The organism is Limnothrix sp. HT2024 (assembly GCF_059138625.1).
The window spans coordinates 2,389,820-2,620,505 of sequence record NZ_CM181121.1 but is presented as its reverse complement, the minus strand read 5'-3'; the positions used below and the strand labels follow the sequence as shown (position 1 = coordinate 2,620,505).

The following is a 230,686-nucleotide window of genomic DNA, read 5'->3' as shown; positions in this document are numbered from 1 at the left end:
GATCGGGATGCGATCACCACCTATGAACAAAACTTTCTGAGTGATAGTTCTGATCACGAACCCAACTTGGGTGATGTTTCTGCGGTTGATCAGCTACCCAACAATCTCGATTTGGTGGTGGGCGGTGTTCCCTGCCAGGCCTGGTCGATCGCGGGTAAAACCTTGGGATTTGATGATCCACGCGGTCGCCTATGGTTTGATGTGTGTCGGCTAGTTCGTCAGGCGCAACCCAAGGCATTTTTATTTGAAAACGTCAAAGGACTCACGGAACCCCGCCATCGAAATAGTCTAGATTTTATTGTTCACCAGCTCCATGACAGCGGCTATTACGTTTATTGGACTGTTCTAAGTAGCTATGATTTTGGATTGCCGCAAGATCGTGATCGGCTCTTTTTAGTCGGTTTGCGTAATGATCTGGAGCGCGCGGGGCAATTTCAGTTCCCTGCCGCCAGCGATCGCCCCCGCAAACTCTATGAAGTCTTAGATGATTTACCTGCCTGTTTAGAACCCAAATTAAAGTTTTCGCCGCGATCGCTCTTTGGTGAAAAGATTCCCGCTTCCCGTGGCCGGTTCCAAAAGATTGATGAACTCAATGATTTTTTCCTGTTCAGTGATGTGCGTGATGGCCACAGCACCATTCACTCTTGGGATCTGATTCCAACGAGCGATCGAGAAAAATTCATCTGTATGACCCTGCTGAGAAATCGCCGTAAAAAGAAATATGGCCCCAAAGATGGCAATCCCCTTTCCCTCACGGATTTTCAAGGGCTGATTCCTGATCTAGTCCAGGCTGAAATTACGGCTTTGGTACAAAAAGAAATTTTGCGAGAAGTCACAGCCGATCGCTTTGATTTTGAAAACTCCAAAATTTCAACCGGTATTCAGGGCGTATCACGAATTTTCTTGCCGACTGCTGAGGCGATCGGCACACTAACCGCTAGTGGAACCCGTGATTTTGTAGCGACAGCGGCTCTCGGCGGCTGTGAACCCAATACCTATAAGCAGCAATTTTTGGAAGAAATTTATTACCCCGGTCGATTTCGATCTCTTACAGCCCAGGATTATGCCAAGCTGCAAGGGTTTCCGGAAACTTTTATGCTCCATCCCAATAGCAGCATCGCTAAGAAACAATTTGGAAATGCTGTTTCCATTCCGGTGGTTGCAACGATCGCTCGATCAATTTTGCATTGTTTTTAATTTGGGATAGATTCTAGGGACTGCTTAGCGGTATAAGGTATCATTTTTGACTTTTTGAGAGGGTTGAAAATAAAATAAAGATGTGACTCTTGGTAAAGAAACCCACGTGCTATGCTCGTTTTACGTCAAATTTAGAGGAAAAGCGATAGTTATCATGGCTTAGTCACAGATCGCCTTCAGGGTATCTAAAAGCATTTCTAGCTTGATTAAGACGGTAAACCGTGGCGGCTGGCGTGGATCTTGCATAACTTTCCAGTGAGGTGAATTGATCAAAGGCTCATCGTGGTGGTCTGGGATCGCCTGGGTTTTTGGTTGGGATACTTTAGCTGTTAGGAGATGCTGTTTGCGGCTGTGATCCCGATCGCTCCCCTAGGCTGAGAACAAATTGATAGAACCAGTGGGGAGATGGTCTGATGCAAGATCGGCAGACCTAAGCTAGTATTCGCGCCAAATGATGGGCTTTTGCTGTGTTTTGGGGGAGTTTTAAAGCTAATTGGGGGCAAATTTAGCTGCTTTGACCTCCGTTAGCCGGATGCGCTCGATTTTTCTCGCTCAAAAACAAGTTCTGTCATGTCCCTTCCGTTTCCTATGCTGACGGTTTCTGAACTGAGGGCGGCTATCATCCGCCAACCATTGGTGGTTGATGCGGCAGCAACGGTCTGGGATGTGGTTTCCCTGATGAGCGGGTTACCGTCGGCTCAGGCAGATCCACAAAAGGCGGCGATCGGGTCTCGCCCCAGTTGCGTGCTGGTGAGGGTGGACGATCGGGTGGTGGGCATTTTGACAGAGCGAGATTTGGTGCGCTTGAGTGCGCAACAGTGCCCGCTTGATCGCCCGGTGACCGCCGTGATGACGCGGGAACTGGTGATGCTGCGGGAGAGTGAGTTTACGGATTTGTTTTCCACCATTCATCTGCTGACGAAACATCGAATTCGGCATTTGCCCGTGGTGGATGAGGCCGATCGCCTGTTGGGGCTAATTACCCAGGAAAGTTTGCGCCAGTTGGCCCGCCCGATCGACCTGCTGCGGTTGCGCCAAGTCCAGGAAGTGATGAGCCGATCGATTGTGGTGGCCAGCTCTCACGCCTCCCTGTTGGAATTGGCGCAATTAATGAGTGAGAACCAGGTGAGCTGCGTGGTGTTGGTGGATCCAGCCCATGACGCGATTGGGGCGATCGATGATCCGGCAGCGAAATCAGAGAGCGATCTGGATGGCGATCTGGATGGCGATCTTGCTGCTGCCTCATCTCTACAGCCGATGGGCGGGCCACCCGTGGGCCTGGTGACCGAGCGGGATATGGTGCAATTTCAGGCCCTGGGGTTGCCCTTGGATCAAACCAGTGCCCATCTGGTGATGAGCAGTCCGGTGTTTAGCGTCAGTCCCCATACCAGCCTGTGGGAGGCACAACAGTTGATGGCCGATCGCTGGATTCGGCGATTGGTGATCACCAATGACCAGGGGCAATTGCTGGGCATTCTCAGCCAAACGCGCCTGCTCCAGGCCTTGAATCCGCTGGAAATTTACAACTTGGCGACGGTGCTGGAAACCCAGGTGTCGCAGTTGGAGCAGGAACGATTGGCGCTGCTGGAAAGTCGAGCGCAGGAACTGGAGCGGGAGGTAGCCGAGCGCACTGCCCAATTGCAGCAACAGGCGGAACGGGAAGCGCTGTTGCGGGAGGTGGCCACGCAAATTCACAATGCCCTGGATTTGCACACCATTTTGGAAACGACGGTGCAGCAAGTGCAACGGCTGCTGAACTGTGCGCGGGTGATTGTCTATCAATTTGAGGGCGATTGCAGCGGCGTGACGATCGCGGAGGCTTTGGCGGATCCGAGCAATTTAGATCAATCCCTTTTGGGGCGACGGGTTCAGGATGCTTGTTTAGGGTCGGCTTTTTTGGATCCCTTTCAGCGGGGCCAAGTGCGGGTGCTGGAGGATGTCACCACTGCGCCGCTGTCAGACTGCCACCGAGATTTGCTGCTCAGTCTTCAAATGCGGGCCCAACTGATTTTGCCCTTGCTGGTGGGCGATCGCCTGTGGGGGTTGATGGTGGCCAGTGAGTGCGATCGCCCGCGACTTTGGCAGGCGACGGAAATTGACTTGCTCCAAGCCCTGGGGGTGCAGGTGGGAATTGCCCTCAAGCAGGCCACATCCCATGCTGCCTTGGCGGCGGAATTAGAAGAGCGTCGCCGGGCCGAGGCCGCCTTGCGAGAAGCGGAAGCCCACCAACGGGCCCTGGTCAGTGCGTTGCCGGATTTGTTAGTGCGGCTGAATGCTGAGGGGATTTTTCTGGAATTTGTCGCCAATCCTGAGTTCGATCGGGTTGGCGATTTGAATAGTTGGGTGGGCAGGCATGTATCGGAATTGCTGCCCCCGGTGGCGACCCGGAAGCGGATGAAAGCCATTCAGCGAGCTTTGGCCACCAAAACCGTGCAGTTCTATGAACAAAATCTGTCCACCCATGAGGTGTTGCGGATTGAGGAAGTGCGGGTGGTTCCCTACCGCGATGACGAGGTGTTGGTTTTGGTGCGCAACATCAGCGATCGCAAACAGGTGGAGTGGCAACTGCGGGATTTGAATCAGTCCTTGGAGCGACAGGTGGCCAAGCGCACCACCACCCTGCAAATTCGGGAAGCCCAGATTCGGGCGATGGTGGCGGCCATTCCCGATCGCCTGCTGCGGGTGACCCCTCGGGGCCAATGCCTGGACTACAGCACCCTCACCCAGGTGCAACATCCCTGGGGTCGTTTCAGCGCCGAGGTGGCCGGTGATCCTTCGGAGGCAGCGGAAACCCCAACCCTTTCCCAGTTGGCCGATTGGGTGGCGGCTGATCAGCTAGAGGCGGTTTTGGAGGCGGTGAACCGGGCGATCGAAACCGGCCAACTGCAAGTACTCGAGCAGCGGCGGATCCTGGGCGATCGCGTTCTGGATGAGGAATTGCGGATTGTGGGCAGTGATGCGGATGCGGCCCTGGTGATGGTGCGGGATGTGACGGAGCGCAAGGCCGCCGAAGCCCAACTTCAGGAACGGGAGGCTCGTTATCGTGGCCTGATGGCGGGGGCTAGTGACGCGATCGTGGTGACCAACCTCCAAGGGGAAATCCTGGAAGTGAATCGCAAGGCCGAGGAACTGTTTGGCTATGACCGCGCCCAACTGATCCAGATGCACCAATCCCAGTTGCACCCGATCGATTGCGAAGAGGAGATGGTGCAGGCCTTCCAAACGGTGATTACGGATGGTTCCTGTCAGCTCACCAATGGCCAAATTCAGCGGGCCGACGAGCAAGCGATTCCGGTGGAAATTACCGGCTCGATCGTGCAAGTGGGCCAAACCCAACTGGTGCAAGGCATCTTTCGGGATATTCGCGATCGCAAAAATGCCGAACGCCAATTGGCCGACCTGTCCCAACGGCTCACCCTTGCCCTGGAATCCGGCGCGATCGGCTGTTGGCAATGGAATATTCGAGCCAATACCCTAGTTTGGGATGAGCGGATGTATAGCCTGTATGGGGTTGTGCCCGTGGAACCCGGCCAAAATCAGCGCCTGCCCTACGACATTTGGGCCAGTTCCGTTCATCCGGACGATCGACCGGCCACCGAACAGTTGCTCTATGCCGCCACACGCGGCGAAGCCCGTTACGACACCGAGTTTCGGGTCATGCTTGCCGATGGCACAGTCCGCCACATCAAGGCCTATGGCGAGCTGCTTTGTGATGCCCAAGGTCAGCCCCAAAGCATGATCGGCGTGAACTATGACATCAGCGATCGCAAACAGGCCGAAGCGGCCCTGCGGCAAAGCGAAGAGAAATTTCGCCGCGTGTTTGATTCCAACGTGGTGGGCACCATTTTCACCAATTTTGAGGGGCTGATTGTTGATGCCAACGATTGCTTCTTGGAAATGCTGGGCTACGATCGCCTGGACTTGCAAGCCGGGCGCTTAAATTGGGCCGAACTCACACCGCCTGAACATCGAGCGCAAGACATCACGGCCATTGAACACCTGCGGCAACATGAGGCGATCGCCCCTTGGGAAAAGGCCTACGTGCATCGGAATGGCCATTGGGTGTGGGTGTTAATTGGCGTGGCCATGATTGCGCCCGAAACCGGTAGCTGTGTTTGCGTGGTGGTGGACATCAGCGATCGCAAACGCTCTGAAGAAGCCCTGCGCGAGAGTGAAGAAAAATTCCGCCAATTGGCCGAAGCCGTGGACTCGGTATTTTGGATTTTGGATCTCAACCGCACCAATCGAATCTACGTCAGCCCCGCCTACGAGCGGATTTGGGGCAGACCCAGCGAAGAACTCTACATCAGCCCCGACAGTTGGGCCGCCAGCATTCACCCCCTGGATCACGATCAGGTTTTAGCTGCCATTCCCAAACAGTTAGCGGGCGAATTTGACGAGGAATATCGGATCCTGCGGCCCGATGGCGAACAGCGTTGGATTCGCGATCGGGCGTTCCCCATTTGCAATGCCCAAGGAGAGGTCTATCGCCTCGCGGGCATTGCCGAAGACATCACCCCCCTCAAGCAAGCAGAACTGGAGCGAGAACGGCTGCTTCAGGAGTTGGCCGCCTTTAAGTTGGCGCTGGATGCCTCCGCGATCGTGGTGATTACCGATGCCCAAGGGATCATGACCTATGTTAACGATCGATTTCTCGCGGTTTCTGGCTACAGCCGCGAGGAATTGATTGGGAAAACCCATCGGTTGGTGAAGTCTGGCCACCATCCCGCCTCCTTCTTTAAGGACTTGTGGGACACCATTTTGGCGGGGCAAATTTGGCGCGGAGAAATTTGTAATCGCGCGAAAGATGGCCGGCTCTATTGGGTGGACAGCACGATCGTGCCGTTCCTCGATCGCGCAGGACAACCGATTCGATTTTTGGCCGTTCGTTTTGACATCACCCCGCGCAAACGAGCAGAAATTGACCTCAAAAATAGCAACTTCCTGCTGTCCACCATCAGCCAAGCCCAAACGGAATTTATTACGGCCGCCAATCGATTAACCATCTTTGAAGGCCTTCTGAATGGCCTATTAGAACTGACCGAAAGTGAATATGGCTTTATCGGGGAAGTGCTATTTCGAGGCGATGGTAGCGCCGCGATCGAAGAAGGCTTTCTCAAAATTAAGGGCGTTCCCTTCCTGCAATCCCACAGCGTCACCAACATCGCTTGGGATGCAAATACGCAAAAGTTCTATGAAGATAACTATGAAACGGGAATGCAATTTACCAACATGAACACGCTCTTTGGCGCTGTGATCATGACCGGTAAGCCCGTGATTGCCAACAGTCCCAGCACCGACCCCCGCAGTGGCGGCACACCACCTGGCCACCCCCCCTTGCAGGCATTTTTAGGCATTCCATTCTATCAAGGCAATCAATTGGTGGGGATGATTGGGATTGCCAACCGGCCCGGCGGTTATGAGTCGAGCATGGTGGGTTATCTAGAGCCATTTTTGGTCACCTGTAGCACCCTGATTGAGGGCTATCGGGTCGATCGCCAGCGCCGCCAAGCCGAGGAACAGCTTCAATGCACCAATGATGAATTAATTCGAGCTACTCGCCTGAAAGATGAGTTTTTGGCCAACATGAGCCATGAACTCCGCACACCCTTGAATGCCATTTTGGGCATGACTGAAGGGTTGCAGGAACAGGTTTTTGGCCCGATTAATGATAATCAGCGCAAAGCCTTGGGGACGATCGAGCGCACCGGCTCCCATTTGCTCTCCCTGATCAATGACATTTTGGATGTGGCCAAAATTGAATCGGGGCAACTGGAATTGGATCAAGCACCCACGCCGATTGTGCCCCTTTGTCAATCGAGTTTGACCTTCATTAAGCAGCAGGCCCTGAAGAAGCAAATTCAAGTAGAAACCCAAATTCCGAGTCAGTTACCCCCCGCATTGTTAGATGAACGACGAATGCGGCAGGTGCTGATTAATTTGCTGAATAATGCGGTGAAGTTCACGCCGGAAAATGGGCGTGTGACGCTGTTGGTTTCCCTGGAGCAGTTTGCTGCCCAGGAATCTCAATCGCCTCAATCTTGGCTGCGATTTTCCGTCATTGATACGGGAATTGGGATTGCATCGGATCAGTTAGATCGGCTGTTCCGGCCTTTTGTCCAAATTGATAGCTCGCTTAATCGTCAATACGAGGGAACGGGGCTGGGGCTGGCCCTGGTGAAGCGGATTGTGGAACTCCACGGCGGCCGGGTGGGGGTCACCAGCAAGCTGGGGAATGGCAGTTGCTTCACGGTCGATTTGCCCTACCATCCCGGCCGGACGATCGCGGAGGCTGGTGATGATCAGTCACCGGCCAATTTGGATTCATCGCTGGTGATTGAATCAACGGATGGGGGCCGATCGCCCTGCATTTTGTTGGCGGAAGATCAAGAGGCCAATGTTAATACGATCGTCAGTTATTTAACCGCCAAAGGATATCGCATGATCTTGGCCAAAAATGGTGCAGAGGCGATCGCCCAAGTGCAGCAATCGCAGCCCGATTTGGTGTTGATGGATGTGCAAATGCCGGGGATGGACGGCCTGGAGGCGATGCAATTGTTGCGGCAAAGTTCGGAATATGCCAACTTGCCGATCGTGGCGCTCACGGCGCTGGCCATGGAGGGCGATCGCGATCGCTGTTTGGCGGCCGGAGCCAATGAATATTTAACGAAACCGGTGCGCCTGCGCCAGTTGGTGACCACGATTCAAAACCTGCTGCCCCAGTTTCCGAGCTAGTCGCGTGACAGGCTTAAGGCCTTGGGTCAACGTTGCGGAGCCAGTCATGGTAACAAGGGGCTTAAGCCCCTTGCTGCTTAACGATTAGGTGACGGTAACAGTCATGTAATTTGACCCAGCGAATTAAGGTAGCCGTGCTACTAGGTTGCTTCGCCCCGACCAAGGCTCGCTCCCTAGCGCACCACCGCCTGCTGGCGATCGAGCTGAATCAAGGTTTGGTTACCCCGCATCAGTCGATAGGAAGCGGTCCAAGTGCCTGGCATCAGGGGCGATCGGCGAGTGCCTTTGCCCACGTAGGTAATCCACTGTTTGTGATCTTGGTCGATCGGTCGTTGATAGTCCGTGACGATCGACCCATCGGGGGCCAACAGCTTGAAATATTCCACATCCCCCTTTTGCACCCCAAAGGCATGAACCCAAAAGGTGAGCGCCTCCGCCTGGCCGGGAATCTGGTTGCTTTGGAACTCGCCGCGCCACAGCTCATCCTCCACCGGTTGTTTGGGGGCAAAGCCGCTGCGAATTAGCCCCGTGGCCACATAGTTGCGTGCCCCGTCATTCCAAACCGTGTTGGAGTTGTTGCCCGTTGCGCAGCCCGCAATCCGATCGCCCCCCAACAGCGGATCCACTTCCTTGCCATCCTTGCGCACTGTCACATGCACATGGGGAAAGGTGGTCATGCCCGACAGACCCACCAGACCTAGGGGATTGCCCGCTTGGACCCGATCGCCAATTTTGACCCGCACGCTGCCCTGTTTCATGTGGCAATACTGGGTTTGCCAGCCGTTGCCATGGTCCAGCATTACGCCGTTGCCGCACTCAATGCCCGCCACGGTCGATCGTGCCTCGGGGGAAGTGAGCCGCCGATCGGGCACACCATCCCGCATGGCCGACACCGTGCCCGCCGCCGTGGCCACCACCGGCACAGCCGTTTGCGGAGTCCAGAAGGGAATTGCAAAATCCGTGCCGTTGTGGCCGTCATAGGTCAAGTGCCGACACATGGAATCCCGCTCGCCCGTGCTGGGGTCGTGGTCGGGATAGAGCATCACAAAGCAATCTTTGCCCAGTTGGCAATCGATCGGGCGGCGCAACAGGGCGGTGGCCGTTCTCTGGGCCAAGCGGTCATCGATCGGGCGCTCCGGAGCCGGAATGCTGGTGACACCGCCGGCCGGCGCGATCGCGGACGCGTCGGCCGCTTGGGCCAAAGCGGGGGAATCTGAAGGGGCCGATTGCCCGATCGGGCCCTTCAGACCCACCCAAGTCAACCCCGCGCCGATCAAGATCAAGGAGCCGATCCTTAGGGGCCATGCAAACATGTCACTCACCGTTATTGTTCAGAGAAATCAGAGTCGATCGCCAAAAAGCTGCCTTGCCCTAACCTTCCGAGGATGTGGTTGCCATCAGGAGACCACTCCATAGACCCGACAAAAATAGACCCGACCAAGACTGAGATGGCGATTCCTCAGACTTAGACCCCCCATGGCCCATTTTGGTTGCAACTTTTCGGCCGGTTGCTGGTTCAGTTTGTCTTGCTTCTGCGCTGCGAATCCTAAGCCTTGTGCCAAACACCAATAGTTGTGGGGGCAAGGGGCTTAAGCCCCTTGTCTACGTCGATCAGTGGAGCGGACAGAGTCGCAATTTTGGCTTTTCAGACATCCTCTAAGCCTTGTGCCAAACGGGCGATCGAGCAAGGTAACCGCCTGACCCCCCATCCCAAACCGGTTCGTTCTCGGGTTTGAGATTTCAGGCGGTTCCGTGATCATCCCATCCTATTCAGGATTCGTCATGATTTGTGAGCTTCTGGCAAGTCTCGGAATGCTTCAGTTGGGCTTGCAATAATCCCCCGTGGGCACGGCCCGCTCGATCGTGTAGGCCGCACCGGGCACGAGGATGAATTCGCTGGCTCCCACTTCGCTGTTGGGGTTGCCCCAATCGTAGGTGTAGCCCAAGCCGGTGAAGGGTTGCAGATTGGTGCGAATGCTGCGGTAATACAGCCCCTTAAAGAAGGTTTGATAGTTGGCGATGCCCGATCGGGGGGTGATGCCCGCCACCTTGGGCAAGTCCGCCGCCAGGGATTGGGGAAAATCTGCTTGGCACTGGCGATCGCTCACTTCCGGATCCGCACAGGGGCGAAACAAATCTCGCGCATCCACCCACATTTCCACAAACACGTCATAGTTCCAGGCCGGATCCAAGCCCAAATATTGCTGGAGTCGCAGTTTCAAATCCGCTTCGGTGGCGTTGGGATTCTGTTGGCGATATTGCCGACAAAGCTGTTGTACCTGGGGAGCCGCCGTGACCCAAATCAGTTGGTTTTCGTTGCTGGAACTGTTGGTGGCGGGTTTGATGAAGCGATCGAACGAGCTTTGGCTCTTCCAGGTCACCATCAACAATCGCTGGCGATCGGGATGCCAAACCAAATTCGGATTATCCGGCGTGAGGGGAATCAGATCCGCCACCTGCTCGGTGGGTTCCGCCACCGCCGCATCCCGAATCGCTTCGTTGTAGCGCTCCTTCGGGGATGGGTTCGCCTGCACCGCATTGGGGCCGATCGACAATGTGCAAACTAAACCCAGTGCTGCCCCAAGGACGCGCCGAGAAATTTGAGAGATTGAAACAGTCGAAAACATGGCTGTCAGGGGGTCTTCAACCTTGGTCAATCGCCATCCTAACCAGACTCCTGGGGATTGAGGGCTGGGGGTAAAGGCATTGAATCAATCGTTGAATGCAGAGCAATCACCCGATCGCCCCAATTTCTGAGGATTTTGCGAATTCTATAGATTTGTTGGTTGGATTAGATTTGTTGCAATTTACCTTGACCCTCGTTCACCAGAATTGACAAAAACCTTAGAACATTCGTGGTAACAAAAGGTTTAAACCCCTTGTTCAAGATTGGGCGCTGATTAGCTGAATCATTGGCTGAATCATTCGCGGCTATCCATTTTGGACATTGGGCATGGTTTGGCCCCGCTGTTCTGCGTTGGGAGCAGCGTGGCTATTTTTAGGAACTTTGTGGATGACTACGCCTACCTGCCGCCTCAATTTAGAAACTGGCTCCGTTGCTTTTGGGTATGCACCCGCTGCGGCCCGGCAATTACAAACGGAATTGAAAGGGTTGATTGATCGAATCAAGGCCGCCACCCAGGTGACTCCCGGCGATCGCCCCACGCCCCAAGCCAATTTGGACTATCAACATGCGGGAGAGGTGTTTTTGGAGGTGTTTTGTAACCCCAATATTTGGCCATCACCCTTTGCGGCGAAAGTGCTGTTGACCGTGCGGGACGATCGCATTCGGCTCAGTTTGGAAACGGCGCTCGATCGCCTGATGTCTGACCTAAATGATTACCTAGAGCAGGTTTAAGGTTGGTTGTCATTGCTTAACCCTCATCGTGGGGGACAAGGGGCTTAAGCCCCTTGTCCCCCACGATCTGGCAACGGTGGAATCAAGGTTTCAGGCGATTTGGTGATCGGTCTTAGGGCGCGTTCACCTGTTCGACTGGCTTTTCGACTGGCGGTGGAAAAGGTTGCTGCACAAATTCCATCAGAATGTCCGTGCAGCGGGCGATCGCCTTCAGATGGGCAATCTCGTAACCGTGGGTGTTTTGGGTGGGAAAGCCCAAGCAGGCGGCCCGGGGCACATGGCCAAATTTCATGGCGATCGAACCATCGCTGCCAAATCCGCTGATCACGGCGTATTGAATGGGTAAGTGCAATCGCTCGGCCGCCGCCTGTAGCGCCCGGTTCAGGTCTTCGTCATACAGCCCATAGGCATCCTGGGACAGCAACACCGGCACGGGCCCCGGGGCGATCGGGTATTCCGGGGCGATCGGGGCAATTTCCAACGCAATCAGGGCCGCCAGCTTCTGTTGTTGCGCAAAGTACATGGCTCCCAAGGCTCCCACCTCTTCCTTGGCGGAAGCAACCAGATATAGATCCATGGCCGGCGGCTCTTGGGCCAATAGCCGTGCTGCCAAGTCCAGCAAAATCGCCACGGAAGCCTTGTTATCGAGGGTGTAGCTGGCGATTTGGTTCGGGCCCAGGCGCAACGGTTGCTTGCGGTGTTTGCTCACCACGGCGCGGCTGCCGGGCCGAATGCCCGCTGCGGCCAACTCGGCAGGGATCCGACCCGTTTCTACCCAAGCCCGCTCCCAGGTCAGGGGCTGGTTGTCCTGCAAATTTCGCTGGGGGGACTCGTGGGACACATGGCGCGATCCAAAACTGAGCACGCCGGTAATGGTTTGGCGATCGCCCAACAGATCGATCGCCCCTTCGCCATAGACCCAAGGGAAAGCCCCGCCCAGCTTGCGCAACTGCACCCGCCCATCGGACTCAACGCCTTTGACGATCGCGCCGATCTCATCCTTGTGGGCCGTGATGGCGATCGGCTTGGCGGTGCGATCGCGCCCGGGAATCACAAAAATCAAATTACCGGCCTCGTCTTGATTCCAGGTCAACCCCAGCGCCTCGGCACGAGCGATTAACCAGCGATCGACCTCCTGTTCGGCCCCGCTGGGCGAATGACACATCACTAGGGCGCTGATGGTTGCAAAAAGTTCGTCATACATGGCGAGATCACGGGGCTGGGATGGTGGGGGAACTGGGTGGCAGGGTCTCGATCGCGATCGAAAATCCAAGAATCCAAACTATTCCTTCAAGGTTTGATTGAACAAAATTCGCCTTGATCAAGACTTGACTTGCAGAACTTTTTTGACTCGCAGAACCTTAATGATTGACTTGCAGAATTTTAACGATCGCCCTCCGTGGCCCGGCGCGCCTGTTCCCAAGCAATCCAAGCCGCTCGGTGAATATCCAGCCAAGAAATGGCCCGATCGCGTGCCAACGCGGCCACATCCTCAAATTCTGGGTGAACATTCTGAACAGTCCTGCGGGTTTTGTCTTGCCAAGCCACCTTCACCCGCACGGGGCCATAGTCCGTGTCCACCACTTCCAAATGGCGCGGCAAAACACGGCGCTGTTGAAACGATCGACGAATCCCAATCGTGGTGGTTTCCTGAAACAACACATCCTCACAGGCAGTGAACCGATCCAGGGGCGTAATCACCGTGATGGCCACGCCGGCCCGCGATTTTTTCATGGTCACCGGCTGCACAAAGGCATCCAGGGCCCCCACCTGCAACAACCGCTCGATCGCATAGGCGATCGCCTGGGGGCTGCAATCATCAATTTGGGTTTCCAACACCGCCACCGTTTCCAGGTCAGGATCATGGGGGCTGGCTAGGCTCTCTGGCCCCGGCAAAGCTGGGCCGGATTGACCCGGCAAAAACTGCCCTGATGTCAATGGCTGACCAGCCCGGGGAGACCACTCGGGGCGATCGCCTGGAGCCGGAGACTGCGGGCCCCGATCGCTCCGGGGCGCGGGCAAAATCGGTGGGGGCAACGGGGCCGATCGCACCAACGGAGCCGCCAAACCGGCGGGCGCTGCCAATTTCCCCAACCACAGCCGCACGATATTGGGCAACGGGAGCGATCGCTGGCCCGCGCCCAACCCCACCCGCTGAAGGGTCATGGCCGGCGGCGACCCGAACCCCTGGGCCAGTCCCACGGCGATCGCGGCTCCCGTGGGGGTCACCAATTCCCGATCGATCCCGTTGGCATAAACCGGCACTTGTCCCATTTCAAACAGCTTCAACACCGCCGGAACCGGCACGGGCAATCGTCCATGGGCCGCCCAAACCGTGCCGCCGCCCGTGGGCAAAGCGGAAAAGAAAACCTGCTCAACCCCCAACCAATCCAGCCCCAAACAGGTTCCCACCACATCCACGATCGCATCGATCGCCCCCACCTCGTGGAACTGCACCTGTTCTGGCGCAATCCCATGCACCGCCCCTTCTGCCTGGGCCAACTGCCAAAAGATCGATCGACTCCATTGCACCACCCGATCGGGTAGCGACGAACTCAGCAGCATCGCCTCAATGTCTGGCCAACGGCGGCTGTGGTGATGGGTGTGATGGTTGTGGGGATCGTGGTGATGATGATGATGCTCAGGGCTATGGTCGTGATCATCGTGTTTGTGCCCATGATGCTCGTGCCCATGATGCTCATGCCCGTGATTATCGTGTTTGTGCCCGTGATGCTCATGCCCATGATTTCCCAGAGCCTCAGGTGAGCGGGCAGATGGTTCAGTCCCTTCCCCCGGCTCATCCATGGGATCTTCCACTTGAAAGGAACCACCGGGCGATCGCCACTCCACGATCGCTTTCAAGGCTCGCTGGCCGTTGTGGTGCTTGGTTTGGCTGCTGAGGCGATATTCCTCAGCAATTCCCAGGCGATCGAGCTGCGATCGCACATAATCCAAGGGCACACCCACATCCAGCAGCGCCCCCAAACACATATCCCCCGCCAGCCCCGTTGGGCAATCAAAATAGGCCACCTTCATTTGTTTTGCCCTCCGCCCAAGTCTGAAAAATCTATCCCGCCATCTTGCTGGCAAGCGCTTTGGCAATCCGTTTGGGAGCCGGTCGATCGTTGGTCTTGATGATCTGTTGATGATCTGTTGATGAAATCTTGAGATCCGTTGGTTGGTTAATCGTTCAAGAACTGAGCGTGTTCGTGAATTTTGTGTGCCCGCCAATGCACTGATTATGAGTCAGCTTTGATCTGACCGTGTGGCCGCATCAGTTCGATCGATGGGCCCCTTGGTTGTGTTGGGGTCAGTCCACGGGGGTTCATCATAGTTTTCTTCCGGCTCCTGGTGATTGAGGGTTAATCAACAGTGAACTCAATGCATCTAGAAAATTGCCACATTACACCCCGTATAAATACTGAGTTAAAAATGCACCAGTGTTTTCAAAAAATGTCGAAATTGTCTGAATTTTGGTCGATTTTGAGAGTGAAATTGCTGATCCCGATTCAGTGATGATTGATGCACCGTCAGGGCCAACAATGAGCCACAATAAACAACAGATCATGCTACGGCGTGATTAGCCCCGATCGCCCCCCAATCCCAATTGATGAGCGGGCGATCGACCCGAAGACTTCTTGTCATCTCATCCCGAAGTCTTCTCGCGCCCTTTCCCAGGAAAATTTCCCCAGGGCGATCAATCACACCATCGCATTCTCTCAACGCCACCTCGGCCCAGTTGACCTCAACCACCCAACTGGCTCAACGCACTCAAGGACATCGACGAGGAAACGACCATGACGAACGCCTCCCGTCCCCCGGTTCCCCCGCCGCCGCCGCCGCCACCGCCCCGGGTTGCCCCGCCGCCGCCACCGCCGGTTGCCGGTCGTCCTCCGTCGCCTCCCCCGATCGGGAACAACGAGCAAACCCTCCCGATCAACATGGCTCCGCCGCGCGTGGCCCCACCGCCGGCCCCCACGGCTCCGCCGCCGCCCATGGCCCCGCCGCCACCGGCCGCCAACACGGTCACCACCCCCGCGCCACCGTCCACTGTGGTGCAGTCAGGGCCCCCCAGCGCTCCAGTGGCGGCCCAAGTGGCCCCGCCCCCGGTCAAGCGCAAGCCCTCCCCTGGTCAGCCGACCATGATTGACATTGTGAAGCGGGCAGACGAAGAAGGCTGCTCCGACGTTCACTTGGGAGTGAATGAAGTGCCCCGCTTCCGCAAGCGCGGTGACATCGTGCCCCTGGACTATCCCACCACCGACCTCGACACCTTCATGAGTTGGTTGGGAGAAATCATGAGCGAAGAAGATATCGCCTTTTTCCAAGAAAATTTGGACTATGACGGAGCTGCCGATCTGGGCTTCGTGCGGATTCGGATTAGCTGCTTTGATTCGTTGGCGGGCCCGGCCATGGTGTTGCGGCTGATTGGGGCCACCATTCTGAGCATGGAGCAGCTTAATTTGCCGCCCGTGTTCCGGGATGTTTGTCACTACCACAAGGGCTTGATTTTGGTGACGGGGCCCACGGGTTCCGGGAAATCCACCACCATGGCCGCCATGTTCGACTACATCAACAAGAGCATGGCGAAGCACATCATCACGATCGAGGATCCGGTGGAGTTTGTGCATATCAGCCAAAAATCCCTGATCAAGCACCGGGAAGTGGGGCGGCACACGCGGCAATTTTTCAACGCCCTGAAGGGGGCCCTGCGCCAAGACCCGGACATCATGTTGGTGGGAGAAATTCGGGACGCGGACACGATGAAAATCGCCCTGAAGGCGGCCTCAACGGGTCACTTGGTTTGCGGAACCCTGCACACCAACAGCGCCATCAAGACGATCGAGCGGGTGTTGGGGATGTTTCCCCCCAATGAGCACGCGGCCCTGCGGGTGAGCTTGGCCGAATCGTTGGTGGCGATCATTGCCCAAGGGTTGTGCAAAACCACCGATGGAAAACGAGCGGCCTACCACGACATCTTGATCGCCACCGATGCGATTAAGGAATACATCATCAAGGGCGAGATGGAGGAGATTAACCAGGTGATGCTGAAGTCAGAGTTTGACGGCATGATCACCATGAATAAGGCGCTGTTTAATCTTTACCAGGAGGGCCGAATCACGGAGGAAACGGCTCTGGAAAACTCGCCTACGCCGAATGAAATGGCCCAATTCCTACGCGGTCGGGTGTAGGTTGCGTTTGGGGGCAAGGGGCTTAAGTCCCTTGTCTCCGGTTGTCGTCAAAGCGCCTGAAACCCTGATTCCACCGTACCGACATCGTGAGGGGCAAGGGGCTTGAGCATTTTGTTACGACGACTGGGGCGACGACTGGGACATGGAAAATCAATCGTTTCCGCCTGATCCTAGGAAATGACGACAGGCCCGAAAGTCCCTTGTCTCCGATTCGGGCCTAGACGTTTTTCAGGGCTTCGGGTTGGTTTTGCAGCCACCGATCGACCCCGTGGCGTTGCAAGATAGTTTTGATTTCTTGGGCGATCGGGATGGGCTGTTCCACCATGCCCATATGTCCACAATCGGGAATTTCCCGCAGGTTTTCGCCCGACATGTCAAACAGCGGATGGAAGCTGGCCAAGTGGCGCACATAGCGCGGCTCCATCACGGAATCTTGGTTTCCGGCAATGAAGTAGGCCGGCTGGGTGAGCTGGGCCACCACCTGGGGCAAGCGATGAACTTCCGCTTCGGTGGTGGACTCCAACAGGGTCCAGAGGGCCGCCTCGGGATGGGCGGTCACAAAGTCGATCAGTCGTTGCCGACCCCATTGGCGGGCCACCGGGCGGGCCACGCTGTCGCGGCTGAAGACCCAATCGAGACCCGGAAAGGCCCGCAACCATTGGGGCCGAAATTGCACCAAGCGCTGGCCGACGGCCCGAAAGCGCTCAAATTCTTCTTTGAGATAAATGCCGCCACCGGAGTTGAGGCAAATGACCCCTTGAATCCGATCGGGAAATTTGTGGGCGCTCCACAGGGCGATCGCCCCGCCGAGAGAGTGACCCACAATCCAGGCGGTCTCAATTCCCAAATGCTCAAGCAGCCGATTTAAATCTTCGGCATAGGCTGCCGGGGCGTAGTTTTGGTAACGCTCGCGCGGCGTTGAAAATTGCTGGGGCTGGGTGGGTTGGGATGCCCCAAAACCGCGCAGGTCATAGGACAAACAAGGGATATGGGGCTGGAATTGGTCAATGAGGGGCTGCCAATAGTGGCGGCTGAGCAGCCAACCATGGACAAAGACCAAAGCCCAGCGGGTGGGGCGATCGGGATCGAGCCGGTAACTGTGGGGAACGCCGCGAATGGTGATGGTTGCCATACTCCGATCCTATCAGGAACAGCCCGATCCCTGGATCGGTTTGGAAGCGCAAGGGAAGCGGTTCCCAAGCAAAAGACTAGAGAATCTGAAACGGTCTGGTAGTGGTGGTTTTCAGGGTTTCAGCCTTTGACGGTTCCGGATTTTGGCTGCCCTGCCCGAAAGAAAAAAAGTTACGATCGACCCCCACGGCCGCCAGCCCAGCGAGACGGTAAATCGAGGCTAATCGCCCGATCGCCCCTCGAAATTGGCTCCGAGCAGGGCGATCGATCCCGATCCACCTCGATTCGCCTCGATTTGCCTCGATTTGCCTCGATCCACCGCGACCATGGCAATCAACGCAACAACAATCAACAAAACAGCGACGGGTCATCAGCAATGGCAACTGGCCACTGGCAACCGGCAATTAACAACTGCAAAAGCCAATCATCGCCGTAACGCATTGGGGGAGTAATTCTCAGAAGTTCTGATCTGGCTTTGTTCTCTCAGAACTATCGCCCCAAAACCACACTCCACCACACCTAATTCAGAATTACTGGATACCAGACTGAACTGGCTAAACGAACCGCAAACATGCTTTAGCTAATTCTGACTAATGCTGATTGGTGGAGGGTTGAAAATTCCGTTTTTGATGGAATCAAATTCTCGGAAATTGCATAACAAAATCCTAGAAAGAAAACGGAATCAACCCCCCAATTACAGGCTTCATCAAACGATCCTTAGCTCGCAGGATTGGCGAACACATACCGCACAAAATCGCGGCGGCCGCTGCCCCGGTGCGAGTTCCGAGTGCGTCGCACCACAGTGGGTGCAGCCTCTACGGACAGTTCTTGATGATTGGTCATTTGGGTTTCAGAAACCAAGGGAGTCATTGCGCCCGCCGGCAGCGATGGCGCAACCGCTAGGCACAAACCGAGCAGCATCGAAGCAGAAGGGAACAGGCGCATAGGAAGAAATCCATCTCGAACGTTGCTGCTCCTTCCTTCTGAAAAAAATCAACGAAATCAGGAAAACGAATCAACATTTTTAGTAAGAATTTTGATGTCTTTCTCCGGAACCTATTCCCTTTACGGTTCAGTGCCAATTCATTAACTGTCCTCGAATTTTGGGTGATAATTAGCTAATTAGAATCTCTTCGTTCGGGGGGACAGGAAACCGGATTTTGGGGAGAAATTGGGGTCAAAATTGCGATCGCCACGGCATCAGTGCTGGTTGAATGGAGAATTGACGAACACCAAGGAAGATTCGCCGTTGTCTGGATTGGCCAATTCACAAACCGACCTACGGGCAAACTCGCTGGTCAGCACGATCGAGGCAATTTTGTACCTCAAGGGACAGCCCCTCAGTTTGGCGGAGATTGCCGACTGTGCCGGTTGTGCGCGAGATCTGGCCCACGAGGCCTTGCTGGACTTGATGAACGACTATGCCCAGCGGGACACGGCGTTGGAGGTGGTGGAACTGCGCAAGGGCTGCTACACGTTGCAATTGCGCGATCGATTCCAGTCCCTGGTGGAGCGGCTGATTCCGGCGGACTTGGGCGTGGCGGCATTGCGAACCTTGGCGGTGATTGCCCTCAAGGGGCCGCTGCCGATGGCGGATTTGGTCGATTTACGCGGCTCCGGAGCCTATCAGCATGTGCAGGAGCTGGTGGAGCGAGATTTTGTGAAAAAACGGCGCTATGGGCGATCGTCCATGGTGCAGGTGAGCGAAAAGTTCCACCGCTACTTTCAGTTGGATGTGGAAAATCAGAATTCCGCGCAGTTGGAGTTGGCGCTCAATCAGTTGCGATCGAGCCTGCCGCCCGATGAGGATGCGGCCGAAGACCCAGAAGATCCAGAAGACCTCGATCGGGATTCGGTTGATCCAGATCTGGACTGAGAATCTGAGCTGGGAATTTTAGGAACTGTCGTCCAATCGCCTGAAACCCTGATTCCACCGTTGGCGAATTGTGGGGGACAAGGGGCTTAAGCCCCTTGTCTAGGGTGGTTAGAGTATGGAAGATCAACCGTTTTGACTAGATCCTAGAAAACGACGACAGGCCCTAAGGGTAATGATTTTGAGGAAATTTCTGAGCCGATCGGGAGTGTGCATCCCTTGAAATATCTTTGGCATCAGTGGTTAGCTGCCGCCTCAGAGCGGCCAGACCTGCGGGCCCCGATCGCGGTGGCCTTGGGGGCCATTCCCGGTGCGTTGGGGCGTTATTATCTATCGCTGCTTTGTGCGCGGCTGTGGGGCACGGGTTGGCCGATCGGCACGTTTTTGGTGAATTTGTCTGGGGCGGTGTTGATGGGGCTGTTTGTGGGGTGGATGACGGATCGATCGCCCCTGTATCCCGAATTGCGGCTGTTGTTCGCCGTGGGATTTTTAGGCTCCTACACCACCTTTTCTAGCTACATCTTGGATGCGTCAAATCTGGCGCGATCGGGGGCTTGGGCCATGAGCTTGGCCTATGGCTTCGGCAGCTTCGCCCTCGGTTGGTTGGGTTTGGAATTGGGGCGTTGGCTCATTGACCGTTGGCGCTAGTTGACTGGTTCAAGGTTGCCAGCCGGTTTGATCTGGCTCATTGGATGTTTTGTAAAGAGAATTTCACAAAAACTGAGCAAAAACTCTTCTGGTTGGCATTCCCTGAAAAACGTAATTCAGTGGGGAGTAATAGCAACTTTGACCGGGATCTATCCACGAGGTTTCAGTCCTGGTTTAGGTTGCTATTCAGGCGACGAAACCCAAATCTTCAGTGGCCAAGGTCGCTCTGCAATCCCCATCAAGCTGCGTAACCGCGCTCATCATCACCGTCGGGAAAAGACCTGGGGGATCGATCGGGATCGCCAGAGTTTGGTTGGTGGTTGCCCATGCCCACTTTGTAATTGTTTTGTTGTAACTCTCGGTATTCCTCGAGAGTAAGACTCCCATGGGTTGCTGTATTTGATCCCTGGATTTATGAACCTAGTTGAAATAACGTCAACTTCTGTTGATTTCCCTAGACGCTGACTCAGAACCGGTTTATCTTCAAGTCAAGGTACGAAAGAAGCAAGAAACGCTTCTCTCTAAGGACAGTTCCCGGTGCGTACCTCCTGCCGGAGACTGGCACGACTTCCTCTTCTGTGTTGCATCCGAAGCTTGTTGTTCAAGTAGCGTTTGCGCCATGCGGCGATCGAACCGGTAGCTGTTGATAAAACTAGCTCATTCGGGAGGTCATGAATCGTGAGGTTCGCACCACAGGCGCTGCTAACAAAGCAGTCTGAATCGACTGAAGTGATGCCCGATTGACCGAAGTTGTGTGTCGTTGTCCACCCGATTGATTAGCTGTTGAGAGTAAAACCTGTTGAGTGATTCCTGTCTTCAAATAGCCAGCGAAAGCAAAAAGGTCTAGTCCGCGTCTGGGCTAGACCTTTTGAGTTTGGAGGCTTGAATTTTGAAGCTTGAGCTTTTAGGTTTGAATGTTTAGTGTCAAGTGTTTAGCGTTAAGTGGTTAGTGTTACGTGTTTAAAGTGTTTAGCATTGAGCTGCTAAGCTGGGATTCCTAATTCAGGACTGGGAGCGATCGAGCCGTTTTGCAATCCAGCGGCCAATCCCGTTTAAAATTGCACCCGCCATCAGAATGCCCAAGGCCGGCTGCCATAGGGGTTGCCACAGGGAATACCACAGATCAAACCCGAAAGGCTTGTGGAGACTGCGACCAACCACGGCGATCGCCAGCCAAGCAAAGCTCAAAAACACCAAAAACAGATTGGCCATCAGCGCGCGATCGGCCCACAGCCAAAATTTAGTTTGCCAATTGGGGGAAGAAAGGGGAGCGGTCATTGGTCTTAGGTTCGCTGGTGCGGTTTTTGTGGTGATCCTGTGGCGTTAATTGCGTTAACTAGGAGTTGTATCATGCCCCGTTTCCCAATCGCCCTTTCCCTTGCAAAATCCAACATTCAACCCCGCTGGTCAACCGACTGGTCAACCCGCTGAGGCAACCGATCGCCCGATCGAGCCAGCCGCGCCCCACCTGGAAACCCTAGCGATTCATGCGGGCCGCGCGCCCGACCCCGCCACGGGAGCGATCGCCCCGCCGCTATATCTCACCAGTACCTTTGAGCGATCGGCCGATGGTTCCTATCCCCAAGGCTATCTCTACAGCCGGTTAGATCATCCCAACCGCCGATCGCTCGAAACCTGTTTGGCCGCCCTCGAAGGCGGCGCGGTGGCCGCGGCCTTCAGCTCCGGCGCAGCGGCCATGATGGCAGCGTTGCAAGCCCTCGGGCCCGGGCAGTTGGTGGCCCCGCGCGATCTCTATCGCGGCACGGCCCAACTGATGGAACAGGTGTTGCAGCCCTGGGGATTGGCGGTGGTTTGGGTGGATGCCACGGATTTGGCACAGGTGGCCGCCGCCCTCACGCCCGAAACTCGCGCCGTTTGGGTGGAAACGCCTTCCAATCCGTTGCTGAAGCTGTCGGATATTCGGGTGATCGCCCAGTTAGCCCAAGCCGCCGGGGCCCTTTGCATTTGCGACAACACTTGGGCCACCCCTCTGTTGCAACGGCCCCTGGAATTGGGAGCCGATTGGGTTGTCCATTCCACCACCAAATATCTCGGGGGCCATAGCGATGTCACCGGCGGGGCGGTCATTGCCCGCGAACTGACCCCGGCCTTTGAGCGATTACAACAGGTGCAGCGGCTGGGTGGATCCGGATTGGCTCCCTTTGACTGCTGGCTGACCCTGCGTAGCGTGGCCACCTTGCCGGTGCGAATGGCGGCCCACTGTGCCAATGGACGGCAGGTGGCGGCCTGGTTGCAATCGCACCCGGCGATCGAGGCGGTTCACTATCCCGGCCTGCCGGATCATCCCCAGGCGGCCTTGGCGCGATCGCAAATGAAAGACTTTGGGGGCATGGTGTCGGTGCAAGTGCGGGGCGATCGCCCGGAAGCCCTGGCCGTTGCCGCCGCCCTTCAGATCTTTACCCGGGGTACCAGTCTCGGCGGCGTGGAAAGTTTAATTGAGCACCGCGCCTCGATCGAGGGGCCCGGAACCACCACCCCAGAAAACCTGCTGCGCCTCTCGATCGGCCTTGAGCACCCAGACGATTTATTGGCCGATTTGGCGCAGGCCTTGGCAAAAGTGTACGGACTCGGGGCGTGGTCGCACGTATACCCCCTTGTTGATCCCCGAGTATGATAAAACCGTCCTGAAAGCAGCCATGGCGATGCCCTCGTGATTCCCTCCCAAGACCAGGATTGGACATCTGATAACGGGTTTGATGATGTATATCGTCAGGCCTGTGGTGGCAGCATTGCCGCGATCGTCCAGATTCTGAATCAGAAGTTGGCTTCCGACCAAATTCGCACCCGCGCCATCATTGCGGGTGGTAGCTTGCAGTTGCTGTGTGAAGCACCCACAGCGGAAAACCTCGATCGCGACTATACCGTCGAGCGAGTGCGCGCCATCTTGGAACAGGTGGCCCCCCGAGGGATCCGCAAAGTTACCCTCTATGCCCGTCTCGTACAAGAACAGCAGCTTTTGTGGCTAGAGGCGATCCAGCGAGAGCCGGAGGATCTGCTGTGGTCAGAGCCGATGATTTTGAAGCGATCGCACTGGTTCCGGTGGGTTTTTCGCAATCTCACCTCCCGCCAACGAGACCTCAATCTACCCACTCTGGGATCCACCTTGCCCGCCAAGGCCGCCCGTACCCAATTTTGGGTCGGAGCCGCCGGGGGAGCGATTTTGAGTGTCTTTTTGCTGGGGCTAGTGGCCTGGAATTTGAAATGGATCACCATTGGCAACCCGCCGGCCACCCCCACCGCCAGCGCCACCAATGATCCCTTCGTGAAGGCTGTTCGTTTGGCGGAAACGGCTGCTCTTGGGGGGCAAACGGCCAAAACGCGCCAGCAGTGGCTAGAACTAGCGACCCAGTGGCAAGCTGCCGCCGACTTGATGGAGCAAGTGACTCCGGATGATCGTCGGGCCGCCACCGCGCGCGATCGGGCCCAGCGTTACCGCCAAAACAGCCAACAGGCCCGCCAACAGGCCGAGCTAGCCCCCGCCGCCTTGCCCTAAAGCCTGTCATCAAATTTCTGCCCGAATTCTGCTTTTAGCCCTAACTTTTGCCCTAATTCTTCTGTTGCAAAAAGACAAGGATTGCAACGCCTGCCCGAGACCAAATTGGCTTTGTTGTTGATGAAAGCTAAATGATCGATCGGACATGTTTTCCTAACTCCTGACTGATTAGTGGGAGGGCGCGATCGCTAGGATAGAATGGTGATTACTGTCAAGCTTGCCATGGTTGACTATAAACTGTTGACTGAAATCAGTTAACTATAGAAAGTTGACTGAAATGAGTTGACCACACAATTCAAAACCCGATCGCCCCGGCCAAATTGCTCCTATGTCTATTCGGCACTTTTCCGCGCGATTGAGTGCAATTTCCATGTTTATCGATCGCGCCTTTAAAGTTGATGATGCCAAGATTAACAGCGTAAACCGTGCCTACACTCCTGAAGAATGGCAGCGATTCGGAGCCGCCGAACACGATCGCGCCACAAGTTTACTGTTAGATTACGAAGGCATTGTCCTACGAGCCGCTTTAAGTGAATTAAATTCCGTGGTGGAGTATGAGCTGAAGTGGGTGGTGAGGTCAATTTATCAAAAAAAATATGGCTCCCACCGCGACTATCGCCGCAAACTTTCCCACAAGACGATCGCGGAAATTTATCGAATTATTGAACGTGAATTTCAAGTCAAAATAGAAACTTTGCCAGGATTTCAGGACGTGGAAGCCATGCGCAAAGTCGTGAATGCCTATAAGCATGATGATGGTTATAGCGGTCAATATCAACCGTTTTTAACCATCTCTATTGAAAAGAAATACGAATTAGATATCCAAATGGTTCGGGACTATCTGCAAGCCGTTGAAGTATTTTTGCAAGCTTTGCCCGGCGAACGATTGCAATTGGGGCAAGATGTGCGGATTAAACCCATTCGGAATCCGGCGGGCTTTGGGGAATAGTGGGTTTTGGCGAATCGGTGGCCGGTCATGACAACCGGTCACGACAATTGGTCATGATGACCGGGCATGACGACTAGCCATCAACTGGGGAGCGCCGTCTGATCATCGCTAACTCCCCGCGATCGAACAAATATCGAACAAATATCGAACAGATGAGGTTGCCCTCAACGTCCCAACTCAGGTGGGAACCAGTTCGCCGGGTCGCAGCCGGGCCCAGCGGCCTTGGTCAGCCGTGAAGCTTTGGCAACCCACCACATCCCACTCCATTTCGATTTCGTTGTCGCGCGGTCGGATGTTGACATTAATGCTGGGTTCGATCGGCTCAAAATCCGGCGAATCCGTCAAATGTGCCTGTTGATGTTGGGCTTCAACCGCGTGGTAAGTCGTGCAGCGATCGATATAAAGGCAGTTGATACAAATGCACATGGCTTGGGCACTCCTTGGCTATTCAAACAAGGCCCGGCGAGCGATCGCACCAAAGACCACCACGGTTCGATCGCAGCCCCAGTTTTAATCTAGCTTGCGCCCATCGCAATAGACATCTCGCCTCCTTCCCAAGCTATGCCATTCTAGAGAAGACAACTCATCAGGCAATTGTCATCAGGCGATTGTCACACTGGGGGCGGTTTTTGCCCGCTGGCGATGTCCCAGTTCTCGGCTCGACAGCGTTGTTTCGTTTTGTTTAGAGATTGTTTAGGGATTGTTGAGGGCATTGATCAGAAGGCTCATGGGCGATGATCAAGCGATGACCAAAACTGATCGCCAAAACGGTCATCGGCAAATTTGCACGAAACACGGCCAGTTCGGTCGTGTCAGCCTGGGCCGCGGATGAAGCCAACTTCGCCGCGATGGTGCAGGAAGTTCCCTGATTGCTAGCATGTTGCGGCAATGGCTTAGGGAAATCGTGACGGCGGTGTCGAGCCATTCATCGGGTCGTTAATGTACGAGCCATTCATCGGGTCGTTAATGTAGTTGATGCAAACCTTGTTGCGGGCGCGCGTAACGCGGTTGATCCAACAGTGGCTTCAGCGAATTCCGGTTGTCAGGACAGCGATCGAATACTTAGCTGCGGTCAATGTGGCGGCGGACGATGGGAGCAATCTCGATCGTATGTCCTATGAAGGCTGGCAAAATCGCTTCCTGTTAGCTCGGGTTCGGTTAGCCTTTGGGTTAGGGCTGCTGATTTCCTGGAGCTTTGCGGTCTTAGACCTGGCGCGATCGGTCTTGCGCCAGGAAACCCTCAGTTGGGATAACGTGGCCGCACGGTTGGCCACCCTGATTAGCCTGTTGGGGTTTTGGTATTTATCCGACACCCGCTGGGGAGCGCGTCATCTGCGGGTTCTGTTTTTGGGGTTTTTATTTTCCTTCCAAATCGTCCCCGAAACTTGCCAGGTTCTGTTGTCGCCCGTGACCCTGAACCGGTTGCCCCCGCGTCTGTTTGGGTGGGCCTTTGGTTTTTTTGCCCAAGCGACCCTCATTCCGGCGCGCTGGCCCCTGCATGTGTTGTCCCAAGCCTTGGCGTTGATCCATTCCTTTGGGCTGCGGGAATTGCTGGGGGCGGCCATTCGCTCCTCACCGATCCAATCGCGATTTGGCCTGTTGCTAGAGCTGTTTTGGATTTGTGTGGTTTGCGATTTGTCGGTTTATCTGTATGAACGGCTCCAGCGCGCGGAATTTAGCGCCCGCAGCAAGCTAGCCGATGCCTATGAACAAGTGGAGGCGGCCGAGGCCAAATATCGCAGCATCTTTGAAAACGCCGTGGAGGGAATTTTTCAGTCCACGGTGGATGGATCTTTCATCAGCATGAATCCCGCCCTGGCACGCATTTTGGGTTATGACTCGCCGGAAGCTGCGATCGCGGGAATTACGGAAATTCCGAGTTTGTATTCAGATCCCAAGCGGCGGGATGAGTTTTGCCACATTCTGGCCACAGAGGGCCAGGCGATCGCCTTTGAATCTCAAATTTATCGATCGGACGGTTCCACCACCTGGATTGTGGAAAATGCCCGAGCGGTCTATGACGTGCGGGGGCAAATCATTGGCTATGAGGGCACGGTGGCCGATGTCAGCACCCGCAAAGCGGCCGAGGTGGAAATTCGCCGCGCCCTGGAAGCCGAAAAAGACCTGAACCGCATGAAATCCCAGTTCGTGTCCATGACTTCCCACGAATTTCGCACCCCCTTGACCACCATCCTGGCCTCGGCGGAAGCCCTGGAGCACTATGGTGATCGGTGGGGGCCCGATAAAAGTCGCAACTATCTCCGCCGCATCCAAACCATGGTGCATCACCTGACGGAGTTGTTGGAGTCGGTGTTGGTGTTGGGGCAGGCGGACTCGGGGCGGTTGCAGTTTCGGCCGGGGCCCGTTGACCTGGAAGGGTTCTGCAACGGGTTGGTGGAGGAAATGTCTTTGAACCTGAAGGCCAACCAGGCGATCGAGTTTCGAGTGGTGAACCGAGGGGCGGCGGCTCCAGTGTTGGCCATGGATGAAAAGCTGCTGCGGCACATCCTGTCTAATCTGCTGTCCAATGCGTTGAAATATTCCCCCAACGCCAGCACCACTCAGTTTCGGTTGATCTATGCTCCGGAGTCTGTGCGGTTCGTGATTCAAGATCAGGGCATTGGCATTCCAGCGGCCGATCGGGAGCGTTTGTTCGAGTCCTTCCACCGGGCTGGCAATGTGGGAACCATTCCCGGGACTGGGTTGGGCCTGGCGATTGTCAAGCGATCGGTTGACTTACACGGGGGACAAATCCAAGTAGACAGCACCGAAGGCGTGGGAACCACCTTCTCGGTCACCCTACCGGTCACCCCTTGGCAACCGCTCAGCAGTGAAGAAGATCACCTCTGATTTTGAGTCTTGAACCTTGAACCAGTCTTGAGCGTTGGGGGCGGTTGGCAGACCACGGCGGCCGCGGTCTACCGGGTGCTGTTCTGAGCCAGACCGGCCAGGTTCAATCCTGGAAAGGAAGTCCATAAAATGGGTAGCCATTGAGTTAATCGATTCTTTGTGCACAACGCATCGGGTTAAGGGAGCGATCGCCGTGACCAAAATTTTGACCATCGAAGACGAACCGGATGTTCGGGAAATTATTCTCGATATTTTGGAAGCCGAGGGGTATGAGGTGGCGGGAGCCGCTGATGGCAATGCTGGCGTTCGTTTGGCCGAAGCCTTCCAACCCGATTTAATTCTGTGCGATGTGATGATGCCGGAGTTGGATGGCTATGGGGTGCTGGCGGCCCTGCGCCAATCGCCCATTACCGCCACAACTCCCTTTGTGTTCCTGACGGCCCGCACCACCAAGGGTGATGTGCGCCAAGGAATGCATTTGGGAGCCGATGATTATTTAACGAAGCCGTTTACGCGGGATGAGCTGCTGGGGGCGGTGGCCGCTCGGTTGCAACGCCAGTCAGCAACCCAAAAGCAATCCCAAGAACAGCTCGATGCGTTGCGCTATAGCATTGCGTTTTCGCTACCCCATGAGTTGCGAACGCCGCTGAATGGCATTGTGGCCACGTCGCAGTTCATGCTGGAAGAGTTGGAGGATTTGGATCCCGAAGAAACCCGCGAGATGCTGACGGATATTCACAATTCAGGTCAGCGTTTGTTTCGGTTAATTCAAAACTTTTTGCTCTACGCGGATCTGGAGTTAGCGGCTCGGGATCCCCAGCGGTTGCATGAGCTGCGACAACTGCAAGTGGAGAGTCCGGCGGCGGTGGTTGAAACAACGGCACGCCGCCAGGTGCAGGACTGGGCGGGGCGATCGGCTGATTTGTCGGTGCAGACGGTGGATGCGATCGTGGGGATTTCAGAATCGGCGCTGCAAAAGATGGTGATTGAGTTGGTGGATAATGCCTGCAAGTTTTCGCAGCCGGGCCAGCCGATCGCGGTGTTTACGGCAATTCAGGGCGATCGCTACCAGTTGGTGGTGAAGGATAGCGGCCGGGGCATGACTTCGGATCAGATCAAATCGGTGGGGGCCTATCAACAGTTCGATCGCAAGTTGCATGAACAACAGGGGTCGGGTTTGGGGTTAACCCTGGCCCAGCGACTTTGCACCCTCTATGGGGGAACCCTGACCATCACCAGCGAACCGGAAGGGGGCACGACGGTGCTGGTTGATTTGGGCGTGCAGGAGCGATCGATATCCTAAGAACGGAACCGAAAAGCAGGATGGGGCTGCCTCCATTGCTCAACGTTACAACCCGGCTGTGATTGTTACGACCCGTGACCCGGGCTGTTACGATGCGATTTAGCGGCGCTGGCAATGGAGTTCAGGTCAATTTGTGGGCATTCCCAGGGACTGGATTCATCCGCCCTGAGCCATTGAGGGTCGCTGGCTGTTGCGCTGTTTTGGAAATGGCTATGTCGTCGGACTCACCCAAGTCGGTTGGAACCGAACCCACGAAGGGATCGTGGCGGCGGGCGATCGCTCGTCTGCTGCGGGGCCTGATTCGCTTGTTGGACTGGGCGGCGACGGAACTGGAAGCGGAATCGGCCTTGCCTCCGGCTACCCAAGTGCGATCGCCCCGGTTGACCCCAGCCCAAGCGGGCCATCAAGTTTTAGGCTGGGCCCGCCCTTGGCTGCCCGAATCCCTGCGGAAGCTGTCCGATCGCAATCTGACTATTGCCCTGTCGATAATGGGGGGCGTGGTGTTGGTTGCCGCGATCGCCATTTTCCCGCCTAGGTTTCAACCGGCCACGGTGGCCCAACAACCGCCGGAGTCTCAGCCTGCTCCTCTCAAGCCGTTGATTCCCACCCTGTTGGAACTGCCCTCTGATGCGGAGGAAGCGGAACCGATCACCCCCTCTGGCAACGGAGCGGCGGGATCTGAGTCCGTGCCTCGGACAACGGGAATTTCTGATCAGACTGCCGCAGAACCTGTAGATGTGGGAGCCGCCGAGACTGCACCGGTTCCTAGTCAGCCGCCCAAACTGGAGCGATCGCCGGAACAACAATTAATTGCAGCAATCCAAGATGAAACCAGCGAAATTGCCACTCGCTACGGTGATCAAGCGTTGGTGGACTCCATTCAGGCTGATTTTCGCGCCAGTCGGCTGATTGTGACGGTTCCGGCGGATTTGTGGTACGGGTTGGGCGATCGTAATCAGGATCGGTTTGCGGCGGATTTGTTGAAGCGATCGCGCCGTTTAGATTTCAACAAGCTGGAGCTACAGGATCGAGAGGGGCAACTGTTGGCCCGCAGTCCAGTGGTGGGCGATCGGGTGGTGATCTTTCAGCGATCGGCTGATGGCGAGATCACGAATTGAGCCTAAACTAGCCCCGCTACCCATTGCCCCAACAGTAACAACAACCAGTTGGCGTAGGGCAAACTGCTGAAAATCGCTCCCTGACGCGATCGCCCCCGCAGCCATAGCACCCAGCCTCCCGTTAGCCCCAAAATGGCCACCGGCGGAAACAGGGCGATCGCGACCCACGCCAGCCCGGCTCCTACCGAAGCCGCCGAATCAGCCTGGGCCAAGAGAGACGGCGAAGCCACCGCAGCCAACAACCCCGGAGGCAGCAAGGCCCCAAAAAATAGGCTGTTAGCAATCAAGACAAACTGAGCAAACCCGCGCATGGCTTTTGCCGTCCCGCCGCGCACCGGAGCGCGCAGCCGCATTTGTCCTCGGATTGTGCCTCCAAAGCGGTTAAGCCAGCAAGGGGCGATCGCTCCGGTGCAGACGCTGGGTAACAGGTTGTAGGCTGAAGAAACCAGCGTCAATCCAGTTCAATCGCGTTCAACCGGGTTCCCAAGGCCCTAGTAGCAACAACTCCCCCGGTTCGTGAACCAGGAGAGTTGCGGTTGACTGGATCTTGGATTGGTTGATGGTTGTTGGTTGCCCAGGGGCGATCGCGCTGGATCTGCACCCCGGCTAACCAAAACCACTGACCAATCCGATTGACCAATAACTGGATCAGAACGATCGAAAAAGGGCGATCGAACCTTACTTGACCGAAGCTTCTGCGCCAGCGTCTTCCAGTTTCTTCTTGGCGGCTTCGGCATCGTCCTTGGAAGCGCCTTCCTTGACCACCTTGGGAGCAGCTTCCACCAAATCCTTGGCTTCCTTCAGACCCAAACCGGTCAGTTCGCGCACCACCTTCAGCACGGCGATCTTCTTGTCGGCGGGCACTTTGTCCAGCATCACATCGAAAGCGGTCTTTTCTTCCACTTCCTCAACCGCAGCGGGAGCAGCCGCCACGATCACCCCGCCAGCGGGAGCCGCAGCGCTCACGCCGAACACTTCTTCGATTTCTTTAACCAGCTCAGCCGCTTCCAGCAGGGTCAGCGACTTCAAGCTTTCAACGATCAATGCGACCTTCTCAGACATGGATTTGCTCCTTGCAATGGTTGAACAGCAATAACAGCAACAGGGGAAACCAACACAGTCGATCGGGATCGTCGGCTCGGGGGCCAAACCCCTAGGCCGCCGGGCGATCGCACTGCTCGATTCTGAAGCGATCGCCTAGGCGGCTTGCTTCTCGGAAATTGCCTTGATCCCACGAGCCAGCATCGAAGGCACTTCCTTGACACCGAACGCGATCTTGGTGGCCAGGCCATTGATCCCGCCAGCGATCTGAGCAATGAGTTGCTCCTTCGAGGGCAGGTCGGCAATTGCCTTGACCTCGGCCTGCGTCAGGGCGCGACCTTCCATCACACCGCCGCGCAGCTCGGTTTTCTTCGAGGCCTTTTGGAAATCTTGGTATGCCTTCAGGGCAGCACCCAGGTCTCCCTTCAGCAACAAAAATGCCGAAGTACCCTTCAGAAACTCCGTCATGGGCTGCCAGTTGGCATCATCCTCAACGGCGATCCGCATCAGCGTGTTTTTCGTCACTTTGCAAACCGCGCCGCTCGCAGCGATGCGATTGCGTAGATCCGACAATTCAGCAACCGACAGACCCGCGTAGTCGATCACTGCCACCATTTCGGTGTCAGTGAGCAGCGACTTCAGATCCGCGACAATTGCTTGCTTGTCCTCCAGCGTGCGACCCATTCGTCATCACCTCCTTTCGGTTTGTCGCGCAGTCTGGAAACGAGAACCCCCTCGACGGTCAGCCAAAGACGGGTCGAGGGGGTTCGATTTGACAGCCAAACAGCACCCTGAGCGGGTAGCGAGTTGGCTCAAAACAGAACAGACCTCGGTGGGGATTGATTAAGCGATCGCGAAGCCGCGAACACACCCACTGTCTTTGGTTGTTGGGTTTTGAAGCTAGGGTTTTGAGAAGCGACTGCTGGGCCGCTAGTTCAACATCGAGGAGGTCTTGGCTGTTGATTAGCACCGCGATCGAGCCAGATCAACAGCCGAAGCTTGGATTCGCGAAGGGGTAAATCTCTACCCCCAGCACCGCCCGTTTAGGCAGCGTTATCGCCAATCTTCAAGTCGCGCAGGGCAGCTACATCTACTTCTACCGACGGCCCCATGGTGGAGGTCACGTAGATGCTGCGCCAGTAGCGACCCTTGGCACCCGAAGGACGATTACGATCGATCGTCTCTTGCAACGCCTTCAGGTTCACCAGCAAATCTTCTGCCGTAAAGGCGGACTTACCGATGCCCACGTGGACAATACCCGTGCGATCGGCCCGAAATTCCAGCTTACCAGCCTTGAACTCCGAAATCGCCTGAGGCAAGTCGAACGTCACCGTACCACCTTTCGGCGACGGCATCAAGCCCCGGGGACCTAACAGCCGACCCAACTTCGCCACCTGGGGCATCATGTCGGGCGTGGCAATCAGGATGTCAAAATCCATCATGCCCTTTTGGATTTCTTCAATCAGGTCTTCGGAACCGGCAATATCAGCGCCAGCGCCCGTTGCTTCCGCGACCTTTTCCCCACGGGCAATCACCGCCACCCGCACGGTTTGACCCGTGCCCTTGGGCAGGGCCACGGTTGTCCGCAACTGTTGGTCAGTGTATTTCGGGTCAATTCCCAACTTGATGTGGGCTTCCACCGTTTCCACAAACTTAGCTGTGGCCAGTTCCTTCACCAGCTCCAGCGCTTCCACGGGCGCATAGGGACGCGGTTCCACCTTGGCCATTAGCTCGCGCATCCGGCGCGAAATCTTACGAGTCATGAATTAAAACACTCCTTCGGGGTCATTAGCGAAGAGCTGATCTTCTCCCCCAGATGGTTTTCAGCAAATCTGTTTGCGATCGGTCAATGACTCGGTGGATTAGGAGTCGATCGAGCCGACTGCCCCCAACCGAACCAATGGCTTCTACTCGACGATCGTCACGCCCATGTTGTTGGCCGTTCCTTCGATGATCCGCATGGCGGCTTCCACATCGTTGGTGTTCAGGTCAGGCAGCTTGGTTTGAGCAATTTCCTGAAGCTGAGCGCGAGTAATCTTGCCCACCTTTTTGGACTTCGGATCGCTCGAACCGCGATCGATGCCAGCGGCCTTGCAAATCAACACGGAAGCAGGCGGCGTTTTCAGGACGAAGGTAAAACTCCGATCTTCAAACACCGAAATTTCCACAGGAACCACCAACCCAGCCTTGTCGGCCGTGCGGGCGTTGTATTCCTTGCAGAACATCATGATGTTGACCCCATGCTGACCCAGGGCGGGCCCGATCGGGGGAGCAGGGGTCGCTTTGCCGGCGGTAATCGCCAGCTTAATGATTGCGACGACTTTCTTAGCCATTCGTTTATTGCGCTATGGGACGAGCTAGCTTTGCTTTTGAACTTGGTTGAACTCCAGTTCAACCGGGGTATCCCGACCAAAAATCGACAGCAAGGCTTTTAGCTTGCTGCGTTCGGGACTCACTTCAATCACCTCGCCCTCAAAATCCTTAAACGGCCCAGACAAGACCACAATCTTGTCACCGGCCGCCATATCAATTTTGATGACGGGTTCTTGCTCCTGGGCCTGGCGGAAAATGCGCTCGACTTCAGCGGGACTCAGGGGTACGGGCTTGACATGGCCGCGCCCGCGACCTTGGCCGCGCCGTTGTTCTGCCCCCACAAAGTTAATCACGTTGGGGGTATTCTTCACAACCATCCAGGTTTCGTCGTCCAGATGCATCCGCACCAGGACATAGCCGGGGAAAACCTTCTCGTCGCCATGCTGACGGCTACCGTCCTTGCGCATTTTGACGGTGGGGGTTTGGGGAATTTCCACCTGCAAAATTCGTTCGGCCACGTCAAGGGTTTGCACCCGTTGTTGCAGGTTCATCTTGACGCGATTTTCGCAGCCGGAAGCCACTTGCACGGCATACCAGCGAGCACGACGGGCCAAAACCTTGGGCGCTTGCTCTTCGGCTTGTTCGTCGCTGTCGTAAAACTGTTCGTCGCTCAGGCTCATTGGAACACCTGCTTTGCGATCCAAGTGAAGAGGTTGTCAACCAGATAGATGGTTGTGGCGGAGAGAACAACCATCAGCACCACCGCCACGGACTCACTGATGAGTTGTTGGCGACTGGGCCAAACGACTTTGCTGAGTTCTTCGCGAGTGCCGCGCAGAAACTCGGTGGGGTCGAATTTTTCGTTATCTGGGGCTGGCGATTCCGCTGGTTTGCTCACGGGTGGGTTCCTCTGTTGACCAATGATCCTTAGGATGGGGACTCGATCGCACGGAAGACCAAAGGCTGATGGGCAATAGGGCCACAGACTGGCTCCGGTGAAGAGGCGTTCGATCGGTCGTGATACCCGGTTGGTCGATCGGGGCTGATCGGAAAACACGCCTCATGAGAATCTACCCAAAGACCTCTTGCCGGTGATGGCGGTCAGCCTTTGGGTAGATTCATCGGCGATGAATGCCAGCGCGCCCTGGAGGACTCGAACCCCCGACATCAGGTTTTGGAGACCTGCGTTCTACCGACTGAACTAAGAGCGCACGTTTGGACGTTTTCTCAGTTTAGCACTAATCGAGGCCGGTCACTCAAAAACCATTTGAGATGAATGAACCGATCGAACGAAGATCCGGGGAGGATCTTACTTCTTGCGATCGAACCGTTCCTTGATGCGGGTTGCCTTACCAATGCGCTGACGCAGGTAGTACAGCTTGGCACGACGGACTTTACCACGGCGCACGACTTTGATATTCGCGACGCGGGGCGAGTGCAGCAAGAACACGCGCTCTACGCCAACACCTTGGAACACCCGACGCACGGTGACGGTTTCGTTAATCCCGCCGTTGCGCATCGCGATGATGGTGCCTTCGTAGGGCTGGACGCGCTCTTTGCCGCCTTCTTGGATCACAACACCAACTCGAACCGTGTCCCCGACATAAAGGACGGGCAGGTCTGATTTGAGTTGCTCAGCTTCGATTGAGCGGATGACTTCTTGCGCGTTCATGACTGGTTCAAAAAACCACAAGCACACATCTTAGCTGTTGAACAGCCATTTCGTCTAGATTGGTTTGGCTTTTTTCCGATCGAGCCTGGATCGTCCCCCTTGCTCGATCGGCCCTCTACACTGGGGAAACATATAAGATGCGGGACAATTCTCCTCGGTGGCACTGGGGCGGAGGGCTGAACAAACCATGGAGCAAATCCTGAAAAGATCACAGCAACTGGTGCAAGGACTGCGATCGCCCTTGGGGTCGGCCATGGTCTTGTCATTTGTGGTGCACTTGGCGGCCTTACCTCTGCTGGCGGACTGGAATCCGGCCTCACCCCCCGAGGACGAGCGCAAAGTGGCCCTGCTGGAGCTGACCCCCGAGGAACTGCAAGAGCTGCCGGCCTTTGCCCGGGAAGCGGCTGCCCAGCCCCAAAACCCAGCCGGACTGACCAATCCCCCCAACTCCAATTCCGGTAGCGCCAATGATCTGTTCAATCGCTTAGGCTTGGGCAGTTCGTCACCGTCCGTTGGTCGCGGAGCCGCCGCCGATCCCTTCAATACCTTTGGTGGCGCAGCGGGTAACCAGGGGCGTTCCAACAGTCGCATGGGCGATCGGGCCGCGAACCGGTTTGAGAATAATCCCAATAACAACCCCTATAACAACCCCTATAACAACTCCTACATCAATCCCTATAACGATTACGCTGGCTGGGATCAGTTCCAAAATCCGCCTCCCCGTCCCAATGGTGGCGATCGCGGTCGTCAGGGTCGCCAGCCCAATGGCCAGTCCCGATCGCCCGTTGCAGCAACCCCCGCCACCGCCGCCGATCGCCTGGCCCAGTCCACCGCCAACGTTGCGATCGCCCAATTTCGAGATCAATCGCGAATGGCGGCCGGTCTTCAGTCCCTGGCCAGCGGTCTGAACCCGGAACCCACCGATCGCCCCGGTAACTACACCTTTAACCCCAACCTGGTGAGCAGCAACGCCACCCAAGGCCGCCTGAGCCAACTGGCCGATTGGGTGAAACGGGTCAACGATCTCCCCATGCGCAACGCAGATGGATCCCTGCTGCCGGGCACGGGCAAAGAATTAAACGGCGTTTTCCGCGACATGCTCACCGTCGGAGACTCTATTCAAAAGAAAGACACCCCGATCCAATGGCGCAAATTTGCTGACCTGCGGGCTTGCACCACCCTGAGCGCCAACCCGCCCCAACCGATCCGCTTGGTTGTCTTGGTGGGCGATCGGGGACTGGTGGCCCCCGGTTTGAACCCCGTGCGGTTGGTGCAAAGCTCCGGCTACTCAGCCTTGGATGACGAGGCGATCGCCTTTTTGACCCAACAGCTCACCGGCAAAAAACTCTCCGATCGCCCGGGTTATCTGATCCATATCTACACCCTGACCTATCCCCCTTGCAGCAGCGCCAATCCCAGTCCGACCCCTAGCCCTACATCCAGTCCAACCCCTAGCCCCACACCCAGCCCCACACCCACCACCAACGAAAGCCCCTCATCACCCCCCAGCGAAACTCCGGCTCCCACCGGCCCATCGCCCTAGCATTGGCCACGGCCACCCTTTCGCCATCCCTGTTTGTCCTCCGATTGATCGAGTACGGTCTAGCGAAAGTAATCGAAAAAACCGGTTGCCCCCAGCGATCGCCCCGCGCCAGAGTCAGCCGACTGGGTAAAATCAACCCACCTCCCTACTCAGGATTTTGCGAGAACTCTGAAATCGTAATGGCAACCAGCATTTTTCAATTCAGACAAAAAGATCGCCGTCCCTGGCTGCGGGTCATTCTGCAACTGCGCGGCTCCGTTGTACCCACCATTGCGCCCCGTGTGCTGCTTTGTGGAACCTTTGCCGCAGTTGTGAGTTGGTTACATGCCCTGAAAGTTCCCGTTGCCCAACCGGGCTGGGCGAATTTAATTCCCAGCGTGGTGCTGGGGTTGCTGTTGGTTTTCCGAACCAATACCGCCTATGAGCGGTTTTGGGAAGGGCGCAAACTCTGGGGCGGAATTGTTAACACGTCCCGTAACCTGGGGCGACAAATCTGGGTGGCAATTGACGAAACAACGCCAGAAGTTCGGGAACAAAAAATTTCAGCCCTGAATCTAATTGCTGCCTTTGGTATTGCCACCAAGCAACATTTACGGGGGGCATCCATAACTGAAGCGGTTGCTGATTTGGTGGAGCCGAGTGTGCTGGCTAATTTGCAAACGACTAACCATGTACCCCTCGATTTATCAGTACGAATTGCCGCTTTTTTAGAGGAGCAGCGCGATCGCGGTAACCTTAATCCGTATCAACTGGCTTCCATGCACCGTCTGCTTGATGTGCTAGTGGATTCTTTGGGAGGCTGCGAGCGAATTTTACGAACGCCCATGCCCTTTGCCTATGCCATCCACCTGCGGCAATTGCTATTAATCTACTGCCTGCTTTTGCCCTTTGAATTGGTAGCTAAAGTGGGCTGGTGGACAGGATTACTGGTTGCCATTATCTCCTTCACTCTGTTTGGAATTGAAGAAATTGGCGAAGAAATCGAAAATCCCTTTGGCACGGATCCAAACGATTTGCCGCTAGATGCCATTTGCAACACCGTTCGCCAAAATATGCAAGATTTGACCACTCTGAATCCCCGGGAAGCCCATGCCCGGGCATTGGTAGATAACAGTTTTCAGTAGCCGTTTTTGCGAGGGTGGAATCTAAGCGGGGTGGCAAGGCTGGGGGCCAAAATTTAAGGTTGATCAACAGTAGTTGATTTACTAACATTCGCTAACGTATGCCAATATTTAGATATGGCATACATCCCTCTCAGAAAAGCGGTCGAATTTCTGGGATTGCATCCAAATACGCTAAGGAAGTACGCAGATGAAGGGAAGATCGAAACCATCCGAAACGAGGCGGGCCAGCGGCTTTATAACGTCGAGTCATATGGACGCAACGCAACTCGATCTACCATTGTTTGCTACTGCCGCGTCAGTTCAGCCAAGCAACGAGACGATCTCGCAAGACAAGTCCAGTTCATGCGCGATCGCTACCCCGAAGCCGAAATCATCCAAGACATCGGATCGGGTCTCAATTTCAAGCGCAAAGGACTGCAATCCCTACTGGTCAGACTCATGCGCGGCGATAAGCTCCAAATTGTGGTTGCCTGCCGCGACCGATTGTGTCGATTCGGATTCGAGTTGTTCGAGTTCATGGTTCAACAAAACGGTGGCGAACTCATGGTTCTTGACCAATCTGTTCACTGCCCAGAATCAGAACTCACAGCGGATCTGCTCGCCATCCTTCACCTCTTCTCTCGTCGAATGCCCGGACTCAGAAGCTACCGCAAGGCGATCCAGGAAGATCCGAATCTTCCTAAACCCTGATCAAAAAGCGCTCTTGAAGCGATGGTTTGGCGTTTCGAGATACGTCTACAACATCACAATCAAACATCTTCAAGAGCCGGGAACAAAAGCCAATTGGATGGCAGTTGCGCCCATCATCTTGGGTGCGCTACCGGAATGGGCCAAGTCCGTTCCCTACCAGATCAAAAAGATTGCGGTCAAAGATGCTTGTACTACCGTTCGGGAAGCCAAGAAGGGATTCAAGACGGACGGACAGATTCGCAAGTGCCGTTTCCGTAGTCGCAAAGATCGACAACAAACGATCTACATCCCCAAATCGGCCATCAGCGAAAACGGTGTCTATTACACCATCTTGGGGAAAGCAACCCTGAAAGAATCAATTCCTGATGGCTTCAGTGATGGTCGGTTGACACTTGCCTATGGTGAGTATTACCTGATCACCTCAACAGAAGTGCAACCCATTCAGTCCGAAAACCAAGGGCGGGTGGTTGCCTTAGATCCCGGTGTTCGCACATTCATGACCTTCTTTGCTGAATCCTCCTATGGATGGATCGGCAATGACTCGAACTTGTTGATTCAAAAGCTGTGCTTCAAGCTGGATCGCCTGGTTTCCAAAATTACCAAGGCTAAGTCAGCTCAGAAGCGCCGCTTCAAGAAAGCCGCCGATCGCCTGCGTTCCAAGGTGCAACACCTGGTGAAAGAACTTCACCACAAAACCGCACGGTTCCTGACTGAAAACTTTGATGTGATCTTGCTGCCCAGCTTTGAATCCTCTCAAATGGTGAGTAAATCACGTCGCAAGATTAAGTCGAAAACCGTGCGACAGATGTTGACCCTATCGTATTACCAGTTCAAGAAACATTTAGAGTGGAAAGCCTGGGAGTTGGGCAAGGTTGCTTTGACCAATATCAATGAAGCTTACACATCCAAGACCGTTTCATGGACAGGTGAAATCGTGAAGATTGGCGGCTCTCGGGTCATCAAGTCGAAAGTTGATGGGCGGTCAATGAATCGGGATCTCAATGGTGCTCGTGGGATTTTCCTACGGGCATTGGTTGATACGCCTTGGTTGAGAGACCATCTCAACTTATGCATTTGTTAGCATCCGTTAGCAAAAAAGTATCGGAACAATTGCAATAGTCCCAATCGTTCCAGATGGCTTCTGGTTTCCCATGACCCATCACGTTTCTGCTTGGCTCGATCGCCTGGCCCTTTGGCTGCCGGGGACTTTTGAAAATCGGGAACAGGCCCTGGCGGATCCCACTTGGTATGTGGGTGTGCGACTGTGGCATCGATCGATCGGGGTCTTTGGGCCCGGCCACTTGGGAATTTATGCGGAACAGGCCAGCGCCCCCACCTTCGCCAAAATCTATCGCCCCAGGGTGTTTCAGATTTCCCCTACCTCCGATCCTGATTTCCCGCTGGCGGTGGCCTACTTTGCCCTGCGACAGCCGGAGCGGTGGCGAGGTGCGGGTTTAGATCCCGCTATTTTGGAAACCCTGACCTTAGCGGACTTGGAGCCGCTGCCCGGTTGCCTGTTACCAATGGCGGTGTTGGCAGAGGGGGCCGGTTTTCGGGCCCAGCTTCCGCCCGATCGCCGTTGTTGTTTCCAGGCCGATGGGCAATTGCGCCAGGTGAGTTTGGGGTTTGAGGTGCGATCGGGCGAATTTCTCAGCTACGACAAGGGCATTGATCCCGACACGGGCAAACCAATTTGGGGGGCAATCATGGGCCCATTTCGCTATCGGCGCGTTGGCGATTAAGATGCGATCGCGGGGAGCCACCGTACGGCCATCCGCTGTGGGCAGTGGCAAGCCTTCCCCTCGCCCATGTTGGATCGATTTTGTTCGCTCCTATAACCATTCATTCCTTTCAATCCCTACGAAATCCCCGATTAACCACACCATGACCCAAGTGTCTGAAGCGATCGCCCCCGCTGCTGATTTGGTGACCCTTGGCCGTTGGATGGCCGCCGACTTCAGCAACCAAGCCCAAGCCTTTGAAAATCCGCCCTTTTTTGCCCATATTCGGGTCTGTATGCGGCCCCTGCCGATCGCCCTGCTAGGCGGCATCAGTTTCTATGTGGAACAGGCCTATGATTACGCCCTCAACCAGCCCTATCGTGTGCGGGTGTTGAAGTTGATTGAGGTGGATGGGCAGATCCAAATTGAAAACTATGCCGTTGCCCATGAGCAGGAATTTTTTGGTGCTTCTCGACAGCCCGATCGCCTGCAAGCGCTGACGGCCGATCGCCTGGAGCGGCTTTGTCATTGCAATTTTTTGGTGAGCCGGACGGGGCAAACATTCACGGGCCAGGTGGAACCCGGCAAGGCCTGCATGGTCACGCGCAAGGGCAAGGAAACCTACTTGGATAGTCAGTTTGAAATCACAGCCGATCGATTTGTGAGCTGGGATCGGGGCCGCGACCCGGAAACCGATGAACATGTGTGGGGTGCGGTGGCCGGGCCCTTTGACTTTGTGAAGGTGGCCAGCTTTGCCGATGAGGTCGTGGCTCCCTAGGGCGATGTGGCGGCGGTCGGGGAAGGGCGATCGATCGCCACGGTCGGCTTTCCCTGCGCCAAAATGATTGCCATCAGTTCCGCAGTGCTGGGTGGCCTCTCGGGCCTGAGCGGGCTGTCTTGACCGTTTTCAGTGCGCGGCTCCCCCGTTTTTGGGGTGGCCGCTCGACTTCGATCAATCTCGATAATTAATGTCCATCCGATCACTCCTGCGCTGGTTTTTATTGGGGTTGCTGTTGCCGCTGGCGTTTTTGAACGGCTGGATGTTGCTTCAGGTCTTCAATTACTTTCAGTCCCTGCTGTCTGCCTTTGTGGTGGCCACGCTGGTGTCTTTTCTGTTGGACTATCCCGTGCGGTGGCTGGAAGCGCAAGGGAAACGCTGGCGGGTGCGGCGGGAATTTGCGGTGTTGGCGATCGTCCTGTTGACCTTGGGGATTGTGGGTCTGTTGGGGCTAACGCTGGCTCCGGTGCTCTATGACCAATTTGCCGCCTTTGCCAATGGGTTGCCCGGTTGGGTGGCATCGAGTCGGCAACAGCTTGAAAACCTGTCCAGTTGGGCCATTGCCAAGCGGCTCCCGATCGACCTTCAGCAGTTGGGAACCCAGGCGATCGCCCAATTCTCAGCCCAAATTCAAAACCTAACCACCCAACTGGTGAGCCTGTTGGTGCAAATGGCCGGGCGGGCCTTTGATGCGCTGATTGCGATGGTGTTGGCGGTTTATTTGCTGTTGCGGGGCGAGCCATTTTGGGATGGCTTTTTTAGTTGGTTGCCGCCCGATCGACGGGAGCAGGTTCGCCAATGTTTTCGCCAAAATTTCCAAAACTACTATGCCGGCCAAGCGGCGCTGGCCACCACGATCGGGGTGGCCATGGTGTTGCTTTTTCTGGTGCTGCAAGTGCCGTTTGGGTTGCTGTTTGGCCTGGGGATTGGGGTCATGACGCTGGTGCCCTTCGGAGCCGGAATCAGCATTGTGGTGGTGAGCTTGCTGTTAGCGGTCAAAAGTTTTTGGTTGGGGCTACAGGTGCTGTTGCTGGCCTTTTTGGTGGATCAAATTATTGAAAATACGGTTGCTCCGCGCCTGTTGGGGCAATTTACGGGGCTGAACCCAGTTTGGGTGTTGTTGTCGCTGTTGGCGGGGGCCAAGGTAGGTGGCTTGTTGGGGGTGGTGTTGGCGGTTCCGTTGGCGGGAACGATCAAAAGCGCGATCGAACTGTGGCGATCGCCCAACCATGGCTGGACTTTGGCAACCGATTCCGCCTTGCCAACCACCACCACTCGACCCGATCGCTGAGGGTCGGACCGCAGGATTGTGGAAAGCTAAAGCGCTGAGTATCTACAGGTTCCTAGGCTGCTTCAATCTAGGGCCTAGCCTATTCCTCAATTCTCAACTCTCAATCCTCAAATCGCTGAACAGCGAGCACCGCATTTTGGCCGCCAAACCCAAACGCAAAACAAAGGGTTCGATCGACGCTCCGGGCGATCGGGGTTTGTAGCCAAAAACCGGCAAATTCTGGATTCTGCAACCCCACCGTGGGCGGCAACTGGCCGGACTCAATCGCCAAAAGACAAAACGCAACGCCCAAGGCACTGGAAGCCCCTAGGGTGTGGCCAGTGGCTCCTTTGGTGGAACTCACGGGCGGTTGTTGGGGAAAAAGATCTTGAATTAAATTGGCTTCCTGGGCATCATTCAGCTTGGTGGCCGTGCCGTGGGCGTGGATATAGTCCACCTGTTCCGGCTGCCAGCCGCTACGTTCCAGGGCCAAACGCACCGCAACCCGAGCCGATCGCCCCGTTGGATCCGGTGCGCTGAGGTGATAAGCATCGGTGCTGAAGCCAGCCCCTAAAATTTCTCCATAGATTTTGGCTCCGCGCGATCGGGCCAGGTCAGCCGCTTCCAGCACCAGCAGAGCCGCCCCTTCTCCCAACACCAGCCCCTCGCGCGATCGGTCAAAGGGATAGGAACCCTTGGCCGCCAGGGCCCCCATTTGGGCAAACCCCGCCAAAGTCAGGGGCGTGATTGGGGCTTCCACGGCTCCCGCCAAGACCCGATCGCACCAGCCTTCTCGAATTAAGTCCGCCCCCCGGGCGATCGCACTGATCCCGGTTGTGCAGGCGGTCATCGGGGCCAGCAGTGGGCCCCCTGCCCCCCATTGCTGGGCGATTCGCAGCGCTGGGCCGTGGGGCAAGTGCCCTAACCATTGCTCATTTAAGGGGCGTTGACCGGCCGCGTATTGCTCCAAAACGCCCTGATAGCTGCGGCTGGATCCCACTGAAACTCCCAATTGCCGATCGGGGTCACCCGGCCTGGCCCAAGAGTCAGATCGGAGATCAACGCCGATCACATCAGCCCAGGCTGCTGCACTGGTGCGATCGATCAGGTGCGTCAAGTCGGCGGGCTGGGCATGAGTTTGGGACTTCACGCGGGAATCCATCAGGGCGATCGGACGAGCCGGAATCGCCGCAAAAGGTTGATGCTGCTGAATCGCCGATTGACCGGCCAAGATCGATCGCCAGGTTGATGCGCGATCGCCCAAGGCCGACATCAGCCCAATTCCCGTTACCACCACCCGCCGCACAGTGAACCGAGGAAGGCGTTAGGGCGTGGTTTTCAGATTTTCCAGACCCGCCGTGACGCTGGCTTTCTCAATTCGATCGCCCTGTTGCACCTGGTCGATCGTCTCCATGCCCTTGGTCACATAGCCAAACACCGCATAGCTACCGTCCAGCGGGGTTAACTCCGCCAGCGCAAAGTAAAACTGCGACGAGGCAGAATCCGGCGACATCGATCTCGCCATGGCCACCGCGCCCCGCTTGTGGGTTAAAACCGGCGTTTCTGCAATACCCAAATCGGGGAACGTCGCGCTATAGACCGGCTGCGCTTGACCCTTGGGCTTAATTTCTAGGGGAATGGTGCGCTCGCGGCCCGTCTTGGGATCCGTGAAACCGCTCATTCCCAACTCCGTGATCGGAACCTTGGGATCCTTGCTGCGCGGGTCGCCCCCTTGCACCACAAAGGGCACCGGCTCCCGCACCACCCGATGGAACATCAAGCCGTCATAGACCCCACGGTTCACCAAATCCACAAAATTTCCCGCCGTGATCGGGGCGTTGGTGCCGTCCACCTCAATCTCCACCGGTTGACCCTTAATGGTCATGGTCACGGTTGCTTTGCCGGTTAACTGGGGCAAACCGGCGGGCAACTGGGCCGGCGTGGCCGCAACCGACGGCGTGGGGCTGCTCACTTGACGGCTATCGGCCGGTTGACCCGCACAGCCCGCGATCGAAAAAACCAGCAATGCGGCAATGGGCGCTAGCCAGAGCTTCCGGAATGCGTTTTTGCAGGTTTTCATGCAAGTGGTTGCTAAATAGCTCATGGTTACAGACCCTCCAGCGGCACAGCCAGAAACTTGGCCAAGGCGGCTCCTTCCGTTTCCAGTTCGGTCAGAGACAGGGGTTGACCGACCCGAGTTAGGGGAATATCGCGCATATTTTTCACCCGCAGATACAAAACCCGCCGGGGGTTAATCCCTTCCTTGAGGTCTACGCGCACCGATTGAATCGCGCTCAGGTCGCAGGTGAGCTTTACTTCACGATTTTTGCCGGGATAGCCCCACCGGAAGATTGTGGCTTTGCCCGTGGTGCGATCGAACTCGTTATAACCACCGCCCACATTCCAGCGAATGGTTAACCACAGATAGGTGGCCAGCAGTGACCCGGCGGTGCCATACAGCCCCATCACCAGTCCTTGGGGGACAAACACGAGCTTGGTGGGGTCTGAGAACAACAGCAGATTCACGCCCAGGTAACTCGACAAACCGGCAAGCAAAAAGCCCGTAGCGCCGATGGTGACGATCGTGGCGATCGCATAGCTACTGAGACGGCGCGCGCCGACAATCTCCGTCCGCAACAGGCGATCGGATTGGGGATCGGTGGAGACAGTCATAGGTGTATGGCTTAAAAATTGCTTGTGTATCGAAAACAGGTGTGGGAATTCAGGGGGGATGAAACGCTTGTTTGCCCCAAACTGCTGGCTCAGACCGGCCATGACTTGAGCGGGCCCGGTTGCTCCATCAGGAATCGTCCCTTCAACAGTCTAAGCAAACTTGGCAGATTCCTAAAAATCTTGGCGAAAGACAACGATCCAAGAATGGCTGACAAACATTAAGCATAATTACTTATTTTTTCTTAACAAAGGTCTTAGATTGCGAGAAATAACAAAAATCGAAATAGGGCGATCGCCCGGAGCCGCAAACTCGGTGATGGTGACTTGGCGCTGGATTGCGATCGGGCTACGAGATTGACCACCCATGGGCTGTGGATTGGCATGGGAATTGGCGGTGGTCTGTTACGGAGCCACCCATCGATCCCCGCAATTCTTAAATTAGTCTGAAATTGATCGGAAGGGTTTTCGCCGCCCGCGATCCCGCCAGCGGGCCCCATTGACGCGATCCACCTGGGTTTGATCAACTCCGTTACGAGATTCCCCGCCCCCCGATCGCCCCTTCAATTATCATGAGACTTGTAATCGATGTGATCGTTCGACTAAACCCTGGAAACCAGTCCAAATTTTCTGATTTGGTTGCCAGACTTGCGATCGCCCTACCCTCACCCGAAATGAGTGTGGTAGGTTAAGAAAAATTAACCGATCTCAGCAATCGATGGCATCGGCAACGGCGCTCTTCTGGGTGGAAGTGCAACTCATGCCCCAACCCCCTGCGGATTCTCACCGTTGCCCAGGCCCCGATCGCGAGACGGGTCAAAATTCTACGGAACCGGAAGCGCTTCAAACCCGCCTCACGACCGTAGATATCGCAATTTTGAACCTCTGTTAACAGATAGAGAGGAACTCCATGACCATCGCAGTTGGACGCGTGGGCACGGAACGCGGGTGGTTCGACGTAGTGGACGACTGGCTGAAGCGAGATCGCTTCGTCTTCGTCGGCTGGTCGGGTCTGCTGTTGTTCCCCTGCGCATACCTCGCCCTCGGAGGCTGGCTGACCGGCACCACCTTCGTCACCTCGTGGTACACCCACGGATTGGCTTCGTCGTACCTGGAAGGATGCAACTTCCTGACCGTCGCCGTGTCCACCCCGGCGAATAGCTTGGGTCACTCGCTGCTGCTGCTGTGGGGTCCCGAAGCACAGGGAGACTTCGTGCGCTGGTGCCAGTTGGGCGGTTTGTGGAACTTTGTGGCATTGCATGGGGCATTTGGACTGATCGGCTTCATGCTGCGTCAGTTCGAAATTGCCCGCTTGGTGGGGATTCGTCCTTACAACGCGATCGCCTTCTCGGGCCCGATCGCGGTGTTTGTGTCGGTATTCCTGATGTACCCGTTGGGTCAATCGGGCTGGTTCTTTGCGCCCAGCTTTGGAGTGGCATCAATCTTCCGGTTCCTGCTGTTCCTGCAAGGGTTCCACAACTGGACGCTGAATCCGTTCCACATGATGGGTGTCGCCGGGATTCTCGGCGGTGCGCTGCTGTGCGCCATCCACGGTGCAACGGTAGAAAACACCCTGTTCCAAGATGGGGAAAAGGCGAACACCTTTGGTGCATTTGAGCCGACCCAAGCCGAAGAAACCTACTCGATGGTGACGGCGAACCGATTCTGGTCGCAAATCTTCGGGATTGCGTTCTCGAACAAGCGTTGGCTGCACTTCTTCATGCTGTTCGTGCCCGTGATGGGTCTGTGGACGAGTTCGATCGGGATTGTGGGATTGGGCTTGAACCTGCGGGCATACGACTTCGTGTCGCAAGAGCTGCGGGCGGCTGAAGACCCCGAATTCGAGACGTTCTACACGAAGAACATCCTGTTGAACGAAGGCATCCGCGCTTGGATGGCTCCGCAAGACCAACCCCACGAAAACTTCATCTTCCCCGAAGAGGTCCTGCCCCGTGGAAACGCCCTTTAATACTGCAATGGTCGTGGGCGGCCGTGACCAAGATTCCACCGGTTTTGCCTGGTGGTCGGGTAACGCCCGTCTGATTAACCTGTCCGGAAAGCTGCTGGGTGCTCACGTGGCCCACGCTGGCTTGATTGTGTTCTGGGCCGGTGCGATGACGTTGTTTGAACTGTCGCACTTCATCCCTGAAAAGCCCATGTATGAGCAGGGCTTCATCCTGCTGCCTCACCTGGCCACGTTGGGCTTGGGTGTGGGTCCCGGTGGCGAAGTGGTGGATACCTTCCCTTACTTCGTGGCGGGCGTGCTGCACTTGATTTCGTCGGCGGTGCTCGGCTTGGGTGGGATTTACCACGCCATCCGCGGCCCCGAAACCCTTGAAGAGTACTCGTCCTTCTTCGGCTACGACTGGAAGGACAAGAACCAAATGACCAACATCATCGGCTATCACCTGATCCTGTTGGGTTGCGGTGCGTTGCTGCTGGTGTTTAAGGCCATGTTCTTTGGCGGCGTTTACGACACCTGGGCTCCCGGTGGCGGTGACGTGCGTGTCATTACCAACCCGACCCTGAACCCGGCGCGGATCTTTGGCTACCTGACTAAGGCTCCCTTTGGCGGCGAAGGCTGGATTGTCTCCGTGAACAACATGGAAGACATCATCGGCGGCCATATTTGGGTGGGTCTGACCTGCATTGCCGGTGGTATCTGGCACATCCTGACCAAGCCGTTTGCTTGGGCGCGTCGTGCGTTCATCTGGTCCGGTGAAGCTTACCTGTCCTACAGCTTGGGCGCTCTGTCGTTGATGGGCTTCATTGCCTCGACGATGGTGTGGTACAACAACACCGCTTATCCGAGCGAGTTCTTTGGCCCTACCGGCCCTGAAGCTTCGCAGGCTCAAGCACTGACCTTCTTGATTCGTGACCAACGTTTGGGTGCAAACGTGGGTTCGGCTCAAGGCCCCACGGGTCTGGGTAAATATCTGATGCGTTCGCCTTCGGGTGAAATCATCTTTGGTGGTGAAACGATGCGTTTCTGGGACTTCCAAGGCCCTTGGCTGGAACCCCTGCGCGGCCCCAACGGTTTGGATCTGAACAAGATCAAGAATGACATTCAGCCCTGGCAAGCTCGCCGCGCGGCTGAGTACATGACGCACGCTCCTCTGGGTTCGTTGAACTCGGTGGGCGGTGTGGCGACCGAAATTAACTCGTTTAACTACGTGTCGCCCCGCGCTTGGTTGGCTACGTCGCACTTTGTGTTGGCGTTCTTCTTCCTGGTGGGTCACCTGTGGCACGCTGGTCGCGCTCGCGCGGCTGAAGCGGGCTTCGAGAAGGGGATCAACCGCGAGAGCGAACCCGCGCTGGCGATGCCCGACCTCGACTAATCGATCGAGCTGTTGGCAATTTGATCGGGTTTGTCCTGCGGGATGACCCGATCGCCCTTAACAGAGACCCTCGCTAGTCGGGGGTCTTTGTGTTTTTGCAGGCGAGGCGAAAAAGATGGCAGAGCTTGACCCCAGGGCCGCCCGAGAACGCTGGCAACGGGCACAACAATTAGCCCAAGAGACGGAACAGGCCGCGATCGGGCGGTGGTCGGTGGCGGGTTTGCCTGGCTTGTTGCGCTTGCAGCGGGAACTGTGGGCTGCGGGCGATCGGGCGATTGCAGAGCGCCTGGAGCGGGCTGATTGTTTTGTGGCTTGCGATCGGGGTTGTGATTGGTGCTGCTATCTGAACGTGCCGATCGCGGGGCTAGAAGCCCAGGTGATTGCCGATTGGATCAGAGCGCTGCCGATGGCTCAGCGGCGGCTGATTCTGGAGCGGTTGGCGCAAACCCTAGGGCAGCTCGAGTTGATGAACCCGGGCGATCGGCTCGGTCACAAAATCCCCTGCGCTTTTTTGGAACCCGATGGCACTTGCGGAATCTATCCCGTGCGGCCGGCCACCTGTCGATCGCACCACTCCACCTGTGCTGCCGATTGTCAACAGGGCTGGGAAACGGGCCAATGGCCGGCGCGATCGGGGCCGATCGATGCCCAGGTTTTTGACTTGGAAGCCCAGAACGCGGGGCTACAGGCGGCTTGCGTTGCCCTGGCAATTCCGTTGGCCACTGGGGAATTGCACCAAGCGCTTGGGATGCTGGTGCTCGATCGGCCACAGTTCAAGAACAACGGGTCAGGGTAACCGGCTAAGTTTTCCCAATTTCGCCTGAGACCAACAGCGGCCCTTTTCTCTTAAGGGCGGTTTCAGCGGTGAAGCTCAGCGGTGAATTTCAGTCATTCATTTCAACAGTGATTTTCAACGATGATCGGGCGATCGCACCTCTGAACCCGGCGCGTGAAACGGTTGAGCAACGGGCCCTTGGGACTGGGCACGGGAAAACGCTGCCCACTGATCTAACCACTTGAAGGGCCAGCCCGCCCGATGATGCCAATTGGAAGCGGTGGCCAGAACCAAGCCCCCCACCCACAGCAGGGGAGTCGGTAGCGTCACGGTTCGGAGCAACTGCCATAGTTCCGCCGCCAGAAAAAAACCGACCACCAAAACGAGCCACACTCGAAAATTCGCCATTGTTGTTTCGATCGCCCCTCACGGCCCCAGTCTCGTCCAGATTGCTTGCCAGCCGTTGAACCCGGCACAACGGTTCTAGGCTAATTGATCTTCTGTTCAACACCAAACCCCGCCAGCGCAATTTGATCCAACGGCGCATCCTCCGTGGCGGGGCGATGGTAGTTCAAAATCCGCCGCAGGCGAAGGGCAGGATTCACCAGGGTGATCGAATCCACCGACACCACCCGTTGATAGTGGGTGGTCATCCTCAATTCTCGAGTGGCAACGGTGAAGTGAAATTGGGCCACCATTGGTTTAGCTTCCTCGTAGGCGCGATCGCGCAGGTAGTCGCCCTCCAGGATTGATCCCGTTTCAGCGTTGGGGACGAACAAAAAATTCAAGCTCTGGGCCACCCGCTCGCCATGCTCGGAAACCGTTTGGAAGTCGAGGTGATAGCCCGGAATCTGGTCGAGATCGGCCCGATCGGGTCGTTCATTGTCCTGTAGGACTTGTTGCTTTTGCTCGAGTGAAATCGGGCGAATTTGAAATTCCGTGTGCGATCGCTCCACGGTTTGGTTGCGTAAGTAATGGTAGGTGCGTTCGGCGCTCCAGTCGCCAACACAATGCTCAAAAAAGGTTTGAAATGGTTTTAGGGTTTGAAAAGTCATCGGACGGTGGTTAGGGGCGGTGGATGGCGGCAGAACGCTGAGCCGGCCGGATCGATCGCTGGCGAATCGATCACCCAGGGCGATCGCGTCTCAACTTGGTTTGCACGGCGCTGCTTGAATTATCCAGGGTGGCTGCCTAGGGATAAACCCCATTGACCGTCTAGCGATCACGACCCAACTAGTCTAGAATCGAAAGGTTGTCTGTTTGTCGCGACACGACACCTGATCGTATGGCAGTCCCTAAGAAGAAAACCTCCAACGGCAAGCGCGATCAACGCCGTGCCACTTGGAAGCGCAAAGCCAATTTGCGTGCTCAGCAAGCCCTGTCCCTGGGCAAGTCGATCCTGACCGGTCGATCGAATTTTGTCTTCCCCACCAAAGAAACCGAAGACGAAACCGAAGAATAAGTCATCTTGCGGCGGTTGATGTCGCTCTCTGCAAGTGCGCCACCACCGCCCTCGATCGCCCCGCCTGTTTTGCCTAGCCCAGTTACCTGAGTTTGGGTCAGCGCGGGTACTAAATCAGATTAATTACTTGATTCATTATTTATACAATTCCTGACTCATTATCTCTGTTCAAGACTGTTTAAGATTAATCCAGTCGTCAACATCGAACCACATCGGAATCAGAAATTCTGAGAGCGCTTTAAAATCAAAACAGGAACGTTAAAACAAGACGACTCAGAGGATGTCTGAAAAGCCAAACTTGCTACTCGGTATGCCCCGATAATCGACGCAGACAAGGGGCTTAAGCCCCTTGCCCCCACGACACTGGCCCGTACTGAAAGACACTTCTCAGACATTCTCTCAGGCAACTCTCCGATCAGATTTCAAGCCAGCAAACTTAAGCAAGTGTTTTCTCAGTCAGTCTCTACCCGGTGCTGCGACTATGCTAGGCAAGTTTTTTCAAAAACCAGAACCCAATCAGGGCGATCGCGTGCCGCCGGGTCAATACTTAGCCACGGGGTTTCCGGTGCTGACCTATGGCGATACACCGGACATTCACCTAGAGGATTGGGAACTGGAGGTTTGGGGTTGTGCCCAGCCGGTCAAGCTTCGTTGGCATGACCTGATGGCCATGCCCCAGTCGGACTTCACGGCGGATTTTCACTGCGTTACCCGCTGGTCCAAGCTGGATGTGCAGTGGCGCGGGGTGAAGGTGACGGACTTTATGCGGTCGATCGATCTGGATCCGAAGGCAGTGCATGTGATGCAGCACTGCTATGGGGACTACACCACTAACTTGGCGATCGAGGATTTCCTGCGCGAGGAAAACTTCTTTGCGCATACGTTGTTTGGCGAACCTTTGCCCCCGGATCATGGCGGGCCGCTGCGGTTGGTGGTTCCCCATTTATATGCTTGGAAAAGCGGCAAGTGGCTGAAGGGCTTGGAATTTTTGGATCACGAAGCCCTGGGTTTTTGGGAACGCAATGGTTACCACAAGCGCGGTGAACCCTGGGCGGAGGAACGGTACGCCGGGCGTGGTCTGTTCCTTTAACCTGAAATCCTGAATACGGATATGGGTGCAACTCCCGCAATTAATCCCGTCATGAATACCGAAGATACCGGGCGAAAGCACGAGCAGGAACCAAAACCAGGGCCAGAGCCAAAACAACAACCTTTCACCACTGGCGATCGAACTGATCCATCACAGAACCCTGACCAGGGGCCAAAAAACGTTTTGGGCGGGCCGCTGGCGCTCTGTGGCCAAAATCCGATCACGGGGTTCTATCGCACGGGCTGTTGCGAAACGGGGCCGCTTGATCGGGGATCCCATACGGTTTGTGCCCAGGTGACGGCAGCATTTTTGGAATTCACCCGATCGCGCGGCAATGATCTGAGCACTCCGCTGCCTTGGGCTGATTTTCCGGGGCTGAAACCGGGCGATCGGTGGTGTCTATGCGCCAGTCGGTGGCTAGAGGCCGTGGCGGCCGGGGCGGCTCCGCCTGTGGATTTGCAAGCAACCCATGAGGCGGCCCTGCGAATTGTGCCCCTAGAGGCCTTAAAGCGCCATGCCTTGTCCCGATCGCCCGAGGCCAGCTCAGATGGGACTCAGCCAAATCAGGCCAGTTAACCGAATCAGGCCAGTTAAATATAAACAAATCAGGCCAGTTAAATATAAATAACTTAGACAAATTGGGCGAATTAGACCAGTTAGGTGTGATCCCCGTAATCTATAGCATTTCGGTTGATTGCGACTCATTGCAAAAGACCAAGGGTGAGTAATCACTCCCAAGGGCTGTAAGGCAAGGCTAGCCGTCGTTTTCAGGGCTGTGCAGTACGGTTTTCCCACAATTCTTCGCTAGATTGTCAGAGCAGGTCAGGGTACAGTAGAAGCAGGTCAGCAACCTGCTTGGCAAACACCCTAGCGATACACCAACGCAGCAAAACACTGCATGAGGCGATCGTCCTAGCTTGGCTCAAGTAGCAATGGAATTGGGAGTGAGCCTTGGGACTGAGAACCTTACCCGGTTCCAGACTCGTCCTCTACACCCTTGAGGCTTGTTCACCGAATCTGCGCTGCGTTTGCTGTGCAGGCTTAACGCTCGGTTGTGCTGGCTGATGGGCCCCTGTTGCAACAAACCTAACCCTTGGCATTTCGCCAAGACTCGATCGAGTCGTTCCAACGACGACACCAGAGCCGATCGAAACTTTCTGGCAAACTCGCGGCGCGATCGCGAATATTTTTGCCAAACTATTCGGACGGACTCGGCTTTTATTGGGAGGGCCATCGTCAAGTGTCTGACAACACCAACATCCACGAACAAATCGAAGAAGAACGGCAGGCTGCACGCGAAGCGTGCAGCACGAACGGAGTTCACTCGCCTGAATGTGCGGCTGCTTGGGATGCACTGGAAGAACTGCAAGCCGAAGCATCGCATCAAAAAGAAGGGCATCCTGAAAAGAATTCCTTTGAAAAGTATTGCGATGACAACCCAGATGCGGCTGAATGCCGTCTCTACGACGACTAAGCCATAGTGCTTCTCGGTCATCTAGCAAAAGTTTGGCAGCCGAACCCCCATTCAAAATCCCAAGACTGATCACCTGAAGATTCATGATTTGGGGCGTTCGGCCACTGGCGAATCACTCACATGAGTGCTGATTTCTGACTCGGCCTGCGGGCCGACGTGCAGGTTTTGGTTTTTTCGCTCTCGTTTGAAATCTGGCCCCAGGGCCGCAGCAACAGGATGCGCAGTCAAAGCGTTATCCTGTTTTTGCTTTTTGGGCCCATGGGGCCGATCGAGGACAAAACCGTGAGTGGCGATCGAGTAATTGTGGCGCTGGATGTGTCTACCTATGAGGCGGCGATCGCTTGGGTCGATCGCTTGCCGGAGGTGTCGTTCTGGAAAGTGGGTTTGGAGCTGTTCATCAGTGCGGGCCCCGCGATCGTACAGGAATTGAAGCAGCGACAAAAGCGGGTTTTTCTGGATCTGAAGCTCCATGACATTCCCAACACCATGGCTGGGGCGGCCCGGGCCGTGGGGCGTTATGGCGTGGATTTGTTGACGGTGCATGGGGCTGCGGGGCTGACGGCCTTGGAAGCGGCCCAAACGGCGGCGATCGCAGGGGCTGCCGAAGCGGGCGTTACGCCGCCCCAACTGATTGCCGTGACCCTGCTCACCAGCATTGGCCCCGAGTGCTTGGCGGCCGATTTGCAGGTGTCTGCGAGCGTGGCTGACTACACCGCCCATTTGGCGCAATTGGCGAAAACGGCTGGTTTGGCGGGGGCCGTTTGTTCTCCCCAGGAGGCAACGACCTTGCGATCGCACTATGGCTCTGACTTTCTGTTGGTTTGTCCTGGGGTGCGGCCGGCTTGGGCCGCATCCGGCGATCAACAGCGCACCCTCACGCCTGCCGAGGCTTTCGCGGCCGGAGCCAGTTATTTGGTGGTGGGCCGACCGGTGACGGCGGCGGCGGATCCGGTGGCAGCTTGGGAGCGGCTGGTGGCTGAGGTCGCCAGCCGCTAGACCCGATGCAATTTCGCCCAAGGCGGGTGAGCGGTTCGATCGCGGTTGATGTCATCCTATTGCTATTGCGTTTTTTGCAATTGCCCTTTGCGATGGCGGTGGCGATCGCATTCATTGGCCACTGCATTTTTATTCCCTAGGATTCAATCAAAAGGATTTGGTCAAACCATGGCGCAAACGACTGGAGCAGACGCGATCGATGTGGCGATCGAGCAGGGGATTGATTTTGACGGAACGCCGATCCCGGCCGCGCGTCTGGAACTCTATCGCAAGGTGATGGCCATTGAAGCCCAGCGCCAACGCAGCGGCGTGACCAACACCATGCGATCGCGAATTGTGCGGATTGGGGCTAAGCACTTTGCCCAAGCGGAATTAAATCAAATGTTGCTGGATGCTGACCTGACCCCGCTCAAGGAGAAGGAAATTGCGTTTTACTACGGCGGCAAATAGCCTAGTTGCACAGCAAGCGTATTTTGATAGGTCAAATCAAATGACGGTTATCGTTACCAGACCGTTAGGCAGCAAGGGGCTTAAGCCCCTTGTTACAACGGCTGGCTCCGCGGCGTTGACCCAGCGAATTAGGGCAGCCGTCCCATCACTGGGGCGATCAGGCCTGATTTTTGGGGCGATCGGGCTGGGTTTGGGCTTGGGGGCCCAGCCCTTGGCGGCGGCCCCCAGCAACCCGCTCACCCCCTTGCAACGGTTGCAAACCACCCGTGCCTGCGTTGAGTGTGACCTGTCTGGGGTTGATCTGAGCGGCTTGGACTTGCGGGGCGTTGACTTACAGCGAGCCACACTGACGGCAGCGGTTTTGAACGGGGCGAACCTGCGCGGGGCCCGGCTCGATGGCATTGCCGGCCAGGAAGCCCAGTTTCGGGATGCGAATTTGAGCGGGGCCACCCTGACCGATGCGCGGATGCGTGGGGCCAAGTTCCAGCGGGCTAACCTCACGGAAGCGGTGTTGGATAAGGCTCGCCTGCGGGAAGCGAACTTTCGAGGCGCAACCCTGACCCGCGCCAGTTTGGTGCAGAGCCTGTTGGTGGCCAGTCGCCTAAAGGAAGCGAACTTGCAGGGGGCTGATCTGCGGTTTGCCCAGTTGGATGGGGCGGATTTGTCCGATGCTCAGTTGCGATCGAGTAAGTTGGTGCGATCAAGCCTGACAGGAGCTACCCTACTGGGGGCAAACCTGGTGATGGCTAATTTTGAAGGGGCCAATCTCTCCCAAGCCAAGCTGGGCGGCGCGGACGGGTTTCAAGCCAACTTTGCCAATGCTCTGTTGTTGGGGGCGGGCCTGCGGCAAACCAACTTGGAAGAAGCCAACCTCAGCAGTGTGAAGGCGGTGGGGGCGCGGTTTTTGGAAACGAACCTCCGCAGCGCGATCGCCACGGGAGCCGACTTCACCCAAGCTGACTTCAGCAAGGCCAATCTCCAGCGGGCGGGTCTCAGCTTGGCGGTGTTTCGGCAAGCGCGCCTGATTGGCACGAATCTGCAACAGGCCAAGATGGGAGGGGCCGTGATGCAAGGGGCTGTGCTCACCGATGCTCGGCTCGATCGCGCCTACTTGGCCCAGGCGGACTTACGAAGCATCGTGACCCGCAACACCAATTTCACCGGAGCCACCTTAGACGGAGCCGTGACCCGTGGGGCTGACTTGTCTGGGGCGATCGGCTGGGTGCAATAGGCCGTTGATCAACCCGCTAGCCGATTGATCAAACGGGTCGATCAATCTGGTCAATTTCCATGGGCGATCGCGCTGATTGGGCGATCGCCTCGTTCGGTCAATGGTTGGTTTAAGGGGCGAATTTCTGGATCACCCAATGGCGGGATCACAGATTATTTTGATTGGTTTGACCCCAATTATTCATTTATTCATTGGGTTTTTGGTCGCGGGGAAAGCCACCAATCAGGCCGCTTTCAATCATCAACCCCACACCGGCATTAATCACCGCCAGGGCGATCGTGCCCCACCAAAACCAAGAATCGCCGTTAATGCGGCGTGTTACCGCTTCCCCAAATAAACAAAGACCCAAGGGAAACAGCAACACACCCGCTTGGGCTTTGATATACCAAGTCCACTTTTTACTCATCGGTTTGTTTTGCGCTTTTGTGCTTTTTGTTTGTACTTTTTTGATGGAGCTTGTGCTCTTTGATTCGGTGCTCGGGAATCTGATTAGGGCAAATCTTGATCGATCGGGGGATTGGAATCAAGACCCGAGGAATTTGGGCCGCAATCGATCGGGCGATCGAACCCATGGAGCGGCCTAAATTCAAGCTATTGATTCTTCATCTTGATCTGTTCTGCCGACAGACCATAATTCGATTCAATGTCGATCGCGGCGGAACCCCCCTTCACCATCAGGCTAAACATCGATCCCATTTGCAGCCAAATGAAGATCGCCGTGGGAACCACCACCAACAGGCTCACCCCATAGGCCAACAGGGTAAAAAATCCCAAAACCTTCAGGCTTTCGCCCATGCACAAAAAGGTGAACACCGCCAAACCCAAGTAGGCGATGCGCATTTGGGGCTTTTTATATTCCACGGTGGGCTGGGTGCGGCGGTTTTCATACCAGCGGTTCACCTGAAATTCCAGCATGTTCTTAAAAATTTGCCCAAAGGCCAGGGCAAAGAACAGGGTAACCAGAACGAATTGCGTGCTGTGGGGACTGCTGTAGATCATGGTTTGCAGGGCAGGGTTTGAAGGGCCGTTAAATCGAGCGATCGAGGCGGGGTTTTGTAACGGAATTGCAACAAAGTTGGTGTTGCCATCCTACCGCATCCGCTGGGCTGACCGGCTCGATCGCCCCGCAATTCAGCTTAGAATGCAGCCTAGTTTCCGTCAGAGCGTGATCTCATGGGTCTGCTATTGCACCATTTTTCCCGTTACTGGCCGGGTCGGGCTGTTCGGGCGATCGGGCTGGGGCTGTTGGTCGGGGCGATCGGGACAGTAGGCGGCCCGCTTCAGTCGCCTGCCCGTTCCAGCGTGGTGTTAACGGTGGATCCCCAAGGCAATGATGCGGCCGCTCGATCGGGCCGCGGCAGCTTCCGCACCATCACCAGCGCCCTTGACCATGCGAGCCAATACAGCAATGGGGTCACCATTCGTCTGGCTCCGGGCCGCTACAGTGCGGAATTAGGCGAGCAGTTTCCCCTGCGTGTGCCCGATGGGGTGACCCTCAGCGGCGATCTGGACGGCCAGGGCCAAGCGGTGGTCATTCAAGGGGCCGGCGGCTTCAGCAGTCGCAGTTTCTCGCAACAGGCCGTGGCGATCGCCCTGACGGGGAGCGGGTCAGTGTTGGGGGTCACGGTCAGCAATCCGGTGCCACGCGGTACGGGCATTTGGGTGGAAAGCGACGGAGCCACGCCCGTGATCGCCAACAATCGCCTTTTGAACAACCATCGCGACGGCATTTTCGTGACGGGGCGGGCCCAACCGCAAATTCTGCGCAATTGGTTCCAAAACAATGGCGGCAATGGCCTGTCCATCACCCGTGACGCGGGGGGGATTGTGCGCGAAAACCGGTTTCAGGCAACGGGGTTTGGTCTGGCGATCGGGGGCAATGCCAGCCCGGTGATTCAAGACAACCAAATTACCCAAAACCGAGACGGGGTGGTGATTTCTAATCAGGCCCAACCGCTGCTGCGCCGTAACCAAATTGAAGGCAACAGTAACGATGGGTTGGTGATGATTGATCGCGCCCAGCCGGATTTGGGCACGGCCTTCAGTCCCGGCGAGAATCGCATTCTGAATAATGGTCGCTACGCAATCTATAACGCCACCAAGGGAACGACGGTTTCGGCGGTGGGCAATGAGTTAGATCGATCGCGGGTGATGGGATCGGTGCTGCTGTCTTGGGGTGGTTTCGGGGAATCGCAATCGATCGCCCCAGGATTCCGCCCGATCGCCCCTATCCTCTCGTTTCATCGACCATGATCCCAACTTCAGATTCCCAAATCTCAGATTCCCAACTTTTAGATTCTCCAGCGCCCATATCCCCTAATTTGGCTCCTTGGCGATCGCCCCTGTCGCGGGCCTTGCACCGTAACCGATCGCTGATCTATGCCCGCTATTTGCAACTGGCCACGGTGCGCCCCGATGGCAGTCCTGCGAACCGAACGGTGGTCTTTCGGGGATTTCGCGATCGCACGGATTGGCTCACGGTGATCACGGACAGCCGCAGCGAAAAGATGCCGCAACTAGCTGCAAATCCCCGCGCGGAAGCCTGTTGGTACTTTCCCAAAACGCGCGAACAATTTCGGATTGCCGGAACCTTGCGGGCGGTGCTGTCCACCACGCCCGACCCCACGGAGCAGGCCGAGCGATCGCACCTGTGGCAAAACCTCTCGGATGCGGCCCGGTTGCAGTTTGCCTGGCCCGAGCCTCGGGGCGATCGCACGGTTGATCCGGCCGCCTTTGCGCCGCCGCCGCCGGATCCGATCGCGCCGCTGGAGACCTTTGTGCTGTTGTGGCTCATCCCTGAGCGGGTGGATTGGCTGGAGCTGAAGGGGGAGCCGCAAAATCGCACCGGGTTCGATCGCACCCCCGACGGTTGGCAAACCCACGCCCTCAACCCTTAGAGGATGTCTGAAAAGCCAAAATTGCTACTCTGTACGCCCCAGGGATCGATGTAGACAAGGGGCTTAAGCCCCTTGCTCCCACGACAATTAATGTTTAGCCCGTACTGAAAGATACTTCTCAGACATCCTCTTAGGGCGGTGGCTGCCATCTATTGGGGACATTGGGGGTGAATGGCCCCTTGGGTGCAGAGATAGGCCAACTGGCGGGGATCCAAATTCTTGGCTTGGCTGAAGTCTGCGCCCTTCACCAGGGCCGAGGGCTTTTCGCCGTCGGTGCGGCCCACAAACCCACCGGCCGGGGCTGTGTTGGTTGGGGCAAAGATCGCGCCTTTCAGGTTGGCTCCCTCAAACAGGGCCCCGCGTAAATCGGCCTGGGAAAAATCGGTGCCTTGTAATTGGGCATTTTGCAGTTGTGCCCCTTGCAGGTTGGCTCCGATCAGGCGGGTGGCGCTCAGGTCGGCATTCCGCAAGTTGGCCCGGTTTAAATCAGCGGTGGATAGATCGCCCCCGCGCCAACTGGCTTCGGTGAGGTCGGCTTGGGCCAAGCTGGCTCCCACGGCCCGAGCTTGACCCAGCTTGGCTCCATGCAAACTGGCTTGGTTCAGCTTGGCATCCCCGAGATCGGCCCCCGTGAGGCTGGCTCCATCGAGGTTGGCCGCTTCCAGATTTGCTCCCAGTAATTTGGCTTGGCTGAGGTTGGCTCCAATTAAACGCGCACTGGTCAGATTGGTGCCATTCAGGGCGGCCGCAACCAGGCTGGTGCGCTCCAGTTGACCGGTAATTAAGGACGCGCCGGTCAGGTCGGCTCCGCGCAAGTCGGCTCCTGAGAGATCGGTGAGGGCATCGTCAAAGGTGTTCCAGCGGCCGTCGGGCCCGGCCGATCGAAAAACGGAGCCGCGCAGGTTGGCCCCGGTGAGCACGGCGCTGCGGAGTTTGAGTCCCGAAAGATCAGCGCGATCGAGCACCAGAGAAAATTGAGCGTTGGGCGAATTGGACTGGCCCAAATCCACGCGGCTGAGGTCGATCGCCCCATCAGCCCCCGATCGCAACCGCAGCAATTTGGCGATCGCCCGTTGGGTGGCCCGCAACCGCAGGGCTGCTCGGGTGGCCTCTCCGGTGTTGGGCCCCGCCGCCAAACTATCGGCATCGGTCTTGAGGGTTTGGTTTAACCGTTGCAGATAGGGCAAGGCGGCCGGCCCGGCGCTGGTGATCGACTGTTGCAGGGCTTCAATGAGCTGTGGGGATTCCTCTTGGCCCAACAAATTCAGCAGCAGCACAATTTCCGGATTTGGATCCTGCACGGCCCCCAGGGCCAACACGGAACCCCGTCGTTGGTCAGGGGCGTTTTGGCTATATTTCGCCACCAAATCCAGCAGCAGTTCCTTCTTCTGGGCTTGGGCCGCCCGTCGATCGACCTGATCTTGGGCATAGATTTGAGTAGCCGCAAAGGTTCCCAACACCAGCACCAAACCGAGCGATCCCACCACCACAATCGCCGTACCGGGATTTTGGCGCACCCAACCCCACAGCCCCCGGGCCCCGATCGGGGAAAGGATCAAATTCGTGGTTTCCTGGCCACTAGGATGATTCAGGGTCAGCCGCGCTGCCGATCGCTCCGTGAGCGAACCACTGCCCGATCGATCATTAACCAGGAGCGATCGGCCCATGGTGGCCGGCTCGATCGGCCCCGGTTCCATGGCCGCCATCCCCGGTTCCACCCAGCCTTCCGGGTCTCGTAAATCCACAACCCGTGTCTTGGCCAATCGATCGCGCCAGGGCCGCCGCTGGGGATCCAACAGCGCCGTTCCGGACTCCACCGCCAGCCCCACCACCGCCAAACCCAGCAAAATCGACAAATCTGGATAGGCCCCGCTGGCCCGCCACACGCCATAGGCCGTTCCCAGCGGCAAACCCCAGCGGCCCACCCCTTCTCGCAACAACACCCGCCCCAAACCAGGAGCGCGCCCTTGCTCATCCGTTAATTGCAAACCAAACCAGGCCTTCGGCGACGTTTTGCCCGTGGTAGCCAGTAAAAAAAGTTGTAAGCCGCCCAGGGCCACCGGCAACACCAAGGCCCCAGACCAAAAGAGATTGGTCATCGGAGCCACGGCCGTGGGGCGCAAGTGTGGCGGAATGGCAAAGGTTTTGGCGGCCGCATCCTCCACACTGGCCAGCACCGGATTCAGCGGAACGGGTGGCCCCTCCAAGGCCGTGCGAGCCGCTTGCCCGATCGCAAAGGGCAAGCCCCCGCTGGCCGCAATCAGCGCCACTTCCACCGCCCAAGCCCCCATCCGCCGCCACAGAAGCGATCGCCGCTTGGGGCGATCGCTCCCTTCCGGGGCGAAGGTGGAGCCAAAGTCGGGATTAAAGTCGGGATTGTCGTTCGGAGCAGTCGGCGGGCTAACCATGCGGCGATTCCTGATGACGGCCAAGGTCATGGGGAGGACAAAACCAGACTACTCGAACCTTAGGCGAGGCACAGCCCTTCCTGGGGCCGCATCAGGCTTTGGGCGTTGCCAGCCTGGAACGCAGCTTTGGGCGCAACCCATGACCGAAATGGGGCCTACCCATCATGCCACAACCCCATTGGTACTCAAGTAACTCAAGGGTTGAAAGGCTGGCCCTTAGGTCAATGAAAATTTCAGTGCGCAAGCCCCCAAGTCAAGTTCTCAAACTGCTGCTAATGAAGGCTTTTGCGCCTAAGGTGGCTGACCGAGAGCGGCGGGATCGGTGAAATGCTTGTGGGTGAAATGTGACTGCTCACCTTGCTTTCTGCTCGGGCCTAGTTGCCCAATGGCGGTCTTGGGAGCCGATCGCCCAATTTCACCGATTTTTGCTGCTTTACGAGTTCAGGGGCCTTTTTTCACTGTTGTTCGATCGGACAGGGCGATCAATCAACTGATCAATGATCCAGCGCTAACCCGTATTTTTTGTAGTTCTCAATACAAAAAGATCCGTAAATTTACAGAAACTGCCCATTTAATAATTCAAGGTAAAAATCAAGTTAAATTCAATCACCTTTTAAATTCACATTTAATGAAAAAGTATTTGAATGACCGTTTCAGACCACTCTAGCTTGAAGCGAACTGTCTTGAATCATCGACCATTTTTTTCATTAATTACCCCTTATCCTCTCTTGCGATCTCCGGAAAGAGAAAGCACTATAGATTTAATGGACAACAGTCCACAGATGGGAAACATTCGGGATCGTAGCCCAAGTGAAGTTTGGCATGATTATGTATCAGATTGGGAACAATTCGATACAGGGGAACCCAAATCAAACCCAGCAAACTTGTTGGCTCTTAGGCATCTTAAGGAAGCTTTAGCATGGTGAAAGTTGTCATCCTCGGTGGTGGTATTGCCGGAATGAGCGCCGCCCATGAGTTAGTTGAGCGGGGTTTTGCCGTTGAAGTGTATGAACTCAAAAGCATTGCGGGCGGAAAGGCGCGCAGCATCAAAGTGCCAGACAGCGCCGCCCCAGGCAAACAGCCCCTGCCGGGTGAGCATGGGTTTCGCTTCTTTCCCAGCTTTTATCGGCATGTGACCGACACCATGAAGCGCATTCCTTACCAGCCTCCTCAGGGTGGAAAATTGCGCAGGGTTTTTGACAATTTGGTGGACACCACTCGGTTAGCATTGGCGCAATATGAGGATCACAAAAACCTCATTATCCTGCCCGATCGCTTTCCCCAAAGCCTAGGAGACCTGATCCTCATTTTTCGGGCTTTGCTGCAAGGGGCTACCGCTGACCTCTTGCCCGGTGAATTGGAGTTCTTTGCTGAACGCGTTTTCCAACTCCTAACCTCCTGTCCAGAACGCCGTCTGGGAGAATATGAAAAAATTGGCTGGTGGGATTATTTGGATGCCCAAAACAAGTCGATCGCCTATCAAAATTTACTGGCCCGCGGCCTGACCACCTCGCTCGTGGCTTCCCGGGCTGAATTGGCCAGTACCAAGACCATGGGCGATATCTTCTTGCAGCTTTTGTTGGGCATTGTAGATCCCAGCAACAGCAGCGCCGATCGCGTCTTGAATGGCCCGACCAATGATGTTTGGATTGATCCCTGGCTAAAATACCTCAAGGCCCGGGGTGTGGAATATCATTTTTCCAGCCGCCTGCGTTCCATCCAAACGGAACGGGATGCCCAAGGCAACACCAAGATTTCAGGGGCGATCGTCACTGACTTAGAAACCAAGGTCGATCGCTTTGTCACGGGTGATGTTTACATTGCTGCCCTGCCCGCAGAAATTATCGCTGGACTGATCTCCGATGACCTGATTCAAGGCGACCCCACCTTCGCCAACCTCAAGCGCCTGGCAACCAGCACCGCCTGGATGAACGGTATTCAGTACTATCTCAACCGAGATGTGCCCGTCACCCATGGCCACGTGTTGTATGTGGATTCCCCTTGGGCCTTAACGTCCATTTCCCAAACCAAGTTTTGGCCAGAATTTCCCGTTGAACAATTTGGCGATGGGCAAGTCCGAGGCATCATCTCCGCCATCCCCTCCAACTGGGGTTACTTCATCAACCCAAACACCGATGAAGTGGGCGCAATCAACGGTACGTTGGGGCTGAAAATTCCCAAACCAGCCCAAATTTGTAACCCCGAGGAGATTAAGGAAGAAGTGTGGGAGCAAATGAAGCGCTCCTTGAAGGAAAAGGGGAAACCGCTCCTGAAAGATGAGGATCTTCATAGCTGGTTTTTGGATCCCGATATTGTTCACAACTGCTGTGACTTAGCAACCGATCCTGAAAAACTCGATGAAGTCTTGAATGGTGCATTACCTGACTTTTTCAAGGATCTATTTTTGTGGATTCATCACCAGAACCGCGAAGTTACCTTGGAGGAGATTGCTGAGTATCTCAATGTGGATCAAAGCCAAGCCCGGTTGGCGGTGAATGCGCTAGTGGCGAAGGGATTTGTGGGGCCGATTCCACTGCCAGTGCCTAACGAGAAACTGCACCTGGAGTCCTCACAGCTATCCCAGCGTTTTCATGAACGATTGGGACGAGAAAGACTGCTCTACAAGAGCCGCATTGGTGACCCTAACGCCAATGTTAACGGTGAACCCTTGCTGGTCAATCTGGTGAATACTTGGGTGCTGCGTCCGGAAGCCCATACCAAGATTCCCAACTTTTTCTTGGCCTCAGACTATGTGCGCACCAACACGGACTTGGCAACCATGGAAGGAGCCAATGAAGCAGCTCGCCGGGCAGTGAACGCCATCATTGATGCTTATCAAGTCAAGGCTCCCTATTGCAAAATTTGGGAATTAAGGGAGCCAATTGTGTTTGCAGTTCGTCGTTGGTCAGACTATTTGCGCTACAAGCGGGGACTGCCCTGGAACGGAAAGGTTTCACCTTGGTATTTGCGGCTATTTTTTCCCTTTATTGCCCTATGGCAATTAATAAACCGTTGGTTTAGCTAGCGTTTGCCTTCGAGGGAATAGTCATCGATCACGATTTGATGTTAATATCACTTTACTAATGTCTAATCGTGACCGATGCCATAACATCTAGTTTGAACATTGATGACCAATCTAAATTCGACATAGCCAATCGCTTCAGTGGGCAGGTCTTTAGTTGGTAAGCCGAAATTAATTGATTTTGAGAATAAGAGCGAAAATTTAGTAAAAACATGACAATTTAGCAAAGTCAAGCAATAATTACAAATTCATGTGAATCTAGATTCAGGGTTGACTTACAGCCTTCAAGATTGATTATATTTCGATTTTGCCCCTGCTCTGATTCTGGTTTTGTTTGTAAATTGCGCTGCCACTAAATTGCTATGGACATGTTCGCTCAGTATCAAATTTCAGAGGTTCTTTCAACAACCGAACGGACGATTGTCTATCGGGCAGTGAAACAACCAGAGCAAAAGCCGGTCATCTTAAAAACGGTGGCCTCTGATTATCCCAATCGGGCTGATTTGGCTAAGCTTCAACATGAGTATGAAGTGCTCAGAAATTTAAATCTAGAAGGGGTTGTGGAAGCCTATGGACTTGATGAAATTCAGGGAAAACCCTTTTTAATTCTTGAAGACTTTGGAGGGTGTGACTTGATCTCTTGCCTCCAAAATCAATCGCTTTCACTGGGTGATATTCTATGGATTGGTTGTCAGTTGGCGGCAATTTTAGGACGGTTGCATAACTGCCAAATTATTCACAAGGATATTAAGCCACATAATCTAATCTTTGAACCTAAGGTTCGGCAATTAAAGCTAACAGACTTTTCGATCGCCTCTCGCCTTTCCAAGGAACATCCGATCCTCAGTAGTCCCAATCTTTTGGAGGGGACGTTGCTCTATGTGTCGCCAGAGCAAACGGGACGCATGAACCGCACGGTGGACTATCGAACCGATTTTTATTCTTTGGGTGTCACGCTCTATGAGTTATTAACGGGTCAGCTTCCTTTCCAATCCAGCGATCCCATGGAATTGGTACATTGCCATATTGCAAAGTCACCCATTCCGCCTCATTACCTCAATGTCCAAATTCCGCCTCAAGTGTCGGCAGTGATTTTGAAGCTGATGGCCAAAACGGCGGAAGAACGCTACCAAAGCGCCTATGGCATTCAGCGAGACTTGGAGGAATGCCTGAGCCAGTGGCAACGGTCTGGTTCGATCGCCCCGTTTCCCCTGGCGGAACGTGATCAGTGCGGCACGTTCTGCATTCCCCAGAAGCTCTACGGGCGGGAAGTGGAAGTGCAACAGCTTTTGGCTGTGTTCGATCGCGTCAGTGCGGGAAATACGGAAATGGTGCTGGTGGCGGGCTATTCCGGCATCGGTAAATCGGCTTTGGTGAATGAGGTGCATAAGCCGATCGCCCGTCAGCGTGGGTACTTCATTAGCGGCAAGTTTGACCAATTTCAACGCAATGTTCCCTATGCTTCTCCGATTCAAGCATTCCGCGAATTAGCGCGACAGTTGCTGACCGAAACGGAGGAACAAATTTCGGTTTGGCGCGCAAAATTGACCGCAGCTTTGGGCAGCAATGGATCAATCATTACCGACGTAATTCCCGAATTGGAATCGATTATTGGTCGCCAAGCGCCAGCGCCAGAGTTACCACCCTCCGAAGCCCAAAATCGCTTCAATTTGGTCTTTCGCACCTTCATCCATGTGTTTTGTCAGGTCGATCGACCGCTGGTCATTTTTCTAGATGATTTGCAATGGGCCGATGCGGCTTCCTTGCAGCTGATTGAACAGTTAATGACCGATCCCGATGGGCAATATTTGCTGATGTTGGGGGCCTATCGGGACAATGAAGTGGATTCCATGCATCCCCTGCTGCGGATGCTAAGTACGATCAATGCGGAGGGAGCCAAACTGCAAACCATTACCCTCAAGCCCTTGACGCTCGATCATGTGTTGACCTTGGTGGGCGATACCTTGCACCGACCATCGAAAAGCGTGGAACCCATCGCCCAGTTATTGGTGCAAAAAACCCAGGGAAATCCATTTTTCCTAACGCAGTTGTTTAAATATCTCTATGTTGAAGGAGTGATTTGGTTTGAGTCTGAAACAGGGCAATGGGAATGGAGCTTTCAGCATTTGCCTTCCATTGAAGTCACAGAAAATGTGATTAATTTGATGGTTCACGAAATCCAAAAATTGGATATTTCTGTGCAACGGGCTTTGCAACTGGCCGCCTGCATTGGTAACCAATTCGATTTGGACATGTTGGCAATTGTCCATGAGAAATCTACGGCTGAAACTTCCGCAGATTTGTGGCAAGCCCTTCAGGCAGGGTTGGTTATCCCGCTTAATGCGGCTTACAAAATTCCACAAGTTTTGGAAGATTGTCAAACCATCACCATCACCTACAAGTTTCTGCACGATCGCGTACAGCAAGCGGCTTACTCGTTAATTCCCGATGATGAAAAGCAACTCATCCATCTAACAGTGGGCCGTTTGTTACTCAACAGCATTGAACCCGATCGGCTGGATGACTACTTGTTTGATGTGGTGAATGCAATGAATGTGGGTTCCGCCCTCATAACCAATTCCCAGGAACAGCTCCTCTTGGCGCGGCTCAATGATCGAGCGGGCAGTAAAGCGAAGGCTGCGGCGGCCTACAGCTCGGCCCAAGAATACTTGGAAATGGGTCGTCAATTGTTGCCGGAAAATGCTTGGGAAACGGACTATGAATTAACATTCAGTCTTTATACCGAAAGTGTTGAAGTTGAATATTTACTGGCTCAATTTGAAAAAGCTCAGACCCTCTCGGAAGTTGCCTTGAAGCAATCACAATCGCTGCTTGATCGCACAAAAATTTATGAACTAAAAATTCAATTTCTGATCGCTGAAAACCAAATGCAAAGCGCGATCGAAACAGCTTTGCCTGTCTTGGAGCTGCTGGGCTATCCCTTGGTGGTTGATCCGCAATTGTTGCAACTGAATCAGCCGCTGCCAGAGCTAGATCAGTTGGCCAACTGCCCAGAGATGAGCGATCGCGCTGCTCTGGCGGCCCTCAAAATTCTGATTATTATTACGGGCCCCTCTTACCAAGCAAGACCCGATTTGCTGCCCTTCATCGTCTTTCGGATGGTGAACATGTGCCTAGAGCTGGGCCATTCCGCCCTCGCCGCCTACGCCTATGGCATGTATGGATTGTTATTGTGTGGCCCCTTAGATCAAATTGAATTGGGTTATCGATCGGGACAAATTTCCCTGCGAATTTTGGAGCAATACCCTTCGGATGCTCTGAAATGCAAAATCCACATGCTCTTCAATTCCTTTGTGGTTCATTGGAAAGAGCCGCATCAAAACACGATTCAATTCCTTGAGCGCACAGTTCAAATGGGAATGGAAACGGGCGATGTGGTTTATGCCACTTACTGTGCCATGTGGTCTTGTGGCTACATGATGCTGGTGGGAATGCCCCTGACGGAAGTCGCCCGAGAGCAACAGCTTTATATCGAATTGCTCCAGAAGATTAAACAAGATCATGGTCTATATCCAGCCATGACCTGGCGACAACTAACGGAAGCTTTGGAATCACTGGAAGCTCCCACTTCCCAACTGGAAGGTCGCTATATCAACCGCCAATTGGTTTTAGAGATTCAAGCCTCTGAAAACCAAATGTTGCTCTTTTTCATCTACTTTGCCGAAACCATTCTGGCTTACGTGATGAATGACTGGGAAGCGGCTAAAACCAAGGTGGATTTGGCTGCTCAATACCAAGCAGCAGCTCAGGCTTCCATGCTGTCTGGTGGCTTTACTTTCTATGCCGCATTGGTTTATCTAAAAACTGCTGAATTTAGCGATTCAGCTATTTCAAATGTGAATGTAAATGCTGATGAAAAAGATCAACGTTCAACCTTAGAATGTTTGATTGCTAAGCTGAAAAATTGGTCAAATCACGCACCAGAAAACTATCAAAGTAAATATGAATTGGTGATGGCGGAAACGGCCCGTTGGCAAGGGGAAATCCTCTGCGCCATGGACTATTACGATCGCGCCATGAACACAGCCCAAACCCATGGTCTTTGGGCTGAAGTTGCGATCGCCGCCGAGCGCGCCGCCGAGCTATATCAGGATTCCGGGCGTGGCAAAATTGCGAAACAATATTGGTTGGATGCGATTCATGCTTACGATCGCTGGGGAGCCAAAGCCAAGGTCGCCGCGCTCCAGACCAAAGTTTTGCCCCTGCAAAATCTATCTCCTCGGCGATCGCCCACCTTGCCGCCCAAGGGCACCCAGCACTCTACTCATCCCCACACAACCGCCAGTACGGTACTGGACATTAACACCGTAATTAAAGCGGCCCAAGCCCTTTCTCGGGAAATTGTGTTGTCACAATTGCTAACGCAATTAACGCGGTTAACCCTGGAAAATGCAGGAGCCCAAACCGGCTATTTGCTACTCAAGGATCCTCAAAAAAATAATCAGTTAATGGTGGTAGCGACCAGCCATGTGGAAGGGCAAACGGCCGTAGATGTTCCCCTGAACTGCCCCTTATCTCCGAGTTTATCTTTGCCGGTTTCCCTAATTCAATACGTGCAACGAACTCAAGAATCAGTGGTTTTGGGAAATGCCATGGCCGAAGGACTATTTACCAATGATCCTTACATTGCAAACCATCAAATTCAATCGGTGATTTGTATGCCCATTACTCAACAAGGACAGTTAATGGGCGTTCTCTATTTGGAGAATAATTTGGCGATCGATGCTTTCACGCCCGATCGCCTGGAAGTGTTGCAAATTCTGATGGCGCAGGCGGCTATTTCCATTGAAAATGCGCGTCTCTACCGAAACTTGGAAGACTACAGCAACAATCTGGAAAAGAAAGTAGCTGCTCGCACTCAGGAGCTAACCGAAAGAAATCAGCAGTTGAAGATTACGCTCCAAGAACTGCAACAAACCCAAGCACAACTGATTCAAGCGGAAAAAATGTCGAGCTTGGGGCAAATGGTGGCGGGTATTGCCCACGAAATTAATAATCCAATTAGTTTCATCATGGGAAATATTACCCATGCCCGGTCATACTTTTTAGACTTGCTGGATTTGTTGGCACTCCATGAGCAGCATTCCTCTGCAATTCATCCGATTGTTCAGGCAAGAATGCAAGAAATGGAGCTGGATTTCTTGAAGGAAGATTTGAACAGTCTGTTTCACTCCATGCAAAATGGGGTCGATCGGGTTCGGCAAATTGTCCTAGGACTGCGAAATTTCTCGCGCTTGGATGAATCGGATCAAAAACAAGTAGACCTGCACGAAGGAATTGACAACACGCTGCTGATTCTGCAACACCGATTACAGGTACAAAGCCAACAGCCAGAAATTAGCGTGTTAAAAAACTATGGTGAAATTCCGTTGGTGAATTGCTACGCCAGTATGGTGAATCAGGTCTTTTTGAATATTTTGACTAATGCGATCGATGCCTTGCGATCGCCCGCCGGTTTTGCCTTGCAGCCAATGCCCGAAATTTCCATTGAAACTCGCAAAGTTAGCGATCGCACTGTGCAAATTTCCATTACCGATAATGGCCCAGGTATGGAAGACACTGTGCGACAAAAAATCTTTGATCCCTTCTTCACCACAAAACCCGTGGGCGAAGGCAAAGGATTGGGGTTGTCGGTTAGCTATCAGATCATTACCCAACAACATCAGGGACAGTTATCTTGTCAGTCTGCACCCCAACAGGGAACCACATTAATGATTGAGTTACCCATTGCTGGCCCATCCTAAGGGGCTAATGATCTTGGCAGATTTGATGAAACTTTGCCAGAATTTTTAAATTGAACCCGTGGGCTACAAGCTCATCTTACGATTTCATGGGTGACCCATTACTATGACTAGTCAATTACGAATTGGGGTGGCTGGACCAGTCGGTTCTGGAAAAACAGCATTGGTTGATGCCCTTTGCAAAAAATTGCGCGATCAATATAGTTTGGCGGTGGTGACCAATGATATTTACACCCAAGAGGATGCACAGTTTTTAGTTCGGAGCGCCGCCCTTTCACCCGATCGAATTGTGGGTGTGGAAACGGGCGGTTGCCCCCACACGGCTATCCGAGAAGATGCCTCCATTAATCTGGTGGCGATCGAGCAGTTAGAGGCTAAATTTGTGCAGGGCGATCGCCCTATTCAAATCACCTTTGTTGAAAGTGGGGGAGATAACTTGGCTGCCACTTTCAGCCCAGAGTTAGTTGATTTAACGATTTACGTGATTGATGTGGCAGCCGGTGACAAAATTCCCCGCAAAGGGGGGCCGGGCATCACCAAATCTGATCTCTTGGTGATTAATAAAATCGATTTAGCTCCCCATGTGGGTGCTGACTTAGCCATCATGGAACGGGATGCCCAAAAAATGCGGGGCGATCGTCCTTTTCTTTTCAGCAATCTGAAAACGGGCCATGGGTTGCCCGAAATTATTGGCTTTATTGAACAGCAGTTGCCCCCGGTTTCCTAGGGAATATTTGAATAATCAAAGCCGATTAATTGCCTGACTTTAATTCATGATTGATCAATAGGTTAATCCATGGGTTAATCATGAATCAATAGGCAAACGAATCAAAAACTCAGTCCCTTGATTGAGTTGAGATTGCACATCGATCGACCCGCCATGTTTGGTCACCACAATTTCTCGAGCGATCGATAGGCCAATCCCTGTGCCTTGGTTCACGCCCTTGGTTGTGAAGAGGTGATCAAAAACCCGAGCGATCGTTGCCTCATCCATTCCTTTAGCATTGTCAGCAATGCTAATCACAATCTGATTAGTTTCTAACTTTGTGGTTACGGTAATTTGATAGGAGTGGGTTGGTAAATTTTCAAGGCTCTGCTCCATGGCGGACTCGTCGATCGCGTCAATGGCATTGGCCAAAATATTCATAAATACCTGATTCATCTGCCCCGGAAAGCAGTAAATCTCAGGCGAATTCTCATAATTACGAACCACCCGGATTTCAGAGCGATGGTTAGTCGCCTTTAGGCGATATTTTAAAATTAGAATCGTGCTGTCCAAATTTTCCGTTAGTTGGGCCCTAACTTTTTGATCGGTGTCCGATCGCGTGAATGCTCGCAAACTTTTACTAATTCCAGTCACACGCCCTGTGGCATTGTGCATGGATTCAAACAACTTAGGAAAATCTTCCTCTAAAAACTCTAAATCGATATCCTCAGCATGTTCAACAATATCCCTGCCAGGTTCAGGGTATTGCTGCTGGTAAAGTCGGATATGCTCCAATAGATAATTGGCATATTCTTCAGCATTTTCAATGCTGCCATTCAAGAAGCCGATCGGGTTATTAATTTCATGGGCAACCCCAGCGATTAAATTTCCCAGTGCAGACATTTTTTCACTTTGCACCATTTGGGCTTGAGTGAACTTCAACTCCTCAAGAGTTTGCTCTAAGGTTCGATTTTGCTGAATTAATGTTTTGGCCTGATGCTCTAAAACATGATTAGCAACCTTTAAATCTGCGAATGCTCGATCCAGCTTCACCTTGGCAGTGTTTTGCTCAGCCAAAGTTGCCGTCAAAATTAGCGACGTAAAAACCACCACCACTATAAAGGACTGCAAACCCATCAACGACTGATTCAAGTGAGGGCTGGCAAAACTGCCCAACCCGCGCACCGTGCCTAAAATAGCCATCAAAGAAATCAAGAAAGCTGTGAGATTAGCGCCCAAATCTCCAAATCGAAAAACAGCCCAAATTAATAAGGGAATTAATATATAGGCGATGGATTGTCCATTCCAAAAAGCAGAAAGACTGATGAAGAAAACACTTGAAGTCAAAAATAGAAATTCAATTTCTTTGCTCGGAATTGCCTTAATTCCCAATCGTGATAAAACACCTTTCAAAGAATATGGAGTTACGATCTTACGGTTCAAAATATGAAAAATCAGTTTCGGTAAGTTACGATAACTCAGTTGATTCAGTTTTAGGTAGCGATATCCACTCAAAATGAGTGGTGTCAAAATAAAAATACCGGCAACGTTGGAAATCCACCAAGTTAACCAAGTGCTGAGAGCATTTTCAAAAAAATCAATTTTCCCAGCAGCAGCTAACATGCCTACGCCCATTGTTGCGTTGACGATGGGGCCCAGCAATCCTGCGTAAACCAAAAACCGAATGGTGTCAGAAACTTGGCTAAATGGATATCGACTGCGGGTTGACTGTTTAAATAAATCGGTTCCTAATTGAGTGCCCGCAGTGGTACCTGCGGCAATACCCAGTACGGCCACGGTGGATAACAGCAAGGTGATCAGATTACGATCGCCCCAAAAGGCTTGAATATTGGCCCCTAAGGATCCCAAAAAAATGCCGGGAAGCACGCTTTTGCCACAGAGCAAGACAATGCCAACGGCGAATCCATCCGGCGGCCAAACTGGGGTGACCGAGTTTGGCGTGGAAGCGACGGCCCGGGACAGCTCTGCCAGGGCATCGTAAACCAAGGCGGTTGCCAAGATTGGCCCGAAGTGAAACCTTTGCAGCCACGCCAGGGATTTGCGAACTGTGATGACGTTGGTGATCTGTTCCATAGATTTCCAGTGGACGATCGAGCTATTGAGTATTACGTCGATCTATGAAAAAGTCGTGAAAGTATTCAGCAAATTTGTGGAAATGCAGACAAATCAGGTGTTGTTCCCATTAATTAGCCTAAATAGGAGCCTTTTGGTAGTCTAAGCTTCAGACAAATTCCAATCAGTCCATTTTTTAGCAACCGTTGAATAATTGTTAAAGTTTTTAAAATGTTTATATGAAGTTCAAGCCTTTATTGATCAATTATTTTTTGTTAATTAATAGAATCCCTGAATTTTAATTTCGTATTGTTATTTGTATGAATGAATCGATTTCTGTGCTTTTTGGTTGTTTTTGGCTGTTGCTTCACGAATCATTTGAATTGCAATTTGATGCTATGTAATAGACAACAGGTGAGGGGAATTTGACTAGACTGGTGATTTAGATGGCATTAAACGAACAAAATATTAAGCGTGATTTCCTGAATTTGAAAAACTAATAATCTTACGATCTGTTTAAATTTCTATATAAAAATTAATGTCAATCCATTTGACCTCAACGGAATTTCAGCATGTCACTGCCCGATCGAGCCAGCCAGCCTCTGGAATCGATCGATCCAGGCTTGCCCCTGGGCGCTTAGACCGAACCCGGCCATAAGGTTCAGGCTCATGGCTTGCTGGGGGCTTGTGGCTAAAGGTCTCCCCATTTCCGCAGCAGGTTGGCGTGGGTTTTGGCAATCAGGTCAAACTCGGGCGTTTTGCCGGTTTTGGCAAATAGTGATTGGCGGGCGGTGTCCAGATCAAAAAGCAGCTCTCGTTCGGCGGGATCTTTGACGAGACTTTGGATCCAAGTGACGGCCACCAGCCGCACACCCTGCTCGATCGCTTCAACGCGGTGCAGGGTGGAGGAGGGATAGAGCACCATGGCTCCGGCTGCGAGCTTGAAGGTTTCTTCGCCATTGGTGGTTTCAATCACCAATTCGCCACCGCCGTAGGTGTCGGGCGATCGCAAAAACAGGGTGAGGGACAAGTCCGATCGAATCTTGGGATCGCTGCCCATGAAGGCATTGTCCACATGGCTGCCGTAGGCCATGCCGGTTTCGTAGCGACTGAACAAAATGGGGCCGATCGCCTTGGGTAGCGCTGCCATTTGAAACAACGGATTGCGCCATAGGGCCTGTTGTACCAACGTTCGCAAGGGGCCAAAGGCGGGGTCTGTGCCGGCCAGTTGGGTGTTGTGCTTCACGAGCTTGGCGTGCCAGCCAGCGGTGGCCTGGCCGTCAATAAATGTTGCGCCTGCCAGTTGCGCCTCAATGGTGGCCAGTTCCTCCACGCTCAGCACATTAGCAATAGAAATAATCATTAGTCTTTTTAATTGCAGATCGTTTTCTTAGAAAAATTACTACGGTTTGGCATTAAGCAGCTCAAGTTCCTTGAGTATGGTTGACTGCAAAAACGGTTAAATTCAAGAAATATCAGCATTTTCCCGATCACGACTGCTCTGGCTTGGCTCCAGGAAGCGGGACAAGCACCTGTTATACTCTTGCAAGTAATTCGCAATTTTTGACCTCCGCTCCAATTTCTGGAGGGGCCAATCGGTGCGCCTCAGCAACCTCCGCCATGCAACCGTTGCCCCTGGCCATCGGATCTTTAGCCATCAGACTTCAGCAGCCATGAAAAATAAAACAAAACTTTGGGTTGGCATTGGTGCATATCTATTAACCGCCCTGAGTCCCACGGGTTGTGCGGTTGCACCTCAGCAAAATGCAGCGGTCTCAACCCAGGGAGCGGCCTCACCTGGGGCTGAATCTCCCGTAGCTTCCGCCACAGCCTCGCCGGGGGCGGTGGCTTCGGAACTGGATCCCTGTCGGCGGGGCGCTGGCGGTGAAGGCGGCGAAGGGGGCGAAGGCGGTGAAGGGGGCGAAGGATCCGAAGACAGCAGCGCTCCGGCCACGCCGAACCCGGCCATTAAGCCAGAGGAGTTGCAGAAGGCGGTGGCCGATTACAAGACCTATGTGGTGCAAGAGGTCGATCGCCTGGTGACCGATACGAAGGTGTTTACCGATCGGGTAATTGCCGGAGATGTGGCGGGTGCGAAAGCGGTGTATGGCTCATCGCGGTTGGGTTGGGAACGAATTGAGCCGATCGCCTCGTCCTTTGCGGCCCTGGATGGGGCGATCGATGCGCGGGTGGATGACTTTAAGGGGGAAGACGACCCCGCATTCACCGGCTTCCACCGCATTGAAATGGGGCTGTTTAAATACAACACCACCAAAGGTTATGAACCCTTTGCCCGCAAGCTGATGACGGATCTTGAGGGTCTGAAAACCTGTGTCGCTTCCTTAGAAATTGAGCCGAGGGATATGGTTCGGGGGGCTTCGGAACTGATTGAAGAAGTCTCCCTGGGCAAAATTACCGGCGAGGAAGATCGCTACAGCCGTCTGGATTTTTGGTCATTCCGCGCCAACTTGGAAGGTTCCCAAAAAGTGGTGGATTTGGTGCGGCCCATGGTGCAGCGAATTCAGCCCACGGTGTTGCAACGGGTCGATCGGGATTTTGCGGCCGTGAATCAGGTGTTGGAGAAATATAAGCTGCCCAATGGCGACTTCATGACCTACGACAAACTTTCGGCCGCCGACAAAAAGCGCCTCCAGGCAGATTTGGCCAAGCTTGCGGAAAACATTTCCAAACTACGGGGCGTAATCGGCGTTTAGGGCTAACTAACCGTTATCCCATCCCCGCCACTGCTTGCTATACCAACGGGCCAGACATCGTTTTTGAGGAGACACTCAGAGGACATATTCATGGTAAAACCACGCTTTTCCTGGAGTCGGCGGCAACTCCTGGGACGGGGATTGGCGGTCGCCGTTGGTGCAGGCTTGGGCCTGTGGCAAGGTCAGCGCTGGTGGGGCGATCGCTCCCAGGCCGCTGCCCTGACGGAGGCGATTCCCTTTTGGGGCCCCCACCAACCGGGCATCGCGACACCGGATGTAGCCGCTGCCCTGGTGGTGGCTCTGGACGTGACCGCGCGCGATCGCCAGGAGCTGACCCAACTGTTTCAAACCCTGACCGATCGAATTGCCTACTTGATGGCCGGGGGGGCCCTGAAACCCTTGGATCAGCGTTATCCCCCCAGCGGCTCCGGCATTTTGGGCGACGAATTTCCCGCCGATCGGCTCACGGTCACTGTTTCCGTGGGGGCTTCTCTGTTTGACCAGCGCTATGGTCTAGCCGCCGCCAAACCCCGTCATTTGACGGAAATGCCCAATTTCCCGAACGATCGCCTCGATCCCCAGCTTTGCCATGGCGACTTGCTCTTGCAGTTTTGCGCCAACCACGAAGAAACCAACATCCACGCCCTGCGCGACATCCTGAAGCAATTGTCGGGGTTGGTGGTTTTGCGCTGGCAAATGGCCGGTTTCCAGCAGCCCGATCGCGATCCCCATCCCCGCCGTACCACCGTTCGCAACCTGTTGGGTTTCAAGGACGGCACGGTGAATCCGAACCCGAAGGATGAGGCGGTAATGAACCGGTTGGTGTGGGTGACTCAGAACAACCAAGAACCGGCCTGGACGGTCGGCGGTTCCTATCATGTGGTGCGAATTATTCGGATGTTTGTGGAGTTTTGGGATCGAACTCCCTTGGACGAGCAAGAGGCGGTGATGGGACGATCGCGCAGTAGCGGCGCTCCCTTGGGTTATCGCCACGAGGAAGATATTCCGAATTATCAACGGGCTGGCAAAGCCATTCCCCTCGACTCCCATATTCGATTGGCAAATCCGCGCAATCCCGGCATGGGAGAACATCAAATTTTACGCAAGGGATTCCACTACTCTCGCGACATCGATCGCGCTGGCCAGTTGGACATGGGCTTGCTCTTTTTGGCCTTTCAACAGGATGTGAAAACGGGCTTTGAAGCCATCCAAAATCGATTGAATGGTGAACCCTTGGAGGAATACATTAAGCCGATCGGGGGTGGCTACTTTTTTGCCCTTCCCGGCGTGGCCGATCGCGACAGTTACTTGGGCCAGTCCCTGTTGCGATCGGTGTAATTGCGATCGGTGTAATTTAGACGGCACAGCTTAGGGCCTGTCGTCGTTTAACCCGAAACCCTAGATCTGCCGTTAGCGGATCGTGAGGGACAAGGGGCTTAAGCATCTTGTTACGACGGTTAGGACACAGAAGATCAACCGTTCTAGCATCACCTTGAAAAATGCCGACAAGCCCTAAGAGGATGTCTGAAAAGTATCTTTTGGCCTGTGCCAAACACCAATAGTTGTGGGGGCAAGGGGCTTAAGCCCCTTGTCTCCGTCGATCCCTGGGGCGTACAGGGTAGCAATTTTGGCTTTTCAGACATCCTTTAAGGCGCATTGACTCAACCAATTGAGCGAATCAATCGATCAATTGAATCAATCAATCAATCGAATGAATTAAGCAGGTTGATTCAGACCGAATTGGACTGAGCTAGATCGAATAATGCAGCGGAAACGCCTTCGCTCCTTTGGGCTTGACGTAAACCCGTTGCTGGGGCGAAAGATCTAATTCATCAAATCGTTCCCGTGTTAGATGGGCCGTCATCACCTGCCCATCATCCAACACCAATTCCGCCTGAATTTCCCAACCCAAATGCACCAGCCGACTAATCCGGGCCGGAGCCGTGGCCCTGTCCGGTGTTAGCTCAATCACCACATCATGGGGTCGCAAGAAAATTTCCGGCTCCGTGGAAGCAATGCCATGGGCTTGGAAGATTTGGGAATCGCTGGGCAGAATGTTCACCGGCCCAATGAACTTCATCACAAAAGGCGTGGCGGGGCGATCGTAAATTTCAGCGGGCGAACCAATTTGTTCAATGCGCCCATGATTCACAATCACGATTTCATCGGCCACTTCCATCGCTTCCTCTTGGTCGTGGGTCACAAAAACCGTGGTCACATGCACTTCATCGTGCAAACGCCGCAACCAGGCCCGTAAATCCTTGCGCACCCTGGCATCCAATGCCCCAAAGGGTTCATCCAACAGCAACACCTTCGGTTCCACAGCCAACGCCCGCGCCAGGGCCACCCGTTGCCGTTGGCCGCCGGACAGTTGGGAGGGGTAGCGATCGCCCAACCCCGAAAGCTGCACCAACTCCAGCAGCTCATCTACCCGCTGGCGCACCTTGGCGCGATCGGTCTTTTGTAACTCCAACCCAAAGCCAATGTTTTGGCGCACGGTCATGTGCTTAAACAGGGCGTAGTGCTGAAACACAAAGCCGATGTTGCGTTCTTGTACGGTTTGGTCGGTGGCATCTTTGCCGGTGAGCCAAATGCGCCCGCTGTCTGGCTTTTCGAGACCGGCAATCAACCGCAGCAAGGTTGATTTCCCAGACCCCGACGCACCCAACAGGGCCACTAGCGAACCGGACTCTAAGCTAAGGCTGACGTTATCGACGGCCAGGAAATCGCCAAAGCGTTTGGTGACGTTTTCTACGACGATGCCCACGATGCCGCTGCTCCCGATGCGAAAGGTTGACCCCCATTATGCAATGGATAGGTCGCCGATCGATTGCATAAACCCCGCTTTCTCGGTCGTGTTACCGGGGTTTTGTCTGGTTCGCAGCCTAGTTTTCTCCCGTGGCATCGGCCGATCGCCCCAGTCGATCGAGCCATTGGCGCAAGAGGGCATTCACCCGATCGGGCGCTTCATCGTGGGGACAATGGCCTGCTCCCTCGATCGGCACAAACTCCAAACGCGGTGAACAACCGACAAATTGTTGGGACAGGGCAAAGGGAATCAGTCGATCGCGCGTTCCCCACAACAGGAGCACCGGAATTTGGATGTGGTTCAACACCCGCCGAATGGGGGGCGAAAACCGGCTGCTGGCCATGGCGCGAATGATTTGGGCAAAGGTGCGGGCCGCCCCCCGATCGCGGGCCGGTTCTGTCAAAATTTCCACCAACTCCGGATCGATCGCCCCGGGATCTCCCCAAGCCAAGCCAGCCCAGCGCCGCACCACGGCTGGCCGACGCACCCCATAAAAAACAGCCTGCAACAGCCAGGGAGAAGCCACCAAAGCCTCCAGCCCGAGCACCAGCGGGCGCAGGGCCCTGGGAATAATTTCCTCGCGCATGGATGGATCGGGCAAGCTAATCGCCACGGCCCCACAAACCATTTCGGGGTAGCATTCCGCCACCGTGAGGGCAATGGCCGAGCCGATCGAGTTGCCCACCACCACCGCCGGAACCCCGATGAAGGTTTGCCAAAAATCCCGCACCTGTTCCGCCCAAAAGTACGCATCGTAGGCCACCGAAGGTTTGCAGGATGCGCCAAAGCCCACCAAATCGAGGGCATAAACCGGGTGGTGGGTGGCCAGGGCTTCCATGTTGGAGCGCCAATAGCCGATCGAGGCCCCAAACCCATGCAGCAACAAAATGGGCGGCCCCCCATTCACCGCCGGCCCGGGCAGGAAACTGTAGCGGGTTGACCAGCCGCGCCAAACCCAATCACGCCGATCGCCCACGCGATCGACCCACGATCGCGCCGGGAGTTGAGGGACTGGGGGTTGCTGGTCGGTTGTGGCCAGTGGAGTTGCGTTCATTGGGTACTTTGGCCGAATACTTTTGATCGAGCGGCCTCGATGATCGAATGGCCTCGATCGAGGCACTGGATCACAAGGGCCATCGTGATTAAGTTGCCTGATTAAGTTGCCTGGATCAAATACTAAGAAATCTTGCGAATTTATTGACATCCTTAGCTGCACCTTAGCCGATCAAACCGCCTATTTCCAAGGTGTGATCGCCCGAAAAGTCCCTCATCCCATCCACCCCTGGCACAGAGTAAAATAGGTGGCAGTCCCTGTTGTTTTGGGCCCAGTTTGTCCCGCAGCAGCCAGACGCTGGATGGTTCAATACCGTTCGACACCATTCAATTGATTGCTCGATCGTGCTAAGACGGAAGCAAATCGCCTCAATCGCCCCATGCGATCGGCTGTTTCCCGCCTTAGCAACGCTGGCCCAGCCTAAATAAACTTCAAAAGCTCCATTCACAGCGATCGCGCTACCCCAGAATCCATTTCACCAATGCCACCAGTCATCGACAAACGCAAACCCGCGAATCTTCCCCCCATCAACGAAAACATCCGCTTTCCCGAAGTGCGCCTGATTGATGCGGACGGCGCACAGGTTGGAATCATCCCCACCTACGACGCACGCCGCATGGCCGAGGAAAAGGAACTAGACCTCGTGCTGATTAGTGACAAGGCCGTGCCGCCCGTTTGCCGGATCATGGACTACGGCAAATATAAGTTTGAGCAAGAAAAGAAGGCGCGCGAGGCCAAGAAGAAGCAGCACACGGCTGACGTGAAAGAAGTCAAGATGCGCTACAAAATCGACCCGCACGATTACCAAGTGCGGATCCGCGCCGCTGAACGCTTCCTCAAGGCCGGTGACAAAGTGAAGGCTACGATCACCTTCCGGGGGCGGGAAATTCAACACGCCCACCTGGCAGAAACCCTGCTCAATCAAATGATGCGGGATCTGCAAGAAGTGGCTGAGGTGCAGCAAGCACCGAAGCGGGAAGGCCGCAATATGATGATGCTGCTGTCACCCAAGCGGGAAAAGTAACCTTCGGCCAGGATGGCCAGGGGTGAAAACTGGGTGATGGCACGCGGAGGCCCCTGGGCCCAACCGTGACCATTAGATTGACGAGCCATCCACGGTTTTGTCACCCTTGTGTGGTGGGGGGGCGCGTGATCGCGCGCCCCTCTCCCCTTGCCCGTCCGCCCACTCCATATTGACTGACCGATCGCCCATGGATGCCAACTATCAGGGAACCCGAGGCGGCGCATGGCAACAGGTGCTGCGCTGGCTGAACCTTCGGCCCGAAGAAGGAGAACGCACTTGGTTGATGTTCGCCTTCTATACCACCACCACCGTGGGGTTGAGTTGGCTGGATAACAGCACGGCGGGCCTGTTTGTCGATCGCTACGGGGCCGTGGGTCTGCCGCTCATTTACTTGGGCAACGCGGCGATCGGGGCCTTGATGGGCTTTGCCTATTCCCTGATGCAGAAGGTTATTCCCCTGCGTCAGACGATCGTCTTGATTCCGATTTTGATTGCCCTGCCCCTGGTGGCCTTTCGGGCGGGCTTGGGCATTGAGCACCTGGCGGCGATCACGGTTTTTGTGATGCGGCTGTGGCTGGATGTGACCTATGTGCTCAATGACATCAACACCTCCATCACCGCCAACCAGCTTTTTAACATTCGAGAAATTAAGCGCACCTATCCCCTCATCAGCAGCGGTGTGCTAGTAGCGGATGTGATCAGCGGTTTTTCGCTGCCGGTGCTGTTGGATTGGGTGGGGCTGCCGAATGTGTTGCTGTTGGCGGCCGCCACGATCGCCTTTGGGGGCGGCATTTTGTTTTATCTGGGCCGGGCCTACAGCCAGGCCTTCCCCGATTCCCCCAGTCGCTACACCGAAGAGTCCCAGGCGGATTCTAATCGCCGGCTTCAGGGGCCCCTGCGCAGCTATGCGGGCTGGCTGGTGGCTTTTTTCATGCTGGCGCAGGTGTTGTTTTTGCTGGTGGAATTTCAGTTCTTCGATCGACTGGAGTTGCAAAGTAAAACGTCGGCAGTCACGGGCACTGGGGGCGACGTGGCCAGCGAGATTGCCAGTTTTTTGGGCCTGTTTAATGGGGTGTTGGGGTTGGCGGAGTTGCTGACCCAATGGCTGGTGTCCAGTCGGGCGATCGAGCGGATTGGCCTGTTTCGATCGGCGGCTATTTTGCCCACGGCGGTGCTGATTTCCGGGGTGTTGGCCCTGTTGAGCATTCCGCTCGCGTCCCATGGATTTTCGGGCGCGTTCCTCGGGGCGATCGGCCTGAAGTTCATGGATGAGCTGCTGCGCTACACCCTCTTTGCCAGTACCAACCCGGTGTTGTTCCAGCCCATTCCCGACAGCGTGCGAGGCAGCATCCAAGCCCGGGTTCGGGGCGTGTTTGAGTCGCTCTCCACGGGGCTGGCGGGGCTGCTGATTTTGGGGACGGTGTTTGTTTGCAAGCACTTTTTACCACCGGACTACCTGGAAGCCCAAAGCTGGATTGTGCTGGGGGCGATCGTCATTTTGGCGGTGCTCTGGGTGGTGGCGGTGTTGGGGTTGCGATCGCGCTACATCAGCCTGTTGGTGATCAGTGCCGAGCGGGGCCGACTGGGCACGATGGATGTGGATTCTTCCACCCTGCGCCAGGCGGTGATTGAAGCCCTGGTGCAACCGGGAACCACCCCCGAAGACAAGCGATCGTGCATCGAACTCCTGAGCCGCATTGACCCCGAGCGGGCCAGTGAAGTGCTCGCCCCCCTGCTGACCGGGTTTCCGCCCGTGCTGCAAAAGCAATGTTTGGAAGTGATGCTGGAGCGGCCCCAAACGGACTATCTCGCGCAAGTGCGGGCCCTGATTGTGCAGCAACCACCGCCGGAGGTGCTGGCGGCGGCCCTGCGCTACGTCTGGATTACGGAATCCGATCAGGATGTGCGCCATTTGCAGCCCTACCTGCGGCCCGAGGTGGATCCCATGGTGCGGGGCACAGCGGCCTCGTTGATTATGCGCCGAGGATCCGCGAGCCAGAAGGCGGAAGCCACCAACAGTTTGCGCCGAATGCTCACCAGCGGTGATGTGCGAGAGCGGGTGATGGGTTGTCGGGCCTTGGGCGAGGCGGCCTATCTCCAGGCCCTGCGGTTGTATGTGCCGGATTTGCTTCAAGATTCATCGGTGGAGGTGCGTTGCGCCCTGCTGGAAGTGATTGCCTCGGCCCGGCTGGAAGACTACTACCCGGCCCTGTTGCGGGGGCTAAATTACAAGAGCACCCGGGAATCGGCCCTGCGCGGGTTGACCAAGCTGGAGCATGAGGTGTTGCCGATGCTGTTGGAGATGGCGGAGGACTGCCATAAGCCGGATCTGATGCGGATGCAGGCCTGGGGGGCGATCGGGCGCATTAGCACCTCGGAAGCCTTGGATATTTTGGTGTCGCGGTTGTTGGTGTCCTGGGGAGCCACCCGCCAAACGATTATGCGTACCCTGCTGAAGCTGCCCGATGATGCGGGGATTGAGGGTGTGTTGCGGCGGATTGGGCGAAGTGGGGTGGAAATGGCGATCGACCAGGAGTTGCGCTACGTGGGGCAATTGGCGGCGGCGCTGGTGGATTTGTCGGAAGCGTCCCTCACGGGGCGGGAGGCAGATTTGCTGCGCCAGTCCCTGCGCGATTCGATCCAGGATGCCCATGAACGGCTCTTTTCCTTGATGAAGTTTCTCTACCCGATCGGGTCGATTCAAGCGGCTTCCTTCAATTTGCGATCGGGGTCGCGGGAGTCCGTGGCTCGGGGCTTAGAGATTTTGGATAATACGCTGGATATTCCCAGTAAGCGGGCGGTGTTGGGAATTTTTGACTCGGCGAACGATCGCGATCGGCTGGCGGCGGTGAATGAGCTGATGCATTACCAACCGATGGCCCCGCGCGATCGGGTGCGGCGGCTTTTAGATTTGCGCTACTTCCTGTCCGATTGGCCCTTGGCCTGTTGCTTCCATGTGGCGCGGTCTTTGCGCTGGAGCCTGACCACGGATCAAACCCTGGCCTGTTTGCGTCACCCACGCGGCTTTGTGCGGGAAGCGGTGCTAGCCTATTTGGAGTTGGCTTCTCAGCGGATGTTGGCGGAGATTTTGCCCCGGATGGTGCATGATCCCGATCGCCTGGTGTTAGCCCAGGTGCAACATCTGGCCCAGGGGTTGGGCGTGGCCCTGCCCACCAAGTCCGCCGAGGCCTCGGGCCCGGTCTAGGGGCTGGGGTGGTTCCGAGTCGATTGAACTCTGCCCGCGAAGAACCCCCAGCCCAGCACTCGCCACTCCCACAAAGCGGGATAAGATAGCGGGGTGTTGAGCTTTCATCATGTCGTTTCACCCCCAGCCTTGCCCTCGCGGTGCATCAACCAGCTTTGAGTCATTGACCGCCTGGGGCCTGTTGCCTGACCCACCGCGCCTAGCCGCTCATGCTCACTAGCGTCGATCGCCTGCTCTTTATCCGCGAAGTCCCGATTTTTAAAGAACTGCGCGACGAGTTCCTCGTGCGGTTGGCTTCCTGCATGGATGAGTTATCGTTTTCTGCCAAGCAAACGATCTTCACGCAGGGGCAAGAAGGGCGATCGCTCTACATTGTGGTGTCGGGACGGGTGCGAGTGCATCTGAACGATCGAGATTTGGCCCATCTGGGGAAAGGATCCTTTTTTGGGGAAATGTCGCTGTTTGATGCGGAACCCCGATCGGCCTCCGTCACCACGATCGAACCCTGTGAATGTTTGATGCTGACCCAACAGCAGCTCTACGACGCGATCGACGAAACCCCCGATATTGCGGTGAATGTGATTCGGCTGCTCTCCCGTCGGATTCGGGAGCTGAATCAAAAACTGAATGCCAGTCGCGACTTGGACGGTAAGGGATCCGGATCAACCCTCTTGCCGTCCAATTCCCAAAACAGCTAGGGCCTAGGATTTAGACCTGATTGGAGTCGCCAGCCGAACCCTAGCCCCCACAAATCGCCCAGTCAGATCCTGTCCTAGAGGGTGATCGCCCCTGTGATCGCCTCAGTGCTGGCCAGCTTCACCAATCGATCGCCCTGATCTTCGCGGCCCAAGACCGGGAAATCGGCCCAAGCCAAACCGCCCGATCGACCCGTGTTGGTACTGATCCACCAGAGGCCGCGATCGGCTACCGGAGCCATGGCCACCAGCCGATCGCCCCGAGCCAGGGTCAGGAAATTGCTGCCCGCTTCGCCCAATCCATTCAGGCGCAGGCGATCCACTCGCAGTTGCTTGCCATAGCCCCGCTCGGTGATCAGGGCCAGGGTTTGCCCCGGGCTTAAGGTGCAACAGCCCAACAACCGTTCCGATCGACTCACCTTCGTGGCCAAGGCTCCTTGGGTGTTGCGATTGCTGACCGGCAGGGTAACCGCGTCCAGGGGCAAAATCATCCCTCGGCCCATGGAAGTGGCCACCACCAGCCGATCGCCCTCGGATCCCAAGGCGGTAGCCACCAACTGATCCCCCTCCTTCAGCTTCAGGGCCACCAGGCCCCGCCCGGTAATTCGCTCAAATTCCCCCAGGGCCAAGCGCTTCACCCGCCCTTGCTGAGTGAGCACAATCAAATCCTGGGGCGGATGGGGATGATCGGCAAAGTCCAACGACAACACGGCCACAATTTCCCGGGCCAGGGCTGCCACCGAGTCATCCGCACTTTGCAGGGCGGTCGATCGGGCTGATTCCGGCAGCAGCGTAACCAGGGGCAATCCTCGGGGCGCTTTTTTGCTGATCGGGGGAATGTCGCCCACCCGCAGGCTATAGGCCTTGCCCGATCGGGTGAGCACTAGCAGTTCTCGATCGGTTTGCGTATTAAAGGTCTGCACGGCGGCCTCGTCCCGTTCCGTCAGCTCGCCCGGCGTGGGTTCGCTGCGCCGTCGCTTGGGCGGAACCCGCCGCACATAACCCCGATCGCTCAGTTCCACAATGGCCGGTTCTGGAGCCGTGGGAGCTGCCACCGCTGGCGATTCCGTGGTCGCCTGCACCGTCGCTTCATCCAAAATTCGGGTGCGGCGCGGATCAGCAAATTTCTTTTTGAACGATCGCAGGTCTTTTTTCAGAAATTTCAGCCGTTCTTGTCGATCGGCCAGCAAATTCGACAGCTCTGCTAGGCGCGATCGCAGGGTTTCCCGCTCCTCCAACAGTTTTTGGCGCTCCAGTCCCGTCAGTCGCCGCATGGGCATTCCCAACACCGCCTGGGCCTGGGAATCGCTCATGCCCAGCCGCACGGCCAACTGGGCTTGGGCGGTGGTTCCGTCCGGGGCAAACCGCAAAATCTCGATCGTTTCATCCAAATGATCCAGGGCCAGGACTAACCCTTCCACCAACTCCAGTCGATCGGCCACTTGCTCGCGATCGGCCGTCAATTGCTTGGTCAGGGTTTCTTCCCGGAACGCCAAGAAGACTTGGAGGGCCTGCTTCAGGCTCAACTGCTGGGGCTGGCGATCGACAATGGCCAGCAGAATCATGCCAAAGGTGGACTGCAAATCCGTTTGGCGATAAAGCTGCTTTAAAACCGCCGCTGGCTCCGCCTCCCGCTTCAGTTCAATGACGACCCGAATTCCGTCGCGATCGCTCTCATCCCGCAAGTCGCTGATGCCCGTTAGCTTGCCCAGGTTCACCAACTCGGCCATTTTTTCTAGCCAACTGGCCTTGTTGGTTTGGTAGGGCAATTCCGTCACCACGATCGCCGTCCGTTTTTGGCGACCCCGCCCGCCGGGAATTTCCTCCACATGGGTCACCCCCCGCAGGACAATGCTGCCCTTGCCGGTGCGATAGGCATCCTCAATGCCCTTGGTGCCGATAATTTCGCCCCCGGTGGGGAAGTCGGGGCCCGGAATCAGTTTCCACAGTTGCGCATCGGTTAAGTCCGGGCGATCGATCAGCGCCACCAACCCATCCACCAACTCGCCCAGGTGGTGCGGGGGAATATTGGTGGCCATGCCCACGGCAATGCCCGAACAGCCATTCAGCAACAGCAGGGGCAACTGCACCGGCAACACCACCGGCTCCTGTTGGGAACTGTCGAAATTGGGTGCAAAGTTAACGGTGGCCTCGCTCAGGTTCGCCAGGGCTGAAACCTGGGCAATTTCCGCCAATCGAGTTTCCGTGTAGCGCATGGCAGCCGGCGGATCATCGTCGATCGAGCCAAAATTGCCATGGCCCTGCAACAGGGGATAGCGCATGGAAAAGCTCTGCACCATCCGCACCAGTGCGTCATAAACCGCCTTGTCTCCGTGGGGGTGATATTTCCCCAACACATCCCCCACCACCCGGGCACATTTGCGAAAGGGGCGATCGGGCGTTAATCCCAACTCATGCATCGCGTACAGAATCCGTCGATGCACCGGTTTGAGGCCATCCCGCGCATCCGGCAGGGCCCGGCCGACGATCGTACTCATGGCGTATTCCAAATACGATCGCTGCATTTCCCCATGCAGCGAAGTCGGAATGATTTGCCCAGAGCCAAGAAGGTTGAGTTGCGCGGTCATCAGGCGAGTCCAGTCCAAAAAACGGCCAAGGGGTGAGCGAAATTAAAAATCGCAAGAAAGACGAGGATTAATCAGCAGTCGCTTGCACGGAAAGAGCAATGAGGCATAGCATAACAACTAGACAGCCTCGCGTTTGGCGCAACTTGCTCGATGAAAACGGTTTTGATCGTTGAAGACGACCCAATTAATGCACGCGTCTTCTCCAAAATTTTGACCAAGCGGGGCGGCCTGGCCGTGCAGCACACAGAAGATGTGGAAGAGGTCGTGAAGATTGCCCGGGCGGGCGAAGCGGACATCATCTTGATGGACGTTTCCTTGGCCCACAGCACCTATGAGGGCAAATCGGTTGATGGCATTAAAATCACCCAAATGCTGAAGGGGGATCCGGCCACGGCCAAGCTGCCCATCATTTTGGTGACGGCCCACGCCATGGAAGGCGATCGGGAAAACTTCCTGTCCGAAAGTGGTGCGGATGACTACATTTCCAAGCCCGTGGTGGATCACCAAGCCTTTGTGGACAAAATCGTCAGCCTGCTGCCCACGGATGCTTAGGGCGGGCGATCGAGGGCTGGAGAGATAGTTCACGGGCCGCCAATTGCTGTTTGGGCCATCTTCCGTTGGGAGGGTGGCCCATTGCCCGATCGGCCCCTAAGCCTGATTGCCCGTGGCTTCCAGGGATTCGAGAATGTTCAAAATTTCCAGAGCGGCGGCGTAGGTATCGTTCAAAATCCGTTCGTCTTCTTCGGGATCATCGGTCAAGTCATCCAAAATGAGCCGCAGGGCTCCAATAATTTCGCTGAGGCGCGATCGCACCTGATAGGAAATTTGGGCGAAGGTTTCATAGCGATCCATGCCCCCACCTCCTGAGTCGCTGTAGAACGATCGCTGAACTTGCAGCGCGTCTTCAAACAACTCCATGGTGCTCAACATCCGAATGGCCGATCGATAGGATTCGCGCAGGAGTTCTTGGCGTTCCTCGTTGCTGTCCACCAAGTCATCCACCAGCAATTGCAGGGAGCCGACGGTGATGTTGAGCCGGGTGCGAATTTCGTAGGAGGTGCGGTTGAAGGTTTCGCTGGCGGTGGCCATCGGTTGCTGCACCCGGGCATTGCCAAACTGCATGGTGTAGAGCTTGGCGTAGGCTCCGCCCTTGGCCAGCAGTTCCGCATGGTTGCCCACTTCCACCACGCGCCCCTTGTCCAGGACAGCGATTTGGTTGGCCCGCTGCACGGTTGAGAGGCGGTGGGCAATGGCGATCACGGTGCGATCGCGGCTGAGGGTTTCGATCGCCTCCTGTACCAACCGCTCGGACACCGTATCCAGGGCGCTGGTGGCCTCATCCAAAATCAAAACTGGGGGATTTTGTAGCAAGGCCCGGGCGATCGCCAGCCGCTGCCGTTGCCCCCCCGACAACATCACGCCCCGATCGCCAATGGTGGTTTCCAGGCCGCGCGGCATTCGCTCAATAAATTCCATGGCGTTGGCCAATTTGGCGGCGGCAATCACCTCCTCATCGGTGGCCGTGGGCATCGGGTAGGCGATGTTGTTGCGGATGGTGTCGTTAAACAAAAAGGTTTCTTGGCTGACAATGCCCAAGGATCGCCGGAGCGATCGCACATCAAAGCTGCGTAAGTCTTGACCATCAATGAGGATCCGCCCCGCCGTTGGGTCGGCAAACCGGGGCACTAACTCCACGAGGGTTGATTTCCCAGCTCCGGAACTGCCCACCAGGGCCAAGGTTGTGCCCCGGGGCAAGGTGAGGGTGATGTCTTGGAGTGTCAGCTCGCTGCTGCCTTCGTAGGCAAAGCTGAGATTTTCAAACCGAATGTCCTGGTGCAGTCCCGTGAAGGGGGTGGAACCATTGGCCAAAAAGGTCTTGTTGCTCGATCGCAAAAAGTCTTCCACCACATCCACACTGGCGGCCGTGTTGGCCAACTGGCCCCGCAACCGGTTGAGCTGGGCCACCAGGGGCAACAGCCGAAACAGCAGTGTCAGATAGGTTAGCAGCACCGTGGACAGGGCACTGAGCTGATCCGCAAACAGCCAGCGACTGATACCAACGATCGCCATCAACATCACCACGCTCACCACTTCCGTGACCGGGGCGATCGCGATCGAGTTGGCCTGGGATTTAAACTCCGCCGCCTCCCGAGCCTTGGTTAGCCGCAGCATTCGATCGAACTCCCGCGCCTCCATGGCAGCCGATCGCACCAACCGCATCCCGCCCAAAATCTCCAACAGGGCCACGGAATAGTCCTTGGAGGTTTGGGACACATCCTTCCCCAGTTGGCGGGATTGGTTGACATAGAGCTGATTAATCCACACCACCCCCGTAAACAACACCGTGGCCACCACCGTCAGTTGCCAAGACAGCAGCAGCAACAGCCCCACCATCACCAGGATCGAAACCACCGTGGCCACCAATTGCAGCAAATTGGCCACCGTGGCCGAAACCCGCCCAATTTCATTCCCCAGGCGGTTGTTGATGTCGCCCACGCGGGTGCGAGCAAAGTAGCTGAGATTTACATCCAGCAGTAACTGAATGGCGTTCATGCGCAGGTCAGCCGCCAGCGATCGCTGCAAAATTCCGACGGCCAAGGCGCTGAGGTAGGTGGCCAGGTTTTTGAGGGCGATCGTGCCCACCACCGCCACGGCCATGGCGATCGGTTGGTAGGCCACCGGCAGCCCCTCAAAGGGCGAAAAAAGTTTGCGCAAAATGGGCGGCCCGCCGGACAGCACCATTTCTTGGCCCAAAAAGCGCAGCACCACTGGCACAATCAGCGCCGTGCTCACCCCGTTGAACAGGGCCCCCGAGAAGCCCATGATCATGGTCCAAGCCGCTTGTCGGGGATAGCGCCGAATCAGTTGCCAAAGGAATTTGCGTCGGGCCATTGGATCACAAGGGAAAGGGAACGAGATCTACCCAAAATAGGCAGCGGTGGCCAAAAACCACACCAAGAACCCATCAGGCAGAACCTGATGCAACGTCCTGACGCGATCGCCCCGGGGATCTGGAGAAATGCGCATCTGAATTTTAGGCCGGGCATTGGCCCGATGGGGGGCGACCACCACCGCTTCTTGGCCACCGACCCGCAGCAGCCCCACCCCGCCGCCCTAGGGCCTGTCGTCATTTCGCCCAAAACCCTAAATCTGCCGTTAGCGGATCGTGGGGGACAAGGGGCTTGAGCATCTTGTTACGACGATTAGGGCGCGGAAGATCAACCGTTTCAGCATCACATCGAAAAATGACGACACCCCCTAGCACCGATCGAGAATTTGGTGCAGACCCGTGGCCATGGCTTCCAGGCTGTAGTGCTCAATGCAGCGCTGCCGGGCCCGCCGCCCGATCGCCCCCGATTGTTCCGGATCATCCAACACCTGGCGAATGGCTTGGGCCAGTTGACTCGGCTGGCTGGGTTCCACCAACAGCCCCGTATCCCCCAGCAATTGCGGAATATCGCCCACGCGGGTGGCAATGACCGGCTTGCCCATGGCCATGCCGTCCGTCAGCTTCAGGGGAAATTGGGCGCGGGTTTCCGGGGTGTCCCGTTGGGGAACCACCACTGCGTGGGCCGCCGCCACCACCGCTGGCATCTCCGAGGCCGGTTGTTTGGGTAAATAGATCAGCCACCGGCCCCAGCGGGCCTGTAGTTGCTGGTCATAGTCATCGTAGGGACTGCCCCCCACGATCACCAGCCGAATTTGTGGATCGTTGAGCTGATCCAAAGCCACCAACAAGTCTTCAACGCCTTTGTAGGGGCGGGTGGCTCCTGGAAACATCAAAATTTTGTAGTCTTGCCAGCCTTGGTGCGATCGGGCGGCGACGGGATCGAATCGATCGGGATCAAACAGGGCCGTATCCTTGCCGCTGGGAATCAAAACCCCACCGAACCGTTGCTGTAACGCTAAGGTATTGACGGTAATCGCCGTGGCCTGGCTGGCCCAAGGCTCGATCGCCTGGAGATAGAGGGGATGATCGGGCCGGCGCAGTTCCCCATCTTTACCTAACAAGTCGCGCAGAAATTTGCGCGGCCGCAGCCGATAGCGGTACTGATCGCCCCCGTGCCAGCTCAACTCCCAATCATCAATATCCACAATCACCGGCCGCCGATGGGCGATCGCCTTCAGCAGCCCCAAGCCGTAGCTGCTGGGCTTCAGCTTTTGGGCATAGATGATATCGCCGGTAATTTGCGGCCAAAGCCGGGCGATCGAGCGAAAGTAGCCAGGATAGGGGCAACCCGGCACGGTCACCACCTGCCAGTGGGGCGGAGCGGGCAATGTTCCCAACTCCCCAAACACCGACCCCACGATCTGGATTCGATAACCCAGGCGATCGAGTGCTTGGGCCAACAAAAATGTGCGCACCGCACCGCCCCAACGGCCGACCCCCTTGGTGGACAGATCGCTCACCAGAATGGTGACTTGGCGCGGTTGGGCCGAGGGTTGAGACTTGGAGAAAACAGACATCAGCGGCACAGCAGCAAAAGGGCGAGGAACCACCGCAGATCAGCCGATTCGCCAATCTGCTTCAGGGTTCTGACGGTTTAGATCGCTCGGCCAGGCCAAATCTATGGCCAGACCAGCCTATGGATGCACAATTCGCACCCGCCCCAACTTCACCAGGTCAAAAAGCCTGGACACTTGCCGCCGCTGCTCGTCAGTCATCTTAAAATCACTGAGAAGGCAGTTGGCCAGGCTCAGGTAATCTTGCCGGGGAATCGCTTCGACTCCATCTAAGCGATCGAGAATTGGCTGAAGGTCGAATTCTGTCGCTTTCGTCGCCATTGACGCTGATGTCGAAGAGGTCGCAAGGCCGATCCGCCGCGATTTTCGCCGCTTGCGCGCTCTTCGCGCGGTGGGGGGTCTGTTGTTAATTCTATTTCGCACCCCAATGTACGTCGAACGCATTCCGGCTCTGTTGGACAACTATATCTTTTTGTTAGTCGATCGCGCTCGTCAAGAGGCCGCCGTGGTCGATCCGGCGGAAGCCCAACCGGTGCTCGATCGGCTGGCAGCCCTCAACTGCCGCCTCACCACAATTTTTAACACCCATCACCACCGCGATCATGTGGGTGGCACACCGGCCCTGTTGCAGGCCTTTCCTGAACTGGTGGTCTATGGGGGCGCGCGCGATCGGGGGCGAATTCCCGCGCAACAGGTGTTTTTGGAAGGGGGTGAAACAATTCTCTTTGCCGATCGCACCGCCCAAGTGTTCTTTGTGCCCGGCCACACCCGCGCCCATGTGGCCTATTACTTTGCCCCCGCCAACGGCCCCGACAGCGACGGTTGGGGCGATTTATTTTCCGGGGATGTGATTTTTGGGGCCGGTTGCGGTCGCCTCTTTGAGGGCACACCGGCCGAAATGCTCCAGTCGATCGACCAACTGCGCCAACTGCCAGACAGCACCCGGATTTGGTGTGCCCATGAATACACCCTGGGTAACCTGGAATTTGCCCAAACCATCGAACCCCAAAACCCCGCGCTGCAACAGCGCCTCCAGGAAACCCGCCTCGCGCGATCGCACCAGCAACCCACCGTCCCCCTCCGCTTGGGCCAAGAAAAACAAACCAATCCTTTTCTGCGTTGGGATAGTCCTGCCGTCCAAGCCGCCATGGCCACCGATGATCCCGTGCGCACCTTTGCCCGTCTGAGGGGTAAAAAAGATCTTTGGTAGCGATATCAAGATGCCGTCAAGATGTCGCCTCTCCCCATCGAAAATCCAGGTTGCTCCTTTGATCCTCCAAGGGGCATGAAAATTGGTAACCCTTGAATCAATTTGACCCCGGCATCAACCAAGATGACCATTGCTATCAATTGCTATCAATGGTGCAAGTGGTTTTGAGATGGGCAATTGAGCCATCATTTTGATCATTAAGAGGGATGATCGATTCTCTAACAACGCTCCTGGAAAAGGCGAATTAGCGATGAAGTTTAAATCTGCGTAGTTTCGGCTACAAATAGTCCAAAAAATCCTTGCTAGGCTACGGGGTAATTCTCGAATCTGCTGCCGCATTGGGCAACAACGAGTTGAATCAAGCCTGTGGCTCCTATTAGCATTCAGATTATTGAGACGAATCCACACCTACGCTCGTTGTTGGGGTGGCACTTACAACAACTGGGCTACGTGGTTTGTCCGTCAGCAACGCTTCAGCAAGCACGGGACGTGGCCCAGGCCCAACGGCCAATGTTGGTTGTGCTGGATCCCGATTTGCCCGATGGAGATGGTTTGGAGTTCTGTGCCTGGTTGCAACGGGTTCAGCAGCCGATGGTGCTGATGATTTCGGCGCGATCGGGCGAGGCGGATGCGGTGGCGGCCCTGCGGGCGGGAGCAGATGACTATCTGCGTAAGCCTTTTGGGATGCAGGAATTTTTGGCGCGGGTGCAGGCGTTGGTGCGTCGGGGCCGATCGCGATCGGCTCCGGCCCTGCTGGACTGCGGGGTGTTGCGGATTGATCTGATTCAGCGGCGGGTGTGGCTGTTTGAGCGGTCGATCGAGCTGACCCCCCAGGAATTTAGTCTGCTCTATGCCCTGGCCCAGGCGGGCGGTGTGCCCCTCAGTCGGGCGGAAATTTTGCAGCGGGCTTGGCCCGAGTCGATCGACAATCCGCGCACGGTGGATACCCACGTGTTGTCCCTGCGCAAAAAGCTGGAGGCCGATCCGCGCCAACCCAGCACCATCCAAACCGTCCGCAATGTGGGCTATCGCCTGAATTTGGAGCGGTTAGAACTGCATCGGGAACCCACCAATGGCCATGGCCCGCCGCCCAATCCGGTGGGGGGTGGCCCCGCTGGTTCGGGCGGGGGAGCCTTGTCCCGATCGATGTTGTCCGTGTCCTCGGGCTAGGGGCGATCGCGCTAGGATCCTGACAAATCAATTGGATCGAGCTAGCCCGATCATCGCGCATGTTTCCCATTGGCGACGACAATCCCACCCGCCGCACAGCCTATGTGACCTATGGGTTAATTGGGGTTAATTTGCTCGTATTTTTATACGAAATTAGCCTCAACCCCTTGCAATTACGGGCGTTGTTCGAGGTATGGGCCGTTGTGCCCTTAGAGCTGACCGCACAGTTCAACGGCTATCCGGTCACCATTCCCGGAACCAACCTACCCGAAGCAATCACCCTGCTCACCTCCCAGTTTTTGCATGGGGGCTGGGCCCACTTGGGCGGAAACATGCTGTTCCTGTGGATCTTTGGCAACAATGTTGAAGATCGATTGGGATCTATGAAATACCTCCTGTTTTACCTGGCTTCGGGAGCCATTGCAGGGCTTTGCCAGTGGTTCTTCGCGCCGCTATCTTCCGTCCCTTCATTAGGCGCGAGTGGTGCGATCGCGGGGGTGATGGGAGCCTATATCTTGCGCTATCCCCGAGCGAGCGTTTTAACCCTCGTGCCCCTAGGATTCGTGCTCATCCCCTTGCGAATTGCGGCTTTTTGGTATTTGGGTATTTGGTTTTTGCAACAGGCGCTTTATGGGCTGGGATCGCTCCAACAGCCCATGAATATCGGCTTGAGTGAGGGTGGAATTGCCTATTGGGCCCATGCGGGCGGTTTCGTGGCCGGGGCCTTGCTGGGGCCATTGTTGGGGCTATTCAAGAAAGACGATTAAGCAAAAACTCCAGACCGGGAATGCTCACTGATCGGTTTGAAAGGCATCCCGATCGCCCGTCTGAGCTGAACTTTGAGCCAGGTGTTTAGTCAAGCCTACGAGCACGGCCAGTTTATTTTCATCGGTCAAGTCAAACCCTATTGGTCAACTCAAGCGACTGCCACCGTTACCCGATCGTTAGGCAGCAAGGGGCTTAGGGGGTGTCGTCATTTTTCGAGGTGATGCTGAAACGGTTGATCTTCCGCGCCCTAATCGTCGTAACAAGGGGCTTAAGCCCCTTGTCCCCCACGATCAGCTAACGGCAGATTTAGGGTTTTGGGCGAAATGACGACGGGCCCTAAGCCCCTTGTCATGGTGACTGGTTCCGCAACGTTGACCCAACGAATTAAGCTGGTCGTGCCACTACAGATCCAACACGGCCAAGGTGATATCGGCGGCCCGTTGGATTTGGAAACCCAGTTTTTCGCACAGATGGCGCATGGGGGCGTTGTTGGGCAAAATTTCGCCCCGCAGTCGATCGATCTTTTCGTCGCGGGCAATGGCAACCAACCGCTGCAGAAGTTCCGTGCCTAGCCCCTGATTTTGATAGCGATCGCGAATGAGCATCGCAAACTCCGCTTCATTGGAGCCGTGTAGCTTGCTAATGCGGCTGACTCCCAAAATTTCCCGTTCTTCACTGAGGTCGCGCCCCTCCGCCACCAGGGCCATTTCCCGATCGTAGTCAATGAAGCAAATCCGCGACAGGCGCTCATGGCTGATGCGCTGGCTCAGTTTCAGGGCGTGGAAATAGCGCAGATAAACCGTTTGTTCCGACAAGCTCTCGTGGAAACGCACCAAAGGCGGTTCATCCTCCGGGCGAATGGGGCGAATATTGACCGTTGTGCCGTCGCGCAGGGTCCAGGGGGTCGCGTATTGAATGGGGTAGGGGCGGATGGCCGGCCGGGGCAACGTTGCCGGATCCATGGGCGGGTGCAACACCACCCGCGCATCCAGGGCAATCAGCGAACTGGTGGTTCCGGTGGCCACGGCCTGGCCAGCCTCGCGGGCGAGGAGGGGGTTGATGTCAATTTCCTTAATCCAGGGCTGTTCCACCACCAGTTGGCTGAAGCGCACCAGGAGTTGCTCCAGGGCGGCCAAGTCCACGGGGGCCCGGCCGCGTACCCCTTGCAGGGCTTTGTAAATGCGGGTTTGTTCCATCATCCGCCGGGCTAGGGTGGTGTTGAGCGGGGGCAGGCCCAAGGCCCGATCGCGGAACACCTCCACCAACTGACCGCCCAACCCAAACAGCAACACGGGGCCAAATTGTGGATCCACACTACTGCCCAGGATTAGCTCATAGCCATCCAACTTGAGCATGGGTTGCACGGTTACCCCCAAAAAGTCCGCTGTGAGGACGCGCCGTTGGGGATCGGTATCCCCTTCTTCGGCGTTGCTGCTGGTTGGTTGGGGTTTGTGGCGGTTGGCGATCGCCACGCCGGCCACGATCGCCAGGTAAGCCCAGCGCACCTCATTGGCATTTTGCAAATTCAGCCGCACACCGCCCACATCGCTTTTGTGGGTGATGGTTTCGGAATAGAGCTTCAGGGCCACGGGATAGCCAATGTCGTTGGCAATTTCCACGGCCTCTTCGAGCTTGGTGGCGATGCGGGTTTCCACCACGGGAATTCCATAGGCGGCCAGGATTTGCTTAGCTTCAAATTCCGTGAGCAGATTGCGGCCCACTGCCTGGGCTTGCTGAATAATCCGAGTGACGGCGGCCCGATCGGGTTCGGCGGCAAAGCTGCCCGCCACCGCGTTGGGGGTTTCATACAGTCCCCGCAGGTTGTAGCTGTAGCGCCACATGTAGTTGAACACCCGGGTGGCCGCGTCGGGGTAGGGGAGGGTGAAGATGCCCGCTTGGTTCAAAATTGCCTCGCCAGCGGCCACGGCTGAACCGCCCATCCAACTGGCCAAGATGGGTTTCCCACAATGGGCATAGGGCCGCAGCCGTTCGGCAATTTGGGTGGGATCGGTCATGGCCTGGGGGGTGAGGATAGTCAGCAGCCCGTCTCCGTTGGGATCGGCGGCGGCAATTTCCAAGGCCTGGGAATAGCGATCGGGGTCGGCATCTCCCAAAATGTCGATCGGGTTGCGGCGGCTCCAACTGGGCGGCAACACCTGATCTAACCGCTCGATCGTCTCCGGCGACAGCTCGGCCAAATCGCCCCCACCGGACACCACCTCATCGGCCGCCAACACTCCGGGGCCGCCCGCATTGGTCAACACAATCAACTTGCGCCCCCGGGGGCGGGGTTGCTTGGCCAACACTTCGGTCATGTCGAACAGGTCTTCGATCGTCTCGACGCGCAACACCCCCGATCGCCGAAAGGCCGCATCCAACACCGCGTCACTACCCGACAGCGATCCCGTGTGGGAGGCGGCCGCCTGGGCCGCCGCTTCCGTGCGCCCCACCTTGATCACCATGATCGGTTTTTGCAACGCCACTTCTCGCGCCGCCGACAGGAAGGCCCGCGCATCCCCCACCGATTCCATATAAATGGCGATCGTGTGGGTGCGGGGATCATCGCCCAGGTATTCAATCAGGTCGCCCCAGCCCACATCCAGCATTGACCCGATCGACACAAAGGAACTGAAGCCCACCTGTTCCCGGAAGCTCCAATCCAAAATCGCCGTACACATGGCCCCGCTTTGGCTCAGGAATGCCACATTTCCCGGCCGAGCCATGGCGCTGGCAAAGGTGGCGTTCAAACCGGAAATCGGATTCATCACCCCCAAGCAGTTGGGGCCCACCACCCGCATGTTGTAGCGACGGGCTTCGGTCAGGAGTCGTTTTTCTAGCTCAATGCCAGCGGGGCCAATTTCCTTGAAGCCCGCAGACAGAACGATCGCCCCGCGTACCCCTGCCTGGCCACAATCGCGAATCAAGTCGGGAACGGTGGCGGCCGGGGTGGCAATCACCGCCAAATCCACGGTTTCGGGCACGTCTGCGATCGAGGGATAAGCTCGCACCCCCAACACGTTCGATCGCTTGGGATTAATCGGAAACACCGTGCCCCCAAAGGGGTTTTGCAACAAATTGGTCAAGAGCGTGCGCCCCACACTCCCTTCCCGATCGGTTGCGCCAATCAGCGCCACACTCCGAGGCACAAAAATTGCATCCAAAGGATGGCGATCGGGAGAGACTTCAAGGGCGATGGAAGCAACTGTCATAGCCAGCGACCTACGTGAATGCAATAGGTAAAGAAAACAAAGGGGCAATGCCGGGCCCATGGCCCAATTGTTCAGATCAACGCAACACCGCTCAGGCAGCCCCAAGGTCGCAATTCATCCCGGCCCTAGCGCTCGTCTGGGGTTGAAACCATCGCCGCAATTTCATGACGGCATTTGCGGGGATGCAAATACTGGGATTGGTTTCTGCTCGGAGGTTAGGAAATCTGTTGATCGTGAAGTCTTGATCCGATCTTGACCCGACTTGATGGGGAATTTCCTAAATCGCATACAGTTTTTTCGATTCAGGGTGATTGATGCAGCGCCCTGATGCTGCCTCATCAATAACATTAGAAACATTGAAAAAGGGTGACTCAAAGCCATCTGAACAAAATCTGAAAAGAATTGGATATTAATCAATTGGATCCTGAGGGGCGGCGGATATAGCCCAGCAGAGATTGGGGATTGATCCAGCGGGTGTGGGATCCCAGCCGATCGAGCAGGTTAGCCCGGAGCGTTGGGGGCAATAAACTAATCAACAGCAATCCCAACAAGGCTTTCACCGCTCCGGGCGATCGCCCAAAGGCCGGATCATGGCCCAAGAGATGCCAACCCAATTGCCAACCGAGCTGCCCTTGGCGATCGGGCGGGTTCAATCGCAGGGTCACGGCATCCAAGCGCGGGGCCAGGTATTTATAGAGCAAGTATTTGTAGAAATTGCCAAAGGCGATCGGCCCATGAACAGCCAGGTGGGGATGCTGGGCGATGGTTTGCCGCAAACAGGCCAACCCCGATCGCGCAATGCGGGCCACATTCGCCGACTGGGATCCCGCGGCCATCCGATAGAGCACCTGCACCCGGGGCACACAAACCAGCGGAAACCGGGCCGCCAACCGCAACCACAAATCCCAATCCTCCGAAGGAACCAGATCGGGATCAAAGGGAGCGATCGGGCGGGGATCGGCGGGATGGGGCCAGCCCACGGCCGCCAGGGCCGATCGGCGGATCAGCGGGTTAGAGCCGTTTTCTAAAAAATTGAGCTGTAACAAAGCGGGCAGCACGGCTCCTTCCAGGCTGACATAGCTGCCCCGGTGGGAAAACTGTGCCCGATCGTCCACGTAGTCCGTCCAGCTATAGGCCAAGGCCGCCTGGGGATTGGCGGCCAAGGCCGCCCACTGGTCCGCCAATTTGTCCGGAGTCCACCAATCATCCGCATCCAAAAAGGCAATCCATTGACCCCGCGCTTGGGCTAAGCCTCGGTTCCGGGCGATCGCCTGGCCACTGTTCGCAAACCGGAATGGCCGCACCCGAACATCCCGCGCGGCCCAAGCTTGCAAGCAGTCCCAGGTCTGGTCGATCGACCCGTCATCCACCACCACAATTTCAAAATCTGGGTCGGTTTGGGCCAAGACAGACTCGATCGTGTGGGAAAGGGTAGCCGCTGCGTTGTAGGCCGGAATGATCACCGAGATCGCCGGGCTGGGCATTGCTGAATCCAGTCTTGTGGCGTTGGGTATTGCTGCTTTGGACATTGGGTTAAACGATAGGCCGCCTCAAAAACAGCAATCGAGAACGGAACTTTCGCGATCGCCGCCTACAATTTTGGCAATGCTGCGAGGGGCCCGACTGCCCTGCTATCCATGAATCGTCGATCGTCCGCCGCCTCCGCCCCGATTGCCACCCCTGGGGTTACGCCGCAGTTTTCCAGCCAAGATTGGCAACGCTTGAAACGGGTGCGAGCGATCGCCACCCTGATGGACAATGCGATCGAACTGCCGATTGTGCGCTACCGGGTGGGTCTCGATCCCGTGATTGGCCTGCTCCCGATCGGGGGAGACCTGGTGAGTTTTTTACTGTCGGTTTATTTGGTTTGGGAGTCGGCCCGCCTGGGCACACCGCCCGCCCTGCTCACCCGCATGACTGTGAATATTGCCTTGGAAACCCTGGCCGGCGTGGTTCCGGCCCTCGGGGACTTGGTGGATGTGGCCTGGAAAGCCAACGCTCAAAATTTGCAGTTGCTGGAGGCCCATTTGCACGCGCCCGATCGGGGGCCGGGGCGCGTGTCCAAACGGTTTGTGTTGCTGTTGATTGGGGGCCTGTTGCTGTTGACGATCGCCACGGCCAGCCTCAGTCTGTGGTTGCTGCAACTGGTTTGGCAGACCCTCGTTGGTGCATAGGCTTGGGGAATTGGATCATCGGCTTTAGGGTTAATCAACAGTGATTGATTTCCTCTTATTTGCTCACATTCTCCTAAAAATGCGAATCCATCCTAGAGGCTGTCATACAATGAACAGATGCTACTCGGATTCAAAACTCAACTTAAGCTCAATAACCAACAACGCACCGCGTTAGCTCGCCATGCCGGTGTTGCGCGTCATGCTTGGAATTGGGGTTTGGGACTGACCAAGGAAATCCTTGACCACAACCAATTACATCCCGAGGGAAAGATCAAATTTCCATCCGCTATTGATTTGCACAAGTGGTTAGTAGCCTTGGTCAAGTCTGAACACCCTTGGTACTATGAGGTTTCCAAAAGTTCTCCTCAAAATGCCCTTCGTCATTTACGGGCGGCTTGGGATCGCTGCTTCAAAAAGACTTCAGGTGCTCCTAAATTCAAGAAAAAGGGTCGCCATGACTCCTTTGAACTGGATGGAGCTATTCATATTAAGGGATTGACTAAAATTCAGGTTCCTAAGATTGGCATCCTGAAGACCTATGAAGCCTTGCCTCAAAATGTTCAACCTAAATCAGTCACCATCAGCCGCCAAGCGCATGATTGGTTTATCTCGTTTCGGATTGAGATAGAACCTGTCATTACGCCTAAATTGATTGATGTTGTAGGTGTTGACTTGGGTGTCAAATCCTTAGCAACTCTCAGCACTGGAGAGTTGTTTGAAGGTGCTAAAGCCTACAGACAACTGGAGTCCCGGCTCTCTCGGTTGCAATGGCTGAATCGCCACAAACAGCGAGGATCTGAGAACTGGAAAAAGGCTCAATTGAGGATCGCCCAGTTGCATCAGCGAATCGTCAACATCCGTAAAGACACGCTCCATAAGCTCACGACCTACCTCGCCAAGAACCACGGCACGGTAGTCATTGAGGATCTGAATGTGTCTGGAATGATGGCGAACCGCAAGCTAGCCAAGGCGATTCAGGATATGGGGTTCTACGAGTTTCGGCGGCAACTGGATTACAAGACAAAACTTTATGGCTCTGAACTGGTGATCGTAGACCGCTGGTTTCCATCTAGCAAGACTTGTTCCCGTTGTGGCACAAAAAAAGAGACCCTATCGCTTTCAGAGCGGGTGTTTGATTGTGATCACTGTGGATTGCAGATTGATCGCGATTTGAATGCCGCGATTAATCTGCAAAAGGCGGCCAGTCCGGTCGTGTCAGCCTGTGGAGCGGATGAAGCCGACTTCGCCGCAATGAAGCAGGAAGTTTCCTGATTGCTGTATTTGCTAGTCAATTGCAGCAATTGTTAGTGAATTAGTGACGGTTGGATGAGTTCGTTGCGGCTAGGGTCGCCCAACAACGGCTCGATCGGGGGCGGTATCACCACCGGTTGCGGTGGGCCGCCCCATTGGGTTTGTAAGGCCGTGAGGAGTTTGTCTTGCTCCGCCCGCAGGCTGTTGACCTTGGTGCTGCGGTTTTGAATCGAAAACCAAACCAAGCCCCGATCGCGCGTGGGCAAAAACCCAGACAGGGCACTGACATTAAACAAGCTGCCGGTTTTGACGGCGGAACCGGCGGGCATTTTGCGCCGGGCAATGGTTCCCCGATCGCGTCCGGCTATGGGCAACAGGGCCGCAACGCCCTCCGGAATCCCCAGCCCTTGCAAGCGTCGTTCCAAGGCAATCCCGATCGCGGTGATCGCCCTTGGGGAAAAAGCATTGCCCTGGCCCAAACCGGAGCCATTGAGCGATCGCAATTCTGTTTCCGAGAGGCCCGTGAGCGATCGCAACTGTTGCGCCACCTTCACGCCGCCGCCCATCTGGCGGGCCAGGGTTTCGGCCATGAAGTTATTGCTGTAGAGGTTCATTTGCTTCAGCAAACTCAGCAACGGCAGCGATCGATGGCGAATCAACAAGCGCCGACCCGCCACGGGGGTGGTCGTGCCCGGTGTGGCGGTGGCGGTGGGCAGTTGGTTGGGCGAAGCCGAGGGCAGGGCATCCAATGCCGGCCGCACCGTTCCCGCAATCACCACCTGGGGCTTGGGGGTGTCGGGGGGCATGGCTCCATGGAGACGGGTGAGCAAGGGCGACCAAGCCGCTCCATTGATCCCTTGGCGCAGTAAGGTTCCCCCCAAGGCCGGCCCGGGAGGGTTGGGATCTTCGGGATCGGGCAAAAAGTTCATCTCAAAGCGCCCTTCAATCACCAGGTCGCCCGTAACCCGGTTGATGCCCAACCGCTGGAGCGCATTCCCGAGGGCGATCGCCTCTTCCCAAACAAACATCGGATCGCCCCCGCCGCGCACAATCAAGTTGCCCTGGAGGGTTCCTTGGGCGATCGGCCCGTCGGCCCAAATTTCCGTGATGAATTGATGGTTCGGATCCCAGGTTTCCAAGGCCGCTAAGGAGGTGGCCACCTTGGTCAAGGATGCGGCGGACAGGGGCCGATCGCCCTGATGTTGGGCCAAAACGCGCCAGTTGGCTTGGAACCAAAGGCCCTGTTCAGCGGGGTCAATGCCGGCCGCCTTCAGGCGATCGAGATATTGCTGCACCGTTGCCTGTGCTTGGGGTTCCGCCTGGTCTGGCCCCCAAAACCAACTGCTGCCAGCGTGATTCAAATAAGTCACGGCTCCCTGGTGGAGCAAGTCAACCCCGGGGGAGAGGGTGAGCAGCGTTGCGAGTCCCGTACCGATGAATCCTTGCACTGTATTGAATGCCCTGATGAGTTCTCTGATTCGCTGCGTGGCCTATTCGCTGCGTCGCCACCGTCGCAGCAGGATCTGCAATTCCGGCAGGCGCAACTGCCAAGCCACGGCCCCAAAAATCCCTAAGCCCGCTGAACCCGCCAACACCAACAACAGCAATTGCTCCAGTAGCGAGGATCCCAAGGATCCCGACAGTCCCCAGCGCACTCCCCCGGCCACCCCCCCGGCCAGGAAGCTCCCCAACAGCACACCGCCAAAGGGCTTGGCCCAATCGCCCCAGGGCAAGCCGCCCATGCGTCGATCGAGCAACCAGAGCAGGGCCGCCATGGCCAGGGCATTCACCCCCACCGTGGCCAACACAATGCCGGCCGCGCCAAACCGAGGCACGAGCCACCAGTCCAGCAGCGCATTGAACACAATATTGACCAAACTGATCCGAAAGGGGGCATTGGCATCGCCTAGGGCATAGAAGGCTCGTACCATCACATCGCGCCCCAGATAAACAAACATGCCAATCCCAGCGGCCATCAGCACGCTGGCCACCAGTTGGGAATCGTTGCTGTTGAAGGCACCCCGTTCATAGATCACTTGAACGATCGGGTCAGCCAGGGCGATCGTTAGGCCGCTGAGGGGCAACATGGCGATCGCGGAGACCAACAACCCTTGCCGAAGCCGATCAATAAATACGGGTCGATCGTCCGCTGACCGGGCCAACACCGGCAACAGGGGCACAAGTACCACGTTGGACACCAGGCCCAAGGGAGTTTGGATCAGCAAGTTGGCGTAGTTGAGGGCCGCTGCGGCCTGGGGCACAAAGGAGGCAAAGAATAGATCGGTGTAGAGATTAATTTGCAACATGCCGGAGGAGAGGGCCGCGGGCCCCATCACGCCCAACACCGCTTGCACTCCCGGGTGGCGCAGCGACCAACGCAGCCGAAACCGGCCCATGCCCGCTTTGATTTGGGCGGGCAGTTGAACCAACCATTGCAGAAGGGCCCCGGCCGTGGTGCTGGCGGCCAACAGCACCCCACCCAGCGCCAGGGTTTCAGGGCCGGAGCCGCCCTGTTGCCAAGCAAACCAGCCGATCGCCCCGATCGTGACAATGCTGGACAGAACGGGACTGATCGAGGGTAACCAGTAAAGATCGGCGGCGTTGAGCGTGCCGAAGCCAATCCCGATCGCCCCGGCCAAAAAGGCGATCGGGGCCATCACCTGCAATTGCAAAACCGCCAGCTCACGGGTTTGGATCGCCGCTGCGGTGTTGTGGACGCTCAAGCCGGGAGCCAACAGCCCGATCGCTGGTTCCGCAAACACCACCAGGGCCGCACTCACCAACAGCAAGGCCCCACAAACCACCGTGGTGACCGTTTCCACAATCACCGCCGCTTCCGATCGATCGCGCTTGGCCAACACACTGACCATGGCGCTATGGAAGGGGCCGTTGATGCCGCCCAGCAGAATCAACAGAAAGCCCGGTAGCACATAGGCATAGGCGAAGGCATCCACCACCGGCCCGGCTCCAAAGGCCGCTGCGATCACCTGTTGGCGCACCAGACCTGCCACCTTGCTCAGGAGGGTGGCCCCGGCCACGATGCTGGCAATGGACAGGATTGATCGCCCGGCCGGGATTGGCTTCGGGGCAGTCGGGGGCGGGGTTTCCGGGTCGAGATTGGCGGCCGGCTCGGCGGGCGAGGGGGGCGGCAATTCGGAAGCGGAGGAAGGGGGCGGAGAGTCGGTCACGGTCAAAGGGCGATCGAGAACCCGATCGAAAAAGGCTGGTTTGCAGCATACCCGAGCCGGGGAGCGATCGACCTTTTCGCCAAACCGCTATAGTCGATCTGCATCAATTGGCTCCCCGATCGCCGCCCGCCAACGTTCAAATTTCGATTCAAAATTCCAACTTTTCCCTTGATCGTTTCGATCGCTTCTGAATCCTATGACCCTGACTAGCCATTCCCCGTCCCCTAAACCAACGGCCGTGCTCACGGTTTCGGGCATGAAATGTGGCGGTTGTGTGGCGGCTGTGGAAAATCGTCTGAAGCGCCAACCCACGGTGGCCGATGCCAATGTGAACTTGGCGACGGGCTTGGCGGTGGTGGATTTGCTGCCGGGAACCGATGTGCAGGCCACCGTGCCTGCCCTGGCGGCGGCCTTGACGGGGGCAGGGTTTCCCAGCGAAGTGCAAACTTCGGCAGATTTGACCCCGATCGCCCCGGAAACTCCGGCCACGGCGAGCGATTGGTGGCGGCCCTTGATGATTGCCGGGGTGCTGTTGCTGATTTCCACCTTGGGCCACCTCGATCGGCTGGGGGGCCCGCCCATCCCGCTAATCAGCCGGGTGGAATTTCACTTTGCGGTGGCCACCTTGGCCCTGCTGTTTCCGGGGCGAGAGATTTTGCTAGAGGGGTTTCGATCGCTTCTGCGCGGCATTCCCACCATGAATTCCCTGATTGGCTTGGGAACCGGTGCTGCCTATTTGGCCAGTGTGGTGGCCTTGGTTCACCCCAGTTGGGATTGGGCTTGTTTTTTCGATGAGCCGGCCATGCTGTTGGGGTTTGTGCTGTTGGGCCGCACGATCGAGGCCCGGGTGCGGGTGCGATCGCGTGAATCCTTCACGGCCCTGCTGGCCCTGAAGCCAGCTCTGGCGCGTCGGTTGACCCAAGAACCCACGGAGTTGGGAGAAGCGCTGCCAACGGAATCGATTCCCGTGGGAACGGTGCAGGTGGGCCAAGCCCTGTTGGTGTTGCCGGGCGATCGGTTGCCGGTGGACGGGGTGGTGGTGCTGGGTCAAACCACGGTGGATGAGGCGATGTTGACGGGGGAATCGCAGCCGGTGATCAAGCAGCCGGGTGATCGCCTGTTGGCGGGAACCCTCAACCAATCGGGGGCGATCGTGATCCGGGCCCAGCGGGTTGGCCGCGACACGGAATTGGCCCGCATTGTGCAATTGGTGGCCGAAGCCCAGGGGCGCAAGGCTCCGATCCAGCGGTTGGCCGATCGCGTGGCGGGCTATTTTTGCTGGGGGGTGATGGCGATTGCGGGGTTCACCTTCGGCTTTTGGGCCCTCTGGAGCGATCGATTCCCCGCTGTGTTGCAAGCGGCCGCCCAAACCACCACCCATGTCAATCACCTGGCCATGGCCGGGATGGCCCCCATGGTGTCGGAGCCGGTGACCCCTGGGCAATTGGCCCTGAAGCTCGCCATTTCCGTGTTGGTGGTGGCCTGTCCCTGTGCCTTGGGCTTGGCCACGCCGACGGCGATTTTGGTTGGCTCCAGTTGGGGCGCAGAACAGGGGATTTTGATCCGGGGTGGGGATGTGCTGGAGCGGCTCCAGCAGGTGGCCACGGTGGTCTTTGACAAAACCGGAACCCTCACCACAGGGCGACCGGTGTTGGTCGATCGCCAACCCCTGGTGGCTGAGATGACGGGCGATCGCCTGGTGCAGTTGGCGGCGGCCGTGGAGCGGGGCACTCGCCACCCCTTGGCCCAAGCGATCGCCCAAGCGGCTGCTGCGTTACCCGCCCTCCCGGCCCAAGACTTCGTGACGGAGCCGGGCCTGGGAGCCAAGGCCCAAGTGGCCGATCGCCCCGTTTGGGTTGGCAATCGGGCCTGGCTGGCTCAAGGGGGAATTCCCTTGCCGGAGTCAGTGGAATCGATCCTTCAGCAAACAGCCCAGGCCGGGAAAACACCGATTTTGGTGGCGGAGGGCGATCGACTGGTGGGGCTGCTGTCGGCCGCCGACGAGTTGCGACCCGACGCGATCGCCACCGTGCAGCGGCTCCAGCAACTGGGGTTGGACATTCGGGTGTTGACGGGCGATCGGGTCGAGGTGGCCAACGCCTTAGCCGATCAGGTTGGGTTGCCCCGATCGGCCGTAGTTGCCGAGCTGCGACCCGACCAAAAAGCCCAAATCATCAGCCAATTGCCCCATCCGGCCATGGTGGGTGACGGCATCAACGACGCACCCGCTCTGGCGACCGCCCCCGTTGGCATTGCTCTGGGATCGGCCACCGATGCTGCCCTAGAAACCGCCGGTGTCATTTTGACGCGCGATCGACTGCTCGACCTGCCGAGCGCAATCATGCTCGGCCGCGCAACGTTCCGTAAAATTCGCCAAAACCTGTTATGGGCCATCGCGTACAATGCGATTGGCATTCCCCTCGCGGCGGGCCTTTGGTTACCCTCCGTTGGATGGGGGCTTAGTCCTGCCACCGCTGCCGCTCTGATGGCTTTCAGTTCTGTCAGTGTGGTAAGTAATTCCCTGCTCCTGCGTGTCAGCGCCCGATCGGCAGTTAGTGCGCTGCCTGAACAAAACCAGACATGTCAGAATTAGCCGTAACCGAGCTACGTCAAGAGTCTCCACACTTCGTGGAGCACAGTTAATCCAGTCCGCATAATCAGCCCATGCCCGCAGAACCCAGGCAAAATCACCTCTTAATCGTTGAAGACGACAAGGGGAGACGGGAAGTTATTCTCGAAAATCCCGTCTACTCCATTGGACGCGATCCCAAGTGCGATGTCATCCTTGTTTCTCAATTTGTGTCGCGTCGGCACGCCACCCTCGTTCGTCTGTCCTATGACGACGGTACAGCCTATTACCGAATTGTCGATGGCAACCTCAAGGGTAAACCCAGTGCCAATGGGCTGCTAATTAACGGTCGTAAGCTGCAAGTTCACGACTTACAAAACGAGGACGAAATTGTCTTTGGGCCCCAGGTTCGGGCCATTTACTACACCCTCAAGCAAGATACGCTCTCGATCGGGCCACCGGACGAGTTTGATATCACCTTGATTAGCCCCAACATGGTGGGTGACCCGGAAGACACGGATGATGATTAACCCTTGTGTTAATCAGAACCCATAGGAGACTCCAGAATCTGAGCGTTTGAAGATGCTGTTGTTCAATCAACCATCCCTCAAAGCTTCTGGAGTCGTGTTCAAGCATTATCCTATGCGCTTTCCTATCGTTTTCGGCATTGATTGATTCAGCACTGATTGATTCAGCACTGATTGATTCAGCATTTACGAAGCATCTACAAAGCATCTACTGAAAAGGTTTCTGAAAAGCTAAAACCGAGCCTGAGCCAGTCGCTGTCACCAACCAAGTTCATCGAGAATCTTAGGAAAGTTGCAGGTCTTGGCCCCGTTTCGGTTTTGGCTTTTCTTAATTTTGGCTTTTTAAGCTGTGGGTTAATGAATGCGCGGACAATGCACGGATGAATTGCCCTGTGAATGAATCGATCGCGCCCTAGCCCAATTGAGCTGCGCACACCGCCGCTCCCAGCAAGCCCACTTGAGGATTCAAGACCACCGAAACGGGCACATTTTCTAACAGCTCGCTCACCCGGCCCTTGCTGCCAAAGTGAAATAGAAACTGGCCCCGATCGAGCAGGGGCAAAATCTTAGCGGCAATGCCTCCGGCCACATACAGTCCGCCGTAGGGCAAGAGCTTCAGGGCCAAGTTGCCCGCCTCGGCTCCATAGGCCGCCACAAACAAGTTCATGGCCTGTTCGCAGAGTGCATCGGACTCTTCCAAGGCAGCACGGGCAATGATTGCACCGGGATCGATGCTCTTTTCGCTGCGGCCCATTTCCTGTTCCCAGGTGCGGATGGCTTGGGCAACGGTGCTGTTTTCGTGGCCCGCTTGTCGATCGCGCAAAAATTGATAGATGCCGACAATCCCTTGACCGGAAACAATCCGCTCCACGGAGACCCGATCGATTTGATATCGCTCCTGCAAATAGTTGTGTAGTTCCCATTCCAGGGCCGATCGGGGCGCAAAGTCCGTGTGGCCGCCCTCGGTGCTGAAGGCGCGGTAGCGGCCCGGCTCGCCCGTTGGAATCAAAAATCCTTCGCCCAAGCCAGTGCCCGCCCCCAAAATCCCGATCGGGGCCATGGGGTCGGCCTTGGCCGGCTGCAACACTTGCAAATCCACCGCTTCTAGCACCGGGATGCCATAGCCAACGGCGGCAAAGTCGTTGATCAGTTCCACGTGGGGAATTTCGAGGGCTTGGATCAGCCGATCGACCTCCAGGAACCAGCCCAGGTTGGTGAGCCGTGATGTGCCGTGGGCCACGGGCCCCGCAATCCCAAAGCAGGCGCGATCGGGCCGGCGATTGAGTCCGGAAGCCCCCAAAAAGGTTTCCACCATCGGCACCAAGTCGGTGAAGTCCCGGCTGGCGTATTGGGCCTCATACAGGGGTTGCAATTCCACCGCCTGGGGGGTGCGGCTGTCGGTTTCCACCAACCGCAGAATCGTTTTGGTTCCGCCCACATCACCGGCCAACAGCAGCGCCACGGTTTCGCCTCCCGTTCTCAGATTGCTAGAGCTTCAGTAGGCCAAGGAACTCTGGCCCGCCCATCATTTTCTGCCCTGTACCGATGCGCGGGTTGCCCCAAGGCCCAATCGATCGATCTTGGGTCTTATTTTGATTCCAATCTTTGACCACCCCGTACAAGATCCCGGGAGGGCAGTCCCAGGGGACAAGGGGCTTAAGCCCCTTGTTTATTAAGCCCCTTGTCTATGGTGATCTTGATGCAATTGCGTCTTAGTTTTGCTCGAAGGGCAGGCCAAAGACCGAGCAGAATGTTTTCTCAACCTTATAGCCCGAGTCGATCGTCTCTAGCGGGTCTTTCCGCAGCCGGTGACGCAAACAGAGCACAATCACCCGGCGGATATCATCGACGGTCACTTGGGTGCGACCTTCGAGGGCGGCGATCGCCTTGGCGGCCCGGTTGGTCACAATGTCGCCCCGCAACCCGTCCACGTCCAGCTCAGAACAAACCTGGGAAATTTGCACCCGCAAATCGTAGTCCAGCTCCACCGAGGGCAATAGGTTCCGAGCGTTTACCAGTTTGGCTTGCAGGGCTTGCTGCTCCGTTTGGCAACGATCGAGGTAGCTTTGGGGGCTGCTGTCAAAGGCCGATCGCTCTTCCACGATTTGCACCCGCAGGTTCGGCTCCTTCACGGTGCGAATTTCCGCGTGCATCCCGAAGCGATCGAGCAGTTGGGGCCGCAGCTCCCCTTCTTCCGGGTTGCCGGAACCCACCAACACAAACCGCGCCGGGTGGCGAATCGAAATTCCTTCCCGTTCCACCGTGTTCCAGCCCGAGGCCGCCGAATCCAGCAGCACATCCACCAAGTGGTCATCGAGCAGGTTCACTTCATCCACATAAAGGATGCCGCGATTGGCCTTGGCCAACAGGCCCGGTTCAAAGGCTTTCACCCCTTCGGCCAGGGCTTTTTCAATGTCGATCGTGCCGCAAACGCGGTCTTCGGTGGCTCCCAAGGGCAGGTCAACCATTTGTACCTTGCGCTGCACCACGGGCAAGGACTGACCCGCCAACGCCCGATCGCGCACCTCGTCGCTCATCAATTCCGGGTCGCGGGGGTCGCTGTTGAAGGGGTCGCCGTCCACCACATCGATTTCCGGGAGCAGGTCAGCCAGGGCGCGGATCGTGGTGGATTTGCCCGTGCCCCGATCGCCAACGATCAACACACCCCCAATCTTGGGGTCAATGACGTTGAGCATCAACGCCAACTTCATTTCTTCTTGACCGACGATCGCCGTGAAGGGAAACACGGGCCGGCGGCGGGTTTCGGAACTGACAACGGTTGCGGTCACGGGCGTTTCAGGTAAGGTCGATTTTGAAGGGTTGGATCTTATTGGGATCGAAATTGGGCGGGCCCTTGCGGCCGGCCGTCTTTCATTTTGCCATAGGGGTTGCGCTCCCAACGGGCGATCGGCTCGTTGGGGGAGGCTGATACCATGGACTGGTAACTTTTCAAAAATTTCGGCAAGGGCTGGGCTGTGGCTGCAACTTCATCTCCTTGGGTCTCGGTGGCACGCATGGTGGAAGAGCTGCTCTACTCAACTCGCCATCGGGCCAGCCTGGGCCCGACGGCGCGGGGCCCGGCGGCCCGGCGGGGGCGCTCATCGCGTCCGGTCGGCCCAATGGCGAATTCCCAACCTAGTCGCCCCCAGCCAACTCGGCGTGATTCGCTGGATGATCCTTGGGCCGATGACCCCGATCGCTACGTGGATGAATATGCGAACCAAGATGCCGACCAATATGTCGATCGCCCTGTAGACCGGCTCGGCGATCGATCCCTCAATCGCCGGCCACGCCCCAGCCACCATCCGCGTAAAACACGCCTCCGCTCTCGCTACGCGGCCCGATCGATCATCACCCGGCGTTGGTTGCCTTGGGTTGCCGGTGGCAGCCTGCTCTTGCTGTCGGATTGGCAGCTAGGATCCGCCGCTGCGGCCGGTGGAGCCGTGGTTTGGCTGGTCTACCGCACCGAGCCGCGCCATTGGCAATCCCTCGATCGACAAATTCAAGGTTGGTTGCGAGAACTGAACCGGGGCGAAAACGGCAAGCTGACCCTGGCCCTGGTGGGTGGTGGTGCAGCCATGCTGAGCACCTACGTGGCCGCGGCCGTGTTGGGAGAATCGACCGGCTGGCTGGGGGCGGCCACGGTGCTTCAGGGATTTGGAACCCTGGGCGCATTGGCCCTGCTGGTGCGCCACTGGCTCGGCCAACCCACGATCGAGCACGATCGCCTCTTCCATCGGGCGATCGAGCGATTGAGCGATCGCGATCCCCTTTCCCAACTGGCCGCCGCCCGCCAACTGGGCCACCTGGCCGATCGGGGGCACTTGGATGCCACCCAAACACGCACCGCCGCCGACTGTGTGCGGTTGCTGTTGCAACAGGGGTGCGATCGCCCCGTCCATGAAGCCGCTTGGGATACCTTGGCCGTGCTGGAACCGGTGGGCGCAGAACCCGAAGCCGCCCGATCGGGACGATCGCCCCAGCCCGTTTTGGTGCGTTTGCCTCGGGTCACGGTTCGATCGCGCTAACCCTAGGAGTGTTGTCATTTCGCCCAAAACCCTGATTCCACCGTGACAAAATCGTGAGGGGCAAGGGGCTTACTCGCGAGGAGCAAGGGGCTTACTCGTGAGGGGCAAGGGGCTTACTCGTGAGGAGCAAGGGGCTTACTCGTGAGGGGCAAGGGGCTTAAGCCCCTTGTTACGACGATTTGGCAACGGAAAATCTAGGGTTTCAGCCTTACATCGAGAAATGACGACAGGGCCTAATCCTCAGCGATCAAACTGATGGGATCGGGGTGGAAGTTTCCCGGGTGGAACAGCGAATTCTTGAGAAAACCAGAAAATTTGAGAAAATTGCACCCGGTTCGTGTTTAAGGTTTCATGGGCTACCGTTTCCTGAAGATCGCGGCCAGCCCACATTGGCAGTCGATCGCAACCAGTTAAGATAGAAATACCAACTTCCATCGGGGTCACCTTCAATCGCGTTGCCAGGGTGCAACAAGCGCACGCGATTCCCGAGTTCTAAGCCTTGCACCAAAGGAGGCCTATGCTTCAAGACCCTAGAGCCGTCCGCCACTTTCAAAAAATCGCCGATACGATCGCTGAACTGTGGAATCGGGGCTACCGCTTTGACGATATGCGGATGTACCTTGACGGTTACTTGGCAGCCCTGCGTTACACCGAGTCCTTGGAAGCGTTTTCGATTAATCGTCTCGAAGAGGAAGCCACTCGCTATCTCTACGACCCATCCAACTACGACATGGTGCAACCTCAGCCGGATTTGGTTGAATAGTGCCGCTGACCGCTCTCCAATGTCCGCGATCCAATGTTTTGATGATTTGATGGGTCATTTGATCAGTAATTGGATTGTTGCAGTCACGTTCTCAGGAGATTGTTCCTAATCACGTTGCTAGCATCATATTCCCTTCAAATCTTTTGCAACTTCCCTTGTGCAACTTCTCTCAGTCGATTGTCAGGCAAATTAGGTGTTCAAATTCACTTTTTCAACTCTTGTTGACTTGAAAATTTGATAACCCAACTCAATGGGCTAATAAGAACCAACCTGCTGTTGTTGTCGTCAAGTCATGTTTCAGCGTATGGGACTGAAACAAGGTTGGCTCAAGAATTTGGAGTATAAGTTTCTCCTTTTTCTTGCTCTAGCATGGTGTTTTTAAAGATTGGTAGACTGATTGGGGCATCCTACGCAAAATTGGGATCCTGGTCAGTTTTTTTGTGGGCTGATTTTTTTTGGGCTAGATAGGTGCTGGGTGAGTCCAGCTAGCTACTGGTTCATGAAATTGGTGATTAACTTGTTAACGAAGCGGCGGATCGTTGGATTGTGATCGCTGGATTTTGATGATCTGATTTTGATGGTTTGAGCAGGATAACCAAGCGCATGGGTGTAGTGACTTTAAGACCAGCTCGATCGCCCGATCGGGATTTGGTGCTGTCCTTAATTAGTCAGCTTTATGAGCATGAGTCCATTGAATTTGCCCTCGATCGGGTGGGGCCCGCGCTCGATCGGCTCCTGGCCCAACCGGATTGGGGCACGGTGCTTTTGATTCAGCCGGACAGTGATGCCCAGCCCGATCGCCCGGCAATTGCCGGTTATGCCGTGTTGGCCTATCTTTACAGCCTCGAATTTGGCGGGATGGTGGCGCTGCTCGATGAGCTATGGATTAGCGAGACCTGGCGCGGCCAAGGGTTGGGGCGCAAAACCATGGAAGTGATCGAGCAGTTCTGTGGCGATCGCGGGCTGGTGGCCCTGCGGTTGGAAGTGGGCAAAACTAACCTAGTTGCCCGATCGCTCTATCAGTCCTTGGGGTTCCAGGATCTCGATCGCGACTTTTGGACCAAGCGCCTCGGCTGAGGGCCGGGCTGACGTGTTCTGCTTCCAGACTGCCGCACGATCCCTAGCCATTGTTAATTCGCCCTGTGATTTAGCCCTGTGATTTCCATCGAAAATCCCCAACCGGCCACCGTCCAGATTCGATCGGCCCAACCGGCGGATGTGGCGGCCCTCTTTCATTTGATTGAAGCCCTAGCTGCCTACGAGAAACTGAGCCATCAGGTCACCGGTTCCCCGGAAGCCCTGCGATCGCACCTGTTTGGCGATCGGCCCTTTGCCGAAGCCCTGGTGGCCGAGGCCCAGCCCACAGCGGGCGGCGCGGCCGGCATCGTCGGGATGGCGCTGTTTTTCTATAACTATTCAACTTTTCTGACCCGGCCGGGCTTGTATCTCGAAGATCTGTTCGTGTTGCCGGCCTATCGGGGTCAGGGTTTGGGGAAAGGACTCTTGCAAGCGGTGATCGATCGGGCCCGATCGCAACAGTGCGGGCGGGTGGAGTGGAGCGTGCTGGACTGGAATGCTCCGGCGATCGCGTTTTATGAGCACATGGGCGCAACGGTTTTGCCCGACTGGCGAATTTGTCGGGTGCTGTTGCCTGACGCGATCGCCTGACAACTGGCCCACCAGCTCGCCCCGGCAAATTGTCTAGGGCGATCGGCTAATTAATCCTGGATCTCAATGGGCGATCGGCCCAAAAATTCATCCAGCTTGGCCCGCACCACCTGGATGTCTTGCCACATCAACCATTTGGGGCTGCCCTTCTCTCGCGACTGGTTTCGCAGCAGGTAAGCAGGATGGAAAATGGGCATACAAAGCCGCCCTTCCCATTCCAGCCACTGGCCCCGAATTTTGGTGATGCCATCCTTGCGACCGGTCACGCCGCGCACCGCCGTGGCTCCGGTCAGCAAGATAATTTTTGGATCCACTAACCGAATCTGCTCCATCAGGTAGGGCCGACAGGCCGCCGCTTCCTCGGGGGTTGGGGTGCGGTTACCGGGCGGCCGACAGCGCACCACGTTGCAGATATACACTTCCGTGGCCAGGTCAATGCGCACGGATTCCAGGATTTTTTCGAGCAACTGTCCCGATCGCCCCACAAAGGGCAGCCCGGTTTCGTCCTCCGTTTGGCCCGGCCCTTCGCCAATAATCATGATTGGGGCCGTGGGCAACCCACGACCGACCACCACGTTGGTACGACCGCCGGCCAGCTCGCAACGCTGGCATTGGCGGCAATGGGCAAACAGCGCTTCAAGGCTGTTGTAGGTTCCCGGCGGAATGGGTTGCCGACCGTCTAGGGGAATCCGTTCGAGGTCGATCGCGGGGGGAGGTGGGGGCGCAGGCGGTGCAATGCCCCCAAAATCGAACAGACTAATTTGCTCGCTCACGGGATCAGTGGCGGACACGATCAAACAACTTCCTTTTTCTTCCGGTGGCTAGAGTCCGGTGGCAACCCGATCCTGGGGGCCGGGCTGACCTAGACGGCGGCGGGTTCCATCCCCAGACGGGCCAGCAGTCGATCGAGATCGAAATGCTCACCCATCAAGTGGCGGATGCATTGAATTTTAATCGGTTCCTGCAAACGCACTTGCCCAAAGGCCCGATCGACAATTTCCACCGTGGTCAACGTGTCTAGATCCACCGTCAGCACCGGAACTTCCAACTCTTCGGCGCGGGTGATGATTGTCGGATCCGGCGGCACTTGCCCCGTCAGAATCAAGCAATGGGTTGAGGTTTCCAAGGCTGCAAACTGAATATCAGCGCGATCGCCCCCGGTCACCACGGCCATGTTGTTGCCCTTGCGGAAATACTTGAGGGCCGAATTCACGTTCATGGCCCCGATCTTCAGGTCTTCCACCATCAGTTCCAGGCGATCGCGGCAACAGAGCACTTCCGCATCCAGTTGGCGCACCAGTTCACCCACGCTGACACTTCGCAGCAGGGCGTTGCGCGGCAGCAGCCCCAAAACGGGAATGCCTTGGGACTCCAAAAATGGCCGCGCTACACCGTTCACCGCGTCCAGTTCCTTGGCAGGCAAACGATTCAGCACCACGCCCGCCAGTCGATCGCCCAGCAGTTCCCGCGCGGCCATCAGCCGATCGACCGTCAGGGTGGGTTCATAGGAACAAACCAGCAACACGGACGCATCCAACGTCCGCGCCATTTGGGCCATGGATAGTTCAAATAAACTGCCCTCTTGTAAGGAGGCGGGCCCCTCCATCAGCACCAACTCAGCGCTGGTGTTGCCATAATCCTCCAGCAAGGCGCTGTAGTGGGTGGGGTCTTCCCCTTGCAACCGCTTGAGCACCGCATCGGAGGTTAGTTGCACCAGCGTCGGCAGCAGTCGATCGCTCGGGAGGTTCAATGTCTCGCGGATCAGCCGCACATCCGCATCTTCGCCATCCGTGGCCGTCATCAGGCCACCGAGCGGCTTCCCGTAACCGATCTTGATGTCCTTGGTGGCCAACAGATGAGCCAGACCCAGCAATACCGCTGATTTGCCGCTGTACTCTTCCGTAGAACCGACGATCAAATGCCTGGGACGAAACGGCACGCTAAAACTCCTGTGTTGTGCAACAAACTGGGGCGAAATGAACCGTCTGCGGTTGGGGGAAATCGGTTGAAATCGGGGAACCGTGGCTCGATCGAAGGGCGATCGAAAAGGTTAGCGATCGTTGGCAGAACCGGCGGGGGTCTCTCGCTGCGTCACAGACCCGTTCAACAGATCCATCGGCCTTTGCGAGGGGGAAACTCCGCAACCCAGAACCGTGGGCGGTCTTCAGTATTCAGAACGTGATTCAGAACGTGAATTGGCTTTCAGATGTCGTCAGATTTGAGGGGCGATTTTCAGGTGCGATCGACCCATCAAATCTGGAGGGATACCAGACATAGCAATCCTGTTAATGCAATTAAATCATTAATGTGTATTGCAGCGATTGCAACTGTCCATTACACCTGGTATGGAAGGGTAACGATTGTAACAAGTTGTTAGGGATTGTTGCCGCAATTTTGCGCCCCGAGTCCGGGTGGGCTGAGGTGTTTGGGGATCGCTCTTCCGGGTTTGAGAATGGGTTTGGAAACCGACGGCCGGCCGCCGATGCGACCCGATCGCCCCTCTAGGGTTAATCATTCCCAAAATTTCCCGCCCATGGGCAGCTCCGAAGCAACCCAATTCAAGGTTCCCCGGACGATTTGGCGGACGATGGGGCTAAGGGGGCAATTATGCGATCGTCTCCTAACATTACCAAAAAAATAATGCCTGATTTCGGTTGGATGCTGAACCTACCGTTGAGCCTGATGCGGGATTTGACTTCGGGATTTGATTTCGGGATTTGATTCTGGAATTTGATTTCGGTCTGATTTTGATTTGGCCAAAGTCTGATCGGGTTTCGCTGGTCGGAGGCTGAAGGGTAAGTCCAACCAGCGATCGCACCAATCTGAGGGTCAATCCAAGCCGCGATCTAAGGGCTAGACCGAAGGGCCCAGCAAGGGCCGATCGAGAGGGATATTTTAGTCCGCTTGATCCTATTCCAAATGGCTCAGAAGCTTGCGATAAAAGGCCTTTGAAAAATCCGTCACCCGCGTTTTTTTATAGTCAATTAACACATCAATTAGAAAGCTAATAAATTCAAAATTAGCCATGGACACTTCGTAGCTTAATTCTGCATTGCCATCAAACTGAATTCGACAGCGGGTTAGGTCGGCCGGCAGGGTGGAAACACGCCAGGTGGCCACAAAGGGAATATCATCGCCGCCTTCAATGCGACGTTTACCCTCGATCGATCCCTTTTGGTATAGCCCGATGGCAAAGGGCAACACGTTTCGTTTTGCGCCCTGATAGTAGGGCAGATAAACGCCAACGGCTCCCTTGGCGGCCGGTTCTAGTTTGTCCAACGACATGTGGCGTGGCCTCCTGTGGCCCGTGAGAGGATGACGAGATGATGGGGGGTGGTGACAGCATTGGGGCGATCGCGCCGTGGCCGTCAACCATCGGCAATTGCCGCATTTGCCATTATTGCCAAGCCAGACCCCTTCAACAAGGGGCGTTTGGGTCTCCAGAATTCCTCAAGAATGTCGTAAGAATACCGTTGATTCACCGGGCCTAAACTGCGCCAATTGGTGGGATGGATCGCTTGCGTGATTTGGCCGCAAGCGGTCTAATGCTAGGGAAGATTGCCGTTGATTAACCCCAACCCATTACTTGCACCATCTTCCTGAAGCATATGACGGAACCACTTCTTGACCGGGATGCTCTCGATCGAACCACGGCGGAATCGGGCGACCAGTGGGATTGGAGCGGTGGCCTCGAAGGGCGACGGCGCAAGGCGGCCACGGCTCTCTTTGTCCTTTGGTCCACGGTGGTGATGTTGCACTATGCGGCTTGGGGGCCGGCCTTTGTGTGGGTGGTGACGGTGTTGGCGGGGGCCTATGTGTTGCGAGTGATGGCGGCTCCCCAGACGGCGGCGACCGCCCGATCGACCGACCAACGCGCGCCGATCGCCCCGGATGTTTCCCGATCGCCGGTTGCTTCGGCTGCGGAGGCTTGGCCTTCGGTGGCGGTGTTGGTGTCGGCCAAGGATGAGGAAGCGGTGATTGGGGCGCTGGTGAAACGCCTCTGCGCGATCGACTATCCAGCCGATCGCTACGAAGTTTGGATTATTGACGATGGCAGTAGCGATCGCACCCCCCAGGTGTTGCAACAACTGCAAACGGTTTATCCGCAATTGCGCGTTTTGCGGCGGCCGCCGGGGGCCGGGGGCGGCAAGTCCGGCGCGTTGAATGCGGCCGTGGCCCAGGCGCGGGGGGAAATTTTGGTGGTGTTTGATGCGGATGCTCAAATGCAGCCGGATCTGTTGCGGCAGGTGGTGCCAGTTTTTGATCGATCGAGCGTGGGCGCGGTGCAATTGCGCAAGGCGATCGTCCAAGCGGAAGCCCTTGATTTTCATCCCGATCGCAATAACTTTTGGATTCGGGGTCAGCAGGCAGAAATGGCCCTCGACAGCCACCTACAAGGACAACGGGCCCGCCTGGGTGGCGTGGGCGAACTGCGAGGCAATGGTGAATTTATTCGGCGCGCCGCCCTCGAACAATGCGGCGGATTCAACGAAGCCACCATCACCGACGACTTGGATTTGGCCGTGCGGCTGCACCTGAACGGTTGGGATATTGAATGCTTGATGTTCCCGGCGGTTCTGGAAGAAGGCGTGACCCGCCTCAAGGCCCTGTGGCATCAGCGGAACCGCTGGGCCGAAGGGGGCTACCAACGCTATCTCGACTATTGGCGGGCGATCGCCGGGAATCGCGGTGGAGCCGCCAAAACCCTGGATTTAGCCGTGTTTTTGCTATTCCAATACCTCGTTCCCCAAATGATTGTGGCTGACTGGGTTGTGGCCGGCATTCGGGGCGATGGGCCCGTGCTGACTCCGCTGGCTACGGCGGGGCTGTTGCTGTCCGCCTTGGGGATGGTGTTGGGGTTGCGATTGGTGGCGGTGGGCACTGAATCCCCCACCCATTGGGGCGATCGCCTGGTCAGTTGGTTGCGCACCCTCAGCCAAACAGCCTTGGGGTTGGTGTACATGCTGCACTGGTTTCCGGTCATTGCCAGCATGGGTTTGCGGATTGCGGTGCGGCCCAAGCAGTTGAAATGGGTGAAAACGGCCCACGCTGGTTCCGGGGAACTGGCGATCGAGCTAGATGATCTCGATTCCGACCATTCCTAGGCAGCGCAGCAGTCTGAATTCATCGGGGCAACGTTGCGGAATCAGTCGCCATAACAAGGGACTTAAGCCCCTTGCCGCCTGACGATCTGGGAGTAGCAGCCAGTGGAATTGACTGATGAATTGACCGATCATAAGAAGCTTGCCTTGCGACTGGTCAGCGCATCAAAAAGCACACCTAAAGAGGGCATATGCTCGCAAATTGGCGCTTTTGGGTCATGGGTCTGATCGTGGGAATGGTGGTGGGATGTCGTGCGGACTCGAACAGCCCCAAGGGCCAAGCGAAACCCCAACAAACCCTAACCGTTTCCGCCGCCGCCAGCTTGCAACCCGCCCTCACTACCCTGCAAGCGGAATATCGCCTGGTGGAACCCACGGTGCAGTTAAGCCTCAATTTCGGTTCTTCCGGCGCGCTCAAGCAGCAGATTTTGCAAGGGGCCCCGGTGGATCTGTTCATTTCAGCCGATGCCAAAACTATGGCGGAGTTGGTGGGGGCGGGTCTGGTAGATCCGACAACCCAACGAGATTTGCTGACGAATGAGTTGATTTTGGTGGCGCGCTCTGGCATTTCCCTGCGGAGTTGGCAAGATCTGGCTCGGCCAGGGGTGAAATTTGTGGCGATCGGGGATCCGGAACGCGTGCCGGCCGGCCGCTATGCCCGCGCCACGTTGGTGTCTTTGGATCTTTGGAAAGCCGTGCAGCCGAAGTTGGTTCTGGGCCAGGATGTCAGACAGGTGTTGACGGCGGTGATGACCGGCAATGCGGATGCGGGGGTGTTGTATGCCTCCGATGTGCGCCGATCGACTGAGCCGCCAGAGGGGTTGGTGGTGGTGGGGGATGCGCCGCCGGGATCCCATCCGCCCATCACTTACCCGATTGCGGTGATGGCCAAAACGCGCCAACCGGCCGCCGCTCGCCAATTTGCCGACTGGTTGGGGAAACCCACCGCCCGATCGATCTTTGTCCGCTATGGGTTTGTGCCCCTGAGTTTTGGGGGTGCTTCACCCTTGCCGCATCCGGTGGCGGCCCCTAAGCGATCGCCCGCCCATTCATGACTAGCCTTGCCAGTGGGGTGACCCAGTGGGATTGGTCGCCTTGGAGTTTGTCCGTGGGGGCGGCCCTCTGGGCCACGGGGTTGGCCGTGAGCTTGGGCTTGCTGATCGCCTGGGCGATGCTGTCCTGTCGGGAACCCTGGCGCAGCACGATCGATACGGTGTTGGTGTTGCCGCTGGTGTTGCCGCCGACGGTGGTGGGGTTTGGGCTGTTGGTGTTGTTGGGTCGCCAGGGGCCGATCGGGTTGGCTTTGGAATCGATCGGGGTGTCGGTGGTGTTTTCGCCTTTGGGCACGGTGGTGGCGGCCACGGTGGTGGCCTTTCCCTTGGCCTATCGCACCTTGCTTTCCACCTTTGAACAGTTGGATCCCGATCTGTTGAGGGCCGCACGCACCTTGGGCCTGAATGGTTGGCAGATTTTTTGGCGGGTGCGGTTGCCCCTGGCCCGATCGGGCTTGGTGGCGGCGGCCTTGCTCACCTTCGCCCGATCGCTCGGAGAATTTGGGGCCACGGTCATGTTGGCGGGCAATATTCCCGGCCGCACCCAAACCATTCCCAGTGCCATTTTTGCCGCCGTGGAAGCGGGTGACTGGCCCCGGGCCCAACTGTGGGTGTGGTTATCGCTCGCGATGGCCCTGCTGGCAATTGTGGGGCTTAATCAAGCGGCCCGTCGCCCTTGGTAGGGGGAGCGGTGGGTTCTGAATTCGTTGCAGAACTTGTTGCAGAATTCGGCGGTTTGATCGGTTCGATCAATTCTTCAATGAACTCGATCGGCTCGATCGGCCCCGTCGTTGCGGGCGACCAAATGAGCCAACCCGCCGCCACCGCAAAGGAACCCGCCGCCTGACCAGGATGCAGCGGCAACCCCGTGGCACTCAGCAGCGCATTCACGGCCGCAAAGCCACCAAAAAAGCATCCAATCCCCAATCCCACCCGATCGGGCATCAGGTCGATCGCCAGCGGAATGCCCCCATTGAACAGCCCCGCCCAGGCCACCATCATCACCAACGCCAGCGGCCAAGTGATGATGCCCAATTGCGGCAACGTCAGCATTGGCAGCCCCATACCCAAGGCGATCGCCCCCGCCAACATCACCGATCGATTGCCCCACCGGCCCGCCAACAGCCCCATCACCAACGCCCCGATCGCCACCGTCAGACCCACCCCCAACCCAATTACACTGCCGGGCCATTGGGGCAACTGGCTTTGCAAGGCAGCGGGCACAATGCCAAAAAACAGCCGCAACCCCCAACCCACGGCCGCCCCCAATCCCAACAGCCGGACGACTTCTCCCCAGTGAATTGGCCCAGGACGGTTTTGGGCAACGGCGCTGGCTCCCAGAACTCGATCGGGCCCCGCCAATTGCAAGATTCCCGCCGCCGCCACCAGGGCCAACGATCCCAACCCAAAGGCATAGGCCGGGCCCAACTGCAAAACACGATCGCGAGCCAAAGGAGCCACCGCCCCCACCAAGCCCGCTGACAAAACCAGCAGACTGTTGGCCTGGGGTAGTTGACTGCTCAAGGCGTATTGACCAATGAGGGCGATCGCGGGCGATCGAAACACCGCCATGGCCACCGCCCACAGCACCACAGTCACCATCAACAGGCCTTGAATGATGGCCCCGCGCCCCAACGTCGCCGCCACCATGGCCCCAAACATCAACACCGTCAGCCCCACCCCCGCCATCACCAGGGGATAGCGGCTGCCCACGCGCAACCGGGCCCGATCGCTCAGGCCTCCAATCACCGGCTCCAATACTGCCGCCAGGCCATCTTCCAAAATCAACACCGCCCGATCGATCCCCGGTAATCCCACGGCCGCCAACAACTGGGGTAAATAGAACCGATACAGCACCCAAGCCAGGGAAATGGCTCCTTGTAATCCCGCCAATCCCAACACGGGCCGCCACAGGAGGTTGCGTTCAGGTTTGGTTAATTCAGGTTTGGTTAATTCAGGCTCGTTTGGCTTGGGATGGGCGACAGGCTCAGGCGATGGGGTCATGGGATGGGGCCAGGGCAAAGACTAATCGCCTCTGGGGCGATCGGGCGGATAGTTCCGGTCTAACCGATCGATTCGGCTCCTGGCGAACCTGTCCGGGCGATCGTCCGCATCAGCAAGGATTCTGGATCAATCGCCGTCACTCATCCCTCAGCGTCGGGGCTGAATTCTGGCGCTAATTCGCCGTGGCCGCTCTCAGGGTGTCAATATTGGCTTCCCAATTGCGCCCATCAAAGGGTTCAATCAGCACCTGTGCCGGATCGGTTAAATCAACTCCATCCAGACAGCGGGCATTCACGCTGTAGCCATCCGGGTGCGATCGGGGCACATAAAACGACTTGATGCCACAGGTGCGACAAAACAAATGTTTGGCCGTGCCTGTGTTGAAGGTGTAGGTGGTTAATGCCGTTTCGCCCTGCAACAGTTGAAAGCGCGATCGGGGAACGAGCAAATGCAAAAATCCCGTTTTGTCGCAGATGGAGCAATTGCAAGACTGCACCTGTAAGGGCGATGGCCCCTGCACCTGAAAGCGCACGGCTCCGCAATGGCAACCGCCCTCATAGGTGACGGCAGCGTCACGAGCGGATCCAGCCTCCGCCGTGGGGTTGGGTTCTTGGGTCATGGCGAATGGTCGATCGAGAAGAAACGGATCGCTAAGGCTTAAGTTAAGGCTTAAATTGTCGATCGAATGTGGCCCGGTCGATCGGTTGTGGCACTTCCAAACCCTCGCCCCCCAACACCGTCAAGGGTTGGCCTTCCACCAAAATCCAAACCTTCGCAGCGGGATTCAACGTGCTGGCCGTGTAAACAATTTGGCCTAACCGTCCCATCATCGATGCACTGCCGCCACCGCTGGTGAATTCCGACGACAGGTTCACCCGCACCCCTTCCGGCGCGATCATCACGTCCAGTAGCTTGGTGTTGGTGGGAATGGCGCTGCTTAAGTTGTTGTCGGTGGGTTGCCCGGCCAAAACTTGCTCGATCGCCCCGCGCAGTACCTCATCTGGCTCACTGCTGGCCACAGTTTTGGCCGGCTGACCCGCCATCACAAAATGGGTTCCCGTGTCCTTCAGCCAATAGACCTGGGACTGCTCAGCGATCGGAGCGGTGGCCGCAGGGGCAGGAGTCGCCTTGGGCGATTGGGGCACGGCGCTGGGCGGCGGCGTGGGTGCAACGCTGGCCGCCACCGAAGGGCTGGGGCTGGGAATTGTCGTTGCGGCGGAAGGGCTGGGGGTTGGGGTGGGGGCTGTGGAAGCATTCCACCAGGCAACGCCGGCCCCCACTGCCACGGCCGTTGAACCAACGGCGGCCACAAGACTGATGGGTAGATTGCGACGGGGACGATCGGACATGGTGACAAAACCTCCTGAGGCGGTGCAAACGCAAGGCCCATAGCCAGCCTGGAACCGCACTGGGCATGGCCCAACCAACTGAAACTGTGACCGAAACTGTGACCGCAACGGTGGCTGAGGCAGTACCGGAAACCGTTAGCGAAATGGTTCTTGAACTCTTGTTCTGGGTGGGGGGATGGAAACCCGGATCATTCGAGGGTGGCGATTTGGGGGCAACTTGGGGGCGACTTAGGGATCGATCATCGGGTTCAACAATGGGCGATCGGGCTGTTACGGCCATTCTAGGCCGCTCCTCAACAGTCGGTGTGAAGGCTCCCCGGGAATTAGGCTCCTTGGGCCAGTTCCATCAGGGCCACTTCCCAGGCCAAGCGAGGTTGCACATAGCCCATCAGTTGCTTGCGGAGGGCTTCCAATCGACGCAGGGCCCGATCGCGCTGGGGCCAAGGCCGATCGCCCTGTTGCCACCAGGTTTGTTGCAGATAGTTCACCAGCCACAGTTGCTGCTCCAGGTCGATCGCCTTATCGAGCTGCCGGGCCAAATCCAGGGCCGCAAAGGGGGACTGGGGCGGTTGGCGCAGGGCCATCAGCAAGTCCTGCGGCAGGGTTTGCAACCGTTGCCAATGGGCGATCGCCTGGCCGGGACAGCCCTGGGCCAAGGCCAACACTTCGGGAGCGTTGCGCAAGTCGCCATGGCCCGCCCGATCGAGCACTTGGATCAACTCCGAGGGGGCCAACCGGCGAAAGGAAACCCGCGCGCAACGGGAAACCAGCGTGGGCAAAATCGCCTCGGGGCCAGGAGCCAACAGAATGATGGTGGCGCGGCCCGGTTCTTCTAGGGTTTTTAAAAGGGCATTGGCGGCCCCTTCGGCCATGGTTTGGGCCGCTTCAATCACCACGAACGATCGGGGCGCTTCCATGGGTGGCCGGCCGAGGCTGGTGGCCAATTGGCGAATTTGTTCTAGGCGCACCTGGGGTGGTGTTTTCTTTTCCAGACCGCTGGCTTGGGCTTGGCTGATGGAAATGAGTTGCCCCCGATCGAGGTAGGTTGGCTCCAGCCAAATCAGATCGGGGTGCATTCGCTCGCGCACCCGTCGTCCCAAACTGGCCGCCAACTCCGGGCGATCGGGTGGACAAAGAATCCATTGGCCAAAACATTCCGCCGCCAGCTTGCGCCCCACCCCATCGGGCCCCGCAAACAGATAGGCCGGCGCAATTCGATCGCGGGTGATCGCCATCGTCAAAAAATCAATGACCGAATCTTGACCCACCAGGGGCCCAAACCCAGCCCGAATCGTCGCTGGCTCCAGCATCTAACCGGCCTCCATCCCCATGACCCCTTGTTCCTGTCCTGTGATCTCGGCCGCAATGACTTGCATGAACGACCTGCCTTCCCCTGGCTGTTCGATTAGAACGCGGGCTGCACCGGAACCGGCCACCAACGGGCCAAGCGCTCGGTCAACACCGCTTGGGTTTGGGCAAAGGTGGCGGCCAGGTCTCCATCGGCCGCGATTCGCACCACTCGATCGGGATCCTGGGTGGCCAAGGCTCCAAACCCCGATCGCACCCGTTCATGGAATTCGATCGCACTGCGTTCTAGGCGATCGGCCGGGCCTCGCCGCGCCGCCCGCCGGGCCAAGCAACAGTCGATCGAGGCATCAAACCACAGGGTTAAGTCACTGGTTAAGCCCGCCGTGGCAATGCGGTTCAGGGTGTCAATCAGAATTAAATCCTGTTGGCGGCCGAAGCCTTGATAGGCCACGGTGGAATCCACAAATCGATCGCTCACCACCAAGGCCCCGGCGGCCAAGGCCGGTTGCAGCACCTGCGCCACATGCTGGGCCCGATCGGCCGCATAAAGCAGTAGCTCGGTGCGATCGGCTACCTCCCAATCGCCCGACAGGAGCAAGTGGCGAATCTGCTGGCCCAAGGCCGTGCCTCCCGGCTCCCGTGTCACCACCAAGGGGCGATCGCCCAAAATGCCGCTGGCCTTGAGCCAATCCACCGCCCGCTCCAGTTGGGTGGTTTTGCCTGCGCCGTCAATTCCTTCAAAGGTGACCAACCGGCCCGGATTTGTCGTAACTGTCGGTGATAAATCCAGTGGTGACAGACCCGATCGCGGCATGGTGTCCAATCCCATAACAACTGTTTCCGTCCCCATCGCCAGCTTTCCCAAGCAAAACCCTTGAGATCTGGTTCTGTTTTGCTCACGATCCCTTGGTTCCGGGCCCCAAGTCCACAGTCGAGAGCAAAAGCGCTTGGGTATTATAGGGTTGGACGCGGTTCTACGCAGTTTCACGCAATCGAATCTTCATGGCTCGTTATACCTGTCTATTCTCCTTCTCACAGCCGTCAGATCAACTGCTTGGCCAGCTTGAACCCTCGCTGACCGATTGCGGTCTCAACGTCGTCCACAAAACCGTTGATTATCTCCTTGCGCGTGAACGACCGGGCAAAGTGTCCTATTACCGTTTGGTGACGGTGGAATTGGTGATCGATCGCGCCGACGAAGTTCGCAATCGCGCTCGCTTAAACCTGATTGTCAAGAATGAAGAGCTGGCCCTTCAGCAAAATAATCATTGTCGGCAAATGTCCGAGCAAATTGGCCAAACCTTGCAGGACAGCGGCTTGCTGGAACTGCTCAGTAGTGTCACGGGCTAGGCAATTCAGGCGATCGCACCGTCAAGGCGTGAGGGTTGGCGGTTGCGCCAAATCGGCAATTTGTTCTAGTTGGAAATTGTCGAGCAAGTCCTCGATCGCCTGGCACAAATCGTGATGGCCCGGTGGTAACTCCGTGAGCAGCACCCGCACCTGATCTTCATCGGCACTGCGGGCGGCTAAGTCCAACGCCAAGCGCCACTCGATCGGCAGTTCCGCAAACCGATCGCGCAGGTTCAGGCTGGGTTGGCCATCGAGCACTGAATGGGGAGCCATGGGCACGGCGATCGGGCAGATGGGGCCCTGGGGAGCCAGCAGGCCGCGAATCAGATCCAACAGCAGAGGACAAAGCGGGGGCGAATTGGGCAGCAAGGTGCAGTCCAGCTCTTGCAAACAATGGTGATCTTGGGGACTGGGGGCAATGGCCACAATCGCACAGGGACGATTCACCAGGTTCTTGCGCTCGATCGCCCGGATGCGGCGAATGGTGGCCAGCCCTTCCCCGTCCGGCAGCCGCAGATCCACCCACAGCAGTCGCGGTTGCCAGGAAGTCCATTGGCGCAAGGCATCCCACCCGTGACGAACACATTGGCTTTCCAAGCCCACCTGTTTCAGATAGTTCACATAGGCCTGGCCCCGATCGAGCAGAGGATCCACAATTAACAAGCGTCCAATCCAGGGTTCGGGCGGCGCGGACTCCAGCAGGGCCAGGGGCTTGCGGGCCGGTGGCTCCGGATGCGTCAACAGGCCATCCAGGCGGGGCAAGGGCACTTGCAGCCGAAAAATGGTCAGGATGCCCGGGCGACTTTCCGCCACCAAAGAACCCCCCATCAGCAGGGCCAACCGCTGCCCGATCGCCAAGCCCAATCCCGTGCCCTGGCGCAGACGACGGCCGGCCTTGGCCTGCACAAAGGGTTCAAAGATGTCAGTCATTTCCTCGGGGTGAATGCCTTCTCCGGTGTTGCTAATTTCAAAAACAAGCAGGTCACCTTCGCCTAAATCAACGGAGAAAGTGACTTGGCCGGGCATCCCAACAAATTTGAAGGCGTTATCGAGCAAGTTGGTTAAAATTTGCCGCAGCCGTCGGCCATCACCCTTCACCCAATGGGGAACCGTGCCCGCTACGGCCATTTGGAAATGAACACGGGCACTGCGCGATCGCATCTCAAAAATTTCATGCAAATCGCTCAGCAGGGCCAACAGATCAAAATCGATCGGCTCCAGTTCCAGATGATCCGTTTCCACCCGGGCGATCGAGAGCAAATCATCAATCAGTTGCAGCAGGTAAGAACCATTGCGGGCGATCGCGTCCAGATGTTCCAGGGCCGGATCCCTGGGGGGGGAAATCAGGCCCAAAACGCGCGATCGCAGCAGTTGCCCAAATCCCAAAATGGCGTGGAGCGGCGTGCGCAACTCATGGGTCACATTGGCCAAAAAGACTGTCTTGGCACGGTTGGCCTGTTCCGCCGCATCCCGGGCCGCCGCCAAATGGTGATTCGCCACCGCCAAGGCCGCCGTTCGTTCCGAAACCTGTCGCTCCAGGTTTTGGTTGTAGCTCACCAATAATTCCTCAGTCACCTTGCGATCGGTGATGTCTTGCAACACCACGATCGCCCCAGTCACGGCCTGCTCACTGTCAAACAGCGGCACGGCCAACACCTCCAAGGGCACGCGCCGTCCGTGGGTTTGCTGCACATCCAGCCGTGTGGGTGCAACGGTTTTTCCTTCCAGGGCCAGGATCTCCGGTAACTGTTGCGTGGGAAATTGCGTCTCGCTGCCGGCCAAGAACAGGCGGTGATGCAAGGTTTCGCAGGTGCGCCCCAACGGTTGCAGCCCGATCGGCAGTTGCAAGAGGCCCCCCGCCACGGAATTAACGTACTGCAAGGAACCGTCTTGGCTCAAAACCAACACCCCCATCGGCAGCGACTCCAGCACTTGGGTTAAGTGACTTTTGCTGTCCTGGAGGGCGCTGAAGGACAAACGCAGGGTGGCCGCCATGGCGTTGAAGGTTTGGGCCAAGGCATCAAATTCGCGCACCCCCGTGTTGCTGTCTACGGGTTGAAACTGGATGCGGGCAGCGGCGCGGGTGGCCTGGTTCAGTTGCTCCAGAGGGCGCAAAACCTGCTGCACCGTCCACCATCCAATCCCCATGGCTAACAGCAGCGCCGTGCCGGCCAACAGCAACATAATTTCGGCGGTTTCTTGCACATCACCCAGAAAGGCCGATTCGGGAACCAACACCGCAATCCACCAATCGGGGGTCGTGGGGTGGTTGCAGCGCTTGAGGTGCAGTAGGTAGCGCTTGCCGTGGAATTGGTAGAGCTGGCTGGTGCGATCGGGCAGATAGCGAAATCCTCCGAATCGATCGAGCAGGTAGTAGCCCACGCTTTGGATGGACCGATCGGGGAAGCTCTGCAAGGACAAGGGGTGCAGTTGGTTCAGTTCGCCCCGCTGTTCCACCCGATAGGGCAACTGATCGCTGGAGGTGGCCACCACCGTCCCCTCATCGGTGAACACAAAGACCTGACCCTGAGGCGGTAGGGGAATCGATCGCAGCAGTTGCCCCACCGTCAGCAGGTTTAAGTTGGCGCTAAACACCCCCAACAATCGGCCGGAGCGATCGTCATACAGCGGCCAGGCATGGTGCATCACCCAATCGGCGCTCCATTGCCAGTTGCGGTTTTGTTGGCGCTGATCCAAACTGCTCCAGGTGGGCTGGCCAACCCCCACCGCCGCATTAAACCAAGCCTGGGATTGGGGTTCGCTGGTCCAATAGAGCCGAGGGCGACCGGCTGGATATCCCCGATCGCTCACGGACCATTGCCAGATACTTTGGCTATTGCCTTGGCCGTTGGCAAAGCGCCGCCACCCTCCTAACCGCGACACCCCGCGCAAATTGCCCTCGGGATCGCTGTAAACCAACTGGCCCAAGTCGGGAAACTCCCGCAACCGTCGCCACAGGTATTGTTCGATCGCCCGCCAATCTCCTTGGGGCCATTGCCCTGTTAGGAAATCATTCGTTTGCAGTTGGGCAACGGTGTTGTAGGTACGAAAGAGGTTTGTGAGCTGTAAATGGGCCTGCTGACTGCTCATTTGCAGCAGTTGCTTGGTGTTTTCGGTGGCAACGGTGCGATTGCTGCGCAGGGCTAAGTAGGCGATCGCCCCCACCACCAGCACCAATTGGATCACAAACGGCACAATGATCAGCCACCGCAGAGAAACCGCCCAACCGCCGCCCGCCGAAGGAGCGGTGGTCTGCGATCGAACCGGGGGTGGCGACTCTGGGGCGGATGGTTTCAAGCGTGCTCTCCTCTAGGGCCGAGGCGCAAGCAAGGGGCTAATCAACAGCTAATCAACAATTGAGGCCGAAATTGGAGCCAAGGCGATTGACCGATCGCACCCAAACTCAAGCATCGGGGCCTAAACATTCGCCGGGTTGAAGGTGCAGGCCGTTGGCAAAGTCCCAGCCGGGTTGCGGCCGTTTGCCCGCAGGCACCACTTGGCGCAACAGTAGATAATCTTGCCCAGTGCGCACCACGGGGCCCCATCCCTTCAGGATGCCAACGATCGTTCCGGGTGGCCCCGCTATCGCCTGCCACTGGGTTTGTAAATTCTCCCATTGGGCGGCAAGGGAACCAAAACTCTCGGGTAATTGAGACCAAAACGTTGAACCCAAAGGGGCCGTTTCCAACAGCTTCAGGCCGTTGCCGCGCAACTGGCTGTGGCCGTTGGGGATCATGGCCCGCACTTGGTTATGGATTGCCAAGGCCGAGTGTGACCAGTCGATCGCCCATTCTTCTTTTTTGATTGGGGGGGCGTGGGTGGCTCCGGCCGGTTGGGGTTGGGGCTGAAGCGACCCATCGGCCAAGCCCCGTAAGGTGGGGGGCAACAGATCCGCCGCGATCGCCGCCAGCCGTTCCGCCAAGCTTTGGGCGTTGTCCAGGAGGTCGATCGGGGTGTCGCCCCGCAGCAACATGGGGCCCGTGTCCATCCCTTCATCCATCAGCATGGTGACAATGCCCGTGAGGCGATCGCCCGCTTGCAAACAGCGCTGAATCGGGGCCGCGCCGCGATAGGCCGGCAGGATGGAGCCATGGCCATTGATGCAACCCAACCGGGGCATGGCCAATATTTCCGCCGACAGCAGTTGGCCATAGGCCACCACCACAAAGGCATCGGCTTGGGTGGCACGCAGGCGATCGAGGGTTTCGGGATCTTTCTTGACCCGATCGGGCTGCCAAACCGGGATCCCCGCCGCCAGGGCCAGTTGCTTCACCGGGGAAGGAATCAGGTCGCTGCCCCGTCCTCGCCGTCGATCGGGTTGGGTGACCACGGCCAAGACCTCAAAATCTGGCTCGTTGATCAGGCGCTGCAAACTGGGAACCGCAAAGGCGGGAGTACCGAAAAAGACAAGCCGCATGGTGATAGGAAAAACAAAACGGTCGGAGGGGCGATCGATGCTGAACCCAACGCAAGCCAAACACCGTGACAAGCGGGCCGATCAGGGGTTCATCAACGGTTCAATCACAATTTCGATTCGTCGATTGCGTTGCTGGCTGGCGGGATCCGGGTCGGGCGTGAGGGGCCGGCTGGCCCCGAAGCCGGCCGTAACCCAACGGTAGGGGCCCGTGAGCCGATCGGCCAGGTATTGACCCACGGCCTTGGCCCGGCGCAGGGTTAATTCTCGGTTGGCGGCCGGATCCCCGATCGCGTCACTGTGGCCGGCAATGCGCACGGTTGCGCCTGGGTAGTTTTGCAAGTCGGCGGCAATGCTGTCCAGAATGGCTCCGGCTGCCGGTTGCAGGTTGCTGTGATTGTCCTGAAACAACAAGTCCGTCGGCAGGGCGATGGTGAGGCGGCCGGCGGTTTGGGTGGGGGTGCTGCGGGTGGGGGATGGTGCGCTGCGGGGTGTGGATTCCGTGCTGTTCAGGGCTTGGGCGATCGCCTGCACCCGTTGCTCGATCGGCCCCGTGGGATTGCGATTGCCCAACTCCCCTTCAATGGCCGTGGCCTCCCCAATCAGGGCATTCAGATCCGCTTCGAGGGCTTGCAGTTGGGTTTGCAGGGCCTTGCGTCGATCGGGGCTGAGGGTTGCGGCTGGAACCGGCGACGCACTCAGGGTTGGACTGGGGCTGGGAATGGGGGCTGGGGGTAAGGCCAGCGGGCCGGGCGAGCGGGGCCAACGGGTTAACCATTGATCCAACTGGCGCAGGGCCAATTCCAGCGGTGGGGTGCTGGTGATGGTTCCCGGAACCCAGCGAGCGGCAGCTACCCCGCCCAAAACCCCTGCAATCCCCAGTCCCAACAGCAGGGCCAGCCGCAACAGGGCAACAAGCCAACCCCAAGGGCCCGGTCGGGGCGATCGAGCCGGAGGACGACTGGGCCGGCGCGATCGGTTCCGATTGGGTTGGGGATCTGGGGTGGGCGGTAGTTCAAACGGCGATTGCAAAACTCAAAACGTCCTATCTTGAGGTTGATCGGGACATAGACCAGACGGGACTGTTTCCATTCTAGGCTGGTTCTTTGCTGGGCCTAGCGCCCGAGCCTGTTTTCAATCCCTTCACAGCCGCCGGGAATTGTGCCGCGTGTGCGTTCCCCGCCCCACATGCAGCAATAGACCCGATCGGCCTCGGACAGATCAACCACGCCGCTCAAGTCGGCATTTTCAATCACGGCTCCTGTGCCTTCGCCGGTTTGGTAGTTGGCTTCGTCGTCCTCGCGCGATCGGGGCGTGGCGGTTTCCAAATTGCCGTAAAACAGCCTGACTCCCTTCAAGTCGGCTCCCCGCAAATTGGCCTCAAATAAAATAGTGCGGCTGAGGTTGGCCCGGGTTAAGTTACAACCGCTGAGGTCGGCTCGCACCAGGTTGGTTTCCCCCAGGTCAACCCACCGCAGATCCGTGCCCTGAAGGTCGGCTCCCGCCAACATCACGCCCAGATCAATGACCCGCACGCCCCGGGCCCGATCTTCTTCATAACCGCCGGAACCGTCCAAGATTGGCCGACCCAGCAGCCGATCGCGCTTGAGGGGTGTAACCAGCTTGGCTTGGGACAAAAAGCGCACAATTTTGGACTTGCCCTCCGCATCCACACTGCCAAGAATGGCGGCGGTGCGGCCTTCCGCGATCGCCCGTTCTTGGGGCCAATCTTCCAAAAAACCCTGCTCATCCAAGGCCAAGTCCGATACACCTTGGAAATAGGCATCGATGGTTTGCTGTTGGGTAATCCGGTTTTGCTGAATGGTTAGATCCCGCGAGAGTACATATTGCTGCCAGGCCACATAGACCGCCAACACGGCGATCGCAATTTGGCCCAAGGCTCCCAGGGCTTCGCTAATCGCTCCCACCGCATCCCAATTGATGCTGAGGCGGGTTCCCTGTTCCCCCTGCGATCGCTCCGTGCCCCACAACAGCAGCAATCCAAAGACCCCAATGATCGATCCCAAGGCTCCCGCGATCGGCACACGCCAGGAGACGGGGATCAGTTGATTCCAGAGCTGGCTGCGAAACGGTGTGAGCAACCATAGACCCGTGCCCAAGGATCCCAAGCCACCAATTAACCCCAGCCAGAGATTGCCGGAAATTAGCCCCATGGCTAACAGGGCGATCGTGGTGGGGACAACCACCGTGGTCAGGGTGCGGGATAGGGGTGAGGCAATTCGATCGACCGGAATCGATCGACTACCCGCGCCACCCTCAGATTTTTCAACAGACAAGCTCATGCAACGGCTCCTTAACCGTTTTATTGAACTCTTCAATTCCCAGAATGCCAAGGGCCAATCATGGCCCCAAAACTTCTTTAAAACGGTAGCAATTGATTTTGACGCAAGCTACAGTTCCCTGAGAGACTAGACCATTAACGCCAGCCACGAGCTTGTAGCGCTGCCGCCCGGCAACCTTGGCAACGCCTGATCTGGCAGTCATCCCTAATGTGAACTTCCGAGAAACATGAAACTAGCGGCGCGGGTCGGACAAGTCACCCCCTCCATCACGCTCGCCATCACTGCCAAGGCTAAGGCCATGAAAGCGAGCGGTCTGGATGTCTGTAGCTTCAGCGCCGGGGAGCCAGACTTCCCCACTCCGGCCCATGTGGTGGCGGCAGCCCAAAAGGCTTTGGATGAGGGCAAAACTCGCTATGGCCCGGCGGCAGGGGAACCGGCCCTGCGCCAGGCGATCGCCCAGAAGCTGAATCGTGATAACCGGTTGCCCTATGAACCGGAGCAGGTGATCGTCACTAATGGGGGCAAACATGCCCTCTACGGCTTGATGATGGCGACGATCGAAGCGGGCGATGAGGTGATTATTCCCGCGCCCTACTGGCTCAGTTATCCGGAGATGGTGGTGCTGGCGGGGGGCAAGCCGGTGATTGTGCCCACCACGGAGGAGACGGGCTACAAGATTACGCCGGAACAGTTGCGATCGGTGATTACGCCGCGCACCAAGTTGCTGGTGATGAACTCGCCCTCGAACCCCACGGGCAAGGTTTACAGCCCTGACGAAATTCGAGCGATCGCCCAAGTGGTGATCGAAGCGGATATTGCGGTGGTGTCCGATGAAATTTACGAAAAAATTCTCTACGATGGGGCCGAGCACCTGAGCATTGCGGCCGTGGAGGGTATGTTCGATCGCACCCTGGTTTGCAATGGGTTCGCCAAGGCCTATTCCATGACTGGCTGGCGCGTGGGCTACCTGGCGGGGCCCCATGCCCTGATTAACGCCGTGGCCACCATTCAGGGCCATGCCACTTCCAATGTTTGTACCTTTGCCCAGTTTGGGGCAGTGGCGGCCCTGGAAGAGTCCCAAGACTGTGTGGCGGAAATGCTGGCAGCGTTCACGGAGCGGCGATCGGTGATGCTGGAGCGGATCCGGGCCTTGCCGGGGATCACCTGCTCAGAGCCGGAAGGTGCGTTTTATCTGTTCCCGAATATTACGAAGCTGGGCCTCGGGTCGATCGAGTTTTGCCAGCGCCTCCTGGAAGAGTTCCAAGTGGCCACGATTCCCGGCTTGCCCTTTGGGTCGGATGCCAACTTCCGCCTGTCCTACGCCACGGATCTGGATACGATTTTGCGGGGTATGGATCGCCTGGATAAGTTTGTGGCTTCTTTGCAGTAGGCGGCCATCAGCGTTCAATCAGGGCGCTGAATCCTCGATCATGGCTTGATTGATCATGGCTTGATTGGGGGATTCAGCGCCAGCGACGGGGTTGTTTGAGATGTGTTGATCGCCTCATTCACCGTAATCAGTTCCCCTAACAGCCATGAACCGCCCCACTAATCCTTTGCAAATTTGGCAGTTGGCGACCCCTCACGATCGGCGAGAGTTTGCCATGGGGCTATTGGTGGCCCTGTCGTTGGGGGTGGGCTTTGGGTTTGGTGCTGAAAATTTCTATGTGGGCCTTTTAACCGGTTTGGTGGTGATGACTCTTCAGCAGCAACAGTTGGCCACGACGGTGCTGTTGCGGGAACTGGGCAAGGTGCGGGAGCTAGTGGATCGATCGGGCGATCGGGCTGAGGATGGGCCCGCCTGAGATTTTGGGGATCCTGAACGGGCGATCGAACCCAGGATGGTGGATTCTGCGGATCGATCCTAGGGGCCAAACAGGTTTGAGAACGGATCTTCAAAAATGCCGGTTTCTGTCCCCAACAGGGCCGGCGGAATCGGCGGCAAGGTGCTAGGAACGGGCGGCGGGCCCACGGGCGTGGCAGCGGGCCCCGGCGCGGGCGCACCAACGACGGGACTGGGCGCGGGCGCAGGGGAAGCGGCAGCCTGGAGATTTTCCGGGAAGAAGGTCGATCGGGCGCGGCTGTTGCCCCCGGATTGCAGGAAGATTGCGCCGTCTTTCATGGAACCCACGCCATAGTTACCCCGGGAAATCAGGAAGGGGTTGGCCTGTTGATAAAACACATTACCGAAGGCTTGAAGTTGCTGATCGCGCATGGACCAAATCAGCCGATCGCTGCTGAGGTTGGCGCTGCGGAGGCGGGACACACCGCGCACATTGCCCAACATTTCGGCATTTTGGTTTTTGAGATCCATGAAGCCCCGATCGGCGTTTAACACCACCTGCTGTTGTCGTTCATAGACCGTTACGGGGCGATCGGCCGTCAGGGACTGGGCTTGGAATTGCCAAATCAGGGAATCGCTGGCCACGTCTACCCCAGGATTGCCGGTGCTGACTTGGGCTTGGTTACGCAAAAAGGCAACGCGATCTTTCAAGCTCACATCTACCAAGTTGCCCACGGCCCGATCGGAAATGACACAGCGGCCGCCCGCACAGTTAAACCGCTCGATGATGGTGCGGGTGTCGCTGCTGACCAGTTGCGGTTTCTGTTGCCACACCACCCGCTGGGATTGCACGCGCACGGCGGGATCCTGGCGCACGCCCACCACGTTCCCGATCGCCTGGGCCACTTGATCTTTCATTTGCCAAATAATGCGATCGGCCCGCAGTTGCATCGGCGGGTTTTGGCCGGTGGCAACGGCCTTGCCCTCCGCCTGGGCCACTTGGTCTTTCATTTGCCACAACACCCGATCGGCCGTCAGTCGGTTGGCTCCCTTGTTCTGAACGGCGACCACATTCCCGATCGCCTCGCTGACTTGCTTTTTGCGCTGCCACACCAGCCGATCGGTCGTCAGCTTCATCTCGGGCTTGCTGCCGGTGGCCACCACCTTCCCGATCGCCTGTAGCTCGTCGGCCTTCATTTGCCAAATCAGCCGATCGCTGTCCAACTTCATCTGGCGATCCTTGGAGACCAGCTTCACCGCCTGCACCATCTCCACCCGGCGATCGCGACTGAACGCCACCGCCTCCTGGGATTGGATCTTGGCCTGGGGATGATTCAGCGTCACCCCGCCCTTCATTTGCAGTTGGAACTTCGCGGGTTCCCAAGTGGCAGAGCCGCCCTGGAATTCCATTTTTTCCCGCACATCCTTGGCGCGCAAGTTGCCGGAAACCTTCAAAACTTGCCCGTTTTGTTCCACTTCCCCCTGTTTGGCCGTGATCTCATAGACCACCTTGCCATCCTGGAACAGCTTGCCCTTCACGTCCGACAGTTTGGCCAGCTTGCGATCGCGAGAATAGCGTGCTTGGTTGGCCCGCACTTCCCACAACACCTGCCCCTGCTTGTCCGCTCGGTTCAGGGTCAAATTGTCAAATACCAAGTCTCCTTGGAAGTCCTCGGCGGCCTTCGTGTCGGCGGCAATTCGTTCCTCCCCTCGGTTGCGATTGCCACAGGCCGTGCTCAGGCCGGCAATCAGTGCAAGGGCGACCAGTCCCCGAATAGCGCGAGTTGGAAAGCTCATAGGTGCAGCAGCGGTTGATCCTGAGTCTGATCTTGGGTTGGCCCCTAGGTTGGATTCTGGGTTGGATTCGGCTGAATTCGTTGGGGTTGAATTCGGCTCGATCGTGGCCGAGGGGGGCTAGCCCATGGGCGATCGCTGGGGATCGAAAAACCGCGATCGTCAACCGCAATTCTAAAGGCGAACGGGCAGGGACGGGATTGCCCAGGCCAGTTTCTTGCGGGACTGGGGCCCCAGCGGGCTGCCATGCGCACCACAACTGAGGGCTGCAAGGGGGCGCAAGCTTAGCTCTCTAAACGCTCTTCATCCGCATGGGGTAAGGGATGGTAGGTGTAGCCTTGGCGGGGGCTTTTTTTGATGTCGTCCTTGATCGCATCCAAATCAATATAGCGATCGGCCACGTTGATCAAATTGTCGCTGGTCATCGATCGCAAGCTGACCACTTCCACCCGGGCCCCGCGATAGCTCACCGCATCCACCGCATAGGCTAAATCCCCATCGCCACTGACCAAAATGGCCGTGTCATAGGAACCCACCAGCGCCATCATGTCCACGGCGATTTCCACATCGAGGTTGGCCTTTTTAGATCCATCGGGGAGCTGAACCAAGTCCTTGGCCACCACCCGATAACCATTGCGCCGCATCCACAACAAAAAGCCCTGTTGCTTTTCGTTGGTGCGATCGACCCCAGTGTAAAAGAACGATCGCAACAGCCGCGACCCGGCGGTCAGGCGGCAAAGCAGTTTGGTGTAGTCGATTTCAATGCCCAATTGCAGCGCTGCATAGAACAAATTTGAGCCATCAATAAAGATGGCAACCCGCCCTCGATTTTCCAGAACTTGCTCTGGCGTAAAGATCGGATCTCGCTCCATGTTGCTATTCATGATTGTTATGCCTCGTCGTTTAAAGAAGAAGATGGAACCTGCTCGATCGCCAGCCCATCGAAAAAGGTTTCAAAGGTTCTTAAAGAGCAAAAAGAAAGAAAAAGATCATCAAAAGCTCGGGACTTTTCAGGAGAGTTCTAGCAACTCCCTTCACGATAACCCGATCGCTCCGGTGGTCAATTCCAGTGCAATCGGTGCTCGCAAGTTACTGCGGCATTTCCAGCTTTTGGAACACGGGTTGCGGTTCCGCCAGCCCTTGCCCTGTCGGTAGGCCACCCCAATGGCCATGCCCCCCTAATTGCTCCCGCAGGGACGGATCCGCATTCACGCGATCGAAATCCACTGCAAACCCCAATTGGCCATAAATCCGGCTGCTCAGTTGAGGCACGATCGGGGACAGCCAATAGGCCGCCAACCGCACCGACTCCAACACCGCATACAGGATTGCTTCCACAGCCGCCCGATCGCCCTGTTTGAACTTCGTCCAGGGGGCCTGCTCGTCTAAGTACTTGTTGCCCGTTTGCGCCAACGTCAGCACCGACTGACAGGCCTCGTGCAGCGCCATGGCCCGATAGGCTCGCCCTGTTCGATCGCCCAACGTCGTGCCCAGTTGGCGCAACGGATCCGTTTCCGCCACCGTCACCGACGGCACCCGACCCTCGCAATACTTGTGGGCCATCTTGAGGGTTCGGTTCAGCAAATTTCCCAAATCATTCGCCAAGTCCGCATTCACGATATTAATAAACCGCGTTTCATTGAAGTCCCCATCGCGGCCAAACTCAATTTCCTTGAGGAAGTAGTAACGAACCGCGTCGCTCCCATAACGATCGATCAATGCCACCGGATCGATCGTATTCCCCAGCGTTTTGCCCATCTTTTGGCCATCTTTCGTTAAGAAGCCATGACCAAACAACCGTTGGGGAATCGGTAACCCAGCCGACATTAACATTGCTGGCCAATAAATGGCATGAAACCTCAGGATATCCTTACCAATCACATGGGTACTGATCGGCCACCAATGCTTCAGGGCATTCTCCAGGGTCGGGGCTTCACCGGGTTCTAACAGTGCCGTCACGTAGCCCAACAGCGCATCAAACCAAACATAAAGCGTATGCTTGGGATCATTGGGCAGCGCGAATCCCCAGTCGATGTTGACCCGTGAAATGGAGAAATCTTGCAGCCCCCGTTCCACAAATGCCAACACCTCATTGCGGCGACTTTCCGGTTGAATAAACTCCGGATGGTCTCCATAAAATTGCTGCAGCGCTGTCTGATATTTGGAGAGCCGGAAAAAATAATTTTCCTCATCGCGCCACTCAGCCTGCTTGTTGGGATGCACCAGGCAATGATGATCCTCCGTTAGCTCCCGTTCTTCCTTAAATTCTTCGCAGGAAACGCAGTACCACCCCTGTTGCTTGCCGGAATAAATGTCCCCCGCAGCCCAAACCCGCTCAAAAAATTCCACCACAATGGCGCGATGTCGCTCGTCCGTTGTCCGAATGAAGCGATCGTAACGGATATTCAGCTTTTGCCAGAGATCGGTGAAACCCTGGACAATCTCATCACAGTGTTCCTGAGGGTTTTTGTTGCGTTCCTGGGCTGTCCGTTCGATTTTTTGGCCATGCTCATCGGTGCCGGTAATCATTAGCACCGGATGCCCCTGTAACCGATAAAAACGGCCCACCGCATCCACCGCCATCGTGGTGTAGGCACTACCGATGTGGGGTAATGCGTTGACGTAATAGAGGGGGGTTGTGATCGTGAAGGGGGACGGTTGGAGGGGAGGCGGGGAACTGGTCAAATCTTCGGTGACAACCATGGATCGACAGACGAGATTAGGGGGATTTGTTAAGCGGAAAAACTGAGTATTTTTTCACAGCTTCTTAGAATACGGCCGAACCGAGCTTGCCGTCTATGGAGTACGGGGCGGGAGTCTGGGAGAGTTGAAGGAATTTTGGATCCAATTTTGGGCTTCAATTTAACCGAACCGGGGGACTGGGGCCAGTTTTACCCTAGGCGATGAGGGGGAAAAGCGGAGGGAACGATCGGGGTTTCCATAGATTTGTGCAGATTTGCGCGGAAGATGCCCCAGGAATGCACTCATCCTGCGGCCTAGTTGAGTAACTTCGGTTGTTGGGCTAGGACTGGTATCCCTACGCCTTGAGGCTGCGGAGGATGTCAATCTGCCGTCAATCGGTAGGGGCTGCGCATCCCTGGCTTGAAGGTTCCAACCCAAACCTCGTAGGTGCCAGCCGGCCATTGGGGTGCGGTCACTTGGGCGGAAGCCGTGCCCACGGTGTCATCGCCACAGAGGAGCAGTCCGTTGGGGCCGCGCACGGCCAAGGTGGTGTCGTCTTGGCCGCTGTTGACACTGAGGGTCAGGTTGGCGATCGGGGTTTGCAGGGTCAGGCGGTGATTGGGACTCAGGGAGCTGAAGCCAAGACAATCGTGGCCCGCTTGGTCGGTCGATCGCCCCAGGACAGCGGAGGGCAAGTCATGGGAGCCGATCGCCGTGCCGGTGAGGGAACCCTTGGGACTGTTGTTGGAAAGGGTCAAGTCCCCATCAATGGAAGTCTGGGCGATCGCGCGGGTGGCCCAGCAGCTCACCATGGCACAACCTAAGGTCAAAATCAGGGCAGGTTTCACGGTTCAAGGTCTCCAGTCGCAAGCTGAATGGGTACTATTCAACCTATTCTCAGCGGTGCGACCTTGGCCCGCCGTTTCGACCTATTTTTGATCCGACTGTGGCAGTTCCACGGAGACAAAGATGCCGTTAATTTTGGGGGCGATCGGGGCGGTGGCCCTGCTGCTGTTTTTGGACTGGACTGTGGTGGGGGCCTTTGTGGCCGTTATTCGTGGCTGGGTGGGTTGGGTGTTGCCGTTGCCCGGTTGGTTGGCGGCCGTTGGGGGATTGGCTTTTTTGGTTTGGTGTCTGAGCGAGGATTAGCGCTGAAAATTGGGTGTCGAGAATTGGGTGTTGAGAATTGGGTGTTGAGAATTGGGTGTTGAGAATTGGGTGTTGAGAATTGGGTGTTGAGAATTGGGTGCTTTTAAAATCGCATAGTCCTAGCAGTTAGTCCTAGCAGTCCTAACGGGGTTCGATCGCGGCGGCAACCGCCAATGGCTGTTTGGCATCGAGAGGCAGTTGCCCATCGATCGGAATTTCGATCGTGAAAGTGGTGCTCTGGCCCAGCTGCGATTGGCAACTGAGGCGACCACCATGCTTTTCCTGCACAATTTTGTAGCTGATGGATAGGCCCAAACCGGTTCCTTTACCCACATCTTTGGTGGTGAAAAAGGGGTCAAAAATGCGCTGAAGCAAGCCATCGGGAATGCCTAAGGCATTGTCTTGAATTTGGATTTTGACCCATCGATCGGGCGTGGTTGCCGTAAAAATTTCGATGGTGGGGATCCGCTTCTCCTGAGGATTCAGAATTAATTCCTCTAATGCATCGATCGCGTTCGAGAGCAAATTCATGATCGCTTGGTTTAATTGCCCCGGATAGCAGGTGACCAAAGGTAGATCGCCATAGTGCTTTTTCACCACAATCTCCGATCGCCCCTTACCCGACTTCAAGCGACTGCCCAAAATCACCAAGGTGTTATCAATTCCTTCATGGAGATTGACCTGTTTATAGTCTGCTTCATCCAGCCGTGCAAAATTTCTGAGGGAAGTCACGATTTCACGAATGCGTGATGCTCCTACTTCCATGGAACTCAGCAGTTGGGAAAAGTCTTCGATGATAAAATCCAACTCCTCATCATCAATAGGGCCGCTTTCGGATTCCACTTGTAAAGGCTGATCATCCCGATCGCGGTAAGCTGCCATCACAGTCAACAGTTGATTCATATAGAGCTTGGCGTGAACTAAATTACCGTAGATAAAATTCACAGGATTATTAATTTCATGGGCGATTCCTGCTACTAATTGCCCTAAACCTGACATTTTTTCACTCTGAACTAACTGGCTTTGGGCTTGCTTGAGTTCCAGCAGAGTCGCTTCCAAATCATCATTTTTCTGGCCCAGGTCAACCACGACCGTTTGAATTTCGGCTGTCATGCTATTGAACGTGGCGGCTAAGGCTCCCAACTCATTTTGTTGTGAAACTTGAACCTTGGTTTGATAGTTGCCTTCTCGGATTTTTTTGGCGGCCGCCGTTAATAAGGTCAAGGGCTGAATGAGCGATCGCGTGACCAACATCCCGATCGCGGTCGAGATCATAATTGAAATCAATAGGGCCCCCAACAACACTAAGCCCCACTGTCTGACGGGGGCATAAACTTCCTGCAAAGGCAGCTCCACCACCACATACCATTGGATACTAGACATATAATCCGTGACCCCGAGCACTGGCACATTTGCTAGACCTTGATAGGAGCGAACTCGGTTGGAATTGGTTCGTTTTTCCGTGGCGTATTGAGTGACATTGGCAGGTGCTTTTTGCAACTGAAAACGCTGATAGGTTTCGTTGGGCGATCGAGTTTTGGCAATTAATATCCCTCGTCGATCCAGAATGTAGGTATAGCCTGTTTGACCGACTCGATTATGAGCAACAATAAAATCAAGAAACTCTAAATTAACTTGAGCCACTAGTACCCCATCCAATTGATCTTGCTGGTTATGCACAGGAATGGCGATGGTGATTGCGGGAACTTGTGTCCTAGGATTCAGTTCCACTTGGGTAATCTGTCGAGATTGATATTGAAACACCCGTTGCACCACGGAATAATAGGGACGAGTGAGGGCAATGGCCGCCGCTTCATCACGCACGTAGGGGGCAATGGTAGTTAATAGCTTGCCCTGGCGATCGAACAGGGCAACAGACTCATAACTGTGGTTATCGCGCACCAATCCTTCGAGCATATTGCGATGTTCCCAAGGATGTAGCTCGCTGAATCCGCGCACCTTGGTTAAATAGCTCAAATGGAGTTGCATATCGTCCAAATAGGTCTCAATGCGACTGACGATCGATTGGGATCGAATTTGTTGAAGCTGCAAAGTGCGATCAATATAAGACTGGTAGCTCAAACTAATGAGAGCACCCCCAATTAAAACCACATTACCGATCACCAAGGTCACCAATCCCACCCGCATTAACATTGCCAGGGAATATTCACGAGCAAAGAAACGGCGGAAAAAGGTTGCTTTCATGGTGATGTGATGAAAAAGAGAAAAATCCCTTGAACCCGGTCTGAATTTGGTGAGCAATGGTCAAGGCTCAAGGATAACGGTCTTGAACTAAGAAGTCTTAGACCTGAATGAGTTCTTGTCGGTTAAGGTCAAGGGACAAGCCAAAGGATTGGGGCCCACCCACCTGCTCGATCGCTTGTCGGACAAAGCGCTCATCTACCAAATCCTGTGCAATGGCTTGGGGATCGAGGTTGCGCAGAAATTCAATTTCGCCTGTGATCAGCGTCGATTGAAGCGATCGCACCAAGGCTGTTGTATAGGATGGAAAAGGATAGGGCTGGAATGCGATGCGTTGTGATCGCCATTCCGGATGTTTAATTACCCCTTGAATTCGGTAAAACTCTGAATCAGAATAGGTCAGAACACGATCCAAAATGGACACTGGATAGGGCATATAATTTCCCCCATCCCGAGAGAGCAAATAGGCTAATTCAGATCGATTAATTTGAGACCATTGTTGTGCTTGAATAATCGCATTCACCACTCGTTGAGTCCATTGGGAATGTTGCCTAACGTCCGCTTCATGCATCAACACCACACAGCAAGCATGATCTTTCCAAACATCTCCTGTTAGACGTAATAATTTGCCTATGTGTGTCAATTCTGCCGCTGCATTATGGGGTTCCGCCACGATATAACCCGCTATTTTTCGAGCCTTGAGAGCTGCGACCATGTCCGGTGGCGGCAACACTTGCAACGCCACTTCCCGATCGCCCAATTTGCGAGGTTCCGTCCCATGAACCGGCTGCAATCCGTGATCTCGCAACAGAATTTGCAAAATGACATTGTGCAAGGAATACCAAGAGGGAACGGCGAGCGATCGTCCGGCTAAATCTTGAACCTGATTGATTTCCGGCAAAACCGTGATTGCAGAACCGTTCGTGTGGTTCCAAGCCATCACTTTGGCGGGAAATTTCAGGCCATAACGCATCCAAATGGCCGTAGGCATCAGGATATGAATCAGGTTGACCTCCCGCTTCATAAACGCTTGGGCGATCGCATCCCACGATCGATAGCGTTGGATGGGGGCAACGTCTAAATCCTCATGGGCATAAAAGCCTTTTTCCTGGGCTGCTAATAGGGGTGAAGCGTCGGTGATGGGTAAGTAACCAATTTTGAGGCGGGGTTCTTGGGTGCCCAAGGCCCGATCGAGCCATCCAGTTTGACATCCACCCAAAGCACTGGCCAATCCTGTGGAGGTTGCAAATAAACCAGTTAAGTGGAGCCACTGACGGCGGGTTAATGGTTGAGTCCAAGAATCAGGAATAGCCATGCAAATGGACGAATTTGAAGGAAAAGCAAAGACGCGGTGATTGAATCAAGCCATCGGGGCCAATGGCTCAGAAGTCTTGCTGAGAACTATGGTTGAGCAATGGGGTTGAGCAATAAGGCTGAGCAATGGGGTTGAGCAATAAGGCTCAGAGAGGTGGCTGAGAAATAGGGTTAAAAATCTCATCAACTTCATTCTGAAAACTGACCCTTGGACCAAGTTGTCTAGCCTAGTAACCATTATCACTTTCCAAACCCTATTATTCGAGGCAAGATCTCAATGCTTCCCAGTTACTTCCCGGTTACTTCCCAAAAATGGGTCAAGAAATGCTGATCATCGCGGCAGGCGCAAAATGCTAATGACGGGTGTTGATGTTCATTCTTGAGGTTCAGGGCTGATATCTGAATAGGTGTTCAGGAAATAATTAAAACGTCAATGAATAACAGGTTGGATATCAGGCGCAATATCAGGCGCGATATCAGGTGTGATATCAATCCTGGTATCCATACTGACTTGTGAACTGGAAGATGGGCTGAAATATCGTAAATTTGCAATATATAGGGCTGAGATCAGGGAATTTTTCAGGCTGATAAAAGTTTTCTGAGATTTTTGATGGACAGGTGAAATCGTCAGGATCGGCGGCTCTCGAATCATCAAGCCCCAAAAAGTGGATGGGTGCTCCATGAATCGGGATCCAAAATGGTGCTCGCGAGATCTCCCGGCGGGTATTGGTCGATGCGCCTTGGTTGAAAGACCAGCGCGACTTGTATGTTTGTTAGTATTCTTGAGCGCTTACTCGCAAAACAGTATCGGGTCTGATTTTGAGCTTGTCGCCTTCCCAACTTCCAGTTTCCTGGTCTTCGGCTGACCTTGATCCGCAGCCAGCGGCCCTGGCTAGGGTGGCTGAGTTGCGATCGACCCTGCGCCAGCAACCGATCGGGCCAGAAGCAGCGGTGTGTTATGGCCAGTTGGGGGCAGCGCTGGCAATGTTGGGGCGACGAGTGCCGGCCCTGTGGGCGTTTTTGCATCAGGCTCTTTGTGCCGGTTGGGACGATGCGGACTTGGCCTACCGGGAATATCATCTGCTGCCGACCTGCGCGATCGAGCAGCAAGCCCACGCCCATCACCAACTGGCCCTGTGGCTGCGCGATCAGGACTGTTGGTTGGGGGCCCGCATGGCCCTGGAGGAGGCGATCGCCCTCAATCCAGACGCACCGACCACTTGGACGGCCCTAGGCGATTGGTGGCGAGACTGTCCCGACCCGGCCTTGGAACCGGAGCGGGTCGATCGGGCCTTGGCGGCCTATCTCCAGGCCTTGTATCGCAACCCCACCTACCGCCGACCCTACGATCACTTGTTTCGGTTGCTCCAACGGGCGGGCCGTTTTGAGGATGCCCTGTCCTGTGGGCGCAAGTGGGTTCCGCGTTCCCTGGTGTTGGCCGATCGCCAGCAGGTTCCCCCGGAATTACCCGCCGCCACCTTGGACTATTGCCCGATCGACCCGGCCGATCGGGTGCAGCTCAGGGCTTCCCGATCGCCCCTCGGAGAGCCGCCCCATCCCGACCTTTGCGCCACTGAATACGAAGTCGATCCCACCTTTGTGGTCACCCTGCCCCAGGGCCGGGCCTGGACGGATCATTACACCAGCGCCATTTTTACCGAAACGGGCGCATTGGTTCAGGAACTCTCCCTCGGCAGCGCGGAGTTGGTGGCCCTGTCGGAGCAATTGCCGCCGCCGCGTCGGGTTGCGGGAACCGTCGCCCTGTTGTCGGTGGCGGGGGGGTCAATGTTTTGTCACTGGTTGCTAAATCTCCTGTCGCGGTTGCGGCTGCTGGCCGATGCGGGCTGGACGTTGGATCAGTTTGACTATGTGGCGGTGAATGAGCAGGAATATCGCTACCAAGTGGAAACCCTCGAACTGTTGGGCATTTCGCCCCAAAAGCTGATTATTAGCAATCCAGACGATCGCCATATTGTGGCCGATCGGCTGGTGGTGCCCTCGCGGGTCGATCGCGCCACGCCCTGGATTTGCGACACCCTGCGGCAACTATTCTTGCGACCCGCCATTATTCAGTCCATGGCCCCGCACGATCGGCTCTATATCAGTCGTGACTGGGCCAAATATCGCCGCGTCGTGGACGATCGCCAACTCAGTGATTGGCTGGTGCGTCAGCATGGGTTCAAAATCGTGCTGCTGGAAAGTCTGTCCTTTGCCCAACAGGTTTCCCTTTTGGCCCAAGCCAAGGTGGTGATTGCGCCCCATGGAGCCGGCCTCACCAATCTGGTTTTTTGCCAACCGGGCACGATCGTCCTGGAACTGTTTTCGCCGCGCTATGTGCCCAGCTACTTTTGGGAAATTGCCGACCTGATTGGCCTCGCGCACTATCACCTGGTGGGTGAACCCCTGGATCGCTATCCCGATCCGGAGGCGATTTTGAACTATCGCTTCTCGGATCCCGGGGCGGATGGGATTTGGATTCCGTTCGATCGCTTCCAAACGGCCGTCAACCATTTGCTGACCCAGAGTTAACCCAGGGCTAACCCAACGCAAATCCAGAACTGCTCGATCGCCCTGCTTACATCCCTGCTGACATCAAGGACAATTGATACTCCCCATTAACATTCATTCGGGTTAATGAGTGTTTTCTGGCGTTGGGCTAAACGTTGGGGATCGCAAGAATTCAGTCATTGGTCAGGGGCATCTACCGCCCAAAACTCGATTTTTGGGCTGACTGAGGAACACCCGTTGAGGCCGGTTCTAAACTCAATAACCAGGTGAAAAAATAGGAAGAAATAGACTACTTACACGAATCAACTAGTAGCCCTCATCCTCCCAAGCTTTCTTTCCCAAGATGGGACTGATTGATTAATAAAACTCTTAGAGGATGTCTGAAAAGCCGAAATTGCTACTCTGTACGCCCCAGTGATCGACTTAGACAAGATGCTCAAGCCCCTTGCCCCCACGACTATTGGTGCTTGCCCGTGCCAAATAATACCTTTTAAACATCCTCTTAGTATCCTAATTTTGTAAGGGTTTTAAAATTGCTGTATCCCAACAATTCCAAAACGTTTGTCAGTCAGCCAGCACGATGGCCGCAGAGAAGCCAAAACAGTTGGGTTACAGCGATCTCGTTTCTGGTCGGCAAGTCCTTCTCCCAAGTAAAAAGAAGGATTTATATCAATTTTGTTGTCAATGCTACAAATACTAAAAATTCTGACCGGAAACCATTATTGGTTTTAGACTGCCCGTAGTGTCTACTCACGAAATTCATATAAGGCATACTAATTTCGATTGTCAGCGCCACAAATTTTGTACTAAAACCCTTATCAGTCAAGAATCTTGAGTAGCGCCAAATCAGGAAACTGCAAAAGCTATCAAAGCTCAATGACTGTTTGCTTGACACAAACAGTTAACTAATTTATCTTTGATGCCAATATGTTCAAAATGCGTATTAAATCCGACTCGTAATCAGTGGTGCGAAAAATTTAAATGCTTCAAAAAAAATTGCTTAATTGGGTGCATCTGGGTTCTGCAATATCGGTTTTAGTTGCCTTTCCCGCAAAGGCTGATTTGGTACTAGAGAGTTCAGCCAAACTAGAACCATCTGACACTTCCGAATTCCAATCTCCTAGCACCTTAAACTCCCCGCTCAACGAAATCATTCGTGTCAGCACTCTTGAGGCGCAGCGCCCCGCTACTACCGTCGAAGACTGGCTGTCTCAATCTTCCAATCCCGTTGCCGATTCCTCGTCACCCATTCAAATAACGGGTGTACGACTCAATTCAACAGCTAGCAGCATTGATGTCATCCTAGAAACAGTAGGCAATGCGGCGCTGAGCGGTTCTACTGCCACGGAAGGAGACAGCCTCATTGTTGATATTCCCAATGCTCAGTTGCAGTTGCCAGAAGGCAATCCATTTCGTCAAGAAAATCCTGCTGAAGGCATTAGCTCAATCGATGTAAATAATGCCACACCAAACAGCGTGCGAGTCATCATCACTGGAAGCACCGGCGCACCAGTAGGCAATGTAGTTGCCAGCCAGCAAGGGTTAACTCTGAGTCTGACGCAGCAATCCTCAGAGGAAGGAATTGAACTAGCAGAAGAAGAAGTGGAACTGGTTGTCACAGCACAGAAACGGACTGAATCAGCCCAAGATGTTCCCATTAGTCTGACGGTTATTCCTCAGCAGACTTTAGAGGATGCCCAGATTGATTCGTTTCAAGAAATTGCCAACAACACGCCCAACTTCAGCTTTTTCCCGACCAATGCTGGAGGCTCTGACTTTAGTTACTACAGCATTCGTGGTCTGAATAACTTTAACTTTTTAGTTAGCCAGGACAGCGTTGGTTATTACATTGACGATGTTCCTTTTGACTTCGGTGCTTTCCTAGACTTGGGATTACTGGACTTGGAGCGAGTTGAGGTGCTGCGAGGCCCCCAAAGTACGCTGTATGGAAGAAGTAGCCCGGCTGGGGTGGTTAATGTCATTTCTCGCCGGCCAACCAATGAGTCAGAGCTGCGCATTGCAGGGGGCTATGGTAGCTATAACTCTCGAGAAGTGCAGCTATCGTATAGCAATGCTCTGATTCCCGATCGATTGGCATTTCGATTAGCAGGAACCTATCAAGCCAGGGATGGGGTATTTGAGAATGAAACCCTCGATCGCATGGTGGGCGATCGCGAGCAATTCCTGGGACGAGCACAATTGTTGTGGACTCCTTCGCAGGAATGGAGTGTTTCATTTAACACTTATGTTAATGACGCTGACAACGGTGATCCTGTCTTTACCAGGCAGGATGCTGACGATCCCTTTGAAACCTTAAAAGCGGTTGATGGGTTCGTTCGACTCAACAGCAACACTCAAGCCTTGAGAGTCGGCTACAACGGCCCTGACTTTCGGGTGACTTCAATTACCACACGACGCTTCAGCAACCAAGAAGTTTTGTCGGGGGATAGTTTTGCTCCGCCGCTTGATTTGCTTCGTTCAGTAATTGATTTCAACTCGACCGTATGGACGCAGGAAATCCGAATTCAGTCTCCTGAAAATGCTGACCGATTTAAGTGGCTAATCGGTGGATATTACGAGTCCCGTGCATTCGATGTTGACAACGATGCCTTTGAATACACAGCCCTTGGCGCTAGCCAGTTTGGTTTAGATTCTGCTGGACAAAATCGAGTGATTGCTGAACAGGATCGCAGCACCTATGCGATTTTCGGGCAGGTTGACTACAAGCCAATTGATGCGCTCACTCTTTTTGCTGGGCTGCGGTATGAGACATCGGATTACGACCTCGATCGCCGTCGTATCTTTGAAGCAGCAGACAGCGTAACCGTCTTAAGTCCAGAAATTCAAACCGAAGACAGCAGCAGTGAACTGATTCCCCGGTTCGGGATGCAATATCGCTTTAGCCCAAACGTGATGGCTTACGCCACGATCGCCAAAGGTTATCGACCGAGTGGGTTCAACTATCGCGCTGATACGGAAGATATCCGCAGCTATGACGAGGAAAAGACCTGGACGTATGAAGTTGGAGTGAAATCTTCCTGGTTTGACGATCGCCTGACCGCTAACCTCTCGGTATTTCACAATGATGTTGACGGCTATCAGGTGTTGCTAGTTGATGATTTGGGTTTCTTCAGAAACATTGCCAGCGCGGACGTGGAAGCAACTGGGTTGGAGTTTGAACTAGGTGCAAAATTGGCAAAAGGATTGGATGTTACTGCTGGGGTAGGCTACGTCAATAGCCGATTCACGCAGTACAGAAATCCCCTCACCGGCAGCGACTTCAGCGACAATCGCGTTCCCTTTGCCCCTGATCTGACCTACAACTTAGCGTTGCAGTATCGTAGCCCCGGTGGCATTTTTGCCCGGGCTGAATTGCGTGGCTATGGCACAACGTATTTTGATGATGCAAATCAAGTGACGCAAGACCCATTCGCGATCGTCAATTTGCGTCTGGGCTATGAATGGCGCAATTATGGCATTTACGTCTTTGCTAACAACTTGTTTGACACGCGCTACATTACCTCTGGGTTCCAATTTCCACCGCCCAATGTAACAGCAGGCTTTGGTGAACCCGTCACTTATGGGCTGCAATTTCGAGCAAGTTTCTAGGGAGACCGGTGAGCTGAGATGAAAAAGAAACTGATTCTGCTCGCCAGTCTTTATATCTCCCAGTATCTTCCAACCACGTTTTTTATCCAGACTGTTCCGGTGTTGATGCGACAACAGAATAGGTCGCTGGGCGAGATCGGCTTTTTGGGTTTTCTGATCATTCCGTCTGCCTTGAAGTTTCTTTGGTCTCCCCTAGTCGATCGGTATCGTTTCCTGGGGTTAGGACGTTATCGTGGTTGGATTATTGGCTGTCAAAGCTTATCGATCGCCACGCTGCTGGTGAGCGCTTTTTTGGATGTGCAGACCAATCTGATCGGATTGCTAGTCTGCATGTTTTTAGCTTTCTTATTTTCTGCCAGCCAAGATATTGCTACGGATGCTTTAGCCGTTAACCTATTGCTGCCTCGCGAGCGTGGAATTGGCAATGCGATTCAAGCGAGTGGTAATTTTTTGGGAGCGATTATTGGCGGAGGCGTAGCCTTGACTTTACTGGATAAAGCTGGGTTTCAGACTACGCTGCTGACCATGGTGATCGCTTTGCTGCTGTGCTTGATCCCTACTTTGTTTTATCAAGAGCGCCATGATCCAGCCGCCCAATCTGCTGTATTCAAGTCCTACTTTCAGCCATTTATTCGCTTTTTTTCTCGTCCCAATTTATGGATATGGCTGCTGGCAGTGCTGCTGTATATGATTAGCGAAAATGTTTCGAGCACTCTAATTCGTCCCCTGTTGGTTGATCGTGGCTTATCTTTATCTGAAATTGGTTGGTTACTGGGTATCGCCAGCTATGTTTCTAGAATCATTGCTGCATTGGTGGCAGGATTGCTGATCGCATCATGGGGCAGCAAGCGATCGCTGATTACCTTTGGTGTTATTGCCAATGTTGCGACGCTGTTGTATATCTTGCCTGCTGCTGGTGTTGCCAGTCCGTCTGTCCTCTACATGGTCTGCATTCTTGTTAGTGCTGCTCAGAGTATGGCCTACACGGCCCTCTTGACTGGCATCATGGATCGCAGCAATCCTGCGACCGCCGGTACTGACTATACAACTCAAGTTTCTGTCGTGTTTGTGGGTGTGGTTGCCAGCACAATTTTCAGTGGAATCGTGGCTGAGGCGATCGGATATGCACTCACGCTGATCATCAGTGTGGTTGTGAGTTTATCGAGTATTCCATGGGTTGCTAAAGCATATAAGAACAGTTACTAAATCTGACAGAGCTTCTACATCGCCATTTCAAAAAGACAGGCACGGGATCGCAGTGGGAATCGATCGGGTGTCCGTCTTTCTGTCGTTTAGAGGATTTCTGAACAGCCAAAACGGCTACCTTGTGGGCTGCGTTGATCGACGAAGACGTTGCATTGATCGACAAAGACAAGATGCTCAAGCCCCTTGCCCCTGAGGCTACTAGCACCTCTGCAAGTGCTCCAAGTGACTTCTCAGGCATCCTGGCCGCTGTGCAGACCCCGGACTGATCCCAACGCGATCGCTCGATCGCGTTGGGATCGCCTCGAATCATTATTTTTGCAACTAATTATCATTTACAATCACGGTGCAATCAGAATGATGCACTTCTTTTCTAATAAAACTCCGTTAAGTCTCTAACTAAGAATGGTATTTAAACTGTCTGATCAGTCTGATCGTGATCGAGAGTCCTTGGGTGGTCAGTCGGCCAGCGCTCCCGATCCCCCGATCATGGATGCTTCCTCAGCCGTTGCGTTGAATGTGCGAAATCCGCGTGACCAACGTGAACCGGGTAGCCCTAGTCATGAATGGAACCTTGAGCCAGATCCTGGAATTGCCCTGGCGTTCCATTGCCGTCGTCAGCTAACGGATCGGAGGCGCTCTCGATCGCGATCGGCGGGCGTTCATGCGGGGGAATGGGTTATGACGTTGGCGGCCAGTTGCCCGATCGACGATCGCCCAACCCAGGGACGGCCATTATTCGTTGGGTTAGCCACCGACTACGACTCAAGGGATGCGGTCGATCGCGCCCAAAATCCATGGGCTGCGGTGCGAACTTTGCGTATTGATCTGTATTGGGCCCCCGATCGCTCGCAACAGTTCAATCTGGGGCTGCTTGACCTGTGGACTCTGTTGGCGAGCGATGAAACTTGGCTGCGATCCAATGCCCAGGGCGATCGGCTCACCACGGCCATGGAATTGGTGCTGCAACAGATGCTCGGCTGTGGCTTTGAGGGGGCCATGCGGCAACTGTATCTCGAGAGCAAAGCCGTAGAACTCTTGGCTCTCTGGCTGGAACAAGTCCAGACCAGGGCCACACCAGCGGCCGATTTGCCCAGTCAGCCGCCCGCACCACCCACCCTCAAGGACGGCGATCGCGATCGAATCTACCAAGCTCGGGATATTTTGCTGCGGCGATTTCGTAAACCACCGTCCCTGAAGGAGTTGGCGCATCAGGTGGGGCTAAATGACTGCACCCTGAAGCGGCAGTTCAAACAGGTTTTTGGCACGACGGTCTTTGGTTATTTATACGACTACCGGATGGAGCAAGCCCGTCGCTGGTTGCTCGATCGCCAATGGTCGGTCACGGAGATAGCCCGGCGCGTGGGCTACAAAAACCTTTGCGCGTTCAGCACGGCCTTTCGCAAAAAGTTTGGAGTCAGCCCGCGATCGCTCCAGCGCCAGGGCCAGGCCACGGGCGATCGCGAGGGCTAGTGCGCTCCTAAAAATTCCGTTTCTCCAAAGAAAAATTCCGTTTGAGCAAACTTTAGTCCCCCATTTTGGGGGAGTGACACCGTAAGATCATCTCGCCAATTAGTTGAAAGTAGTTCTCAACTATTTTTAATGCTTGTGACTCACCGTCACGATGGCTGGTGCGAGGGGATTGGTGCAATTTGATGACTTTAAAACTGGCTTTGGGAGTTTTGCGCACTTGCATGGGGCTAGTGCTGGCTGTGGAACCGTCGGAATCGGGAGCGATCCTGAACTTAGCGGAATTTTCGCAACCCAGCACCTCCGTGAGCGATTGGCTGGCCCAGGCTGCATCGGATCCGGTGCGCATCACGGGGGTGACCTTGGAGCCAACGGAAAGGGGGCTGGACATTGTGTTGACAACGGCCCAGGGGCAACCCCTGGCCATTGATGCCACCCGGTTTCGGGCTGAGGGCAACCAACTGCTGGCGGACTTGCCCAATGTAGTGCTAGCTTTGCCCAATGGGGCAACGTTCCAGGCGGCCAACCCCACAGCAGATATTGCGGAAATTCGGCTGGTGCAACGAGAGCTGGGCTTGGTGCAGGTGGTGGTGACGGGGGCGGCAGGGTTGCCGCGCAGGGAGGTGGCGTTGGTGGCCGATGGGTTGGCCTATACGCTGAATCCCGAGGCGATCGAACCGGCCGAAGAACTGGTGGTGACGGGCGATCGCGCACCGGGATATAACGTGCCCAGCGCTTCTGTGGGCAGCCGCACCAACACCGACAGCCTCGATTTGCCTTTTTCGGTGCAGGTGGTTCCGGAAGAGCCACTGCGCGATCGCCAGGTACAAAGCGTCAACGAGGCCCTGCGCACGGTGGCTGGGGTCACGCCCGATAACCCCTCCTACTCACCCTTTGAGGGTTTCACGATCCGGGGATTCACGGGCCGGCGCGACAACACCAACATCACGTCCCTCATTGCCCTCTCAAATTGCGCTTTCAAATCTTTCAAATATCGATCGCAGCGAAATGCTGATTTGAACCTCAGAGGATATCTGAGCAGTATCTTTCAGTACGGATCAGGCATCAATTGTCGTGGGAGCAAGGGGCTGAGGGCCTGTCGTCGTTTCGCCTGCAACCCTAGATCTGCCGTTAGCGGATCGTTGTAACAAGGGGCTTAAGCCCCTTGTTACAACGATTGGGGCACGGAAAATCAACCGTATCAGCCTCACCTTGAAAAATGATGACACCCCCTAAGCCCCTTGTCTGCGTCGATCACTGGAGCGTACAAAGTAGCAATTTTGGCTTTTCAGATATCCTCTCAGGAGAGTCACCATTCATTAGTCAAAATTTTGCTTGAAATTAATCATTTTCCAATTAGGTTCAAATAGCGATGCAGAAGCTGGGTGAAATTTTGGTGGCAGCGGGAGCAGTTGCGGTTCCCCTCACGTTGTTTTCAGTGTTGGCGATCGCCCTGATCATCGAGCGAGTGGTTTTTTGGTTTCGAGTTAATCGACGGCAAACCAAAGCCATTCGGGAAGTGTTGGATCTCTATGAATTTGATCCATTGCTGGCAGTTGAAAAACTCAAGCGCAACGTAGATTTACCTCTGGGGCGAATTTTCCTGGCGGCAGCATCCTTAGAAGAAGCGGAACCCGATGAAATTGCCCTGGCGATCGATGGGGCTACTCAGGCAGAAATTCCCGTTTTAAAACGCTTTAACAACATCTTCGACACCATCATCACGCTCTCCCCCTTGTTGGGATTGCTGGGAACCGTGTTGGGGCTAATTCAATCCTTTAGCTCTCTGAATTTAGGCGATGTGGGCGGTGCAAAAACCACCGCCGTGACTTCCGGGATTAGTGAAGCCTTGATTTCTACCGCCTTTGGGTTGGTGGTGGCGCTGTTTACGCTGTTTTTTGCCAATACCTTTCGAGGATTTTACCTACGGCAAATTGCCCTGATTCAAGAATATTCAGCGGAACTGGAACTCCGGCATCGGCGCTATTGGAAAAAAATGCGACTCAAACAAACCGAGGAGACACCCTATGCGCAGACGAAGAAGTATTGAAGAACCGGATTTGCCGCCTCGGATTGAAATTGTGCCGATGATCGATGTGATCTTCGCCATTCTGACCTTTTTTATTATGTCTACGCTCTTTTTGGGGCGGTTTGAAGGGTTGGCGGTGAATCTGCCGAAAGCCCAATCTGCTAAACCCCAAAAGGTGATTCGAGCCACGGTGACACTCGATCCCCAAGGTGGTTTATTTCTGAACAAAACCCCCGTGGCGATCGACTCTTTGACCAATGCGATTCGAGGACTTCAGCAATCGGGACAGGATTTAACGATCGTCCTGAATGCGGATGGTTCGGTGACCCACGATCGCGTGGTGGCGGTGATGGATCGGGTGCGCCAAGTGGAGGGGGCCAAACTGGCGATCGCCACCCAAAAAGTCACTCCGCCCTAAGGGATTGCTTACCTATTTTTGCCCGATCGCTCGATGGTTTAAATCCGCCTATGGACAGCTCACAACTGATTGGTCAGCAGCGCCAAAAAGAATCTCGGTGGCTGAAACGGTTTTTGTTAGGTAGCCTTTGCGGGTCGGCGGCGCTGCATGGCTTGGCTTGGGGCTGGCAGGTGCAGGATTTGTGGGGCGATCGCCCGGTCAGTGACGACACCGAAATGGAAGTGACCATTTCCAACGTCACGCCCGACCAACCGCCGGAACCTCTCGCCCCACTGCCCCAAACCCAGGTGCCACAACCCGCCCAGCGCGATCGGGTTCCTTTGGCTCCCCAAAGTCAGGCTCCTTTGAAAGCCGGTGAAGACGCACCTACCCGCAACCCCAACCCCACAGCTGATCGCGACCCGATCGCCCCCGGCACTAGTCCCACGGGGGATGCACCGGCCCTGGGGACGGGCACTGGCCCGATTAGCGATCCCAATGGCACGGGGGACGGATTTGGCAATGCCAGCCAAGCCACCGGATTCACCTCGGGCGCACCGACCGGCGATCCCGAAGGCACGGGGTCGAGCGATGAGGAACCGGCTGGCACCTTGGAGGGGCCGCCCGTGGCCAGCCCGCCCCCGAGTCCGCCGCCCGCGCGATCGCCCGGCCAGCCCCAATGTGTGAGCTGTCCCCTGCCGCGCTATCGGGGTACGGAAGCCAGTCCCCGCGTGGATTTGCGAATTCGACCCGATGGCAGCGTAGAGGTGCGGTTGCGCCAATCCAGCGGTAACCCCGAGGTCGATCGCGAAACCCTAGAAGCGATGCGGCAATGGCGCTTTGACCCGCAAACCGTGCCTGAGGGCGGCCTGCGCCGACCCATGCGCGTCACCTACGAAGAGGAGGGATCGCGGTTCCAACGGGCTAACGAGGCGCGCCGTCGCGAGGAAATGGAGCGTCGTCAGGCGGCGGAACAGGCGGAACGGCAACGGGCCGCTGAACGCCCCGTGGAACAGCCCGTTACACCCACTGCCGATCGCCCTGTGGAACCCGCTGCCGATCGTCCGGTTGATCGCCCCTCTGAACGCCCAACGGAACGCCCCACCGAGCGCACCGCTGAGCAACCGGCCAGCCCCGCCCCCGCGGCTGCCTCCACGGGATCCGCCCCCGCTGCTCCGGCGAGCACTGACCGGGAACCGCGCCCCAGTCGCCCCAGCGCGCCCAGCACCGCTAGCGATCCAAGTCCTAGCCGCCCGGCTCCAGAACCGGCGCGCCCCGCAGTGGTGGCCCCCGCCCGATCGCCCGTGGCCCCAGCGGAGCCACCGGCCCGCAGTCCCGCCGCCGAGGCCCCGGCCGCGCCAGTCCGCCGCAGTCCCCGGCCCACCCGATCGCCCCGGCCCCGGCGATCGCCCCGCCCGGCTCAAGCGGCCCCGGCTCCTCAGCCCGCGCCCGCCGCCCCGGTTGCGCCCAGCGCTCCGGAACCCGCCCCCGCCAGTAGTCCCGCCGACTAGATCGAACACCACTGATGTCCGAGTCCCGATCCGCCGTTACCCCGGCGTGATCCCCGATCGTGCTGCGCAAAATTCGGGCGCGAGTGGTCTGGCTGAGGGGTCTGGCTGAAGGGTTTGTCTGTTTTTCAATCTGTTTTTTGAATTTTTCTGAGGAAACTTCCCATGAAGCCTGCATCTCCCCTGTCTCTGTCGGTTTTGTTGATGGCGATCGGCTTGTTGGCCGCTCCCGCTGGCGCTGAGTCTGTTCCACCGGAGCCGCTCGATCGCTTCCGCAGCAACGCCCCCGCCACCTCGGTAGAGTCCTGGTTGGCCCAAGCCGATCGCCCGGCCACCGTCACTCGTGTGGTGGTCACAGCTCTGCCCGATGAGTTGGAAATTGCCCTGGAAACCCCAGCCGGTCAGTCCTTGCTGATTGATGCGAACCAGTTTCGGGCTGAAGGCAACCAACTGATCGCCGAGATCAACAACGCCAGCTTGGTGCTGCCGGAAGGGGCGGAGTTTAACCAAGCCGATCCCACCGCCGAAGTGGCCTCGGTGCGAGTTTGGCAGGTTGCGCCCGATCGAATTCAAGTAGTGGTGACGGGTCGCAATGGGTTGCCCACCCAGGACGTGACCTTGGCCACGGGTGACTTGGCCTACAGCCTGAACGTGGATGCCAACGCACCCGAAGAAGAATTAGTTGTGACGGGGCAGCGATCGCCCAGTTACCGGGTTCCCAATGCCTCCAGCGCCACTGGGACGGACACTCCAATTTTGGAAACGCCTTTCTCGGTGCAGGTGATTCCCCAAGCCGTCCTGCGCGATCAGCAAGTAATCAACATCGAAGATGCGTTAAACAACGTGAGTGGCGTGGCTTTTGCTGGCAGTAATGGCAGCCGGGAAGCCAGTTTCAGCATTCGCGGATTTGGCAATCAATTTTCCACTGGGGCCCCTCTATTGCGCGATGGGTATCGCATTTATGGCGGCTTCCAAGCCATCCCCGAAGTGGCCAACCTGGAACAAATTGAAGTGTTGAAGGGGCCGGCTTCCATTTTGTATGGGCAAATTGAACCGGGTGGAATTATTAATCTGGTGTCCAAACAACCCTTGGATCAGCCTTTTTATGAAGCAGAATTTCAAGCTGGCAGTGATGAGCTAGTCCGTCCTCGAATTGACTTCAGCGGCCCCTTAACCAGTGATGGCAGTTTGCGCTATCGACTGAATGCCCTTTATCAGCATCGATCGCCTTTTCGGGACTTTGACACTGATATTAATCGATTCGCGATCGCCCCAGTTTTGGCTTGGAAAATCAGCGATCAGACTGATTTGGCTCTCAATTTGGAATATATCCACCAAAAGGGGCCAGCAGACTTTGGAATTAGCCGATTTGGGGATGGCGTTGCGCCTGTTGATCGGGAATTTGTGATCAACAACCCCGATGACTCAATTACCACTGAATACTTGAATACCGGCTATCAATTTGAGCACCGCTTCAGTGATAACTGGAAAATTCGCAATGGCTTCCGCTACATCAACTACACCTATGACTACAGCGTTATAGCCCTGCCGATTATCGTGAATGATGCGGAGATTACTCGCTTTTATGCTGATCAAGATGGAGACGATCGCTCCTACACATCTCAAACCAGCGTTGTTGGGAACTTCAAAACGGGATCCCTAGAACACCAAGCCACCATTGGTTTTGATCTCAACTACAGCGAGTTCAAGATCGATACAGTTTTCGACACGGCAAATCCTTTAACACTGAATATCTTTGACCCAAACTATGAACCCCTTCCCAAGCCCGATCGCTCGGAGATTGCACCCTTCCAAGATGACATCACAACGTCCACTCGGTTAGGGGTTTACCTGCAAGATCGCATCAAGCTAACTGATAACCTGTTGATCATCGCCGGGTTGCGTTACGACACGATCGACAGCGAAACCGATCAGAAGCTGACCGATGAGAGCAGCAGCTTTAATGCGGATGCTTGGACACCCCGCCTCGGGATTTTATATCAACCAATTCCCGAATTGGCGCTCTTCGCCAGCTATTCCCAATCCTTTCGACCCACGACGGCCACCAGTTCCAGTGGTGCAATTTTGCCTCCGGAAGAGGGCGAAGGATTTGAAGTGGGTGTGAAGGCCGAATTGTTCGATCGTCGCCTGCTGGCCACCCTCACCTACTTCGACATTGCCAAGCAAAATGTTGCAGTTTCGGATCCCGCAAATCCTCTCTTTTCCGTGGCTTCCGGTGAACAACGTAACCGAGGAATTGAGCTGGATCTGATTGGGGAACCATTACCCGGCTGGAAAATTTTGGGTTCCTATGCCTACATCGATGGGGAAGTTACTGAAGACACCGATGAAGCCTTAATTGGTAATCGGCCGGCTGGTTTGGCAAAGCATAAAGCCACCCTCTGGACAAGCTATGAAATCCAGTCCGGTTCCTTCAAAGGATTGGGCTTTGGGGTGGGGTTTGAATATGCGAGCGATCGCTATGGAAACTTAGCCAATGACTATCGATTGGGTGACTATCTGATTGGTAATGCAGCAATTTTCTATCAGCGAGACAACTATCGCTTTGCTTTGAATTTCCGCAACTTCACCGATGAAAACTACATCAAAGGGGCCACTGGAAACGAAGGCGGTATTGAAGTGGGTTCACCCTTCACGGTCACAGGGTCAGCTTCAATTCGGTTCTAAGTTTCGTATGAAGCGCTTGCAACCATTGTGTTGATCTCATCCCCGGTCTTCATGAGGCCAATGTTCAAAAAATTTTCCCTGATTACTCCTTGAATTCCCTTAGAACATTCCCATGAACTCTGCATCTCCTCTGTCTCTGTCGGTTTTGGTGATGACGATCGGCTTGTTGGCCGCTCCTGCTGCCGCTGAGTCTGTTCCCCCGGAGCCGCTCGATCGATTCCGCAGCACCGCCCCCGCCACCTCGGTAGAGTCCTGGCTGGCCCAAGCCGATCGCCCGGCCACCGTCACTCGTGTGGTGGTCACAGCTCTGCCCGATGAGTTGGAAATTGCCCTGGAAACCCCGGCCGGTCAGTCCTTGTTGATTGATGCGAACCAGTTTCGGGCCGAGGGCAACCAACTGATCGCCGAGATCAACAACGCCAGCCTGTCCTTGCCGGAAGGGGCAGAGTTCAACCAAGCTGATCCCACTTCTGAAGTCGCTGCCGTGCGGGTTTGGCAGATTGCGCCCGATCGAATTCAAGTGGTGGTGACGGGTCGTAATGGTTTGCCCGTCCAGGACGTGACCTTGGCTACGGGTGACTTGGCCTACAGCCTGAACGTGGATGCCAATGCGCCCGAAGAAGAGTTGGTTGTCACGGGCCAGCGATCGCCCAGTTACCGGGTTCCCAATGCCTCCAGCGCCACTGGGACGGACACTCCAATTTTGGAAACGCCTTTCTCGGTGCAGGTGATTCCCCAAGCTGTCTTGCGCGATCAGCAAGTAATCAACATCGAAGATGCGCTGACCAATGTCAGCGGCGTGTCCTATGCCGGGAGTAACAGCGGTCGGGAATCGACGGTTAGCATTCGCGGATTTGGTAACCAATATCCCGCCACGGTCTCGATTTTGCGAGATGGCTATCGGCTTTATGGTTCCTTTCAAGCGATTCCGGAAGTGGCTAACCTTGAACAAATCGAAGTGTTGAAGGGGCCAGCTTCCATTCTATATGGGCAAATTGAACCGGGTGGCATCATCAACCTGGTGTCCAAACAACCCCTCGCCGAACCCTTTTATGAAGTCGAACTTCAGGGCGGCAGCAATGAATTAATTCGTCCTCGAATTGACTTTGGTGGCCCGCTGACGGCAGATGGCAGCTTGCGCTATCGGCTGAATAGTGTTTATCAGCACCAAGCCCCTTTTCGGGACTTTGAAACTGATACCAATCGCTTTTCGATCGCGCCTGCTCTGGCTTGGAAAATTAGTGACCAAACGGATTTGTCTCTCAACCTTGAATACATTCACCAAAAAGGGCCGTCTGACTTTGGTCTGAGTCGATTTGAAGATGGGGTCGCACCGGTCGATCGCGAGTTGATTATTACGGATCCTGAGGACTCCATTACAACGGACTATTTCAGCACCGGCTATCAATTTGAGCATCGATTTAGCGACAACTGGAAAATTCGCAATGGCTTCCGCTACATCAGCTATGACTATGACTACAGTGTGGTGGCGCTTCCCCTGACTGCCAACGGCCCCAGGGTCACTCGCTTCTATGCTGATCAAGATGGGGAGGATCAATCCTACAGCTTGCAAACCAGTGTTGTGGGTACTTTCAAAACCGGATCGATCGCCCACCAAGCAACTATTGGTCTTGATCTGAATCGTAGTGAATCGCGAATTTCTACGCTGTTTGATCGCTCGAAACCGTCAATCATCAACATTTTTGACCGCAATTATGATGCGGTGGTTCGCCCCGATCGCTCTGATCTACCCCCTTTCAATGATGACCTGACCACTGCCAATCGTCTCGGATTTTATCTTCAGGATCAAATTAATCTCACGGACAATTTGATCGTGGTTGCCGGTCTGCGTTACGACACGATCGGCATTGAAACAGAAGATCAATTGGGCCGTCGCGAAGGCAACAACATTGAACTGAGTTCTTGGACACCGCGCCTCGGGATTCTTTACCGCCCGATTCCTGAACTGTCGCTGTTTGCCAACTATTCGCAGTCATTTCGCCCCACCACTTCGACCGGTGCCGATGGTTCAATCCTGAAGCCTGAAGAAGGTGAAGGGTTTGAGGTGGGCGTGAAGGCTGAATTGTTCGATCGCCGCCTCCTGGCCACCCTCACCTACTTCGACATCACCAAACAAAATGTGCCGGTGACTGATCCAGATAACCTGCTCTTTTCGGTTTCTTCAGGAGAGCAACGAAATCGCGGAATTGAGCTTGATTTGATTGGTGAACTGTTGCCCGGCTGGAAAATTTTGGGTTCCTATGCCTATATCGACAGCGAAGTTACGGAAGATACCAATGAAGCGCTGATTGGAAATCGACTGTATGGCATTCCTGAGCACAAAGCCACTCTTTGGACGACCTACGAAATTCAGTCGGGTTCCTTCAAAGGACTGGGCTTTGGGGTGGGGTTTGAATATGCGAGCGATCGCTATGGCAACCTTGCTAACGACTACAAAATTGGAGACTATTTCATCGGAAATGCTGCCATTTTCTATCAGCGGGATAACTATCGGTTTGCTTTGAACTTCCGAAACTTCACGGATGAAACCTACATCAAATCCACGGTGGGAAGCAACACCGGTCTCGAAGTAGGTACACCTTTCACGGTCACTGGATCGGCTTCCATTCGGTTCTAGTTTTAGAGGATGCCTGAAAAGCCAAAATTGCTACTCTGTCCGCCCCGGTGATCGACCTAGACAAGGGGCTTAAGCCCCTTGCCCCCACGACAATTGATGCTTAGCCCGTGCTGAAAGTTACTTCCCAGATATTCTCTTCAGCCTCGATTCTGGAGTTGATTTCTGGTTTGTCATCTTCCCTGTTCTAGCCATAACCGATGCTTGAATCAGCGTTTCAAGCATGACTCAAAACGTTCTTCAAACCCAACCATGATCATGAACAAAACCTACGCGATCGCCCTGCTGACCTTGAGCTTGATCACCGCTTGCCAATCTGCCCCAAACCCTGAAGCGTCTAGCCCTGCCAGCCCTGCTGCTGTTGAACCCGCGAGCAGCCCTCAAGCTACCGATGCTGCGGTCAATAATGCTGCGGCCAATGACAATACTCGGCATTTTGATCAAGCCCTTTATGCCCTCGCCTATCCCGAAGTGAATAAAGAGGTGAAAGCCGGTAAATTTGCTTCTCCCCTCGCCCACTATCAAGCCGTTGGACAGTCAGGAAAAGATGCCAACGGCGAAGACATTGCGGGCTTTTTTATGGGCACGGGTGGCAATGACACCATTTCGGGTTTTGGCCATCACCCTCACATCTCAGGTGTGGCGTTCGAGATTGTGGCTGACAAGGGCGGCGAGTTGCCAATTCGCCCTAAAACTTTGGGTCAAGGGGAAGTCGATCGCCTGGTGGGTCAACCCGGCTCCGAGGATGAATTTATCCTGGGCAGCTTGATCACGACCGCTAATCCCAAGTCTGAGACTTTTTATGTGGGTAAAGGGGACGCAGACTACGCCCAAATTGACAATTTCAAACCCGGTGAGGACACGATTTTGCTCGCAGGTAAACCGGAAGATTACACCCTTCAACCCCAGGATAAAACCCTGCGTATTTCAACTAAAAGCGGTGATTTGGTGGCGATCGTGCAAGGGGTCGATCGTCTCACGGTGGGTGATGTGGTGGCCGATTACGGCATTTTCATCTTGAAGTAGATTTTCAGGATTGATTTTCAACTAAATCGGAACCCGAGGGGACTATGCAAGCTCGCCAGATTCGATCGATCCTATTTCCGCTGCATCGTTATCTGGGCTTAGTCGTTGGCCTAATTTTGATCGTTGTGGGTATAACGGGAAGCTTGCTGGTGTTCTCCCACGAATTGCAAGATCGGCTGGTTGTTCAAAAATTTGGCGAAATTGCCCCCCAAGAAACCCTGGTCAGCATTGACCAAGTGTCCAATGCTGCCCAAACCTTTGCTCAACAGTTATCGGGTTCCATGGTTGAGGGTATTTTGTTTCCTCAACATCCTGGCCAGCCTTATCAAGTTCGCCTTTGGCAGAGTAATCAGCTCATTCAGCTTTTTATTCATCCCTACAATGGAAAAGCGCTAGGAACCCTATCAGCGCAAGATAACTGGATGAATTGGACTTTCCGTCTGCACTATCAATTATTAGCCGGCACTACTGGCTTGATTATTGTGGGAATTTCGGGTTTCTTAATGACTATTTTGGGCATTACTGGCATTGCACTTTGGCCCGGTTGGCGACGGTTGGCAGCGGGTTTCAAAATTAAGTGGAATACTCACCCAAAGCGACGCAATTTTGATCTTCACAAGGTTGTGGGTATCATTGCCGCTGTTTTTTTAGTGCTGACCGGATTCACAGGGTTTTGTTGGAATTTTTATGCCCAATCAACGGCGGTCATTAAGGCAATTACCTTCACCCCTGCGGAGCCGGTTTGGCAGTCCAAGGTGTTGCCCAATCAAAAACCCTTGCCCTTGTCGGAACTGGTGGGGCGATCGAACCAAGCATTACCCGGAGCTGCCACGACTTTTATCGCGCTGCCCAGAACACCGGATGGAGTGGTGCGGATTGGCAAGCGCCAGACCCACGAACCCAGCTCCTACGGCCAGAGCAACGTGATTCTGGATGCCTACAGCGGCCAAGTGTTGCGGGTAAATGACAGTCGGCAGGCGGCCTTGGGCGATCGCATCTTGAGCAGCTTTGGACCGCTGCACTTTGGCACCTTTGGCGGTTTGTGGACGCGCTGGCTTTATGTGCTGGTGGGCCTGTCCCCGATCGCCTTAATGTGGACGGGCGTGAGGATGTGGCAGTATCGCAAACGCCCCAGCGCTCCAGCCCAACCTCAACCCGATCTCCCCAGCCCCTGACTCCCATTCACCGCCCCGATCGCCCCCTTTGCAAAAGTTTTGTCCTAGAGAAGGGTTGCTTCCCGCCCAAGTTGGCGATAATGGGAAAACCATTGCTAACTCAGCGCAGGAGCCGCGCCCGCATGAGCAACACTGAGCCACTTCCCGCAAGCAAGCTGGTTCAATGGTGGGAATCGCTCTCGCCGCTATCACGGTTTCTATTCTTTGCCCTGGCTGCTCCCCTGACCGTGCTCAATGCCTGGGCCTTGGCCACGATTTTTGGCTACTTCCAATCATTGCTGGGGGTGTTGTTGGTCACGGCTTTGCTGGCCTTTTTGCTGAACTATCCCGTGAACTGGCTAGCGGCCAAGGGTGTGAAGCGAGGGCTGGCCGCCGTCGTGGTGTTTTTGGTGGCCCTGTCGATCGTCATTGGTGTGGGCGTGACCCTAGTGCCGCTGGTGGTGGCCCAGGCGCAACAGTTGGTGGCGCGGCTGCCGGAATGGATTGACTCGGGCCAGCGCCAACTGATGATGCTGAATGAGCGAGCCGACTTGTTTGGTTTGCCCATCAGCTTAGATGGCGTGATTTCCCAACTGAACGATCGCCTCAAAACCGAACTCCAAAGCATTGCCGGCCGCACCCTCAACTTGGCCCTGAATGTCACGGTGGTGACGGTGGTTCGGTTGTTGGATGTGGTGTTAACCATCGTCCTCACCTTCTATTTGCTGCAACACAGCGAAGAAATTTGGGATAGCTTGATTGCTTGGCTACCCGATCGGGTTCAGCAGCCCTTTTCCCGCACCCTGCGATCGAGCTTCCAAAACTACTTCATTGGGCAAATCCTCACGGCCACCTGCTTGGGTCTGGGGCTAACCACCATGTTTGTGTTGCTCAAAATTCCCTTTGGCCTACTCTTTGGCCTCACCATTGGGTTGATGGCCCTGGTTCCCTTTGGCGGCTCAGTGGGCATTGGCACGGTGATCTCCCTGATTGCCCTTCAGGATATTGGCCTGGCCCTGCAAGCCTTGGCTGCGGCCCTGATTGTGCAGCAAGTGGTGGAAAACCTGGTGGCTCCTCGGGTGTTGGGCAGCGTGACGGGCCTCAATCCCTTTTGGGTGTTTGTGGCCATCCTCACCGGTGTGCGTGTGGGCGGCCTGTTGGGCGTGGTGGTGGCCGTGCCCATGGCTGTGTTGCTCAAGGAAGCCTTGGCCAATTTGCGGGCCCAAGATCCCACTCCCGGTGCTGTGAAATCTCTGCCCGAAGTGGAACCGGAATCACCATCTGTGGGTATTACGGCGGCGGCCCCTTCCCCGGTTGCGGAATGCGATTGATGTTTTGCATTAAGTCATCATTTTTCAAATCAAACTGATCAATTGGAGTCGCTTTAAAAGCAACGGTTCTGAGCGTCATTCAATAGCATTGATTGTGAAAAAGTCGGGTAGGCTAATTTGCTTGCTCTCTCAAGATTGAGATCGTAAAACTGAACAGAAGACCAATAGCCAAGCTTGTTATGTCCTGTTCAGTTGCCCTGATCCTGATTGGGTTCCAAAACGACTATTTTGCTGCCGATGGGATCCTGCGGTCTGTGATTGACCAGGCTGTCCCAGTCGATCGCATCTTAGACAGTACGGTACAAGTGGTGCGCGGGGCGATCGCCCATGGAGTCCCCACCATTGCAACCCCAATTTTTTTCACCCCCACCTATGAAGAATTGGTGGATCCCGTTGGTATCCTTAAAACCGTCCGCGACGTGGGAGCCTTCCAAGCAGGGCAAAAAGGGTCAGAAATGGTTGAGGCCCTCTTGCCCTTTCAAGATCAAATTTGGGTTGTGCCTGGAAAGCGGGGTTTAAACGCCTTCACGGGAACCTCGTTGCATGAGCTGCTCCAAAAACATCAAATCACCCAAATTGTGTTGGCCGGTGCGGTCACTTCCGTTTGCATTGACTCCACCGGTCGGGCTGCCCACGAAAAGGGCTATCGCGTGTCAGTTTTGGCCGATTGCACCTGTGCCAGAACCCAATTTGAGCAGGAATTCTACTTAGAAAATGTGTTTCCTCTTTATGCCAATGTAATTTCCGCTGAGTCCTTTCTTGAGTCTTTGGCGGATGTCTGAAAAGTGTTTTGAGATACCGAGCTAGGGGCCAGCAGTTGGCAAAGGCGCTTGAGCATCCTGTGTTTGCCGGTGACTGGAGCTTACAGAGTATCCATTTGGGCTTTTCAGACATCCTCTTAGGTAAAACAGGATAATGACCGATTTTAGTAAAGGTGATGAGCTAAACACCCAAATTCAATACCGACTTATTGAAAGGCTGGCGGAGTCAGAACGCCGTTATCGAACTCTGGTTGAGAACCTCAGTGAAATTGTTTTTAAGGTTGATCATTTGGGTCAAATCACCTTTTTAAATCCGGCTTGGACGAAGATTCTGGGGTTTCCCATTAACTCCTGCCTGGGTAAACCCTTGGCTCAGTTTATGGACGAAACCGAGCAAGCTAGTTGGCAAATGACAATCGCCAACTTAGATCATTGCGCCATTTTGCGACAGGAACTTCACTTTCGAGACCACAGTCAGCAAACAGTTTGGTTAGAAATTACGATTCAGCCCCGTGGTGCAGATGGTGAATTTTCAGGATCCTTAACGGATGTGACCGATCGCCACCAGGCTGAGCAATTATTGCAACGGATGAATACGGAACTCGAAAAACGGGTTGCCCAACGAACGCAAGCTCTAAATGCGGCTAATCAGAAGTTACAAGCCACGATCGAGCGGCTTCAGCAAACCCAATGCGAGCTGGTGCAGTCTGAAAAAATGTCGGGCTTGGTGCAGCTTGTGGCTGGGGTTGCCCACGAAATCAATAATCCCGTGAACTTTATTCATGGCAATTTGGAATATTTAGAAGAATATCTACAAACGCTGATTCAGTCCTTGGAAACGTATCAAGCTCAGAATCTGGAAACCACCGCTACGATTCCATTACTCACAGAACCGATTGATTTGGATTTTTTGAAAGAGGACTCTCAAAAAATCATCAACTCGATGCGAACAGGGACGCATCGAATTCGGCAAATTGTCTTGGATTTACGCAATTTCTCGCGAATTGATGAATCTGAGTTGAAAACCATCAGTGTGCATGAAGATATTGATGGAATTTTGAAGATCCTAGGCTATCAACTAAAAGCAAAACTGCAATCCATTTCGATTTCAAAAAACTATGGTCAATTACCTTTAATTGAATGCTATCCCCGATATTTAAATCAGGCATTGATGAGCATTTTGGAAAATGCGATCGATGCCATTGAGGAAGCTGTTAAAAAAGTAGACTCAAAAATTATTATGCCCAGTAGTTCCACTTATTTTGGAACCATTGAAATTAATACGTTTGTCTTGGATAGCCAATGGGTTGCGATCGAGATTTCCGATAATGGTATTGGTATTCCGTTGCTGATTCAGGGCCAAGTTTTTAATCCTTTTTTTACGACAAAGGATGTGGGCAAGGGAACCGGGATGGGGCTGGCCATTAGTTACCAAATCATTACGGAAAAACATCGGGGGAAACTCAGTTTTCGATCGCAATACGGCCAGGGCACAACTTTCACGATCCAAATTCCAATTCAGCAAACCAATTCGGCGGATTCGCCCGCGCAGGAGTCGGCGAATTCCCAGCGCTAGGCCTAGGCTTTGGGGGTGGCAAGCTGGGCCTGGAGGGGGCGGGCATTGCTTCCCAATCGGGTTTGCAACTCGGTGAGCAGGGCGGGGGCGATCGCCTGGGGTTCTGGCAACAGCAGCCAAGTCACCCCTTCAGAACAGGGGGGCGTGGTGAGGGAGCCTTGGTAGTGGTAGAGCGATCGGGGAATGGGGGGCAACAGGTCGGCGGGGTTCCCTTGCCAAGCGCGATCGAGGCTGGTTCCGAGGGCGATCGGGGCGCGGGCTAATAATTCTTGTAACAGTTGGGGGGCGGCCTGCGGGGGACTGGCGGCCTTGGTTGGGGCTGCGGCCGTTAACCAAAGACCCAACACCAACAGGCCCCCGGCCCGATCGCGATGGACAAAATGCACTTCTGCGGGGAAGGTGCGGCCAGCGCGGTGATGTTCGCTGGGGTGGTGAAAGTGGAATTGCAAGAGGTCATAGGGTCGATCGCCCAGATGCAGGATGCAAGCGCCGGGCGGGCAGTCCACCAAGATCGATCGCCCCGTGTTGCGGGCCGTCAGGGGCGCGGATTGGTAATCCAACCGCAAATCCACGGGCCCAAGCTGTTCCTGGGCGGTCAGGTCGATCGGGGATTGGCGCTGACCGAGGCCACAGGTCGCAAAGGCAGGATCCAACTCGCTCCAGTGGTTGGGGCCGGTGGGGCCGTCATAGCTCCAACGGGTGGCGGCTCGAACGGGGCGATCGCCCAATCCCGCCCAACTGCCAAGGGCCCCGCCCAGCGCGAGGGATCCTTGCCACAACCACTGACGACGTTTCATGGCTTGCTCTTGACTTCCGAATGGCCCGATTTCTAGTTCCCGATTCCCAAGGTTCAGGAACCAGCGTTCAGGAACCGGTTCCCAAGCAAAAGGAGCGATCACCGGGGCGATCGCTCCTTCTAGGATAGGCAGCGGATCTAGTCGTCGTCGAACTCGTCGAGGGGCGCTTCCAAGTCGTCCGGCTCATGGAGATCCACAAGATCCGATTCTTCCGGCTCCTCAGCCCCGTAGCCAAAGGTCAGATCCGAATCATCGGTGTCGTCCTCATCGTCCACCAGCGCATCAAAGTTGGACTCGGCCCCGCCACTGACGGCCACCAAATCAATTTGCTGGCGGTAGTAGTCCACGCCGCGCACTTCCACTTCCACGCGGCCCCCGAGGGCATATTGGCGGCGGCTCTTGCGACCAATCAACATTTGTTGGCGCGATCGATACTCGTACCAGTCATCCTTCAGGGAGGACACATGCACCAGCCCTTCAATGCCCAAGGCCTCTAGCTCCACAAAGAAGCCGTAGGACTGCACGCCCACGATCGGGCCGCTGAAGGTTTCGCCAATCCGGGCCCGCATGGCGGCGGTTTTGCGGAGGCCGTGGCTGTCGGCGGCGGCTTCTTGGATCAAGCGTTCCCGATCGCTTAGCAGCCAGGCCGCGCTGGTGATCGAGGCTTCCAACTCCTGTTGATCTTCCGTGGGCAATAGATTCCAGCCGATCGCCCCATGGCAAGAACTGTGGTGCAAATTCACGCCTTCTTTGCTGCGGGCTGTGCGTCGATCGCGTCCCTTGGCAAAGAGGGTGTTCAAGCTCCGTTGCACCAACAGGTCTCCGTAATGGCGGGTGGGTGCATTCAGGGTGGTGTAAACCGGCAGGGCCAAACCAAAGTGGGAGCGAGGTTCGTGGCTGTAGGCGGCTGGCTTCAGGGCTTCCACCAACAGACGATTCAGGATTTTGCGGGTGTCGCTGTCGGTGGCCTGTTGCAGCCACTGCTGCACATCGTGGGGGGTCACCTGATCTGGCTGCTCCAGGGTCAGCTCCAAGCCCAGGTTGCCGGCCAACCGCAAGGTTTCCTGCACATCCCCGGGACTGGGGGCCGCTTGCACTCGATAGAGCGTGGGCACTTGCAGGGCTTGCAGATGGCTGGCGACCACGGCATTGGCGGCGATCGTCACTTCCGCTAACAGGACACGGGCCGTGGGGGCAATCCCGATCGGGGCGATCGGCGCACCGGGCACATCCTCGCGATCGAACGAGGTCAGCCCTCGGTAACCACTCAGATCAAACCCACCTCGGCTGAGCCGCTGGCCCCGCAGGGCCGCCGCCAGGGTTTTCAGTTGGGTCAACAAATCCCCGATCGCGGGGGCTTGGGGCAACTCCGGATCCGCCTGGTTGCCGTCCAAGAACGCATCGAGCTGCGCTTCCGTTAGGGTGGCATCGGCCCGCACCACGCTGGGATGAATTTCAAACTCCAGTAATTCACCCTGATCATTAAAGGTCAGCAGCACGGAAGTGGCCAGGCGATCGCACCCTAGACCTAAGGAACCATGGCGCGCGTAAAGATCCGCCGGGAACAGCGGCAACCATTGGGCCCCCAAGTCGGCCGCCACACCCCGCCGCCGGGCTTCGCGATCGAGCGGTGAATCCGGTTCCACATAGTGAGCCACATCGGGCACATGCAGCCCCAACCGCATATGGCCCGCCGGGTTGGTTTCCAGGGTAATGGCGCGATCGATCACCGGGGGCAACTCTCCGGCCGTGGCGGTCACCGTTGCCACCGTCAGCAGCGATCGTAAATCCAACCGTCCTTGAATTTCGCTCGCCTTCAAGCTGTCCACCGGAGCCGGTAACGCTGCGGCCGCCGCCAAAACTTCCTCCGGGAAGCTTTCATGTAGCCCATATTTACAGACCACAATGTCCGCCGGAGCCGCCGCGTCCGCATCGGCTCCCAACACCTTGATCACGCGGCCCAAGGGCGGCAACTGCCCGATCGGATAACGGACAATCTCCACGCTCACCAGGTAGTTGACGATCGCGTCCAAGTCCACCCCGCTGGTGTCCAGTTCCACTCGGAACAGCAATCGATCGTCCAACGGAGCCGCCCGAAAAATGCCGTCCTCCCCCTTTTCCACCCGGGCCAACAGAGACGAATTCGCCCGATCGAGCACCAACTCCACATGGCCCTCAGGACTGCGCCGCCGACTGCGACCGCCGCCCTCTTTGATCACCTTCACCAACACTCGATCGCCATTCCAGGCATGATTCAGGTGACATTCCCGCACATAGACATCTTCCGCGTCGTCGTCATCCTGAATGGCAAAGCAAAACCCCTTGCTAGAGCAACGCAGCTTGGCCTCAAACATGCCCTCCTGTTCCAACCGGCGATAGCGACCGCGCTCCTTATTCAAAATCCCCAACTTTTCCAGTGCGTCCAGGGCAATCTGAAGCTGGCGATTGCCGCGTCCTTCGCGAGTGCCCAACTTTTGTTCAAGAACCTTTGGCGTGAGCGACTTTTCTGAGGTAAAGCTCGCGAGTAGGGAAGCGATCGAAAATTCCATGAAGCGCGTCAACCTCCGGGCACAGAGAATGGGATGGGGCGAATGAGGCGCGAGCGACAGCCATCACAGTGCTGCGAACAGCATTGTTGAATGCCATGAACATTAACCGTACTGACGACGATCCCTATGCCTCTGGAGCGTTGCTGGTCGGGGCCCGTCGCATCGATCGGGCGGGAAATCCACAAGCGTCACTCGAGCTAGGGCCGGAAGGGTTCCGCATTGGGTGCTGCAAGATCTTGAACCGGCAAGATCGAAGTTGCAGCGCTGTGGCATTGGGAGGGGGTGGTCGATGGGAACCCTCGTCCAAAGACACTCCAAACACCAAATCAATGCAGGAACACACTGGAGGGAGCGGCTGCGCTCGGGCCCATCTACGCTAGAGCGTGGCGTGCACCTTGTCAATCATTGACATGCGGGTTACCCTAGCCGCACGATCGCCGCCATCCCCCCGTTTGCCCAGCCTGCCCACCTAACCGAGATCGGTTTGTGCCATGTTTGCCGAATTCCGTGCCCGTTATCCCAACGGCAGCCTCACATCCGAAATCATTGAAGTGAACCAGGGAAAATTTATTGTGCGGGCGGCCGTCACCCTGGAAGGCACGGTGTTGGCCACGGGGTTTGGCGCTTCGGAGCAACTGGAGGAAGCCGAAGATCGGGCCCGGTTGCGGGCCCTGGAAGCGGTGGGCTTGTTTTTGGAGCCGGCCGATCGGGGGCAGGCCCAACTGATCAGCAGCACCCCCACTTACCAGCTTCCGGCCGCCTTGTCCGTGGTGACCCCAATTTCGACCCCGATTCCGGCTCCCCTGGCTGCGCCGATGGTTGAGACCGCGCCGATGGTTGATGTGGTTGGTGACCGATTTGATAATCGATCGCCCGAGCGATTTGACGGCCGATCGGGGGTTGATCCAACCCTGGAATCCACATCGCCCGGCTATGAGGATCTCTACGAGGTCGAGCATGGGGAGAGCGACCCCTTGCCCACCATGGAACCAGAATGGCCCCCAGAGCCGGAGCCAGAGCCAGCCCCGGCTCCCGCCCCCAAGCGATCGCGCCGCGCCGCCAGCCCACCTGCGCCCACCCCTACCCCTGTGCCCACACCGGCCCCCGCGCCCGCGCCCACGGACTTATCCGATGCGATCGCCCAAACAGACGTGCTGATGAAGCGTTTGGGCTGGAACAAGCAACAGGGCGTGGAATATTTACAGATGGCCTTTGGTAAGCGCACCCGGGCCCAACTGACCGATCGGGAACTGTTGCAGTTTTTGCAGCACCTGCAAACCCTGGCCGACGACCCGGACTTTTAGCGCCCGACTGGCCGGGCTTGGGGCCGAAAGGCCATGAGCTATAACCAGGAAACTGGCGAGACATCAACAACGCCATGACCCAGCAACCATGACCCAGCAACCATGACCGATCGAGCAATGCGAGCACCACGTTGGTTAGTTTGGGGATCAATTGGGCTAATCACCATTGGCTGCCTGCTGCGATTTTCCGGTCTAGGCCATTTCCTGCCTTGGTATGACGAATTGGCGACATTGCAGCACATCGCCGTTCAATCGGAATCGGATCTCACCCAACTATGGCAGGGGCGCGAACAGGTTTTGGCTGACCTATGGCACAGCCTATCGACAAAACCCCAAAAGACCACCTGGGATATGGTCACATCCCTCGCCACCCATGATGCCCATCACCCGCCCCTGTATTACCTGTTTGTTCGCGTCTGGGCCGACTGGTTTGGCAACACGATCGTCAGCCTCCGCACCGCCACGGCGATCATGGGGGTGATCCTGCTGGCTAGTGTTTTTTGGCTCCTGCGGCAACTGAGCCAGCGTCCCAGTTTGCCTTGGATTGGCACGGTGTTGGTGGCCCTGTCACCGCTACAAATTCTCTATGCCCAAGAGGCGAGGGAATATGTGATCTGGCTGATTTTTTTTGTGCTGTCCAGCGGATTGTTGGCCCGATCGCTGCGTCATTCCTCTTGGCCTCACTGGTTGCTGTATGGTCTTACCCTCACCCTGAATTGGTATAGCCATTTGCTGGGGGGATGCGTGCTGCTGGGCCATGGCCTTTGGGTTGGGGTGTGGGTGTGGCGATCGGGCGATCGAAACTGGCGACGGGCAATCCCTTGGGCGATCGCGGCGAGTGGAACCCTGCTGGCCATTTCCCCTTGGATTTGGGTGCTTTACCGGGCCCAAACCCAATCGATCGCCTCCCTGGCCTGGCTCAACCAGGCAGGGCCCCCAGGAATTCACCGTTGGGCGGCCCTGCGGGCCTTTGCCGCCACCCTGTGGGATAACCAACCGAATCTTTGGGCTTCCTTTCCAACGGCGACCGATGTTCCCTGCCTGATGGTGACCCTGTGGATGATCGTGGCCTTGGTGGGATGTTGGCGATCGGGAGAACCCTTGCTCAAGGGGTTTGTTCTCAGTGCAGTGGCCCCGTTCCTCGTGCTGGTCTGGCTGCCTGCGATTGTGATGGATCGAACGATGGCTTCCATCATTCGCTACCAGTTCCCCTTGCTCTTGGGAATGCAAGTGGTGTTGGCCAACTGGATTGTCACGACCTGCGAGCAAATTACCCCGAAGCCCGTCCAAGAATGGCCCCAGCCCCTATCGTTCTATCTATTCCGCTGGCGCTGGATGCCCCACTGTTTTGCGGCGCTGTTGGCGATTTTGCTGCTGGTTGCGAACCTGAACGCCGCCAGAGCACGCTCCTGGCAATTGTCCTGGTGGAGCAAGGGGGGAACCGTTTCTGTTGAAATTGCCAAAGCCCTGAAGGAAATTGATCGCCCCCTATTGGTGATGACCGATATCCCTGGGTATTCCCTCTCCGCTTTGGCCTTGAGCCACGCCAGCGATCGCTTGAAATCTCGCGGCGTTACCGTTTGGCTGGCTCCCAGTTTCCAAGGCCTGAACTGGCCCGATCGCCCCAATACCTTTGTGTTTAGTCCATCCCCCGATCTCCGCCAGGCGATCGAGCAGCGGGGTCAGCGGTTGATTCCCTTCGGAACTAGTTGGTGGAATTTGTGGCGATTGCAGTCCTCAACCCCCGATCGCCCCGCGCCCGATCGTCCCTCAACTTAGCCACCGTCGATCGCTTTTCTAGAGTGAACAACGCGGATTTCTTGTGCAGATTTTTCGCACTGAACTGGCGCGAATTGGGCCCACAAAACATGGACTATAACCAGAAAAATGGCGAAAAATTGACAAAAACATGGCTGATCCAAACGCACGAGCACCACGCTGGCTAGTTTGGGGGTCGATCGGGCTAATCACCATTGGTTGCTTGCTGCGATTTTCCGATTTAGGACAGTTCCTTCCTTGGTACGACGAATTCTCGACCCTGCGGCATATTGCGAACCAGACGGATCCTGAACTCATTCAACAATGGGGAGGCCGCGAGCAGGTGATGGCCGATCTCTGGCGCAGTCTTGCTGCAAAACCGGGCAAAACAGCTTGGGATACGGTTCAGTCTTTGGCGGCAGCCAATGCCCATCACCCACCCCTCTATTACTTGCTAGCCCGAGGTTGGGCCCACTGGTTTGGGAACAACATTGTCAGCCTCCGCACGGTGACGGCTCTGATGGGGGTTGCGCTGTTGCCCAGTGTGTTTTGGCTCTTACGCCAATTGAGCGATCGCCCCAGTTTGCCTTGGATTGGCACGGTGTTGGTGGCCCTGTCACCGGTACAAATTCTCTATGCCCAAGAGGCGCGAGAATATGCCATTTGGCTAGTTTTTGTGGTGCTTTCCAGTGGATTTTTAGCCCGATCGCTGCGCAATTCTGCGCAAAATTCTGCGCAAAAGTCCACTGGAGTTCACTGGTTGCTGTATGGCATCACCCTCACCCTCAATTGGTATAGCCACTTGCTTGGGGGGTTGGTGTTGCTGGGCCATGGCCTTTGGGTTGGGGTTTGGTGGTGGCGATCGGGCGATCGGCACTGGCGACGGGTTATCCCTTGGGCGATCGCGGCGATTGGAACCCTGTTGGCCATGTCCCCTTGGCTATGGACACTTTTTCAGGTTAGGAAGGGAGCCGTCACGTCCCTGGAGTGGTTAAATCAGACCTCTGCCCCCGGGATGCAGCGTTGGTCAGCCATGCGCGCATTTGCGGCCGTCTTGTGGGATGGCCAGCCCAGCATCTGGAACCCATCCTCTGCCGATTTTCTGCGATGGGTTGTGGTGGCGTTGTTTGGGGTAGCGCTGGTGCATTGTGGGCGATCGAGCGAACCAATGGTTAAGCGATTTGTCTTTAGTACCATTGCCCCGTTTTTCCTGTTGCTTTGGTTGCCAGCCATCGTGATGGATCGCGCCATGGCCACCATCATTCGCTATCAATTGCCGCTGATCATTGGTGTTCAAGTGGCCTTAGCTGATTGGATTGCCGCGCTTTGCGACCAGCTCCCCCCCAAGCCTGGTCAGGAATTGCCCCAACCTCTGTGGTTCTATCTCTGCCGTTGGCGTTGGATGCCTCAACTGTTTGCGAGTAGCTTGGCGATTTTGTTGGTCGTGGCTAACTTGAATGCGGCAAAGGTTCGCTCCTCGCAATTAACCTGGTGGAGCAAGGGTGGGCCAGGCTGGGTGGAAGTTGCCAAGGCCTTGAAAGAGGTCGATCGCCCGTTAATCGTGATGACAGAGGTTCCTGGCTATTCTTCTTTGGCCCTGTCTTTGAGTTATGCCAGCGATCGCCTGAAGGCTCGTAACATCAGCTTTTGGTTAGCTCCCAGCATTCAAAACTTGAACTGGCCCGATCGCCCCAATACCTTTGTGCTCGTTCCCGGCAAGAAACTGCCCAAAGCGATCGAGCAGCGGGGTCAACGGTTGGTTCCCTTTGGGGCCAGTTGGTGGAATTTGTGGCGTTTGGAATCCGCAACCCCCGATCGCCCCTCAACTTAGCCACTGGCCACCGCTGATCGCTTTAATCGCTTGGATTGTTGTGCTGGGTTTGCTGGATTTGCTGGATTTGTCTATTTCAACCTGTTCAAACCGGCCGAGCCGGCTTCGGAACCATGGATCAATCAGGGATGCCCGTTACCGCTTCGATCGAGTCGTCACCATCGGCCCCTAGGCTCGATCGAGCCATTGATCGAACTATTGATCAAGCCATTGACGGTGAAATTGTGACCGTTCGCCCCGACGCGGAAACTCTCACGCGCCAGCGATTGCCCTACTTTGTGGGCATTTCAGAAGCCACCGCAGGATCCAAGGGCATTTCCCTAAACCTGGTGATTATTCCGCCCGGGGGCGCGGCGGAACCCCACTTCCATCGGGACTATGAAACAGCGATTTATCTGCTCCAAGGACGGGTTGAAACCCGCTATGGCAAAGGGCTGAAACAATCGATCATCCATGAGGCGGGCGACTTTATTTTCATTCCCGCTGGCGTTCCCCACCAGCCCCATAACCTCAGCACCAGCGAACCGGCCCAAGCGTTGGTGGCCCGCAATGACCCCAACGAACAGGAAAACGTGGTGCTCTATGACCCGGCGGCGGATCAGGATACGGATTAATTGGAGTTAATTGGAGCCGCCGCCTGTGGAATTCGGAAACCGTTGTTTAACCCAAACAGGTACAGTAGAAGCCAGTGTTACAAAGCTGTTACAGGCTGGGCAATTCACAGGCAAGAAAACAATGGGCGCGGCGGTTTCCCTCCACAACGTACAAAAAATCTATGGCGATCGCCCCGTGGTGAAGGATCTCAGCTTTGAGATTCAAGCGGGAGAAATGTTTGGGCTGCTGGGCCCCAACGGCGCGGGCAAGTCCACCACCATTCGGATGATCACCACCCTCACTCGCCCCACCGCTGGACAAATTCAGGTGGCTGGGTTTGATGTGGCTCGCCAAATGCAAGAGGTGCGGCAACAAATTGGCGTGGTGTTGCAACAAACCAGCGTGGATGGCGATCTAACCGTTTGGGAAAATTTGGAATTCCACGGCCGGCTGCACCACATTCCCGCCAAAGAACGCCAAGGGCGGATCGATCGCTGGTTGGACTATGTGGAACTGGGCGATCGCCGCGATAGTCTCGTGAAAACCCTGTCGGGCGGGATGAAGCGTCGGTTGCAAATTGCCCGCGCCCTGTTGCATGAGCCGGAAATTTTATTTTTGGATGAGCCAACGGTGGGGTTGGATCCGCAAACGCGCCGCCGCCTGTGGGAAATTATTCGCGACCTAAATCGCGGTGGCATGACCATGCTGCTGACGACGCACTACATGGACGAAGTGGAATATTTGTGCGATCGGATCGGCATTATGGACGCGGGCCAACTGATTGAGTTGGGAACGCTGCAAGATTTTCGCACCAAGCATGGGGAAGGATTGGTCATGAAACAAACGGCCGATCGCTGGGATTACAAATTCTTCCCCACCCTTTTGGAAGCGAATCAATACTTAGATTCCCAGGCGGTGAAAACCGGGTTGATGGTGCGTCCATCGAACCTAGAGGATATCTTTGTGGAGCTGACAGGCCGCCAACTGGATTAACTGGGGGCAACCGCCCATGGAAATTGATCAAACCACTCACCAGACTTTCGGTTCCAAAGCATCGCCCTGGAAAATCCTGGCTCAATATGTGCTTTTAGGGGCGATCGCCCTGGTGATGTTGTTGCCCCTGCTCTGGCTGATGGGCACATCGCTGAAGTCGCCCACGGAAGATATTTTTTCCTTTCCGCCTCGGCTGATTCCCGCCGCGCCGACCTTAGAAAATTTTGTCAAAGCCTGGACGAGTGCCCCCTTTGCGCAATATTTGCTCAACAGCACGCTGGTGGCAGGGTTAACCGTGGCGTTGAACTTATTGATCTGTTCCTTGGCGGCCTATCCCTTGGCGCGGTTGTCGTTTAAGGGGCGGGAATGGATTTTTAGCGCGATCGTGGCCACCATCGCCATTCCCTTCCAAATTGTGATGATTCCGCTCTATATTTTGGCGGTGAATTTAGGGCTGCGAAATAGTTTTATTGGCTTAATTTTCCCGGCGATCGCCTCGGCCTTTGGCATTTTTTTGATGCGCCAGGCCTTCATGGGTGTGCCGAAGGATTTGGAAGAAGCGGCCCGGATTGATGGCTGTTCTGAGTTGGGAATTTGGTGGCATGTGATGTTGCCATCGGTGCGGCCGGCGCTGATTACCCTGGCAATTTTTGTGTTTATTGGGGCTTGGAGCGATTTTCTCTGGCCGCTGCTAATTTTGGATGACCCGAATTACTACACATTGCCGCTGGGGGTGGCGCGGCTGTCGGGCACGTTTTCCCTCGATTGGCGCTTAATTGCGGCGGGTTCGGTCATTTCGATCGCCCCAATTTTGGCTTTCTTTGTGGTGATGCAAAACTACATTGTGCCCAGCGAAACGGGCAGTGGCGTGAAGGGTTAGTCAACGGTTAGGGCGGTTGCCCTGGGTTTAGTCCATGCCGCAAGGGATGATTTCACCCGTTTTTGAGCGATCGCCCGTTTCAACGGAACGGTACAGTTGAGACGGTTTGGAATTTTGGTGTCCTGGGGGTTGGCATGGGGTTGATTGCCCGATCGCCCAGCTTTTGCCCGGGTCGCTGCCCAACCGCAAGCCTCAACTTAGCCGTCCGGCAAATTTTTTAGCAATGGCCGTTATCTGGGAACTGGATTTTTACTCGCGTCCGATTTTAGATGCAGACCAAAAAAAGGTTTGGGAAATCTTGATTTGTGAGAGTCCCACTGACTCGCGGGCCGATTGGCAGTCCCTGTTTCGCTACAGCAAATATTGCTCCAACAGCGAGGTCAATTCCGTGACCCTGATGCAGGCGATCGAAGAGGCGATCGCCAAGGCAGGCCAGGCCCCCAGCCGGATTCGTTTTTTCCGGCAGGCCATGAAGAACATGATCGTCAAAGCCTGCCAAGATGCGGAGTTGCCCTGCTCCCTCAGCCACCGCACCCACGCCATCAAGGATTGGATTGCCGATCGGCTCGAAACGGTCTATCCCCAAGAACCGGGCTACCAAGCCACCGCCCAAACGGCGGGCGTGTTCATGCCGCCACCGGCCGCCCAGCCCTTGCCCGATGCGCTGTTGGGGCAAAAGTGGGCCTTTGTTTCCCTGGAAGCGTCGGCCTTTGGCGAGCTGCATGAATGGGCGATCGACTTTGGCGAGGCGTTTCCCTTGTCCATGGTCAATTTAGCGCCCGATACGCCAGTTCCCGGGCTGCTGATTTTTTCGCCTCGGGCCATGGCCATCTCCGCTTGGATGTCGGGTTTGGAAATGGGCTTTGTGCGGATTGAACAACAGGTGAAGCCCTCCAGCCTGTCAAGCGATCGGGAGGAATTTCCCGATCGGGTGATTCTGGAAACCGGCATTGGTGACGCTTGGGTGCTCTCGACCTTGCCCAATGCGGCCCAAAAAGCCGAAGGACAAACCTTCGAGGCCCAAAAGCAAGGAGCACAAGGGGTGCATTTTTTGGCGGTGCAAACCAACCCCGATGAGGAACGCTTTGCGGGCTTTTGGCTCATGCGCGATCGCCGCGACAGCTAAACCGTTGATTGACCCCCAAAGTTCAGCCCCCAACTCAACCCCAGCAGAGCAAGACCCAAGGCAACTGGGAATTAGCCCAGCGCGATCGCCCCGCAGCCCTCAATCAAAACACGCTCAAACCCCCCAAAAACTATCCGCTCCTACCCGAAACAACGGATAGGAGCGGTCTAGCGGGTTATCAACTTGAAACTCAACTGCCGGGTATTGCGAAAGCTTTAACCGCCCCGTCGAGTGACGTGACCCTTTTTGAAGAGGGAGGGCTTACCTAGGCAACCAGCCCGGTGCACAGCCAGTATCCTCCAACTTGAAAACCCTGAGACATACTACTGCTACTACCCATGGGCATCACCTCCTGCTTTATTCAAAGGGCCTCAATCACCTTGAGCCAACTGCTAAAACTTGGACATTGCCCGAAGGCTGAATGCCCGCTGTTTCACGTTAAATGGCGGACTAGGCCTGATTGCCATTCAAATTAGCACGTTTTCCAAAAAGGCAGCAACCTGGCAGAGTTCATTAATCTAGCAAGCGTTGATCACTGGTCACCCGCAAGCCGTGATTAGTGACTCTCCACTGGCAAGCATGACCTGGCGATTAATCGGCAAGCACTAATCGGCAATAACCATGGAACGCATCACCCCCATGCCCCCAACCAGCGATCCGAAGGCGGAAATGGCCACGATTTTGCTGGTGGACGATGAGCAAGCGTTGGCCGATCCGCTCAGTCGGCTTTTGACCCGCGAGGGCTACAGCGTTGATCTGGCCAGCGATGGGCAAGCGGGCTATCAACTGGCCAGCCAAAACACCTACGATTTGCTGATTTTGGATTGGATGTTGCCAGAAATCAGCGGGGTGGAAATTTGCCAGCGCCTGCGCCAAATGGGTCAGGGTGTGCCGGTGTTGTTTTTGACGGCGAAGGACACGATCGACGATCGGGTAGCAGGGTTGGATGCCGGAGCCGATGATTACCTGGTGAAACCCTTTGAGTTGCGGGAGTTGCTGGCGCGGGTGCGGGCCCTGTTGCGACGGCCCCGAACCAACCCGGACGAGGCCCCAGAAACCTCAACGGGAACCGATCGCCCCGGCCGATTGCAGTGGCAGGATCTCGGCCTCGATTGTGATAATCAGTTGGCCTATCGGGGCGATCGGCTGATTGAACTCTCTGACAAGGAAACCTGTCTATTGGAATACCTGATGCGCCATCCGGGGCAAGTGTTGACCCATGACCAGATCTATAACCACCTGTGGCCCACGGGCGATCGCCCCAGCAGCAATGCCTTGGCCGCTCAAATTCGCCTGCTGCGACGCAAGATTGAAGCCGTGGGCGAACCCCCAGTGATTCACAGTGTCTATGGCAAGGGCTATCGGTTCGGCCTCACGACCGGCGACCCCTAAACCCTAACCAGCCCATTTTGCGAGCAAGCCGCCAAGCCCGGGACAAAGGCCCCCCTCGTCCCGGGGATTGGTGCTCTGATTCAACAATTGAGCGGCTCAACTCGGAGGCGTTGGTCGTGAAGCGATTGACGCTCCGAGTCCATGACTCGCGCACTAACTCAATCGGTCAGTGGGTTGGAGGCTCATCAATTATGAAGAAACGATGAAGACGTAGTTCAAAAAAATCAAAAATCGGTGCAAAAGCGTTTACTGAAAGGCTGATCTTCTTGATGGATCAACCTCACAGATAAAAACGCTCTTCATCGTCATCGACAGCTTCAAAGTTTCGCAGCAAGACTCGATCGAATACAGCATCAAGGGCCGCATCGTCAAAGTCCGTTGATCGCTGCTCTTGCAACGGATTCGATAGGGGATAGAGCTGTAGTTGTCTCCGGTCTTGAACTAAATAGAAATAGGGTTCCAAATCCGTTGTTTGGCCAATTTCTAAATAATCAAAGCTACAAACATTCAGGTAGAGCGTTCGGTTCGCAACCAACGTTGCCTGATGCTCATCGGCAAAGACATCAAGGACGAGACCTTCTCCGGTGCTCGTGGTTGTGCCGTCCTGGATATGCGTGTAGCGCACCCGATTCAGCCCAGCGAGCAGTTTTTGCATATCCTGCTTGTTGGCAATGATGCCACGATCGACAATGCAGGGAGCCGGTAATTGCGTTGTAGATGGACGTTTGTTCATGACAACCCAAGCTGAGGCGCACGCCTAAAGATATCTTGCTCGATCTTATCGGAAGGTCTTCACTTGTGCGCTGAGAAAATTACTGAAGTTGTTGGCTTGAGATTAACTCAGATCGAGAGCGATCGCCAACTGGCAAAAAATCAGGATGATTGAATCGATCGATGGGCCGATCTCAGCATTGCTCCCCCCTGAGAAGCGGCAGCAAAATTGATGCCCAAGAATCATGCCCCCTCAAAAATATGTGACCTGCACTGATCGAAAGCCCATCGAAAGCGATTGGAACCGATCGAACCCAATCGCAAACCAAATCAGAATGATGATTCATCCATTTCGACAGTTTCAATCAAAATGGAACCGTAGTTCTACGGAGAGAGAAAGGGGCAAAAACGCTCAGTAATTTCCAGGGTAACAACTACCAACGGGCCCTTACCACTCACCGAGCGCGTAACCTGATGGACGAGCCGGGGAAATGGCCCATCCCCCAGCCTGACTGTCGATGGCTCAAAGCTGGCTCCCAGAGCCGCAGCGGAGTTGAATTGAATGGAGATTGCTCCCTATGACGGAACCCCGACGATCGGCTAAATCAACAGCTAATTCTTCGCCGAACCCCGCGCCCAAGTCTTCCTCGAAACCCTCACCGCCCCGATCGGCTCGATCGCCCCGTGACCCCTGGTGGCAACCCTGGCGATCGGCGGGGCTACACTTGCTGGCGGGGTTGGCGTTTTATACGGTGCTGCCTGTTCCCTGGCAAGGCTCCTTGGACTTTCGGGGCATTGCTCGCCTTGCGCCGTTGATTGGGGCGTTCTTGGGGCTGTTGGTGGGTTTGGGGGATGGGGTGTTGGGCTGGGTTGGGGTGCCAATTCTGACGCGCAGTGCGATCGCGGTGTTGGGTTGGCTGGCTTTGACGGGGGGGTTGCACCTCGATGGGGCGATCGACACGGCCGACGGGCTGGCGGTGCAAGATCCCCAACGCCGCTTGACCGTGATGGCCGACAGCACCACCGGAGCCTTTGGGGCCATGGCTGCGGCCGCAATTCTGTTGTTAAAAACGGTGGCCCTGGCGGATTTGGCGCAGGCTCGCTGGCTGGTGATTGCGGCGGTGGCGGCCTGGGCCCGCTGGGGGCAGGTGGTGGCCATTTTGTCTTATCCCTACCTACGACCCAGGGGAAAGGGGCGAATGCACAAGGATGCGATTCGATCGCCCTGGAATTTGTTGCCCGGTTGGGCGCTGGCCCTCAGCTTCAGTGCGCTTTATGGGGGGTTGTTTCCGGGCAGTTGGCTGCCAGCGGTGGGGCTGGCCTTGGGAGGCGGGGCGATCGCCCTGCTGACGGGTGCTTGGTTTAATCGGCAATTGGGCGGCCAAACCGGCGACACCTACGGGGCGATCGTGGAATGGACTGAAGCGCTGCTGCTGTGTTTGATGGCCACACTGCAACAGCCTCCCAATGGTTGACGCTCAATGGGCGATATCCAAGGACTGATGCCCAATGGCTAATTCTCAATAGACCTCTTGCCTCAATCAAGACCCTCACCCTAAATCCCTCTCCCAAGTCGGGAGAGGGACTTGACGACTAACAACAAAATCGCCGTAACTCCCGATTTCTGGCTCCCCTTCGCCCTCCTTGGGAGAAGGGGTTGGGGGATGAGGGCTGTTAGCTGATTTGTGCAAGAGGTCTAATGTTTCAAGGATTGATGGGATCAAGGTTTGCGGGTTTCGGTGCGATAGGGCAAAATGCGCGTCCCGATCGCCAAACTTTCAGCCTCGTAGCTGGGGAGCTGATCGCCAAAGGGAGCAGGAACCAACTCTTGGAGGCTCAGCTCAGTGCGGTACAGACTAAAGAGCCAAAAATTCTGGCGATCGGTATTTTGCAAAACCACCTGGCGGATGGCGGGCCGCAGTTGGCCCACGGTTCCCTGGCAAGCCACCTGCAAAAAGCTGGGAGCTTCCTGGCAAGTGCTCTCCTGCACCTCTCGGCCGATGTAGTCCGCAGCAAAATCCGCATAGCGATCGGGGTTGGGATTGGTGACGGCCAGACCCGCCCCGATCGCCACAATCACACCGCTAACCACCACAATCGCTTTCACATCCGCCACCTTAAAGAACAATTCGACGGCCACCGATCCTGAATTCCGGTTTTGAACTCGATTCGTCAATCTGGATGATCTTGGCCCGTGGCTTCCATCCTATCGAGCGGCCGTTGCCGGCGCGATCGCCCCCGCCAAAATCAGGCTCCCAAGAAATTTGTCTATAGTAGGTATGCTTTTCAGCACAAAGTTGTTATAATGACCCACTACAGTGGCGAGCGTAGCCAAGGGGTTAAGGCAGCGGATTGTGGTTCCGCCATTCGTGGGTTCAAGTCCCATCGTTCGCCCTCTTCAAAACTCAATATCCAATGTCCCAAGCTTTCAGATTTCCGAGAAACCGAATTCTGAGAGTCTGGAAACATTGAAAACAAAGGGGTACATTCCATTTTGTACCCCCTTTTGATTGCCTTTGAATCGGCTGGGCTTGTTTCCCCAAGCTCGTCTCCCCAAGGTTGAGGCTGGCTACTGGGTTGGGCTATTCGGCTTAAAGTCAGAATCCAGGAACAGGCGCGGCGTGAGATCCAGCAGGGGCGGCGGTTCCGGCGTGGGCTTGGGTGGTTCGCTGGCGGTTCCGGTCAGCTCGCGTGCCAGTCGGGTTGCTTCCGCAATCGCCGTTTGGGGCACGATCGGGGAAATGGGCATGTTGGAATCCTGTTTCCAGGTGGTTTCCATGTCAAAGGTTAGGCGCTGCCCTGCGATCGTCCGCTGTTGAAGTTGGGTGGCCAGTTGCCTCACGCCGCCTGCTTGTTCGATCGCGCTGGCCAGTCGGGGCGAAATTTCAGCCGCACTGTTCAGCAAAATCAAGAAATTGGGCGCAACCTGGGCATTCGGCATCAAAAATAGATAGGTTGGCTCGCTCAGGGCCCGGCTGCGCCCGCCTTCCGAAAAATTTTGGATCCCATGGCCAACAATTCGCGCCACGTCCAAATCGGGATAAGCATTCAGCAGGGCCCCAATTAAGCGCCCACCGGCCACGATCTGCTCACGGCTGGGGCGCTCGCTGTCTGGGTCGTAGTGAAACTCAATCCCGATCGACCGCATATTGATCCAATTCACCGGGCGGTTGGTTTGCGGATCGGGATAGGCTGCTTGCTTCAGGATGTGAAAGGCCGTTTTGCTGGGTGGCACAGTCATCAAAATGTCGCCGTGCATCCCCACAATAAAATGGGCGCTGACTTCAGCCGGGTCGTTTTGCCACGATCCTGCCACTTGGGCGATCGAGAGCCGTCGCCCACTCAGGGCCGTGTGGTGAATCACGATCGTGTCCACCGGGCGATTGATCGGCCGATCTTCATAATCCCGCCGCGACAGGGATCCCGTGGCTAAATAATTAGAAATTGCAAACCCGGGCAACCCAATTTGCTGAGTTGGATCAGCGGTCTTGGCGTATTTCAGGGCCGCTTCGGCCCGACCATCAGGCGGCAAAACTCCATCGGAAGTAGATGCACCCACCGCAATTAAGAGTGCCGCCGCTAACACCAGCAAACAGTAACGCAGTACCTTGCGCGGATTCGACAGCATAATCACGGGATCTCTAGCGATCGCTGATGTGGAAACAAAGTTGGGGTTGGTGGCGGAGCGATCGAGCAAGCTGCCCAAAATCAGCCAAAAGGGTCAAATTTCAAGCAGCAGCCTGGAAGTTTGGCGCAATCTTAGCATCTTGCTTTTGCGAGGGACTGTGGCCAGGCGATCGAAACTGATATTGAAAGCTAAGAGGATATTCGGGCAGCCAAAATTGCTACCCTGCGGGCATCATCGATCGACACAAACAAGGGGCTTAGGGGCTGTCGTCATTTCTTAGGGTCAGGCGAAAACAGTTGATTATCCTTACCCCAATCGTCGCAACAAGGGGCTTAAGCCCCTTGTCCCCCACGATCTGTCAACGGCGGAATCAAGGTTTCAGGCGATTTGGCGACACCCCCTAAGCTCCTTGCCCCATGACTCTTAATCCTTGGCCCTGGCCAAAAGATACTTTTCAGATCTTTTCTAAATACCCGCAGCAGGTAATACCAAAAACTCATACTGAGAATATCAAGGCTCCAGAAATACCCAAGACCTTGTAAAGAAATTCAAGATCAAAAATTTAGGGCTGAAATGGCAAAAACCGCAGCGGCTTGTGGGAACCGTGCGGTTTTTGATTGCTGAGCCAAACCTAATCAAAGGTTTGCGGATGCTTGCCGTTGACTATCGATGATGATCGCCCAAGCGGCTAGATCATGACACCGATGGTACGTTGGCGGTTCTGAACCAATAATCTTGCCGAGGGAACCAGGCTGAGACTCGATCGAGCCAATTACAGCAGGCCCAGTTGCGACAGGATGCCTTGGCCGGTGATGAATTCCGTAGCGATACCGATCACGAAGCCCAGCATTGCCAGACGACCGTTCCAGGTTTCGGCGAAGGCAGTGAAGCCGTATTTAGCCTTTTGCTCAGTCATGGTTGAAGACCTCCAAAAAGGGGTTTCGAGCGAATAGATAGAAGTCGAGTTGGGCGAGCGTCCTGGTGTCAAGTTGCTCTATAGAAAATTTAACGCAATTTTTTGTTTACTGCAACGTTTCGTTACGAATCCATGAGTAAAAACTCTTACTGCTTCCCCTGCTGCCCCGCTGGCCTGCCGTAATTTCCCCCCGCAGCGCCCTGGACTCATGGAGCCTCAACGTTTGCCCAATCCTTTGTGGGACAATGGTTCGCGGGCATTAATTCCCAAAAATTTGCCCGGAAAGTTGCCCCTTGGGGGCTGAATTTCGCTGCTGTTGAGTTGGGTGGGGATTGTGGCTGTGGATGGGGAAATTTCGGCAAAGTCGTTGACCTTGGAAGAGGCGATCGCCAATTTGCGCAGTGAAGATGCCAGCTTGCGTTACTACGCGGCTTGGTGGGTGGGGCGGTTTCGGGTTTCGCAGCCGGACGTGATTGAGGCGCTGATTGAAGCCTTGGATTACGAGGGCGATCGCACCGAGGCGGGAGGCTTGCCGCTTCAGCGCAACGCGGCGCGGGCTTTGGGGAAGTTAGCCGATCGCTCGGCGGTTCCGGCCCTGATTCGATCGCTCACGTCGCCCGATTATTACGTGCGGGAGGCGGCGGCCCAGTCCCTCGGGCAGTTGGCAGACGATCGCGCCATTTCCGGGTTGTTGGCCCTGTTGGATGGAGGCGTGGCGGCGGCCGTGGTCGTGCCGGGCCAGCCCCACTTGGTGCAGCCCTACGATGCGGTTCTGGAAGCCTTGGGGAATTTGCAGGCTCAGGGGGCGATCGACGTGATTCGCCCCTTCACGGAACATTCCGTGCCCAAGGTGCAATACGCGGCCGTGCGGGCCCTGTATCAGCTCACGGGGGATGACCAATGGGGCGAGCGACTGGTGGCCGCCCTGCGGGGGCCCGATTTACAGTTGCGGCGGGCCCTGATGGGCGATGTGGGGGCGATCGGCTATTTGGCGGGGGCAGAGGCGATCGCCCAAACGGAGGCGGAAAATAGCTTGAAACTGATTGCGCTCAAAGGGTTGGCAGAACATCCCAACGCTACCCCCGATGGCCAAACCCTGACGGATGAGGGCCGCCGCATTTTGGTTTTGATGGATGGCTTGTTGTAGGGCAGGTCAACAGTACTAAATGGGTCGATCGCACCCCAATCCCGATGAGTGGGCGGCTTTATGGCCGGAGGCGGGCCGATCGGGCGAAAGTCTGTTGGCTGGCCGGTTGGGGATGATTCAGTTGCGACAGGGGGCGGGTTGGTGGTTGTTGGGTTTGGGAATTTGGCCCCAGCAGGGTTCGGTAATTTTGCAAGAACACCAGTGAGGCGATCGCCAACAGAAAATAGCCAAACCAGCGTTGTAAGCGATCGGCGGGCACCAACTTGGATAAGTAGGCTCCCGGTAACGTGCCTAGGGCCGCCGCCCCCGTGAAGGAAAGGGTCAGGGGCCAATCGATCGCCACATGGCCCGCATAGCCCGCCAGACCCGCGATCGAGTTAGCCGCAATAATCACTAGGGACGTACCGATCGCCTGTTTCATCGGGACATTGCCCAACAGCACCAACGCCGGCACGATCGCAAAACCGCCCCCCACACCCACCAACCCGGTCAGCATTCCCACGCCGATGCCCTCCGTTAGCAGCCACAGCCAACAGTAGCGACAGACTGGCTGGGGATAGGCTGCTAGGGCCGAATCTGGCGATCGATCTGCTGGGGCCGGTTGGTTGCTGCGACGAATCGTGGCGATCGCCGCCAACAGCATCATTCCCACAAACAGCATCATTTGAATGGGGGGCGTAACCCAAGGTTGGGTGGCCAACTTAGCGCCCCCAAAGGCCCCGATCGCCGTGGACAGCCCAAAAATCCCCGCTATCCGCCAGCGCACCCGCCCCGCCCGCCAGTGGGGAATGACTCCCAACAGGCTCACGGTTCCCACAATGGCCAACGTCATGGCGATCGCGGGTTTCACGGGCACGCCCATCACCGAAGTCAAAATTGGCAGGGCCAACACCGAGCCGCCCCCGCCCAACAGCCCGAGGGCAATGCCAATCACCACGGCCAATCCATGGCCGATCGCCCATATCAAACTATCCATAAACCCATCCACAGAACCATCTATAGAACTGACCCTTAAGAGGATGTCTGAAAAGCCAAAATCGATACTCTGCACGCCTCATCGATCGACATCGATCGACGAAGACAAGGGGCTTAGGGCGTGTCGTCAAATCGCCTGAAACCCTTATTCCACCGTTGTCAGATCGTGGGGGACAAGGGGCTTAAGCCCCTTGTTACAACGACTGGGATATGGAAAGTCAATCGTTTTCACCTGATCCTAGGAAATAACGACAGGCCCTAAGCCCCTTGCCCCCACGACTATTGGTGCATTGCCCGTGCCAAAAGACACTTTTCAGACATCCTCTAAGAAGTGATCCTTAATTGGCTGATTGCGATCTCAATCAATCGCGATCAATCGACCAACTGAGAATCTTGGAAAGCCACTGCAAATCCGGCCAATTGCATGGGCGATCGGAGTTGATCCATTTCGCCTGGCAATTGGCAAAGCTTTCTGAAGCCTGTTTCTGAAGTCTGTTGTTGTGCAGTTTCGCTGCTTGTTCCCTAGGACGCACGCTGGTTATAGGGCAACTTCGCCAGCAGCATGGCCAAAGCGCAGGTGTTGGTGATGCCCGCAAACGTCAGCCCAGCCCCCACAAACCCGCTCAACAGCAAGAACCAAGGGGAAACCAACGCACCCAGAACCGTGCCCGTGAACACCAAAGAGCCGGCCACGATTTGCACCTGTCGCATCAAACTGATCGGGGCCCGGCGATCGACCAAAACGTCCAAACCCGCTGCCTTCCAAGCCTGAAGACCGCCGATCAGGTCGATCGCTGGCGTGCGGCCCGCCTGCACCAATTGATTCGCCACCTCCGCCGATCGATTCCCTGTTTGGCAACAGAGCACCACCCAGCGATCGGGCTGAGAAACCGGCACTGTTTGCAAATCCAACTTGCTCATCGGCATCGACAGCGCCCCGGGAATGCGTTCCCCGGCAAACTCTCCCGGCTCGCGCACATCCACCACGATCGCCCGATTGGTGGCCAACCAAGCCTGAAGCTCAGTGACGGAAACCCGTTGGCGCACTGGCCCCACAGGCATCGGCTCAGGTGTCTTACCAAAATCATCGACCACCATCGGTTGAGAGTGGGTTCTGGGCAGTTGAGTAGGCGGGGAATTAACTTCAGGTTGAACAGGGGTCATCGATCTAAATCCTGGGAAGATTTGGGAACAGGGAGAAAAGGGGAGGAAACTCAGAACCTCCAGGGCGGACAGCGCGTTTAGACCGCCACCAGTTGCCCGCATTGTTGATTGGCAGGCACGGCCTCAGCCATCTTTTGGGGATTTGGCAGCCCCAAATTTTGCATCAGGGTCACGAAGGTTGCGCGATCGTGCCCCACAAACCGAGGATTGCAGCGTTTTTCTTCCCCGATCGTGGAAACCAAACAGCCGCGATAGTCATGGCCCGGGTAAACCAAGGTTTCATCGGGCAGCGCAAACAGCACTTCTGTCACCACTTGATAGAGCTGTTCGGCATTGCCGCTTTGGAAGTCCGTGCGACCACAGCCGCGAATGAGCAGGGAATCTCCCGTCAGCAAATGGGTTTGATTCACCAGATAGGCTAAGTGGCTGTCCGTGTGGCCCAGGGTGGCGATCGCTTGAATGGGCACTGAGCCAACCCAAAACACTTCGTCATCGTCCAAAGTGCGATCGGCGCAGGCGACCTTGGCCCCCATGGGAACAATTCCTTGGCAATCGGTCAAATCGCGTAACCGACCGGCTCCGGTCACATGATCCGCGTGGACATGGGTTTCTAGGCAAGCCACCAGGGTCAAGCCCAGTTCCTGAATCAGTTTGTAGTCTCGATCGACCTGTTCCAAAACCGAGTCCACCAAGACCGCTTGGCGACTGTCCCGATCGGCGATCAGGTAACTGTAGGTGCTCGTTTCCCGATCGAACAATTGCCGAAACAACATAGGGCAGTTCCTAAGAGTGAAGGGTGTTGGGCAAATTAGGAGGCAAATTGAAGGAGCAAGCAGCGGAATATGGTCTGAGAGAGGCTCTTGGTTCTTTTATGCTTGATTAATTAATATAACTATATACTCATATTTTGGATTTGCCACCCGATCGCCCCCATTTTTTCACCGGCTCCGTTAGCCTGGGTGGCCAGTCGTCACCCAGCTTCACTGGAATCGGGTTACCACCAGAATGCTCGATCGCCTTGATTTTGCCCAATACTTTCCCTCAGGGACAATTGAGCCATTCAATGGGGTAGAGTTGCCTTCGCAAGGGGATCAGAATCATTAACATCCTGTCGGGATCTCTCCTTCCCTGTCCGCTTCTGCCCTCGGTCAAGCCCTGATTCTGCATCCATGGCACCCCTCCGCAACTCTCCTTTTCCCTTCGCTTGGACATCGAGTTCTATGGCTAATACCCTTGACCATGAGTTAGACGCACTGGCATTCGTCGCGGACTATCTCAAGGTTTTGTCGGAACGCAATCGATTGCGAGTGCTGTGCTGCTTGCGGGAGGGGCCCCGAAATGTGGCGGAAATTGTGGAAGCAACGGGCCTGACCCAGGCTAATACTTCCAAGCATCTAAAAGTTTTGTCTCAAGCGGGCATGGTGGCTCGACAATCCCAAGGCACCAGCGCCTATTACCGAATTGTGGATCCGCTGATTTTTGATCTTTGTGAATTAATTTGGCGGCGACTGAGCGATCGCTTGGAACAGCAACAACAGGTGATCGCCAGTTTTCGGGTGCAGTAATTGGCCGATCGGGTGGCTATGCCAACGCGCCCTTAACGCGCCACTCACTCGCCATTAGCTCGCCCGCCATGAATTCGTCATGGAAGTGGGCTGTATGAAAGTGGGCTGCAATCAACGGGGATTGTGCAATTTTTGCTACCGTTCAGACAGTCCCTCGAAATCGCGCCCCTCGAAATTTCGCCATGGTAGCTCGCCCTCGCATCACCCACGTTATCTACGATCTCGACGGTTTGTTGCTGGATACGGAATCAATTAATGAAGCGGTGAACCGGGCGATCGCCGATCGCTACGGTTGTGCTTACGATCCAGCGGTGCGGGGACGCATCGCCGGGCGCGATGCCCACACGTCATCGGCGATTTTGGTGGAATGGTTGGGGTTGCCCATCAGTCCCGAGGAAATGTTGCAACAGCGGCGATCGCTGGTGGCCCAGTGGCAACCGGTGGCTAAACCGATGCCGGGGGCGGTGGAGTTGACCCATCACCTGCACCGATCGGGCGTTCCCCAGGCGATCGCCACCAGTTCCAGCCGCGGCCCCTTTGGTTGGAAGGCCGCACCTCACCGGGATTGGTTTCGCCTGTTTCACTGCACGGTGCTGAGTGATGATCCGGGGGTGCGCCAGGCCAAGCCCGCGCCGGATCTGTTTCGGGAAGCGGCTCGACGATTGGGGGCCGACCCGCGCCACTGTCTGGTGTTTGAGGATGCGCCAGCGGGCATTGAGGCGGCCCGGGCGGCGGGGATGTCGGTGATTGCGATTCCGGATCCGGCCTTGGAGCGATCGAGCCTGGCCCAGGCCGATGCGATTTTGCCCTCTTTGCAGGCCTTTGAGCCGGCCGATTGGGGATTGCCCGCTCGGGTTCCAGCGGCGGTTTGCTAAAGGGATGGGGCGATCGATGGGGCGCGTTTCGGCTTAACGGTTGGCTTCATCACCGTTTGCTTCAGGACTGAGCAGGTAGGTGGGGAGCCGATCGATGCTGGTTTGGTTCTTTGCTTGCCAATAGGCTTGCAGACCATCGGGGCCTTTGCGCTCCGCCCATTCCACCAACTGGGTGCGATCGCCCTGATAGTCAAACAACGGAACCCCAAACCCACAGGAGGTTTGCACCGAATCCACCGACAGCAACATGATTTGGCGCGTACCGGGCAGGGCCTCGAATCGATCGAGCCAGGATTGCCAATCGAGATCCCGTGGCCGAATCACGCGCCCTTGGCCATACAGCCGCAAAATCAACGGCGCACCCACAAAGCTGCAAAACATGAGGGTTAACCGGCCGTTTTCCGTTACGTGGGCTGCGGTTTCGTTGCCGCTGCCAGTCACGTCCAAATAACCCACCAAATTGGGTTCAAAACAGCGAAAGGTGTCCATCCCCTTGGGCGACACATTCACTCGTCCTTCTTGGGGAGCGGATGCCGTGAAAAACAGCTTCTGTTGTTCAATAAAAGCGGCCAGTTCCGGTGTGATTTGCTCGTAAAATTTTGCCATTTTGTTATCTCTAAACCTCTCTAGGGTTTTCTGAAATTCTCTGAAATTCTCTAAAATTTAAGCATTTGGAATTCGCAGGCTGGCGTGAATCCTCCAGCACCTTCTCCAATTTCTCAATTTTAGGTTATCCCTAGGTTATTCAATGGCTGCTGCTTCTCCATCTGCTAGCTGCGCGATCGTCTGGTTTCGTACTGATTTGCGTCTCCATGATCATGAACCGCTCTTGGCGGCTGCCGAAAGCCACAAGACGTTGATTCCGGTCTATTGCTTTGACCCACGACAGTTTGCGGAAACTGCCTTTGGTTTTCCCAAAACGGGCCCCTTCCGCGCTCGATTTTTGCTGGAATCGATTGCTGATCTGCGAGCTGCCTTACGAGCGAAGGGCAGTGATTTAATCGTGCGATCGGGGTTGCCAGAAGTGGTGTTACCGGCCCTGGCAGCGGAATATGGAGCACAGGCTATTTATTATCACGAAGAGGTGGGAACCGAAGAACAAGCAGTTGAATTGGCCCTCGAAGCGGCTCTGAAGACTCCACAAGCACCCAGACCGATCCCGGGAAACATTCAAAGCAAAGTTTATTGGGGCCACACCCTCTATCACCCGGATAATTTGCCCTTTGAGATTGGTCAAATCCCAGAGCTATTTACGGAATTTCGGAAAACCGTTGAAGCGCGATCGACCATTGATTCCCCCTTGCCCCCGCCCGATCGCCTGCCACCTCTGCCGCCGGGTTTGAACCCCGGTGAATTGCCCCGCCTGGCCGATTGGGGGTTGGTGGAACCGGAACCCAGCCCCTTGGCGCTGATCTCGTTTACGGGTGGCGAACAGGCCGGCTTCCAGCGGCTTCAGGAATACATTTGGGATGGCGATCATTTGCGGGTTTATAAGCAAACGCGCAACGGCATGTTGCAGCCCAATGATGCATCGAAATTCTCGCCTTGGTTGGCGCTGGGCTGTCTTTCGCCTCGGAAAATTTGGGCCGAAGTGCAAGCCTATGAACAGAAAGTGATTCGCAATGAATCTACCTATTGGCTCATTTTTGAACTGTTGTGGCGCGACTATTTTCGCTGGATTGTGGCGAAACATCGCCATCGAGTTTTTCGAGTGACGGGTTTGCAGGGAATAGCAATTCCTTGGCGACGGGATGCGGCGGCTTTTGCGGCTTGGTGCAACGGGCAAACGGGCTATCCCTTGGTGGATGCCAACATGCGAGAACTCCGTGCCACAGGGTTTATGTCGAATCGAGGTCGTCAAAATGTGGCCAGCTTTTTAACCAAGAATTTGGGAATTGATTGGCGAATGGGGGCCGAGTGGTTTGAATCTTGGTTGATTGATTATGATGTGTGCAGCAATTGGGGTAATTGGAACTACACGGCTGGGGTGGGAAATGATGCAAGAGGGTTTCGCTTTTTCAATATTTTGAAGCAAGCCAAGGATTACGATCCGCAAGGGGAATACGTGAAACATTGGCTCCCGGAATTGCGTCAATTGCCCGCTGGAAAAGTGCATCACCCCTGGATGTTGTTGCCCGTGGAACAGGAGCGGTTTGGTGTACAAATTGGCTGTGATTATCCAGGGGCGATCGTGGATTTGTTTGAGTCGGCGGCGGAGAATGAAGCCCTTTATAACCGGGCGATCGGGAAGGGTGCTGCGGGTCGCTCAAAGCCGGCCCATCGGGGTTCCCGGCGCGATCGCCCCCGACGACCTTAGGAAGCTGTTTCAAAAGCCAAAATTGCTACCTTGTAGGTCTGGTCGATCGGGACAAACAAGGGGTTTAGGACTTGTCGCCAAATCGTCTGAAACCCTGATTCCACCGCTGGCGGATCGTGGGGAGCAAGGGGCTTGAGCATCTTGTTACGACGACTAGGGTACGGAAGATCAGCCGTTTCAGCCTCACCTCGAAAAAAGACGACAGGCCCTTAATCCCTGTGCTCCGCGATTTATGGATCCTTGCCCCATGCCCAAAGACACTTTTCAGACATTTTCTGAGGCATCAAGGGGTTTCATTGATGTTTTGGAGCGGTAACGTTGGGCCAGGAACTTTGGATAGATACGGCGACGAGAGTAATTCTGGGCGAGTAATTCTGGGCAAGATTTGGAGGTAAGAGGGTGATGGAGCGATCGATGACAACGGCAGCAACCCACCAAAATCGGGTCAGCCCTTCCGGTTACGGACTGCGACGGCGGTTGGGGCGATCGCTGGTGGCCTTGGGGGCCAGCCTGCTGGCTGGTGGCTTCGCGCCCGCCTTGGCCCAAGCCGCCGAGCGGATTGAGCTGACCTTTGGGGCCTTGGGCCTGTCGATCGAAATGAAGTCCCTAGAAGACTTTGTGGCGACCGGTGAAATTTCCGATGAGCTGGAGTTCTATACCCGGTTTCTGACTCCCGATCAATTGGCTCAGGTGCGATCGGCCCTGACCGATCGCCTGGATATCAACCTGTTGGCCGTGTCGCAATTCTTCAATGCGCCCCAAGGGGAAACCATCCTGCGGCGCTTGGCCCAAGTGATCCGCACCGGGCGCAATTTACAAAGCGTGCCGGCCCTGCGTGCTGCGATCGTCCGTTCCGCCGCCGACCCGGAAGGACTAACCCCCCTGAATTTGCTGCGCTACTATCCCACTCCCAGTATGCGAGTGGACTTGGCCCAAGCCCTGAGCCTGTGGCGGCAAATTGAGGAAACCACCATTCACCAAGACCAAGCCACCGCCGCCGTGGAAACGGCCTTTGCGGCCCAAGCTGGCTCTCCCATTACGCCGCCCCCTTTTGAGTTGCGGCAACCGGGCCCCTATGCGACCGCCAAAACCAGCCGCGTAATTCAGCCGCGTGATCGTCGTCCCTTTGCGGCCGATCTTTACTGGCCCTTGGCCGCGACGGGCGATCGCCCCGTGGTGGTCATTTCCCACGGTCTCGGATCCGATCGGCGCACCTACGGTTACCTGGGTGAACACTTGGCCTCCCACGGTTTCATTGCCATCCTGCTGGAGCACCCCGGCAGCGACAGCCGCTACATCCAAGCCCTGATTAACGGCGAGGCCAGCGAAGCCGCCGACCCCAGGGAGTTCATTTCGCGGCCGGCCGATGTGCGCGACATTCTCAACGAACTGGCAACCAATCCCCAAGCCCCTGGAGGATTCACCGGGGTCATTGACCTCGATCGCACGGCCGTAGTGGGGCAGTCCTTTGGTGGATACACCGCCCTGGCCAGTGCCGGGGCCCCGCTGAATTTCAAGCGGCTGAAAACCGACTGCGCCTCCGACGACCTGTTTTGGAATACGTCGCTGCTGTTGCAATGTCGGGCTTTGGTGGTGCGCCCCACGCCTGACACGGACTATCTATCCCTGCAAGATGCCAGGGTGAAGGCCGTGGTGGCCATTAGCCCAATTACTTCCAGCCTGTTTGGGCGTGAAGGGATTGCCCAACTGCAAGTGCCCACGGCGATTTTGTCGGCCAGTAATGACCCGATCGCCCTGCCCTTGTCGGAACAGTTGCGCCCCTTTGCTCAAATGTCGATCGCGGATAAGTATCTGTTGGTGCTGCGAGGTGGCACGCATTTTTCAACGCTGGGGGCCACGGGCGATGAAACCGTGCAGCTCCCGGCTAGCTTGGTGGGCCCCCGGCCGGACTTGGCTCGCGACTACACGAAAGCCTTCATCACGGCTTTTTTGAAGCGATATTTGGGGAACGATCACGCCATGGCGAACCATCTCACCCCCCAATGGGCCAATTCCGTTTCTCAGCCAGAGTTGCCGCTGTATTTGCTGAGTCAACTCTCGATCGAGCAGTTGCCGCGCCCCGTGGCCCACAGGCCAACCAAAAATTCCCGATGGATTGCCAATCGCCACCGGCCCGATCAACCCATCCAGACCCGCTGAAGAAATGGGGCTATGGCGAGTGGATTGGGGCGATCGTCAGGGAATTGGGACGAGCAAGCGCTCAATCCTCTAGTTCAATCCTCTGGGCCTAATCTTCGTGATCTTCAAAGGGATCCGACAAATTCTCAGACGGCGGCCCAAAAGCCACATAAATCGAGTACCCCGTGATGGCAACCAGAATTGTGCCGAGGGCAATTCCCAATGTTAAAGCAGAGTTGTCTTCTAGCATGGTTTAAGGGTCTCGATGGCCGGGCCGCTGGCCCATTTCTCGCAAATTGTAACAATTAGTTAAGTAAAATCGCAAACTTCTCAGGGAGTCCACCCGATCGCCCACTGCCCGCTAGCCTTAGTTCTCAGGTCGCCGCTGGCTTGCCCCCACGGAACTCCCCAAACAGCAGGCACAGCCGTTTGATAGAATACCCAATCAAATAGCATTGGCGGCGTGCTGCATTCGTGCGGCAATTGCTGCACTATTTAATAAAAAGCAACATCAACGGCAACGCCCAGTTGCTTCAACGGCTGCAAGACTCCATTGTTGCGAAACACTACGGTAGGGATAAGATGGCTCAACGGACTCGCCTGGGCGACATTTTGCGCCCGTTAAATGCGGAATACGGTAAGGTGGCTCCCGGCTGGGGGACGACCCCGCTGATGGCTGTTTTCATGGGGTTGTTTTTTGTGTTCCTGCTGATCATCTTGCAGGTGTACAACACCTCGATCTTGATTGAAGGCGTTAATGTCGATTGGAAGTCGCTGGGTCAATAGATTTCGGTGAATGGCTTGGGGTGATGAGTCTGCATCAACAGATTTCAGATTTCCACCCCAAGAATTGCCCGCCCGATCGACTGGTTTGAAGAACTAACAGCTAGAGAATTGCTGAGTTCTGAGCGTTGGATTCTACAAATCTTTGAGAGTTAAGTCATCAACTGGTCGATCGCCCAGTCCCACAGTCCCGGTGTATCCGGGCTTTTTTATGGGCAACATTCGCCATCCCACCGACCCTGATCTTGGCTTGCTCTTGGAAGGATGTCTGAGAAGTAGCTCGGGATGCTGGCAAAGCGCGGGTAGTCGTGGGGGCAAGGGGCTTAGGGCCTGTCGTCGTTGAGTACGAAACCCTAGACCTGCCCTTAGCGGATCGTGGGGGGCAAGGGGCTTAAGCCCCTTGTTACGACGATCTGGGCGCGAAAGATCAACCGTTTCAGCATCACCTCGAAAAATGACGATACCCCCAAGCCCCTTGTCTCTGTTGCTCGACGAGACGACCGACAGGGTAGTCGTTTTGGCTTTTCAGACATCCCCTGAGTCAGACTGACCCTGAGCCTGCGCGACGGGGCCTTGGGATGGAATAATCTGAACGTGCAAATTACTGTTCGATTATTTTCGATTATTGGTGTTGACTCGTTGCTAGCCAGTTACGGATTAGCGTTTGTTTGATCATTTTCGTTCGAGCATTTTTGTTTCAGCGTTGTTGCTTGATCGTTTTCCTGCGATCGCCCCGGTCATTTCCATTGCAAGGATCGCCCCATGAACATTTTTGGCATTGGCCCAGCAGAGTTGTTTTTGATTGGCGTTGTCGCTTTGTTGGTCTTTGGCCCGAAAAAGTTGCCGGAAATTGGCCGCAGCCTGGGCAAGACTCTGAAATCCTTCCAGGAAGCCTCGCGGGAATTTGAATCGGAACTGAAGCGGGAAATGGATCGGGCCGAAGCCCCTGCTTCCACCAGCATGACCGCCACGATCGAGCCGCCTGCACAACCTGCCCTGGCCAGTTCGGAGCCGGCCACCCCGGTCACCCCCGCCGAAGCGGAACCGGCCCCAGCCGCCAAAACCAATGCGGTGGATTCGATCGATCCGGTTTAGGGGCTTCCGTTTGGATCGCTTCCGGCCGGAGTGTTTCCGCTTGGATTGCTTTCGGTTGAAGTGTTTCCGGTTGGAGTTCTGTTGATTCACCCTTGAAGTCGTCTGCGCTTAAGTCGATTCCAAAGCCATGCCCAAAGGTCAATCTGCATCGTCATCAGAACCCCTAATTCCGAAGCTGATTGTGGGGCTGGGCAACCCAGAACCCAAGTACGATCGCACCCGCCACAACATTGGCTTTGAAGTCATTGATGAGCTGGCGAAGGTGTGGGGCATTTCCCTGAGCGAAAATCGCCGGTTCAATGCCCTCGCCGGAGAGGGGCGATCGCCCTTTGGCAAGATTTATTTGCTGAAACCCCTGACCTATATGAATCGATCGGGCCAGGCCATCCGCGCCGCGATCGATTGGTATAAGCTGCCACCGGAATCAGTCCTCACGATCTACGACGATATGGATCTGCCCTTGGGCCGGTTGCGGCTGCGGGAAACCGGCTCGGCCGGCGGTCACAATGGCATGAAATCCACGATCGCCCATCTGGGAACGCAGGATTTTCCGCGTTTGCGGTTGGGCATTGGGCGGCCCCGGGTGGTCAGCGGCGAAACGGTGTCCCATGTGTTGGGCAAGTTTGCGCCCGAGGAACAACCCACGGTGAAAGCCCTGTTGCGGTTGAGTGTGGAGACGATCGAGCGATCGCTCCGAGATGGCGTGGCCAAAGCCGCCAGCTTGTATAACAATCGCGATGTGGCTCCACCCAAGCCCAAACCGGCCCCCACGCCCGAAGCACCTGCAACGCCCGATCGGGCCCCGCAGGATCCGCAACCGGTTTCCTAGCCGAGTTTCCAGCGGTCTAGCCTGATCCGGTTGATCCGGTTGACCCTGCCCGCCTGTCCACGGTTCATCTACCATTCCGCACTGTCGGCCTGCGCCGTGAGTCGTCGAGAAAATCCGTTGCCCCAAACGATCGCCCTTGTGCGCATTACCCGCCAGTCCTGGAATGAGGGCAAACTAGAAGGCGAAGTCAGCGCCGGGGAATTCACCTGGGAATTCGTCTGGCACTTTCGCCAAGGAGGGTTGCGGGTTCAGCCGTCCATGGGGCGGGCCCTAATTCGGGAGCCGCTGGCCCGATTTCTGGAAACCCACGACTACCAACTAGAAGCGGGCGGCGATTATTCCTTCCCCATCCGGGCCCGGCTCTAGGCATTGTCTCGGGATTTTCTGACTTTTCTGAAGTTTGCCCGCAGAATTCCTTCCCGCGATTGTTCAACAACGGAGCAACGAACCATGGTCAAAATTCTGCACCTGTCGGACATTCACATGGGCAGCGGGTTCAGCCATGGGCGCATTGATCCTCAAACGGGTTTAAACACGCGGCTGCTGGACTTTACGGCAGCCCTGGAGCGTTGCATCGATCGGGCAATTGCGGAACCGGTGGATCTGGTGCTGTTTGGGGGTGATGCCTTTCCCGATGCTACGCCGCTGCCCATGGTGCAGGAGGCCTTTGCACAACAGTTTCGGCGGCTGGCCGATGCGCAAATTCCGACGGTGTTGTTGGTGGGAAACCATGACCAACATGCCCAAGGCCGTGGAGGAGCCAGCCTTTGTATTTACCGCACGCTGGGGGTTCCGGGCTTTGTGGTGGGAGACACGCTGGCGCTGCATCGACTGGAAACCAGCCAGGGGCCGGTGCAGGTGCTGACTTTGCCTTGGTTAACCCGATCGACCCTGCTTACCAAGCGGCAAACGGAGGGCCTGTCGTTGGCGGAAGTGGGGGCGCTGCTGCTCGATCGACTCCAGGCGGCCCTGGAAGGGGAAATTCGGAAGCTCGATCCCGACCAACCCACCATTTTGTTGGCCCACCTGATGAGCGATCGGGCGCAATTGGGAGCCGAGCGGATGTTGGGCGTGGGCAAAGGCTTCTCAATTCCCCTCAGCACCATCACTCGCCCCGAGTTTGACTATGTGGCCTTGGGCCATGTCCACAAGCACCAAAACCTGAATCCCAATAATCAGCCTCCGGTGGTCTATCCCGGCAGCATTGAGCGGGTGGACTTCAGCGAGGAAACCGAAGAGAAGGGCTATGTATTGCTGACGATCGAGCCAGGAGAGCGGGGCCAGCGCCAAACCCAATGGGAATTTTGCCCCCTGCCAGCCCGACCGTTTCGGACATTGCGGGTGGATTTGGCAGACTGTGACGATCCGTTGGCGGAACTGCTCGGGGCGATCGACCCGGCGGCCATTGAAGGGGCCGTTGTGCGGTTGGTCTATCGTGTGCGGGCAGAACAGCTTCACCAAATCGAGCTGGCGGCCGTGCGCGATCGACTAGCCGCCGCCCACACCTACAGCCTGCAAGCGGAGTTGATGAGCCAACTGGCCCGCCCTCGCCTGCCCAACTTGGATGCCACCACCCTGGATCCGCTGTTAGCCCTAGAGGCCTATTTGGGAGAGCGATCGGACTTAAAAAACCTGGCCGACGACATGATCGAGGCCGCCCGAGATCTCTTGGGCTATGCCAGTCCGGCCATTGTGGTGAATCTGCCGGAGCCAACCACAACCCAAACTGCCAATCCAGATTGCCCAGATCCAGAGTCCAGCCCAGGCCAAAATCCAGCAGCGACATCCACCGCCGAGCTGGCCACCGATGCTGACGATCTCGAACCGACCTCACCCAGCGCCAATGGCCCTGATCGAGCCGTTCAGTCTCCAGCCATTGACCGATCGGGTCAACTCAGACTGCTTTAGAGGCCAATCACGTACTTGCGCCATTCCTGGTGTACGCCGCTCTTCACATGCTTCGTCACTTCAAAGTAGAGACTGCTGTGGGGACGGCGGGGCGGCTGGCGCAAAGGCATGTTGGCTTCCTTGGGGGTGCGATTGCCCTTGCGGATGTTGCAGCGCACGCAGGCCGTGACCATATTTTCCCAATGTTCACCGCCCCCGCGCGATCGGGGAACAACGTGATCCAGCGTCAAATCATCGCCCGTGTAGCCACAGTATTGACAGGAGTGGCTATCTCGGTGCAATATGTTTTTCCGCGTTAAGGGAATCTCTTTGTAGGGAACCTTGATGTAGTGGCGCAAACGGATCACGGTGGGCAACGGAATGTTGCGGTAAACCACTCGGCCATTATGCTCGACTTGCTCCGCCTTGCCTTTTAGCAATAAAACGACTGCCCGCCGCCAACTGGTAATATTGAGCGGCTCATAAGAAGCGTTGAGCACAAGTACTTTGCCCATCGGACAAAACCGCAATTAATTGCAAATTATTAAGAATTGCAAACAAAGCTTGCGAAGCGTCGGAGCCAATTGGGACTGATAGTAGCACAACTGACTCGGGGTGTGGTTTCCTGATCCCATGGATTACCCATCGTTCTGTGGCGGCGGATTCCGGACAAAAACCGCCGATCGCTCAGTGGTGGCGATCGATAATCCTGGTTTGCGGGCCGCAGTTGAGCGATCGCCCTGGGGATGGGGCTTGCTCACGGGATTTCTGAGTTTGAGCTTCAGTTTGCTCCTAAGTTTGCTGCTGGGTGGTTGCGGGATGCTGCCCTGGGACGGGCCACCAACGGCCGTGGTGCAACGGGCGGTGGCGTTGCAGTTGCTGCAAACCCAGACCGACCTATTGCAAGAGTTGGGCGATTCCCCGCTGGCCGCCGGTCGCCACCTGGATCCACAGATGTTGCCCGATCGCCCGGTGATCACCCTCGATGACTTGGCGGCAGAACCAGGATTCCGCATCGATCGACTGCGCATCCAAACCCAACAGGCCGTGACCATCAACGACAAACCGGGCTGGCAACTGAGCGGTACTTACGATTGGAGCCAAGCTGGGAGCCAAGATTCGCGCCATGCTCAGGAAAACCAGGGCGATCGATCTCCCGCCTCCCGGCAACCGCAACCCAAGGCCCAACAGCACCGATCGCAGCCCTTTTCGGTTTACCTGCAACGCCAAGCTCGGGGCCAAACTTGGCGACTGGCGCGACCTGACCTGACCCAATCCACACCCGATCGAGTGGCTTGGCTCACCTACCGTCTCTAAGGGCCGTCTCTAGGGGCCGTCTTTAGGGATTCTGGGCGAATTCAAGATCAGTTCAGGAGCAATCCAAAAGCAATTCCGCGTTACGACAACAGGCCATCGGGGATCGCGAAAGGGTTGCCCGTTGGCAAAGGCCCGGCCCGGCCCGAAAATAGACAAGCCGATCGCCATAGAACGCGCCTCCCGTGAACGAAATCCGCACCGTTTCAGAAACCAAACGCACCTTCTATTCGCTCCACCAACGGCCGATCAACGCGATCTACCGACGAGTGGTTGAGGAATTGATGGTGGAAATGCACCTGCTATCCGTCAGCGTCGATTTCCGCTTCGAGTCCATCTATGCCCTCGGGGTGGTGACGGCGTTCGATCGCTTCATGGCAGGCTACCAGCCCGATCGGGACTTGGGTTCCATCTTCAACGCGCTCTGTCAGTCCGTGGGCGGCAACGTAGACGACTATCGCCACCGGGCCGATCGCCTGTTGGAAGCGGCAAAAGTTGCCAGTGCCGACGACCTGGCCGCCGCGATCAACCGGGCCGAGGGCAGTGGCGGGGCCTTGCGCGAAGCCGCCGACGTGCTCGCCAATGGTCAACCTTTCAAATACAGCCGCCTGTTTGGGATTGGGCTATATACCCTGCTGGAGTCCACCACCTCTGACCTGGCTGGCAATGCCGAGCAGATCAAAGCGTGGATCGATCGCCTAGGGACAACCCTCAACCTCCCGATCGAGAAGCTGCAAAAGGATCTGGAACTATATCGCGGCAACCTGGAGAAAATCGCCCAGGCTCGAATCACCTACGAAGACATGCTGGAGGCCGAACGCCGCAAACGCGAACAACGGGCCCTGGAAAAAGCCGCCGCCGCCGAAGCCAAAGCCGCCAGCGAAACCGCCAGCGAAACCGCCAGCGAGTCGAATGCTGCCCCTTCGTCTGCCGACCCCAGCTAAGTTCCGCGAACTTCCCGAACTTCCCACCAACTTTAATGAAGGGGCCTAGACCACGCATGGTTTCTGGGCCCCTTCCGGGTTTTCAAGGGCCAGCCTGATCGCATCGGTTGCGATCGACGGTTGGCAATCCAGGCGATCGGTTCAGATCGGTAAGATAAGCGATAGGTATTTTAGGCCCCGACTCCCCAATGACCCCGGACGATCGCGATCGCGTTGCAGCATTCCTCAAAAAATGGCAAGGCTCGGAAGGCAACGAACGGGCGAATTATCAATCATTCTTTGGGGATTGGTGTCGCGCCTTGGGAGTCGAAGAGCCACCACCGAAGGGAACGGTTCTCGGCGATCCCTACTGCTTCGACAAGGACATTAAGTTCTACAGCGACAAGGCCGAATACACGCGGTTTGCGGATTTTTATAAGGCTGGTTGTTTCCTGATTGAAGCCAAGCAGGGCAGCGATTCTTCGGCCAAAGGCCATGGAAAACGGGGCACGAAGATCTATCGCGACAACCTGCAAAAGGCTTTTAACCAAGCGAAATCCTACGCCTACAACCGAATGCTGGGATCGTTGCCGCCGTTTTTGATGGTGTGCGACATCGGCTCCCATTTCGAGATTTGGCAAGGGTTCAGCGGCGAATATGGCGGCTATGGGGCGCGGGAAACGGTCAACCTGGCGGACTTGGCCCAGCCGGAGGTGTTCGATCGCTTCGTCAAAATCTTCACCGATCCGCAGGCGCTGAACCCCGAAAAGCTGCGGGCGCGGGTGACTCGGGAGGTGGCGGCGGAGTTGGCCAAGCTGTCGCGCTGGCTGGAGGAGCAGGGCCACGATCCCCAGGCAACGGCGAGTTTCCTGATGCGCTGCATTTTCACGATGTTTGCGGAGGATGTGGCACTGCTGAAGGGGGAGGTGTTCACGAAGGCGCTGCGCGATCGCTGGATTCCCAACCCGGCGACCTTTAAGCCGGAAATTGAATCCCTATGGGAAACGATGAATCGGGGTGGCTCCTTCGGTTTCGAGAAGGTGCTGAAGTTTAACGGCAGTTTTTTTGAGAATGCGACGGCGATCGCCCTGCCCAAGGAACAACTGGAAATTCTGTACGCGGCGGCGGCGAAGGATTGGAGCCAGGTGGAGCCAGCGATTTTTGGCACGTTGTTGGAACGGGCGCTGGACAAGGCGGAGCGCAGCCGGTTGGGGGCGCACTACACGCCGCGATCGTATGTGGAGCGGTTGGTGCGGCCGGTGGTGATGGAGCCGTTGCGATCGCAGTGGGAGGCGATCGAGCTGGAGGTGAAGCGGCTGTTGGATGGCAGTGCGGGGGCGGTGGCGAAGGCGGCGGCGGAAATTCAGGGGTTTTTGGAGCAGTTGCGATCGATTCGGATTCTCGATCCGGCCTGTGGGACGGGGAATTTTTTGTATGTGTCGTTGGATTTGCTGAAGGGTTTGGAGCAGGAGGTTTTGACGCGGCTGGTGGATGTGGTGGGGACTATCCAGCTAGAGACCAAACAGGTGAATCCGTCGCAATTTTTAGGGATTGAAATTAATCCTCGGGCGGCGGCGATCGCGGAGTTGGTGATTTGGATTGGTTATTTGCAGTGGCATTTCAAACGGTTTGGCAATGCGGAGCCGCCGGAGCCGGTGTTGCAGGCGTTTGGGAATATTGAAAATCGTGATGCGGTGTTGGCCTATGACGGGATGGAGCCGGATGTGGACTCCAAAACGGGGCAGGTGCGGACTCGCTGGGGTGGCAAGACGATGATTCATCCGGTGACGGGAAAAGAGGTTCCTGATCCGAGTGATCAAAAGGTGATTTATCGCTATTTAAATCCGCGTCCTGCTGAATGGCCGGCGGCGGATTACATCATTGGTAATCCGCCTTTCATTGGTAATAAGAAAATGCTATCTGCACTAGGAGAAGGTTATGTTAAAGCTCTGAGAAATTCATGGAAAAGTGTTTCGCAATCAGTTGATTTTGTTATGTATTGGTGGAATTATGCTGCTGCCCTAGTTAAGACTGGAAAAGCTAAAGCTTTTGGACTTATTACAACAAATAGCCTGACTCAATCCTTTAATCAAAAGATCATTCAAGATTATATAAGCAATTCTCTCGCCATATACTTGGCAATTCCAGATCATCCTTGGGTTGATTCGTATGATGGTGCTCAAGTACGAGTCGCATTCACAGTGTTAGGAAGTGCCAATCGAATAGGAAATCTTCTCACGGTTATACAAGAAAGCAATAAAGGATCTGATCAGAACAGATTGATATTTAAAAGTAAGCAAGGAAAAATAGACTCTCATTTTCAGATTGGCTCTGATTTAAGTTCGCTAATCCGACTGAATTCTAATAAAGGTCTCGCTTGCCCAGGTGTTCAATTATCAGGGCAGGGCTTTACAGTGCAATCAACAGAGTTGAAATTTTTCTCTGTTAAAACTCAAAACAATTTGATACGTCCTTATCTAACAGGCCGAGATTTGGTACAAAAGCCAAGAACTCAATTTGTCATTGACACCCTAGGACTATCATTAAAAGATTTGCAAGAAAATTATCCAGATGCATATCAATGGATTCTAGAAAAGGTAAAGCCTGAAAGAGATCAAAGTTCTCAAAAAGAATATGCACAAAACTGGTGGCTTCACTCTAAGCCACGTCCTAAATTTCGAGAGACTTTTTTGGGAATAAAGAAGATTGTTGTGACATCTCGAACCTCTCGGCATAGAGTATTTCAATTTTTACCTATTAATACTTTGCCAGAAACAAAAATTTTAATATTTTCTTTGGATGATTCTTTCTATTTAGGGGTTTTATCTAGTACCATTCACATACTTTTTGCAAATACCCTTGGTGGTTGGCTTGGTGTTGGCAACGACTCAACCTATAACCATAGCAAGTGTTTTGATTGCTTTCCATTTCCTGATCCAGACGATCGCCTCAAACAAGAAATTCGCGAACTGGGCGATCGGCTCGATGCCCATCGCAAAGCCGTGCAGGCCAACCACCCCGACATCACCATCACCGGGATGTATAACCTGCTCGAAAAACTCCGCGCCGGTCAACCCTTCACCGACAAAGACCGCGAACTGAACGATCGCGCCCTCGTCTCCACCCTCAAACAAATTCACGACGACCTCGATCGCGCCGTCTTCCGCGCCTACGGTTGGGACGACCTCATCCCCCTACTGACCCAGACAAGGGGCTTAAGCCCCTTGCCCCCCACCGACGATCGCCCCTTGCCCCCCGACGAGGAACCCGCCAAAAGCCTCGATGAACAAATCCTGGAACGGCTTGTGAAACTCAACGCCGAACGCGCCGCCGAAGAACGCAATGGCCACATTCGCTGGCTGCGGCCCGACTACCAAGCCCCCGCCACCCAAACCACCCAAACCGCGATCGCCAACCTAATCGACAGCCCCGAGCCGATCGTCCCCGCCGCCGAGCCACAGCCCTGGCCCACCCAACCCAAGGCCCAACTCGCCGCCATCCGTGACCTCCTCCGCAGCAACCCCGGCTACTGGTCGATCGACCAAATCGCCGCCCAATTTAAAGGCAAAATCACCGACAAACGCAGACAAATTATTCGCGAAAACCTCGATCGGCTCGAATGGTTTGGCCTTGCAATTCAGCACGCAGAAACCTGGCACCACGCCGCCGTTAACCCGATCGCTTAGAACGGCAGTGATTGACGTGTTGAGAAGAGCTTCTTGGTAAAATCAGACATGACTAGTCAAGAAGTTTGTCATCATCCAAGCTTCTTGAACCGAGTCAGTCTTCAAGAGCTTTTTTCATGACTATCGATTCGGAAGCACACCACTACTTCGTTGATGAAGCTGGCGATTTAACGTTCTTTAACAAAAAAGGTCGAGTGATCGTTGGTCAGCCAGGAGCTTCTCGATTTTTTATGGTAGGTATTGCCCAGATTGCTGACCCTGAAGCTGCTGCCAGAGAATTGGCAGGCTTTCGGCTAGCGTTGATGAATAATCCACGCTATCAAGACATTCCCTCCATGCAACCGCAAGCCCAGAAAACAGCAGTTACCTTTCACGCAAAAGATGACTATGCGGAAATTCGAGCGCAAGTCTTTGAGTTAATTCAATCCTTTGATGTCAAAATCTATGTCGCAGTTCGCAGCAAGATTGAAATTGCTAAGTGGGCGCAGGATAATTTCAAGAACTTGAATAAAAAATTACAACAAAATGCAATTTATGAGGATTTAATTAAACGCCTGTTTAAAGATCGACTGCACAAAGCAAATTCCATCAATATCACGATTGCACGACGCGGCAAAGAAGCCCGCGAGGATGCGCTAGAGCAAGCAATTAACCAAGCTCGAAAAAACTTTGAAGCTAAATGGAAGATTAGCTCTGATGGGCTAATTTCAATCGAATCAACTTACCCATCTCAGAGTCCAGGCTTACAAATTATTGATTACTATTTGTGGGCTTTGCAACGCTTCTACGAACGTGGAGAAGATCGATTCTTCAAGCCTCTTGCCCCTAAATATCGGCTGATTATGGATCTAGACGATAAACGCCATAAACCTTACGGAGAGTGGTACAGCGATGGAAATCCGTTAACGGCTGAAAAAATGAGAGAGGCTAGGTCTAGGTAAAACCTAAACACACGGCATGGAGCCGACGTTCGCCTCTCGCTCTTTATTTTACCGCGCTGATCTGGGATGTGACGACGGAAAACCGTTGCAACTGCCCAAGTTGGCACATGCGCACCAAACCCCTAGCCGCGATGCCGATATTCTGAGGGCGATGTTGCTATGTCTTGATGAACGCCCGTGAGTAGCCCCGACGCGATCGCCGCCCTCGAAGCCGCCAAAGCCAAAGTCATCGCCGAGTTTGGTGACTGGACGAACCACAATATGCGCCTAGCGGACGGCTGCTACACGATCGCCCCGACCCCGACTCCCTCGGAACCCAAGCTGCGCCGCATGACCCAAATCGTCATGGACTGGTGTGGTGGCTCCGTGGAAGGGTTACGGATTCTGGATTTGGCTTGTTTGGAGGGGATGTATGGCCTGGAGTTGGCCATGCAGGGTGCGCAGGTGGTGGGCATCGAAGGGCGCGAAGCCAACCTGGCCAAAGCTCGCTTTGTGAAAGATAGCCTGGGCCTAACCAACATCGACTTTTACTGCGACGACGTGCGCAACCTATCCGTGGAGCGCTACGGCCACTTTGATGTGGTGCTCTGTTTGGGGATTTATTACCACCTGGACGCGCCGGACGTGTTCCGGTTCATGGAACAGATCGGCTCCGTTTGCACCAAGCTGGCGATCGTCGATACCCACGTCAGCCGCACCGCCGAAGTGCAGCATGACTATGCGGGGTTGACCCTGGCCGGTTGTCGCTATGTGGAGCACGCGCCGGAAGCTTCCACGGACGATCGCCTGAAAATTCTCTGGGCTTCTTTGGACAACGACTACAGCTTTTGGTTAACGCGCCCGTCGTTGTTTAACCTGATGCAGCACTGTGGCTTCACGTCGATCTATGAATGCCACTCGCCGCTGGTGGAAAAATTTGAGCAATTGCGGCGATCGGGGACGGGCGATCGCGCCACCTTTGTGGCCTTCAAGGGCAACCCCGTGGCCCTCAAGGCTTCCGACCTCAGCAACGACAGCCGCCCCCTGCCCTGGCCGGAAATCCCCCGCTAAAAGTCCAAGAGAGGAGGAGTCTGGCCCGCTCAGTCGGCGGGCTAAGGGGCTAGGCATTTAGCGCCGGTAGTGCTGTTGGGCCCAGAGGGCTGCTTGGGTGCGATCGGTCACCTGTAGCTCACTTAAAATGCGACTAATGTGGTTTTTGACAGTGCCGTGGGCCAGATACAAAATCTGGGCGATTTCCTGATTGGTTTTGCCCTCGCCCAGCAGTCTGAGCACGGCCAATTCGCGATCGCTAAAGCGCTGGGTCAGGTCGGCCGGGGTAGTCGGTGGATGGGTGGTTAAATGCGCAAAAACTTTCGGGGCGATCGTCGGGCCCAGTTGACTGTAGCCATGGTGGACGCTGCGAATTGCATCGGCCACTTGTTTGGAGGGGGCGTTTTTGAGGATATAGCCCAAGGCCCCAGCCTGGAGCGATTGCCAAATATAATCCTCGCGATCGAACGTGGTCAGCACCAAAACTCGGATCCAAGGAAATCGCTGATGAATTTCCTGTGTTGCCCGAATCCCATTACAAATGGGCATTTCAATATCCATCAAAATAATATCGGGTTGCTGTTGCTCAGCTAGGGCGATCGCTGCCTGGCCATTGTCCGCTTGACCCACAATTTCTAGATCCATTTCTAGGGCTAGCAATGTGGCTAATCCCTGCCGAAATAGATCTTGATCATCAACCAATAGCAGCCGAATCATAGCGGCTTAATCCTCAGGGGTTAATCCCCATGATCGGGGAATCGTGATGCTTAGGGTGGTGCCTGTTCCCGGTGTGCTGGCGATCGCAAACTGTCCGCCGAGAAGCTGCACTCGTTCTCGTATGCCGCGCAATCCATAACCGGTTGCGGCCGCGCCCAGATCAAAGCCTTGGCCATTGTCCGTAATTTCCAACGTGAGCGTCGATGCTGTGTAGTGGCTCAGCAAATTCACCCTTGAGGCCCGCGCATGTTTTTGCACATTGGTTAAGGCTTCTTGAATCATGCAATAAACCTGATGGCTAGTTTGGATATCGATCGCCGGTAGGTTCAATCTTGAGGTAATCACCAGGGATTGGGTGTTGTGAATTTGATTAATTAACCGCTGCAAAGCCACATCGAGCTGAAAAGAGGGATCACGGGTGGTTTGAACCGCTTGGTGTACTGCCTCTAAGCATTGACTGGCTAGGGTTTGTGCATGGTTGAGGGCGGTGGCCGCTTGATCGCGATCGCGCCCTTGCATCACTTGAACTAGTTCGAGTTGTAGGCGAAGGGTGGTCAGCGCATGGCCCAAGGAGTCGTGAATTTCGCGGGCAATGCGCGATCGCTCCAAATCCGCCGCTAGGGTTTCGATCGCTTGGGCCAGGGCTTCCGATCGTTGGCGGCTGCGACGCTCAGCCATGATCAAAAAGCCAATCACCATCACCAGAGCACTGATGCTGATGTATTCCACCGAACTCGACAAAATAATCGCCTGTGGTTTGTAAATTTCCTCCCATTGTTGCGATCGCGTGGTTTCAATGAACAACTTTTCAATGATAGGAATCGTCCACCAGATACAGAGCAAGTAACTAATTCCTGATCCTGTTACGAGATAGATAATGGTTTTTCGGTTAAATAAAAAACAACTTTTGATTAAGATTAAATATAGTAACAAATGCAGATCAACTAGTAACAATTGCGCCACTAGCACCAGTGATATTTCCAATCCAATATAGGTGTATCGCACCCAGTGAGGTTGCTTGATTGGAAAAAACCAACTCAGCAACCAAAAGATGGTGACAAACACCAAAACCTTGCTGAATAAATCGGGTAAGGTCGGCAATTTATAAAAATACCAATCAATGCCATAGGCCAAGCCATACATTAAGAGCAAGACCCATTCCGCATAGCGCATCATGGGCCGTAACTTAAAGAAAGAGGAACCAAAGTAGCTGCGTAGAGCTTTCATCCTGCAATGCAGCGGGCAATTCCCACTGGAGAACGATTCAAAAGTCTGCAAAGGGATTTGGGGGAGTGTCACCATTTTTTGAGGTAATTCTGAAACGGTTGATCTTCCTTACCCCAATCGTCGTAACAAGGGGCTTAGGCCCCTTGTCCCCGCGATCCGCTAACGGCAGATCTAGGGTTTTGGGCTAAACGACGACAGATCCTAAGCCCCTTGCTTCCCACGATCGGCTAACGGCAGCCCGTAGCAGCCCGTAGGGTGCGCACTGCCCACCTAATAATTGCTTCATGGTATCTGCGATCTGTCGTACCCATCGTGTTAGGTAAAAGCTGTATTTCCCTAGGACGTTTTTAATGCCGTAATCGGGTCAAGCTGGGACGCTTGGCGAGCCGGAACCACCCCAAAAACCAGACCGATCGCACCGGAAATAGCCGTGACCACCACCACGACCGGCACAGGAACGGTGGGTTTGAAAGGAGTCAAAGTGCCGATCAGGGCCATGCCGCCCGCGCCCAGGGAAATGCCCACGACACCACCGGCCACGGACAAGATCGTGGCTTCAATTAAAAACTGCTGCAAGATCGCCTGAGGAGGAGCACCGATCGCCTTGCGGAGACCAATTTCCTGGGTGCGCTCGGCAACGGAAACCAGCATGATGTTCATGATGCCAATGCCGCCCACCAGCAAGGAAATCCCCGCAATCAAGGTGAGCATTGTTCCCAACGCGCTGGTAATTTGCCCTAACAAATCCTGAATGGATTTATTTGCCACCACTGAGAAATCCTGTTTGCCATGCAAGCGTGTCAACAGATTTGTGACTTGGAAGGCCGCCGATCGAATTTGGGCTTGGTCGCGGGCGGTGATCTCAATTTCATCGATCAGCAGTCCTTGGGGGACTCGTCGCCCCACGACTTGATGGGCCATGGTTGTGATTGGAATGAAGGCATTGGCATCGGGATTCACACCGAGAAATGCACCTTTTCTTTGGATGACGCCGATGATCTGAAAGCTCTGATAGTTAATTCGGATTTCCTGCCCGATCGGGTTGGTGCGATCGAACAGTTTCCGGGCCAGCTCCCCGCCCAACACCGCCACCTTGCGATCCTGACGTTGGGCAGCCTCGTCCCAAAAAATCCCCTGGGCCATGCGAATATTCCGCACCTTGAGAAAGTCGGGGGTGACTCCCTGCACCGTTGTCGTCACGGTGCGACTTTGACGACCGATCGCCAAGGAACTCGAAATCGTGGGTGACACCCATTGAACGGCCGGTGCTTGGGTGGCAATCAAGTCAGCTTCGGACAACAGCAAGCGCGGCACTTCGCCGGTCAGTTCCTTGCTTTGTTGCTCACTCAAAAAAACGTACAGGGAGTTTGCACCCAAGGATTCCACCTGGGTGGCGGTGAAATGTTGGGCCCCTTCACCCAGCCCCACGGTGGCCACCACTGAAGCATTGCCAATCACGATGCCCAGCATGGTCAGCAGGCTCCGCATTCGATGGCTGACCAAAGTGCCGATCGCCATGTTGAGCGTATCTAGAGGGTTCATTAGAAACCGCTTCCTTCGGGATTATCAACACCCGGAATCACTTGGTTGATCGGAGGACTCAGCAAAATTCGATCGCCCGCTTGCAGGCCCGATCGCACCTGGGCTTGGCTGCCACTTTCCGCGCCAATTTCCACGGTTTGAAAGCGTGCTTCCTGGTTCGGCACAAGTCGCCATACGCCCTTGCGGCCGTCCTTTTGGGTGACAAGGGCCGCGAGCGGCACCACCAACGCATTCCGAATCGGCTGGCCCAAAAACGCTAACTTGACGTTCATGCCAGCTTTTAAGATGTCCAGTCCCGTTTGCAGGGAAACTTTGATGCGAAAGGTGGTGACGTTGTTTTCTGGCACAGCCCGGGGGGCGATGCGCTTGACCCGGCCCTGAAACGTGCGATCGGGATAGCTGTCGCTGCGAATTTCGACGGCTTGGCCCTGGCGAATTTGACCGATCGCGGTTTCGGGAATTTTGGCTTCGACTTCTAAACCACTGAAGAGTTCGGCAATGGCGGCGGAGGTGGCCCCATCACTGCTGGATGCGGTGGTGGTAGGTGCAACAAAATCCCCCACATCGGCGAATCGGCGGGTGATGACTCCCCCAAAGGGCGATCGAATCAGCGTGTTTTGTAACTGAATCCGCACGACTTGCAGTTGCGATCGCGCTTCTGCCACTTGGGCGCGGGCTTGGGCAATTTCCTCGGCGCGAAACCCCTGGCGCTGTTTATGGAATTCCTGTTCGGCGTTGGCCAAGCTGGCTTTGGCCTGCTCAACGGTGGCGCGGGCGTTGCGGGCTTCGGTCAAGGTCTCATCCAAAGCATCTTGACTCAGTACGCCCTCGGTGGCCAAAAGCTGGCGGCGCTGCAGTTTTTGGGTGGCTAATTGCCACTTGCCTTCGGCCTCTTGCAACTGGGCTTGCTGCCGTTGCACCTCGGCTTGGGCTTTGGTGATGTCCTCAGGGCGATTCCCCGCAAGTTTCAGTTGCAATTCCGCCTGCGATCGCGCGAGTGCCCCTTGAAATTGGTTGACTTGGGCTTGCAGTTGCTCGCCGTCCATGCGGGCCACCACTTGCCCGGGCTGCACTCGATCGCCCTCGCGCACAAACAAGGCCGCCACCTTGCCGGCCTCCTTCGGGGCCAAGTTGACCTTCCGCAGGGGCTGCACCACCCCATTGGCCTGTACTTGCACCACCAAATCTTGCCGCTGCACTAGGGTCGTGTCTTGGGCAAGATCTACCTTGGGGGCAGGCGCTGGGTGAGGGATCGCCAGGGCGATCGTGCCCAACAGGCCCAGGGCCCCGAGGCCCCCAACCCACAGCCGCCATTGCTGAAACTTGAACCGAATCGCAGGTTGCATCGACGTTGCCCAAACCGGGATCAAATGCCACCCCATCAATCTAAAAAGATCGCCCCCATCTCGACGACTGCCGCCGGTCATCAGTGCCCATGACTAGAGTCATGATTTCCCAGCGGCCGCCATCAGGGGCAGATTGCCGGAAATTCCCCGCTAGCGCAACGGGCCGGCCGCTTGGTATAAGCACCTTGTCTATATCGATGCGAAGCACAGCAAACACAATGGCAAAAACCCTCTGGATGTTTCCGGGCCAAGGCTCCCAAGCCGTGGGCATGACCGCCGACCTGCTCGACTCGGCCGCTGCTCAGGCCAAACTGGCGATCGCGGATGAAATTTTGGGTTGGTCGGTGGCGGAGGTCTGCAACGGCGACGAGGCACAACTCTCGCAAACCCAATACACCCAGCCTTGCTTGTATGCGATCGAGGCGATCTTGGTTGACGCGCTGAAAGCCGCTGGCCAAATGCCCGACCTAGTGGCGGGTCACAGCTTGGGTGAATACGTGGCGCTCTACGCGGCCGGGGCCTTCAGCTTTGAAGCGGGTCTGAAGTTGGTGAAGCGGCGGGCGGAACTGATGCAAGGGGCTTCCGGCGGCAAAATGGCGGCCATGATTGGGTTCAACCGCGCTGCCCTGACCGAGGCGATCGCCGCCACCGAAGGCGTGGTGCTGGCCAACGACAACAGCGATGCCCAAGTGGTGATTTCCGGAACGCCCGACGCGGTTGATGCGATCCTGGCCAACGTGAAAGCTAAGCGGGCCGTGGCGTTGGCCGTGTCCGGTGCGTTCCACTCGCCCTACATGGCGGAAGCATCGGCGGAATTTAACGAAATCCTGGCGGCTACGGAGTTTGCGGACACGGCGATCGGGGTGCTCTCCAACACTGACCCCACCCCGGAAACCAGCGGCGCAGCTTTGAAAGAACGGCTCTCGAAGCAGATGACCGGTTCGGTGCGCTGGCGGGAAACGATGGTGATGTTGAACCAGGTGGCCTGCACGGAGGCGATCGAGGTGGGGCCGGGCAAAGTGCTGACGGGATTGCTAAAGCGTGCCTGCCCGAACACCGCCCTGGTCAACATTGCCGCCCTCGCCGACATCGCTTAAATCTGCTTGCTGGTGACGTGATGGAGTGATCGCTAGTTATCCGTAACAATCACTGGTAACTGGCGATCGATTCCATCAAAATGGGTATTAATTAAGTGAGAAAGTTCATCATCAACGCTTTATTTAAAAGAAGTTCTACAACTGATGAAGGTAATTCATTTAACCCATGTTATTCAGTTTCTTCTGAATCTCTTTGCCCAAGCTCAAGATGATGTTCTGCTTTTGAAGCTGCCCGATGGTCGCGAATTTGTGTTGACCTCCGTTGAGCGATTGCAAGGTTCGGCCGAGGATTTGACCACGGAGGTTCAGCAAATGACTCAAAATCCAGAACTGATGGCCCTGTTGCAAGAGCGCAAGACGGATCGATCGCGCTTGAGTTTGGCAGATGCTTACGATCTCCTGGGCCTAGAACAGCCCGAGTCATAAGCTGAGATTCATGAATGATTTTCTAAGGCGACGAGAGCGATATGTGCGTGATAGTTTGGCGGTGCGTTTAGGTGGCATTGCGGCGAATTTGGCGCGGGTTAAATCCTTTGGCAAAAACCCTGATAATGGGCAGCTCATTTCTAGTTTGCTGCGGGAAAGTGGTTGGTTTATTGAATGGTCAGCCCCCGAGACCGATTTACCGGTGGCGATCGAGCTGGTGGCAATTCAGCGGCAGATTGTTCAATGGTTAGCCAATTGGCCGGCACTGTGGCCAAATGCCGATCGTCGTCAGGTCGTTTTGGAGCGATCGAGCCTGTGGAGCCAATGGATTTTGGAGCGATCGGGCCTGTTGGACTAGGGGAATAGTCACCGAGCTGAACGATGATTTTGGGCGATCGGCGGCCGGGTGTTCCGTGAGACTTCGTAAAGGTTCGTTGCAATTTGGGCCAGCAAAACCTAAAAACTTGTCAACAAATCTAACCAAACTAAGGGGATCAACCTAGCGTAAGGGCAGAACGCCATTCCTGCGAGGTGCGTTATGACCGTTACCAACGATCGCGAACTCGAAGCCCTAATTGCGCGGGTCAAGGCCGCACAGCGCACCTATGCCACCTTCAGCCAAGAGCAGGTGGATTTGATCTTCAAAAAAGCAGCCCTGGCGGCCAACGCGGCCCGCATCCCCCTGGCCAAGCTGGCGGTAACCGAAACGAGAATGGGGACGATCGAGGACAAAGTGATCAAAAATCACTTCGCCTCAGAATTCATCTACAACAAATACAAAGCTGATAAAACCTGCGGGGTGATCGAAGAGGACAAGGCCTTTGGGATCCAGCGAATTGCCGAACCCGTGGGGATTTTGGCAGGAATTGTGCCCACCACGAATCCCACTTCGACGGCAATTTTTAAGGCCTTGATTGCCCTGAAAACCCGCAACGGGATTATCTTTTCGCCCCACCCTCGCGCCAAGGACTGCACGATCGAGGCGGCGCGGGTGATTTTGCAAGCGGCCGTGGAAGCTGGGGCCCCGCCGGACATCATCGGTTGGATTGATCAGCCCACCGTGCCCTTGTCGCAGCAGTTGATGCAGCACCCGGATGTGAATCTGATTTTGGCCACGGGCGGGCCGGGCATGGTGCGCGCGGCCTACTCGTCGGGCCATCCCTCCTTGGGTGTGGGCGCGGGGAATACGCCGGCCCTGATTGACGAAACGGCGCACCTGAAAATGGCCGTGTCGTCGATTATTCTCAGCAAAACCTTCGACAACGGCATGATTTGCGCCAGCGAGCAATCGGTGGTGGTGGTGGATGCGGTTTACGAGCAGGTGAAGCAGGAATTTCGCGATCGGGGGGCCTATTTCCTGAATCCCGAAGAGAAAGTCCGGATGGGCGCGCAAATCCTGATTGATGGGCGCTTGAACCCGAATATTGTGGGTCAATCGGTGGAGCAGATCGCGGCGATGGCGGAGATTCAGCTACCGCCGGGGACGCGCCTGATCGTCGGGGAGGCCAGCGTGGTGGGGCCCGAGGAGCCGTTCTCCTACGAGAAGCTGTCGCCGGTGCTGGCCATGTATCGGGCGGCGGACTTTGCCCAGGCGGTGGAGCTGAGTGAATCTCTGGTGATGTTTGCCGGGCGGGGCCATACGGCGGTGCTCTACACGTCGCCGGAAAACCGCGATCGAATCAAACGGTTTGAGGATCAGGTGCAAACGGCGCGGGTGCTGATCAACACGCCCTCATCCCAAGGGGCGATCGGGGATATCTATAACTTCCGGCTGGATCCATCCCTCACCCTCGGTTGCGGTACTTGGGGCGGCAACTCCATTAGCGAGAACGTGGAACCGCGCCACCTGCTGAACATCAAAACCGTGGCGGAACGGCGGGAAAATATGCTCTGGTTCCGAATTCCGCCGAAAATCTACTTCAAATACGGCTCGCTGCCGGTGGCGATTCGGGAGCTGACCGGGCGCGATCGGGCGTTCATCATCACCGACAAACCCCTTTACGATTTGGGGATCACGGCGGGTCTGGAAAGCGTCCTGGATGACATTGGCTTGCAGTACGACACCTTTTACGATGTGGAGCCGGATCCCTGCCTGGGAACGGTGAACCGGATTCTGGAACAGATGCGATCGTTCAATCCGGACACGATCATCGCGATCGGGGGTGGCTCACCGATGGACGCGGCCAAGATCGCCTGGTTGCTGTATGAGCACCCCGAAATTGAGTTTGAGGGGCTGTCGATGCGGTTCATGGACATTCGCAAGCGGGTGTATGAGCTGCCGTCCTTGGGTGAGAAGGCGATTTTGGTGGCAATTCCCACCACCTCAGGCACGGGATCGGAGGTTACGCCCTTCGCGGTGGTGACGGATGAGCGCACGGGGATCAAGTATCCCTTGGCGGACTATGCCCTCACGCCGACCATGGCCATTTGCGATCCGCAATTGGTGCTGGATATGCCCAAGTCCCTGACGGCCTTTGGGGGGGTTGATGCCCTGACCCATGCCCTGGAGTCCTATGTGTCCGTGTTGGCTTCGGAGTTCACGAACGGCGAGGCCCTGGAAGCGATTCGGCTGATCTTTAAATACCTACCCTCGGCCTATGAGCATGGGGCGGCGGATCCGAAGGCGCGGGAAAAGATGCACTATGCGGCAACGATGGCGGGGATGGCCTTTGCCAATGGCTTTTTGGGCATTTGCCACTCGATCGCCCACCAAATTGGCGGCACGTTCCACATTCCCCACGGCCTGGCCAATGCGCTGTTGATTTCCCATGTGATTCGCTACAACGCGACGGATGCGCCCTTTAAGCAGGCGGCGTTCCCGCAATACAAGTATCCAAATGCGAAGTGGCGCTATGCCCGGATTGCGGACTATTTGAATTTGGGGGGCACAACGGAGGATGAGAAGATCGATCGACTGATTGGGGCGATCGAGGCGCTGAAGCAGCAGGTGGGGATTCCCCGATCAATTCGGGAAGCCACCTCGATCAGTGAAGCGGAGTTTTTGGCGAAGTTGGACGACGTGGCCGATCGCGCCTTTGACGATCAATGCACGGTGTCGAATCCCCGTTACCCGATGATCAGCGAGCTAAAAGCGCTGTTGTTGCGGGCCTATCACGGAGATTCGCCGCTGCTGTCGGCTCCGGAAGCGCCGGAACCGGTGACGACTCCCTAGGGCCTGGTTAAGCCGTCGCTCGCGAGTGGTTCGATCGGGGCTTGATCGTCCCGATCGAACCTTCACTGCAATGAAATTTCATATCCAAGTCAAGCACCATAAACCACGTCTCAGATCGTTTTGGTTTACAAAAAACTTATTTATTGACGTTTTGGGTTACTGATGATACTGTAGTGGCATGGTAAAAAAAAGAGGTCTTTGGGTATGACGTTAGATGCAGCTAGCGAAGTGGTCGCACTATACAAATCTCAACCGGGAATGACAGAAATCAAGGAGATCTGTTCTGAAGCTTGCTGGATGTCTATTCCAATCGTTCATGAAAAGGTTGCTGGCTATAATGATCGGCGGAAAGCAGAAATCTTTTCTCGGCTCTATAACCATGAAGTAAACGAGCAACTAGAAAAACTTATCTATCAAAGTGACTTAAAAAAGCGTTTCAACATTGAAATTGAGTCAGCGGCAAGAGCGTCAAATCATTACTACGTAAAAATAATTCTAGATAGGTTTCTCATTACATTGCATAAATCGCAAAGCAACGGGAAACTAGCTCCTTTCTCAAATTATAGAAAGAAGCTCAGTGAAAACAACCCCCCGCTACCAGCTCAACTAGAATTACCACTTGATTCAAATATCGTTGATTTACAGTCTGAGCCTAAGAAGAATAGTCAATGCTGGGTCATGTGGAAAAATAGCAATGACCTGATTTTTGTGCCTATCTTCTACGGACTTAGCCCTGACTTCCAGCTCATGCATCTAGAGCAACGTATTCCATGCCGTGAGTATAAGGAGTCGAGGCTCATCAGCAATCTTCAACTGCACGATCCATTTGAGGTTGAACGTATTGATCCTCCGGCACATCGACGTAAGGATCAGAGTATTATTCAAGTCCCAGAACCCAAACCACGTCGCAAAAAACAAAACGAATCGACAGAGGCGTAGAACGTAACCACTATGACAGTCAGAAGAAAAATATTTCAGGGAGATAAATTGAGGTCTGCTCGCAATATGCGAGGAGTTACTGCCGCTCAACTGTCTGATTTGATTGGAGTCAGCCGACAGTCTGTCTACAAATATGAAAGAGGGGGACAGGAACCTACACCCGAAACACTAGAAAAGATTTGTACAGTCCTTGAAGTTCCTACGTCTTTCTTGCTGAGTAAATGGCTCTACCAGCCAGAAAACGGTGAGGTTACTTTCTTTAGATCTTTCAACTCAGCGACCAAGAAAAAGCGAGATATGGCTAGTGAAAAAGCCAATATTCTAAGAGAAATCTATATCTATCTCGACAGCTTCATTGACTTTCCTCCTCTAAACCTACCAAATCTTAATGAGATCATTCCTCAAAATTTCGATGATTGGCTGGCTCTTCCAAACGAAGAGGCAAACGCTAGAATTGAGAAAGCCGCGAACGAAACGCGAAGATTTTGGGGGCTAGGGTATGGCCCTATCAGCAATGTCACTTGGCTACTAGAGAATCAGGGAATTCTTATTGGACGCTGCTCTCTTGACTCGAAAGCAGTGGATGCGTATTCCATAATCTGTAAGCTACGACCTTTCATAATTTTGGGGAGTGATAAAGGGTCGTGCGCACGTTCAAGATTTGACTTGGGGCATGAACTAGGTCATATCCTGCTTCACGCAGAAGCTAGGGATCAACATCTGTCAGATGAAGATATTTTGAATAAAATTGAGCGCCAAGCTGATCTCTTTTCATCATTTTTCCTGTTTCCTCAGTATGCATTTCTAAATGAGGTCAATCGACCTTCATTGGAGCTTTTTAGGATGTTGAAAGGGAAATGGAAAGTTTCCATCGCCATGATGATTTATAGATGTAAGAGCCTTGGAGCTTTAGCTGATGTTGAGATCGATTCCATGTGGCGCAATTACTCTCGCAGGGGATGGCGTAGGGCAGAACCGTTTGACAACGAAATTCCCTTAGAATCACCCCGTCTTCTGAGTTCAGCGATAGAGATGCTAGTGGAAGAATCAGTGAGCTATCGCTCTAGTATTCCTAGCTACTTGAATCTCTACTCATCTGATATTGAAGAAATTTGTTGTTTATCCGAGGGGTATCTAGAGGATTTACCAGATAAGGTTATTCGCTTGATGAGAGCTAATAATGATCAACTTTCCATTGATCTTGATGAAAACCTTGTCAATGCACCAAGTCCTAATCCAAAAGTAACCAGGCTATTCGGATAATCCTAGCAGTAGGGGATCTGGGCTTTTTGTCCCTGACATGCAGCTAATTACCTGAACGAAGTTGAATTTTGAGCGAAAATTCTCATGATTGCGAAACCTCACAGTCATCTTCATGGGAGGTAAGCGCTGTGTGAGTAGCTGGTTGGGCTGGATCGGCGATCGCGAGTCGAACCGGTAACTTCAGCGTAAACGTCGTTCCCCAATTGCCCGATTCGCAATCGATCGTGCCGCCGTGCTTTTCAACAATCACTTGCTGGGCGATCGCCAGACCCATGCCCGAGCCTTTGCCCACGGGCTTGGTGGTGTAAAACAACTCAAAAATCCGCGATTGTTCACTGACGGGAATGCCCAAGCCGCTGTCGGTGATCGCCAGGCTGACCGAATCTGGGTCAAGGGTGCGGGTGGTGAGCTTCAGGGTCAGGGGCCGATCGGGCTGTTGGCGAAAAGCCTCATCCATCGCATCGATCGCGTTGGTCAGAATGTGCATGAGCACCTGATTGAGCTGACCCGCATAGCACTCGATCGGGGGCACAGGCCCATAGTCCAACTGCACCACAATGGCAGGGCGGCGAGCTTGGGCACAAAGGCGCGATCCCAAAATGGTGAGCACGCTGTCCAGGCTTTGGGGCAGGTCGATCGCCTTCACCTCCGCCTCATCCAAACGGGCAAACAACCGCAACGACAGAACGATCGCCCGGATGCGTTCCGCGCCCGATCGCATGGAAGCCATCAGTTGCGGCAAATCTTCCCGCACGAATTCCAAATCCAACTGTTCCACGAGCGATCGGATCTCTGGGCTGTGGGGGCCATGGCCCGCCTCATACAGCGTCAGCAACTCCAGCAGATGGCTCACCCCCTCCGTGACATGGATCAGGTTGCCGTAGATAAAACTGGTGGGGTTATTGATTTCGTGGGCCACCCCCGCCACCACCTGCCCCAGCAGCGACATTTTTTCCGTTTGGATCAGTTGCGCTTGGGTGCGGCGCAAATCCATCAGAGTTCTGTAGAGGGTGCGGGCTTGGGAGCTGGCCAAATCCGCCGCGTCCGCCAACTCCTGATTGCGCTCGGCCACCCGCTCAATCAGCGTGTCGAGGGCTTGGGCCAGGGATCCCACTTCGTCTTGGCTGGTGATGCCCACCCGTTGACTGAAGTCGCCGGTTTCCGCCACCCCTTGGGCCACCGTGGCCGCCCGCACCAGGGGATTGACGATCGCCCGCGTGACCCGCATCGCAATCACCCCCGCCACCGCCGCCGACAGCAACAGGCTCAGGATCACAATGCCCTTTTCCAGGCCTTGGGCCTCTTCGAGCAACACTTCCGCCTGCTCCGCCTGGCCATGGGCCATGATCACCAGCCGGGCCAGGTTGCGATCGGCCCCGGCCAGCGCTTTCCACTCCAGGGCCTCCGCTGCCTCTTTGGCTTCCTTCTGGGCGGCCGATTGGTTGGCCGCGTCCGCCTGCTGCATCAGCATTTGCTGATTGGCATATTCCTGAAGATCCGCCACGCTTTGATTGGCCAAGTGCAACAGGCGATCGGGGCGATCGGCCAGCCATTGGGGATTTTGCTTGAGATAGGCGGTTAGCTCGTTGGCTAAGTCGCGGGCTGCTTGGATCGCCCCGATCGCGTCCTGTTGGAACAGTTGCCGTTGTGCGGCGGGAATTTCATCATCCCCCGCTTCATCAATGGCGAGGCGAGCCGCCTGCAAGTTGCTGCGTAAGTCACTCAGGAGCTGAACTTGCGTGGTTGCGTCGTGCAGTTGGGCCACCCCGCGCCCTTGGAAATGATCCGCCAGGGCGATGCCCGCCAAGGAGCCAACGGCCCCCGTGGCGATCGCCAAAATATAGCCCAACGCGATCTTTTGGCTGAAGTGCCAATTGCTGATGCGTCGTTGCCAATGGCTGAGCCAGCGCGATCGCCCCTTGATCTTTACTTTCATCGTGGAGTGGGACATCGCTGCCGTCGAGTGAGGAGAGGGCAGTGGAAAATTCATTGATTGCGAATTTTAGGGCAGCTCAAGCCGCAACAGCCCCAAGCCGTGGGCTGACTATGTTTGGTTGTAACCTCAATGGATTGATGCAAACCCTGAAAAATGGATAAATTTAACGATTCATGAGGGATGAAACGTGAATTCACTATCTTTTTTGTGTAATTTCAGAAGGCTAAGGCCACCGTCAAAGTCGATCCCAATCTATCAGGTGCTTTCTTGAAATGGCATTAAGAAATGCAATCAAGAATCAATAATATAACCCGTGAGTTAATTGTCTGAGCGAGTGCGATCAACGACTAGATCGGTATACAAACATCCGTATTTCAATGCGCTAGAAGTCGCAAAAATTACCAGATCTTGCCCCCAGAAACCGCAGCTCTGATGACGCTGAGTGGACCCTTGCCACCGCAACTGAAATGTTTCGGCCCGATCGCCCAGTTCCCTGACCGATTCCCGGGGTTTATGTCGCTGGGTGGAGTCTGTGACCTGAGCCAAAACGCTTCCCCCAATACTTCGGTTCGGGTTCGGTGGCCCCACCCCCCCGCGTCTCGGTCGGTAGGCAGTAGGATTAAAAGTGATTTTGTAATCGATGCAACACAACCTTGAAGCTTTCAGGCCGCCCAACCGTGCTAAACGCTCTCATTGCTGACTTTCGCATCATCTTCGATCGGGACCCCGCCGCCCGCAATTGGCTAGAGGTGCTTTTTTGCTATCCGGGGTTGCAAGCGCTGATGCTCCATCGGCTGGCCCATTGGCTGCAACATCGCCAGTTACCCTTTGTGCCTCGGCTGATTTCCCACATTGGACGACTGCTGACCGGGATTGAAATTCACCCGGGCGCAACGATCGGGCAAGGCGTGTTTATCGATCACGGCATGGGCGTTGTGATTGGTGAAACGGCGATTGTGGGCGACTATTGCTTGATTTACCAGGGGGTGACCCTGGGGGGCACGGGCAAGGAAAGCGGCAAGCGCCACCCCACCTTGGGTGACAACGTGGTGGTGGGGGCCGGAGCCAAGGTGCTCGGCAATTTGAATATTGGCGAAAATGTGCGAATTGGGGCTGGTTCCGTGGTTTTGCGGGATGTGCCGGCCGATTGCACGGTGGTGGGCGTGCCCGGCCGGGTGGTCTATCGATCGGGCGTGCGGGTGGATCCGCTGGAGCATGGTAAGCTGCCGGACTCGGAAGCTCAGGCCATTCGGGCCCTGCTCGATCGCATCGAAACCCTGGAGCGACGGATTGAGGAGATGGAAGCGGAACGGGCCCAAGTGCCAGTGGCCGTGGGTGCGACGGAGCGCCCCTGCGAAGACTTGACCCTCTGTGATTGGGAACGGATCGCCAAGGTGGCCGCGGAGGTGACGGCGGCCCAGCGCCAACTGAGCCAACTCAATCTTGTGAATGGTGATGACCCAGCGGGAAAGCGCTGCCGGTTGAGCGATCGGGCTTTGGAAGAGTTCTTTGATGGGGCCGGGATTTAGGGCTGATCACCAGTCTGAATCATTGGGCTAGATCACCAGGAATCTTGCTGTTGTTGGGTTTCGTACCTCAACCCAACCTACTAGCACGATAGGCTTAATACATTGGGTCAAAGTTGCGGAGCCAGTCGTGGTAACAAGGGGCTTAAGCCCCTTGCTGCTTAACGATCGGGTGACGGTAACGGCCATGTCATTTAACCCAGCGAATTAAGGCAGCCACGCTACTACAAGACTGGGCTAGTTACTGGGCCGGATGCCGTCCGGCTGGTGGTTTTGCGCCTTGCTGATTTGCACCTTGCTTAAGGGGTTTGGTTCGGCGGCGGGGTCAGCAGGGGAAGTTCGATCGTGAAGCAACTGCCCACCCCCACTTCGCTCACCACATCCACACAGCCCTGGTGTAGTTCCACAATTTGCTTCACCAGCGCCAAGCCCAACCCCGTGCCGTCATATTGGCGATTCAGGGCCCCGTCCACTTGGATGAAGGGCTGAAAGAGCTTGGGTAAATTTTCGGCGGCGATGCCAATTCCGGTGTCAGCCACCGCAATGCGCACGAAGGCCGTGGGTTGGGTGGTGGGCATTGTCGGGGCTGGGGGCTGGGTTGCCAGGCCGTAGAGATTCATTTTGGGCAAAAAGCGCGATCGCACGAATTCCGATTCTGTCGTTAAGGATTCGCGGGTCACGGCGATCGAAAGGGTAATTTTGCCCCCTTCCGGCGTGAACTTCACCGCATTGCTCAGCAAATTAATCAATACCTGGCGCAGTCGTCGTTCATCGACCCAGAGATTTGGCAAATTTTCCGGGCTGTTGAGGTTCAGTTCAATGCGTTTTTTCGTGGCCTGCTGTTGAATGAACACCAGGCTCGATCGACACATGGGCACTAGGTCAGTAATGGACCAATCCAACTCCATTTGGCCAGACTCAATCTTGGCCATGTCCAAAATGTCGTTAATGAGCGCTAGCAGGTGTGTGCCACTTTGGTCGATCGTCCTGAGCGCATAGTCCTGTTGGGGCGTAATGGGCCCAAAAATTTCCTCTTGCAAGCTTTCAGTCATCCCCAAAATGGCATTGAGGGGCGTTCGCAATTCGTGGCTCATGTTGGCCATGAACTCGTCTTTTAAGCGTGTTGCTCGCAACAGTTGCTGATTGGTTCGCTGCAACTGTAATTCTGCCGCTTGGCGATCGGTAATGTCTTGATAAATGCCCAAAACCCCAATCACCGTTCCCGACGAATCCCGGAGGGGAACCTTGTTGGTTTCAATTTGGATCATGGAGCCGTCCAGTTGCTTTTGGGACTCAATGAGATGTAGTTTGGCCATGCCAGACTCAATCACTTCCCGATCGTCCGCTCGGTATAGCTCAGCTTCGCTAACTCCCCAGGGTAAGTCATAATCAGTCTTACCCACGATCGCCTCCGGTGAAGATAAACCCGCCGAAACTGCGAAGTTTTGGTTGCAACCCAAATACACTGAATTGCAATCTTTCCAAAACACAAAGAGCGGAAACGTATTCAAAACCGTTTGCAAAAATTGCTGCGATTCCTGAAGTGCTTTGCGGGTTTGTTTGCCCTCAGTCACATTGCGGAACATGCTGCGAATGGCGATCGGCTTTCCCCCTTGAAAATCGCAGTTGGCATTTCCTTCCAATAAAATTTCTTGACCATCTTTGCTGAGAAAGCGAGTTTCAATATCCAAAAAAGCTTCACCCATGCAAAGGCGCTCTAGATACTGGCGATAGTTCTCTAGATCCGCAGGATGGACAACCTGAAAGATGGATAGATCGTTTAAATCGTCATCGCCATAGCCCAAGGTTTCTTTCCAAACCCGATTGACCAATAAAATTCGCCCTTGGGGATCAATTCGTTGAATTAAATCCGTTGCATTATCAAATAAATCCCTCAGTTGTGCTTCCTGAGCCTGAAGTTCCAAAGTGCGTTGCAACACCCGCGCTTCCAAATCTTGGTTCAGTTGCTCCAAGGCATCGTTGGCCTGTTTGCGCTGAAGTTCGGCTCCGGCTCGGGAGGCCAACACTCGCAAAAGGGCCATGGCTTGTTGGCGTTTTTCTTCAAAAAAGGGCTGTTGGTCTAGAATGCAAAGACTGCCGATCGCCCGTCCTTGATCATCCTGTAAGGCAACGCCCAGCAGCCCATTAACTGCCCCAGGAAAGAGGGAACGGGAAATGGAAAAACAGGATTGTCCGTCGGTTTCACAATAGAGTTCACCATGCTCCAAGATGTGGGAACATGGCGTATTTTCTAAGTCCAACTCAAAATGCTTGCCCAGTTGCCCATCAACCCAAGCACCGAGGGTTTGTAAGCGATCGTCCCGTAATTCCGTGGCCACCACGTAATCCACATTCAGGGCTTCCGCAATGTGCCGCACTAAGTTGGGGAAAAACTGTGCTCCGGTCACCGTGGCCGTGCCTTCAATCACTTGATGCAAGGCTCGTTCGGCCTGTTCGCGGGCCATTTCTGCTAAGTGTTGCTCGGTGACATCTTGCACTGTTCCTTGGGAATAAAGGGGCTTGCCATCCTCGCCATAGGTTGTTTCGCACTGCTCATGGACATATTTAATGCGTCCATCTGCCAACAGCAATCGATGAATAACGGAATAGGGTTCATGGTTGACTAAATGGCGCTCATAGGCTCGATCGACCATTTCCCGATCGTCCGGATGAACGCTGGCCATGAAGGCTTCATAGGATGCACCAAATTGCTGGGCATCCACTTCAAAAATCTCAAAAACTTGATCGGACCAATAGAGCGCGTTGCTTTGTAAATCGATTTGCCAATTGCCGAGTTTGGCAATCCGCTGGGACTCTTGCAGGCGATCGCTCAGTTGGCGCAGGTTCTGTTCAGCGGCCTTGCGATCGCTAATATCCGTGACGAACCCTTCTAAAAACAGTAATTTCCCTTCATCGGAATAAACACCGCTGCCCCGCTCCCAAACCCACTTTTCTTGAGCAAATTTGGTGAGAATGCGATATTCGCACTCATAGGGTTCCTGTGTTTGGATGGCGGCTTGGACGGTTTTCCAAACGCGATCGGCATCTTCGGGGTGAATTTCTTGACCGCAACTGGTGGTGCGATCGACTAAATATTCACGAACTTCATAGCCCGTAACGGCCGTTACCCCATCGCTAACAAAAAGCGCGGAGTATTCAGGATTATTCGCCACTCGATAAACATAGCCGGGCAAATTGGCCACCAGGGTCGAAAGACTTTTTTCCTGTTCTGCTAAGGCCAGTTCCACCTGTTTACGAGCCGTAATATCAACCCCTACGCCCAAGACTCCATATTCACCCTTGGCGGGCAGAAAAATCGGCGACTTGTGCCATTGCAGCCATTGAATAGCTGGATTCGTTCCAAATTGATCATCAACTGGGTCGTTGCAGGAACCCGCTCCAGAAGAACCAACCGCCCCCGATAAAGTGATTTCCAAGGCAGTTTCTAAGGCGTTGGTTGCTAAGTCAGTCTCTGGGGAAGCATCGAGGAGGGCAGCGTCCTGCTCCACTGAGGCGATCGAGTCCGACTGAGTAATGGTGCGCCGAATCACCATTTCTTCAGGTAAGAAGAGTTCCTGGCGATTTTCAATGACGAAGCGATTTTCGCTCAAAAACCGAGCATTGGCTTCCGATGGCCCTAGTAGTTCTTCGTCAGTTTTATTCAGCAGTTCATCAACGGTGGTTCCGTAATAGTCCGCCATGGCTTGATTGGCGAGCACATATCGACCCTCCCAATCTTTCACGAAAATCAAATTGGGATTATTGTCAATAACAGATCGTAAAAAGACCTGTTGGCGATTAATAAAATCGCGACTGAGACGGAGAGAAATTTTAGATTTAATGCGTTCTTGGTTTTCGCGATGTAACTCCCCGATCGCCTCCTGAAGCTGGTTAGTTCGCGATTGAATAATGCTATTTAAGCTGTTTTGAACGCTGTGAATGGAAGACTGTACTTCCTTCAGAAAATGCACATTCTTCAGCACGCCCACCCGAATGGCTTGGCAACCATCATCGATGAACGTTTCCGAGAGCAACATGCTGAGAGCTGGTCGATCGGGCTGTTGGATGGCTAATTCCACATCCCGGCGGTGAGAGGGTTGCTGAAGATCAGCGGCGATCGGGGCCTGTTGTTGCACCCAACGGGTCAAAGCGGGTTGACCAAGGGTCGTGATGGGTTGCCCTTGCAGGTTTTGCTGCTCGATCGCGCAAATCGCCTTCAGCGCGTCATTGGTAAACAGTAATTGCCCACCGGCATCGGCCACATACACACCATCGGGCAAACTTTGAACCGTATGATTCAGCCACTGTAATTGGCGTTGTTGCTGATAGGTTTGCCAGCTTTTTTGCACAGTAATGGGCAATAGCTTGAGATAGGCTCCGGCTTCGTCTTTCACCACATAATCGGCCGCGCCCCGTTGCACCAGCGCCAGGGCCAAATCGGCCGCATCCGCCGAAACCATCACCAGCCAAAGAACCGCCTGGGCTTCCATGAGCTGCAAGAGTTCCCGAAAGCTGGGTGCGGCTGGGTCGAGGAGGTTGGGTTGATCCTGCGCGATCGGGGTTACGGGGCGATCGCTGGGCTGGTTGCTGCGATCGGAACAGTCTTCAGGCTTGTTGGCGGGACAGCTTTCAGCCCCTGCCGCCGGTTCCAAGACCGCCTCGATCTCAGGAATCGCACAGCCATTGAGCAGCACCATCTCCACCGGTTGCCGACGCAAATGGGCGATCGCCGCCTGCATCGAAGTCACCACATGCCCTTCACCCAGCCAGGGCCAGCGCTGAAAACAGTCGGCAAATCTCAACTGATCTGTTTCGTCCGGTTCCAAGACCAGTAATTGGCCCAAAAAGGGTGATGCATTAGCCGCAGCAACGTTGGTCATTGGATGTAAAGAACGTGGGGATCGATTCCCTTAAACACTGAATCACCATCGGCTGAGAGTTGATCCAGAACCCAGAATGCCAATTTGCAAGATACCTAAAAGGATTTGAACATCAGGTTTGGATAATGACTGAGAACCATGGCTGGATCATCACAAAGTGATCAAAATTTGCTCCATGAGCGTTTGGCTGATTCTTCAGTCTTGACTGATCTGGCTAGCTGGGCGGTCTGTTGATCGAGGATGCTAAATTTTTCAATCAACAGAATTTTCTCACATTTTGAACAAATTAGATCTATGTTTTAGATCTAATTTAAGATTGGTTTAAATCTGCTTAAATTCAACCCAAAACTCTGTTCAAATCTTGATTTCAGCCCTGACCTTAATGCTTGAAGCCTTTTAGAAACCTTCCTTTGTGAACCGCAATTGCTCTGAAAATTCTGCTCCGCTTTTAAAAATTAACCATGGTGATTGAGCAATCGTTGGAAATCCTTGAGCTGGTGGGGTTGATAATTCTATTTAAGCACTCCCTGCGATTCTCCTAAAGTATTCCAAGGGGCAAAAGCGATCAAATTCAATCAAGAAGGATTTGGGTATAAACTATCACCAGAGTATGAATTGAATCATTGACTACTGATCATCATTAATACTTAATTCCATCATTGGTTGCTGACAATGTTGCTGGCCGTTGAAGCCGGCCGCCGAAGTTGACCTTATCGCCCTTTTAGGGAAAAAGAGGTGAAAGCTGGCTGTTGTGGGGAGCTTTGTAAAACAGCTTCGTAATCCTGGGCGGCCTGATCCCAGCTAAAGTCGCGCTCCACGTAGGCTCGGGCCGCTTGGGAGAGTTGGGCCCGCAACTCCGTAGATTCCCACAACCGACCGATGGCGGCAATGTATTCAGCGGGTTGGTTGGCCCGCAAGGCTAAGGGGGGGTGGTCGATCGTCAAGCCCTCTAGTCCCCGATCGCTCCCCACGACGGGTACGCCGGCCGCCATGGCCTCGAGGGTTTTGTTTTTGATGCCCAGCCCGGTGCGCAGGGGCACGACGCAAACGGAGGCCCGATGCAGCTCGGCGGCCATGGAATCCACAGGGCCGGTGACGACTACGCCGGGTCGATCGCCCAGGGCCAACACCTCAGCGCTGGGCCGGGCCCCCACAATCCGAAAGGTGGCGGCGGGATAGGTCGATCGCAGCGGCGGCAGGACGGCATTCACAAAAAACTTCACCGCATCGATGTTGTGGGTGGCATCCATCGCGCCCACAAACACCAACTCATAGCCCCCGGGATCCCGATCGCGCAGCGGAAACAGGGTCAAGTCCACCCCGTTGGGAATGACGAAACCGGGCACTTGGGGCGCAAATTGGGCCATGTAGTCCCGATCGTCGGGGGTGGTGGTGACGATCGCGCTGAATTTGTTGGCGTAGCGGCGCTCGTAGCGGGCGAGCAAGGGTAAATACAGCCAATCGCGTGTGGGGTGGGGGGATGCACCCAAATCCAGGTGCCCCTTGGCCCAACCGTAAACGGAACTGTGGACATCCACAATCGATCGCAGGTTGGGGTAGCGTTGCTGCCAATCGGGCCGCACATAGATTTCATTCACACTGTGCTCGCAGGTGACCACATCAAAGCGATCGGCCGCAATTTGTTGATCAATCCAAGCCTGCATCGGCCGCGAAAAGCGATGCAACACATTGGGCGGTGTGCCCCTCAGCCAAGATTGCCCAAACCGCTTCACCTTGCGGGCCAACTGGCGCGGACTGCGGCTGGCGGCCGGATCCGGCGGCAGCGGAAACACCATCACTTCCTCAACAGTTGCCCGGAGCGCGGCCAGATGGTCATCGGTGACACTGGGATGGCGCTGGGTGGCAATGGTGACCGCGTGGCGCTGGGCCAAGCGGGCCAGCAGGTTGTAAGTGCGAATTTCCGTGCCGCCTTTGCTGGGCGGATAAGGAAAGGTAGAAGAAATAGCTAAAATTCTCATGGCGATCGCCCCGTAATTCCCGTCGCTGCCCCCCATGACCGACGCTTGCTCAAAACCCACCATTCTTGTGACCGGCGGCGCTGGCTACATCGGCTCCCATACCGTTCTAGCGCTTCAACAGGCCGGCTATCCGGTGGTTGTGCTGGATAATTTGGGCTACGGCCACCGCGAGATTGTGGAATCGGTGCTGAAGGCTGAGTTGATTGTGGGTGATATTGGCGATCGGCCCCTGCTCGATCGACTCTTTGCCCAGCGCCAGATTGGAGCAGTGCTGCACTTTGCCGCCTACATTGCCGTGGGCGAGTCCGTCGCCGATCCCGCCAAATACTATCGCA

General features: G+C 55.7%; 190 protein-coding genes, 2 tRNA genes and 1 pseudogene (2 of these 193 cut by a window edge). 112 read left to right on the top strand and 81 right to left on the bottom strand.

Features of this window, described 5'->3' with window-relative positions:
- The 3 genes and pseudogenes from AC2IAX_RS10475 to AC2IAX_RS10465 form a co-directional block, all read left to right on the top strand.
- Positions 1-1,197, top strand: the 3' portion of a protein-coding gene (locus AC2IAX_RS10475; RefSeq protein ID WP_494387455.1) for a DNA cytosine methyltransferase. The gene continues 165 nt to the left of window position 1, outside the view; the window shows 1,197 of its 1,362 coding nt (coding positions 166-1,362); its start codon lies off the left edge, out of view; its stop codon occupies positions 1,195-1,197.
- 570 nt (positions 1,198-1,767) lie between these two features.
- Positions 1,768-6,105: pseudogene (locus tag AC2IAX_RS10470) on the top strand (PAS domain S-box protein); the annotation flags it as partial.
- Complete coding sequence (locus tag AC2IAX_RS10465) at positions 6,094-7,932, top strand: hybrid sensor histidine kinase/response regulator (RefSeq protein ID WP_494390354.1); 1,839 nt, start codon at positions 6,094-6,096, stop codon at positions 7,930-7,932. The pseudogene AC2IAX_RS10470 and the gene AC2IAX_RS10465, both read left to right, overlap by 12 nt.
- Positions 7,933-8,105: 173 nt before the next feature.
- Here the strand turns inward: AC2IAX_RS10465 and AC2IAX_RS10460 are convergent, their stop codons facing one another.
- Both AC2IAX_RS10460 and AC2IAX_RS10455 read right to left on the bottom strand, forming a co-directional pair.
- Positions 8,106-9,245 carry a M23 family metallopeptidase gene (locus tag AC2IAX_RS10460; RefSeq protein WP_494387454.1) on the bottom strand — a complete coding sequence of 380 codons (1,140 nt, stop codon included), beginning with the start codon at positions 9,243-9,245 and terminating at the stop codon, positions 8,106-8,108.
- Between the two features lie 504 nt (positions 9,246-9,749).
- Positions 9,750-10,559, bottom strand: a complete 810-nt coding sequence (locus tag AC2IAX_RS10455) for a hypothetical protein (protein WP_494387453.1) — start codon at positions 10,557-10,559, stop codon at positions 9,750-9,752.
- Between the two features lie 386 nt (positions 10,560-10,945).
- Here AC2IAX_RS10455 and AC2IAX_RS10450 point away from each other — a divergent pair, with 386 nt between their 5' ends.
- A complete protein-coding gene (locus AC2IAX_RS10450) occupies positions 10,946-11,290 on the top strand; it encodes a hypothetical protein (protein ID WP_099534925.1) in 345 nt (114 codons plus the stop codon).
- Positions 11,291-11,402: 112 nt separating this feature from the next.
- Here AC2IAX_RS10450 and AC2IAX_RS10445 read toward each other — a convergent pair whose 3' ends face one another.
- Together AC2IAX_RS10445 and larC are read right to left on the bottom strand one after the other, a co-directional pair.
- Positions 11,403-12,494, bottom strand: a complete 1,092-nt coding sequence (locus AC2IAX_RS10445) for a M42 family metallopeptidase (RefSeq protein ID WP_494387452.1) — start codon at positions 12,492-12,494, stop codon at positions 11,403-11,405.
- A gap of 179 nt (positions 12,495-12,673) precedes the next feature.
- Complete coding sequence (gene larC / locus AC2IAX_RS10440; RefSeq protein WP_494387451.1) at positions 12,674-14,326, bottom strand: nickel pincer cofactor biosynthesis protein LarC; 1,653 nt, start codon at positions 14,324-14,326, stop codon at positions 12,674-12,676.
- Positions 14,327-15,087: 761 nt separating this feature from the next.
- Between larC and AC2IAX_RS10435 the strand changes: the two genes are divergently transcribed.
- A complete protein-coding gene (locus tag AC2IAX_RS10435; protein WP_494387450.1) occupies positions 15,088-16,482 on the top strand; it encodes a type IV pilus twitching motility protein PilT in 1,395 nt (464 codons plus the stop codon).
- Between the two features lie 217 nt (positions 16,483-16,699).
- Here AC2IAX_RS10435 and AC2IAX_RS10430 read toward each other — a convergent pair whose 3' ends face one another.
- Positions 16,700-17,614 carry an alpha/beta fold hydrolase gene (locus AC2IAX_RS10430; protein ID WP_494387449.1) on the bottom strand — a complete coding sequence of 305 codons (915 nt, stop codon included), beginning with the start codon at positions 17,612-17,614 and terminating at the stop codon, positions 16,700-16,702.
- 325 nt (positions 17,615-17,939) lie between these two features.
- Between AC2IAX_RS10430 and AC2IAX_RS10425 the strand changes: the two genes are divergently transcribed.
- Positions 17,940-18,065 (top strand): hypothetical protein, encoded by a 126-nt coding sequence (locus AC2IAX_RS10425; RefSeq protein WP_494387448.1) that lies wholly within the window; start codon positions 17,940-17,942, stop codon positions 18,063-18,065.
- Positions 18,066-18,330: 265 nt separating this feature from the next.
- Here AC2IAX_RS10425 and AC2IAX_RS10420 read toward each other — a convergent pair whose 3' ends face one another.
- Positions 18,331-18,558 carry a hypothetical protein gene (locus AC2IAX_RS10420; RefSeq protein ID WP_494387447.1) on the bottom strand — a complete coding sequence of 76 codons (228 nt, stop codon included), beginning with the start codon at positions 18,556-18,558 and terminating at the stop codon, positions 18,331-18,333.
- Positions 18,559-18,871: 313 nt separating this feature from the next.
- On the opposite strand from AC2IAX_RS10420, the gene scpB reads away from it, so the two are divergent.
- Together scpB and crcB are read left to right on the top strand one after the other, a co-directional pair.
- A complete protein-coding gene (scpB, locus tag AC2IAX_RS10415) occupies positions 18,872-19,489 on the top strand; it encodes an SMC-Scp complex subunit ScpB (protein WP_494390353.1) in 618 nt (205 codons plus the stop codon).
- A gap of 216 nt (positions 19,490-19,705) precedes the next feature.
- Positions 19,706-20,134 carry a fluoride efflux transporter CrcB gene (gene crcB, locus AC2IAX_RS10410; RefSeq protein ID WP_494387446.1) on the top strand — a complete coding sequence of 143 codons (429 nt, stop codon included), beginning with the start codon at positions 19,706-19,708 and terminating at the stop codon, positions 20,132-20,134.
- 1,002 nt (positions 20,135-21,136) lie between these two features.
- Here the strand turns inward: crcB and AC2IAX_RS10405 are convergent.
- Positions 21,137-21,412, bottom strand: coding sequence for a DUF8620 family protein (locus AC2IAX_RS10405; RefSeq protein WP_494387445.1), 276 nt, complete (start codon positions 21,410-21,412; stop codon positions 21,137-21,139).
- 169 nt (positions 21,413-21,581) lie between these two features.
- On the opposite strand from AC2IAX_RS10405, the gene AC2IAX_RS10400 reads away from it, so the two are divergent.
- The 3 genes from AC2IAX_RS10400 (at position 21,582) to AC2IAX_RS10390 (ending at position 24,597) form a co-directional block, all read left to right on the top strand.
- Positions 21,582-22,769, top strand: a complete 1,188-nt coding sequence (locus tag AC2IAX_RS10400) for a trans-sulfuration enzyme family protein (RefSeq protein ID WP_494390352.1) — start codon at positions 21,582-21,584, stop codon at positions 22,767-22,769.
- A gap of 36 nt (positions 22,770-22,805) precedes the next feature.
- The gene (locus AC2IAX_RS10395) at positions 22,806-23,648 is read left to right on the top strand and encodes a hypothetical protein (protein ID WP_494387444.1); all 843 of its coding nucleotides are present in this window, start codon (positions 22,806-22,808) and stop codon (positions 23,646-23,648) included.
- Between the two features lie 328 nt (positions 23,649-23,976).
- Positions 23,977-24,597: a hypothetical protein gene (locus AC2IAX_RS10390; RefSeq protein ID WP_494387443.1), complete on the top strand. Its 621-nt coding sequence runs from the start codon at positions 23,977-23,979 to the stop codon at positions 24,595-24,597.
- A gap of 177 nt (positions 24,598-24,774) precedes the next feature.
- Here the strand turns inward: AC2IAX_RS10390 and AC2IAX_RS10385 are convergent, their stop codons facing one another.
- A complete protein-coding gene (locus tag AC2IAX_RS10385) occupies positions 24,775-25,023 on the bottom strand; it encodes a Ycf34 family protein (protein WP_494387442.1) in 249 nt (82 codons plus the stop codon).
- Between the two features lie 549 nt (positions 25,024-25,572).
- On the opposite strand from AC2IAX_RS10385, the gene AC2IAX_RS10380 reads away from it, so the two are divergent.
- The 3 genes from AC2IAX_RS10380 (at position 25,573) to AC2IAX_RS10370 (ending at position 29,868) form a co-directional block, all read left to right on the top strand.
- On the top strand, positions 25,573-27,447 hold the full coding sequence (locus AC2IAX_RS10380; protein WP_494387441.1) for a sensor histidine kinase: 1,875 nt from the start codon (positions 25,573-25,575) through the stop codon (positions 27,445-27,447).
- A gap of 193 nt (positions 27,448-27,640) precedes the next feature.
- On the top strand, positions 27,641-28,750 hold the full coding sequence (locus AC2IAX_RS10375; RefSeq protein ID WP_494387440.1) for a hybrid sensor histidine kinase/response regulator: 1,110 nt from the start codon (positions 27,641-27,643) through the stop codon (positions 28,748-28,750).
- A gap of 206 nt (positions 28,751-28,956) precedes the next feature.
- Entirely contained in the window at positions 28,957-29,868 is a 912-nt protein-coding gene (locus AC2IAX_RS10370) for a hypothetical protein (RefSeq protein WP_494387439.1), read from the top strand.
- 2 nt (positions 29,869-29,870) lie between these two features.
- On the opposite strand, the gene AC2IAX_RS10365 is transcribed toward AC2IAX_RS10370, so the two are convergent.
- From AC2IAX_RS10365 to rplS, 10 genes are all read right to left on the bottom strand, one after another.
- Positions 29,871-30,323 carry a hypothetical protein gene (locus AC2IAX_RS10365; protein ID WP_494387438.1) on the bottom strand — a complete coding sequence of 151 codons (453 nt, stop codon included), beginning with the start codon at positions 30,321-30,323 and terminating at the stop codon, positions 29,871-29,873.
- Positions 30,324-30,546: 223 nt separating this feature from the next.
- The gene (rplL, locus tag AC2IAX_RS10360) at positions 30,547-30,930 is read right to left on the bottom strand and encodes a 50S ribosomal protein L7/L12 (RefSeq protein WP_494387437.1); all 384 of its coding nucleotides are present in this window, start codon (positions 30,928-30,930) and stop codon (positions 30,547-30,549) included.
- A gap of 135 nt (positions 30,931-31,065) precedes the next feature.
- On the bottom strand, positions 31,066-31,593 hold the full coding sequence (gene rplJ, locus AC2IAX_RS10355; protein ID WP_494387436.1) for a 50S ribosomal protein L10: 528 nt from the start codon (positions 31,591-31,593) through the stop codon (positions 31,066-31,068).
- A 359-nt stretch (positions 31,594-31,952) separates the two neighbouring features.
- Complete coding sequence (gene rplA, locus AC2IAX_RS10350) at positions 31,953-32,672, bottom strand: 50S ribosomal protein L1 (protein ID WP_494387435.1); 720 nt, start codon at positions 32,670-32,672, stop codon at positions 31,953-31,955.
- Between the two features lie 144 nt (positions 32,673-32,816).
- Positions 32,817-33,242 carry a 50S ribosomal protein L11 gene (gene rplK / locus AC2IAX_RS10345; protein WP_099534246.1) on the bottom strand — a complete coding sequence of 142 codons (426 nt, stop codon included), beginning with the start codon at positions 33,240-33,242 and terminating at the stop codon, positions 32,817-32,819.
- Positions 33,243-33,266: 24 nt separating this feature from the next.
- The gene (gene nusG, locus AC2IAX_RS10340) at positions 33,267-33,902 is read right to left on the bottom strand and encodes a transcription termination/antitermination protein NusG (protein ID WP_494387434.1); all 636 of its coding nucleotides are present in this window, start codon (positions 33,900-33,902) and stop codon (positions 33,267-33,269) included.
- Complete coding sequence (gene secE, locus AC2IAX_RS10335) at positions 33,899-34,120, bottom strand: preprotein translocase subunit SecE (protein WP_099534244.1); 222 nt, start codon at positions 34,118-34,120, stop codon at positions 33,899-33,901. Before secE ends, nusG begins: the two co-directional genes overlap by 4 nt.
- Entirely contained in the window at positions 34,086-34,286 is a 201-nt protein-coding gene (locus tag AC2IAX_RS10330) for a hypothetical protein (RefSeq protein WP_494387433.1), read from the bottom strand. The genes secE and AC2IAX_RS10330 overlap by 35 nt, the downstream gene beginning before the upstream one ends.
- 74 nt (positions 34,287-34,360) lie before the next feature.
- Positions 34,361-34,433: transfer RNA gene (locus tag AC2IAX_RS10325), tRNA-Trp, on the bottom strand.
- A 98-nt stretch (positions 34,434-34,531) separates the two neighbouring features.
- On the bottom strand, positions 34,532-34,894 hold the full coding sequence (rplS, locus tag AC2IAX_RS10320) for a 50S ribosomal protein L19 (protein WP_099534243.1): 363 nt from the start codon (positions 34,892-34,894) through the stop codon (positions 34,532-34,534).
- A 187-nt stretch (positions 34,895-35,081) separates the two neighbouring features.
- On the opposite strand from rplS, the gene AC2IAX_RS10315 reads away from it, so the two are divergent.
- From AC2IAX_RS10315 to AC2IAX_RS10285, 7 genes are all read left to right on the top strand, one after another.
- Positions 35,082-36,437, top strand: a complete 1,356-nt coding sequence (locus AC2IAX_RS10315; protein WP_494387432.1) for a hypothetical protein — start codon at positions 35,082-35,084, stop codon at positions 36,435-36,437.
- 179 nt (positions 36,438-36,616) lie between these two features.
- The gene (locus AC2IAX_RS10310; protein ID WP_494387431.1) at positions 36,617-37,561 is read left to right on the top strand and encodes a bestrophin family protein; all 945 of its coding nucleotides are present in this window, start codon (positions 36,617-36,619) and stop codon (positions 37,559-37,561) included.
- A 114-nt stretch (positions 37,562-37,675) separates the two neighbouring features.
- Positions 37,676-38,251: an IS607 family transposase gene (locus AC2IAX_RS10305; RefSeq protein ID WP_494387430.1), complete on the top strand. Its 576-nt coding sequence runs from the start codon at positions 37,676-37,678 to the stop codon at positions 38,249-38,251.
- Positions 38,252-38,264: 13 nt separating this feature from the next.
- Positions 38,265-39,332: a zinc ribbon domain-containing protein gene (locus AC2IAX_RS10300; protein ID WP_494387429.1), complete on the top strand. Its 1,068-nt coding sequence runs from the start codon at positions 38,265-38,267 to the stop codon at positions 39,330-39,332.
- Between the two features lie 70 nt (positions 39,333-39,402).
- Positions 39,403-39,993 (top strand): CpcT/CpeT family chromophore lyase, encoded by a 591-nt coding sequence (locus tag AC2IAX_RS10295; RefSeq protein ID WP_494387428.1) that lies wholly within the window; start codon positions 39,403-39,405, stop codon positions 39,991-39,993.
- Positions 39,994-40,135: 142 nt separating this feature from the next.
- A complete protein-coding gene (locus AC2IAX_RS10290) occupies positions 40,136-40,750 on the top strand; it encodes a chromophore lyase CpcT/CpeT (RefSeq protein WP_199309241.1) in 615 nt (204 codons plus the stop codon).
- Between the two features lie 190 nt (positions 40,751-40,940).
- On the top strand, positions 40,941-42,041 hold the full coding sequence (locus tag AC2IAX_RS10285) for an AI-2E family transporter (RefSeq protein WP_494387427.1): 1,101 nt from the start codon (positions 40,941-40,943) through the stop codon (positions 42,039-42,041).
- Positions 42,042-42,141: 100 nt separating this feature from the next.
- Here the strand turns inward: AC2IAX_RS10285 and AC2IAX_RS10280 are convergent, their stop codons facing one another.
- From AC2IAX_RS10280 to AC2IAX_RS10270, 3 genes are read right to left on the bottom strand one after another with little or no spacing between them, the layout of a single operon-like run.
- On the bottom strand, positions 42,142-43,326 hold the full coding sequence (locus AC2IAX_RS10280; protein WP_494387426.1) for a beta-ketoacyl-ACP synthase: 1,185 nt from the start codon (positions 43,324-43,326) through the stop codon (positions 42,142-42,144).
- 18 nt (positions 43,327-43,344) lie between these two features.
- On the bottom strand, positions 43,345-44,124 hold the full coding sequence (locus AC2IAX_RS10275; RefSeq protein ID WP_494387425.1) for a peptidylprolyl isomerase: 780 nt from the start codon (positions 44,122-44,124) through the stop codon (positions 43,345-43,347).
- A gap of 2 nt (positions 44,125-44,126) precedes the next feature.
- Positions 44,127-44,693: a photosystem I assembly protein Ycf4 gene (locus AC2IAX_RS10270; RefSeq protein ID WP_494387424.1), complete on the bottom strand. Its 567-nt coding sequence runs from the start codon at positions 44,691-44,693 to the stop codon at positions 44,127-44,129.
- Between the two features lie 715 nt (positions 44,694-45,408).
- Between AC2IAX_RS10270 and AC2IAX_RS10265 the strand changes: the two genes are divergently transcribed.
- From AC2IAX_RS10265 to AC2IAX_RS10250, 4 genes are all read left to right on the top strand, one after another.
- The gene (locus AC2IAX_RS10265) at positions 45,409-45,582 is read left to right on the top strand and encodes a hypothetical protein (RefSeq protein WP_494387423.1); all 174 of its coding nucleotides are present in this window, start codon (positions 45,409-45,411) and stop codon (positions 45,580-45,582) included.
- 18 nt (positions 45,583-45,600) lie between these two features.
- Entirely contained in the window at positions 45,601-46,659 is a 1,059-nt protein-coding gene (psbD, locus tag AC2IAX_RS10260) for a photosystem II D2 protein (photosystem q(a) protein) (RefSeq protein WP_463182408.1), read from the top strand.
- A gap of 7 nt (positions 46,660-46,666) precedes the next feature.
- Positions 46,667-48,028, top strand: coding sequence for a photosystem II reaction center protein CP43 (gene psbC / locus AC2IAX_RS10255; RefSeq protein ID WP_494390351.1), 1,362 nt, complete (start codon positions 46,667-46,669; stop codon positions 48,026-48,028).
- Positions 48,029-48,143: 115 nt separating this feature from the next.
- On the top strand, positions 48,144-48,824 hold the full coding sequence (locus tag AC2IAX_RS10250) for a YkgJ family cysteine cluster protein (protein WP_494387422.1): 681 nt from the start codon (positions 48,144-48,146) through the stop codon (positions 48,822-48,824).
- 114 nt (positions 48,825-48,938) lie between these two features.
- Here the strand turns inward: AC2IAX_RS10250 and AC2IAX_RS10245 are convergent, their stop codons facing one another.
- Together AC2IAX_RS10245 and AC2IAX_RS10240 are read right to left on the bottom strand one after the other, a co-directional pair.
- Entirely contained in the window at positions 48,939-49,211 is a 273-nt protein-coding gene (locus AC2IAX_RS10245; protein WP_494387421.1) for a hypothetical protein, read from the bottom strand.
- An 80-nt stretch (positions 49,212-49,291) separates the two neighbouring features.
- Positions 49,292-49,858 (bottom strand): phycobiliprotein lyase, encoded by a 567-nt coding sequence (locus AC2IAX_RS10240; RefSeq protein ID WP_494387420.1) that lies wholly within the window; start codon positions 49,856-49,858, stop codon positions 49,292-49,294.
- Positions 49,859-50,088: 230 nt separating this feature from the next.
- Here AC2IAX_RS10240 and rpmF point away from each other — a divergent pair, with 230 nt between their 5' ends.
- The 8 genes from rpmF to AC2IAX_RS10200 all read left to right on the top strand — a co-directional run bounded on the left by rpmF (position 50,089) and on the right by AC2IAX_RS10200 (position 55,506).
- Positions 50,089-50,265, top strand: a complete 177-nt coding sequence (rpmF, locus tag AC2IAX_RS10235) for a 50S ribosomal protein L32 (protein ID WP_099532616.1) — start codon at positions 50,089-50,091, stop codon at positions 50,263-50,265.
- Between the two features lie 481 nt (positions 50,266-50,746).
- Positions 50,747-51,355 carry a sulfite oxidase-like oxidoreductase gene (locus AC2IAX_RS10230; protein ID WP_494387419.1) on the top strand — a complete coding sequence of 203 codons (609 nt, stop codon included), beginning with the start codon at positions 50,747-50,749 and terminating at the stop codon, positions 51,353-51,355.
- Between the two features lie 183 nt (positions 51,356-51,538).
- Positions 51,539-51,931, top strand: coding sequence for a DUF2237 family protein (locus AC2IAX_RS10225; RefSeq protein WP_242028006.1), 393 nt, complete (start codon positions 51,539-51,541; stop codon positions 51,929-51,931).
- A 664-nt stretch (positions 51,932-52,595) separates the two neighbouring features.
- Positions 52,596-52,829 carry a Calvin cycle protein CP12 gene (locus AC2IAX_RS10220; protein ID WP_494387418.1) on the top strand — a complete coding sequence of 78 codons (234 nt, stop codon included), beginning with the start codon at positions 52,596-52,598 and terminating at the stop codon, positions 52,827-52,829.
- Positions 52,830-53,045: 216 nt separating this feature from the next.
- Positions 53,046-53,825, top strand: coding sequence for an orotidine-5'-phosphate decarboxylase (pyrF, locus tag AC2IAX_RS10215; RefSeq protein WP_494387417.1), 780 nt, complete (start codon positions 53,046-53,048; stop codon positions 53,823-53,825).
- A 5-nt stretch (positions 53,826-53,830) separates the two neighbouring features.
- Entirely contained in the window at positions 53,831-53,965 is a 135-nt protein-coding gene (locus AC2IAX_RS10210; protein WP_494387416.1) for a hypothetical protein, read from the top strand.
- Between the two features lie 28 nt (positions 53,966-53,993).
- A complete protein-coding gene (locus tag AC2IAX_RS10205) occupies positions 53,994-54,275 on the top strand; it encodes a small RNA NsiR4-regulated ssr1528 family protein (RefSeq protein WP_099532613.1) in 282 nt (93 codons plus the stop codon).
- Between the two features lie 40 nt (positions 54,276-54,315).
- Entirely contained in the window at positions 54,316-55,506 is a 1,191-nt protein-coding gene (locus AC2IAX_RS10200; protein WP_494387415.1) for a pentapeptide repeat-containing protein, read from the top strand.
- A 184-nt stretch (positions 55,507-55,690) separates the two neighbouring features.
- Here AC2IAX_RS10200 and AC2IAX_RS10195 read toward each other — a convergent pair whose 3' ends face one another.
- Both AC2IAX_RS10195 and AC2IAX_RS10190 read right to left on the bottom strand, forming a co-directional pair.
- Complete coding sequence (locus AC2IAX_RS10195; RefSeq protein WP_099532610.1) at positions 55,691-55,912, bottom strand: hypothetical protein; 222 nt, start codon at positions 55,910-55,912, stop codon at positions 55,691-55,693.
- A 185-nt stretch (positions 55,913-56,097) separates the two neighbouring features.
- Positions 56,098-56,505 carry a hypothetical protein gene (locus tag AC2IAX_RS10190; RefSeq protein ID WP_494387414.1) on the bottom strand — a complete coding sequence of 136 codons (408 nt, stop codon included), beginning with the start codon at positions 56,503-56,505 and terminating at the stop codon, positions 56,098-56,100.
- Positions 56,506-56,679: 174 nt separating this feature from the next.
- Here AC2IAX_RS10190 and AC2IAX_RS10185 point away from each other — a divergent pair, with 174 nt between their 5' ends.
- Both AC2IAX_RS10185 and AC2IAX_RS10180 read left to right on the top strand, forming a co-directional pair.
- The gene (locus AC2IAX_RS10185) at positions 56,680-57,759 is read left to right on the top strand and encodes a DUF1565 domain-containing protein (protein ID WP_494387413.1); all 1,080 of its coding nucleotides are present in this window, start codon (positions 56,680-56,682) and stop codon (positions 57,757-57,759) included.
- Complete coding sequence (locus AC2IAX_RS10180) at positions 57,756-58,403, top strand: Npun_F5749 family FMN-dependent PPOX-type flavoprotein (protein ID WP_494387412.1); 648 nt, start codon at positions 57,756-57,758, stop codon at positions 58,401-58,403. Before AC2IAX_RS10185 ends, AC2IAX_RS10180 begins: the two co-directional genes overlap by 4 nt.
- 149 nt (positions 58,404-58,552) lie before the next feature.
- On the opposite strand, the gene AC2IAX_RS10175 is transcribed toward AC2IAX_RS10180, so the two are convergent.
- Positions 58,553-60,811 (bottom strand): pentapeptide repeat-containing protein, encoded by a 2,259-nt coding sequence (locus AC2IAX_RS10175; RefSeq protein WP_494387411.1) that lies wholly within the window; start codon positions 60,809-60,811, stop codon positions 58,553-58,555.
- Positions 60,812-61,196: 385 nt separating this feature from the next.
- Between AC2IAX_RS10175 and AC2IAX_RS10170 the strand changes: the two genes are divergently transcribed.
- The 4 genes from AC2IAX_RS10170 (at position 61,197) to ureG (ending at position 70,322) form a co-directional block, all read left to right on the top strand.
- Complete coding sequence (locus AC2IAX_RS10170) at positions 61,197-61,478, top strand: hypothetical protein (RefSeq protein WP_494387410.1); 282 nt, start codon at positions 61,197-61,199, stop codon at positions 61,476-61,478.
- 252 nt (positions 61,479-61,730) lie between these two features.
- A complete protein-coding gene (locus AC2IAX_RS10165) occupies positions 61,731-63,836 on the top strand; it encodes a hydroxysqualene dehydroxylase (protein ID WP_494387409.1) in 2,106 nt (701 codons plus the stop codon).
- Positions 63,837-64,195: 359 nt separating this feature from the next.
- Positions 64,196-69,598: a trifunctional serine/threonine-protein kinase/ATP-binding protein/sensor histidine kinase gene (locus AC2IAX_RS10160; RefSeq protein WP_494387408.1), complete on the top strand. Its 5,403-nt coding sequence runs from the start codon at positions 64,196-64,198 to the stop codon at positions 69,596-69,598.
- 103 nt (positions 69,599-69,701) lie between these two features.
- The gene (gene ureG / locus AC2IAX_RS10155) at positions 69,702-70,322 is read left to right on the top strand and encodes an urease accessory protein UreG (RefSeq protein WP_494387407.1); all 621 of its coding nucleotides are present in this window, start codon (positions 69,702-69,704) and stop codon (positions 70,320-70,322) included.
- 78 nt (positions 70,323-70,400) lie between these two features.
- Here ureG and AC2IAX_RS10150 read toward each other — a convergent pair whose 3' ends face one another.
- Both AC2IAX_RS10150 and AC2IAX_RS10145 read right to left on the bottom strand, forming a co-directional pair.
- Positions 70,401-72,395, bottom strand: coding sequence for an MASE1 domain-containing protein (locus AC2IAX_RS10150; RefSeq protein ID WP_494387406.1), 1,995 nt, complete (start codon positions 72,393-72,395; stop codon positions 70,401-70,403).
- A gap of 670 nt (positions 72,396-73,065) precedes the next feature.
- Entirely contained in the window at positions 73,066-73,737 is a 672-nt protein-coding gene (locus tag AC2IAX_RS10145; protein ID WP_494387405.1) for a Fe2+-dependent dioxygenase, read from the bottom strand.
- 310 nt (positions 73,738-74,047) lie between these two features.
- Between AC2IAX_RS10145 and efeO the strand changes: the two genes are divergently transcribed.
- Together efeO and efeB are read left to right on the top strand one after the other, a co-directional pair.
- Positions 74,048-75,088 carry an iron uptake system protein EfeO gene (efeO, locus tag AC2IAX_RS10140; RefSeq protein WP_494387404.1) on the top strand — a complete coding sequence of 347 codons (1,041 nt, stop codon included), beginning with the start codon at positions 74,048-74,050 and terminating at the stop codon, positions 75,086-75,088.
- A gap of 90 nt (positions 75,089-75,178) precedes the next feature.
- Positions 75,179-76,426: an iron uptake transporter deferrochelatase/peroxidase subunit gene (efeB, locus tag AC2IAX_RS10135; protein ID WP_494387403.1), complete on the top strand. Its 1,248-nt coding sequence runs from the start codon at positions 75,179-75,181 to the stop codon at positions 76,424-76,426.
- Between the two features lie 412 nt (positions 76,427-76,838).
- Here the strand turns inward: efeB and AC2IAX_RS10130 are convergent, their stop codons facing one another.
- Positions 76,839-77,855, bottom strand: a complete 1,017-nt coding sequence (locus tag AC2IAX_RS10130) for a sulfate/molybdate ABC transporter ATP-binding protein (RefSeq protein WP_494387402.1) — start codon at positions 77,853-77,855, stop codon at positions 76,839-76,841.
- 118 nt (positions 77,856-77,973) lie between these two features.
- Entirely contained in the window at positions 77,974-78,951 is a 978-nt protein-coding gene (locus AC2IAX_RS10125; protein WP_494387401.1) for an alpha/beta fold hydrolase, read from the bottom strand.
- A 481-nt stretch (positions 78,952-79,432) separates the two neighbouring features.
- On the opposite strand from AC2IAX_RS10125, the gene infC reads away from it, so the two are divergent.
- The 3 genes from infC (at position 79,433) to AC2IAX_RS10110 (ending at position 83,878) form a co-directional block, all read left to right on the top strand.
- On the top strand, positions 79,433-79,975 hold the full coding sequence (gene infC / locus AC2IAX_RS10120; protein ID WP_494387400.1) for a translation initiation factor IF-3: 543 nt from the start codon (positions 79,433-79,435) through the stop codon (positions 79,973-79,975).
- A 187-nt stretch (positions 79,976-80,162) separates the two neighbouring features.
- The gene (locus AC2IAX_RS10115) at positions 80,163-83,180 is read left to right on the top strand and encodes an Npt1/Npt2 family nucleotide transporter (protein WP_494387399.1); all 3,018 of its coding nucleotides are present in this window, start codon (positions 80,163-80,165) and stop codon (positions 83,178-83,180) included.
- A gap of 209 nt (positions 83,181-83,389) precedes the next feature.
- A complete protein-coding gene (locus tag AC2IAX_RS10110) occupies positions 83,390-83,878 on the top strand; it encodes a Crp/Fnr family transcriptional regulator (protein WP_393009964.1) in 489 nt (162 codons plus the stop codon).
- A 74-nt stretch (positions 83,879-83,952) separates the two neighbouring features.
- Here the strand turns inward: AC2IAX_RS10110 and AC2IAX_RS10105 are convergent, their stop codons facing one another.
- Entirely contained in the window at positions 83,953-86,463 is a 2,511-nt protein-coding gene (locus AC2IAX_RS10105) for a DNA gyrase/topoisomerase IV subunit A (protein WP_494387398.1), read from the bottom strand.
- 150 nt (positions 86,464-86,613) lie between these two features.
- Here AC2IAX_RS10105 and AC2IAX_RS10100 point away from each other — a divergent pair, with 150 nt between their 5' ends.
- Positions 86,614-87,015, top strand: a complete 402-nt coding sequence (locus tag AC2IAX_RS10100) for a response regulator (protein ID WP_099532594.1) — start codon at positions 86,614-86,616, stop codon at positions 87,013-87,015.
- Between the two features lie 96 nt (positions 87,016-87,111).
- Here the strand turns inward: AC2IAX_RS10100 and AC2IAX_RS10095 are convergent, their stop codons facing one another.
- The 4 genes from AC2IAX_RS10095 to AC2IAX_RS10080 form a co-directional block, all read right to left on the bottom strand.
- On the bottom strand, positions 87,112-89,355 hold the full coding sequence (locus AC2IAX_RS10095) for an ABC transporter ATP-binding protein (protein WP_494387397.1): 2,244 nt from the start codon (positions 89,353-89,355) through the stop codon (positions 87,112-87,114).
- 27 nt (positions 89,356-89,382) lie between these two features.
- Positions 89,383-89,568, bottom strand: a complete 186-nt coding sequence (locus tag AC2IAX_RS10090; protein ID WP_494387396.1) for a hypothetical protein — start codon at positions 89,566-89,568, stop codon at positions 89,383-89,385.
- 153 nt (positions 89,569-89,721) lie between these two features.
- A complete protein-coding gene (locus AC2IAX_RS10085) occupies positions 89,722-90,930 on the bottom strand; it encodes a glycosyltransferase family 4 protein (RefSeq protein ID WP_494390350.1) in 1,209 nt (402 codons plus the stop codon).
- A 117-nt stretch (positions 90,931-91,047) separates the two neighbouring features.
- Positions 91,048-91,248 (bottom strand): hypothetical protein, encoded by a 201-nt coding sequence (locus tag AC2IAX_RS10080; protein ID WP_393009972.1) that lies wholly within the window; start codon positions 91,246-91,248, stop codon positions 91,048-91,050.
- A gap of 106 nt (positions 91,249-91,354) precedes the next feature.
- Between AC2IAX_RS10080 and gloB the strand changes: the two genes are divergently transcribed.
- The 3 genes from gloB to AC2IAX_RS10065 all read left to right on the top strand — a co-directional run bounded on the left by gloB (position 91,355) and on the right by AC2IAX_RS10065 (position 94,074).
- Entirely contained in the window at positions 91,355-92,137 is a 783-nt protein-coding gene (gene gloB, locus AC2IAX_RS10075) for a hydroxyacylglutathione hydrolase (RefSeq protein ID WP_494387395.1), read from the top strand.
- 366 nt (positions 92,138-92,503) lie between these two features.
- Positions 92,504-93,307, top strand: a complete 804-nt coding sequence (locus AC2IAX_RS10070; protein ID WP_494387394.1) for a response regulator transcription factor — start codon at positions 92,504-92,506, stop codon at positions 93,305-93,307.
- Positions 93,308-93,366: 59 nt separating this feature from the next.
- Positions 93,367-94,074 (top strand): rhomboid family intramembrane serine protease, encoded by a 708-nt coding sequence (locus tag AC2IAX_RS10065; protein ID WP_494387393.1) that lies wholly within the window; start codon positions 93,367-93,369, stop codon positions 94,072-94,074.
- Between the two features lie 402 nt (positions 94,075-94,476).
- Here AC2IAX_RS10065 and AC2IAX_RS10060 read toward each other — a convergent pair whose 3' ends face one another.
- Complete coding sequence (locus AC2IAX_RS10060; RefSeq protein WP_494387392.1) at positions 94,477-97,284, bottom strand: bifunctional acetate--CoA ligase family protein/GNAT family N-acetyltransferase; 2,808 nt, start codon at positions 97,282-97,284, stop codon at positions 94,477-94,479.
- A gap of 413 nt (positions 97,285-97,697) precedes the next feature.
- Complete coding sequence (locus AC2IAX_RS10055) at positions 97,698-98,768, bottom strand: glycosyltransferase family 2 protein (RefSeq protein WP_494387391.1); 1,071 nt, start codon at positions 98,766-98,768, stop codon at positions 97,698-97,700.
- Between the two features lie 153 nt (positions 98,769-98,921).
- On the opposite strand from AC2IAX_RS10055, the gene AC2IAX_RS10050 reads away from it, so the two are divergent.
- Both AC2IAX_RS10050 and AC2IAX_RS10045 read left to right on the top strand, forming a co-directional pair.
- Entirely contained in the window at positions 98,922-99,458 is a 537-nt protein-coding gene (locus AC2IAX_RS10050) for a DUF4112 domain-containing protein (protein WP_494387390.1), read from the top strand.
- Positions 99,459-99,575: 117 nt separating this feature from the next.
- Positions 99,576-100,730 (top strand): RNA-guided endonuclease InsQ/TnpB family protein, encoded by a 1,155-nt coding sequence (locus tag AC2IAX_RS10045; RefSeq protein ID WP_494387389.1) that lies wholly within the window; start codon positions 99,576-99,578, stop codon positions 100,728-100,730.
- 32 nt (positions 100,731-100,762) lie between these two features.
- Here AC2IAX_RS10045 and AC2IAX_RS10040 read toward each other — a convergent pair whose 3' ends face one another.
- Both AC2IAX_RS10040 and murJ read right to left on the bottom strand, forming a co-directional pair.
- Positions 100,763-102,157: a D-alanyl-D-alanine carboxypeptidase gene (locus tag AC2IAX_RS10040; protein ID WP_494387388.1), complete on the bottom strand. Its 1,395-nt coding sequence runs from the start codon at positions 102,155-102,157 to the stop codon at positions 100,763-100,765.
- 42 nt (positions 102,158-102,199) lie between these two features.
- Entirely contained in the window at positions 102,200-103,786 is a 1,587-nt protein-coding gene (gene murJ, locus AC2IAX_RS10035; RefSeq protein WP_494390349.1) for a murein biosynthesis integral membrane protein MurJ, read from the bottom strand.
- 307 nt (positions 103,787-104,093) lie between these two features.
- Here murJ and AC2IAX_RS10030 point away from each other — a divergent pair, with 307 nt between their 5' ends.
- Positions 104,094-106,490 carry a heavy metal translocating P-type ATPase gene (locus tag AC2IAX_RS10030; protein WP_494387387.1) on the top strand — a complete coding sequence of 799 codons (2,397 nt, stop codon included), beginning with the start codon at positions 104,094-104,096 and terminating at the stop codon, positions 106,488-106,490.
- Positions 106,491-106,561: 71 nt separating this feature from the next.
- The gene (locus AC2IAX_RS10025) at positions 106,562-106,996 is read left to right on the top strand and encodes an FHA domain-containing protein (protein WP_099533819.1); all 435 of its coding nucleotides are present in this window, start codon (positions 106,562-106,564) and stop codon (positions 106,994-106,996) included.
- Positions 106,997-107,405: 409 nt separating this feature from the next.
- Here the strand turns inward: AC2IAX_RS10025 and AC2IAX_RS10020 are convergent, their stop codons facing one another.
- From AC2IAX_RS10020 to AC2IAX_RS10010, 3 genes are all read right to left on the bottom strand, one after another.
- A complete protein-coding gene (locus tag AC2IAX_RS10020; protein WP_494387386.1) occupies positions 107,406-108,455 on the bottom strand; it encodes a glucokinase in 1,050 nt (349 codons plus the stop codon).
- Between the two features lie 250 nt (positions 108,456-108,705).
- On the bottom strand, positions 108,706-109,782 hold the full coding sequence (gene bchI / locus AC2IAX_RS10015) for a magnesium chelatase ATPase subunit I (protein WP_099533822.1): 1,077 nt from the start codon (positions 109,780-109,782) through the stop codon (positions 108,706-108,708).
- Positions 109,783-109,820: 38 nt separating this feature from the next.
- Positions 109,821-110,009: a hypothetical protein gene (locus tag AC2IAX_RS10010; protein WP_494387385.1), complete on the bottom strand. Its 189-nt coding sequence runs from the start codon at positions 110,007-110,009 to the stop codon at positions 109,821-109,823.
- Between AC2IAX_RS10010 and AC2IAX_RS10005 the strand changes: the two genes are divergently transcribed.
- The 4 genes from AC2IAX_RS10005 (at position 109,999) to AC2IAX_RS09990 (ending at position 113,452) form a co-directional block, all read left to right on the top strand.
- Complete coding sequence (locus tag AC2IAX_RS10005; RefSeq protein ID WP_494387384.1) at positions 109,999-111,021, top strand: hypothetical protein; 1,023 nt, start codon at positions 109,999-110,001, stop codon at positions 111,019-111,021. The two genes, AC2IAX_RS10010 and AC2IAX_RS10005, sit on opposite strands and share 11 nt — an antisense overlap.
- Positions 111,022-111,538: 517 nt before the next feature.
- The gene (locus AC2IAX_RS10000) at positions 111,539-111,784 is read left to right on the top strand and encodes a DUF6761 family protein (protein WP_099533826.1); all 246 of its coding nucleotides are present in this window, start codon (positions 111,539-111,541) and stop codon (positions 111,782-111,784) included.
- 603 nt (positions 111,785-112,387) lie between these two features.
- Positions 112,388-112,861, top strand: a complete 474-nt coding sequence (locus tag AC2IAX_RS09995) for a GNAT family N-acetyltransferase (RefSeq protein ID WP_494387383.1) — start codon at positions 112,388-112,390, stop codon at positions 112,859-112,861.
- A gap of 78 nt (positions 112,862-112,939) precedes the next feature.
- Positions 112,940-113,452, top strand: coding sequence for a GNAT family N-acetyltransferase (locus tag AC2IAX_RS09990; RefSeq protein WP_494387382.1), 513 nt, complete (start codon positions 112,940-112,942; stop codon positions 113,450-113,452).
- A gap of 50 nt (positions 113,453-113,502) precedes the next feature.
- Here the strand turns inward: AC2IAX_RS09990 and AC2IAX_RS09985 are convergent, their stop codons facing one another.
- Both AC2IAX_RS09985 and AC2IAX_RS09980 read right to left on the bottom strand, forming a co-directional pair.
- Positions 113,503-114,243, bottom strand: coding sequence for a uracil-DNA glycosylase (locus tag AC2IAX_RS09985; protein WP_234406972.1), 741 nt, complete (start codon positions 114,241-114,243; stop codon positions 113,503-113,505).
- A gap of 71 nt (positions 114,244-114,314) precedes the next feature.
- Positions 114,315-115,391 (bottom strand): phosphotransacetylase family protein, encoded by a 1,077-nt coding sequence (locus tag AC2IAX_RS09980; RefSeq protein ID WP_494387381.1) that lies wholly within the window; start codon positions 115,389-115,391, stop codon positions 114,315-114,317.
- A gap of 431 nt (positions 115,392-115,822) precedes the next feature.
- On the opposite strand from AC2IAX_RS09980, the gene AC2IAX_RS09975 reads away from it, so the two are divergent.
- Positions 115,823-115,957, top strand: a complete 135-nt coding sequence (locus tag AC2IAX_RS09975; RefSeq protein ID WP_494387380.1) for a hypothetical protein — start codon at positions 115,823-115,825, stop codon at positions 115,955-115,957.
- 405 nt (positions 115,958-116,362) lie between these two features.
- Here the strand turns inward: AC2IAX_RS09975 and ebsA are convergent, their stop codons facing one another.
- Positions 116,363-116,737, bottom strand: a complete 375-nt coding sequence (gene ebsA, locus AC2IAX_RS09970) for a type IV pilus biogenesis protein EbsA (protein WP_099533831.1) — start codon at positions 116,735-116,737, stop codon at positions 116,363-116,365.
- A gap of 323 nt (positions 116,738-117,060) precedes the next feature.
- Here ebsA and AC2IAX_RS09965 point away from each other — a divergent pair, with 323 nt between their 5' ends.
- The 3 genes from AC2IAX_RS09965 to modB all read left to right on the top strand — a co-directional run bounded on the left by AC2IAX_RS09965 (position 117,061) and on the right by modB (position 120,289).
- Positions 117,061-118,557 (top strand): glycosyltransferase family 2 protein, encoded by a 1,497-nt coding sequence (locus AC2IAX_RS09965; protein ID WP_494387379.1) that lies wholly within the window; start codon positions 117,061-117,063, stop codon positions 118,555-118,557.
- A 215-nt stretch (positions 118,558-118,772) separates the two neighbouring features.
- Positions 118,773-119,609, top strand: coding sequence for a molybdate ABC transporter substrate-binding protein (modA, locus tag AC2IAX_RS09960; protein WP_494387378.1), 837 nt, complete (start codon positions 118,773-118,775; stop codon positions 119,607-119,609).
- On the top strand, positions 119,606-120,289 hold the full coding sequence (gene modB / locus AC2IAX_RS09955) for a molybdate ABC transporter permease subunit (RefSeq protein ID WP_494387377.1): 684 nt from the start codon (positions 119,606-119,608) through the stop codon (positions 120,287-120,289). The genes modA and modB overlap by 4 nt, the downstream gene beginning before the upstream one ends.
- Here modB and AC2IAX_RS09950 read toward each other — a convergent pair.
- The 5 genes from AC2IAX_RS09950 to tmk form a co-directional block, all read right to left on the bottom strand.
- Positions 120,261-121,610 (bottom strand): MFS transporter, encoded by a 1,350-nt coding sequence (locus AC2IAX_RS09950; protein WP_494387376.1) that lies wholly within the window; start codon positions 121,608-121,610, stop codon positions 120,261-120,263. The two genes, modB and AC2IAX_RS09950, sit on opposite strands and share 29 nt — an antisense overlap.
- A gap of 172 nt (positions 121,611-121,782) precedes the next feature.
- Entirely contained in the window at positions 121,783-122,229 is a 447-nt protein-coding gene (locus AC2IAX_RS09945; protein ID WP_494387375.1) for a GFA family protein, read from the bottom strand.
- A gap of 43 nt (positions 122,230-122,272) precedes the next feature.
- Positions 122,273-122,959 (bottom strand): GerMN domain-containing protein, encoded by a 687-nt coding sequence (locus AC2IAX_RS09940; protein WP_494387374.1) that lies wholly within the window; start codon positions 122,957-122,959, stop codon positions 122,273-122,275.
- 323 nt (positions 122,960-123,282) lie between these two features.
- Positions 123,283-124,269: a DNA polymerase III subunit delta' gene (locus AC2IAX_RS09935; RefSeq protein WP_494387373.1), complete on the bottom strand. Its 987-nt coding sequence runs from the start codon at positions 124,267-124,269 to the stop codon at positions 123,283-123,285.
- A gap of 95 nt (positions 124,270-124,364) precedes the next feature.
- Positions 124,365-125,096, bottom strand: coding sequence for a dTMP kinase (gene tmk / locus AC2IAX_RS09930; protein ID WP_494387372.1), 732 nt, complete (start codon positions 125,094-125,096; stop codon positions 124,365-124,367).
- Between the two features lie 173 nt (positions 125,097-125,269).
- Here tmk and AC2IAX_RS09925 point away from each other — a divergent pair, with 173 nt between their 5' ends.
- Positions 125,270-125,617: a hypothetical protein gene (locus AC2IAX_RS09925; RefSeq protein ID WP_393010015.1), complete on the top strand. Its 348-nt coding sequence runs from the start codon at positions 125,270-125,272 to the stop codon at positions 125,615-125,617.
- Positions 125,618-125,638: 21 nt separating this feature from the next.
- On the opposite strand, the gene AC2IAX_RS09920 is transcribed toward AC2IAX_RS09925, so the two are convergent.
- The 4 genes from AC2IAX_RS09920 to AC2IAX_RS09905 all read right to left on the bottom strand — a co-directional run bounded on the left by AC2IAX_RS09920 (position 125,639) and on the right by AC2IAX_RS09905 (position 132,334).
- On the bottom strand, positions 125,639-128,914 hold the full coding sequence (locus tag AC2IAX_RS09920) for an ATP-binding protein (protein ID WP_494387371.1): 3,276 nt from the start codon (positions 128,912-128,914) through the stop codon (positions 125,639-125,641).
- A gap of 106 nt (positions 128,915-129,020) precedes the next feature.
- The gene (fmt, locus tag AC2IAX_RS09915) at positions 129,021-130,034 is read right to left on the bottom strand and encodes a methionyl-tRNA formyltransferase (RefSeq protein ID WP_494387370.1); all 1,014 of its coding nucleotides are present in this window, start codon (positions 130,032-130,034) and stop codon (positions 129,021-129,023) included.
- 81 nt (positions 130,035-130,115) lie between these two features.
- On the bottom strand, positions 130,116-131,063 hold the full coding sequence (locus AC2IAX_RS09910) for an OmpA family protein (RefSeq protein ID WP_494387369.1): 948 nt from the start codon (positions 131,061-131,063) through the stop codon (positions 130,116-130,118).
- Between the two features lie 83 nt (positions 131,064-131,146).
- Positions 131,147-132,334, bottom strand: a complete 1,188-nt coding sequence (locus AC2IAX_RS09905) for a pentapeptide repeat-containing protein (RefSeq protein WP_494387368.1) — start codon at positions 132,332-132,334, stop codon at positions 131,147-131,149.
- A gap of 226 nt (positions 132,335-132,560) precedes the next feature.
- Here AC2IAX_RS09905 and AC2IAX_RS09900 point away from each other — a divergent pair, with 226 nt between their 5' ends.
- The gene (locus AC2IAX_RS09900) at positions 132,561-133,724 is read left to right on the top strand and encodes a pyridoxal phosphate-dependent aminotransferase (RefSeq protein WP_494387367.1); all 1,164 of its coding nucleotides are present in this window, start codon (positions 132,561-132,563) and stop codon (positions 133,722-133,724) included.
- A 145-nt stretch (positions 133,725-133,869) separates the two neighbouring features.
- The gene (locus tag AC2IAX_RS09895) at positions 133,870-134,139 is read left to right on the top strand and encodes a hypothetical protein (protein ID WP_494387366.1); all 270 of its coding nucleotides are present in this window, start codon (positions 133,870-133,872) and stop codon (positions 134,137-134,139) included.
- Between the two features lie 59 nt (positions 134,140-134,198).
- Here the strand turns inward: AC2IAX_RS09895 and lptC are convergent, their stop codons facing one another.
- From lptC to AC2IAX_RS09875, 4 genes are all read right to left on the bottom strand, one after another.
- Complete coding sequence (gene lptC, locus AC2IAX_RS09890) at positions 134,199-135,914, bottom strand: LPS export ABC transporter periplasmic protein LptC (protein ID WP_494387365.1); 1,716 nt, start codon at positions 135,912-135,914, stop codon at positions 134,199-134,201.
- 281 nt (positions 135,915-136,195) lie between these two features.
- Positions 136,196-136,795 (bottom strand): LabA-like NYN domain-containing protein, encoded by a 600-nt coding sequence (locus tag AC2IAX_RS09885; protein ID WP_393010027.1) that lies wholly within the window; start codon positions 136,793-136,795, stop codon positions 136,196-136,198.
- A gap of 205 nt (positions 136,796-137,000) precedes the next feature.
- Positions 137,001-138,614 carry a methionine--tRNA ligase gene (gene metG, locus AC2IAX_RS09880; protein ID WP_494387364.1) on the bottom strand — a complete coding sequence of 538 codons (1,614 nt, stop codon included), beginning with the start codon at positions 138,612-138,614 and terminating at the stop codon, positions 137,001-137,003.
- A 359-nt stretch (positions 138,615-138,973) separates the two neighbouring features.
- Complete coding sequence (locus tag AC2IAX_RS09875) at positions 138,974-139,441, bottom strand: hypothetical protein (RefSeq protein WP_494387363.1); 468 nt, start codon at positions 139,439-139,441, stop codon at positions 138,974-138,976.
- 121 nt (positions 139,442-139,562) lie between these two features.
- Between AC2IAX_RS09875 and AC2IAX_RS09870 the strand changes: the two genes are divergently transcribed.
- Positions 139,563-139,742, top strand: a complete 180-nt coding sequence (locus AC2IAX_RS09870; RefSeq protein ID WP_494387362.1) for a hypothetical protein — start codon at positions 139,563-139,565, stop codon at positions 139,740-139,742.
- 141 nt (positions 139,743-139,883) lie between these two features.
- Here the strand turns inward: AC2IAX_RS09870 and AC2IAX_RS09865 are convergent, their stop codons facing one another.
- The 3 genes from AC2IAX_RS09865 to AC2IAX_RS09855 form a co-directional block, all read right to left on the bottom strand.
- Complete coding sequence (locus AC2IAX_RS09865) at positions 139,884-141,947, bottom strand: sensor histidine kinase (RefSeq protein ID WP_494387361.1); 2,064 nt, start codon at positions 141,945-141,947, stop codon at positions 139,884-139,886.
- Positions 141,948-142,044: 97 nt separating this feature from the next.
- Entirely contained in the window at positions 142,045-143,259 is a 1,215-nt protein-coding gene (locus AC2IAX_RS09860; protein ID WP_494387360.1) for an ABC transporter substrate-binding protein, read from the bottom strand.
- Between the two features lie 429 nt (positions 143,260-143,688).
- Positions 143,689-143,940 carry a hypothetical protein gene (locus tag AC2IAX_RS09855; RefSeq protein WP_494387359.1) on the bottom strand — a complete coding sequence of 84 codons (252 nt, stop codon included), beginning with the start codon at positions 143,938-143,940 and terminating at the stop codon, positions 143,689-143,691.
- A gap of 143 nt (positions 143,941-144,083) precedes the next feature.
- Here AC2IAX_RS09855 and AC2IAX_RS09850 point away from each other — a divergent pair, with 143 nt between their 5' ends.
- The 15 genes from AC2IAX_RS09850 to AC2IAX_RS09780 all read left to right on the top strand — a co-directional run bounded on the left by AC2IAX_RS09850 (position 144,084) and on the right by AC2IAX_RS09780 (position 167,153).
- Positions 144,084-145,787 carry a glycosyltransferase family 61 protein gene (locus AC2IAX_RS09850; RefSeq protein WP_494387358.1) on the top strand — a complete coding sequence of 568 codons (1,704 nt, stop codon included), beginning with the start codon at positions 144,084-144,086 and terminating at the stop codon, positions 145,785-145,787.
- A gap of 960 nt (positions 145,788-146,747) precedes the next feature.
- Positions 146,748-149,375, top strand: coding sequence for a TonB-dependent receptor domain-containing protein (locus AC2IAX_RS09845; RefSeq protein ID WP_494387357.1), 2,628 nt, complete (start codon positions 146,748-146,750; stop codon positions 149,373-149,375).
- 18 nt (positions 149,376-149,393) lie between these two features.
- Positions 149,394-150,581, top strand: a complete 1,188-nt coding sequence (locus AC2IAX_RS09840; RefSeq protein WP_494387356.1) for an MFS transporter — start codon at positions 149,394-149,396, stop codon at positions 150,579-150,581.
- A gap of 486 nt (positions 150,582-151,067) precedes the next feature.
- Positions 151,068-152,051, top strand: a complete 984-nt coding sequence (locus AC2IAX_RS09835; protein WP_494387355.1) for an AraC family transcriptional regulator — start codon at positions 151,068-151,070, stop codon at positions 152,049-152,051.
- A gap of 182 nt (positions 152,052-152,233) precedes the next feature.
- Positions 152,234-153,196 (top strand): AMIN domain-containing protein, encoded by a 963-nt coding sequence (locus AC2IAX_RS09830; RefSeq protein ID WP_494387354.1) that lies wholly within the window; start codon positions 152,234-152,236, stop codon positions 153,194-153,196.
- Positions 153,197-153,420: 224 nt separating this feature from the next.
- Entirely contained in the window at positions 153,421-154,098 is a 678-nt protein-coding gene (locus AC2IAX_RS09825; protein ID WP_494387353.1) for a MotA/TolQ/ExbB proton channel family protein, read from the top strand.
- Positions 154,076-154,495: an ExbD/TolR family protein gene (locus AC2IAX_RS09820; RefSeq protein WP_494387352.1), complete on the top strand. Its 420-nt coding sequence runs from the start codon at positions 154,076-154,078 to the stop codon at positions 154,493-154,495. Before AC2IAX_RS09825 ends, AC2IAX_RS09820 begins: the two co-directional genes overlap by 23 nt.
- 50 nt (positions 154,496-154,545) lie before the next feature.
- The gene (locus tag AC2IAX_RS09815; protein ID WP_494387351.1) at positions 154,546-155,985 is read left to right on the top strand and encodes an energy transducer TonB family protein; all 1,440 of its coding nucleotides are present in this window, start codon (positions 154,546-154,548) and stop codon (positions 155,983-155,985) included.
- A 162-nt stretch (positions 155,986-156,147) separates the two neighbouring features.
- Positions 156,148-158,670, top strand: coding sequence for a TonB-dependent siderophore receptor (locus tag AC2IAX_RS09810; RefSeq protein WP_494387350.1), 2,523 nt, complete (start codon positions 156,148-156,150; stop codon positions 158,668-158,670).
- A 112-nt stretch (positions 158,671-158,782) separates the two neighbouring features.
- Complete coding sequence (locus AC2IAX_RS09805; protein ID WP_494387349.1) at positions 158,783-161,308, top strand: TonB-dependent siderophore receptor; 2,526 nt, start codon at positions 158,783-158,785, stop codon at positions 161,306-161,308.
- 255 nt (positions 161,309-161,563) lie between these two features.
- Positions 161,564-162,331 (top strand): hypothetical protein, encoded by a 768-nt coding sequence (locus AC2IAX_RS09800; RefSeq protein WP_494387348.1) that lies wholly within the window; start codon positions 161,564-161,566, stop codon positions 162,329-162,331.
- A gap of 44 nt (positions 162,332-162,375) precedes the next feature.
- Positions 162,376-163,506 carry a PepSY-associated TM helix domain-containing protein gene (locus AC2IAX_RS09795; protein WP_494387347.1) on the top strand — a complete coding sequence of 377 codons (1,131 nt, stop codon included), beginning with the start codon at positions 162,376-162,378 and terminating at the stop codon, positions 163,504-163,506.
- Positions 163,507-163,628: 122 nt separating this feature from the next.
- Positions 163,629-164,816, top strand: a complete 1,188-nt coding sequence (locus AC2IAX_RS09790) for an AI-2E family transporter (RefSeq protein WP_494387346.1) — start codon at positions 163,629-163,631, stop codon at positions 164,814-164,816.
- Positions 164,817-164,995: 179 nt separating this feature from the next.
- Complete coding sequence (locus AC2IAX_RS09785) at positions 164,996-165,598, top strand: cysteine hydrolase family protein (protein ID WP_494387345.1); 603 nt, start codon at positions 164,996-164,998, stop codon at positions 165,596-165,598.
- A gap of 133 nt (positions 165,599-165,731) precedes the next feature.
- A complete protein-coding gene (locus tag AC2IAX_RS09780; protein ID WP_494387344.1) occupies positions 165,732-167,153 on the top strand; it encodes a PAS domain-containing sensor histidine kinase in 1,422 nt (473 codons plus the stop codon).
- Between the two features lie 2 nt (positions 167,154-167,155).
- On the opposite strand, the gene AC2IAX_RS09775 is transcribed toward AC2IAX_RS09780, so the two are convergent.
- Both AC2IAX_RS09775 and AC2IAX_RS09770 read right to left on the bottom strand, forming a co-directional pair.
- Positions 167,156-168,052: a carbonic anhydrase family protein gene (locus AC2IAX_RS09775; RefSeq protein ID WP_494387343.1), complete on the bottom strand. Its 897-nt coding sequence runs from the start codon at positions 168,050-168,052 to the stop codon at positions 167,156-167,158.
- Between the two features lie 35 nt (positions 168,053-168,087).
- Positions 168,088-170,499, bottom strand: coding sequence for a ribonuclease R family protein (locus AC2IAX_RS09770; RefSeq protein WP_494387342.1), 2,412 nt, complete (start codon positions 170,497-170,499; stop codon positions 168,088-168,090).
- Positions 170,500-170,990: 491 nt separating this feature from the next.
- Between AC2IAX_RS09770 and AC2IAX_RS09765 the strand changes: the two genes are divergently transcribed.
- From AC2IAX_RS09765 to rppA, 8 genes are all read left to right on the top strand, one after another.
- Positions 170,991-171,803 carry a slr1353 family protein gene (locus AC2IAX_RS09765; RefSeq protein WP_494387341.1) on the top strand — a complete coding sequence of 271 codons (813 nt, stop codon included), beginning with the start codon at positions 170,991-170,993 and terminating at the stop codon, positions 171,801-171,803.
- A gap of 102 nt (positions 171,804-171,905) precedes the next feature.
- Positions 171,906-173,582 (top strand): glycosyltransferase family 39 protein, encoded by a 1,677-nt coding sequence (locus tag AC2IAX_RS09760; RefSeq protein WP_494387340.1) that lies wholly within the window; start codon positions 171,906-171,908, stop codon positions 173,580-173,582.
- Between the two features lie 130 nt (positions 173,583-173,712).
- Positions 173,713-175,392, top strand: coding sequence for a glycosyltransferase family 39 protein (locus AC2IAX_RS09755; RefSeq protein WP_494387339.1), 1,680 nt, complete (start codon positions 173,713-173,715; stop codon positions 175,390-175,392).
- A 128-nt stretch (positions 175,393-175,520) separates the two neighbouring features.
- On the top strand, positions 175,521-176,006 hold the full coding sequence (locus AC2IAX_RS09750) for a cupin domain-containing protein (RefSeq protein WP_494387338.1): 486 nt from the start codon (positions 175,521-175,523) through the stop codon (positions 176,004-176,006).
- 121 nt (positions 176,007-176,127) lie between these two features.
- Complete coding sequence (ccmA, locus tag AC2IAX_RS09745) at positions 176,128-176,979, top strand: heme ABC exporter ATP-binding protein CcmA (protein WP_494390348.1); 852 nt, start codon at positions 176,128-176,130, stop codon at positions 176,977-176,979.
- A gap of 16 nt (positions 176,980-176,995) precedes the next feature.
- Complete coding sequence (locus AC2IAX_RS09740) at positions 176,996-177,859, top strand: carbohydrate ABC transporter permease (RefSeq protein WP_494387337.1); 864 nt, start codon at positions 176,996-176,998, stop codon at positions 177,857-177,859.
- 223 nt (positions 177,860-178,082) lie between these two features.
- Positions 178,083-178,985 (top strand): Tab2/Atab2 family RNA-binding protein, encoded by a 903-nt coding sequence (locus AC2IAX_RS09735; protein WP_494387336.1) that lies wholly within the window; start codon positions 178,083-178,085, stop codon positions 178,983-178,985.
- A 621-nt stretch (positions 178,986-179,606) separates the two neighbouring features.
- The gene (rppA, locus tag AC2IAX_RS09730; protein ID WP_494387335.1) at positions 179,607-180,377 is read left to right on the top strand and encodes a two-component system response regulator RppA; all 771 of its coding nucleotides are present in this window, start codon (positions 179,607-179,609) and stop codon (positions 180,375-180,377) included.
- Positions 180,378-180,657: 280 nt separating this feature from the next.
- On the opposite strand, the gene AC2IAX_RS09725 is transcribed toward rppA, so the two are convergent.
- The gene (locus AC2IAX_RS09725) at positions 180,658-181,110 is read right to left on the bottom strand and encodes a hypothetical protein (protein ID WP_099531653.1); all 453 of its coding nucleotides are present in this window, start codon (positions 181,108-181,110) and stop codon (positions 180,658-180,660) included.
- A 556-nt stretch (positions 181,111-181,666) separates the two neighbouring features.
- Between AC2IAX_RS09725 and cobS the strand changes: the two genes are divergently transcribed.
- Entirely contained in the window at positions 181,667-182,563 is an 897-nt protein-coding gene (gene cobS / locus AC2IAX_RS09720) for an adenosylcobinamide-GDP ribazoletransferase (RefSeq protein WP_494387334.1), read from the top strand.
- A 245-nt stretch (positions 182,564-182,808) separates the two neighbouring features.
- Here cobS and AC2IAX_RS09715 read toward each other — a convergent pair whose 3' ends face one another.
- Positions 182,809-183,228, bottom strand: a complete 420-nt coding sequence (locus AC2IAX_RS09715; protein ID WP_494387333.1) for a DUF4359 domain-containing protein — start codon at positions 183,226-183,228, stop codon at positions 182,809-182,811.
- 181 nt (positions 183,229-183,409) lie between these two features.
- Between AC2IAX_RS09715 and AC2IAX_RS09710 the strand changes: the two genes are divergently transcribed.
- Positions 183,410-183,482 (top strand) — tRNA-His (locus tag AC2IAX_RS09710).
- Between the two features lie 175 nt (positions 183,483-183,657).
- Here the strand turns inward: AC2IAX_RS09710 and AC2IAX_RS09705 are convergent.
- Positions 183,658-184,794 (bottom strand): peptidoglycan recognition protein family protein, encoded by a 1,137-nt coding sequence (locus AC2IAX_RS09705; RefSeq protein ID WP_494387332.1) that lies wholly within the window; start codon positions 184,792-184,794, stop codon positions 183,658-183,660.
- A 694-nt stretch (positions 184,795-185,488) separates the two neighbouring features.
- Entirely contained in the window at positions 185,489-185,632 is a 144-nt protein-coding gene (locus AC2IAX_RS09700; RefSeq protein WP_099531648.1) for a chlorophyll a/b-binding protein, read from the bottom strand.
- A gap of 325 nt (positions 185,633-185,957) precedes the next feature.
- Here AC2IAX_RS09700 and cpcE point away from each other — a divergent pair, with 325 nt between their 5' ends.
- Positions 185,958-186,779, top strand: a complete 822-nt coding sequence (gene cpcE, locus AC2IAX_RS09695) for a C-phycocyanin alpha-cysteine-84 phycocyanobilin lyase subunit CpcE (RefSeq protein WP_494387331.1) — start codon at positions 185,958-185,960, stop codon at positions 186,777-186,779.
- A 58-nt stretch (positions 186,780-186,837) separates the two neighbouring features.
- Here the strand turns inward: cpcE and AC2IAX_RS09690 are convergent, their stop codons facing one another.
- The 3 genes from AC2IAX_RS09690 to AC2IAX_RS09680 all read right to left on the bottom strand — a co-directional run bounded on the left by AC2IAX_RS09690 (position 186,838) and on the right by AC2IAX_RS09680 (position 189,691).
- Entirely contained in the window at positions 186,838-187,746 is a 909-nt protein-coding gene (locus tag AC2IAX_RS09690) for a sulfite exporter TauE/SafE family protein (RefSeq protein WP_494390347.1), read from the bottom strand.
- A gap of 530 nt (positions 187,747-188,276) precedes the next feature.
- Complete coding sequence (locus AC2IAX_RS09685) at positions 188,277-188,816, bottom strand: rhodanese-like domain-containing protein (RefSeq protein ID WP_494390346.1); 540 nt, start codon at positions 188,814-188,816, stop codon at positions 188,277-188,279.
- Positions 188,817-188,995: 179 nt separating this feature from the next.
- Positions 188,996-189,691, bottom strand: a complete 696-nt coding sequence (locus AC2IAX_RS09680) for an MBL fold metallo-hydrolase (protein WP_494387330.1) — start codon at positions 189,689-189,691, stop codon at positions 188,996-188,998.
- Positions 189,692-190,138: 447 nt separating this feature from the next.
- Between AC2IAX_RS09680 and AC2IAX_RS09675 the strand changes: the two genes are divergently transcribed.
- Both AC2IAX_RS09675 and AC2IAX_RS09670 read left to right on the top strand, forming a co-directional pair.
- Complete coding sequence (locus tag AC2IAX_RS09675; RefSeq protein WP_099531646.1) at positions 190,139-190,483, top strand: ArsR/SmtB family transcription factor; 345 nt, start codon at positions 190,139-190,141, stop codon at positions 190,481-190,483.
- 182 nt (positions 190,484-190,665) lie between these two features.
- Complete coding sequence (locus AC2IAX_RS09670) at positions 190,666-191,358, top strand: HAD-IA family hydrolase (protein WP_494387329.1); 693 nt, start codon at positions 190,666-190,668, stop codon at positions 191,356-191,358.
- A 33-nt stretch (positions 191,359-191,391) separates the two neighbouring features.
- On the opposite strand, the gene AC2IAX_RS09665 is transcribed toward AC2IAX_RS09670, so the two are convergent.
- Positions 191,392-191,964, bottom strand: coding sequence for a pyridoxamine 5'-phosphate oxidase family protein (locus tag AC2IAX_RS09665; RefSeq protein WP_494387328.1), 573 nt, complete (start codon positions 191,962-191,964; stop codon positions 191,392-191,394).
- A 142-nt stretch (positions 191,965-192,106) separates the two neighbouring features.
- On the opposite strand from AC2IAX_RS09665, the gene AC2IAX_RS09660 reads away from it, so the two are divergent.
- Positions 192,107-193,675: a DASH family cryptochrome gene (locus AC2IAX_RS09660; RefSeq protein ID WP_494387327.1), complete on the top strand. Its 1,569-nt coding sequence runs from the start codon at positions 192,107-192,109 to the stop codon at positions 193,673-193,675.
- Here AC2IAX_RS09660 and AC2IAX_RS09655 read toward each other — a convergent pair.
- A complete protein-coding gene (locus AC2IAX_RS09655; RefSeq protein WP_494387326.1) occupies positions 193,672-193,815 on the bottom strand; it encodes a hypothetical protein in 144 nt (47 codons plus the stop codon). The two genes, AC2IAX_RS09660 and AC2IAX_RS09655, sit on opposite strands and share 4 nt — an antisense overlap.
- A gap of 262 nt (positions 193,816-194,077) precedes the next feature.
- Here AC2IAX_RS09655 and AC2IAX_RS09650 point away from each other — a divergent pair, with 262 nt between their 5' ends.
- The gene (locus AC2IAX_RS09650) at positions 194,078-195,835 is read left to right on the top strand and encodes an alpha/beta hydrolase (protein ID WP_494387325.1); all 1,758 of its coding nucleotides are present in this window, start codon (positions 194,078-194,080) and stop codon (positions 195,833-195,835) included.
- Positions 195,836-195,923: 88 nt separating this feature from the next.
- Here AC2IAX_RS09650 and psbN read toward each other — a convergent pair whose 3' ends face one another.
- A complete protein-coding gene (gene psbN, locus AC2IAX_RS09645) occupies positions 195,924-196,064 on the bottom strand; it encodes a photosystem II reaction center protein PsbN (RefSeq protein ID WP_099531641.1) in 141 nt (46 codons plus the stop codon).
- A 332-nt stretch (positions 196,065-196,396) separates the two neighbouring features.
- On the opposite strand from psbN, the gene psbH reads away from it, so the two are divergent.
- The 5 genes from psbH (at position 196,397) to sbcD (ending at position 200,429) form a co-directional block, all read left to right on the top strand.
- The gene (psbH, locus tag AC2IAX_RS09640; protein ID WP_099531676.1) at positions 196,397-196,600 is read left to right on the top strand and encodes a photosystem II reaction center phosphoprotein PsbH; all 204 of its coding nucleotides are present in this window, start codon (positions 196,397-196,399) and stop codon (positions 196,598-196,600) included.
- Between the two features lie 759 nt (positions 196,601-197,359).
- The gene (locus AC2IAX_RS09635; protein ID WP_494387324.1) at positions 197,360-197,692 is read left to right on the top strand and encodes a TatA/E family twin arginine-targeting protein translocase; all 333 of its coding nucleotides are present in this window, start codon (positions 197,360-197,362) and stop codon (positions 197,690-197,692) included.
- Between the two features lie 127 nt (positions 197,693-197,819).
- On the top strand, positions 197,820-198,521 hold the full coding sequence (pth, locus tag AC2IAX_RS09630; RefSeq protein WP_494387323.1) for an aminoacyl-tRNA hydrolase: 702 nt from the start codon (positions 197,820-197,822) through the stop codon (positions 198,519-198,521).
- A gap of 96 nt (positions 198,522-198,617) precedes the next feature.
- The gene (locus AC2IAX_RS09625) at positions 198,618-198,887 is read left to right on the top strand and encodes a DUF3146 family protein (protein WP_099531638.1); all 270 of its coding nucleotides are present in this window, start codon (positions 198,618-198,620) and stop codon (positions 198,885-198,887) included.
- An 84-nt stretch (positions 198,888-198,971) separates the two neighbouring features.
- The gene (gene sbcD / locus AC2IAX_RS09620; protein ID WP_494387322.1) at positions 198,972-200,429 is read left to right on the top strand and encodes an exonuclease subunit SbcD; all 1,458 of its coding nucleotides are present in this window, start codon (positions 198,972-198,974) and stop codon (positions 200,427-200,429) included.
- On the opposite strand, the gene AC2IAX_RS09615 is transcribed toward sbcD, so the two are convergent.
- Positions 200,426-200,923 carry an HNH endonuclease gene (locus AC2IAX_RS09615; protein ID WP_099531636.1) on the bottom strand — a complete coding sequence of 166 codons (498 nt, stop codon included), beginning with the start codon at positions 200,921-200,923 and terminating at the stop codon, positions 200,426-200,428. The two genes, sbcD and AC2IAX_RS09615, sit on opposite strands and share 4 nt — an antisense overlap.
- Before the next feature lie 118 nt (positions 200,924-201,041).
- On the opposite strand from AC2IAX_RS09615, the gene AC2IAX_RS09610 reads away from it, so the two are divergent.
- The 5 genes from AC2IAX_RS09610 to AC2IAX_RS09590 all read left to right on the top strand — a co-directional run bounded on the left by AC2IAX_RS09610 (position 201,042) and on the right by AC2IAX_RS09590 (position 208,322).
- Positions 201,042-201,725, top strand: a complete 684-nt coding sequence (locus tag AC2IAX_RS09610) for a hypothetical protein (RefSeq protein WP_494387321.1) — start codon at positions 201,042-201,044, stop codon at positions 201,723-201,725.
- 182 nt (positions 201,726-201,907) lie between these two features.
- On the top strand, positions 201,908-202,666 hold the full coding sequence (gene psb29 / locus AC2IAX_RS09605) for a photosystem II biogenesis protein Psp29 (protein ID WP_494387320.1): 759 nt from the start codon (positions 201,908-201,910) through the stop codon (positions 202,664-202,666).
- 188 nt (positions 202,667-202,854) lie between these two features.
- A complete protein-coding gene (locus tag AC2IAX_RS09600; RefSeq protein WP_494387319.1) occupies positions 202,855-206,331 on the top strand; it encodes a DNA methyltransferase in 3,477 nt (1,158 codons plus the stop codon).
- Between the two features lie 116 nt (positions 206,332-206,447).
- Positions 206,448-207,272 (top strand): DUF3800 domain-containing protein, encoded by an 825-nt coding sequence (locus AC2IAX_RS09595; RefSeq protein ID WP_494387318.1) that lies wholly within the window; start codon positions 206,448-206,450, stop codon positions 207,270-207,272.
- Positions 207,273-207,449: 177 nt separating this feature from the next.
- The gene (locus tag AC2IAX_RS09590; RefSeq protein ID WP_494387317.1) at positions 207,450-208,322 is read left to right on the top strand and encodes a class I SAM-dependent methyltransferase; all 873 of its coding nucleotides are present in this window, start codon (positions 207,450-207,452) and stop codon (positions 208,320-208,322) included.
- A 57-nt stretch (positions 208,323-208,379) separates the two neighbouring features.
- Here the strand turns inward: AC2IAX_RS09590 and AC2IAX_RS09585 are convergent, their stop codons facing one another.
- The 4 genes from AC2IAX_RS09585 to AC2IAX_RS09570 all read right to left on the bottom strand — a co-directional run bounded on the left by AC2IAX_RS09585 (position 208,380) and on the right by AC2IAX_RS09570 (position 213,133).
- Positions 208,380-209,018, bottom strand: a complete 639-nt coding sequence (locus tag AC2IAX_RS09585) for a response regulator transcription factor (RefSeq protein WP_494387316.1) — start codon at positions 209,016-209,018, stop codon at positions 208,380-208,382.
- A 6-nt stretch (positions 209,019-209,024) separates the two neighbouring features.
- A complete protein-coding gene (locus AC2IAX_RS09580; RefSeq protein WP_494387315.1) occupies positions 209,025-210,245 on the bottom strand; it encodes a sensor histidine kinase in 1,221 nt (406 codons plus the stop codon).
- Between the two features lie 336 nt (positions 210,246-210,581).
- Positions 210,582-211,787, bottom strand: a complete 1,206-nt coding sequence (locus tag AC2IAX_RS09575) for an ABC transporter permease (protein WP_494387314.1) — start codon at positions 211,785-211,787, stop codon at positions 210,582-210,584.
- On the bottom strand, positions 211,787-213,133 hold the full coding sequence (locus tag AC2IAX_RS09570) for an efflux RND transporter periplasmic adaptor subunit (protein ID WP_494387313.1): 1,347 nt from the start codon (positions 213,131-213,133) through the stop codon (positions 211,787-211,789). Before AC2IAX_RS09570 ends, AC2IAX_RS09575 begins: the two co-directional genes overlap by 1 nt.
- A 218-nt stretch (positions 213,134-213,351) precedes the next feature.
- Here AC2IAX_RS09570 and fabD point away from each other — a divergent pair, with 218 nt between their 5' ends.
- From fabD to AC2IAX_RS09540, 6 genes are all read left to right on the top strand, one after another.
- Positions 213,352-214,230 carry an ACP S-malonyltransferase gene (gene fabD, locus AC2IAX_RS09565; protein ID WP_494387312.1) on the top strand — a complete coding sequence of 293 codons (879 nt, stop codon included), beginning with the start codon at positions 213,352-213,354 and terminating at the stop codon, positions 214,228-214,230.
- 144 nt (positions 214,231-214,374) lie between these two features.
- A complete protein-coding gene (locus AC2IAX_RS09560) occupies positions 214,375-214,656 on the top strand; it encodes a hypothetical protein (RefSeq protein ID WP_494387311.1) in 282 nt (93 codons plus the stop codon).
- A 10-nt stretch (positions 214,657-214,666) separates the two neighbouring features.
- Positions 214,667-215,014 (top strand): hypothetical protein, encoded by a 348-nt coding sequence (locus AC2IAX_RS09555; RefSeq protein ID WP_494387310.1) that lies wholly within the window; start codon positions 214,667-214,669, stop codon positions 215,012-215,014.
- A gap of 180 nt (positions 215,015-215,194) precedes the next feature.
- On the top strand, positions 215,195-217,828 hold the full coding sequence (gene adhE / locus AC2IAX_RS09550) for a bifunctional acetaldehyde-CoA/alcohol dehydrogenase (RefSeq protein ID WP_494387309.1): 2,634 nt from the start codon (positions 215,195-215,197) through the stop codon (positions 217,826-217,828).
- Positions 217,829-218,032: 204 nt separating this feature from the next.
- A complete protein-coding gene (locus tag AC2IAX_RS09545; protein WP_494387308.1) occupies positions 218,033-218,767 on the top strand; it encodes a hypothetical protein in 735 nt (244 codons plus the stop codon).
- Between the two features lie 12 nt (positions 218,768-218,779).
- Positions 218,780-220,030 carry a helix-turn-helix domain-containing protein gene (locus AC2IAX_RS09540; protein WP_494387307.1) on the top strand — a complete coding sequence of 417 codons (1,251 nt, stop codon included), beginning with the start codon at positions 218,780-218,782 and terminating at the stop codon, positions 220,028-220,030.
- Between the two features lie 82 nt (positions 220,031-220,112).
- On the opposite strand, the gene AC2IAX_RS09535 is transcribed toward AC2IAX_RS09540, so the two are convergent.
- Complete coding sequence (locus AC2IAX_RS09535) at positions 220,113-221,966, bottom strand: sensor histidine kinase (RefSeq protein ID WP_494387306.1); 1,854 nt, start codon at positions 221,964-221,966, stop codon at positions 220,113-220,115.
- 677 nt (positions 221,967-222,643) lie between these two features.
- Here AC2IAX_RS09535 and cysE point away from each other — a divergent pair.
- The gene (gene cysE, locus AC2IAX_RS09530) at positions 222,644-223,495 is read left to right on the top strand and encodes a serine O-acetyltransferase (protein ID WP_494387305.1); all 852 of its coding nucleotides are present in this window, start codon (positions 222,644-222,646) and stop codon (positions 223,493-223,495) included.
- 296 nt (positions 223,496-223,791) lie between these two features.
- Here cysE and AC2IAX_RS09525 read toward each other — a convergent pair whose 3' ends face one another.
- Both AC2IAX_RS09525 and AC2IAX_RS09520 read right to left on the bottom strand, forming a co-directional pair.
- The gene (locus AC2IAX_RS09525) at positions 223,792-228,372 is read right to left on the bottom strand and encodes a PAS domain S-box protein (protein ID WP_494387304.1); all 4,581 of its coding nucleotides are present in this window, start codon (positions 228,370-228,372) and stop codon (positions 223,792-223,794) included.
- 710 nt (positions 228,373-229,082) lie between these two features.
- Positions 229,083-230,351: a glycosyltransferase family 4 protein gene (locus AC2IAX_RS09520; protein WP_494390345.1), complete on the bottom strand. Its 1,269-nt coding sequence runs from the start codon at positions 230,349-230,351 to the stop codon at positions 229,083-229,085.
- Between the two features lie 34 nt (positions 230,352-230,385).
- Here AC2IAX_RS09520 and galE point away from each other — a divergent pair, with 34 nt between their 5' ends.
- Positions 230,386-230,686 carry the beginning of a UDP-glucose 4-epimerase GalE gene (gene galE / locus AC2IAX_RS09515; protein WP_494387303.1) on the top strand. 710 nt of this gene lie beyond the right edge of the window, so the window shows 301 of its 1,011 coding nt (coding positions 1-301); its start codon is at positions 230,386-230,388; its stop codon lies off the right edge, out of view.

Bases quoted from the DNA above. Each gene is read 5' to 3' on its own strand.
- AC2IAX_RS10460 (WP_494387454.1), bottom strand. From the start codon at position 9,245: ATGTTTGCATGGCCCCTAAGGATCGGCTCCTTGATCTTGATCGGCGCG.
- AC2IAX_RS10455 (WP_494387453.1), bottom strand. From the start codon at position 10,559: ATGTTTTCGACTGTTTCAATCTCTCAAATTTCTCGGCGCGTCCTTGGG.
- AC2IAX_RS10450 (WP_099534925.1), top strand. From the start codon at position 10,946: ATGACTACGCCTACCTGCCGCCTCAATTTAGAAACTGGCTCCGTTGCT.
- AC2IAX_RS10445 (WP_494387452.1), bottom strand. From the start codon at position 12,494: ATGTATGACGAACTTTTTGCAACCATCAGCGCCCTAGTGATGTGTCAT.
- larC (WP_494387451.1), bottom strand. From the start codon at position 14,326: ATGAAGGTGGCCTATTTTGATTGCCCAACGGGGCTGGCGGGGGATATG.
- AC2IAX_RS10435 (WP_494387450.1), top strand. From the start codon at position 15,088: ATGACGAACGCCTCCCGTCCCCCGGTTCCCCCGCCGCCGCCGCCGCCA.
- AC2IAX_RS10430 (WP_494387449.1), bottom strand. From the start codon at position 17,614: ATGGCAACCATCACCATTCGCGGCGTTCCCCACAGTTACCGGCTCGAT.
- AC2IAX_RS10425 (WP_494387448.1), top strand. From the start codon at position 17,940: ATGGCAATCAACGCAACAACAATCAACAAAACAGCGACGGGTCATCAG.
- AC2IAX_RS10420 (WP_494387447.1), bottom strand. From the start codon at position 18,558: ATGCGCCTGTTCCCTTCTGCTTCGATGCTGCTCGGTTTGTGCCTAGCG.
- AC2IAX_RS10405 (WP_494387445.1), bottom strand. From the start codon at position 21,412: ATGACCGCTCCCCTTTCTTCCCCCAATTGGCAAACTAAATTTTGGCTG.
- AC2IAX_RS10390 (WP_494387443.1), top strand. From the start codon at position 23,977: ATGTCTATTCGGCACTTTTCCGCGCGATTGAGTGCAATTTCCATGTTT.
- AC2IAX_RS10385 (WP_494387442.1), bottom strand. From the start codon at position 25,023: ATGTGCATTTGTATCAACTGCCTTTATATCGATCGCTGCACGACTTAC.
- AC2IAX_RS10380 (WP_494387441.1), top strand. From the start codon at position 25,573: ATGCAAACCTTGTTGCGGGCGCGCGTAACGCGGTTGATCCAACAGTGG.
- AC2IAX_RS10370 (WP_494387439.1), top strand. From the start codon at position 28,957: ATGGCTATGTCGTCGGACTCACCCAAGTCGGTTGGAACCGAACCCACG.
- rplL (WP_494387437.1), bottom strand. From the start codon at position 30,930: ATGTCTGAGAAGGTCGCATTGATCGTTGAAAGCTTGAAGTCGCTGACC.
- rplJ (WP_494387436.1), bottom strand. From the start codon at position 31,593: ATGGGTCGCACGCTGGAGGACAAGCAAGCAATTGTCGCGGATCTGAAG.
- rplA (WP_494387435.1), bottom strand. From the start codon at position 32,672: ATGACTCGTAAGATTTCGCGCCGGATGCGCGAGCTAATGGCCAAGGTG.
- rplK (WP_099534246.1), bottom strand. From the start codon at position 33,242: ATGGCTAAGAAAGTCGTCGCAATCATTAAGCTGGCGATTACCGCCGGC.
- nusG (WP_494387434.1), bottom strand. From the start codon at position 33,902: ATGAGCCTGAGCGACGAACAGTTTTACGACAGCGACGAACAAGCCGAA.
- AC2IAX_RS10330 (WP_494387433.1), bottom strand. From the start codon at position 34,286: ATGAGGCGTGTTTTCCGATCAGCCCCGATCGACCAACCGGGTATCACG.
- rplS (WP_099534243.1), bottom strand. From the start codon at position 34,894: ATGAACGCGCAAGAAGTCATCCGCTCAATCGAAGCTGAGCAACTCAAA.
- AC2IAX_RS10315 (WP_494387432.1), top strand. From the start codon at position 35,082: ATGGAGCAAATCCTGAAAAGATCACAGCAACTGGTGCAAGGACTGCGA.
- AC2IAX_RS10310 (WP_494387431.1), top strand. From the start codon at position 36,617: ATGGCAACCAGCATTTTTCAATTCAGACAAAAAGATCGCCGTCCCTGG.
- AC2IAX_RS10305 (WP_494387430.1), top strand. From the start codon at position 37,676: ATGGCATACATCCCTCTCAGAAAAGCGGTCGAATTTCTGGGATTGCAT.
- AC2IAX_RS10295 (WP_494387428.1), top strand. From the start codon at position 39,403: ATGACCCATCACGTTTCTGCTTGGCTCGATCGCCTGGCCCTTTGGCTG.
- AC2IAX_RS10290 (WP_199309241.1), top strand. From the start codon at position 40,136: ATGACCCAAGTGTCTGAAGCGATCGCCCCCGCTGCTGATTTGGTGACC.
- AC2IAX_RS10285 (WP_494387427.1), top strand. From the start codon at position 40,941: ATGTCCATCCGATCACTCCTGCGCTGGTTTTTATTGGGGTTGCTGTTG.
- AC2IAX_RS10275 (WP_494387425.1), bottom strand. From the start codon at position 44,124: ATGAGCTATTTAGCAACCACTTGCATGAAAACCTGCAAAAACGCATTC.
- AC2IAX_RS10270 (WP_494387424.1), bottom strand. From the start codon at position 44,693: ATGACTGTCTCCACCGATCCCCAATCCGATCGCCTGTTGCGGACGGAG.
- AC2IAX_RS10265 (WP_494387423.1), top strand. From the start codon at position 45,409: ATGGCATCGGCAACGGCGCTCTTCTGGGTGGAAGTGCAACTCATGCCC.
- psbD (WP_463182408.1), top strand. From the start codon at position 45,601: ATGACCATCGCAGTTGGACGCGTGGGCACGGAACGCGGGTGGTTCGAC.
- psbC (WP_494390351.1), top strand. From the start codon at position 46,667: ATGGTCGTGGGCGGCCGTGACCAAGATTCCACCGGTTTTGCCTGGTGG.
- AC2IAX_RS10250 (WP_494387422.1), top strand. From the start codon at position 48,144: ATGGCAGAGCTTGACCCCAGGGCCGCCCGAGAACGCTGGCAACGGGCA.
- AC2IAX_RS10245 (WP_494387421.1), bottom strand. From the start codon at position 49,211: ATGGCGAATTTTCGAGTGTGGCTCGTTTTGGTGGTCGGTTTTTTTCTG.
- AC2IAX_RS10240 (WP_494387420.1), bottom strand. From the start codon at position 49,858: ATGACTTTTCAAACCCTAAAACCATTTCAAACCTTTTTTGAGCATTGT.
- rpmF (WP_099532616.1), top strand. From the start codon at position 50,089: ATGGCAGTCCCTAAGAAGAAAACCTCCAACGGCAAGCGCGATCAACGC.
- AC2IAX_RS10230 (WP_494387419.1), top strand. From the start codon at position 50,747: ATGCTAGGCAAGTTTTTTCAAAAACCAGAACCCAATCAGGGCGATCGC.
- pyrF (WP_494387417.1), top strand. From the start codon at position 53,046: ATGCGCAGTCAAAGCGTTATCCTGTTTTTGCTTTTTGGGCCCATGGGG.
- AC2IAX_RS10210 (WP_494387416.1), top strand. From the start codon at position 53,831: ATGCAATTTCGCCCAAGGCGGGTGAGCGGTTCGATCGCGGTTGATGTC.
- AC2IAX_RS10205 (WP_099532613.1), top strand. From the start codon at position 53,994: ATGGCGCAAACGACTGGAGCAGACGCGATCGATGTGGCGATCGAGCAG.
- AC2IAX_RS10200 (WP_494387415.1), top strand. From the start codon at position 54,316: ATGACGGTTATCGTTACCAGACCGTTAGGCAGCAAGGGGCTTAAGCCC.
- AC2IAX_RS10195 (WP_099532610.1), bottom strand. From the start codon at position 55,912: ATGAGTAAAAAGTGGACTTGGTATATCAAAGCCCAAGCGGGTGTGTTG.
- AC2IAX_RS10190 (WP_494387414.1), bottom strand. From the start codon at position 56,505: ATGATCTACAGCAGTCCCCACAGCACGCAATTCGTTCTGGTTACCCTG.
- AC2IAX_RS10185 (WP_494387413.1), top strand. From the start codon at position 56,680: ATGGGTCTGCTATTGCACCATTTTTCCCGTTACTGGCCGGGTCGGGCT.
- AC2IAX_RS10180 (WP_494387412.1), top strand. From the start codon at position 57,756: ATGATCCCAACTTCAGATTCCCAAATCTCAGATTCCCAACTTTTAGAT.
- AC2IAX_RS10175 (WP_494387411.1), bottom strand. From the start codon at position 60,811: ATGGTTAGCCCGCCGACTGCTCCGAACGACAATCCCGACTTTAATCCC.
- AC2IAX_RS10170 (WP_494387410.1), top strand. From the start codon at position 61,197: ATGGCGGTCTTGGGAGCCGATCGCCCAATTTCACCGATTTTTGCTGCT.
- AC2IAX_RS10165 (WP_494387409.1), top strand. From the start codon at position 61,731: ATGGTGAAAGTTGTCATCCTCGGTGGTGGTATTGCCGGAATGAGCGCC.
- AC2IAX_RS10160 (WP_494387408.1), top strand. From the start codon at position 64,196: ATGGACATGTTCGCTCAGTATCAAATTTCAGAGGTTCTTTCAACAACC.
- ureG (WP_494387407.1), top strand. From the start codon at position 69,702: ATGACTAGTCAATTACGAATTGGGGTGGCTGGACCAGTCGGTTCTGGA.
- AC2IAX_RS10150 (WP_494387406.1), bottom strand. From the start codon at position 72,395: ATGGAACAGATCACCAACGTCATCACAGTTCGCAAATCCCTGGCGTGG.
- AC2IAX_RS10145 (WP_494387405.1), bottom strand. From the start codon at position 73,737: ATGATTATTTCTATTGCTAATGTGCTGAGCGTGGAGGAACTGGCCACC.
- efeO (WP_494387404.1), top strand. From the start codon at position 74,048: ATGAAAAATAAAACAAAACTTTGGGTTGGCATTGGTGCATATCTATTA.
- efeB (WP_494387403.1), top strand. From the start codon at position 75,179: ATGGTAAAACCACGCTTTTCCTGGAGTCGGCGGCAACTCCTGGGACGG.
- AC2IAX_RS10125 (WP_494387401.1), bottom strand. From the start codon at position 78,951: ATGAACGCAACTCCACTGGCCACAACCGACCAGCAACCCCCAGTCCCT.
- infC (WP_494387400.1), top strand. From the start codon at position 79,433: ATGCCACCAGTCATCGACAAACGCAAACCCGCGAATCTTCCCCCCATC.
- AC2IAX_RS10115 (WP_494387399.1), top strand. From the start codon at position 80,163: ATGGATGCCAACTATCAGGGAACCCGAGGCGGCGCATGGCAACAGGTG.
- AC2IAX_RS10110 (WP_393009964.1), top strand. From the start codon at position 83,390: ATGCTCACTAGCGTCGATCGCCTGCTCTTTATCCGCGAAGTCCCGATT.
- AC2IAX_RS10105 (WP_494387398.1), bottom strand. From the start codon at position 86,463: ATGACCGCGCAACTCAACCTTCTTGGCTCTGGGCAAATCATTCCGACT.
- AC2IAX_RS10100 (WP_099532594.1), top strand. From the start codon at position 86,614: ATGAAAACGGTTTTGATCGTTGAAGACGACCCAATTAATGCACGCGTC.
- AC2IAX_RS10095 (WP_494387397.1), bottom strand. From the start codon at position 89,355: ATGGCCCGACGCAAATTCCTTTGGCAACTGATTCGGCGCTATCCCCGA.
- AC2IAX_RS10085 (WP_494390350.1), bottom strand. From the start codon at position 90,930: ATGTCTGTTTTCTCCAAGTCTCAACCCTCGGCCCAACCGCGCCAAGTC.
- AC2IAX_RS10080 (WP_393009972.1), bottom strand. From the start codon at position 91,248: ATGGCGACGAAAGCGACAGAATTCGACCTTCAGCCAATTCTCGATCGC.
- gloB (WP_494387395.1), top strand. From the start codon at position 91,355: ATGTACGTCGAACGCATTCCGGCTCTGTTGGACAACTATATCTTTTTG.
- AC2IAX_RS10065 (WP_494387393.1), top strand. From the start codon at position 93,367: ATGTTTCCCATTGGCGACGACAATCCCACCCGCCGCACAGCCTATGTG.
- AC2IAX_RS10060 (WP_494387392.1), bottom strand. From the start codon at position 97,284: ATGACAGTTGCTTCCATCGCCCTTGAAGTCTCTCCCGATCGCCATCCT.
- AC2IAX_RS10055 (WP_494387391.1), bottom strand. From the start codon at position 98,768: ATGCCCAGCCCGGCGATCTCGGTGATCATTCCGGCCTACAACGCAGCG.
- AC2IAX_RS10050 (WP_494387390.1), top strand. From the start codon at position 98,922: ATGAATCGTCGATCGTCCGCCGCCTCCGCCCCGATTGCCACCCCTGGG.
- AC2IAX_RS10045 (WP_494387389.1), top strand. From the start codon at position 99,576: ATGCTACTCGGATTCAAAACTCAACTTAAGCTCAATAACCAACAACGC.
- AC2IAX_RS10030 (WP_494387387.1), top strand. From the start codon at position 104,094: ATGACCCTGACTAGCCATTCCCCGTCCCCTAAACCAACGGCCGTGCTC.
- AC2IAX_RS10025 (WP_099533819.1), top strand. From the start codon at position 106,562: ATGCCCGCAGAACCCAGGCAAAATCACCTCTTAATCGTTGAAGACGAC.
- AC2IAX_RS10010 (WP_494387385.1), bottom strand. From the start codon at position 110,009: ATGCGTGCCACCGAGACCCAAGGAGATGAAGTTGCAGCCACAGCCCAG.
- AC2IAX_RS10000 (WP_099533826.1), top strand. From the start codon at position 111,539: ATGCTTCAAGACCCTAGAGCCGTCCGCCACTTTCAAAAAATCGCCGAT.
- AC2IAX_RS09995 (WP_494387383.1), top strand. From the start codon at position 112,388: ATGGGTGTAGTGACTTTAAGACCAGCTCGATCGCCCGATCGGGATTTG.
- ebsA (WP_099533831.1), bottom strand. From the start codon at position 116,737: ATGTCGTTGGACAAACTAGAACCGGCCGCCAAGGGAGCCGTTGGCGTT.
- AC2IAX_RS09965 (WP_494387379.1), top strand. From the start codon at position 117,061: ATGACGGAACCACTTCTTGACCGGGATGCTCTCGATCGAACCACGGCG.
- modA (WP_494387378.1), top strand. From the start codon at position 118,773: ATGGGTCTGATCGTGGGAATGGTGGTGGGATGTCGTGCGGACTCGAAC.
- modB (WP_494387377.1), top strand. From the start codon at position 119,606: ATGACTAGCCTTGCCAGTGGGGTGACCCAGTGGGATTGGTCGCCTTGG.
- AC2IAX_RS09950 (WP_494387376.1), bottom strand. From the start codon at position 121,610: ATGACCCCATCGCCTGAGCCTGTCGCCCATCCCAAGCCAAACGAGCCT.
- AC2IAX_RS09945 (WP_494387375.1), bottom strand. From the start codon at position 122,229: ATGACCCAAGAACCCAACCCCACGGCGGAGGCTGGATCCGCTCGTGAC.
- AC2IAX_RS09940 (WP_494387374.1), bottom strand. From the start codon at position 122,959: ATGTCCGATCGTCCCCGTCGCAATCTACCCATCAGTCTTGTGGCCGCC.
- AC2IAX_RS09935 (WP_494387373.1), bottom strand. From the start codon at position 124,269: ATGCTGGAGCCAGCGACGATTCGGGCTGGGTTTGGGCCCCTGGTGGGT.
- tmk (WP_494387372.1), bottom strand. From the start codon at position 125,096: ATGGGATTGGACACCATGCCGCGATCGGGTCTGTCACCACTGGATTTA.
- AC2IAX_RS09925 (WP_393010015.1), top strand. From the start codon at position 125,270: ATGGCTCGTTATACCTGTCTATTCTCCTTCTCACAGCCGTCAGATCAA.
- fmt (WP_494387370.1), bottom strand. From the start codon at position 130,034: ATGCGGCTTGTCTTTTTCGGTACTCCCGCCTTTGCGGTTCCCAGTTTG.
- AC2IAX_RS09905 (WP_494387368.1), bottom strand. From the start codon at position 132,334: ATGAGCTTGTCTGTTGAAAAATCTGAGGGTGGCGCGGGTAGTCGATCG.
- AC2IAX_RS09900 (WP_494387367.1), top strand. From the start codon at position 132,561: ATGAAACTAGCGGCGCGGGTCGGACAAGTCACCCCCTCCATCACGCTC.
- AC2IAX_RS09895 (WP_494387366.1), top strand. From the start codon at position 133,870: ATGAACCGCCCCACTAATCCTTTGCAAATTTGGCAGTTGGCGACCCCT.
- lptC (WP_494387365.1), bottom strand. From the start codon at position 135,914: ATGAGCTTTCCAACTCGCGCTATTCGGGGACTGGTCGCCCTTGCACTG.
- AC2IAX_RS09885 (WP_393010027.1), bottom strand. From the start codon at position 136,795: ATGAATAGCAACATGGAGCGAGATCCGATCTTTACGCCAGAGCAAGTT.
- metG (WP_494387364.1), bottom strand. From the start codon at position 138,614: ATGGTTGTCACCGAAGATTTGACCAGTTCCCCGCCTCCCCTCCAACCG.
- AC2IAX_RS09870 (WP_494387362.1), top strand. From the start codon at position 139,563: ATGCCGTTAATTTTGGGGGCGATCGGGGCGGTGGCCCTGCTGCTGTTT.
- AC2IAX_RS09865 (WP_494387361.1), bottom strand. From the start codon at position 141,947: ATGAAAGCAACCTTTTTCCGCCGTTTCTTTGCTCGTGAATATTCCCTG.
- AC2IAX_RS09860 (WP_494387360.1), bottom strand. From the start codon at position 143,259: ATGGCTATTCCTGATTCTTGGACTCAACCATTAACCCGCCGTCAGTGG.
- AC2IAX_RS09855 (WP_494387359.1), bottom strand. From the start codon at position 143,940: ATGGAGCACCCATCCACTTTTTGGGGCTTGATGATTCGAGAGCCGCCG.
- AC2IAX_RS09845 (WP_494387357.1), top strand. From the start codon at position 146,748: ATGCTTCAAAAAAAATTGCTTAATTGGGTGCATCTGGGTTCTGCAATA.
- AC2IAX_RS09840 (WP_494387356.1), top strand. From the start codon at position 149,394: ATGAAAAAGAAACTGATTCTGCTCGCCAGTCTTTATATCTCCCAGTAT.
- AC2IAX_RS09835 (WP_494387355.1), top strand. From the start codon at position 151,068: ATGGATGCTTCCTCAGCCGTTGCGTTGAATGTGCGAAATCCGCGTGAC.
- AC2IAX_RS09830 (WP_494387354.1), top strand. From the start codon at position 152,234: ATGACTTTAAAACTGGCTTTGGGAGTTTTGCGCACTTGCATGGGGCTA.
- AC2IAX_RS09825 (WP_494387353.1), top strand. From the start codon at position 153,421: ATGCAGAAGCTGGGTGAAATTTTGGTGGCAGCGGGAGCAGTTGCGGTT.
- AC2IAX_RS09820 (WP_494387352.1), top strand. From the start codon at position 154,076: ATGCGCAGACGAAGAAGTATTGAAGAACCGGATTTGCCGCCTCGGATT.
- AC2IAX_RS09815 (WP_494387351.1), top strand. From the start codon at position 154,546: ATGGACAGCTCACAACTGATTGGTCAGCAGCGCCAAAAAGAATCTCGG.
- AC2IAX_RS09810 (WP_494387350.1), top strand. From the start codon at position 156,148: ATGAAGCCTGCATCTCCCCTGTCTCTGTCGGTTTTGTTGATGGCGATC.
- AC2IAX_RS09805 (WP_494387349.1), top strand. From the start codon at position 158,783: ATGAACTCTGCATCTCCTCTGTCTCTGTCGGTTTTGGTGATGACGATC.
- AC2IAX_RS09800 (WP_494387348.1), top strand. From the start codon at position 161,564: ATGAACAAAACCTACGCGATCGCCCTGCTGACCTTGAGCTTGATCACC.
- AC2IAX_RS09795 (WP_494387347.1), top strand. From the start codon at position 162,376: ATGCAAGCTCGCCAGATTCGATCGATCCTATTTCCGCTGCATCGTTAT.
- AC2IAX_RS09790 (WP_494387346.1), top strand. From the start codon at position 163,629: ATGAGCAACACTGAGCCACTTCCCGCAAGCAAGCTGGTTCAATGGTGG.
- AC2IAX_RS09785 (WP_494387345.1), top strand. From the start codon at position 164,996: ATGTCCTGTTCAGTTGCCCTGATCCTGATTGGGTTCCAAAACGACTAT.
- AC2IAX_RS09780 (WP_494387344.1), top strand. From the start codon at position 165,732: ATGACCGATTTTAGTAAAGGTGATGAGCTAAACACCCAAATTCAATAC.
- AC2IAX_RS09770 (WP_494387342.1), bottom strand. From the start codon at position 170,499: ATGGAATTTTCGATCGCTTCCCTACTCGCGAGCTTTACCTCAGAAAAG.
- AC2IAX_RS09765 (WP_494387341.1), top strand. From the start codon at position 170,991: ATGTTTGCCGAATTCCGTGCCCGTTATCCCAACGGCAGCCTCACATCC.
- AC2IAX_RS09760 (WP_494387340.1), top strand. From the start codon at position 171,906: ATGACCGATCGAGCAATGCGAGCACCACGTTGGTTAGTTTGGGGATCA.
- AC2IAX_RS09755 (WP_494387339.1), top strand. From the start codon at position 173,713: ATGGCTGATCCAAACGCACGAGCACCACGCTGGCTAGTTTGGGGGTCG.
- AC2IAX_RS09750 (WP_494387338.1), top strand. From the start codon at position 175,521: ATGCCCGTTACCGCTTCGATCGAGTCGTCACCATCGGCCCCTAGGCTC.
- ccmA (WP_494390348.1), top strand. From the start codon at position 176,128: ATGGGCGCGGCGGTTTCCCTCCACAACGTACAAAAAATCTATGGCGAT.
- AC2IAX_RS09740 (WP_494387337.1), top strand. From the start codon at position 176,996: ATGGAAATTGATCAAACCACTCACCAGACTTTCGGTTCCAAAGCATCG.
- AC2IAX_RS09735 (WP_494387336.1), top strand. From the start codon at position 178,083: ATGGCCGTTATCTGGGAACTGGATTTTTACTCGCGTCCGATTTTAGAT.
- rppA (WP_494387335.1), top strand. From the start codon at position 179,607: ATGGAACGCATCACCCCCATGCCCCCAACCAGCGATCCGAAGGCGGAA.
- AC2IAX_RS09725 (WP_099531653.1), bottom strand. From the start codon at position 181,110: ATGAACAAACGTCCATCTACAACGCAATTACCGGCTCCCTGCATTGTC.
- cobS (WP_494387334.1), top strand. From the start codon at position 181,667: ATGACGGAACCCCGACGATCGGCTAAATCAACAGCTAATTCTTCGCCG.
- AC2IAX_RS09700 (WP_099531648.1), bottom strand. From the start codon at position 185,632: ATGACTGAGCAAAAGGCTAAATACGGCTTCACTGCCTTCGCCGAAACC.
- AC2IAX_RS09685 (WP_494390346.1), bottom strand. From the start codon at position 188,816: ATGCCTGTGGGGCCAGTGCGCCAACGGGTTTCCGTCACTGAGCTTCAG.
- AC2IAX_RS09680 (WP_494387330.1), bottom strand. From the start codon at position 189,691: ATGTTGTTTCGGCAATTGTTCGATCGGGAAACGAGCACCTACAGTTAC.
- AC2IAX_RS09675 (WP_099531646.1), top strand. From the start codon at position 190,139: ATGGCTAATACCCTTGACCATGAGTTAGACGCACTGGCATTCGTCGCG.
- AC2IAX_RS09670 (WP_494387329.1), top strand. From the start codon at position 190,666: ATGGTAGCTCGCCCTCGCATCACCCACGTTATCTACGATCTCGACGGT.
- AC2IAX_RS09665 (WP_494387328.1), bottom strand. From the start codon at position 191,964: ATGGCAAAATTTTACGAGCAAATCACACCGGAACTGGCCGCTTTTATT.
- AC2IAX_RS09660 (WP_494387327.1), top strand. From the start codon at position 192,107: ATGGCTGCTGCTTCTCCATCTGCTAGCTGCGCGATCGTCTGGTTTCGT.
- AC2IAX_RS09655 (WP_494387326.1), bottom strand. From the start codon at position 193,815: ATGCTCAAGCCCCTTGCTCCCCACGATCCGCCAGCGGTGGAATCAGGG.
- AC2IAX_RS09650 (WP_494387325.1), top strand. From the start codon at position 194,078: ATGGAGCGATCGATGACAACGGCAGCAACCCACCAAAATCGGGTCAGC.
- psbN (WP_099531641.1), bottom strand. From the start codon at position 196,064: ATGCTAGAAGACAACTCTGCTTTAACATTGGGAATTGCCCTCGGCACA.
- psbH (WP_099531676.1), top strand. From the start codon at position 196,397: ATGGCTCAACGGACTCGCCTGGGCGACATTTTGCGCCCGTTAAATGCG.
- AC2IAX_RS09635 (WP_494387324.1), top strand. From the start codon at position 197,360: ATGAACATTTTTGGCATTGGCCCAGCAGAGTTGTTTTTGATTGGCGTT.
- pth (WP_494387323.1), top strand. From the start codon at position 197,820: ATGCCCAAAGGTCAATCTGCATCGTCATCAGAACCCCTAATTCCGAAG.
- sbcD (WP_494387322.1), top strand. From the start codon at position 198,972: ATGGTCAAAATTCTGCACCTGTCGGACATTCACATGGGCAGCGGGTTC.
- AC2IAX_RS09615 (WP_099531636.1), bottom strand. From the start codon at position 200,923: ATGGGCAAAGTACTTGTGCTCAACGCTTCTTATGAGCCGCTCAATATT.
- AC2IAX_RS09610 (WP_494387321.1), top strand. From the start codon at position 201,042: ATGGATTACCCATCGTTCTGTGGCGGCGGATTCCGGACAAAAACCGCC.
- AC2IAX_RS09600 (WP_494387319.1), top strand. From the start codon at position 202,855: ATGACCCCGGACGATCGCGATCGCGTTGCAGCATTCCTCAAAAAATGG.
- AC2IAX_RS09595 (WP_494387318.1), top strand. From the start codon at position 206,448: ATGACTATCGATTCGGAAGCACACCACTACTTCGTTGATGAAGCTGGC.
- AC2IAX_RS09585 (WP_494387316.1), bottom strand. From the start codon at position 209,018: ATGATTCGGCTGCTATTGGTTGATGATCAAGATCTATTTCGGCAGGGA.
- AC2IAX_RS09580 (WP_494387315.1), bottom strand. From the start codon at position 210,245: ATGAAAGCTCTACGCAGCTACTTTGGTTCCTCTTTCTTTAAGTTACGG.
- AC2IAX_RS09575 (WP_494387314.1), bottom strand. From the start codon at position 211,787: ATGAACCCTCTAGATACGCTCAACATGGCGATCGGCACTTTGGTCAGC.
- AC2IAX_RS09570 (WP_494387313.1), bottom strand. From the start codon at position 213,133: ATGCAACCTGCGATTCGGTTCAAGTTTCAGCAATGGCGGCTGTGGGTT.
- fabD (WP_494387312.1), top strand. From the start codon at position 213,352: ATGGCAAAAACCCTCTGGATGTTTCCGGGCCAAGGCTCCCAAGCCGTG.
- AC2IAX_RS09560 (WP_494387311.1), top strand. From the start codon at position 214,375: ATGAAGGTAATTCATTTAACCCATGTTATTCAGTTTCTTCTGAATCTC.
- AC2IAX_RS09555 (WP_494387310.1), top strand. From the start codon at position 214,667: ATGAATGATTTTCTAAGGCGACGAGAGCGATATGTGCGTGATAGTTTG.
- adhE (WP_494387309.1), top strand. From the start codon at position 215,195: ATGACCGTTACCAACGATCGCGAACTCGAAGCCCTAATTGCGCGGGTC.
- AC2IAX_RS09545 (WP_494387308.1), top strand. From the start codon at position 218,033: ATGACGTTAGATGCAGCTAGCGAAGTGGTCGCACTATACAAATCTCAA.
- AC2IAX_RS09540 (WP_494387307.1), top strand. From the start codon at position 218,780: ATGACAGTCAGAAGAAAAATATTTCAGGGAGATAAATTGAGGTCTGCT.
- AC2IAX_RS09535 (WP_494387306.1), bottom strand. From the start codon at position 221,966: ATGAAAGTAAAGATCAAGGGGCGATCGCGCTGGCTCAGCCATTGGCAA.
- AC2IAX_RS09525 (WP_494387304.1), bottom strand. From the start codon at position 228,372: ATGACCAACGTTGCTGCGGCTAATGCATCACCCTTTTTGGGCCAATTA.
- AC2IAX_RS09520 (WP_494390345.1), bottom strand. From the start codon at position 230,351: ATGAGAATTTTAGCTATTTCTTCTACCTTTCCTTATCCGCCCAGCAAA.